This window comes from Nonomuraea sp. CA-143628, from assembly GCF_050942315.1.
In the GTDB taxonomy this organism is placed as follows: Bacteria; Actinomycetota; Actinomycetes; order Streptosporangiales; family Streptosporangiaceae; genus Nonomuraea.
Window position 1 is genome coordinate 13,234,187 of the sequence record NZ_CP192072.1, and the last position, 224,526, is coordinate 13,458,712.

229 protein-coding genes and 6 pseudogenes (2 of these 235 only partly in view) are annotated in these 224,526 nt (G+C 68.0%); 119 read left to right on the plus strand and 116 right to left on the minus strand.

Annotated elements, in window-relative coordinates; genetic code table 11:
* Positions 1-82 carry the 3' portion of a GNAT family N-acetyltransferase gene (locus tag ACQP2T_RS60430; RefSeq protein ID WP_433513631.1) on the plus strand. It extends 455 nt beyond the left edge of the window, so the window shows 82 of its 537 coding nt (coding positions 456-537); the start codon falls outside the window, past its left edge; its stop codon occupies positions 80-82.
* Between the two features lie 95 nt (positions 83-177).
* Here the strand turns inward: ACQP2T_RS60430 and ACQP2T_RS60435 are convergent, their stop codons facing one another.
* The 5 genes from ACQP2T_RS60435 to ACQP2T_RS60455 form a co-directional block, all read right to left on the minus strand.
* Entirely contained in the window at positions 178-1,257 is a 1,080-nt protein-coding gene (locus ACQP2T_RS60435) for an SDR family oxidoreductase (RefSeq protein WP_433513632.1), read from the minus strand.
* Positions 1,258-1,271: 14 nt separating this feature from the next.
* The gene (locus ACQP2T_RS60440; protein ID WP_433513633.1) at positions 1,272-1,745 is read right to left on the minus strand and encodes a MerR family transcriptional regulator; all 474 of its coding nucleotides are present in this window, start codon (positions 1,743-1,745) and stop codon (positions 1,272-1,274) included.
* 10 nt (positions 1,746-1,755) lie between these two features.
* Complete coding sequence (locus ACQP2T_RS60445) at positions 1,756-2,061, minus strand: hypothetical protein (protein ID WP_433513634.1); 306 nt, start codon at positions 2,059-2,061, stop codon at positions 1,756-1,758.
* Positions 2,062-2,133: 72 nt separating this feature from the next.
* Positions 2,134-2,982 (minus strand): hypothetical protein, encoded by an 849-nt coding sequence (locus ACQP2T_RS60450; RefSeq protein WP_433513635.1) that lies wholly within the window; start codon positions 2,980-2,982, stop codon positions 2,134-2,136.
* Entirely contained in the window at positions 2,979-3,248 is a 270-nt protein-coding gene (locus ACQP2T_RS60455) for a hypothetical protein (protein ID WP_433513636.1), read from the minus strand. The genes ACQP2T_RS60450 and ACQP2T_RS60455 overlap by 4 nt, the downstream gene beginning before the upstream one ends.
* Before the next feature lie 143 nt (positions 3,249-3,391).
* Here ACQP2T_RS60455 and ACQP2T_RS60460 point away from each other — a divergent pair, with 143 nt between their 5' ends.
* A complete protein-coding gene (locus ACQP2T_RS60460) occupies positions 3,392-3,595 on the plus strand; it encodes an MMPL family transporter (RefSeq protein ID WP_433513637.1) in 204 nt (67 codons plus the stop codon).
* Positions 3,596-3,824: 229 nt separating this feature from the next.
* On the opposite strand, the gene ACQP2T_RS60465 is transcribed toward ACQP2T_RS60460, so the two are convergent.
* Entirely contained in the window at positions 3,825-4,775 is a 951-nt protein-coding gene (locus ACQP2T_RS60465; protein WP_433513638.1) for an NAD(P)H-binding protein, read from the minus strand.
* 240 nt (positions 4,776-5,015) lie between these two features.
* Between ACQP2T_RS60465 and ACQP2T_RS60470 the strand changes: the two genes are divergently transcribed.
* The 10 genes from ACQP2T_RS60470 to ACQP2T_RS60515 all read left to right on the plus strand — a co-directional run bounded on the left by ACQP2T_RS60470 (position 5,016) and on the right by ACQP2T_RS60515 (position 11,753).
* Entirely contained in the window at positions 5,016-5,921 is a 906-nt protein-coding gene (locus tag ACQP2T_RS60470; protein ID WP_433513639.1) for a S41 family peptidase, read from the plus strand.
* 436 nt (positions 5,922-6,357) lie between these two features.
* Positions 6,358-7,413 (plus strand): M24 family metallopeptidase, encoded by a 1,056-nt coding sequence (locus ACQP2T_RS60475; protein WP_433513640.1) that lies wholly within the window; start codon positions 6,358-6,360, stop codon positions 7,411-7,413.
* 123 nt (positions 7,414-7,536) lie between these two features.
* A complete protein-coding gene (locus ACQP2T_RS60480; protein WP_433513641.1) occupies positions 7,537-8,445 on the plus strand; it encodes a MerR family transcriptional regulator in 909 nt (302 codons plus the stop codon).
* A 111-nt stretch (positions 8,446-8,556) separates the two neighbouring features.
* On the plus strand, positions 8,557-8,685 hold the full coding sequence (locus ACQP2T_RS60485; protein ID WP_433513642.1) for a hypothetical protein: 129 nt from the start codon (positions 8,557-8,559) through the stop codon (positions 8,683-8,685).
* Positions 8,686-8,854: 169 nt separating this feature from the next.
* Entirely contained in the window at positions 8,855-9,019 is a 165-nt protein-coding gene (locus ACQP2T_RS60490) for a hypothetical protein (protein ID WP_433513643.1), read from the plus strand.
* A gap of 67 nt (positions 9,020-9,086) precedes the next feature.
* Positions 9,087-9,461: a GntR family transcriptional regulator gene (locus ACQP2T_RS60495; protein WP_433513644.1), complete on the plus strand. Its 375-nt coding sequence runs from the start codon at positions 9,087-9,089 to the stop codon at positions 9,459-9,461.
* Positions 9,458-10,363, plus strand: a complete 906-nt coding sequence (locus ACQP2T_RS60500; protein ID WP_433513645.1) for an ABC transporter ATP-binding protein — start codon at positions 9,458-9,460, stop codon at positions 10,361-10,363. The genes ACQP2T_RS60495 and ACQP2T_RS60500 overlap by 4 nt, the downstream gene beginning before the upstream one ends.
* Positions 10,360-11,055, plus strand: coding sequence for a hypothetical protein (locus ACQP2T_RS60505; RefSeq protein ID WP_433513646.1), 696 nt, complete (start codon positions 10,360-10,362; stop codon positions 11,053-11,055). Before ACQP2T_RS60500 ends, ACQP2T_RS60505 begins: the two co-directional genes overlap by 4 nt.
* 112 nt (positions 11,056-11,167) lie before the next feature.
* Positions 11,168-11,401, plus strand: coding sequence for a hypothetical protein (locus ACQP2T_RS60510; protein WP_433520017.1), 234 nt, complete (start codon positions 11,168-11,170; stop codon positions 11,399-11,401).
* 76 nt (positions 11,402-11,477) lie between these two features.
* A complete protein-coding gene (locus ACQP2T_RS60515) occupies positions 11,478-11,753 on the plus strand; it encodes a hypothetical protein (protein WP_433520018.1) in 276 nt (91 codons plus the stop codon).
* On the opposite strand, the pseudogene ACQP2T_RS60520 reads toward ACQP2T_RS60515, so the two are convergent.
* The 4 genes and pseudogenes from ACQP2T_RS60520 to ACQP2T_RS60535 form a co-directional block, all read right to left on the minus strand.
* Positions 11,734-11,827, minus strand: a pseudogene (locus ACQP2T_RS60520) (hypothetical protein); the annotation flags it as partial. The gene ACQP2T_RS60515 and the pseudogene ACQP2T_RS60520 overlap by 20 nt on opposite strands.
* A gap of 502 nt (positions 11,828-12,329) precedes the next feature.
* Positions 12,330-12,692 (minus strand): hypothetical protein, encoded by a 363-nt coding sequence (locus ACQP2T_RS60525; protein WP_433513647.1) that lies wholly within the window; start codon positions 12,690-12,692, stop codon positions 12,330-12,332.
* Between the two features lie 95 nt (positions 12,693-12,787).
* Positions 12,788-13,114: a hypothetical protein gene (locus ACQP2T_RS60530; RefSeq protein ID WP_433513648.1), complete on the minus strand. Its 327-nt coding sequence runs from the start codon at positions 13,112-13,114 to the stop codon at positions 12,788-12,790.
* A 321-nt stretch (positions 13,115-13,435) separates the two neighbouring features.
* Positions 13,436-14,020 carry a hypothetical protein gene (locus tag ACQP2T_RS60535; RefSeq protein WP_355203022.1) on the minus strand — a complete coding sequence of 195 codons (585 nt, stop codon included), beginning with the start codon at positions 14,018-14,020 and terminating at the stop codon, positions 13,436-13,438.
* Positions 14,021-14,617: 597 nt separating this feature from the next.
* On the opposite strand from ACQP2T_RS60535, the gene ACQP2T_RS60540 reads away from it, so the two are divergent.
* A complete protein-coding gene (locus ACQP2T_RS60540) occupies positions 14,618-14,773 on the plus strand; it encodes a hypothetical protein (RefSeq protein ID WP_433513649.1) in 156 nt (51 codons plus the stop codon).
* Between the two features lie 7 nt (positions 14,774-14,780).
* On the plus strand, positions 14,781-14,972 hold the full coding sequence (locus tag ACQP2T_RS60545) for a hypothetical protein (protein ID WP_433513650.1): 192 nt from the start codon (positions 14,781-14,783) through the stop codon (positions 14,970-14,972).
* Positions 14,973-16,493: 1,521 nt separating this feature from the next.
* Here the strand turns inward: ACQP2T_RS60545 and ACQP2T_RS60550 are convergent.
* Positions 16,494-18,224, minus strand: a complete 1,731-nt coding sequence (locus tag ACQP2T_RS60550; protein WP_433513651.1) for a tachylectin-related carbohydrate-binding protein — start codon at positions 18,222-18,224, stop codon at positions 16,494-16,496.
* Between the two features lie 701 nt (positions 18,225-18,925).
* On the opposite strand from ACQP2T_RS60550, the gene ACQP2T_RS60555 reads away from it, so the two are divergent.
* From ACQP2T_RS60555 to ACQP2T_RS60570, 4 genes are all read left to right on the plus strand, one after another.
* On the plus strand, positions 18,926-19,810 hold the full coding sequence (locus ACQP2T_RS60555; protein WP_433513652.1) for a DUF2637 domain-containing protein: 885 nt from the start codon (positions 18,926-18,928) through the stop codon (positions 19,808-19,810).
* Positions 19,810-20,109, plus strand: a complete 300-nt coding sequence (locus ACQP2T_RS60560; RefSeq protein ID WP_433513653.1) for a hypothetical protein — start codon at positions 19,810-19,812, stop codon at positions 20,107-20,109. Before ACQP2T_RS60555 ends, ACQP2T_RS60560 begins: the two co-directional genes overlap by 1 nt.
* Positions 20,106-22,280, plus strand: coding sequence for an FtsK/SpoIIIE domain-containing protein (locus ACQP2T_RS60565; RefSeq protein ID WP_433513654.1), 2,175 nt, complete (start codon positions 20,106-20,108; stop codon positions 22,278-22,280). Before ACQP2T_RS60560 ends, ACQP2T_RS60565 begins: the two co-directional genes overlap by 4 nt.
* A gap of 510 nt (positions 22,281-22,790) precedes the next feature.
* Positions 22,791-23,561 (plus strand): hypothetical protein, encoded by a 771-nt coding sequence (locus ACQP2T_RS60570; RefSeq protein ID WP_433513655.1) that lies wholly within the window; start codon positions 22,791-22,793, stop codon positions 23,559-23,561.
* 331 nt (positions 23,562-23,892) lie between these two features.
* On the opposite strand, the gene ACQP2T_RS60575 is transcribed toward ACQP2T_RS60570, so the two are convergent.
* A complete protein-coding gene (locus ACQP2T_RS60575; protein WP_433513656.1) occupies positions 23,893-24,534 on the minus strand; it encodes an FMN-dependent NADH-azoreductase in 642 nt (213 codons plus the stop codon).
* Between the two features lie 94 nt (positions 24,535-24,628).
* Here ACQP2T_RS60575 and ACQP2T_RS60580 point away from each other — a divergent pair, with 94 nt between their 5' ends.
* The 3 genes from ACQP2T_RS60580 (at position 24,629) to ACQP2T_RS60590 (ending at position 26,157) form a co-directional block, all read left to right on the plus strand.
* Positions 24,629-25,156, plus strand: coding sequence for a MarR family winged helix-turn-helix transcriptional regulator (locus ACQP2T_RS60580; protein WP_433513657.1), 528 nt, complete (start codon positions 24,629-24,631; stop codon positions 25,154-25,156).
* 75 nt (positions 25,157-25,231) lie between these two features.
* Positions 25,232-25,435 carry a hypothetical protein gene (locus ACQP2T_RS60585; RefSeq protein WP_433513658.1) on the plus strand — a complete coding sequence of 68 codons (204 nt, stop codon included), beginning with the start codon at positions 25,232-25,234 and terminating at the stop codon, positions 25,433-25,435.
* Positions 25,435-26,157, plus strand: coding sequence for a hypothetical protein (locus ACQP2T_RS60590; RefSeq protein WP_433513659.1), 723 nt, complete (start codon positions 25,435-25,437; stop codon positions 26,155-26,157). Before ACQP2T_RS60585 ends, ACQP2T_RS60590 begins: the two co-directional genes overlap by 1 nt.
* Positions 26,158-26,635: 478 nt before the next feature.
* On the opposite strand, the gene ACQP2T_RS60595 is transcribed toward ACQP2T_RS60590, so the two are convergent.
* Entirely contained in the window at positions 26,636-27,085 is a 450-nt protein-coding gene (locus ACQP2T_RS60595; RefSeq protein ID WP_433513660.1) for a hypothetical protein, read from the minus strand.
* Positions 27,086-27,276: 191 nt separating this feature from the next.
* Between ACQP2T_RS60595 and ACQP2T_RS60600 the strand changes: the two genes are divergently transcribed.
* The 5 genes from ACQP2T_RS60600 to ACQP2T_RS60620 all read left to right on the plus strand — a co-directional run bounded on the left by ACQP2T_RS60600 (position 27,277) and on the right by ACQP2T_RS60620 (position 31,182).
* A complete protein-coding gene (locus ACQP2T_RS60600; protein WP_433513661.1) occupies positions 27,277-27,759 on the plus strand; it encodes a MarR family winged helix-turn-helix transcriptional regulator in 483 nt (160 codons plus the stop codon).
* The gene (locus tag ACQP2T_RS60605) at positions 27,756-28,538 is read left to right on the plus strand and encodes an SDR family oxidoreductase (RefSeq protein WP_433513662.1); all 783 of its coding nucleotides are present in this window, start codon (positions 27,756-27,758) and stop codon (positions 28,536-28,538) included. Before ACQP2T_RS60600 ends, ACQP2T_RS60605 begins: the two co-directional genes overlap by 4 nt.
* 9 nt (positions 28,539-28,547) lie before the next feature.
* Positions 28,548-29,807, plus strand: coding sequence for an FAD-binding oxidoreductase (locus ACQP2T_RS60610; RefSeq protein WP_433513663.1), 1,260 nt, complete (start codon positions 28,548-28,550; stop codon positions 29,805-29,807).
* 120 nt (positions 29,808-29,927) lie between these two features.
* Complete coding sequence (locus ACQP2T_RS60615) at positions 29,928-30,833, plus strand: NmrA family NAD(P)-binding protein (RefSeq protein ID WP_433513664.1); 906 nt, start codon at positions 29,928-29,930, stop codon at positions 30,831-30,833.
* A 97-nt stretch (positions 30,834-30,930) separates the two neighbouring features.
* A complete protein-coding gene (locus ACQP2T_RS60620) occupies positions 30,931-31,182 on the plus strand; it encodes a zinc finger domain-containing protein (RefSeq protein ID WP_433513665.1) in 252 nt (83 codons plus the stop codon).
* A 699-nt stretch (positions 31,183-31,881) separates the two neighbouring features.
* On the opposite strand, the gene ACQP2T_RS60625 is transcribed toward ACQP2T_RS60620, so the two are convergent.
* The 14 genes from ACQP2T_RS60625 to ACQP2T_RS60690 all read right to left on the minus strand — a co-directional run bounded on the left by ACQP2T_RS60625 (position 31,882) and on the right by ACQP2T_RS60690 (position 44,731).
* Positions 31,882-32,835 carry a thiopeptide-type bacteriocin biosynthesis protein gene (locus ACQP2T_RS60625; protein ID WP_433513666.1) on the minus strand — a complete coding sequence of 318 codons (954 nt, stop codon included), beginning with the start codon at positions 32,833-32,835 and terminating at the stop codon, positions 31,882-31,884.
* Positions 32,836-32,919: 84 nt separating this feature from the next.
* A complete protein-coding gene (locus ACQP2T_RS60630; protein ID WP_433519991.1) occupies positions 32,920-34,167 on the minus strand; it encodes a lanthionine synthetase C family protein in 1,248 nt (415 codons plus the stop codon).
* Entirely contained in the window at positions 34,062-36,962 is a 2,901-nt protein-coding gene (locus ACQP2T_RS60635; protein WP_433513667.1) for a lantibiotic dehydratase, read from the minus strand. The genes ACQP2T_RS60630 and ACQP2T_RS60635 overlap by 106 nt, the downstream gene beginning before the upstream one ends.
* A 69-nt stretch (positions 36,963-37,031) precedes the next feature.
* A complete protein-coding gene (gene fxlA / locus ACQP2T_RS60640; RefSeq protein WP_433513668.1) occupies positions 37,032-37,166 on the minus strand; it encodes an FxLD family lanthipeptide in 135 nt (44 codons plus the stop codon).
* Between the two features lie 31 nt (positions 37,167-37,197).
* Complete coding sequence (gene fxlM / locus ACQP2T_RS60645) at positions 37,198-38,478, minus strand: methyltransferase, FxLD system (RefSeq protein WP_433513669.1); 1,281 nt, start codon at positions 38,476-38,478, stop codon at positions 37,198-37,200.
* 66 nt (positions 38,479-38,544) lie between these two features.
* Complete coding sequence (locus tag ACQP2T_RS60650) at positions 38,545-38,706, minus strand: hypothetical protein (protein ID WP_433513670.1); 162 nt, start codon at positions 38,704-38,706, stop codon at positions 38,545-38,547.
* 571 nt (positions 38,707-39,277) lie between these two features.
* Positions 39,278-39,610, minus strand: a complete 333-nt coding sequence (locus tag ACQP2T_RS60655; RefSeq protein WP_433513671.1) for a hypothetical protein — start codon at positions 39,608-39,610, stop codon at positions 39,278-39,280.
* Complete coding sequence (locus tag ACQP2T_RS60660; RefSeq protein ID WP_433513672.1) at positions 39,607-40,458, minus strand: SAM-dependent methyltransferase; 852 nt, start codon at positions 40,456-40,458, stop codon at positions 39,607-39,609. The genes ACQP2T_RS60655 and ACQP2T_RS60660 overlap by 4 nt, the downstream gene beginning before the upstream one ends.
* A 46-nt stretch (positions 40,459-40,504) precedes the next feature.
* On the minus strand, positions 40,505-41,173 hold the full coding sequence (gene tmk / locus ACQP2T_RS60665; RefSeq protein ID WP_433513673.1) for a dTMP kinase: 669 nt from the start codon (positions 41,171-41,173) through the stop codon (positions 40,505-40,507).
* Complete coding sequence (locus tag ACQP2T_RS60670; protein WP_433513674.1) at positions 41,148-41,768, minus strand: 3'-5' exonuclease; 621 nt, start codon at positions 41,766-41,768, stop codon at positions 41,148-41,150. The genes tmk and ACQP2T_RS60670 overlap by 26 nt, the downstream gene beginning before the upstream one ends.
* Positions 41,761-42,927: a hypothetical protein gene (locus ACQP2T_RS60675; RefSeq protein WP_433513675.1), complete on the minus strand. Its 1,167-nt coding sequence runs from the start codon at positions 42,925-42,927 to the stop codon at positions 41,761-41,763. The genes ACQP2T_RS60670 and ACQP2T_RS60675 overlap by 8 nt, the downstream gene beginning before the upstream one ends.
* 126 nt (positions 42,928-43,053) lie before the next feature.
* Positions 43,054-43,932, minus strand: coding sequence for a helix-turn-helix domain-containing protein (locus ACQP2T_RS60680; protein WP_433513676.1), 879 nt, complete (start codon positions 43,930-43,932; stop codon positions 43,054-43,056).
* A 23-nt stretch (positions 43,933-43,955) separates the two neighbouring features.
* A complete protein-coding gene (locus ACQP2T_RS60685; protein WP_433513677.1) occupies positions 43,956-44,480 on the minus strand; it encodes a DUF6879 family protein in 525 nt (174 codons plus the stop codon).
* Positions 44,477-44,731 carry a hypothetical protein gene (locus ACQP2T_RS60690; protein ID WP_433513678.1) on the minus strand — a complete coding sequence of 85 codons (255 nt, stop codon included), beginning with the start codon at positions 44,729-44,731 and terminating at the stop codon, positions 44,477-44,479. The genes ACQP2T_RS60685 and ACQP2T_RS60690 overlap by 4 nt, the downstream gene beginning before the upstream one ends.
* A gap of 394 nt (positions 44,732-45,125) precedes the next feature.
* Here ACQP2T_RS60690 and ACQP2T_RS60695 point away from each other — a divergent pair, with 394 nt between their 5' ends.
* The gene (locus ACQP2T_RS60695; RefSeq protein WP_433513679.1) at positions 45,126-45,512 is read left to right on the plus strand and encodes a transposase; all 387 of its coding nucleotides are present in this window, start codon (positions 45,126-45,128) and stop codon (positions 45,510-45,512) included.
* Positions 45,513-45,825: 313 nt separating this feature from the next.
* A pseudogene (locus tag ACQP2T_RS60700) lies at positions 45,826-46,149 on the plus strand (DDE-type integrase/transposase/recombinase); the annotation flags it as partial.
* A 191-nt stretch (positions 46,150-46,340) separates the two neighbouring features.
* Here the strand turns inward: ACQP2T_RS60700 and ltrA are convergent.
* A complete protein-coding gene (ltrA, locus tag ACQP2T_RS60705) occupies positions 46,341-47,585 on the minus strand; it encodes a group II intron reverse transcriptase/maturase (protein WP_433513680.1) in 1,245 nt (414 codons plus the stop codon).
* A 521-nt stretch (positions 47,586-48,106) separates the two neighbouring features.
* On the opposite strand from ltrA, the pseudogene ACQP2T_RS60710 reads away from it, so the two are divergent.
* The 3 genes and pseudogenes from ACQP2T_RS60710 to ACQP2T_RS60720 form a co-directional block, all read left to right on the plus strand.
* Positions 48,107-48,247, plus strand: a pseudogene (locus ACQP2T_RS60710) (hypothetical protein); the annotation flags it as partial.
* A gap of 66 nt (positions 48,248-48,313) precedes the next feature.
* Positions 48,314-48,469: a hypothetical protein gene (locus tag ACQP2T_RS60715; protein WP_433513681.1), complete on the plus strand. Its 156-nt coding sequence runs from the start codon at positions 48,314-48,316 to the stop codon at positions 48,467-48,469.
* A gap of 223 nt (positions 48,470-48,692) precedes the next feature.
* The gene (locus ACQP2T_RS60720) at positions 48,693-49,181 is read left to right on the plus strand and encodes a hypothetical protein (protein ID WP_433513682.1); all 489 of its coding nucleotides are present in this window, start codon (positions 48,693-48,695) and stop codon (positions 49,179-49,181) included.
* 114 nt (positions 49,182-49,295) lie between these two features.
* On the opposite strand, the gene ACQP2T_RS60725 is transcribed toward ACQP2T_RS60720, so the two are convergent.
* From ACQP2T_RS60725 to ACQP2T_RS60740, 4 genes and pseudogenes are all read right to left on the minus strand, one after another.
* Positions 49,296-50,351, minus strand: coding sequence for a tyrosine-type recombinase/integrase (locus ACQP2T_RS60725; RefSeq protein WP_433513683.1), 1,056 nt, complete (start codon positions 50,349-50,351; stop codon positions 49,296-49,298).
* A 141-nt stretch (positions 50,352-50,492) separates the two neighbouring features.
* Positions 50,493-50,645, minus strand: a pseudogene (locus tag ACQP2T_RS60730) (YnfA family protein); the annotation flags it as partial.
* Between the two features lie 4 nt (positions 50,646-50,649).
* Entirely contained in the window at positions 50,650-51,516 is an 867-nt protein-coding gene (locus ACQP2T_RS60735) for an HNH endonuclease (RefSeq protein ID WP_433513684.1), read from the minus strand.
* Between the two features lie 230 nt (positions 51,517-51,746).
* Positions 51,747-51,977, minus strand: coding sequence for a hypothetical protein (locus ACQP2T_RS60740; protein ID WP_433513685.1), 231 nt, complete (start codon positions 51,975-51,977; stop codon positions 51,747-51,749).
* On the opposite strand from ACQP2T_RS60740, the gene ACQP2T_RS60745 reads away from it, so the two are divergent.
* From ACQP2T_RS60745 to ACQP2T_RS60755, 3 genes and pseudogenes are all read left to right on the plus strand, one after another.
* A complete protein-coding gene (locus ACQP2T_RS60745) occupies positions 51,976-52,773 on the plus strand; it encodes a DUF899 family protein (RefSeq protein WP_433513686.1) in 798 nt (265 codons plus the stop codon). The genes ACQP2T_RS60740 and ACQP2T_RS60745 overlap by 2 nt on opposite strands.
* A 234-nt stretch (positions 52,774-53,007) precedes the next feature.
* Positions 53,008-53,433: pseudogene (locus ACQP2T_RS60750) on the plus strand (helix-turn-helix domain-containing protein); the annotation flags it as partial.
* 92 nt (positions 53,434-53,525) lie between these two features.
* Entirely contained in the window at positions 53,526-53,774 is a 249-nt protein-coding gene (locus tag ACQP2T_RS60755) for a hypothetical protein (protein WP_433513687.1), read from the plus strand.
* On the opposite strand, the gene ACQP2T_RS60760 is transcribed toward ACQP2T_RS60755, so the two are convergent.
* From ACQP2T_RS60760 to ACQP2T_RS60780, 5 genes are all read right to left on the minus strand, one after another.
* A complete protein-coding gene (locus ACQP2T_RS60760; protein ID WP_433513688.1) occupies positions 53,707-54,240 on the minus strand; it encodes a hypothetical protein in 534 nt (177 codons plus the stop codon). The two genes, ACQP2T_RS60755 and ACQP2T_RS60760, sit on opposite strands and share 68 nt — an antisense overlap.
* Complete coding sequence (locus ACQP2T_RS60765; RefSeq protein WP_433513689.1) at positions 54,240-54,503, minus strand: hypothetical protein; 264 nt, start codon at positions 54,501-54,503, stop codon at positions 54,240-54,242. The genes ACQP2T_RS60760 and ACQP2T_RS60765 overlap by 1 nt, the downstream gene beginning before the upstream one ends.
* A gap of 49 nt (positions 54,504-54,552) precedes the next feature.
* Positions 54,553-55,959 (minus strand): DNA primase family protein, encoded by a 1,407-nt coding sequence (locus ACQP2T_RS60770; RefSeq protein WP_433513690.1) that lies wholly within the window; start codon positions 55,957-55,959, stop codon positions 54,553-54,555.
* Positions 55,956-56,840 (minus strand): bifunctional DNA primase/polymerase, encoded by an 885-nt coding sequence (locus tag ACQP2T_RS60775; protein WP_433513691.1) that lies wholly within the window; start codon positions 56,838-56,840, stop codon positions 55,956-55,958. The genes ACQP2T_RS60770 and ACQP2T_RS60775 overlap by 4 nt, the downstream gene beginning before the upstream one ends.
* 456 nt (positions 56,841-57,296) lie before the next feature.
* Positions 57,297-57,587: a helix-turn-helix domain-containing protein gene (locus tag ACQP2T_RS60780; protein ID WP_433513692.1), complete on the minus strand. Its 291-nt coding sequence runs from the start codon at positions 57,585-57,587 to the stop codon at positions 57,297-57,299.
* A 430-nt stretch (positions 57,588-58,017) separates the two neighbouring features.
* On the opposite strand from ACQP2T_RS60780, the gene ACQP2T_RS60785 reads away from it, so the two are divergent.
* The 3 genes from ACQP2T_RS60785 (at position 58,018) to ACQP2T_RS60795 (ending at position 60,313) form a co-directional block, all read left to right on the plus strand.
* A complete protein-coding gene (locus tag ACQP2T_RS60785) occupies positions 58,018-58,641 on the plus strand; it encodes a helix-turn-helix domain-containing protein (protein ID WP_433513693.1) in 624 nt (207 codons plus the stop codon).
* Positions 58,638-59,906 carry a tyrosine-type recombinase/integrase gene (locus ACQP2T_RS60790; RefSeq protein ID WP_433513694.1) on the plus strand — a complete coding sequence of 423 codons (1,269 nt, stop codon included), beginning with the start codon at positions 58,638-58,640 and terminating at the stop codon, positions 59,904-59,906. Before ACQP2T_RS60785 ends, ACQP2T_RS60790 begins: the two co-directional genes overlap by 4 nt.
* Before the next feature lie 230 nt (positions 59,907-60,136).
* The gene (locus ACQP2T_RS60795) at positions 60,137-60,313 is read left to right on the plus strand and encodes a CopG family ribbon-helix-helix protein (protein ID WP_433513695.1); all 177 of its coding nucleotides are present in this window, start codon (positions 60,137-60,139) and stop codon (positions 60,311-60,313) included.
* 411 nt (positions 60,314-60,724) lie between these two features.
* Here the strand turns inward: ACQP2T_RS60795 and ACQP2T_RS60800 are convergent, their stop codons facing one another.
* Positions 60,725-61,327, minus strand: coding sequence for a hypothetical protein (locus tag ACQP2T_RS60800; RefSeq protein ID WP_433513696.1), 603 nt, complete (start codon positions 61,325-61,327; stop codon positions 60,725-60,727).
* 268 nt (positions 61,328-61,595) lie between these two features.
* On the opposite strand from ACQP2T_RS60800, the gene ACQP2T_RS60805 reads away from it, so the two are divergent.
* From ACQP2T_RS60805 to ACQP2T_RS60975, 35 genes are all read left to right on the plus strand, one after another.
* Positions 61,596-61,913 carry a hypothetical protein gene (locus ACQP2T_RS60805; protein ID WP_433513697.1) on the plus strand — a complete coding sequence of 106 codons (318 nt, stop codon included), beginning with the start codon at positions 61,596-61,598 and terminating at the stop codon, positions 61,911-61,913.
* Positions 61,906-62,337, plus strand: a complete 432-nt coding sequence (locus ACQP2T_RS60810) for a hypothetical protein (protein WP_433513698.1) — start codon at positions 61,906-61,908, stop codon at positions 62,335-62,337. The genes ACQP2T_RS60805 and ACQP2T_RS60810 overlap by 8 nt, the downstream gene beginning before the upstream one ends.
* The gene (locus ACQP2T_RS60815) at positions 62,334-62,768 is read left to right on the plus strand and encodes a hypothetical protein (RefSeq protein WP_433513699.1); all 435 of its coding nucleotides are present in this window, start codon (positions 62,334-62,336) and stop codon (positions 62,766-62,768) included. Before ACQP2T_RS60810 ends, ACQP2T_RS60815 begins: the two co-directional genes overlap by 4 nt.
* On the plus strand, positions 62,762-62,983 hold the full coding sequence (locus ACQP2T_RS60820; protein WP_433513700.1) for a hypothetical protein: 222 nt from the start codon (positions 62,762-62,764) through the stop codon (positions 62,981-62,983). Before ACQP2T_RS60815 ends, ACQP2T_RS60820 begins: the two co-directional genes overlap by 7 nt.
* Before the next feature lie 47 nt (positions 62,984-63,030).
* A complete protein-coding gene (locus ACQP2T_RS60825) occupies positions 63,031-63,531 on the plus strand; it encodes a hypothetical protein (RefSeq protein ID WP_433513701.1) in 501 nt (166 codons plus the stop codon).
* A gap of 32 nt (positions 63,532-63,563) precedes the next feature.
* Positions 63,564-64,082 (plus strand): hypothetical protein, encoded by a 519-nt coding sequence (locus ACQP2T_RS60830; protein WP_433513702.1) that lies wholly within the window; start codon positions 63,564-63,566, stop codon positions 64,080-64,082.
* A gap of 74 nt (positions 64,083-64,156) precedes the next feature.
* Complete coding sequence (locus ACQP2T_RS60835; protein WP_433513703.1) at positions 64,157-65,158, plus strand: hypothetical protein; 1,002 nt, start codon at positions 64,157-64,159, stop codon at positions 65,156-65,158.
* Positions 65,158-66,279: a DUF5131 family protein gene (locus ACQP2T_RS60840; protein WP_433513704.1), complete on the plus strand. Its 1,122-nt coding sequence runs from the start codon at positions 65,158-65,160 to the stop codon at positions 66,277-66,279. Before ACQP2T_RS60835 ends, ACQP2T_RS60840 begins: the two co-directional genes overlap by 1 nt.
* Before the next feature lie 73 nt (positions 66,280-66,352).
* Positions 66,353-66,739 carry a VRR-NUC domain-containing protein gene (locus ACQP2T_RS60845; protein ID WP_433513705.1) on the plus strand — a complete coding sequence of 129 codons (387 nt, stop codon included), beginning with the start codon at positions 66,353-66,355 and terminating at the stop codon, positions 66,737-66,739.
* A gap of 150 nt (positions 66,740-66,889) precedes the next feature.
* Positions 66,890-68,194 carry a hypothetical protein gene (locus ACQP2T_RS60850; protein ID WP_433513706.1) on the plus strand — a complete coding sequence of 435 codons (1,305 nt, stop codon included), beginning with the start codon at positions 66,890-66,892 and terminating at the stop codon, positions 68,192-68,194.
* A gap of 696 nt (positions 68,195-68,890) precedes the next feature.
* Positions 68,891-69,025, plus strand: a complete 135-nt coding sequence (locus ACQP2T_RS60855; RefSeq protein ID WP_433513707.1) for a hypothetical protein — start codon at positions 68,891-68,893, stop codon at positions 69,023-69,025.
* Positions 69,022-70,776: a hypothetical protein gene (locus ACQP2T_RS60860; RefSeq protein ID WP_433513708.1), complete on the plus strand. Its 1,755-nt coding sequence runs from the start codon at positions 69,022-69,024 to the stop codon at positions 70,774-70,776. Before ACQP2T_RS60855 ends, ACQP2T_RS60860 begins: the two co-directional genes overlap by 4 nt.
* 290 nt (positions 70,777-71,066) lie before the next feature.
* Positions 71,067-71,438: a hypothetical protein gene (locus ACQP2T_RS60865; RefSeq protein WP_433513709.1), complete on the plus strand. Its 372-nt coding sequence runs from the start codon at positions 71,067-71,069 to the stop codon at positions 71,436-71,438.
* Positions 71,439-71,530: 92 nt separating this feature from the next.
* Positions 71,531-71,716 carry a hypothetical protein gene (locus tag ACQP2T_RS60870; protein ID WP_433513710.1) on the plus strand — a complete coding sequence of 62 codons (186 nt, stop codon included), beginning with the start codon at positions 71,531-71,533 and terminating at the stop codon, positions 71,714-71,716.
* A gap of 8 nt (positions 71,717-71,724) precedes the next feature.
* Complete coding sequence (locus tag ACQP2T_RS60875; RefSeq protein ID WP_433513711.1) at positions 71,725-73,758, plus strand: phage portal protein; 2,034 nt, start codon at positions 71,725-71,727, stop codon at positions 73,756-73,758.
* A gap of 22 nt (positions 73,759-73,780) precedes the next feature.
* Positions 73,781-74,131: a hypothetical protein gene (locus ACQP2T_RS60880; protein WP_433513712.1), complete on the plus strand. Its 351-nt coding sequence runs from the start codon at positions 73,781-73,783 to the stop codon at positions 74,129-74,131.
* Entirely contained in the window at positions 74,128-74,700 is a 573-nt protein-coding gene (locus ACQP2T_RS60885) for a hypothetical protein (protein ID WP_433513713.1), read from the plus strand. Before ACQP2T_RS60880 ends, ACQP2T_RS60885 begins: the two co-directional genes overlap by 4 nt.
* Positions 74,701-74,814: 114 nt before the next feature.
* Complete coding sequence (locus ACQP2T_RS60890; RefSeq protein ID WP_433513714.1) at positions 74,815-75,207, plus strand: hypothetical protein; 393 nt, start codon at positions 74,815-74,817, stop codon at positions 75,205-75,207.
* A 179-nt stretch (positions 75,208-75,386) separates the two neighbouring features.
* A complete protein-coding gene (locus ACQP2T_RS60895; RefSeq protein WP_433513715.1) occupies positions 75,387-75,698 on the plus strand; it encodes a hypothetical protein in 312 nt (103 codons plus the stop codon).
* Positions 75,695-76,864 (plus strand): hypothetical protein, encoded by a 1,170-nt coding sequence (locus ACQP2T_RS60900; RefSeq protein ID WP_433513716.1) that lies wholly within the window; start codon positions 75,695-75,697, stop codon positions 76,862-76,864. Before ACQP2T_RS60895 ends, ACQP2T_RS60900 begins: the two co-directional genes overlap by 4 nt.
* 56 nt (positions 76,865-76,920) lie before the next feature.
* Positions 76,921-77,238, plus strand: a complete 318-nt coding sequence (locus ACQP2T_RS60905) for a hypothetical protein (RefSeq protein ID WP_433513717.1) — start codon at positions 76,921-76,923, stop codon at positions 77,236-77,238.
* 68 nt (positions 77,239-77,306) lie between these two features.
* The gene (locus ACQP2T_RS60910; protein WP_433513718.1) at positions 77,307-77,486 is read left to right on the plus strand and encodes a hypothetical protein; all 180 of its coding nucleotides are present in this window, start codon (positions 77,307-77,309) and stop codon (positions 77,484-77,486) included.
* 83 nt (positions 77,487-77,569) lie between these two features.
* Entirely contained in the window at positions 77,570-78,535 is a 966-nt protein-coding gene (locus tag ACQP2T_RS60915) for a DUF7221 family queuine tRNA-ribosyltransferase-like protein (RefSeq protein WP_433513719.1), read from the plus strand.
* Positions 78,536-78,627: 92 nt separating this feature from the next.
* Positions 78,628-87,015 carry a hypothetical protein gene (locus ACQP2T_RS60920; RefSeq protein WP_433513720.1) on the plus strand — a complete coding sequence of 2,796 codons (8,388 nt, stop codon included), beginning with the start codon at positions 78,628-78,630 and terminating at the stop codon, positions 87,013-87,015.
* Positions 87,015-87,230: a hypothetical protein gene (locus ACQP2T_RS60925; RefSeq protein ID WP_433513721.1), complete on the plus strand. Its 216-nt coding sequence runs from the start codon at positions 87,015-87,017 to the stop codon at positions 87,228-87,230. Before ACQP2T_RS60920 ends, ACQP2T_RS60925 begins: the two co-directional genes overlap by 1 nt.
* Positions 87,231-87,485, plus strand: coding sequence for a hypothetical protein (locus ACQP2T_RS60930; RefSeq protein ID WP_433513722.1), 255 nt, complete (start codon positions 87,231-87,233; stop codon positions 87,483-87,485).
* A 211-nt stretch (positions 87,486-87,696) separates the two neighbouring features.
* Entirely contained in the window at positions 87,697-88,158 is a 462-nt protein-coding gene (locus tag ACQP2T_RS60935; protein WP_433519992.1) for an IPT/TIG domain-containing protein, read from the plus strand.
* Between the two features lie 24 nt (positions 88,159-88,182).
* Positions 88,183-89,859 carry a hypothetical protein gene (locus ACQP2T_RS60940; protein WP_433513723.1) on the plus strand — a complete coding sequence of 559 codons (1,677 nt, stop codon included), beginning with the start codon at positions 88,183-88,185 and terminating at the stop codon, positions 89,857-89,859.
* A 90-nt stretch (positions 89,860-89,949) separates the two neighbouring features.
* Entirely contained in the window at positions 89,950-90,174 is a 225-nt protein-coding gene (locus ACQP2T_RS60945) for a hypothetical protein (protein ID WP_433513724.1), read from the plus strand.
* Positions 90,175-90,207: 33 nt separating this feature from the next.
* Positions 90,208-91,476, plus strand: coding sequence for a hypothetical protein (locus ACQP2T_RS60950; protein ID WP_433513725.1), 1,269 nt, complete (start codon positions 90,208-90,210; stop codon positions 91,474-91,476).
* A 66-nt stretch (positions 91,477-91,542) separates the two neighbouring features.
* The gene (locus ACQP2T_RS60955) at positions 91,543-93,543 is read left to right on the plus strand and encodes a 2'-5' RNA ligase family protein (RefSeq protein WP_433513726.1); all 2,001 of its coding nucleotides are present in this window, start codon (positions 91,543-91,545) and stop codon (positions 93,541-93,543) included.
* A gap of 2 nt (positions 93,544-93,545) precedes the next feature.
* Positions 93,546-93,887 (plus strand): hypothetical protein, encoded by a 342-nt coding sequence (locus ACQP2T_RS60960; RefSeq protein WP_433513727.1) that lies wholly within the window; start codon positions 93,546-93,548, stop codon positions 93,885-93,887.
* Between the two features lie 75 nt (positions 93,888-93,962).
* Positions 93,963-95,354, plus strand: a complete 1,392-nt coding sequence (locus ACQP2T_RS60965; RefSeq protein WP_433513728.1) for a phage major capsid protein — start codon at positions 93,963-93,965, stop codon at positions 95,352-95,354.
* 167 nt (positions 95,355-95,521) lie between these two features.
* Positions 95,522-95,989: a hypothetical protein gene (locus ACQP2T_RS60970; protein WP_433513729.1), complete on the plus strand. Its 468-nt coding sequence runs from the start codon at positions 95,522-95,524 to the stop codon at positions 95,987-95,989.
* 11 nt (positions 95,990-96,000) lie between these two features.
* Positions 96,001-96,483, plus strand: a complete 483-nt coding sequence (locus ACQP2T_RS60975; RefSeq protein ID WP_433513730.1) for a hypothetical protein — start codon at positions 96,001-96,003, stop codon at positions 96,481-96,483.
* On the opposite strand, the gene ACQP2T_RS60980 is transcribed toward ACQP2T_RS60975, so the two are convergent.
* Positions 96,480-96,644 (minus strand): hypothetical protein, encoded by a 165-nt coding sequence (locus tag ACQP2T_RS60980; protein ID WP_433513731.1) that lies wholly within the window; start codon positions 96,642-96,644, stop codon positions 96,480-96,482. The two genes, ACQP2T_RS60975 and ACQP2T_RS60980, sit on opposite strands and share 4 nt — an antisense overlap.
* Positions 96,645-97,137: 493 nt before the next feature.
* On the opposite strand from ACQP2T_RS60980, the gene ACQP2T_RS60985 reads away from it, so the two are divergent.
* The gene (locus tag ACQP2T_RS60985; protein WP_433513732.1) at positions 97,138-97,365 is read left to right on the plus strand and encodes a hypothetical protein; all 228 of its coding nucleotides are present in this window, start codon (positions 97,138-97,140) and stop codon (positions 97,363-97,365) included.
* 47 nt (positions 97,366-97,412) lie between these two features.
* Positions 97,413-98,777, plus strand: a complete 1,365-nt coding sequence (locus ACQP2T_RS60990; RefSeq protein ID WP_433513733.1) for a pentapeptide repeat-containing protein — start codon at positions 97,413-97,415, stop codon at positions 98,775-98,777.
* Between the two features lie 22 nt (positions 98,778-98,799).
* Here the strand turns inward: ACQP2T_RS60990 and ACQP2T_RS60995 are convergent, their stop codons facing one another.
* From ACQP2T_RS60995 to ACQP2T_RS61005, 3 genes are all read right to left on the minus strand, one after another.
* The gene (locus ACQP2T_RS60995) at positions 98,800-99,240 is read right to left on the minus strand and encodes a hypothetical protein (RefSeq protein WP_433513734.1); all 441 of its coding nucleotides are present in this window, start codon (positions 99,238-99,240) and stop codon (positions 98,800-98,802) included.
* Between the two features lie 166 nt (positions 99,241-99,406).
* On the minus strand, positions 99,407-101,893 hold the full coding sequence (locus ACQP2T_RS61000; RefSeq protein ID WP_433513735.1) for a DNA translocase FtsK 4TM domain-containing protein: 2,487 nt from the start codon (positions 101,891-101,893) through the stop codon (positions 99,407-99,409).
* A gap of 74 nt (positions 101,894-101,967) precedes the next feature.
* Positions 101,968-103,137, minus strand: coding sequence for an LAGLIDADG family homing endonuclease (locus ACQP2T_RS61005; RefSeq protein WP_433513736.1), 1,170 nt, complete (start codon positions 103,135-103,137; stop codon positions 101,968-101,970).
* A gap of 208 nt (positions 103,138-103,345) precedes the next feature.
* Between ACQP2T_RS61005 and ACQP2T_RS61010 the strand changes: the two genes are divergently transcribed.
* The 3 genes from ACQP2T_RS61010 to ACQP2T_RS61020 all read left to right on the plus strand — a co-directional run bounded on the left by ACQP2T_RS61010 (position 103,346) and on the right by ACQP2T_RS61020 (position 104,957).
* Positions 103,346-103,891, plus strand: a complete 546-nt coding sequence (locus tag ACQP2T_RS61010) for a hypothetical protein (protein WP_433513737.1) — start codon at positions 103,346-103,348, stop codon at positions 103,889-103,891.
* A gap of 119 nt (positions 103,892-104,010) precedes the next feature.
* On the plus strand, positions 104,011-104,631 hold the full coding sequence (locus ACQP2T_RS61015) for a hypothetical protein (protein ID WP_433513738.1): 621 nt from the start codon (positions 104,011-104,013) through the stop codon (positions 104,629-104,631).
* Positions 104,610-104,957 (plus strand): hypothetical protein, encoded by a 348-nt coding sequence (locus ACQP2T_RS61020; RefSeq protein WP_433513739.1) that lies wholly within the window; start codon positions 104,610-104,612, stop codon positions 104,955-104,957. The genes ACQP2T_RS61015 and ACQP2T_RS61020 overlap by 22 nt, the downstream gene beginning before the upstream one ends.
* 4 nt (positions 104,958-104,961) lie before the next feature.
* On the opposite strand, the gene ACQP2T_RS61025 is transcribed toward ACQP2T_RS61020, so the two are convergent.
* The 4 genes from ACQP2T_RS61025 to ACQP2T_RS61040 form a co-directional block, all read right to left on the minus strand.
* Positions 104,962-105,525, minus strand: a complete 564-nt coding sequence (locus tag ACQP2T_RS61025) for a hypothetical protein (RefSeq protein WP_433513740.1) — start codon at positions 105,523-105,525, stop codon at positions 104,962-104,964.
* 55 nt (positions 105,526-105,580) lie between these two features.
* Positions 105,581-106,204 (minus strand): 2'-5' RNA ligase family protein, encoded by a 624-nt coding sequence (locus tag ACQP2T_RS61030; protein WP_433519993.1) that lies wholly within the window; start codon positions 106,202-106,204, stop codon positions 105,581-105,583.
* Between the two features lie 158 nt (positions 106,205-106,362).
* Positions 106,363-107,319 (minus strand): DUF5954 family protein, encoded by a 957-nt coding sequence (locus ACQP2T_RS61035; protein WP_433513741.1) that lies wholly within the window; start codon positions 107,317-107,319, stop codon positions 106,363-106,365.
* 432 nt (positions 107,320-107,751) lie between these two features.
* Complete coding sequence (locus ACQP2T_RS61040; RefSeq protein WP_433513742.1) at positions 107,752-109,170, minus strand: IS1380 family transposase; 1,419 nt, start codon at positions 109,168-109,170, stop codon at positions 107,752-107,754.
* Positions 109,171-109,728: 558 nt separating this feature from the next.
* Here ACQP2T_RS61040 and ACQP2T_RS61045 point away from each other — a divergent pair.
* The gene (locus ACQP2T_RS61045) at positions 109,729-110,988 is read left to right on the plus strand and encodes a sigma-70 family RNA polymerase sigma factor (protein ID WP_433513743.1); all 1,260 of its coding nucleotides are present in this window, start codon (positions 109,729-109,731) and stop codon (positions 110,986-110,988) included.
* 216 nt (positions 110,989-111,204) lie between these two features.
* Here ACQP2T_RS61045 and ACQP2T_RS61050 read toward each other — a convergent pair whose 3' ends face one another.
* The 3 genes from ACQP2T_RS61050 to ACQP2T_RS61060 all read right to left on the minus strand — a co-directional run bounded on the left by ACQP2T_RS61050 (position 111,205) and on the right by ACQP2T_RS61060 (position 114,833).
* Entirely contained in the window at positions 111,205-111,531 is a 327-nt protein-coding gene (locus ACQP2T_RS61050; RefSeq protein ID WP_433513744.1) for a hypothetical protein, read from the minus strand.
* Between the two features lie 165 nt (positions 111,532-111,696).
* The gene (locus tag ACQP2T_RS61055; protein ID WP_433519994.1) at positions 111,697-114,003 is read right to left on the minus strand and encodes a tetratricopeptide repeat protein; all 2,307 of its coding nucleotides are present in this window, start codon (positions 114,001-114,003) and stop codon (positions 111,697-111,699) included.
* Complete coding sequence (locus ACQP2T_RS61060; RefSeq protein WP_433513745.1) at positions 113,913-114,833, minus strand: helix-turn-helix domain-containing protein; 921 nt, start codon at positions 114,831-114,833, stop codon at positions 113,913-113,915. Before ACQP2T_RS61060 ends, ACQP2T_RS61055 begins: the two co-directional genes overlap by 91 nt.
* Positions 114,834-115,121: 288 nt before the next feature.
* Between ACQP2T_RS61060 and ACQP2T_RS61065 the strand changes: the two genes are divergently transcribed.
* Positions 115,122-115,265: a hypothetical protein gene (locus tag ACQP2T_RS61065; RefSeq protein WP_433513746.1), complete on the plus strand. Its 144-nt coding sequence runs from the start codon at positions 115,122-115,124 to the stop codon at positions 115,263-115,265.
* A 443-nt stretch (positions 115,266-115,708) separates the two neighbouring features.
* Here the strand turns inward: ACQP2T_RS61065 and ACQP2T_RS61070 are convergent, their stop codons facing one another.
* Positions 115,709-116,215 carry a glutamate ligase domain-containing protein gene (locus ACQP2T_RS61070; protein WP_433513747.1) on the minus strand — a complete coding sequence of 169 codons (507 nt, stop codon included), beginning with the start codon at positions 116,213-116,215 and terminating at the stop codon, positions 115,709-115,711.
* Between the two features lie 205 nt (positions 116,216-116,420).
* On the opposite strand from ACQP2T_RS61070, the gene ACQP2T_RS61075 reads away from it, so the two are divergent.
* Positions 116,421-117,194, plus strand: coding sequence for a glycosyltransferase family 2 protein (locus ACQP2T_RS61075; RefSeq protein ID WP_433513748.1), 774 nt, complete (start codon positions 116,421-116,423; stop codon positions 117,192-117,194).
* A 133-nt stretch (positions 117,195-117,327) separates the two neighbouring features.
* Here the strand turns inward: ACQP2T_RS61075 and ACQP2T_RS61080 are convergent, their stop codons facing one another.
* Together ACQP2T_RS61080 and ACQP2T_RS61085 are read right to left on the minus strand one after the other, a co-directional pair.
* On the minus strand, positions 117,328-117,558 hold the full coding sequence (locus tag ACQP2T_RS61080) for a hypothetical protein (RefSeq protein ID WP_433520019.1): 231 nt from the start codon (positions 117,556-117,558) through the stop codon (positions 117,328-117,330).
* 143 nt (positions 117,559-117,701) lie between these two features.
* A pseudogene (locus tag ACQP2T_RS61085) lies at positions 117,702-117,824 on the minus strand (hypothetical protein); the annotation flags it as partial.
* A gap of 216 nt (positions 117,825-118,040) precedes the next feature.
* Between ACQP2T_RS61085 and ACQP2T_RS61090 the strand changes: the two are divergent.
* Positions 118,041-119,003, plus strand: a complete 963-nt coding sequence (locus ACQP2T_RS61090) for a peptide deformylase (protein WP_433513749.1) — start codon at positions 118,041-118,043, stop codon at positions 119,001-119,003.
* Here ACQP2T_RS61090 and ACQP2T_RS61095 read toward each other — a convergent pair.
* Together ACQP2T_RS61095 and ACQP2T_RS61100 are read right to left on the minus strand one after the other, a co-directional pair.
* Positions 118,945-119,763: a hypothetical protein gene (locus ACQP2T_RS61095; protein ID WP_433513750.1), complete on the minus strand. Its 819-nt coding sequence runs from the start codon at positions 119,761-119,763 to the stop codon at positions 118,945-118,947. The genes ACQP2T_RS61090 and ACQP2T_RS61095 overlap by 59 nt on opposite strands.
* Positions 119,764-120,032: 269 nt before the next feature.
* Positions 120,033-120,341 carry a hypothetical protein gene (locus tag ACQP2T_RS61100; protein WP_433513751.1) on the minus strand — a complete coding sequence of 103 codons (309 nt, stop codon included), beginning with the start codon at positions 120,339-120,341 and terminating at the stop codon, positions 120,033-120,035.
* Positions 120,342-120,683: 342 nt separating this feature from the next.
* Between ACQP2T_RS61100 and ACQP2T_RS61105 the strand changes: the two genes are divergently transcribed.
* Positions 120,684-121,415, plus strand: a complete 732-nt coding sequence (locus tag ACQP2T_RS61105; RefSeq protein WP_433513752.1) for a GNAT family N-acetyltransferase — start codon at positions 120,684-120,686, stop codon at positions 121,413-121,415.
* A gap of 99 nt (positions 121,416-121,514) precedes the next feature.
* On the opposite strand, the gene ACQP2T_RS61110 is transcribed toward ACQP2T_RS61105, so the two are convergent.
* The 9 genes from ACQP2T_RS61110 to ACQP2T_RS61150 form a co-directional block, all read right to left on the minus strand.
* The gene (locus tag ACQP2T_RS61110) at positions 121,515-121,787 is read right to left on the minus strand and encodes a hypothetical protein (RefSeq protein WP_433513753.1); all 273 of its coding nucleotides are present in this window, start codon (positions 121,785-121,787) and stop codon (positions 121,515-121,517) included.
* A gap of 7 nt (positions 121,788-121,794) precedes the next feature.
* Positions 121,795-121,938, minus strand: coding sequence for a hypothetical protein (locus ACQP2T_RS61115; RefSeq protein WP_433513754.1), 144 nt, complete (start codon positions 121,936-121,938; stop codon positions 121,795-121,797).
* A gap of 91 nt (positions 121,939-122,029) precedes the next feature.
* Positions 122,030-124,750, minus strand: coding sequence for a Gfo/Idh/MocA family oxidoreductase (locus ACQP2T_RS61120; RefSeq protein ID WP_433513755.1), 2,721 nt, complete (start codon positions 124,748-124,750; stop codon positions 122,030-122,032).
* 45 nt (positions 124,751-124,795) lie between these two features.
* Positions 124,796-125,902: a phosphotransferase enzyme family protein gene (locus ACQP2T_RS61125; protein WP_433513756.1), complete on the minus strand. Its 1,107-nt coding sequence runs from the start codon at positions 125,900-125,902 to the stop codon at positions 124,796-124,798.
* Complete coding sequence (locus tag ACQP2T_RS61130; RefSeq protein ID WP_433513757.1) at positions 125,895-127,001, minus strand: glycosyltransferase; 1,107 nt, start codon at positions 126,999-127,001, stop codon at positions 125,895-125,897. Before ACQP2T_RS61130 ends, ACQP2T_RS61125 begins: the two co-directional genes overlap by 8 nt.
* Entirely contained in the window at positions 127,001-127,777 is a 777-nt protein-coding gene (locus ACQP2T_RS61135) for a hypothetical protein (protein WP_433513758.1), read from the minus strand. Before ACQP2T_RS61135 ends, ACQP2T_RS61130 begins: the two co-directional genes overlap by 1 nt.
* Positions 127,774-128,664, minus strand: a complete 891-nt coding sequence (locus tag ACQP2T_RS61140; RefSeq protein ID WP_433513759.1) for a hypothetical protein — start codon at positions 128,662-128,664, stop codon at positions 127,774-127,776. Before ACQP2T_RS61140 ends, ACQP2T_RS61135 begins: the two co-directional genes overlap by 4 nt.
* A gap of 4 nt (positions 128,665-128,668) precedes the next feature.
* Positions 128,669-129,565, minus strand: a complete 897-nt coding sequence (locus tag ACQP2T_RS61145) for a hypothetical protein (protein ID WP_433513760.1) — start codon at positions 129,563-129,565, stop codon at positions 128,669-128,671.
* Complete coding sequence (locus ACQP2T_RS61150; protein ID WP_433513761.1) at positions 129,562-130,725, minus strand: hypothetical protein; 1,164 nt, start codon at positions 130,723-130,725, stop codon at positions 129,562-129,564. Before ACQP2T_RS61150 ends, ACQP2T_RS61145 begins: the two co-directional genes overlap by 4 nt.
* A 151-nt stretch (positions 130,726-130,876) precedes the next feature.
* On the opposite strand from ACQP2T_RS61150, the gene ACQP2T_RS61155 reads away from it, so the two are divergent.
* Positions 130,877-132,262 carry a helix-turn-helix domain-containing protein gene (locus ACQP2T_RS61155; RefSeq protein WP_433513762.1) on the plus strand — a complete coding sequence of 462 codons (1,386 nt, stop codon included), beginning with the start codon at positions 130,877-130,879 and terminating at the stop codon, positions 132,260-132,262.
* A gap of 107 nt (positions 132,263-132,369) precedes the next feature.
* Here ACQP2T_RS61155 and ACQP2T_RS61160 read toward each other — a convergent pair whose 3' ends face one another.
* The 3 genes from ACQP2T_RS61160 to ACQP2T_RS61170 form a co-directional block, all read right to left on the minus strand.
* The gene (locus ACQP2T_RS61160) at positions 132,370-132,543 is read right to left on the minus strand and encodes a hypothetical protein (protein ID WP_433513763.1); all 174 of its coding nucleotides are present in this window, start codon (positions 132,541-132,543) and stop codon (positions 132,370-132,372) included.
* 72 nt (positions 132,544-132,615) lie between these two features.
* Entirely contained in the window at positions 132,616-133,068 is a 453-nt protein-coding gene (locus ACQP2T_RS61165; RefSeq protein WP_433513764.1) for an NUDIX hydrolase, read from the minus strand.
* Positions 133,065-133,910 (minus strand): protein phosphatase 2C domain-containing protein, encoded by an 846-nt coding sequence (locus tag ACQP2T_RS61170; RefSeq protein WP_433513765.1) that lies wholly within the window; start codon positions 133,908-133,910, stop codon positions 133,065-133,067. Before ACQP2T_RS61170 ends, ACQP2T_RS61165 begins: the two co-directional genes overlap by 4 nt.
* 374 nt (positions 133,911-134,284) lie before the next feature.
* Here ACQP2T_RS61170 and ACQP2T_RS61175 point away from each other — a divergent pair, with 374 nt between their 5' ends.
* Entirely contained in the window at positions 134,285-134,863 is a 579-nt protein-coding gene (locus ACQP2T_RS61175) for an NUDIX hydrolase (RefSeq protein WP_433513766.1), read from the plus strand.
* A 299-nt stretch (positions 134,864-135,162) separates the two neighbouring features.
* A complete protein-coding gene (locus tag ACQP2T_RS61180) occupies positions 135,163-135,756 on the plus strand; it encodes an NUDIX domain-containing protein (protein ID WP_433513767.1) in 594 nt (197 codons plus the stop codon).
* On the opposite strand, the gene ACQP2T_RS61185 is transcribed toward ACQP2T_RS61180, so the two are convergent.
* The 7 genes from ACQP2T_RS61185 to ACQP2T_RS61215 all read right to left on the minus strand — a co-directional run bounded on the left by ACQP2T_RS61185 (position 135,753) and on the right by ACQP2T_RS61215 (position 143,817).
* A complete protein-coding gene (locus ACQP2T_RS61185) occupies positions 135,753-136,658 on the minus strand; it encodes a carbohydrate kinase family protein (RefSeq protein WP_433513768.1) in 906 nt (301 codons plus the stop codon). The genes ACQP2T_RS61180 and ACQP2T_RS61185 overlap by 4 nt on opposite strands.
* Positions 136,655-137,470, minus strand: coding sequence for an endonuclease/exonuclease/phosphatase family protein (locus ACQP2T_RS61190; RefSeq protein ID WP_433513769.1), 816 nt, complete (start codon positions 137,468-137,470; stop codon positions 136,655-136,657). Before ACQP2T_RS61190 ends, ACQP2T_RS61185 begins: the two co-directional genes overlap by 4 nt.
* Positions 137,471-138,142 carry a hypothetical protein gene (locus tag ACQP2T_RS61195; protein WP_433513770.1) on the minus strand — a complete coding sequence of 224 codons (672 nt, stop codon included), beginning with the start codon at positions 138,140-138,142 and terminating at the stop codon, positions 137,471-137,473.
* Positions 138,139-139,533, minus strand: a complete 1,395-nt coding sequence (locus tag ACQP2T_RS61200; RefSeq protein ID WP_433513771.1) for a formyltransferase family protein — start codon at positions 139,531-139,533, stop codon at positions 138,139-138,141. The genes ACQP2T_RS61195 and ACQP2T_RS61200 overlap by 4 nt, the downstream gene beginning before the upstream one ends.
* On the minus strand, positions 139,530-140,774 hold the full coding sequence (locus tag ACQP2T_RS61205; RefSeq protein WP_433513772.1) for a DegT/DnrJ/EryC1/StrS family aminotransferase: 1,245 nt from the start codon (positions 140,772-140,774) through the stop codon (positions 139,530-139,532). Before ACQP2T_RS61205 ends, ACQP2T_RS61200 begins: the two co-directional genes overlap by 4 nt.
* Positions 140,771-141,553: a hypothetical protein gene (locus tag ACQP2T_RS61210; RefSeq protein WP_433513773.1), complete on the minus strand. Its 783-nt coding sequence runs from the start codon at positions 141,551-141,553 to the stop codon at positions 140,771-140,773. The genes ACQP2T_RS61205 and ACQP2T_RS61210 overlap by 4 nt, the downstream gene beginning before the upstream one ends.
* A gap of 101 nt (positions 141,554-141,654) precedes the next feature.
* Positions 141,655-143,817 carry a hypothetical protein gene (locus ACQP2T_RS61215; protein ID WP_433513774.1) on the minus strand — a complete coding sequence of 721 codons (2,163 nt, stop codon included), beginning with the start codon at positions 143,815-143,817 and terminating at the stop codon, positions 141,655-141,657.
* Positions 143,818-144,003: 186 nt separating this feature from the next.
* On the opposite strand from ACQP2T_RS61215, the gene ACQP2T_RS61220 reads away from it, so the two are divergent.
* The 3 genes from ACQP2T_RS61220 to ACQP2T_RS61230 all read left to right on the plus strand — a co-directional run bounded on the left by ACQP2T_RS61220 (position 144,004) and on the right by ACQP2T_RS61230 (position 147,258).
* Entirely contained in the window at positions 144,004-144,867 is an 864-nt protein-coding gene (locus tag ACQP2T_RS61220; RefSeq protein WP_433513775.1) for a hypothetical protein, read from the plus strand.
* Positions 144,868-144,955: 88 nt separating this feature from the next.
* A complete protein-coding gene (locus ACQP2T_RS61225; RefSeq protein ID WP_433513776.1) occupies positions 144,956-146,038 on the plus strand; it encodes an aldo/keto reductase in 1,083 nt (360 codons plus the stop codon).
* A 176-nt stretch (positions 146,039-146,214) separates the two neighbouring features.
* Positions 146,215-147,258 (plus strand): serine hydrolase domain-containing protein, encoded by a 1,044-nt coding sequence (locus tag ACQP2T_RS61230; protein WP_433513777.1) that lies wholly within the window; start codon positions 146,215-146,217, stop codon positions 147,256-147,258.
* 93 nt (positions 147,259-147,351) lie between these two features.
* Here ACQP2T_RS61230 and ACQP2T_RS61235 read toward each other — a convergent pair whose 3' ends face one another.
* The 3 genes from ACQP2T_RS61235 to ACQP2T_RS61245 all read right to left on the minus strand — a co-directional run bounded on the left by ACQP2T_RS61235 (position 147,352) and on the right by ACQP2T_RS61245 (position 149,128).
* Positions 147,352-147,864 carry a DUF6624 domain-containing protein gene (locus ACQP2T_RS61235; RefSeq protein WP_433513778.1) on the minus strand — a complete coding sequence of 171 codons (513 nt, stop codon included), beginning with the start codon at positions 147,862-147,864 and terminating at the stop codon, positions 147,352-147,354.
* Positions 147,865-148,002: 138 nt separating this feature from the next.
* Positions 148,003-148,605, minus strand: a complete 603-nt coding sequence (locus ACQP2T_RS61240; protein WP_433519995.1) for a GNAT family N-acetyltransferase — start codon at positions 148,603-148,605, stop codon at positions 148,003-148,005.
* Positions 148,583-149,128, minus strand: coding sequence for a GNAT family N-acetyltransferase (locus ACQP2T_RS61245; protein WP_433513779.1), 546 nt, complete (start codon positions 149,126-149,128; stop codon positions 148,583-148,585). Before ACQP2T_RS61245 ends, ACQP2T_RS61240 begins: the two co-directional genes overlap by 23 nt.
* Before the next feature lie 738 nt (positions 149,129-149,866).
* Here ACQP2T_RS61245 and ACQP2T_RS61250 point away from each other — a divergent pair.
* The gene (locus ACQP2T_RS61250) at positions 149,867-150,784 is read left to right on the plus strand and encodes a phosphotransferase family protein (protein ID WP_433513780.1); all 918 of its coding nucleotides are present in this window, start codon (positions 149,867-149,869) and stop codon (positions 150,782-150,784) included.
* 60 nt (positions 150,785-150,844) lie between these two features.
* On the opposite strand, the gene ACQP2T_RS61255 is transcribed toward ACQP2T_RS61250, so the two are convergent.
* Positions 150,845-152,374 (minus strand): helix-turn-helix domain-containing protein, encoded by a 1,530-nt coding sequence (locus ACQP2T_RS61255; RefSeq protein WP_433513781.1) that lies wholly within the window; start codon positions 152,372-152,374, stop codon positions 150,845-150,847.
* A gap of 225 nt (positions 152,375-152,599) precedes the next feature.
* On the opposite strand from ACQP2T_RS61255, the gene ACQP2T_RS61260 reads away from it, so the two are divergent.
* The 10 genes from ACQP2T_RS61260 (at position 152,600) to ACQP2T_RS61305 (ending at position 163,158) form a co-directional block, all read left to right on the plus strand.
* Complete coding sequence (locus tag ACQP2T_RS61260) at positions 152,600-153,430, plus strand: SAM-dependent methyltransferase (RefSeq protein WP_433513782.1); 831 nt, start codon at positions 152,600-152,602, stop codon at positions 153,428-153,430.
* A 1,027-nt stretch (positions 153,431-154,457) separates the two neighbouring features.
* Positions 154,458-154,733 (plus strand): hypothetical protein, encoded by a 276-nt coding sequence (locus ACQP2T_RS61265; protein WP_433513783.1) that lies wholly within the window; start codon positions 154,458-154,460, stop codon positions 154,731-154,733.
* Between the two features lie 7 nt (positions 154,734-154,740).
* Positions 154,741-154,896 (plus strand): hypothetical protein, encoded by a 156-nt coding sequence (locus ACQP2T_RS61270; RefSeq protein ID WP_433513784.1) that lies wholly within the window; start codon positions 154,741-154,743, stop codon positions 154,894-154,896.
* 197 nt (positions 154,897-155,093) lie between these two features.
* The gene (locus ACQP2T_RS61275) at positions 155,094-156,188 is read left to right on the plus strand and encodes an ABC transporter substrate-binding protein (protein WP_433513785.1); all 1,095 of its coding nucleotides are present in this window, start codon (positions 155,094-155,096) and stop codon (positions 156,186-156,188) included.
* On the plus strand, positions 156,185-157,297 hold the full coding sequence (locus tag ACQP2T_RS61280) for a methyltransferase (RefSeq protein ID WP_433513786.1): 1,113 nt from the start codon (positions 156,185-156,187) through the stop codon (positions 157,295-157,297). Before ACQP2T_RS61275 ends, ACQP2T_RS61280 begins: the two co-directional genes overlap by 4 nt.
* Before the next feature lie 92 nt (positions 157,298-157,389).
* Positions 157,390-158,178 (plus strand): ABC transporter permease, encoded by a 789-nt coding sequence (locus tag ACQP2T_RS61285; RefSeq protein WP_433513787.1) that lies wholly within the window; start codon positions 157,390-157,392, stop codon positions 158,176-158,178.
* Complete coding sequence (locus ACQP2T_RS61290; RefSeq protein WP_433513788.1) at positions 158,175-159,008, plus strand: ABC transporter permease; 834 nt, start codon at positions 158,175-158,177, stop codon at positions 159,006-159,008. Before ACQP2T_RS61285 ends, ACQP2T_RS61290 begins: the two co-directional genes overlap by 4 nt.
* Positions 159,009-159,021: 13 nt before the next feature.
* Entirely contained in the window at positions 159,022-159,732 is a 711-nt protein-coding gene (locus ACQP2T_RS61295) for a hypothetical protein (RefSeq protein ID WP_433513789.1), read from the plus strand.
* A gap of 551 nt (positions 159,733-160,283) precedes the next feature.
* Complete coding sequence (locus ACQP2T_RS61300; RefSeq protein WP_433513790.1) at positions 160,284-163,076, plus strand: Helicase associated domain protein; 2,793 nt, start codon at positions 160,284-160,286, stop codon at positions 163,074-163,076.
* On the plus strand, positions 163,009-163,158 hold the full coding sequence (locus tag ACQP2T_RS61305) for a hypothetical protein (RefSeq protein WP_433513791.1): 150 nt from the start codon (positions 163,009-163,011) through the stop codon (positions 163,156-163,158). The genes ACQP2T_RS61300 and ACQP2T_RS61305 overlap by 68 nt, the downstream gene beginning before the upstream one ends.
* Before the next feature lie 106 nt (positions 163,159-163,264).
* On the opposite strand, the gene ACQP2T_RS61310 is transcribed toward ACQP2T_RS61305, so the two are convergent.
* The 4 genes from ACQP2T_RS61310 to ACQP2T_RS61325 all read right to left on the minus strand — a co-directional run bounded on the left by ACQP2T_RS61310 (position 163,265) and on the right by ACQP2T_RS61325 (position 167,297).
* Positions 163,265-163,732, minus strand: coding sequence for an NUDIX hydrolase (locus ACQP2T_RS61310; RefSeq protein WP_433513792.1), 468 nt, complete (start codon positions 163,730-163,732; stop codon positions 163,265-163,267).
* A gap of 295 nt (positions 163,733-164,027) precedes the next feature.
* A complete protein-coding gene (locus ACQP2T_RS61315; protein ID WP_433513793.1) occupies positions 164,028-164,996 on the minus strand; it encodes a hypothetical protein in 969 nt (322 codons plus the stop codon).
* Between the two features lie 322 nt (positions 164,997-165,318).
* Positions 165,319-166,413 (minus strand): SIS domain-containing protein, encoded by a 1,095-nt coding sequence (locus ACQP2T_RS61320; RefSeq protein WP_433513794.1) that lies wholly within the window; start codon positions 166,411-166,413, stop codon positions 165,319-165,321.
* A gap of 65 nt (positions 166,414-166,478) precedes the next feature.
* Positions 166,479-167,297 (minus strand): BtpA/SgcQ family protein, encoded by an 819-nt coding sequence (locus ACQP2T_RS61325; protein WP_433513795.1) that lies wholly within the window; start codon positions 167,295-167,297, stop codon positions 166,479-166,481.
* 585 nt (positions 167,298-167,882) lie between these two features.
* Between ACQP2T_RS61325 and ACQP2T_RS61330 the strand changes: the two genes are divergently transcribed.
* The 8 genes from ACQP2T_RS61330 to ACQP2T_RS61365 all read left to right on the plus strand — a co-directional run bounded on the left by ACQP2T_RS61330 (position 167,883) and on the right by ACQP2T_RS61365 (position 174,767).
* Entirely contained in the window at positions 167,883-168,143 is a 261-nt protein-coding gene (locus ACQP2T_RS61330) for a hypothetical protein (protein ID WP_433513796.1), read from the plus strand.
* Position 168,144: 1 nt separating this feature from the next.
* The gene (locus tag ACQP2T_RS61335; RefSeq protein ID WP_433513797.1) at positions 168,145-168,630 is read left to right on the plus strand and encodes a DUF6879 family protein; all 486 of its coding nucleotides are present in this window, start codon (positions 168,145-168,147) and stop codon (positions 168,628-168,630) included.
* Between the two features lie 22 nt (positions 168,631-168,652).
* Positions 168,653-169,504, plus strand: coding sequence for a helix-turn-helix domain-containing protein (locus ACQP2T_RS61340; protein WP_433513798.1), 852 nt, complete (start codon positions 168,653-168,655; stop codon positions 169,502-169,504).
* Between the two features lie 173 nt (positions 169,505-169,677).
* Entirely contained in the window at positions 169,678-169,875 is a 198-nt protein-coding gene (locus ACQP2T_RS61345; RefSeq protein ID WP_433513799.1) for a hypothetical protein, read from the plus strand.
* Between the two features lie 296 nt (positions 169,876-170,171).
* Positions 170,172-171,236, plus strand: a complete 1,065-nt coding sequence (locus ACQP2T_RS61350; protein ID WP_433513800.1) for an alpha/beta fold hydrolase — start codon at positions 170,172-170,174, stop codon at positions 171,234-171,236.
* Between the two features lie 405 nt (positions 171,237-171,641).
* Positions 171,642-172,028 carry a Rid family hydrolase gene (locus ACQP2T_RS61355; RefSeq protein ID WP_433513801.1) on the plus strand — a complete coding sequence of 129 codons (387 nt, stop codon included), beginning with the start codon at positions 171,642-171,644 and terminating at the stop codon, positions 172,026-172,028.
* A 246-nt stretch (positions 172,029-172,274) separates the two neighbouring features.
* A complete protein-coding gene (locus ACQP2T_RS61360; RefSeq protein WP_433513802.1) occupies positions 172,275-172,604 on the plus strand; it encodes a hypothetical protein in 330 nt (109 codons plus the stop codon).
* 243 nt (positions 172,605-172,847) lie between these two features.
* Positions 172,848-174,767 (plus strand): ABC transporter ATP-binding protein, encoded by a 1,920-nt coding sequence (locus ACQP2T_RS61365; protein WP_433513803.1) that lies wholly within the window; start codon positions 172,848-172,850, stop codon positions 174,765-174,767.
* Between the two features lie 517 nt (positions 174,768-175,284).
* Here ACQP2T_RS61365 and ACQP2T_RS61370 read toward each other — a convergent pair.
* The 3 genes from ACQP2T_RS61370 to ACQP2T_RS61380 form a co-directional block, all read right to left on the minus strand.
* Positions 175,285-175,593: a hypothetical protein gene (locus ACQP2T_RS61370; protein ID WP_433513804.1), complete on the minus strand. Its 309-nt coding sequence runs from the start codon at positions 175,591-175,593 to the stop codon at positions 175,285-175,287.
* Between the two features lie 170 nt (positions 175,594-175,763).
* Positions 175,764-176,687, minus strand: coding sequence for an IS3 family transposase (locus ACQP2T_RS61375; RefSeq protein ID WP_433513805.1), 924 nt, complete (start codon positions 176,685-176,687; stop codon positions 175,764-175,766).
* Positions 176,684-177,052 carry a transposase gene (locus tag ACQP2T_RS61380; protein WP_433513806.1) on the minus strand — a complete coding sequence of 123 codons (369 nt, stop codon included), beginning with the start codon at positions 177,050-177,052 and terminating at the stop codon, positions 176,684-176,686. The genes ACQP2T_RS61375 and ACQP2T_RS61380 overlap by 4 nt, the downstream gene beginning before the upstream one ends.
* 541 nt (positions 177,053-177,593) lie before the next feature.
* Between ACQP2T_RS61380 and ACQP2T_RS61385 the strand changes: the two genes are divergently transcribed.
* Complete coding sequence (locus ACQP2T_RS61385) at positions 177,594-178,079, plus strand: hypothetical protein (RefSeq protein WP_433513807.1); 486 nt, start codon at positions 177,594-177,596, stop codon at positions 178,077-178,079.
* On the opposite strand, the gene ACQP2T_RS61390 is transcribed toward ACQP2T_RS61385, so the two are convergent.
* Positions 178,070-178,915: an endonuclease/exonuclease/phosphatase family protein gene (locus ACQP2T_RS61390; RefSeq protein ID WP_433513808.1), complete on the minus strand. Its 846-nt coding sequence runs from the start codon at positions 178,913-178,915 to the stop codon at positions 178,070-178,072. The two genes, ACQP2T_RS61385 and ACQP2T_RS61390, sit on opposite strands and share 10 nt — an antisense overlap.
* A gap of 187 nt (positions 178,916-179,102) precedes the next feature.
* Positions 179,103-180,236 (minus strand): hypothetical protein, encoded by a 1,134-nt coding sequence (locus tag ACQP2T_RS61395; protein WP_433513809.1) that lies wholly within the window; start codon positions 180,234-180,236, stop codon positions 179,103-179,105.
* Between the two features lie 218 nt (positions 180,237-180,454).
* Between ACQP2T_RS61395 and fxlM (ACQP2T_RS61400) the strand changes: the two genes are divergently transcribed.
* Positions 180,455-181,699: a methyltransferase, FxLD system gene (gene fxlM / locus ACQP2T_RS61400; protein WP_433513810.1), complete on the plus strand. Its 1,245-nt coding sequence runs from the start codon at positions 180,455-180,457 to the stop codon at positions 181,697-181,699.
* A 432-nt stretch (positions 181,700-182,131) separates the two neighbouring features.
* Here fxlM (ACQP2T_RS61400) and ACQP2T_RS61405 read toward each other — a convergent pair whose 3' ends face one another.
* The 6 genes from ACQP2T_RS61405 to ACQP2T_RS61430 form a co-directional block, all read right to left on the minus strand.
* Positions 182,132-187,384, minus strand: coding sequence for a hypothetical protein (locus tag ACQP2T_RS61405; RefSeq protein WP_433513811.1), 5,253 nt, complete (start codon positions 187,382-187,384; stop codon positions 182,132-182,134).
* A 732-nt stretch (positions 187,385-188,116) separates the two neighbouring features.
* Positions 188,117-190,234 carry a hypothetical protein gene (locus ACQP2T_RS61410; protein WP_433513812.1) on the minus strand — a complete coding sequence of 706 codons (2,118 nt, stop codon included), beginning with the start codon at positions 190,232-190,234 and terminating at the stop codon, positions 188,117-188,119.
* Positions 190,231-196,236 carry a DEAD/DEAH box helicase gene (locus ACQP2T_RS61415; RefSeq protein ID WP_433513813.1) on the minus strand — a complete coding sequence of 2,002 codons (6,006 nt, stop codon included), beginning with the start codon at positions 196,234-196,236 and terminating at the stop codon, positions 190,231-190,233. The genes ACQP2T_RS61410 and ACQP2T_RS61415 overlap by 4 nt, the downstream gene beginning before the upstream one ends.
* Before the next feature lie 7 nt (positions 196,237-196,243).
* On the minus strand, positions 196,244-198,895 hold the full coding sequence (locus ACQP2T_RS61420) for an RNaseH domain-containing protein (protein WP_433513814.1): 2,652 nt from the start codon (positions 198,893-198,895) through the stop codon (positions 196,244-196,246).
* A 41-nt stretch (positions 198,896-198,936) separates the two neighbouring features.
* Positions 198,937-202,143 carry a hypothetical protein gene (locus ACQP2T_RS61425; protein WP_433513815.1) on the minus strand — a complete coding sequence of 1,069 codons (3,207 nt, stop codon included), beginning with the start codon at positions 202,141-202,143 and terminating at the stop codon, positions 198,937-198,939.
* The gene (locus ACQP2T_RS61430; RefSeq protein WP_433513816.1) at positions 202,134-203,342 is read right to left on the minus strand and encodes a hypothetical protein; all 1,209 of its coding nucleotides are present in this window, start codon (positions 203,340-203,342) and stop codon (positions 202,134-202,136) included. The genes ACQP2T_RS61425 and ACQP2T_RS61430 overlap by 10 nt, the downstream gene beginning before the upstream one ends.
* 1,666 nt (positions 203,343-205,008) lie before the next feature.
* On the opposite strand from ACQP2T_RS61430, the gene ACQP2T_RS61435 reads away from it, so the two are divergent.
* The 3 genes from ACQP2T_RS61435 to ACQP2T_RS61445 all read left to right on the plus strand — a co-directional run bounded on the left by ACQP2T_RS61435 (position 205,009) and on the right by ACQP2T_RS61445 (position 207,230).
* A complete protein-coding gene (locus ACQP2T_RS61435) occupies positions 205,009-205,542 on the plus strand; it encodes an NUDIX hydrolase (protein ID WP_433513817.1) in 534 nt (177 codons plus the stop codon).
* A gap of 4 nt (positions 205,543-205,546) precedes the next feature.
* Positions 205,547-206,305 (plus strand): hypothetical protein, encoded by a 759-nt coding sequence (locus tag ACQP2T_RS61440; protein ID WP_433513818.1) that lies wholly within the window; start codon positions 205,547-205,549, stop codon positions 206,303-206,305.
* Positions 206,306-206,612: 307 nt separating this feature from the next.
* A complete protein-coding gene (locus ACQP2T_RS61445) occupies positions 206,613-207,230 on the plus strand; it encodes an HNH endonuclease family protein (RefSeq protein ID WP_433513819.1) in 618 nt (205 codons plus the stop codon).
* Positions 207,231-207,354: 124 nt separating this feature from the next.
* Here the strand turns inward: ACQP2T_RS61445 and ACQP2T_RS61450 are convergent, their stop codons facing one another.
* The 9 genes from ACQP2T_RS61450 to ACQP2T_RS61490 are packed head-to-tail and all read right to left on the minus strand — an operon-like array spanning position 207,355 to position 211,838.
* Complete coding sequence (locus ACQP2T_RS61450) at positions 207,355-207,480, minus strand: hypothetical protein (protein ID WP_433513820.1); 126 nt, start codon at positions 207,478-207,480, stop codon at positions 207,355-207,357.
* A 49-nt stretch (positions 207,481-207,529) separates the two neighbouring features.
* Complete coding sequence (locus ACQP2T_RS61455; RefSeq protein WP_433513821.1) at positions 207,530-207,868, minus strand: hypothetical protein; 339 nt, start codon at positions 207,866-207,868, stop codon at positions 207,530-207,532.
* The gene (locus ACQP2T_RS61460) at positions 207,856-209,148 is read right to left on the minus strand and encodes a hypothetical protein (protein ID WP_433513822.1); all 1,293 of its coding nucleotides are present in this window, start codon (positions 209,146-209,148) and stop codon (positions 207,856-207,858) included. Before ACQP2T_RS61460 ends, ACQP2T_RS61455 begins: the two co-directional genes overlap by 13 nt.
* On the minus strand, positions 209,127-209,456 hold the full coding sequence (locus tag ACQP2T_RS61465; protein WP_433513823.1) for a hypothetical protein: 330 nt from the start codon (positions 209,454-209,456) through the stop codon (positions 209,127-209,129). The genes ACQP2T_RS61460 and ACQP2T_RS61465 overlap by 22 nt, the downstream gene beginning before the upstream one ends.
* Positions 209,453-210,013 (minus strand): hypothetical protein, encoded by a 561-nt coding sequence (locus ACQP2T_RS61470; protein WP_433513824.1) that lies wholly within the window; start codon positions 210,011-210,013, stop codon positions 209,453-209,455. The genes ACQP2T_RS61465 and ACQP2T_RS61470 overlap by 4 nt, the downstream gene beginning before the upstream one ends.
* The gene (locus ACQP2T_RS61475; RefSeq protein WP_433513825.1) at positions 210,003-210,662 is read right to left on the minus strand and encodes a hypothetical protein; all 660 of its coding nucleotides are present in this window, start codon (positions 210,660-210,662) and stop codon (positions 210,003-210,005) included. The genes ACQP2T_RS61470 and ACQP2T_RS61475 overlap by 11 nt, the downstream gene beginning before the upstream one ends.
* Positions 210,659-211,207: a DUF6221 family protein gene (locus tag ACQP2T_RS61480; protein WP_433513826.1), complete on the minus strand. Its 549-nt coding sequence runs from the start codon at positions 211,205-211,207 to the stop codon at positions 210,659-210,661. Before ACQP2T_RS61480 ends, ACQP2T_RS61475 begins: the two co-directional genes overlap by 4 nt.
* Entirely contained in the window at positions 211,204-211,524 is a 321-nt protein-coding gene (locus ACQP2T_RS61485; protein ID WP_433513827.1) for a hypothetical protein, read from the minus strand. The genes ACQP2T_RS61480 and ACQP2T_RS61485 overlap by 4 nt, the downstream gene beginning before the upstream one ends.
* Positions 211,521-211,838, minus strand: a complete 318-nt coding sequence (locus ACQP2T_RS61490; RefSeq protein WP_433513828.1) for a hypothetical protein — start codon at positions 211,836-211,838, stop codon at positions 211,521-211,523. The genes ACQP2T_RS61485 and ACQP2T_RS61490 overlap by 4 nt, the downstream gene beginning before the upstream one ends.
* A gap of 380 nt (positions 211,839-212,218) precedes the next feature.
* On the opposite strand from ACQP2T_RS61490, the gene ACQP2T_RS61495 reads away from it, so the two are divergent.
* Entirely contained in the window at positions 212,219-212,413 is a 195-nt protein-coding gene (locus tag ACQP2T_RS61495) for a hypothetical protein (RefSeq protein WP_433513829.1), read from the plus strand.
* Positions 212,414-212,561: 148 nt separating this feature from the next.
* On the opposite strand, the gene ACQP2T_RS61500 is transcribed toward ACQP2T_RS61495, so the two are convergent.
* The 14 genes from ACQP2T_RS61500 to ACQP2T_RS61565 form a co-directional block, all read right to left on the minus strand.
* Positions 212,562-212,849 (minus strand): hypothetical protein, encoded by a 288-nt coding sequence (locus tag ACQP2T_RS61500; RefSeq protein ID WP_433513830.1) that lies wholly within the window; start codon positions 212,847-212,849, stop codon positions 212,562-212,564.
* Entirely contained in the window at positions 212,846-213,250 is a 405-nt protein-coding gene (locus ACQP2T_RS61505) for a hypothetical protein (protein WP_433513831.1), read from the minus strand. Before ACQP2T_RS61505 ends, ACQP2T_RS61500 begins: the two co-directional genes overlap by 4 nt.
* 39 nt (positions 213,251-213,289) lie before the next feature.
* Positions 213,290-213,559 (minus strand): hypothetical protein, encoded by a 270-nt coding sequence (locus ACQP2T_RS61510; RefSeq protein ID WP_433513832.1) that lies wholly within the window; start codon positions 213,557-213,559, stop codon positions 213,290-213,292.
* A gap of 1 nt (position 213,560) precedes the next feature.
* The gene (locus tag ACQP2T_RS61515) at positions 213,561-214,631 is read right to left on the minus strand and encodes a tyrosine-type recombinase/integrase (protein WP_433513833.1); all 1,071 of its coding nucleotides are present in this window, start codon (positions 214,629-214,631) and stop codon (positions 213,561-213,563) included.
* The gene (locus ACQP2T_RS61520) at positions 214,618-215,082 is read right to left on the minus strand and encodes a hypothetical protein (protein WP_433513834.1); all 465 of its coding nucleotides are present in this window, start codon (positions 215,080-215,082) and stop codon (positions 214,618-214,620) included. The genes ACQP2T_RS61515 and ACQP2T_RS61520 overlap by 14 nt, the downstream gene beginning before the upstream one ends.
* Positions 215,079-216,017, minus strand: a complete 939-nt coding sequence (locus ACQP2T_RS61525) for a DNA translocase FtsK (RefSeq protein ID WP_433513835.1) — start codon at positions 216,015-216,017, stop codon at positions 215,079-215,081. The genes ACQP2T_RS61520 and ACQP2T_RS61525 overlap by 4 nt, the downstream gene beginning before the upstream one ends.
* A complete protein-coding gene (locus tag ACQP2T_RS61530) occupies positions 216,014-216,148 on the minus strand; it encodes a hypothetical protein (protein ID WP_433513836.1) in 135 nt (44 codons plus the stop codon). The genes ACQP2T_RS61525 and ACQP2T_RS61530 overlap by 4 nt, the downstream gene beginning before the upstream one ends.
* A 257-nt stretch (positions 216,149-216,405) precedes the next feature.
* Positions 216,406-217,002, minus strand: coding sequence for a hypothetical protein (locus ACQP2T_RS61535; protein WP_433513837.1), 597 nt, complete (start codon positions 217,000-217,002; stop codon positions 216,406-216,408).
* Positions 217,002-217,343, minus strand: coding sequence for a hypothetical protein (locus ACQP2T_RS61540; protein WP_433513838.1), 342 nt, complete (start codon positions 217,341-217,343; stop codon positions 217,002-217,004). The genes ACQP2T_RS61535 and ACQP2T_RS61540 overlap by 1 nt, the downstream gene beginning before the upstream one ends.
* Complete coding sequence (locus ACQP2T_RS61545) at positions 217,340-217,726, minus strand: hypothetical protein (RefSeq protein WP_433513839.1); 387 nt, start codon at positions 217,724-217,726, stop codon at positions 217,340-217,342. The genes ACQP2T_RS61540 and ACQP2T_RS61545 overlap by 4 nt, the downstream gene beginning before the upstream one ends.
* The gene (locus ACQP2T_RS61550) at positions 217,723-217,998 is read right to left on the minus strand and encodes a hypothetical protein (protein WP_433513840.1); all 276 of its coding nucleotides are present in this window, start codon (positions 217,996-217,998) and stop codon (positions 217,723-217,725) included. Before ACQP2T_RS61550 ends, ACQP2T_RS61545 begins: the two co-directional genes overlap by 4 nt.
* A gap of 63 nt (positions 217,999-218,061) precedes the next feature.
* Positions 218,062-218,385, minus strand: a complete 324-nt coding sequence (locus ACQP2T_RS61555) for a hypothetical protein (RefSeq protein WP_433513841.1) — start codon at positions 218,383-218,385, stop codon at positions 218,062-218,064.
* A 157-nt stretch (positions 218,386-218,542) separates the two neighbouring features.
* Positions 218,543-218,917: a hypothetical protein gene (locus ACQP2T_RS61560; protein WP_433513842.1), complete on the minus strand. Its 375-nt coding sequence runs from the start codon at positions 218,915-218,917 to the stop codon at positions 218,543-218,545.
* 17 nt (positions 218,918-218,934) lie between these two features.
* On the minus strand, positions 218,935-219,159 hold the full coding sequence (locus ACQP2T_RS61565; RefSeq protein ID WP_433513843.1) for a hypothetical protein: 225 nt from the start codon (positions 219,157-219,159) through the stop codon (positions 218,935-218,937).
* Between the two features lie 359 nt (positions 219,160-219,518).
* Between ACQP2T_RS61565 and ACQP2T_RS61570 the strand changes: the two genes are divergently transcribed.
* Positions 219,519-219,875: a hypothetical protein gene (locus tag ACQP2T_RS61570; protein WP_433513844.1), complete on the plus strand. Its 357-nt coding sequence runs from the start codon at positions 219,519-219,521 to the stop codon at positions 219,873-219,875.
* A 90-nt stretch (positions 219,876-219,965) separates the two neighbouring features.
* Here ACQP2T_RS61570 and ACQP2T_RS61575 read toward each other — a convergent pair whose 3' ends face one another.
* Positions 219,966-221,372: a hypothetical protein gene (locus tag ACQP2T_RS61575; RefSeq protein ID WP_433513845.1), complete on the minus strand. Its 1,407-nt coding sequence runs from the start codon at positions 221,370-221,372 to the stop codon at positions 219,966-219,968.
* Between the two features lie 68 nt (positions 221,373-221,440).
* Here ACQP2T_RS61575 and ACQP2T_RS61580 point away from each other — a divergent pair, with 68 nt between their 5' ends.
* From ACQP2T_RS61580 to ACQP2T_RS61600, 5 genes are all read left to right on the plus strand, one after another.
* Complete coding sequence (locus ACQP2T_RS61580) at positions 221,441-221,872, plus strand: helix-turn-helix domain-containing protein (RefSeq protein WP_433513846.1); 432 nt, start codon at positions 221,441-221,443, stop codon at positions 221,870-221,872.
* Between the two features lie 233 nt (positions 221,873-222,105).
* Positions 222,106-222,585, plus strand: coding sequence for a helix-turn-helix domain-containing protein (locus tag ACQP2T_RS61585; protein ID WP_433513847.1), 480 nt, complete (start codon positions 222,106-222,108; stop codon positions 222,583-222,585).
* 60 nt (positions 222,586-222,645) lie between these two features.
* Positions 222,646-223,140, plus strand: a complete 495-nt coding sequence (locus tag ACQP2T_RS61590; protein ID WP_433513848.1) for a hypothetical protein — start codon at positions 222,646-222,648, stop codon at positions 223,138-223,140.
* Between the two features lie 9 nt (positions 223,141-223,149).
* The gene (locus ACQP2T_RS61595; RefSeq protein WP_433513849.1) at positions 223,150-224,238 is read left to right on the plus strand and encodes an MAB_1171c family putative transporter; all 1,089 of its coding nucleotides are present in this window, start codon (positions 223,150-223,152) and stop codon (positions 224,236-224,238) included.
* Between the two features lie 29 nt (positions 224,239-224,267).
* Positions 224,268-224,526: the start of a hypothetical protein gene (locus tag ACQP2T_RS61600; RefSeq protein WP_433513850.1), read on the plus strand. The gene runs 275 nt beyond the window's last position; the window shows 259 of its 534 coding nt (coding positions 1-259); its start codon is at positions 224,268-224,270; its stop codon lies off the right edge, out of view.

A 224,526-nucleotide genomic window follows, 5' to 3' on the forward strand; every position in this document is an offset into this window, starting at 1 on the left:
GCCGTGGATGACGGGGACGCTGGTCTACTCCGAGCCGTTCTGGCGTCACGATGCCGTCGGACTTCGGGACCCCGACGCCTGATCAGTCCAACCTCGAGTCCCTACCTGCACGGAATCGCGCCAATTCCGACGACCGGTAGACCCGCGATCACGCGTCGAGATGACGTCGGCTGTAAGTCAGCGATCTATGAGTCCTTGGCGGAAGAGGCTTTCCGCGGTGTCGACGACGGTGGTGACCACGTCGCGGGGCGCCCAGCCGAGCACCTTGCGGGCCTTGTCGGTGTGCAGGACGGGGACTTTGCCCAGCTGGCTGAGAGCGTCCCGGAGTGCGGGGTTGGTGCGTGCGCCTTCACGTACTTGCTCCGCGGTCAGTTCCTGAGTGGGGACCCGGGCAGCGCGCTCGCCCAACTTCTCGGCGAGGATGTTCGCCATCTGCAGGAAGCTGATGGCGTCGTCGCCGCTGACGAGGAATCGCTCTCCTGCGGCTTCGGGATGGGTCATCGCGCGCAGGTGGATGTCGGCGACGTCTCGGACGTCCACCATGCCGAAGTACTGCGGAGGAACGACCGCCAGCGCTCCATCGAGCATCGCCTTGACGAATGCCACGGAGGCGGAAAGGTGATCGTTGAGGATCGGGCCGAAGATGCCGCTGGGAGCGATCACCACCAGTTCCAGGTCACCGCCCTCGGCCTGCGTGAAGTCCCATGCTGCCCGCTCCGCGACGGTCTTGGACTTGATGTACGCGGTGAGATCGTCGTTCGGGTCGGTCCAGTCGTGTTCGTCGTACTCGTCGCCGGCCTTGCGGGTGTAACCGATGGCGGCGAAGGACGACGTCATCACCACCCGCCGCACGCCCTGATCTCGTGCCGCCCGCAGAACGCGCAGCGCGCCGTCGCGTGCGGGGATGATCACCTCGTCCTCGTGCCGCGGCTGGCCCGCGGGGAAGGGGGAGGCCACGTGGAGAACGTAGGTGCAGGTCCGCGCCGCTTCATCCCACCCCTCGTCGGTGTCGAGATCGGCCCGGACGATCTCAAGTCGCGCACCCCAATCCGAGCCGGCGCTCGCCGCTGTCGCACGGATCTGATCGGCGCGGTTGAGCGAGCGCACGGTGGTCCGCACCCGGTAGCCGGCCTGCAGCAAAGACCCGATCACATGGGACCCGAGGTAGCCGTTGCCGCCGGTCACCAGAACCAGTTCCCCGTTTCCTTCTCCGTTTCCGGTCGGTTCTGCCGGCCGGAATTCCGTACTGCGCGACATATTCGTCTTCTCCTTTATCGAAAGTCGGCCACGACGTTTGTGAGAGCCTGTACGGCACGGTGTTCCGCGCCTATGTCACCGCGCTGGCGCGCGTCCCACAGATCCGCCTTGAGCTGCAGGTATCGCAGCCGCGTCTGCATCTGCTCGATCTCCTGGGCCACTCTTTCGGCGTTCTTCAGAAACAGATCCCGCATCTCGGCCGCGTTGTCGCCGGCCGCGTCCAGGTACCGGAGGTAGGCACGCATGTCCCGCACGCTCATCCCGGCCGCGCGCAAGCAGCTCAACGCCTCGATCGTCTCGACGGCCGTACCGTCATAGCGCCGGTGCCCGCTGCTCTCGTCCCGGGGAACCGGGCCGATCAGGCCGATCTTCTCGTAGTAACGCAGTGTCGGTTCCGACAGGCCGCTCAGACGAGAAACGTCCTGAATCGACACCGTGGTGACGGATTCGCTCTTCCCTGTCGCTGCCATGTCCTCAGCCTGGCTCACCTCAAGCGCTTCAAGTCAAACCGCCCGGTCGCGCGTAGCCGGCTGCGTTCTGCGGGGGTGGTGCCGCCCACTTCTGCGCCGCGAGACGACCAAGATCGACGACGTCGTCGCGGCCGCCGATGAGGAGCAGAGGGAAGGTCCCTTGGTCGTGTAGCCGCGCCGAAGGTGGGTCTCCCTCGCGCCTGACCCGCGAGGACACACCCCTCTGCTGGGCGGCGCTGTGGCGGGGCCGACCGCTGGCTTGCTCACGCTCGTCGAGCATGTGCGGCTGCTGGCGGCGCTCAGCAGCGAGCACCCGTTCGACGAGCAGGTACATGCCCCGTTGATGGTCGGGCGGGAGGTCGCCGCATCGATTCCGGGCCTTCCGGCAGGGCCGGGGTGCCTGAGATCAGTCCACAGGGGCCGGCTCGACATGGTGATCGTTGTAGGGGAAGAGGTCATCACCGTGATCGACGACGGTGCTGCACCGGTACCGGACAATCTCGATCATCGACACCGGGTCGAGGTCCTCGTCGTCTCCCCGTCCCCGCTCCTCGTTGTGCGGATCCAGAGCCTCGTCCACGTTGTAGTGCAATCGGCCGTCCACCAGGTAGTCGCGGCGGAAGTCAGTTCTCCACTGTGAGTTGCTCCCCCAACCGTGCGAGAGGTCGCGGGTGGATCGTGACCGGCGCCAGAAGGTCCAATACAGGCTGGAGCGATCGGCGACCCCCGCAACCAGATGCCGCGCTCCGGCGGTGACGACCACTCCGGCCCGCATCAGCAGCATCGATCCCATCATGTAACCGGGCCAGCGCTCCTCGACGATCGAGGGCGGCTCATCGGGATCGTCGACCGGCCGCACCTCGGCGACCTCGTGAAAGAACGGATGGAAACCCCGCCTGCGAATCCGCTCCGCGCCCAGAGCCTCACAGAAGGCGGGATAGACGCCGACCGGTGGGTAAACCTCGTTCGGGCTCGCCGCCGAATCGTCCGGGGGATCCTGGTAGTTCAGGATGAGCAGGTCGAGGATGCGGTTCACGGCATACAACCGCACCAGCGAGCTGTATCCCCTCCTGGGTGACCTCGCCAGAGGAATCAGGTGACTTTCGGGCCTGCCCGCCTCCCGCACCTCCGCCACGTGCCCCGGATGCTCATCCAGCCACCGAAGCAGCATGTCGCCCAGCCCGTCGCCCTCGTGGTCAAAGACGCCTTCGTACAGGGAACGCCAGTGGTGACCCGAATAGACATCGTCGTTCATGTGTCCCAGGGTCCAGCAGATCGACAAGCCCAGACCAACGTGTAGATGGTGATCAGGTCAGCCTTTTCATCGACGTGGAAGTGAAGCAGGCCGTAATCACCGAAGGTGGCCTGCCGGTAGTCCGTACGTCCGGGATACACCACCTGCGCATCCCACGGCTCTTCCAGCAGATCGGCCGTCCACTCAACCAGAGCCGTCAGGGCAGCATCGGGGAAGTCCTTCATCCTGGCCAACGCCGAAGAAGACAGAACCGGGCGAAAGCTCACGTACGCCGCGCCCGAGCCAGGCGCTCTTCCCGGTCGGGAATCGCCTCCTCAAACCCCACGAACTCGCCGACGCCCTGAGCCGCTACGCCGACACCGCAGACCCGCGATTCGTCGGGGACGGCGGGTGGACCACGTACGGGCTGGTGTTCACCGAACCCACCCGCGGCATGAACGCCAACCTGAGCGAGCGGCTGAAGAAGGCGCTGACGCCGGCCCCGCAGCCGGAGATCAAGATGTTCGCGACGGGGCTCGGGCTGGGCGTGCTGCTGGATGCGACCGTGATCAGGGCGCTGCTGCCGACGTTCGTCGCGGTGATAAGTCGATGGAACTGGTGGCTGCCCGGCTGACCGGCCCTGCTCGTACGGGTGCCCGCCAGGCCAGACGTTCCGGTCTCGGTTCGTACAGCTGGACCGGGGCTGAGCCCGATCCCGTGGGCCAAGGTTGGCTGGGAGGCTGGTACTCGCCGAGAACGGGCTCGAGGAACTGCACGACTCGGCCCATGCGGAGCAATGAAGCGAGAACGTATGGCATGAGCCCATTCGTGATCGACACTTCATATGCCGTCGACGGGTCATCTCACCGGAAGTCCCGTGCGTGGTCGACCGCCCACTCATCGAATGTGATCGCAGAGCGGCCCAGGACTTCCTCGACGGTGGGCGCCGCCGGCGAATTCCCGGCAGCCGCATCGTCGAGGAACTGCAGCACCGCTTCGGCTTCCCCCGCCGGCATGAATTGCGAGAACTGTCGCATCGCGGCATCGCGGGACAACTCCCGCACCGGGATCTCCCTGCCCACGGCGCGGCCGATCGCAGCGACCTGGTCACGCTGGGAGATCCGAGCCGGGCCGGTGAGCAGCCCGCTCACAGCCGGTGTGGTGGCACCGGTCAGCGCCGCGCAGACGACGGCGGCGACATCCCGCTCGTGGATCGGAGCGGTCAGCGCATCCGGCTGGTACAGCGGCACGCTTCCGTTGGCCCGGATCTGATACGCCCAGCCCAGAGCGTTGGTGGCGAGCACAAGCGGACGGACCGGCATCATCAGCACGTCCGAGGCGACAGCAAACGCGGCCTCGACCTCACGATGCTTCTCAGCGATGGCGTTGCCTGCCGAGGAGGGGTGGATCACGCTCCCTGAGGACATCAGCACGATGCGCTCCAACCCGGCGGCACGGGCGGCCTCGATGACACCGTGGACGCCTTGGTGGTTGGCATAGAGGAACACCTGCCTGGCACCCTCGAACGCTGGGAGAAGACTGGCCCGGTCGGTCAGGTCCGCGGCGAACACCTCGACGCCGTCCGGGAACTGACCGGGCGCCGGACGGCGGGCGGACGCGCGGACGGGGACGCCTTCAGCCAGAAGCCGCTTCATGACGAACTTGCCGACGCTCCCACGAGCTCCCATGACCAGGGTGGGCTTGCGATGAAGACTTGCCATGACGGGCTCCAATGCACGCAGTGACTGCGCGCCACGGAGACCCTGATCGGTCGACGGGGCGTTCCGACGCAGCACCCCGATGCTGAAGAGCATAACTCCGTGATCAGGGTGGCAGAGGTCTCCGCCACGGCCCCGTCCCGGTCCAGCGCGGGCACCACGAGGGCATCGCCGGGCTGCAGGTGACGCAACGGGTAGGCGAGCGCCGCGAACTGCTCAGCCGCGCCGATCTCCAGAACATCCTCAGGAGGTGGCAATTGTGAAGGCTGATCACGCATACCGCAGGTTTCTCAACGTCTTTGACGCTTTCGTCAGGGCAGTGATCTACTCCCTGCCATGACGACCCTGACGAACCTTCAGCCCGCCCCTGTCATCGACGAGACAACCCGACTGCTGACCCAGCACTACGTTTTCCCTGAGATAGCCAAGCAGCTCGCCGACCTGCTACAACGACGCCTCGCCCAAGGCGCCTATGACGTCGACAGTGCCGAGGAACTCGCCCGTCTGGTCACCGCGGACCTGCAGTCCGTCAACAACGACAAACACCTGAGACTGAAGCACCACGCCGACCCGGTGTCCCCCAAGCAGGGCGCGGCAACCCTGGACTCCATCCGCCGGGACTTCGACACCTCGCTGGGCGGTGCGCCCCGGGTGGAGTTGCTCGACGGAGGGATCGCCGTGGTGGAGCTGGCGCCGATGCTGTTTCCGCTGGAGTGGGCCGCCGAACCGCTGAGCGCCGCGCTCACCCTGGCCTCTCGCGCCCAGGCGCTGATCGTGGACCTTCGCAACAACCGAGGCGGCGACCCCGACACCGTCGCCTTCGTCTGCAGTTACCTCCTGGACGAGCGCACCCACCTCAACACCATGTACTGGCGCAGCGGCGAGCGCAGCGAGCAGTCCTGGAGCCTGCCGCATGTTCCCGGTGCGCGTTTCGGCGGCAGCAAACCGTTGTACGTGTTGTCCAGCGACAGCACCTTCTCCGCCGCTGAGGAACTGGCCTACGACCTGCAGCAGCTCGGCCGCGCCGTTGTCGTCGGCGAGCCCACCCGCGGCGGCGCACACCCGTGCGAGGGCTGGACCGTCCACCCCCACCTGGAAGCCACCGTCCCCACTGGCCGCGCCATCAATCCCGTCTCTGGCGCTAACTGGGAGGGCACCGGCGTGCAGCCGGACGTCCCTTGCGCTGCCGCGGAATCCCTCGACAAGGCACACGCACTGGCCCTCGCCCGGCTGGCAGGCTGACGCAGTCCGGCTCACCGACAGTGCGTCGTTCTTGATCAAGGCAACTGGAGCTCCGGGCCTGGTACCAGACCACGCTGGCCTCGGACCTTGGTGATCTCGACGATCCGTACCACGGGGTCCATCCGGCCGTACCTCAAGCCGACTATGAGCGACTCAGCTGGCAGGAGCCCGATCCCCGTAGCGATCGGGTACGAGTACGCGATCACACATGCGAGTGCCGGCACATCGCGTACGAGCTGGGTCAGGCAGGCGGCCTGCACTGCGCCTGGTCAGTGCCCTGGCACCGCTGGCGTTCGCGGGTGCGTATGAGCTGTTGATGTGGATCGTCCGCGACACCCGCCGGACGTCGGTCGAGGCCCCGGGGAGGAGCACGTGTGCCAGCCCTTCCAGACCGTCGTTGACCTGTACCTCAGGGGGCGAGTTTAGGGTTTCGGTCATGTCTGATAACGCTGTCGTTCTGTTCTCCTATGGCACGCTGCGTCGGCGCGAGGTGCAGCTGTCGGTGTTCGGCCGCGAGGTCAGCGGCACTCCGGACCGGTTGCCCGGCTACCGGCTGTCCATGGTGGAGATCACCGATCCGCAGGTCATCGCGATTAGTGGCGCCAAGCATCATCCGATTTTGCAGGCCACGGGAAGCGCCGCCGATGTCGTGGAGGGCACCGCGCTCCGGCTGAGTGCGGACGAACTCGCCGCTGCCGACGACTACGAGGTCGACGACTACCAGCGTGCTCTCGTACCGCTGGCGTCGGGTCTGCACGGCTGGGTGTACGCGGCTGGTCACGATGGGACGACGGCATCTTCCGGACCGGACGAGGCTCGGCGGGTCACGGGTCTGGTGGCGGCGCAGGAGAAGGCCATCGCCCTGTTCGCCGAGGTGGAGGCACGCGGGCTGGTCGCCCCTGGAATAGGGGAGCGGGAGGTGAGCGATCGCATCCGGGACCTGGCCAACGACATGTTCGGCACGACCAAGCACTGGCACAAGCGGATCATTCGCTCCGGGCCCAACACTCTGCTCCCGTACCAGGACAACCCACCCGACCGCATCATCGGCGAGGACGACGTCGCCTTCGCCGACTTCGGCCCGATCTTCGAGGAGTACGAAGCCGACTTCGGCCGCACGTACGTCTTCGGCGACGACCCGGACAAGCACCGCCTGCTGCACGACCTGCCGCGCGTCTTCGACGCCGGACGCGCTGCGTTCGCGGCCGATCCGGATATCACCGGCCGGCGACTGTACGCCGAGGTGGCACGGCTGGCGGGCGAAGCCGGCTGGGAGATCGGCATCTGGCACGCCGGGCATCTCGTGGGGGAGTTTCCGCACGAGGTGAACGACGGCGCGAAGGCGGACTCCTACATCACTCTGGAGAACGACACCCCGCTGCGGCGCACCGACCGGGCGGGGCAGGCGTGTCACTGGATTCTGGAGCTGCACTTCGTGGACCGGGCTCGCGGCTTCGGCGGCTTCTACGAGCAACTGCTCGATCTGGCCTGACCTTCCCCCGGCCGTCGCCGCATCAGTGGCCCCGTTTCGGAACGCCGGCCCCCTCGTGGACGCAGGTCGGCGAGGACGGACTCGTTGACCTGTACCTCGGGGCGCGGGTTTAGGGTTCCGGTCATGCGAGTGGGGGAGTTGGCGCGGCGTACCGGTGTCACGGTGCGGGCGTTGCGCTACTACGAGGAGGTCGGCCTGGTCGTCCCGCGCCGCTGCGCCAACGGCTACCGCGACTACGACCCGATCGCGGTGCGGCTGGTGGAGCAGATCCGGTCGCTGATGGCGTTGGGCCTTCCGGTGGAGGAGACGCGGCCGTTCGTCGAGTGTCTGATCAGCGGCGCCGACGCTGGTGATCTGTGTCCGGCGTCGCTGGCCACGTACCAGCGGGCCATCGACCAGTTGGAGCAGCGCATCAGGCAGCTCGCCGACCAACGAGACGCGCTACGCGCCCAGCTCGACACGGCCGCGCAGCTCATGATGCGGCCGCAGTCCGGCCGGCGGCGGGCCATCGCGGCAGTGGACCCGGCCAGGCTGCTCGGAGCCGAGCTGCCGGATCTGGAGCTCGTGGCCACCGACGGGAGCCGGGTCCACGTCCAGGCGTTCGGCCAGGGGCGCAGCGTGCTGTTCGGGTATCCGCTGACCGGCCGGCCGGGCGTGGACCTGCCGCAGGGATGGGAGACGATACCGGGCGCGCGGGGCTGCACCGAGCAGGCGTGCGGGTTCCGCGACCATCACGCCGACCTGCTGAAGGCCGGGGCGGCGCGGATCTACGGGCTGTCGGCGCAGTCGAGCGGGTATCAGCGGGAGGTGGTGCACCGGCTCCGGTTGCCGTACCCGCTGTTGGCCGACCCGCGCCTGACCCTGGCCGCCGCTCTCGGCCTGCCCACGTTCGACGCCGGCGAGATGACGCTGTACCGCCGGCTGACCCTCATCGTGGTCGACGGCCGGGTCGAGCACGTGTTCTTTCCCATCGAAGAGCCGGCCGGCCACGCCGAACAGGTCATGCGATGGCTGGCGGAGCATCAGGTCTGACGAAGGGAAGGCAGTCCCCGTGGTGCGATCTCTCCTGGCGGCCGTGGCGGTCCGCGCTTGGCTGACCGTGGTCCCAGGGCCGGGTATGTCGCGCCCGGCGATGAAGGGCCGATGAGCGCGAACCGGCGCCTGTACTCCTGCCTCTGCGCGGACACACCGGGCCGAGCGGCGCCGTCGCCCCTGCCGGTGGGCCAGGTCGTCGAGCTGGCGCGGTATCCGGTGAAGTCCATGGGGGGGTGAGCGGCTGACCTGTGCACGCGTCACCGCCGACGGTGTTTCCGGGGACCGAGGCTGGGCCGTCTATACCGACGACGGCGGGATCGGCAGCGGCAAGACCACCCGTCGCTTCCGCCGTATCGACGGTCTGCTCACCCTGCGAGCCCGCCTGGAGACTTCAGAAGACGGCGAAGTGCCGCTAGTGGTCCTCCCGGACGGGCGGGAGCATCGTGCCGACGACCCGGCAGCCGCTCAGGTGCTCAGCACGCTTCTGGACCGGCCGCTGCACCTGCGCCGGCAGTCCTCCGTGCCGCACCACCGCCGTCGGCTGAGGTCGCGGGACGCCCGGGCGGCTTGACAGCCGCGGCGCAAGGTTGCATGGTTAGCTACACATGTAGCTAACCAGTTGGGCGGCTAAGCCAACGATGGACGACGACCGACCGATCTTCCTTCAGATCGCCGAGCTGATCGAGAACTCGATCATCGACGGGTCGCTGGTGGAGGAGGCCCAGGTCCCGTCCACCAACGAGCTTGCCGCCTTTCACCGGATCAACCCGGCCACCGCGGCCAAGGGCGTCAACCAGCTCGTGTCGGAGGGAACGCTCTACAAGCGACGCGGCATCGGCATGTTCGTCGCCGGTGGCGCCCGGGCCAGGCTGCGCGAGCGGCGACGGGACCGGTTCACCGAACAGTACGTGGAACCCCTGCTCGCCGAGGCGCGCAAGCTCGGCATCGGCCACGACGAGCTGATGAAGATGATCGATTCATTCGGTGCGGTTGTCGGGAGGGACCTGGGATGACGGCGGTGGTAACCGCACACGGGGTGACCAAGCGCTTTGGTGACGTCACGGCGCTCGACGACGTGAGCTTCGCGCTGGCCGAGCACACGATCTACGGCCTGCTCGGGCGCAACGGGGCGGGCAAGACCACCCTGATGCAGATCCTCACCGGGCAGGCGTTCGCGTCGTCGGGGAACGTGTCGGTCTTCGACGCGCCACCGGTGGAGAACCCGGCCGTCCTGTCGAAGGTCTGTTTCGTCCGGGAGAGCCAGCGCTACCCCCACGTCTACACCGTGCGCCACGTCTTTCGCACCGCACGCCGGCTGTTTGCGAACTGGGACGACACGTTCGCGCACGGCCTCGCCGCGGACTTCCAGCTACCGGCCGGGCGGCTGGTCCGCAGGCTCTCGCGGGGCATGCTGTCGGCCCTCGGCGTGACCGTCGGGCTGGCCGCGCGGGCGCCCCTGACGTTCTTCGACGAGCCGTACCTCGGGCTCGACCCGGCCGCCCGGCAGCTTTTCTACGACCGCCTTCTCGCCGACTACGCCGGGCATCCCCGCACCGTGGTGCTGTCCACCCACCTCATCGACGAGGTGAGCGATCTGGTCGAGCGGGTGCTGCTCATCGACCGTGGCCGGCTGCTGCTCGACGAGGACGCCGACGACCTGCGCGGGCGGGCGGTGGCGGCCACCGGACGGGCGGAGGCCGTGGACGGGTTCGCCGCCGGACGCACCGAGTTGCACCGCGAGCGGTTGAGCGGCCTGGTCCGGTCGACCATCCTCGATGGGCTCGGACCGCACGCGAAGGCGCACGCGCAGGCGCTGAACGTCGAGCTGGAGCCGCTGTCGTTGCAGCAACTCGTGGTCCGCCTGACCGTACCGCCGACGACAACGGCGCCGGCGGACCGGGAGGCCGCCCGATGAACCGCATCCGTCAGGTGGCCCGTCTCCAGATGCCGGCCTGGCCGCAGATCCTAGGCTGGACGTGGAGCATGACGGCCGTCACGTTCGGCATCAACCTGTTGACCTTCATGGCGAACTACGACCCGGGCGACGGCGTGACGAACACCGGCGGCCTGGTCAGCCTGTGCGGCGTCGCGATCGGGATGGCCGCCGTCTCGGTCACCCAGATCTTCCCGTACGCGCTGGGCATGAGCGTGACCCGCCGGGAGTTCTACCTGGCCTGGTCGCTGCTCGCGGTCGTCCAGTCGGTGGTCTACGCGCTGGTGCTCTGCCTGCTGCGCGCCGTGGAACAGGCCACCGGCTACTGGGGGGTGGGGATGCGCTTCTTCGGCCTGCCGTTCATGGATGACGCCAACCCGGTGCTGCTCCTGCTCGGGTACGCGGTACCCATGCTGGTCGTGACCCACCTCGGGATCCTGCTCGGCACGTTGTACCTGCGCTGGGGCACCACCGGCGTCCTGGCCAGCCTCACCCTGACGTTCACAGCGCTCGGGCTGGCCGCCGCGCTGATCACCTGGACCCGGCAATGGCACGCGATCGGCCGCTGGTTGCTCGACCAGTCCCCCACGGCACTGCTCGCCGGCTGGCCGGTCCTGGTGGCCGCCGCGTTCGCGGTCGGCGGGTACACGCTCATCCGCCGTGCCACGGCGTAGGCGCGGCGGGCACACGGCCGCTCCGGACACCGGACAACGCGAACACCAACATCCGCCGTGATGGGCCGCCAGATTGTCAGCCCTGTCCACCCGCGTCCTTAGGAGAGATGCAATGACGAGCAACAACACGCCCCCGCCCGCCCCAGGTCTCGGGATCTGGGCAAATCTCGGGATCTGGATCGCCTTCGGCGCTGCCTTCGGCGTCCTCGTCGGCGTCGTCGTCGGGGGCTCTTTCGACAACCTCGCTTACGGTGTCGCGCTAGGTTCGTCCATCGGTCCGGGCCTGGGTGTGGCCGCCTGGGCCGTCTTCATCGCGCCGCGAAGGAATGCCCGCCACGACTCCTGAACGTCGAGCCCGAGTATCGGCTACGGGGTCGTAGGCGCCACCGGGAAGTCCAGGAAGCAACGCAACGGCGCTGGCGATGGTGGCCGCAGCCGGCGCGGAGCGCGCCACCACCATGGCGATGTGGTATCGGTACAGCTTGGTCGAACCGACGCCAGACCAAGCGGCGCTTGGCGCGGATGTACTCGGCGATGTCGTCGAACGGGTACCACTCGATGACCAGGTTGGCGGGGATCTCCAAGCCGGCGGCCTGGGCGCCCGCACGGACGCGTCCAGCCGCCCGGCCACCACCTGGAAGAACCCCGTGCTCACCTCCGCGCGGATCGACGAGGCCATCGCGTCCAGCGTGGTGTAGCCCGGCAGCTCGCACCGGGCGCGAACCAACTCCTCCAACGCCACGTTGATCAGATCGGCCGGGTTGTCCTTGGACTGCACAGCCTTACGGATCGTGACGTACCGGCCAAATAATGTTGCAGATTCTCGGCCAACGTGCGTTGCAGGTCACAGTCCGAGATCCTCCACTCCCGCGCGTGCGCGCGCAGGCGGCTCCCGAAAGTCCCGATACGGCGGTCAGTCTTCCCCGCCCTTCTCAGCCTGCCGTCGCGCCTTAGTGGTGAGTACATCGCGCGGAATCTACCCAGTGACGAGACGACCACGAACGGGGGCGAACCTCAGTGAACAAATGGCCGTTGCTACAGTCCGCCCCTAGAAACGACTCAGGGAGTCCCTTGAGATCAAGGGACTCCCTGGTGATGCTGTGTGCGGCCGGAGGTACTCGAAACCCCAACCTTCTGATCCGTAGCCAGTTCCAGACTGTCCACGGGCGTCCACCCCTGTCACAAGTGCCTGCTTAGCGGCCCTTCCGGCTTGATCTGCTTCCAGGGACGTGTATCGGCGTCCAGGAAGGTTGTAAGCAGAGGCGTTAGCAAGATCATCCACACTCAGCATCGTCACGATGCGGGTTCCCCAGCAGAGCACGTAGGCGGCGGACCTCGGCCAGCAGGCGTGGGACATCAGATCGTGCGTGGGCCATGAACGCCGCGTTCTCATCCCAGCGATCATCAGAACCGACAACGTACGGTTCCGGGGACTGAATCAAGGTCGCCGCCACCAACTCGTTGCCGTGCCACCTCGGCCAGCGCTCGTGCCGCCCGGTGTCGGGCGCGGTGCCCACGGCGACCAGGTTCGCAGCGTAGGCGTCATCGAGGAACCGCACATACCATGGTCCAGGAGTTGCGGCCTGGGTACGGCTTTCGATTTCCTGCAGCTCACTGTCGCTGATGGGCACGCTCATATCTCAAGCATCCAGCTCTTCATCGGCAGCCGTCTGAGCCTTTCGTTACGAGTGAACGACAAATGCCAGCGTGCCGATCTGATCGGTTCCGGTGGCTACCCAGGCCAGCGGCCCGCAGGGCCGAGGTCACGTCCGTCGAGAACCTCGATGTCGGTGATGACTGTCGCGGTCGGATCCAAGCTCAGCCAGATTACGTCCTCACCGTTTCGCTCAAGCTGCACCACCCAGCATCCCGAGGAACCCCGCGGGGCGGTCAGGAGGTTGGTACAGGTGGCACTGCAGGAGCACACGCTGTGAAACAGCAGGTGTTCAACCGTGTCCGCCAAGGGGTGATTCTCATCTTCGGCATACAGCAGGGCGACAATGTCAGCGGCGAGCTCGGGAAACGCCTCCACCAGGCGCAGGTGCTGGCGGTCCGTCATGGCAGGCACGATACACAAACAGAGCGGGTCATCCCTTCTGCGATCCACCTGGCCAGCCGGCCCATGTCCATACGTCCAGGAGCACGCGAGTTCAAGCGGCATATTGAGCGCCTGCTTGCAAACGGGAGCCGGTCACGACGTAGAGCCTTCCGCTCCCTGCTCAAGCAGTAGTTGAAGACTGGTGGCATTTGACTGGGTGAGGCAGCGTTGCCGTATCCGCCTGCTGTACGGCACCGCGCGCGAACGGCAGCACCGTCTGACGATGCGCCGGCCGAAACCCACCGCCTCAACCCGCACAGTCCGGTCTCTCGCCGCTTCGAGCTACCTCAAACCCGATGCCACCTCGATGTGCCGAACGACGAGCAGGAGATCCGCCGAGTGCAGACGTTGCTCAATCTCGCTTAATCGGACGCCGAGCAGGTCGCGCTGCGCTTCCGTGAAGACGGCGCCGAAGTCCAGGCACTCGCTGACGCATATGGTGATCTCCAGGAGAACGGGGTCCGAGGAGGGCAGCAGACGAGGGAAGCGTTGGCGGCGCCAAAACCGCAATGCGAGCAACGCGGCCTTCCGGGGATTGCCGTACCAGTACCAGCGAACCTGAAGGTTGGGATTTGGTTCCTCTGCACGCGGAGATCGCCGGCCTTGCATCTTGGCCTCCCGACGCCTTGTCGCGTAGGCGTGGAGCTCGGCATGCCAGGCAGCGCGGCTGGCCTCGATAGCGTCCAGCGCCTGAAGCAGTGCCGCCTCATCGTGTTGAAACCTCCCGGCCTGGAACTCGAGGAAACTCAGCGTCGCCTCGAATCCGAGAGGCCGATACAACTGCACGCAGGACCGGAACGCTGACAGCCGCCATCGGTAGGGCAAGTCAGGGTCACGTACCCTACGGGCGAAGTTGGCGAAGCTCACCGGGGAAGGCTAGCCAATTGGACGCTGGGAGGCACCAACTCGGCAACGGCGCTGCGGGGACATTACTAGTGGTCTGTCCCAACCACTCACTTCCGGACCTGACCGTCCGCTTTTCAGGCGGACCGATCACCCTGCTCTGTGGAGATTCACCCTGGTCAAACACGTGTACAAAGTGGCTTGGATGCGTTGGCGTGTGGGGACGTTAGATCGCGATGACCTCACTTGGGACGCCGCGGCGACCTGGTCGCGGGTGAGCGCCTCGGGCCACAGGTACGCCTCGTCCACACCCAGGTACGAAGCCGTGGCAAAAGGTGTTTTCGGTACGGCTCGCGCCCCTTGTTGATCCACCGCTCGATGGTCTTGGGGTCGACTTCGATCGCCTCGGCCAAATCGACGATGGACACGCCTTCGTGGAGAAGGGCCGCACGTAACCGTTCGTTCGCCATCTCACCTGCTCCAAGGGGACGTCCGGGGACCGCCTCATCGTAGGCCGGACGTCTTGAACATGTCCCGTCATGTAGTGATCTCGTCCTGACTCTCCGCAGCATTCTCGGTTGCACAAGGCACGACGGCCCCAACCGAAGGAGGAGATGCCCGATGACGAACATGATCAGCTTCCTGGACGAGACGCCCTCATGTGGATGCGGCAACGCCCCTGCCGAGGGGCAGGTGCAGTGCTCCAAGTACCTAGCGCGTGAGCGCTGGAGCAGGAAGCAGCGGGCCAGGAACCGGCGCAACCCGCGGCGGGCGTGAGCTGGACGTGAGCTGGCTCCCCCTGATCCTCGCCGGACTGCTCGGCGTGACGCTGCTCGTCGGCTACATCACGGTCCTGGTCGGCATCCGCCGCGAGGACAAGGCCATGAACCTGCGCCGTCAGGCCAACGGGGTGTCGGCGTCACTGACCCGCAAGGTCACCGGCTGCCACGTCCGGAACGGCGTGTCGTGGACGTAGCCAATTGGTGGTGAAGATGGCGATCGGCATCCTGCGCAACGAGGGCCTGGTGATCGCCAGCAGCGCAAGGGCGTGAGGGACGCGTCGTATTGCACGGCGCGTTGCACAGTGGACCGCTTTGCCTGGCCAGGGCCGCCCGACGTCCCAAGATCGTGGGTTCACTCCTGCCGCCCCTTTCGCGGCGAAGCCCCGGCCAACAAGGTCTTCGCAGGCGGAGCCTGCGCGGGGAAGGGCGTCCGAGCGGAGCGAGGTCCTCCAGGGGTCGGGCCCTTGGCCCGACTGGAAGGCAACGCCTGAGCTCCCAAAGCGCGAAGCGCCCAAAGCGAAGCCCGTTGTGCGCCGCAGGCGCCCCCAGCAGGACGCCCGGAGCGAAGCGGAGGCCCATTGTGGAGGGGCGGGCATCAGACGGCCAACCACCGAATCGGGTAACGGGTGGGCGCGAAAAAGGCCCTCCGGGATGATCCCGAAGGGCCTCTTACCTGCTGTGCGGCCGGAGGTACTCGAAACCCCAACCTTCTGATCCGTAGGGAACGGCGGATGCCCTGTCAGTGGCGTCCCAGCCTGGTCAAGCAGTGGATGCTGATCGGTAACACGCGGTCGGGTATGGCGGTGTTGCTGTACGGCGCTGCTGTACAGCACTCTGCCCAACGTGCTTCGACGCTGTTCCACCCGGTTCCGCCGGCTGGGAAAGGGCCGCGTCGTCCTTCCAGCTTGTCGGTCGGCAACGGACGGATACCGGACTGCCGCAAGGTCGTCAGCCGTTCCAGCCGTTCAGGACGCTGCCCAGAAGTACCAGCCCTGGTCATCGAAGCAGGGATGGGTCTGTGTCCCACCTGCCTGCACACCGTTCCTCCAGTATTCGCAAATTCCCTGAGTGGAGTAGGGGCCGTACCAGTGACCTGCTGTCTCCTTGGCCTGTGCGGGACTGACGGAGAGTAGTAGGGCCGCGAGGCCGCCGATCGCGGTAACGGCAATTCTTCCGGTGACGTTTCGCTTCATTTCTCTGCTTCCTTTCGTCGTTTCATCGTCATACAGCCGGCTACGCCAAGCACAGAACCGGTATGGGCGACCACTACTTGCCCAGCAGAGAAGCGACCGCCAATTCGGTTCCACGCGATTGAAGACAGGCGTATGTCTGGAGGTACCGACAATTTCTTCACCCGCGTGTCATTCACGCTAATGTCCAAGAAGGCTTGGCTCCAGGTAACCGGCAGGACATTCATAGGACATTTCGCCGCTGACAGGAGCAGTTCGTGAGAGTCAGACGCACCTGCTCCCCGCAGACGTTGGCCACCAAGCCCCTGGAGGCATGGTGCTACTCGCCGCGCAGCAACCAGGCCAGGCTCACGTCCCCGATTCGATGGCCATCTCCAGCCAGTCAGCGGTCGCCCGGACGCACGCCACCGCGGCACAACCAGGACGTGGCGCACATACTCGGCGGCCTGCAGAACTACCCACGTTTCTGCTGTTAGCCGACTGCTGGAGACCGGAGGCCGCAGCGCCGGGCTTCTCGGGCTGAGGTCAGGCGCGCTTGGCCTTGCGCCATGAGCGGTCGTAGAGGGTGGCGCTGTCGAGGGTCGAGGGGCCGCCTTCGTCGCCCAGCGTGGGACCGTCGACCGATTTGCGGCTGGAGATGAACCGGTGTTTGCCGGTGGAGTCGATTCCCAAATACATGCCGACGTGGTCGAGTGCTGTGCCGTCGTCCGTGCTGGCGTCCCAGAACAGCAGGTCGCCCGTCTGCAGGTCCGCGTAGGACGTGGGTTTGGCCGTGCCACCGTCGGTCACCGTGACCCCCGGGGCGTTCTCGTCGGCCATTTGCACGGCTCGGCGGGGGAGGGCGGACTTGCTCAGCGTGTCGCCGATGCCCAAGGGGTAGCCGCCGCGGTAGCCGAAGACCATTCTGACGAAACCGGAACAGTCCAGCGATTCCTTCTGGCGGGCTTCCGGAGGGTCGATCTTGTCGTCGTAGGTCCAGGAGAGGCCGAGGTAGTCGTTGAAGTCGGAGCCCTCTTCCCGGGTGCCGTCCGGGAGTAAAGGCCCATAGTGGGCGTCGCCCGCGTAGCGCAGGCCATCGCGAACCTGGGCGGGAGCGTCCACGAAGTACTGCGTGGCGATTTCCAGCAGATCCTCGTCGGTCCTGGCGATGTTGGCCGCCGGCCATGAGGCCGCCCACGGCGCCGAGGGCGACCACGGGCCGGGCAGCAGGCGGACCCAGGCCCGGGTTGAGACGGTCGCCTCGGTTGTCGCCTCGGCGAACTTACGTTGCTCGCCGAAGGTGACGGCGGTTCGCGCGCCTTCCGTCAGGAGAGCGCCGACCCGGCCTTGGCTGTAGTAGAGGTTCTGGCCGGCTTTGCCGGGAGCGTAACCGGTGAAGGACTGGCCCGGCGAGCAGGCGGTGGCGTCGGCGAACAAGGCGGTGAAGGAAGCGAACCCTGTTTTCAGGGGGCGGCGGTCCTGCCAGACCGGCGCCCCGGCCAGGGGATCGGCATGGCGCTGCCACCACATCCGGCCGGACGCGTCGAGCGCGTAGACGACTCCCGCTCCGGCGCCGGACGGGCTGCGGTAATCCTCCCAGCCCTCGCCGGCCACCAGCCCCGTGCCCGTGCCGAAGGCGGTGCCGCCCGCGACCGGGTCGGTGTGGTCGTACCAGCGGATGTGCCCCTTGGTGTTGACGCCGTACAGCGTGCCGTCGCGCCCGGTCATCAGCGTGGTGATCGCCGTCCAGCCCGAACGGATGACCTTGCCGCTGCCCGGCGCCCACTGGGCCTCGCCGGTCATCGGTGAGAGGTGGCGGTACCAGTGCAGGTCTCCGGCTTTGTCGAGGGCGTAGATGACCCCGGAGCCGGCCGACACGATGTCCACGAAGTCGCCCCAGCCACGGCCGATGACCGTGCCCTCGCCGGGAGCCCAGCCGCGCTCTCCGGTCGCCGGCGAAAGGTGGCGGTACCACTTCAGGCCACCGTCGCCGTCGACCGCGTAGATCACGCCGTTGCCGCCGGAGAACACCTTGGTCAGCGTGTTCCAGCCGTAGCCGATCTCCTTGCCGCTGTCGGCGGCCCAGGAATTCTCGCCAGAGGCGCCAGCGCGGTGGCCGTACCAGCGCAGTTTGCCCTCACCATTGATGCCGTACACCGGCACGACCGCCGAGCAGGTCAGGGCGGAGTCGGCCACGGCCGGTCGCGGACTGACCGTGAACAGCAGGGACGCTCCGACGATCCCGGTGGTCAGGACGGCCAGGTGGGTACGGAGCATGTCTGCAACCTACTTTCGAACGCGTCGACGCCGCCGGACCGATCGTAGGGAAATGATGTCATTCCTCCCAGGGCGATCAGACCGTCGCAGACCGCGCTGCGGCGCCGGTGTTGCAATGATCACTGGAACCTAAGCCAAAGGGCCTTTGACATGCTGTGCGGCCGGAGGTGCTCGAAACCTCAACCTTCTGATCCGTAGTCTCGGGCAGGGGGTTTGCCCAGGTATGCGGGGCTTCGTTTCCCCTGGATACGGCGTGGTGTGGACTCCGGCGAACGGGGGTGGACTCCCGCCAGTTGCTACAGCCACTGCTACAGCGGTTTCACCCTTTCACCAGGGAAAGAGTGCCATTCCAGCCGTCGTCGCGAATGCCCCCACAAGCCACCGAGGAGCGCTGAGACGGGCTCAGAGAGCCTTCTCCGCCTCAGTCTTCACGTGTGCGCTTCGGCGGCTTCCCAGCGGCCCGCAGGGCCTCATGGGTCCCTTGAAGCCCTTCGGCATCACCGCTCCCCCACCGCAGCGGCGGCTGACCTCGCGCGTACGCGCGTAGAGGTGGCCGGAAAAGTCCGGAAACCCCGGGGGTCAACCCTCAACGGACGACCGCGCTGGCCCCGGCCAGTGCGGCAAGGCGGCCGAGGCTCGGTGACCCAATCACCGAACCCCGGCCTACGACCCAGCAACCTGATCAACCCAGGAGCCAGGCCATGAGCCACCCTTCCACACCCTTGATCGCCGGGAGCGAGAACCGCGTTGACGCGCTTCCGCCCAAGCGTGCCCGGCGCTTCTCTATCAACCCGTTCCGTGCCCGCGGCGCTGCCGTCGTGCCAGTTGCTGCGCACCCGACCGACACCGGCACGGGCCGCCTCGGGGACCGGGTAATCCTCGGCTTCGCGGTAGCCGTTCTCCTGGCCGTCGCCGCTGCTGCGGCCTACGTCTCGTACCACCACTTCTACGGCCTGGCGATCGTTCTCGGTGAGCGGCACGACATGGCCGTGCTCTACCCGGCGATGTCCGACGGCGTGATCGTCATGGCCTCGCTGGTGATGGTCTACTGCTCGCGCCGCAAGATCCGTGTGCCAGTTCTGGCGTGGGTCGCTCTCAGCCTCGGAGGCGCCGTAACCCTCGCGGCGAACGTGGCGCACGGCTGGTCAGGAGGACTCGGATCGCGCCTGGTCAGCGCCCTGGCACCATTGGCGTTCGCCTGCGCCTACGAACTCCTCATGTGGATCGTGCGGAACACCCGAGGCCCCGCCACCGAGGTGCCTGCGGAAGCGCACGCGTGCCAGCCCGCCGAGACCCTCGTCGAGGTGGAACGCGTAGTGCCGGTGCTGCCTGGCGACCGGTACGAGGCGGCACGGCTCACCTACCTGGACAGCCTCGCTGAGGGCAAGCAGCGAGTCGGCCGCCGACCGCTCATGAGCCGGTGGGGACTGGAGCAGCGCGAGGCCGAGGAGATCATCGCCGAGGTGGACAAGGAGCGGTCCCAGGCCACCGAGCCGGACGCCTCCGAGACGACCGGCTCAGTGGCCGCTGCGCCGCCGCTGGGCGGGTCGCAGCCGGTTGGTTCGAGCGAGGCGGAGGCCGCGTGATGACCGACTCCCTGATCCCCGCCATCTGCCTGTTCTTGTTCCTCCTGTGCGCCACCCGCGAGGCGACCGTGGACGCCCAGACTGCCGGACAGATGTGGGTGGCCGCCCGCCGCTCCGGTTGGTGCCGCATGGTCTTCATGGTGGTTCGCGTCGTCGTGGTGGTGGTGCTGCTCATCCTGGCGGACGTGTGCCGTCTCGCCGGGCACGCTGTGAAGGCAGTACGGATCTTCGTCGAGGCGCTCGCCGTGCACACCGAGATTCTCGGATCGCTGGTCACTCGGACGGAGGTGAAGGCGTGACTGCTACAGACACGCACGACGACCTGGGGATCACCCTCCAGGACGAGGCCGCTCCGCTCGCTCCCGAGAACGCCATCGCGGCCCCTGGGGAGAAGTCGACGCAGGAGGCTCCGGGCGATAACGACGACGTCCTTGAGGGCAATGTCGTCCTGGTCGATCAGCCGTATAAGCCCGACCCGGTGGACCTGATCGCCGAGCTGGGCGCGCGCCGACAGGAGCGGTCGCCGCTGATCCCGGTGTGGTTGAAGTCGCGGGCCGATGCCCTCCAGGTACTGAAGTGGCAGGCCGAGCACACCGGCTACGTGCTGGCTTATCACGTACTGCGCACCCCGAAGTACGCCGCCAAGCTCGCGGCCCGCTCTCCGGCCGGCGCCTGGCGGCTGCTGGTGGCGCTGGTGAGCTGGCTGTTCGACCTGGAAGGCCGTCCGGTGCGCCGGGCAGCGGCCACGAAGGAGGAGGCCGCAGAGTACCTGGCACTGTCCCGGCAGCGCGACGACCGGGTCAAGGCGCGCCTGTGGACGCTCCTGGTAGGCACGATCACGCTGGTCCTGGTCGGCATCTTCGTCGCCATGGCCGCACCGACCTGGATCCACTGGGCGATCCTCGGTGTGCTCATCGGCGGGGCGGGCATGATCGGCTCCCCCGCCGACAAGCCGCTGCTGGACCGGGCGGTCATTCCCTCCCGCGTCCGCACGCTCACCAGTGACCAGGTACTGGATGCGCTCGGCTCGCTCGGCATCTCGGCCATCAATCAGGCGCTCGGCAAGACCGGGCGCGGCATCACCTTCGCCGCCCCGATCATGCGCGATGGACCCGGCTGGCGGGCCGAAGTCGACCTCCCGCTCGGCGTCACCGTCTCGGAGGTACTGGACAAGCGCGACAAGCTCGCCTCCGGCTTGCGGCGCGCGCTGGGCTGCGTCTGGCCCGAACCCGTCTCGGAGGAGCATCCCGGCCGTCTGGTGCTGTGGGTGGGCGATCAGGAGATGCGCAGGGCCAGGCAGCCCGCCTGGCCGCTGCTCAAGTCCGGCCAGGTCAGCCTGTTCGACCCGATCCCTTACGGCAGCGACCAGCGGGGCCGTCCGATCAAGGTCCTGCTCATGTTCGCCAACGTGCTCATCGGCTCGATGCCCCGGTACGGCAAGACGTTCGCGCTGCGGGTGCTGCTGCTGGCCTGCGCCTTGGATCCACTGGCCGAGCTGCGGCTGTTCGAGCTGAAGGGCACCGGCGACCTGTCGGCGCTGGAGAAGGTGGCCCACCACTACGCCAAGGGCGCCACCGACTCCGCCAAGGCGGCCTGCGTCGCCTCTCTGGCCGAGGTGTACGCCGAACTCGACCGGCGGGCTGCGGTCATCGACGGCCTGCCCCGCCACCAGGCGCCCGAGTTCAAGGTCACGGCCGAACTGGCCGCGCGGCGCGACCTTGGCCTGCACCCGATGGTGGTCGCGATCGACGAGTGCCAGGAGCTGTTCGCCGACGACGAGCACGGGGAGGAGGCCGCCAAGTACGCCACCGCGATCATCAAACGCGGCCCGGCCCTGGGCATCATCCTCATCCTGGCTACCCAGCGCCCGGACAAGGACAGCCTGCCCAAGGCCATCAGCGCGAACGCGGGCATCCGGATCTGCCTACGCGTGATGGGCTGGCAGGAGAACGACATGATCCTCGGCACTGGCATGCACCAGGCCGGGGTCAAGGCCACCATGTTCACCCTCAATGACAAGGGCATCTCCTGGGCGGTCGGTATCGCCGAGGACCCGATCATCGTCCGATCGGCCTACCTCGACGGCCCCACCTCGGAGCTGATCGCCGAACGCGCCTACCAGCTTCGCCAGGAGGCCGGGACGCTGTCGGGCCAGGCGATCGGCCAGCAACCGCCCCAGCGGGCCTCCTACGACCTGCTGGCCGACATCCTGACCGTGACCACCGCCAAGGAGGAGAAGATCTGGAACAGCGCGGTCGTAGACCGGCTGGCCGAGTTCCGGCCGGACGCCTACGGCCAATGGGCGGACCTGGAGGACGACGCCAAGACCGCCGCACTGACCGCGCGGCTGAAGGAGTACGGGGTCAAGACGGAGGACACCTGGGGCCGCGACGCCACTGGTAGGGGCCGCAACCGCAAGGGCTTCACCCGCGCCTGCGTGGCCGAGGCGCTCGGCAAGCGAACGATTTAGCCCTAGCGGCCCAACCACCCTGATGAACGCCTCTGGAGCCCCCTCCAGAGGCGTTCACATGTGGCAGCTAGGACGCTAGGCCGCAGGTCAGGACTAGGTTTCTCTGCTAGCTGAGCCGCTAGACCTCGCGGCTGCACCCGCTAGAAAGGTCCCAGCTTCGCGAGCCCTGGCGGCCACGAGGACATCCGCGGCTGCTACCGGCTGACATGGAGGAGCGACACCTTCTCATCGGTGGACCTGAAGTGGAGTTGGACCATCTGCTCGCCGTCCTGCCAGCGTCGCCATGTTTTCGCGGTCAGGCCCATGACCATGCGATGTGGTGTCATCAGCGTTCCCTCGCTGCGTGACTTTGTCGATGAGAGGCGGCTCCGCTTGACGTCGATTGGAGCGCCAGTTCTCGGATCGGGAAAGTGATGTCATTCAGTTTCGGCGCCACTGCCCTGCGACGGGTGAGACTATCGAGGGATCCCCGTTGCAAAGGGGCACCCGATGGCGAACAGCAGGGTGGACTTGTTCGCGGCCATCCGGCGCGATGCCCGGCAGGGCATGTCCGGCCGGGAGTTGGCGCGTAAGTACCGCGTGAGCCGGCGGACGGTGGCGCAGGCGTTGACCTCCGCCTGGCCGACGCCGCGCAAGCCGCTGCCGCCCCGGGCCTCGCGATTGGATCCCTACAAGCCGTTGATCGATCAGATGCTGCGGGTGGATCTGGACGCGCCGCGTAAGCAGCGGCACACCGTGGTGCGGATCTGGAACCGGTTGGTGGAGGAACACAGCGCGGTCGAGGTGTCGTACGCGATGGTGCGCAACTATGTGCGCCCGCGTCGTGCGGAGATCCGATTAGAGGCCGGCCGCGGTCCGTCGGCAGCCTTCATCGAGCAGACGCATCAGCCCGGCAACGAGGCTGAGGTGGACTTCGGTGATGTATGGATTCGACTCGGCGACCCACCCGCCCCGGTGCCCGAACCATTCGCCACCCTGCTCCTGGACTACGCCCGCACTCGCCCGAACACCCTGACCGCGACCAATCCCGACAGTCGATGGTTGTTTCCCGGCCGAAGAGCCGGACAGCCGATCAACCCCGCGACCATCCATGATCGACTACGAGCTCACGGCTTCCAAGCCGGCAAGGTCCGAACCGCCGCAATCCGCCAACTCGTCCTTCAAGCTCCAGCCCCCGTTGTCGCCCGCATGCTCGGCTACAACAACGAGAGCGCTGCTCAGATCGCCGCCCAAGCTGCCGGCCCTTGGAGCCTCTACGCCCCCGGCGATCACCAACGGTGACGAACCTGACCCTGCCGCCTACGAATACAACACAGTGGATTACGGAACCTCACCAGTTCTGACCCCCTCTGTGCGATGGAACGGGATCCGGCGTAACCACGTCCGGAAGACCGCAACGGCAGCGGTTCACTGACCTGGGAGAACCCCGCTAACGCCGGATTCCGTTCCAAATCTCTCTGACCCCCGCTTCCGGGGTTCAGCGTGCTGCGTCGGGCATGCGGACCGTTATGTATGGATGTGCCTGTTCCAGCCATTCGCCGGTCAGCCTTGCTCTTGTCGTCTGATCAATGACCGCGAGCCAGGCGGTGGATGAAGGGGGCGAGGTGGTGGGTCAGGCGGCGTGCCGGGCAGCGAGTACCCTTCCGGCCTCGCCTGCTGCCTCCTCGGCGGCCTTGTGCATGGTCGCCGCCATCTCGGTGAACTCGTCGAGGGCCGGGTTCACGCCGACGAGCGTGAACTCGCGCTCGACCACCGTAAGGTCGGCGCCCCAGATGTCGACGAGGATCCGGCGCAAGAAGTCGGTGTTGTGGTCCCAGCCCTCGCGCGGGGTGCCGGGGCCGTAGGCGCCGCCCCGAGTGGTGACCAGGACGGTCGGCGTGCCCTCAAGCAGGCGGATGCCCTGGGGCGTGCCGGCGATCGCGAGGTCGATCCACGTCTTCACGTGCTGCGAGACGCCGAAGTTGTAGAGCGGCAGCGCGAGCACGGCGCTCGTCGCCTGCTGCAACTCAGTGGCGATCCGCTCGGCTGTGGCGAGCGCCTCGCGCTGCGCGGCGGTGCGGGCCGCCTCCGGAAGGTAAAGGCCGGATGTTGCGACCTCCCAGACGTGCGCGGGCAGCGGGTCCTGACCAAGGTGACGCCGTACCACCGGCACCCCAGGGCGGGCGACCACGAACTCGTCGAGGACGAGGTCGGCGAGTGCGCTGCTGGCGGAGCGGTCGCCCTGGATGGTGGCGTCGACACGGAGCACGGACATGGGGTTCCCCCTGATAGATGAGTGCCACTTGAATGTTCAAGTCGACAATATGCCGCACCACTTGAATGTTCAAATTGACCGGTAGAGTTGGTGTGTGAGCACCGATACCCCCCGCAGACCCACCCCCGAGCACGACGTGCCATGGCTGTCGCCCGACCAGCAGCGCGACTGGCGAGCGCTGGTCGCCTTGATCATGACCCTGCCGCCCGCGCTGGACGCACAGCTCAAGCGCGATGCCGGCGTGAACGTTTTCGAGTACCACGTGCTCGCTGCTCTCTCCGACGCACCCAACCGCACGCTGATGCTCAGTAACCTGGCCGCATTGGCGCAGGGGTCGCTCTCACGAATCTCCCACGCGATCACCCGGCTCGAGCGGTCTGGCTGCGTCGAGCGGCGTAGCTTGCCCAACCGCGGTGGCCGGCACACGGAGGCGCGGCTCACCGACGCCGGCTTCGCCAAGCTCGAGGAGATCGCCCCTGGTCACGTCCGAGAGGCCCGTCGTCTCGTGGTCGACGCACTGACGCCCGAGCAGCTCGCCGCACTCGGCGACGCCGCCCGGGCGATCACCGCCGTCACAAGGGCGGAGGCGCCCGAAACGTGCCGGGAGATCAGTGACTGCTGACCCGGCAGACGCAGAGGGCCGTCGCGGAGTATCAGGATTCCTGACCCGCGTGGCGTAACCTGCAAGGTCTGTGTCGTGGACGCCATGGCGGGGATCGCCTCCACCGAGATCACCGCAGGATGGCACCACTCGGCCGGAAACGACCCACCCGCCTACGGCTACTCGGCAACGCTCACCGTCGCCGCCCGCACCCGCCCGTTCGCCGTCGTCGACCGCGCCTACGGCAGGGCAGCGCCCACGGCGCGCTGCTCATCGATGGCAGCCTGGCCTGCCCGCTGATGCCCGACCGACTCGCCCGCGCCGCCACCGACCTGGACGACGCCGCCATCCGCACACCATCGCAAGAACTCACCGCGCTGATCACCGCGCGAGAGCCGTATTTGCTGCGTCTCAAGCAGAGCCCGAACGCGGGCGGCGCCATCCGCTTGCAGTGCCCTGCGGCAGGCACCTCCCCGTCGGTCACTTGCCCCCGCTTCGACCGCCTCCACCAGCGCGGGCCCATCCGCGCCACCGCGGTCGACCTGACCGACGCCCGGCAGCGAGCCGCCCACGCCGCGGCCAAACCCCGCGTCCTGCCCCCGACCCCTGACCGCAAGACCGGCGATCTGCCGAAGATCTGCCACCAGCAGACCATCACCCTGCGCCCCGGCGACCTCGGCCACCTCGACAAGTTCCGGCAGGATCTGCCCTACCTCAGCCCCTCGTGGCGGGGGACGTACTCCGCTGCCAGGGCGATGACGGAAGGACTGAACTGCCGCCTCAAAGGCCACGACCTCGATCTGGGTGATCCGAAGAACGGGCTCGCCCATGGGCGCGTCGCCCAGACCATCCCGGTCGCCCTGCTCGTCACGGTCGCCAACGACCACTTTCTCGACCAGTGGCGCCACATCCACCAGCCCCCAGACGAGCCCGACACATCCGCCGACATCTTCGAGATCCCAGCAGAGCGCCTCGACCGCACACCGCTCACGGGCCGGAGCCGGCCACCACCCACCCCATAACCCGCAATTCAGATCACCTTGTCGCAGCACCCAGCCCGGAGCAGGCATCGCCATGCCCAGCGACGCGAACATGGACCTCCACCAGCGGCCTGTCACCACCCGGGCCTTCCCGGACACCTGCTCCGCGGTTCCCAAACCATGACGAACCCGATTCGGAAACCCCTGAAACGACAAGATCCCGCCTGATCGCGATGATCAGACGGGATCCCGTCAACTTCAGTCCAGCCGTTTCAAGAACGGCCCAGATAGGGCAGCCGGGCGAGTCGTGCAATTCCTCGTGCCCCTTCTCGGCGAGCACCAGACCGTCCAGGTGTCCCGGGGCTCCGGGACTCTACTGGCGAGTAGCTACGCTAAGCACCGAGCTGCAGGTGGGCGCAGGGGCCTGTCCCGAAAGCGATCAGGGTTGCGCGGTGGCGAGGGCCGGGGTCGGGTTGGCGGCGCATGCTGTGGCAGACGCATAGCTCTGCGAGCCTGGCAGTCACGGCGCCCTCCTCGCCGGAGCCGAGGTGGGGCCACCACGCTCACCCTGCCGCTCTCGTCTTCTTCGGCTGCCGGGGCACGGTGGTGGCCTTGTCGAGATGCCCGTACACCGTGGAACGCGATACCCGAACAGGTCATTCTCTCGCTCGCCCGCGAGTTCGAGGCGTTCGCCATCGAACCGGCGCGCCGCTTCCTGCGCTCCGTGGAGGGCCCGCTGGGCCGCGCCATCGCCGCCGGAGTGGTATGGCCGGAGCAGGTGCTCGGCGAGCAGGCCGGGGATATCGATGGTCACCCGCTGATCGGCGGCCACCTGCTCCTGGTTCTCGATGTGGGCGGGATCCTCCAGGAACTGCTTGACGTCGTCGGGCAGCTCGCGGGCACCGGCGGCATCGAGGACTCGGCGGATCGTTCGGGGGGCAACGCCGTGCTCACGAGCGAGTGCCTTCACAGCGGCCCCTTCGCGGAACGCGGTGACGGCTGCTTGCGCCTTACGCGGGTCCAGGGCGGCCGGGCGGCCGAGCGGGATGGGGGCCGCTTCAACGCCGCTACATCGATTCCCAGACTCGGCCCGGGTGCAGGGGAGTCTGGTCGGTCACACACTCTTGCTGACGTGTCAGTAATCTGGCTATGGTTGCTGACATGTCAGGTAGAACGACGGCGCAGCAGCGGCGGGTATGGCAGAGCTTCCTCGTACTGGGCGAGTTGGTCCGCCGCGAGACCGCGCGTGACCTGTGGGACACCTCCCAGCTCTCCGAGCCGGACTTCACCGTGCTGGCCCGGCTCGCTGCCGCGCCAGATGCCGCGATGCGATCGACAGAGTTGGCTCAGGCGCTCGACTGGGACACCAGCCGGATGTCGCACCATCTGCGCCGCATGGAACAGCGCGGTCTGGTGCAGCGCTGTCGCGGCACCGACGCCGACGGGCGCGCCGCGCTGGTGTCGTTGACCGACGACGGCCTCGCCGCCTACCGGCGCTCGCTCGGTCCGCACTGGCGCTCGGTCAAGCGCTGGTTTCTCGACGGCATCGAGCCCGATCGGCTTGACCAGATCGACACGATCCTCCAGACGCTTCTGGACCACCTGCAGCAGACACAAGACAACGCTTCGAAGGAGACCGGATGACCACCACAATCGAGCTGCCGAGCTGGGCGCAGCCGGACACCGACCTGAGCGGGAAGACCGTGCTCGTCATCGGCGGCGCGGGCGGTGTCGGCGAGGGGATCACGCGCGCCCTGCTCGACGCGGGCGCCGCCGTGATCGCCACGGCCCGCACCCAGGCCAAGCTCGACGACCTGGCCGAGCGCATCGACGATGCGAACCTCACGACGTTGCGGCTCGACCTCACCGGGCCTGACTTGGACGACACGCTCGCCGCCCTCGTCGACCGGCACGGCCGCCACGGTCGCCTTGACGGGGTCGTGGTCTCGGTCGCGGACTGGGGTCGCCAGGGCCCCAAAGGCATCCTCGATCTCACCGACGCTGAATGGGAGGCGCTGGTCGAGCAGAACCAGACCACGGTCTTCCGCGCTTACCGGGCACTGGTCCCGGCCCTGGCGCCCGAAGGGGCGATCGTTCATATCAACGGCTTCAGCGCGGAGATCCCGTATCCGGCCAACGGTGTCATGGCCCTGACCGCGGCGGCGACCAAGTCGATGGTCCGCACGATCGCCGAAGAGCTGAAGGGAGCGGGGCTGCGGGTGTACGAGGTCATCCTCGGCGTCATCCGCACCAGGCCGCGCCAGCTCGCGGGTATCGACAACCCCCGCTGGATTCCGGCCGTCGAGGTCGGCATGCATACCGCCGAACTGGTCGCGGGCAACAGCCCACTCGCCGAGTCGGCACTGCAGTACTTCGTCACCCGTGAGGCGGGCCCGTCCCTGACCCCGCCCGAGATGCCGTGAGGGGCCGTCATGCTCGACATCATCCGGCCCGGCGACCCACGCTATGGGAGCGTCCGGCACGTCTACACCGCGACCGGCTCGCCCGCGCGGGTGATACGGCCCCGCACGACCGCTGAAGTGGCCGAGGCGCTGAGCCTGGGGCGGGAGGCCGACGGGCCGCTCGCGATCCGCAGCGGCGGGCATGGTATCTCCAGCGTCTCGACCAACGACGGGGGCACCGTCATCGATCTGGGCGAGCTGGCTTCGATCGATCGGATCGAGCCTGGCGGCGACCTGGTCCGGATCGGGCCGGGCGCCCGCTGGGGCGAGGTGGCCCAGGCGCTCTACCCGTGGGGCCTGTCGATCAGCTCCGGCGACTCAGGAGACGTCGGCGTCGGCGGCCTGGCCACGACCGCGGGCGTCGGGCTCATGGGCCGCGCCCACGGGTTGACCATCGACCGCCTGGCCGCGGCCGAGATCGTCACCGCCGAGGGCCAGATCCGCCACGTGGACGCCGAAACCGAGCCCGACCTGTTCTGGGCGGTGCGCGGCGCCGGGGCGAACGTCGGCATCGTCACCGCGCTGGACTTCCACGCCTCGCCGGTGCCGGTGGTCGCCCACGCCACGTTCCAGTACCGCCTCGACCGCCTCGCGACATTCCTGCGGGCGTGGGGGGAGACGGTCGAGGCGGCGCCCCGCGAGATCGGCGCATTCCTGTACGTCGGGGGCGGGGGGCACGCCTTGGCGACCGTCATCTTCGCTGGCGACGACGCGACCGCGGCCCAGCGGGCGATCGAGCCGTTCGGCCGGCTCGGCCCGATCCTCGGCCAGCGGGCCGTGCTCGAACCCTACGCAGCCGTGGTGACCCGGACCGGCGCGCCGCACCGCGGCCAGCAGGGCGCCCACCTCCACAACGGCTTCGCCGTCCACCTGGACGACACCATCGGCGACCGGCTCGAAGCACTACTCAGCTCGGGATACGGCACGATGCTCCAGATCCGGTCGGTCGGCGGCGCGGTCAATGACGTTCCCGCCGAGGTCACCGCCTTCGCGCACCGGCACCAGAACTTCAACATCGCCGGAGTCGCCTCCGCTCCCTCGAGGGCGTTCGACGCCGCGTGGGAGGACGTGCGTCAGTCCTTGGACGGCCTCTACCTGAGCTTCGAGACCGCGTTCTCGCCGCAGCGGCTGGCCGACGCGTTCCCGCCCCAGACGCTGCGCCGGCTGCGCGAGATCAAACGCAAGGTCGACCCGGACAACGTCTTCAACCAGAACTTCCCGGTCGCATGAACGAGAGGGCATCCCACAGCCCTCACCACGAGAGCGCGCTAGCCGGGGCCGCGGCGGGCATCGAGCAACGCGGCCTGCGCTCCTGCCAGGCACCACGAAGTCACTTCAGAAAAGGACATCATGAACACCAAGATCATTGCGCTGGTCGGCGGCACCGGACACCTGGGCAACCTCATCGCCGAGGAGGTCCTCGCGCAGCCGGACGCGCGGTTGCGGCTGCTTGTGCGGCCGGCCAGCCGCGGCAAGGTCGCGCATCTGGAAGCCAAGGGCGCGCAGGTGGTGGAGGGCGAGCTCGGCGCCGATGAGGCGCTGGCCGCATTCGCCGTCGGCGCGACCACGGTCGTCTCGGCCGTGCAGGGCGGGCCCGACGTCATCATCGACGGCCAGGCGTCGCTGCTGCGTGCCGCCCGCGACGCGGGGGTCCGGCGGTTCATCCCCTCGGACTACACGCTGGACCTGTTCAAACTCCCGCCCGGGCAGATCCTGCCCTCTGACTGGCGCCGCCAGTTCGGCGAGGCGGCCGACGCCGAGCGGGACCAGGTCGAGGTGGTCAGCGTGCTCAACGGCAGCTTCCTCGACCGCGGGGTGCTGTTCGACTGGCTCCGCATCATCGACCCCGAGACCCAGACCGCGTACCTCTGGGGTGAGGGCGAGGCCGCTGTGGAGTACACCACCTGGGCCGACACCGCCAAGTACACGGCCGCGGCAGCCCTCGACGACGAACCGATCGGCAGGGTCCTCCCGGTCGCCGGCGACCGTCTCGACTTCCACGGTCTGGTCGCGGCCTTCGAGAAAGCCTCCGGCAAGCGGCTGCGTGTCGAGCGTCGCGGCTCGCTCGCCGACCTCGACGAGCGAATCGCCGAACTCATGGAGCGCGATCCCCAGAACTTCCTCGAGTACCTCCCGCTCATGTACAACCGGGGACTGCTCAAAGGCGAAGCGACGCTGCCGCCACTGATGAACGACCGCTACCCCTGGATCCAACCGACCACGGTCGAGCAGTACTTCGCCACACAGAAGTTCTGAAACACCGCGACGCGTGAACCCCTGAGCGGTACCGGGGCAGCGCGCCATACGAGGGTGAGCGGGTGATGCGGTCGATCGAAGAAGAACCGGCTGCCCGATGTCCTCCTGCGCCGCCCCGGCCGGCTCGCCATGCCGCACCGCCAAGGGCAAGGTCGCCATCCAGTACCACACCGCCCGGTTCCGGCTCGTACCCTCGCTCGCCAAGGCGCTGAACGTCCCCACCCCGGTCGTGCGCAAGCCCGGGACGGCCTGGACCGAACTGCCCCGCCCCGCAGCGGGCGTCGAGCTGACCGGGCATGTACCGCCGAACCTGCTCGTCCGAAAGATACTCGACAGCCACGAATCGTGACGGTACGGACGCGGCCAAGCCACTACCGGCCAGTACCCCCAAACCGAGATCAACGCCCACTGGCCAACACCGGACACCCCAGTTGACCTGCGGCTCAGCCCTAAACGTAGCTACCCGTCAGTAGGGTCCCGGAGCCCCAATCCGCCAACTCGTCCTTCAAGCTCCAGCCCCCGTTGTCGCCCGCATGCTCGGCTACAACAACGAGAGCGCTGCTCAGATCGCCGCCCAAGCTGCCGGCCCTTGGAGCCGCTACGCCCCCGGCGATCACCAACGGTGACGAACCTGACCCTGCCGTAAGCCGTCGAAGAGATCCTCAGTGAACGTGGGAAGCGATCTGGCATCGCCCTTCCCGTCCGGCAGCCGGCCGGGCGGCGGGCAGGCGCGACGCCCGCTGAAGAGGCCAGATCGTGGCGGAGTCGCCGTAGTACTCGGAGGCCGGGAAAGCCGGTCACAGGGGGAAGGGCGACAGCGTGATGGCAGCGGAACTGCTATCGGGGAGGAACGTTGTTGAATAACGACGCCACGGCCAGGGGTGGCTCTTAGACGGGCGCATGCCCCTTGATGGCTTTGCCGGGCGCGGCCAGGCCCGCCTCTATCGCCGTCTCGCTCGTTCGTACGGCCGCGAGGAGATCAGTCATCAGCGGGACCGGGATGGCGCCGATGTCGGCCCCGGCGGTTCGAGGTCTGCGGGGGCCATAGTCAGTTCCTGGGGAGTAAGGCGTCGCGTGCTGCGCGGCTGAGGATGGCCTGCGTGGTGGCAGACAGGCCGAGACGGTTCCAGTGGAAGATCACCAAGTGGGTGAGGACATGGCGGACGCCTCGGTCCAGGTGGCCCGCTGTTGCGGCCTCGCTGAGCAGTTGCCCGGTGTGGCGGAACGCCTCGGTCCAGGGCGCCGCGAAGGCGCACAGCCCTTCCGGGTCGGCCGAGCCGATAGGGGCGGACACCAGCGGGCGGATCGTGTCCGCCATGGCCTCCAGGCGGCCGGGTGGCGTGTCGGCAGGGAGGGGACGTAGCTCGGCGACGCGGCTCCAGAGGTCGCCGCGCTCGAACCGGTCTAGCCTGGCCGCGCTCAACAATGTGGAGCACAGCAGCATTGACACTTCTCTACGGCCGACCTCATGGGTGGGTTGCCGCAGGTAGTGGAGCATGTGGTGGCTGTCGGCGTGGAACAGGTCGTGGGCGATCTCAGTTCCGACCGCGCCGCCGAACGAGGCGTTTTCCGGCTCGTACATACCGGGCCGCCATCGGGAGATCACCCACGATACCGCGAGGTCGTTTAGGACAGCGTGGATCGCGGACCTCACCTCGGGGGTTACGCCGCCGGCCGGGCGCAACCGTAGCCGCCAGGCGGGATGCTTGCGGATGAACCACCACGCGTTGATCAGTCCGATGTCGTGGAGGTGATCCAGGCTCGGGCCGAGCGCGGTGGCGGCGGCCTGCTCGGCGGTTTCCCAGTCGGGGAAGTGGAGGCGGAGGTGGTACCAGCCGTGATCGGCGACACGGTCCTCCAGCGCCCGGTATCCGGCCGTCTGGTAGCTCTCGACCGCGTCGGCGAGGTCTTCGACACGCATGTTGAGCGCGGCGGCCGCCACCTCCACGGGGGTGTCGGTCAAGACCGCCAGCACGGCGTCGGCCAGGCGTGACGTTGGCATAGTTGTCAGGTGATGAGCAGGCATGTGTCCCATCCAGAGCGCGGGGGCGTGTCGTGGGCGGAGATGTGAATCACCCTCTCCCGGTCAGCGGAGCAGAAGGCAGGCATCCCAGGTGGTGGTGGGAGGCGCGTCGTCGGCAAGGGTGTGGAGGGCGAGCCCGTAACCGGCGTGTCCGGTCAGAAATCCCGGGGGTGTGCTGGTCGCGGCAGGACCGTCCAGCAGCAGGTTGATGACGCCGAGGATCGGCAGACGGCGGGGAGCGATGGCGTCGGCGGCGAAGGCGACCACGGTCATGAACACTCCCGCCGCACCGTGGCACAGGCCACGATCGATGATCCGCCGTCGTTGGTGCGGGTCGTTGAGGCAGCCGGTCAGGGCGTACTCAGCAGTGGCCTGGCGGGCGATGTCGCCGGTGGCGAGAGCCGCCAGTTGCTGGGCACGGGCCAGGCCGGGCGTGCCGTAGCACCAGGAAGGGCGGCGCGGCTCAGAATGGGCGCTCTGGCCTTGCTGGAGCTCCGCGAGGCTGATCGTTTCGGGCCACCAGGGGGCGCCGCCGTGTTCCTGCTCCCAGTCGTCCAGCCAGGCGCAGATCCTTCCGATGGCCTCCATCTGGCCCGGCACTGTCAGGTCGGCTCTGGCGGTGAGAGCCAGGAGAGTCAAGGGTCCGGCAATGCCGTGAGCCATCCCGTTGTTGCCGTGCCCACCAGGCGGGGCGGCCGCGCCGCGCTGAGCCGAGGACAGCGTCCACCAGCCTGGCAGACCATCGATCGGGTTGGTGAGCCGGACGAGGTAGGCCAGCACGTCCTTGATCAGGTCGCCGCCGGGGTCGTGCCGCCACAGATGCGCGCCGAGACCGGTCAGGCCGCTGATCAGATCGAATTCGGCCAGGGCGGGCCGTTCGCCGCGTGCGAGCCGATGGGAGGCGGCGGCGAGCCGTTCGTGGGTGAGGGCCGCGACCGCCTCGTCCAGGATGGCCTGTGCGGGTCGGTACCCGGGATGAGGGGCGGGGTGGAGGGCAAAAGCGAGTGCGGGCGCCCCGTGGTAAAGGCAGGCGCCCGTCCCAGCGATGAGGTCGTCGCGGGTCGCTGCGCTCAGCCAGTCGTGTGCCTCCTGCCATCCGGCGCTGCCTGTAGTGGCGCGTTCGATGTGCAGGAGCGCGATCCCGGTGGCTCCGCCGCTGAGCGACTGGAGCGGGCCGGCCGGAGAAGGTGTCTGGAGTTGGCGGGCTATCGCGTCGGCACGGTGGCGGGCGCGCTCGTGGAGGTCGATGAGCCTCTCCTTCCTTCTCGTGCGATCAAGCTCTGGGCCAGGGTCCGCGCGAGCCGCAGGCAGGTGCGCTCCGAATCGGCGTCGATCCCGATCACGCGGGTGTGGTGCAGGTGCAGCAGATCACCCAGAACGGCGTCCACGTCGTCTGCACCAAGGAATGCCCGGTAGGTGGCCAGCGCCGTACGCCGCCGCTCGATCAGGCCGGACGCAAGGACTGCTGGGTGCCGGGCCTGCTCCACTGTGGCGCGATCGAGCGCTCGGGGCCCGCCATGGGTGAGGTGCTCCACAAGCCATGCCAAGCCGTCGATGCCCATGAACCCAGTCGCGAGGTCGAGCAGGCTGGCCGCCGTCGCGGCTTGGGCGTTGGCCGCAGTGCGTAACTGCGCGACCGCGATTGCGGAGTCTGCGGCGAACACGACTTCGGCGGCGGTCAGGGCCGGGCCGGTGCCGAAACGGCCGACCTCGGGCCGGTAGGTGTCCAGGCAGAGATCACGGAGCAACCCGGCACTGTGGACGGCGCGCGCCCACTGCCCGAGCGACCGGGCGGCGGGTCCGTACTGGTCGCTGTCGTGCAGGCGCAGCCGGAGCCGCAGGTGCGGTTCGGGGGTGTCGTAGCGGATGAACCACCAGTCATCGCGGCCGCCATGCTCCCAGCCAGTGAGCAGGTCCGGCAGATGGGTGGTGAGCAGTTCAGTCTGCCTCGCCGGGTGCGCGAACAGTTTCGCCTGCAGCCACGGTGAGTCCCCGGGCAGATGGCCGGGACCATGGTGCATCCGCTCGGGCCGCACAGGTCGCATCAAGCGTCGGGGCGGGGTGGTGGAGGCGAGGGGAACGACGATCTCGTGGGGGCGTCCGCCGAGCCAGGCGTCGTCGCTCACATCCTCAATCAGCCTGGCTCGGCCGGTGCGGTCCAGGTGGCGGCGCAGCAGCGTCAGGTGTGCGGCCTGGGTCAGGTCCAGCCGGATCAGGACGTCATCGTCGCCGAACCGCACCGCGTCCGGGATATGGCGTGCGCGCTGGTGCTCCTGGAACTGCTCGGCCCATTCCTGGGTGGTGGCTGCTGCTGCGGGCAGGTCCGGGGCGGTGAGGTTCCACCGAGCTGGGCTGAGGATCGTCCGGCCGTACCGGACGCGTGGAAGGAAGGCGAACCGGTCGGCGATACGACCCCACTTGAAGGTGGTGCAGGGTGTCGAGGTCGCGGTGCTGACTTCACACAGGAACCGGGCCAGGGGGTGGGCGCTGTGATGCAGGTTGGTCGCGTTCAACATCAACGGCTCCACGGCGCGGCCACGCGTGAGCGACACCAGGATCAGGCGGCGAGCATCGGCGCTGATCGCCAGGTCGTCGAGATCGACCGCTGAATCGCGCGGATGGCGATGTTCTCCCAGCGACAGCACCGGCAACACGTCCGGAGTGCGAGCCAGGCCGTCCGTGCGCGCCCGCAGCGGGGGGACCGACAACTGCACGGCCATCGCGCCGACCGTGCTGGTCGGGAGGCGACGGTAGGCACCGATGATCCGCTCCCGGTCCGGAGCGGGCAGAAGATGCAGGAACCGGCCCGCCGAGGTGCCGGCGTGCCGCGACGCGCACACCACAGTGAGGGTGAAGTCCCCAGCGTCCAACGCGGCGGGAGTTGGGGCGCTGACGGCGACCCGCACCTCGGTGTGCGGGGCCGGCCCGGCCCCGCCGCCCGTCTCCAGCTCGGCCACCATGTCATCAGTGAGGACCAGTTCGGCGTATCCGCTCAGGGCGGCCTTGTGGGCAAGAACCGCAAGCGCGGCGTCTCTGCGGGTCGGCGTGGGGTCGTGGGTGGCGAGCGAGCCGCGGAACCCGGCGGGATAGCCGAGCCCGCGATCAGGGTCCAGAAGTTCCCGGATTCCTACTTGGGCTCCTGGGCCGTAACGGTCGACGAACGCGGTGTGGTAGGCATGCCACGCGGGCTGCCTGGGGGCCAGCCGAATCAGAATCGCGGCGGCCGCCTCGACCTCCTCGATCACCGGGGGAGGCACGCTGATCGAGCAGTCCAGCCGCAGACTGACCGCCAGCCGGGAACCCGGATCGAGGGCAGAAGAAGTGGCGGCCGGGCCCTGCAGTTGGGCGGTGATGTGGGCGAGGGGGTCGGTGACGGTCATCGGCGGTCGCGCGCTGGTGAGCAGGATCCGTAAGCGCACCAGTTCGGTGAGCATGTCCTCGATGACCGTGACCGGTGCCTGCGGAGACTCGGCGGCCAGCTTCGCCAGCAGATCACCGAAGACGACCGGGGTGGGCGCCTCCTCCAGGGCCATGCGGACCGCCCTGGTGTAGCGCACGGCCACCTCCGACAGCGTCCCATCAGCGCTGGGCGAGTAGGGCAGCACCCAGTCTGCGCCCCGCGCGAACCCCAGGTTGTTCGCCTGGACCGGCAGCACTCGCAGCACAGCCGGATCGTCTTCCAGCGCACTGATCTTCTCGGCGAGCCACACCGAATCCGGCCGGTGTACGGCGGTATGCCGATCGCCGAACGCGACCGAGGCAGTGGCGGCCAGGGCGACGGGAGCGATTCCAGCGAACAGGCCGAACGGTGTGGCCCGACTCGTCCACCGTAGGAGATAACGCATCAGTGCCTCGGCCGCGCGATGGGTCTGACGCGGCCGGAAGGCGTTCGGGTTCTCACACATTGCGGTGAGGACGCGAGCCAGATCAGGGCTGGCGATCGAGACAGCGTCGCCTACCCCTGGCATCGGCCAGACCTCGCAGATCCAGTTGGCAGCCTCGCGAGCATTGGTCCCGGTGAGGTTGGGCCATGGCGGCAGAGCCAAGTCTTTCGGGTAGGCAGCGATGCGAACGACGGCGGCGTCCACGGCTCGGAAGCGATGCATCTGGCCGTTCCTCCATTCTGGAGGGGGTGTTCCCGGCCATGTGGATTGGCCGGGAACACCGGGGAGGGGTTAGCAGTTGGCGATGCCGGCGCTGCCGGGGGTCTCGCCGCAGCCGTCGCTGGTGCAGTCGTCGGAGTCGAGTCCGATGGACACGGGTGCGACCTTCAAGAAGCGGACGTCAAGGGTGAACTCGTGCGGCTCCATGTACCGGATCCTTTCGATCGGGAAGGTGGGGCTACCTGGCCGGCGGCCAGGAGATCACGAGACGGGTGTGAACCTTGTCCAGGACGTGCCCATCTGGTAGTTCGTCGTCCGGTGTGCCCGCCGGGTGGACCGACAGGCGGGGTTCCGGCCGACCGGCCAGGTTCCACGCGTCGATCTGGTCGGCCAACCGCCGCGCGGACTGCTCGGCTTGCGGGCCGTGCGCGAACGCTCCGAACTCGAAGACGTCGCGGTCGATGGGGCGGGGCTTGGGGCGGTAGGCCAGGTTCGGACCGTCCACGAACGCTGGTGTGCCGTACTGCCATGGCAGCGCCACGATGCCGTCGTCGAGCGCTTTCTGTGACGCGGTGATCAAGCTGAAGCCGGGCAGGGTCGTGGCGAGCCATAGGTCCTGATCGCTGTACCGGATTCCGGCACCCACCTTGATGCCGGTCCACACCTCCACGCGCGGCAGGTCCAGCACCCCAGATAGCGCCGCCGCGTCGACGGTGTCTTTTTCGTCCCGCCACAGCCCGACTGTGTGATCACTGTCAGCGTCGAGCAGTGGGGTCGCGGTGCCCTTGTGGGCTCCCACGCCTTGCATCGCGACGAAGCCGCACACCTGACGATCTCGGCTCACCAGGGCGCCGCCCTGATGTTCCAGGACCCAGGACCTGGTCATGCCCCAGGTGCGCAGCGGGACGACCAGCTTGCCGCCCTCGGCGAGCTGGGAGGGCCAGGCCGGGGGAACGTCCCAGGAGCCGACTGTGATGATGATCGCGTTGAACGTGCGGGGCGGCTCAATCTCGAACTCGGCGTCCGCGCAGATCACCTCCACGTCGCCGTACCCGGCATCCGCCAGGAACCGCTGGGCGCGGTCGGTGACCTCAGGGTCGATGTCGATCGTGGTCACCGAACCCATCGGCCCGACGACCTCCCGGATCAAGGCCGCGTTGTAGCCGCCGGACCCCACTTCCAGCACTCGGTCGCCGGGCTTGAGTCCGGCTTGGCCCAGCATCACCGCCTGCAGCCAGGGCGCCGACACCGAGCTCATGGAGGCGCCGCGCTCGTTGAGCTTGGTGACGACCGCGGTGTCCTCGTAGGCGGCTTGCAGGTCGACGTCGCCCGTGAACAGGTGACGGGGCACCGTCCGCATCGCCTGCTCCACCTCAGCCGGCAACACCAAGCCCAGCGCCTGGTGCCGGATCGCGATCTTCTCGACCATGGCGTCACGCAGGACCGCCGCCTGCTTTTCTATATCTCCATCAGTGAGTTCAGCGGCGCGAGCGTGGTCGTCGTTGGTCACGTCGGTCACGAGTGGTCCCTTCTTGGTCGTACTGGATGGATGGTCGATGGTGGTTGTTGTCACCCGCGGCGGAGGTTAGCCACGCCGCTCGAGGAGCGAGTCGTACTCCGGCGTCTCTCTGCGGCGCCGGTGCTCTGTCCGGTGCTGATTCACGAGGGCGACGTAGGCGGCGACCGCCGTGCGGTAGATGCCGTGCCCTGTCTCCTCGTAGCCGTTGCCCTTGGACGGGCGGAGCACGAATCGAAAATGGGGTCCTCGGGTTCAGCCGCCTGCGGTCGGCGGGCTCTGGTCATCGTCTGCTCTCTCCACGCGGGTCTCAGTGTCTGGGGCCGTGGGGAGAGCAGTAACGGGAGGGTGATCAGCGCCGTCGCTGGAGGGCGGAAGGTCCTCCTTGCGGGTGCCGAGGGTGAAGATGGCAGCGAGTGCGATACCGGCGTCCATGGCATGACCTTCGCGTGGAGAATCCGGGCGTTGTACGCCCAGAGAGGGTGAGGGAGGCGGCCAGACGGCCGCCTAGATCCGCCTCCCTCGGTCCCGGCCGCGGGTTGGGCAGCGCCAGGGGGTGCGGCGCGTTGGGGAAGGGATGACGGCCGGGGGGTGAAGCTCGCAGCCCACAACGGACGGGTATCCCGCGCGGGCTGCGAGTTGTAGGCGGCACGGACCACGACGGTGCTCGGATTCTGGACTTGGGTCCGCGCCGGAGTGCGCGGCCAGCCATGGATGAGCCGCCCCTGGCCGGCCGCGCCAAGACGCGGCGTTGCATCCCCGACTGCGCACGGGGCCGCCTGCCTGGCCGCGTCTCGTCTTGTCACCCGTGCCTTCTACTGAGGCCGGGAAGTATCTCGTTGATGACGGGGTGGTTCTGCATGGGGAACGCCGCGAGCCGCAGTTCACCGAGCCTCGCGGAGACGCCCTGCCGTAGCTCCTGCGGGGTGCGGCCCTTGACCCAGATGCCCTCCGGCGTGGGGCCCTTGTAGAACGCGGTGAGGTGCTTGCCCGCGACCTCCCACAGCACGAACACGATCTTGCCGTACTCGTTCTGCAGTTCGGCCGCCCAGCGGGTGCCCTTCTCGTCGTCGGGGTACTCGTCCTTGCCGCCGGAGTGCTGGGATGTCACGCGGTTGCGCCGCCGGTGCCTCATGTCGCGCTCTCCTCGCCCTCGTGCTCCGCGCACGAGCCGAAGGAGGCCACCGCGGCAACGAAATGCGCTTTCCCGACGTTGCGCGGAAGCGGGTCAGTGGGCCGCCACCTCGACGCCTCCACAAGGCCGGGCTCCAGGAGAGGCAGGCCGTTGAGGAACATCTCCCGGATCCGGGAGAGCGGGCGCGGGTAGATGTCGGCGGTTCGCTTGTACGCAGTGAGAAGCCGGTCGAGCTCGTCAGCGGTCAGGAGGTCGCTCCGGGCGTGGCTGAAAACGAGGTAGCCGCCGGGGAACGCTGCCATGTACCGGTGCAAGATGTCTCCCGGCTTCTGCACGTCCGGCCAGAAGTGCGCCAGCGCCGTGGCCACGATCCCCACACGCTGGTCAAGGTCGAGGAGGCCGCGAACGTGTGCAAGCACCGTGTCCACGTCCCGCGCGTCCGCCTCCAAAACCATCGCGCCGTCCTCCACCACGAGCAGCGCACGCCCGAAGATGGCGACGGAGGGATCGTTGTCCACGTACGCCACCCGGGCGTCCGGGTGAATGCGGCGGGCCGTCTCCAGCGTGGTTTCCTCGCCCACCTGCGGCAGACCGCAGCCGAGGTTCAGCCACTGCGTGACGCCCAGCTTGGAGGCTGCCTCAACGCCGCGTGGGACGAACTCCAGGTTCGCGAGGGTCGCCTCCGGGAGCTCTGGGGCGATCTCCGTCATCGCCTTGACCACGTCCCGGTCGCTGGCCCGGTTGTCCTTCCCCTTGGTCGCGGCGTCGTAGACACGGGCGATCGACGGGGCGTCGCCGGGGATTCCTGGGCCGGTCGAGGTCACCGGGGTTGCGCTGCGGGAGTCCATAAGCTGAGACCTTCAGAGGGGAAGGGGCGGATTGGGGTTCGAGGTGTCACCATGCGGCGGTCCTCAGTGGCTGGTCGTCGGGCGCGGTGAAGAAGTCTTTGAGCCGGTTCCTGATCGTGACCGCGATCTGGTGCGCGTCGTCCGAGTTGATATCGATGCGTAGGACGTCGTATCCGGCTTGGATGAGCCGCTCACATGCCTGCCGGTAAAAGTGGGCCTCGGCATGGCTGGAGCTGGGGGTGAGCTGGAACCGGTTGTGCGCTCCGCGCTCCGCCAGCCGTGTTGCGATCAGTTCGGGTGCACCTTCGAGGACCACGGCTAAGTCCGGCCGGTCGGCCAGGGAGTTCAGGCCCCACAGGAATGTCGGGTCCACTCCGTCGAAGCGCTGCATGACCAGGGCCGACGGCACGTATCTGTCACAGAGGACGATTTCGCCGGCGTCCAAGTGAGGTTTGATCTCGGTCTCAAGGTGGTGGTAGCGGTCTGCGGCGTACAGGCAGGCCAGTGCGGGGCCGGTGACGGTTTCGGTCATTTCGCGGGCGATCTTGCCGAGGACTCCGTTGGACGGTTCGGCGGTGGTGTGGACGTGCTCGCCATCGGCCACCAGCAGTTGCGACAGGTGCGCGACGATGGTCGACTTCCCGGCGCCGGAGGGGCCGTCGATGCTGATGAACAGGCCACGTTGGTGATCAGAAAAGGGTCTGAGCTGCGTCATCGGTCGGTCCTTCGGAGGAGGTCATTTTTACTTCGGTCAGGAGGGTGGCCAACGGCAGCGGGTCCGCATCGCCAGCCAGGTAGGCGAGGAGGCGAGCGCACACGAGAGCGTCGTAGGCCGCCCGGTGGACCTTCAGGCCGGCGGGCATGTCCGCAGCGAGCTTGAGTTCCTTCGCGAGCGTGCTCAGCTTGTACGAGGGGCGTCCGGGCACAAGGCGGCGGGCCAGCTTCAGGGTGTCGATGACCTCGGCAGGCTGGAAGCCGGGCAGTTCCCGGGCCAGCACGCTGAGATCTACGTGAGCGTTGTGCGCCACGAAAATGGCGCCATCGAAGACCGCCATGATGTCCGCGGCGTACTCGGCGGCAGGCGGGTCAGACGCCACCTGCCGGTTGGAAATGCCGTGGATGCGGCAGGCCAGCGGTGTGATCGGCCTCGGAGGTTTCACCAGCCACGTCAGCGGCTCTCCCACCGTGCCCTGGTCGATCAGGACGATGGCCAGCTCAACGAGATCTGGAGGCTGCTGACCGTTGCCTTCGACGTCCGCGACCGCGTAGCGGAACTCCGTCCATGGGACCTGACCGTTGATGTCAGCCATTCGCGTTCTCCCATCCGATCTCGGCTCGGCCATGCCGTTGTTGCCGATGGGGGTGTGCGGCGTCGTGGATCTGGAAGCCGAACCTGTGCTGGAGGTAGTAGCGCGGCTGCTCGGACGGCAGCCCCTCAACCTGCGCTGCCCGCTTCGTGACCTCGATGACGCGCATGCCGGCCGCTTCGGGCAGGACGGCTGCGGCCTCCTGGAGTTGGCGAACGGTCGGCGCTCGATGAACCTGGGCGCATCGATCGAGCTGGGCGGCCGGGCAGATGTCGCACAGCTCGTTGATGCCGTAGTGGCCGTTGTAGTCCGGCAGCCCGTGGGCGTACGAGACGGCGCACGAAGTCTTGCGGAACAGCGGCGGCGCATTCGATGGCCGACGGGCGAACGCCGCAAGGATGCGTTCCTCCAGCGTCTCAGGGACAATCTTGCGGCGCGTGGTCTCCTGATACGGCTCGGGCAGGCCGTTGGCCCGGTAGTAGTCCGCGATCTCGTCCCGGTAGAACAAGCCGGTGAACACCGTGGCGTCTGCCCATTTGGACAGACTCGCGGCCCGCGCCAGGTGGGCCGCGGTGTCGTTCAGGCCGGGCACCAGGGGCCGCCAGTAGAAGATCGTCCGATAGCGGCGTGGCCCGTACGTCGTGGCAAGCCGCATGGAGCGTACGGCGATGCCCGAGGGGTGCGGCTCGATCCGCTTGTCGTCGATCCCCGAGTACGTGAACAGCAGCGTCACCTTCACGTTCATCAAGGCGTTGAGCCGCTCGCAGTCGCGGACGTCCACATGAGCGCGGGTGATCACCAGCACGGGGTTCGTGAGCCCGCGGTGGTCGAGGTTCTCTAGCACGGCGAACAGGTGGTCACGGACGCCCGGCAGGAACGGGTCGGTGGCCCGGTTGAAGACCTGCAACGGAGTGTCGTGCGGCCGGAAGTACCGATGGCTGACGAGCTGCTCGACCGCCGCACTGTCGCTCATTAGGGCCCCGGGCCGGCGTGCGTCCCAGAGCCCGTAGGTGTGCCGGATGCAGTACGCGCACCCGAGCGAGCAGCCCTGCACGTGATTGAGGGACAGCCCCGACTTCCGGTACTCGACGACCTCACGGGCCCGCTCCGGGAGCGCGGCCACGGCTTCCTCAGGCAACAAGGGGACGAATGCTGAACTCACGACAATCTCCAGGTCAGGACCGTCGATGGCGCTGTCAGCGTGACACGGGCGCGAGGGGAACGGCGAGGAAAGTTCTAGAGATTTCTCGAATCTGACCGGTCAGGAGAGGTTAGGCGAAACATCGAGCTACGACGTCGTGCCGCTTTCGTCATCGTCGTCGGGTAGCGCCGAACGGAGTTCCTCCATCACCTGGGTGATGACCGCGCGGGCGCTGGCGCCGTAGGCCGCGACGGAGGCCATCGCCCCGAAGACCTTCTCGTGCAGGTCGATCTCTTGGGCCTGGGTCAACGTCAACTCGGCCGAGAAGATCTCCACGAGCACCTGACGGTCATCGAAGATCCAGAAGCCGCACCCAGGAGCGATGACGAACGGTGTGCCGAACGGGATGACGCCGAGCCGCACATTGGGCAGCGTGGAGGCGGCCACCAGCCGATCGAGCTGGGGCAGCATCAGCTCCGGCGGGCACAGCCTGTACCGGAGAACGGCCTCGGTGATCACGAAATGGAAGCGTTTCCGGGAGTCGTAGAGGATCTCCTGCCGGGCCAGCCGGGCGCGAACGGCGTCGTCGATGTCGTTCGTAATGCCGAATACCGTGATGGCCTGAGCCAGCCGGTGACGGGCGTATCCCGCTGTCTGGAGCAGCCCGGGAATGAAGGCGGGCTCGAAGACCCGAAGACGAGTAGCGCGCCGCTCCATATCGGCCCAGGTGCCCTGATGATGCCGGGTGCCCCCGCTCAAAAGCCGCTGCCACTCCGCGTGCGCAGACTCCATCGTGCGCAGCATGGCGAGCACCGAGGCTCTGTCCTGCTCGTCGCCGGTCGTCGCGCCAACCCAGCCGGTGACGTCGGCCTCGGTAGGGGTCTGCTTCCCCGTCTCCAGCTTCGAGATCTTCGAGGCAGGCCAGGAGAGACGCTCGGCCAGTTCACGGCCGGTCAGGCCCGCGGACGCACGCAGGGTGCGCAGTTTGTTGCCGAGCGACTCTCTGGCTTGCTGGAGGCTGGTCACGCCCCCTTTTCTACTCAGCCGTCCTACTCTCGTGCCAAGTCGGCGAGGAACTGTTCACGAGTGACCGCCCGATGCCAAGCGTCGTCTCGAGCTGCCGCCAGCTCGATCACGGTGGCCGGGTCGGTGACGATCTCAGCACCGAGCAGTACGTCATCCTCGTCGAATTTCAGCCGAGCGGCCCACCTGGAGTCGAACAGCCAATAGTCGAGCTCCGGCAGACCGGCCGCCTGCGCCCGGTTCAGATAGCGGATGTCCTCGCCGGCGTGGATGGCGAACTCCGCACACCACAGGCCGAAGCGGGAGTAGTCCGACAGCGGGACGGAGACGACTCGCACGCGATGGACGAACTTGCCCTTGGCCGCGTGTTCGGCCATGAGGTCGAGCCAGGACCGATTCCACGCCAGGTCGTCGGGCTCGCCAGCGAGGAACTTGCGGATCGGCTCGTGCTCGCCCGGGGAGTTGTAGCGCTCCCGAGGCTCCAGCCGGAACGCGGTGTGCTCGAATGACCTGAACAGATCCCCGAACGCGTCGCCGGAAACCAGGGTCAACGCCCCTCACCGGCGCCTTCGTCGGCCGTCGCGGGCGTGGCGGCGTCGTGGGCGGTGGGGGCCTGGTAGAAGCTAAGCAACTCCAGCGGGATCTCGATGTCGGCCTCCCCGGAAGGCACCTCCCCCAGGTCGGCGAGCGCCTGCGAGTCGGTGACGCGGTAGCCGCGCACCACAAGACTGCCCCGGTCTGTTGCCCACAGTGTGGGCGAGCCGCCGTTCTGCGAGGTCGAACCGAGGAACGTAACCCTCATACCTGCCTCCGATGGAGAAGAATTCGAGAACATTCACCATGAGGGGACTACGACTCGACGTAGCCGTCAACCCTCCAGACTCGATCGCTCTGGGCCGTCGTACACCGCCATCCGGGAGTCAACCCCAACCACCAGGCAAGTCATGATGGCGGTCGAACTGGTACGGGGTTCCCGACCACAACAGGGGCCGTCCCATCGCCACCCACGCCGCTCACTACCGCTGTAAGCCCTGGCCGTAGTCGGGGCGCCTCACCTGACCGGCCAGATGGAGTTCCGGAACCTTTCGTAAGCGTCCTCGCGTACGCCCTCTGTGCCAAGCTCAAGTGAGACAAATGGGGACCAAGTTCCTTAACTGACATGAGCAGGGCGAGAACGGGTACGACGCGCAGTGACCATGACCAGCCACGACCTTCAATCCGGCGACGGCCCCCGAGGCGACCGGCCCAAGCGACGGCACTTCTCGACCGAGTACAAGCTGCGGATCGTCGCGGAGTACGAGGCCGCCCCCGAGGGTGAGAAGGGCCGGGTGCTGCGCCGGGAAGGCCTGTACAGCACCAGCATCGATCTGTGGCGGCGCCAGCGCGACAATGGCGAACTGACCTCTAGTGGGAGTCCGGCTGCCGCTCAGCGTGTCCGCAAGACGCCCGAGCAACTGGAGCTGGAGCGGCTGCGCAAGGAGAACGCGGCACTGACCAACCAGAAGGCCAAGGTCGAGAAGAAACTCGCCCAGACCGAGGCCGCCTTGGACATCATGGGAAAGGTTTCGCGCTCTTGGAAATGATCTCCGAGAGCGCGGAGAACGAGCCTTCGTGACCACGTGCCGGCGCGAAACGCTCGATCTGCTCGCCGCAGTGCTGCCGATCAGCCGCTCGTGCGTGCTGGCCGGCATCCCTCGCGGCTCCTACTACCGCAGCCTGGCCGAGCCGCTCCAGCGCGAGCCGGTGCCACGTCCCGCGCCACCCAACAAGCTGTCCGAGGTCGAGCGCGAGGAGCTGATCGGTGTGCTCAACAGCGCCCGATTCGTCGACAAGGCGCCCCGCCAAGTCTGGGCCGGGCTGTTGGACGAGGGCATCTACCTGGCGTCGGTCTCCACCATGTACCGGCTGCTGCGTGAGCGCGACCAGGTCCGTGAACGCCGCGCCCAGGCCCGCCACGAGGCCCGAAAGAAGCCCTACCTGGTGGCCCGTGCCCCCAACGAGATCTTCTCCTGGGACATCACCAAGCTTCATGGCCCCGCCGACCGGCAGTACTACGACCTCTACGTGATGATCGACATCTTCTCGCGGCACGTCGTGCACTGGGAGGTGCACCTGCGCGAGGCCGGGGAACTGGCCGCTGAGTTCATGGAGAACACGATCCGCGCCAACGGCGGCATCGCGCCCAAGGTCATCCACTCCGACAACGGCACTTCGATGACCTCTCGTGCCGTCACCGACTTGCTGGCCACCCTCGACATCGTCAAGTCCCACTCCCGGCCGAAGGTGAGTAACGACAACCCCTACTCCGAGGCGGCGTTGCCGGGTAGCGGGCAGGAGTCTCACCTGCCCGCCCCCACAGATCCGGACGTGAACCTCTCGATTCATCCGGCTCGTGCCGTCCAATCATCAGGTCAATACCGCAGTTCCCAGTGCGCGAACAGCCGAGGCGCCCGTTCCCGGACCGCTTTCAGCCATTGCCGCGCTTTCTTGTCGCTGCGTTTCAGCCGTTCGTACTTCCATATCGCCCAACGCATCAGATGGCGGTCGATGCGCTCGCAGAGGGGTTTCACCTTGCTCGGGTAGAACACGGTGAAGTAGTTGAACCAGCCCCGCAGGATAGGGTTCAGCCATCGCGCGATCTCGCTGAGTGTCTGATTCGTTCGCCGGTGGATCCGCCAGGCAGCGAGCTTGCGGCTCATCTCGGTCAGCTTGTCCGGGGACACCGCTGGCAAGAACCCGGTGTAGACCTGCTTCCGGGTCTTGTCGAACGCCATCCGCGGACGGAACGCATACCCACAGAACGTGAACGTCACCTGCTCGAATTCCAGGCGGCGTCTACTGTCCTTGCAATACACGATCTTCGTCTTGTCGGGATGGAGGACCAACCCGATCTCGGCAAACCGACCTTCAATTGCCGCCCAGACCTGACGAGCTTGACGCTCAGTAACACAATGGACCACCACGTCGTCTGCGAACCGCTCGAATGTGACGGTCGGGAACTCCCGGGCCATCCACATGTCGAAGCCGTAGTGCAGAAACAGGTTGGCGAGCAACGGGGATACCGGCCCACCTTGCGGCGTGCCCTTCGTCCGGGGGGTGAGAGTGCCGTCGGGCATCAGCATCGGTGCTTTGAGCCAGCGCCCCACATAGAGAAGGACCCATTTCGAGTCCGTATGCCGCTCGACCGCCCTCAGCATCAGATTCCACGGCACGGAGTCGAAGAAGGCTTTGACGTCCAGATCGACGACCCAGTCCTTCCTAAAGCACCGTTGCCGGCACACCTTGACCGCGTCCAGCGGTGACCGTCCGGGGCGGTAGCCGTAGGAGTCGTCATGGAACACCTTCTCCACATCCGGCTCCAACGCCATAACCGCCGCCGTCTGGGCCACCCTGTCGATCACGTTCGGGATGCCGAGAACCCTCGTCCCGCCCTTCTTTGGTATCTCCACCGCTCGGACCGGACCGGGAAAGTAGCTGCCCGAGGACATGCGATTCCACAGTTTGTAGAGATTATCTTTCAGCTTCTCCTCGAACTGGTCGATCGTCACGCCATCGGCCCCGGCTGCACCTCCATTCTCTTTCACTTTCAGCCACGCACCCCACACCAGACGTTTTGGTATGTCGTGCGACCTGACCTGAGACTTCGGCTCACTCATGCGATTCCTCCCTTCTCGGTTGATCGCATTCGTTCACCAGGACAACCCCGCCCCTTGGCTCCACTTCCACTGCGATACGCAGAAGCTTCCCAGCTACTACGGGCGAGTCCGCCAGCGCGTCCCGCATCGGTACTCTGCTCCTCGCGGATTAGCCGCTTGGAGTCCTCCCTCTCACCGCTCTACGAGCGGAAGTATCGGGACGCGCCTTCACACGTTCCATGCGAGAGCCTTGTCCGGACTCATGCTACCTATATGCCGGAGACCGCCTGGGCAGTAAACGGGTATCTCCCAGACTCATCCCGGAGTAGTTTTTCGACCCCGGTTTCGATCTCGTCTGACTTCTTTTCGACACGTCAACGGCAGAGGACTTGCGCCCCTCGCTCATCTTCCCGGACCACACCTGACGCGATCAGGCCGCGCCTTTTCCCACGACGTTCACCACAACGGTCTTCAGCCAATGCAGCTCGGGGTGGTTTAGAGCCTCTCCCCGCAGAGCGGCTCTGGAGGGCCAGCAAACCTCCATCTCTCACACAGCACCGCGTTCAGCGAAGCGCCATCGCTTCTCCACCTCCCGCGTTCGTGTTCACAACAAGACCCTCAAATACTGCCCGGTCTTCCCCGACCGGTTCGCCTCCCTGGACGATGCCCGCGCCTTCTGCCAGCGGTTTTTCACCTACTACAACCACGAGCACTACCACGCCGGGATCGGTCTGCATACGCCGTTCACCGTGCACATGGGCACCGCCCACGCCGTCCAGGACAAGCGTGCCCAGACCATCGAGCGCTTCCGTGCGGCCAACCCCCACCGCTTCACCCACGCACCCAAGCTGCCCGAGATCCCGCAGGTCGCCTACATCAACCAGCCCGAGGAAGAAGCTGCCTAGCGATCAGACCAGCCGACTCCCTGTCGCATTTGACTTGACACCTACCGACGCGCGCGAGCGCTGGCTGGTGCGGCGTAGCGTTCACACTCGTGACGAGCCTGCTCCCTTTCCCCTGCGATCCGGTCGTTGTCGCCTCTGACGCATGCACCCGCTTCGCCGCCCATGTGCTGCTGCTGACGCACCACCTCGGCGAGCACGAAGGACATCGAGAAGGAGCCACCAGGTGAACGAGGCGACGCCTGCCGAGCCGCCTGAGCCGGTCGCCCCGTTGGAGTCGGCCTGGGTGAGGCGGCTGAGGCGTGGTGCCGAGGCTACGATCTTCCTGCTGGGGGTCACGCTGCTGGTGGCGCTCTCATTCCCGGCGCTGCTGGCGTGGGCCAAGTCGCCGCAGGGGCTCAATCAGCCAGAGTTCTCCGCGTGGCTGGTCGTGCTCTTGCTGGCGATCGCCCCGGTCGCCATGCTGCGGCAGGCCGGGGATGCGTGGCGGCGCGGGTACCGTGCGCCGAAAGCGGTCATCGCCATGTGGGTGTTCGTCGTTCTTGGTGTCGCCGCGCAATGGGGGGCGGGCGCCCCGTGGGCAGAGATCGCCTTCAGGCCAGTGGTGGTGGGCGTCATGCTCTGGTTCCAGCGGCCGGCCGATCCGCCGCCGATACCGGTCCATGGCGACGGCGGCAACGCCCCAACGCCGCCTGCTGATGGCGGTGAGCGATGACCATGGCCCCAGAGCGTCCGACGTCTATTCCTCCCCCAGCAGAGGGCTGAGGGCGGCGGCGACTCACTCGATCAGATGGAGTTGCATCGAAGGCAGTTCCGCTCGAACTAGGGCTCAGAGCCCCACACCCCGCATGGGGTTATCTCGCCACTTGTCGGCCGTCCGAATGTATCCGTGAACGACGGGTGACTTGTCCGACCAGCGGCCATGCCGTGCGATGGCCGACACCGAGGCTCCGGCCTTGGCTGCGGCCGTCGCCCCTCCCGCCCGGAGGGAGTGGGCGGTGTAAGTGTGCGCGTCCTTGAGCCCGGCCCTCTCCGCTGCTCGCCGCACGATCTGGTTGAGGCCGTCGCCGGACATGCGGCCAGTGCCGCGCATGGTCGCCCCGGGGGTGCCGGACAGGCGCCCATGCCGGTCGATGGCGCGCAGCAGCGGGCCCTCGATCACGCTGTGGGCCTCCAGCATGGCGAGCCAGGCCCGGATGACGCGTACAGGGCAGGTCTTCGAGTGGGAGCCGTACGGGAGGGGCACCATCTCGCCGATCGCATCTTGGTCGGTCTTGGACCGGCGGATGGCCACCTCCAGCCCATCCTCGGTGACGGTCAGGTCGGCGATGTCGAGCGCCGCAAGCTCGGAGCGGCGGCCCATAAGAGCGAAGCCGAGCACCAGCACCACGCGGTCACGCAGGCCGACGAGGGCGACCGGGTCAGTGGTGTCCACCAGGGCGCGTAGCACCGTCAGCTCGGCCGGTGGTGCCTTGCGGGTGCAGTGCCCGGCGGAGTTGCGTTCTCTGCGGTAGTCACGGAGGGCGAGCCGGGCGAACTCGGCGTTGAGGGGGAGGCCGGCCTTCTTGTGCCGGGACTGGATGCAGGCCAGCGCCCGCTCGATGGTTGAGGGCGCCGGGAGAGTGCCCTTCCGGGTGGGGGTGGCGGCCAGGTGGGTGACGTACTCGGTGACTGTCTCCGGGGTGGCGGGCAGAGGGCTGCGGCCGTGCACCGCACACCAAGCGGCGAAGGTCTCCCAGTCCCGTTGATAAGCCCGGCTGGTATTGGCGGCGAATCCTCCGGCGACCCGCGCCCGTGCCGCCTCGGTCAGCGCGCGATCGACCGCGCTTGCCGGGGTCGATAGTGACGCGGTCGGGCCATCATCCAGCCGTGCCAGCTCGGTCACCGGCGGTCTCCGATCTTAAATGATCAAGGTTCTGGGTCGCGATAAGGCATATTATCGCGACCCAGGATAACTAACAACGATCTTGGCGGACTCGGCCGAGCGAGGGCGAACATCCGAGGCGGCTGGAAGATCGAGAACAAGTCGGAATCCGTCGACAACCATGCCCCAAGCTAGGGAACCGGCAACGAAGACGCCGCCATAGGCGGCCAGGATGCAGCCGAAGTTCGCGTCCGGCTGGAGGGTGGCGACGAACCCGGACAAGCCCAGTGCGATGACTCCAGCGCCGACCCACAGTGGCTCACGGGTCGACTGATGTCACCGTGCCGCTGATCGGCTTTCCCACCTGCATGCTGACCTGCAAGTGTCGGTTCTGATCCGGGCCCTGGTCGGGATTGAAGGTCGAGGACCAGGAGACGAAGACCCGGCCGGCCAGTAGCACGCCCTCGATCGGTTCCTCGCCCAGGTGCACAATCGCTCTGACCAGCGGCGCCGATGCCAAGGCCGTCGCTCCGTTATGGCGGATGACAGTCAGTCCCATGGCGAGCGGGCTATGGGGCACGTTCATGCGGCCGGCCGCGTCTCGTGCGGCGATGAGGTCGCGGCGAACGTGATCGCTATCGGCCCCTTCGAGGATCCCGAACTGTAGGCATACAGCCAGGTAGGAGTGCTTGAGCAGGGCGAGCCGGTATCGGTTCTCGTCGGGAAGCAGCCCGGCCAGTTCGATCTCCCCGCTTCGGAGCATCTCCTCGATCGCCGGATCGATGTTCCCGCTCAGGAGGAGCGCGAACCCGTCTTCGGGCGTCCACATGAGCGGGATACGAGCGGTTCTCCTGGCGCCTTGGATGCCGGGGCCGGTGAACCGCAGAAGCGTGATCAGGTTGTCGTACCAGTCGGTGAGATCTGCCTCCACGTGACTGCCCAGCCTGTGGTTGCATGCGGCGCACGTGCGGGTCATCTTCTCCCCGCCCATGGCCGCCGGCGGGACGTGTTCTTCGTTGGTTGCCGGGTCACCGCAGATGGGGCAGTCGTCGAAGAGACGGCGAGTGATCGTTTCGAGCAGGGTGATCCTCGCCGAAGCCGATGGCTTCGGGCGCGTGGTCGACATGTGCAGGACGCGTCCGTCGGACAGTTCCACAGACATCGCGCCCGGTTCTTGGCGGTTCACGATCTGGGATCGTAGCTGGGCCACAGCGGCGGGCGCACGGGCGTTTTGCGTGCGCGCTACCCGGACGCCGAGTTCTCTGATGCCGACTTCATGGCGCCGACTCCAGGCGGACATGTTGCTGGCGGCGGCCCACCTGCTGGGACCGCTGTGCGGGCTCCTGGGCATCACCCCCGGCCGGGGCGCGGAGTAGCCCTGCTTCGCGCTCGGCTGGTACCTGCCCGGCGCCGATGTCAGCTCTTCGCCGCCGGGCTGCCAGTCTGCTGAGCGAAGTGCGCGGCCAGCGCGGTCATCTTGCCCAGATAGCGGGCGGCCATCTGAAGGTGGGTGTAGGCGGTGTCCTCATCGACGGCGCGGCCGCGCGGGTGGCCGGCGGTCGAAGTGATGAGCCTGCCGACCGATGACTTTCGGCAGGCGCGCGAGTCAGCACTGTGGGAGCCAGTTCGAGCTAGGGAGCAGCGCATGACCAGCATCCACGAGAACCGCCCGACCCAGCACGAGGCGTCGGCCGCGTCCGCCGCCCCCCCGATCGTCGACAGGGGGGCCTGGCAGGCCGCCCGCGATGAGCTACTGGTGCGCGAGAAGGCGCACACCCGCGAGGGCGACGCGATCGCCGCGGCCCGCCGTCGGCTCCCGATGACGGAGGTTGACGCAACCATCACCGTCGTCGGGCCGGACGGGCCGACGACCCTCCTCGACCTGTTCGATGGCCGCGAGGAGCTCGTCGTCTACAAGCACATGTGGCACCTGGGCGAGCCCTTCGAGAACCAGTGCCCGGGCTGCACCCTGACCTACTTCGCCGTGCAGAACCCGGCCTACCTCCACGCGCGGGGCGTCGCGTTCGCCGTGTTCGCCAAGGCGCCTTACCCCGACCTCGCGGCGTTCGTCGGCTTCATGGGCTATCCCCACCACTGGTACTCCGTGGCCGACGTCGACGACGACATCGTGAGCGGCGACGACTTCGGGACCTGGGTGTGCTTCCTGCGCCATAGCGACCGGGTGTTCCTCACCAACACCGTCACCGGCAGGGGCTGCGAGGCGACGATGCCCGCGCTCGCCCTCCTCGACATGACCGCCCGCGGTCGTATGGAGGCCTGGCAGGACTACCCCGAGGGCTGGCCCGAAGGCAAGAACCCAGGCTGGTTCTGGCGCAGCCACGAGGACGGCATCGGGAACAACTGGACCGGCGGGCGGCCCACCATTCAGTGGACCCGTCCCGGCGTCGGAGTGGTGACGTCCGAGCCCCACCGTCACCACTGACGCCACCGGGACAGCACGACATCGAGAGCCGATCGTTGGCACCACGGCTGCCTCCGTCGACGGCTTCATCACCGGCCGGATGTACGAGGAGAGTCATAGTGGGAACGGAACGGGACTCACCTGCAGACCGTCCGAGCAGTCTTTGTGACACTGTCTCAGGCAACGGGAATAACGCTCCCACCAGGAAAGCCTGCCTTCTAGCGGTCGTCGCAACACCCCACCTCGGGGAGTTCGATGGTCTTCGAAGTACGCAAGAATCGAGCACCGCAGGGCCGCAAGAAGCTGACGGGAGAGCGGGAGGAATACTTCCGCCTTATTGATCAAGGTTTCAGTAGCCGTGAGGCGTGCCGGATCGTCGGGATCAACCGGCGGACCGGGAAGCGGTGGCGCAACGGCACGGCGCCGAACAAAGCGAAAAAGAAGGGGGCGCCGCCGGTCCGACGACCGGCGGTGCCCCCTTCTGGCGCGTCCCGCTATCTGCGCGAAGACGAGCGGATCCATATCGCCGACCGGGTGCGGGAGAAGGTCTCGATCCGTGAGATCGCCCGCGAGCTGGTCCGCAACCCCTCGACCATCAGCCGGGAAATCCGCCGCAACCGGCATCCCACCAACGGGCAGTACCGGCCGCACGCCGCCCAGGCCCGCGCCGATGCGCGCCGGCAGCCGGTGGCGGTCCGGATCGCCTTGGGCAGGTAGGAATCGAAGAACCGACGCGCAGGAGCGCAGGGATCCGGCAGGGAGCGCGAGTTGACGTGAGCGCGAACGACGACGTCGTACCCGGCCGCACGGTGCGCTCGGCATCGCTGGTCTTCACCGCCGGGGCTGCAGTGGGCGTGCTCGGCGGGATAATCGGCCTGGGCGGCGCGGAGTTCCGGCTGCCGCTGCTCATCGGGCTGTTCGGCTTCGCCGTGCTGGCCACCTACGTTTCTGCTGTTAGCTGGTGGCCAGCTCACCCGGTGGCCGCCCCTGAGCTTGGTTCTGGGCCTGGCGGCGCTGCTTGACCTCGGCGATGCGCTTGACGATGCCCTCGACGACAGCCGCGTTATGGCCGACCTCGATCGCGCCACCCTGATGACCTGAGACCTCCACGGCCTTCACCGGGCGCCATTCCTCCGGGTACATCCGGGAGAGCAGTTCGAGGGCGACACGACCGTTGGGGGGCGTCCACGCGCGTTCTCGGGTTCCGTCCGGCCGGGTGACCTCGCGGATCAGGGTGCCGCCCTTGGCATCGGCGAAGGCAGCCGCAACGAGGTCTACAGAGGCTCGCGCGCGTGCGCGCGCAAGGGCCTCCCGAAACTCCCGGTACTCGGGAGCCGCTCCCTCCTCCTCTCCCAGGGCCACCCACCTGTGGACGGTTGAACGGCCGACTCCGCATAGGTCAGCAGCGGTGCCGAGGAAGTGGCCCGCCTCCAAGTGCTTACAGAGCTCGTCGCGCAGCTCGGGGGTGAGCTTGGAGGGGCGGCCCATCACTCACACTCCTGGCGTCGGGCGGCGAGTAGCCGACGGGCTTCGGCGGTTCTCCGGTGCGCGATGCTCGGGTCGGTGGTTCCGCATCGGCAAGAGACCGGTAGGGCAGGACGGGCCGAGGTTGGTCGCAGTCCGTGCCGCATGAGCAGCGTGACCGCGTCGGCCGCCTTGCGTTCAGCTCCAGGTGCCTCCCACTCGACGAGCAGGATGGCCGGGGCCCGTAGGGCGTTCGTGATGGTGGCGGCGATGGTGCTGCTGCTCAAGTCTCGATCCTCCGTTCTCGGCGCTGTGGCCTGGGAATTCGTCGCCGGGCTACTCCTCGGCGGCGAGCGCGATTCCGCGGTATGCCTGTCCGGATCGGGCACGCTTCTTCTCGTAGCCTCGCTTGGCCATAGAGTCAGCGAACGTCACCTCTGACCCCGCCTCCTCCCCGGCCGTGATGCACCACTTCGACCAGGCGGCGAACAGGTACCGGGCGCCGACGTGGTGATGGCTGGCTTGGATGGTGTGGTCCTGTAGGAACCGCCCGAGCGGGTCGGACTCGATCTGGTACTTGTTGGTGCGCTCGGCGATGACGTTGGGCAGCGCAAGGCCGCCCTCCTCGTAGCCCCGGTATCCCCGGTACGCCCAGGCGAGCAGCGCGGGCAGTTCCTCGGCGAGCCGCTCGGGCAGCCTGCGGTCAGGCTTGGCGACGACCACGTCGAAAGGCACCACTCGGATCCGGCGCCAAACTGCGGGGTCATCGCCGGAGACCTTCGGCTTGTGGTTGGTGCAGAGGATCAGGACGTGGCTCGGGTCGAACTCGAAGAAGTCCTTACGCATCTTGCGGGCGCGGAGCCGTTCGCCACCAGTCAGGCGCTTCATGGTCGCCGAGGCAAGGCTCCTGCCCTCGTCGGTCTCGCTGCAAACGGCCAGCCGCGCCCCCTTCAAGTCGGCCAGGCCGGTCGGGTGCGCCGACTCACCCCGGGACACGAGAAGGTCGGGCTCGGCGTTGATGGCGTAGTCACCGAACGCCTTGCCCATCGCCTCCAGCAGCGTCGACTTCCCGTTCTGGCCGGTCCCCGTGAAGATCGGGAGTACGTGCTCGCGGACGAGCCCCAGCATCGAGTAACCGAAGACCCGCTGCACCCACACCTGGAGCCCGGCGTGACCGTCGTCGTCGGGCAAGATCTCGTTGATGAACCGGTCGAACAAGTCGCTTCGGGCATCCATGTCCAGGTCACACCCGGCCACCTTGGTCAGCATGTCGGCGGGATCGTGCTGACGCTGTTCCCCCGTCCGCAGATCGAGCGTGCCCGTGGGGGTGTTGAACAGGTGGGGGGCGGCGTCCAGGACGTCGGGTGACACGGTGATGGGCTTCAAGGAGCCTGCGATCCGCAGAATGCCGTCGAGGGCCGACGCGGACTCACACTTGCGGATGTCGGCGTACAGGTCATCCCGATCCTCCTTGTTCTCAAGGCTCGGGATGTCCGAGAGGGCGGCCTTCACCGTCGCTGCGGCTGCGCGCATTGCGGCGCCGTCCTTGTCCGGGACCCATCGGGTCGAGTTCCACACGTGCCAGCCGAGGCTGTGGGCGTGCATGAGCCGCCCAGTGTGGAGCTTGGCGAACCGCTCGGCCATGCGGAGCTGACCTCGGTGCATCTCGCCGATGATCGACGATGCCTTGGGCCCTCCGGGGACGCCGGCTTCGTCGAGAATCTGCTGGGCACTCTTCGTCACGACGCCCTCATTCCGCGACGCATGCCGCTCCCGATCGTGCCGCGCCCCAGGGCGACGCCGACCTCTGATTCCGTGAGCCCGATCTCCATGCCGGACGCCCAGAGCACGTTGTAGGCAGTGGCCTCGTCGATGGCGCCCTGCGCGACCATCTGCCCCGCCCGGAACGCGGCCCAGAACAGGACCGTGTTCCGCTCTCCCGGGGCAGCCTTGAGGACCGTCCGTACGAGGCCACCGAGGCGGCCCCGTGCATCCCCGCTCCTTGCGCCTCGGGCGACCTTGTGGGGCTGCGGCGGCTTCTCCTGCAGCCGTTCGAGGAGGGCTGGGTGAAGGTCGGCCAGCGGCAGCGCGAACTGGTCGTTCACCCATCGGTAGGGCTGGCCCGTGCGCGGGTGGAGAGAGGGAGCCACCACGATGTACCCGCCATCGGCCTTGACGTCGATCTGCTGTCCGGCCTTGCCCACACCGGAGGGGATACGGACTCCAGGATGCCGGTAGACCAGATGCAGGCCGCCGGACCCCGTGGTCGCGGTGACTGTGCCGGGCAGGATGCCGCCCTCGTCGAGTTTCGCCATGGTCTTTAGGCCGTGAGGTACGTCTACGTCGATGACGACGGTGCCCGAGGCGCTACCGGTGCGGATCGCGATCAGACTGCGGGGGACACGACGGTCCATGGCGCGGATGCGATCAGGGTCTGTCGTGGCCGCATAGAAGCCGTGGCAGGTCAGGCAGCGGCAGGCTTCCATCTGCTCCGGAGCGATGTGCTCGTCACGGCACCGGTCGCAGTTCCGCAGGGGTGTCTTGGAACCGGATAGGACGAACACCGGCCAGCCGTACGCGGCGTAGCGGAGCATCGCCTGCAGGCGGGGATGGCCAGGGCTCACACGGAGGTCTGGCGCGCCTTGAACCGTCGCGGCATCCGGGCCGTGAAGTCCGGGCAAGGGGTTGCCGCTGCTCAGCGTGTTACCGTGCTGTCCAGCGGCCGGAAGACTCTTCTGGTCGTGCATGATCCTGTCCATCTCGGATGCATCGAGTGATGGGGTCGGGCGCCTGGGTGTGCGACCACCCGGGCGCCTTCTTGTACGGGCGTTCGGCGGAGTGGCGGAGTAACCGTCGCCGTGGGTGTACATGGAGCCGTAGGCCCGAGGCAGGAGCCTCTGAGCTGCCGCATGAGACAGCGCGGTTCCAGGTAGGGCAGTGACCACGTCAGCGACTGGCGGAAGGCGTATCGCCACGCGGCCGAGCGGTCGGTTCCTCGCCCCGAACGGACGAGCCACTCAAGGGCGGAGCGACCAATCGGTCATCCAGCGGCTGTGTGAAGTGCCCTCACGGTCGGCGCGTCAGGCCGCCGAGGCAGTCGCACGCAGTTCCTGGACATAGGTCAGGAGGGAGTCCCTCGGAACGCGCCTGCTGCGGCCGATGAGCACGGACTCCAACTCGCCCGACTTGATGAGCTGGAAATAGACACTGCGGCCGATCTGGAGCAGCTCAAGGACCTGCTCCTCCTTGAGGAGGAGGGGGAAGCACGCGCACGGCGACCCCGTGGACGTCGGCTCACCAGCGGGCGGCATGTGGGTGTGGCGGCTGGTCAGAGGTTCTCCGACCGTGCTCAGCCCCCTAGCATTGGACATAGCTCAGGTCCTTCGAATCGACGCGACTGGCTTGGGTAGCCCTCGGTGGGAAACCGTGCGGTGTTCGGAGCGGGAACTCCGTCCATCAGCACCCCGCCGGGGGCTTATTGCTGTCCGGACCGTGACACCGGTTTGGGTTTCCACCCTCCAGTCCTCGGTCGTACGAAGATCACCGTAATGGTCCATGGCGGCTCGCGCAAGTTTTCGCTCGCATTCGGCTGCATATGACGCAAGCGACCGTTTGTGATAGGCGACCGAGCCGCCTTTGGCGCCCGAGAGAGACGTCATAAGGCCGATTACCAGGGGACTTACTTGGTGAGGCGGGGAAAAACTTCGTACTCTACGCGCCCTTGCCGCTTGCGTCATCTCTCGCTGTTTACTGCCTGCTGGGCGTCGCCGAAGGCGACCGTACGCTGCCGAACGTTGCCGAATGTTCTTGCGGGCCACGCTCAACATCATTAGAGTCCATATGCGTTGTCCGCATTCCATGGAGGAGTCAGCATTCATGCCAGAGGAGAACAAGTTCTACGACTGGCTAGCAGCCACGGCGCGTGCCAGCGGGTACGGGTCTGACGCACAGCTCGCCGAGGCGCTCGGCCTACAGCAGTCGACAGTTTCCCGGTGGCGGAAGGGAACCCGCCCGCACATCACACACCTGGTGAAGCTCGGTCAGCTGTTCCGCATGAGCATTGAGCCCATGCTCGTCCTGTCCGGGCATGTCCCGCCCGACCTACTCCGCAACACCGAGCCGCCGGCACCGCCCACCCCGCCGATCGTCCGCCAGATCCAGGAAGCCTCACTCCCTGACGGCGTCAAGAAGGCCCTCCTCGACTACTGGGACGAGCGGCTTGAGGAGGAACAGACCCGGGTCGCCGAGCTGATCAAGGTGTTCGGGTCGAACTTCGGAGGGCTCAACACCGAGGACCCGGTAGCCGGGTCGTTCACACTCGCCAGTTCAAACTTGCCGCGGCACTTCGCCGGCCTCATGCAGCAGGCCGTCAAGGAGCTGAGGCCACCCGCACGCCGAACGCGAGGAACGGGAGCGACCCGATGACGGCCACGAAAAGGCGTTCGCGCGGCAACGGAGAAGGCAGCTTCTACCAGCGCGGGGACGGTATGTGGATCGGTGCCGTGACGTTGCCGGGCGGCGAACGGAAGACCGTCTCGTCGAAGGACAAGACCAAGGCGCGGGAGGAGTGGCGCAAGCTGCTCCGCCAGGTCGAGGAGGGCAAGCCGATCACGTCCGGCCGCGGCGTCACCCTGGAGCGCTACCTCAACCAGTGGGTCGCGCTCACGCTGGCCCAGCGGGTGGCCGCCGGGAAGGTGGCCGAGTCCACGATGATCTCCTACTCGGACAACATCAGGCTCCACGTCATCCCGCACCTTGGAGGCGAGCCCCTGACGAAACTGACCCCCGCACGGTTACGGGCATGGCTGCTGGAGCTGCAGCGCAAACCGGCGGCCCGGCAGAAGAAGGCAGTGGAGGGCGAGGATCCGCCGCCGGTGGTGTTTCTGTCCGACCGCACGGTCAACTACTGCCACGCCATCCTCCGGGCCGCGCTCAACGATGCGTTCAAGGACGAGCTGGTCGCGCGCAACGTGGCCATGCTGGTCGAGCCGCCCTCGGGCAAGAGCAAGCGCGGGACGGCGCTGACCGGCGAGGAGGCCGACAGGCTCTTTGCAGCGGCGCACAACCATCGGTGGGGCGTGTTGTGGCTCACGATCCTTGGCCTCGGCCTGCGGCGCGGTGAGGCACTCTCACTGCGTTGGGAGGACATCGACCTGGACAACGCCGTGATCAAGGTCGGCCCCTCGCTGCAGCGCCTGCGAGGCGAGCTCGACCAGGAGACCGGACGCCGACGCGGCCGGCTGGCCGTGGTCCACGCGAAGACCGAGGGGTCGGACGCGAAGCTGGCGATCCCCCGGGCCGTGGTCGTGCTGCTGCGGCAGCACAAGGTGGACCAGGCCGCCGAGCGGCTGGCGGCGAAGGTGTGGGCGGACCCGGGGCTGGTGTTCACCACTTCGGTGGGGACGCCGATTGAGCCGCGGAACGCCAACCGGGCATGGAACGCACTGTGCGACGAGGCGGGCATCACGCGGTCGAACGGCAAGCGGGTGAGGATTCACGACCTCCGGCACACCGCGGCGACCTGGCTGCATGGGGAAGGCGTGGACATGAAGACCATCCAGGGGACTCTCCGGCACAGCCGACTCGCCACGACCTCGGAGATCTATACGCACCTCACCGAGGACGTGCAGCGCCGGGCCGCGGACTCGATGGACGGGGCGCTGTCCCGGTTCGGCCGCCTCGCTCAATGAACCCGCACGCTGCTGACCTGCGGAAGTGTAGGGGTGTGTAGGGATCCAGGTATTGGTTCTGTATGTACAGGCGCGTAGGTGGAACAGGTAGACCCTACACAGCCCTGCACACACCCGCTGAAGTGCAGGAACACGAAGAGAAGCCCTACACGGCTGCAGTCAATCCCAGCACTCGCGGCCTATCTGGAACAGATGTAGTCGAATGTAGTCATCCGTATTACAATGTAGTCGTGTCGAACAAGCCGACCACCGTCCGGCTGACGGACGAGCAGAAGGCGGGGCTCGACGCCATCGGCGAGCGAGAGGACCGGAGCCGATCGTGGCTCATCTCGAAGGCTGTGGACGAGTACATCGCCCGACATCAACGAAGCGAAGAGACAGCTACGGACGGAGGCGAACCTCAGTGAACGAACCGGCGTCGCTACAGCCGTTGCTACAGTCGGCCCCTAGAAACGACTCAGGGAGTCCCTTGAGATCAAGGAACTCCCTGGTGGCGCTATGTGCGGCCGGAGGTACTCGAAACCCCAACCTTCTGATCCGTAGACTCCGGCAGGAAGATCGCCACAGTTCGCTGGAGTAGGTTTTCGCAGGAAACCACCCTGGCGAACTCCTACGAACTCCCCTGAATCCTGCGGATCGGGTACAGCTACGGGTACACCTCACACCCCCGAAACCCCACTCTGACCGGCCGATACGCCTCCCAACAGGTGCATCCCCACAGCTACCACGGCATCGCTTCTGACACGACTATCGGAAGGTCCTGAGCACCGGACCGAGACAGCCGTGAGGCGGCCGTCCAACAGCCCCAGGGGCCGCGGTCACTGGCCTTCGTAGTCGGCGATGGCGTCGAGGACGGCCTGGCGGGTCGTCGCGCCGGCGTTGCTGGTCGGGATGCGCCACCGGTACAGCCCGTCAGGGCTTGACCATTCGAGGATGCCGCCCTTCGCCTGGACGTCGAACGCCTCGTACACCACTTCGGGTGATTTGGGATGGACGGTCACCGACGCGCCTTGAGCTCGCCCGATCCACGGCGCACTTGAGGCTTTCCCGGAGGAGGTCGTAAAGGTGCGCTTGCCCTGCTTGACGCGCCACTGACTCCCGTACGGCAGCGGCATCTGGTCCGCCTTGGATACCGCGGTCACGCGGATGGCGAGCGCCAGGAAGTACGTGTTACGCGGCTTCGTTGAGGATTCCGCAGTCGGGCGGTGGTAGTAGACCCCGACCGGTGCAATCTGTAGCTGGTTCCCCTTCTCCCCCTTGATGCGGACGGATTGGCCGAGCTTCAGCAGCTTCGGCGCGGCCGCGTGGACGGCGGCCGGCGTCTGTGCCGTGCGGGCCTGCTCGGTGCCTGCTGCTGCGGGTGCGGCGTGGCAGGCGATGGCGAGTAAAGCGGCAGGTAGTACGGCGACGCGATGCGACATGCATCCTCCCGGTTTTCGATCGTTCCACTCCCCCCGAGCTTGATCACCTTAGCGACCGGTGCCGCCGCCGGACAGGGGGTCGGGACCCCGCCCCATCGGAGTGAGACGCAAAGGGTGCCCGATTCGTACAGTCCCGCCTCACGTGATCAACGGAGAGGCGCACGCCACTCTTTGCCGATGTAGACAACATTAAAGATTATGCAGTAATCTTTAATCAGTCATCGGGCAGTGAGCGGCACCGCCCGGACGGCAAACCGGAAGGACACCCATGCCCAACACCAGAGAGGAGCAGCATGAGCGCCGCCAGCCCGCATACGTCGGGCTGATCACGCTCATCGCTGAGATGCGCCCCGACTGGGACATCGACCAGATCACCGCCGAACTGATCGGCTGCCCCTGGAGCGAGCACCTCATCCTCGCCGCCGTCCGCGCCACCCGACCGGACGACGAGACCAAACTCCGCGTCGCCGACGATGTCATCAAGGTCAAATCCCAGGCCATCGCGGTCACCCAGGAGCAACTCGACGCGTACGCCAACAGCGTCCGCCGCCGCCTCCAGCGCAACCGTGAGGCCCGCAATGCGTGACCACGCCGAGACGTGCCAACAGCTCCTCACCCCCGTGATGCGGGAGCTCGCAGCCGAGATCATCTGCTCCGTCCGCGACCACGGGCCCGCGATCACCGCCCAACGGATCGCCGACATCCCCTCCGACATGAGGCTCACCCTCACCGTGCTGCTCGCCGCGCTCGTCCCCGACGACCAGGCGCTCGAGATCGGCGCCCTGAACCACTACGAGCCCGGCACCGTGCTCGACCCGGTCGCCCAGATCCAGGAAGTCATCGAGGCGCGCCTCGCCCTTGAGGGGATGCCGTCGCGCCACTCGAACAAGTACCGGGAACCGGTCACCCCCGAGCAGGCCGCGATCAACCAGGCCATCCTCGTCCGGGAAACCGCCGAATTCGACCGTCGCACCACCCGGGCGGCCCACACAGCCCGGGATGCCGCATGATCCCCGGCACCCTCACCGAATTCCAGCCGCCCGCCAACCCCGCCCTCCCCCAAGGCGGGCCCCACTGGCGCGGCTGCGAACGCCTCCACAGCGCGTGCGCCTACCAGCTCGGCAAGCAACACGCCGAGCACACCCTGCTCCGCCAGGCCACCGACCTCATCGCCGACCTGGCCCACCACGACGACCCGGCCGCCCGGACGTTCGCGCTGCATGAGGCTCACGCCGCCGTGCGCCGACTCGCTGGCCTGCCCCCGCTCACCTACCCGAAAGAGGACGACACCCCCATGCGCCACACCCCCCGCTACGAGGCCGAACTCGCCGCCGAGCTGGAGCGCATCCGGGCCGACGAGGAAGCCGAGCGAGCGGAAGAGGCGTTCGACCGCGAGGCCCTGCACGGCGCATGCGCAGACGAGGCCGAATTCGGATGCTGACCATTGCCGACCTGATCGCCGCATCAGGACTTCCCATCAGCACTCCGGTCAAGGCGCTGCCCGGGTTGACCTGGCACGTCACCCGGCCTCTGGAGCAGGCGAAGCCGTCGATCACCACGATTGGCGACCTCACGACCTACACGGATGCCGATTTGCTCGCCATCCCGCTGTTCGGTGCCGAACGCCTGAAGAAACTGCGCGCAGCCCTGTCCTGACCTTCGCACTTGGCTAAGCCCCTGAGAACCCGAAGCGAGGAGTTTCCATGCCCAAGACCACGAGCACGTTCCGCGAGGAGTTCGAGACCGAAACCGGCTTCCGGTGGAAGCCTTGGCGCTGGTTCTTCGCCATCGTCGGCATCTGCTTGGTCGTCTTCCTGACGATCCAGGTGGTCGGCTGGACCACGCAGCCAGCCCGCACCGCCGCCGGGGTGCGCGAGCGGGTCGGCAACGCCGACAACGCGCTGTTCCAGTACGAGAAGTTCCACGACGCATGCGCCGCCGTCGTCGCCTGGGACAAGCAGCACGAGACCGCGCGGGCCGCTGCCGAGCGGCACGACAAGCGCACCCAGGGCAAGCCCGACCCTCTCGGCCGCAACGCTGACGAGTCCAACCGGCTCCACCAGGTCGCGGACGGCATCCTCCTCACCCGGCAGAAAGCCGCCGAGCAGTACAACGCCGACTCCCGCAAGTGGACGCAGGACCTGTTCAAGAGCAAGTCCCTGCCGTCCCGCATCGGCGACGTTACGCCCAACTGCGACGCCTGATCACCCTTCCCCTTCAACCACAGGAGACGACCATGAAGACGACCCTCAAGACCATCACGGCGGCGGCCCTGGCGCTCGTCCTGCTCACCGGCTGCACCGGGGCGACCGAGGACCAGAAGAAGAAGCGGGAGAACTTCGAGGCGGCGCAGACCGCCGTCCCCTTCCCCGAAGATGTCGTCACCAAGAACCCGACCGAGCGGATGAACGTCCGCGAGAAGCTCATCCGCGACAGCGACCCCAACCGCCTGTCCTACATCTACTTGTTGTCTGTGGACGGCAAAGTGGTCGCCCACTTCGTCGCCAAGGGCAAGGTGTCGTCCGCCGACTCCCAACTCCTGCCCGACTACGAGTACCGCGACCTGTGCGGCACGTCGTCCTGCTGGAACGTCGTGAACGCCGCAGGTGACGATGCCACCTACGGGAACCGCGAGCCGGGGATCTTCTTCTTCACCCCTGAAGGAATGTTGGTGACCTACACGGGCGACTACCTCCAGTTCGACCGCCCGATGAAGATCAACACCCCGATCTCCCTCGTCGCTGAGGTCAAGTAGCCCATCCGGTGGGGCGCGAACCGCACGGCTCGCGCCCCACCCTCCCCTCCCAACCCCACCGAGGAGCTCTCCCCGTGTACCAAACCCGCGCGTACGACGACGAAGCCGGCGACCCGGTCGTGGTGATCGTGGCTACCGGCACCACCGATGTGTCCCGCCTGGTTCACCTGCTCCAGGGCGGTAGCCCGTCCAGCGAGCAGCGCGACCTGGCCGACCAGGTGACCCGCCAGGTGCGGCGCCGCAGCGGCGGCCGCGACGCGCTCCGGCTGCTCGCCGAGCACGGCGGCCCTGACCTGCTCACCGCCGTGGGCGAGACCAAGCCGATGTTCGACGTGGCCGCCGAGGTGCCCGTCATCCCTGAGACCGGCCCCGCCTCTGCCGTCGAACTGGCCAAGTCGTACGCCGCCCGCACCGCCTACGCCATGCGGTACGCGCACGAGACCTTCCCGAAGTCCGACCACCCCGACCGCCCGGCGGCGCTCCGCCGCGCCAGCGACCACATCCACATCGCCCAGTACATGTACGGCGTCATCTACCTCCTGCGCGAGCTCATCACGCACGCCCCCGGCCAGGCGGACGAGATCGCCGCCCGGCTGTGGGACGACTGGATCGACGGCGACGGCAGCGAGCGACTCTCCGACTGGCTCGGCACCTGGGGCATCGACATCGACCCGCTCATCGTCAAGGCGATCGACGACGCCCGCGCGGCCGGCGCCGACCTGCCCAACGCGGACGAGGTCGCCATCCGGCAGGAGCTCGCCGCCCAGGACGCCAAGTGGGGCGAACAGACTCACCCGAACGGCACCGGCCCTGACGTGGTCTGGGGGCTCACGGGACGTGCCGCCAGCCTCGCCGATCTCGCCAAGGGCTTGTGCGAGCGTCGGGCCGAAGAGGGCCGACTGACGTGGCGCGACATCCTCCTTGAGGAGGTCGCTGAGGCGTTCGCTGAGGACGACCCCAGCAGACTGGGAGCCGAACTCCTCCAGGTGGCCGCCCTCGCCGTGCAGTGGCGGCGCACCCTCCGCCGGCATCCCGCCCCGACGCTCGCTGCTGTGACTGCTGGAAGGGACGCGTGATGGCCGACGCCTGCACCCGCCACCCGGACGCGCCGCGCATCGGCGGCGCGTGCGGGCTGTGCACCATCTACCCCGAGAACGTGCCCGCCCAGCCCCGCTACGCGGACCGCAGATGGGCGCCGTCCGCGAACCGCGCCGAGCCCCTCTCCTGGCGCAGGCCGTTCCGTGTCGAGGTCGTCGAGGACCTGTTCACGCCTGACCTGTCGAACGCGTGGGTCGCCGCAGTGTGGATGTCGATGTTCTGGACCGGCGGCGACATTCGCGGCACCATCTACAGCCGCTTGAACAAGCCCGTCCAGACGTTCCTGGTGCGTACCGACCACCCTGGCCGGATGCGCGACTGGACGAACGCGTGGGCCAACCAGCAGCGCCGCGTCGCCATGGTCAAGGCCGCCATCGAACAGGGCTGGTGCGACCAGCAGGACCTCGAGCAGGTGCCGTGGATGGCCGAGCACCTGGCCAGCGTGTGGCTGGGGGTCACTGTCAACGGTCAGTACTCCGCCGAGGAGCGCATCCCCGATCTGCTGGAGGCTCGCGCCGCCGGACGATTCCTGCTGTGCGCGCCGCTGCACGAACCGCTCGACCTGCACCCGTACCTGGCCGACACCATTCCGGTCACGCACTCGCACCACGACGCCCCGGACGGCGGGGTCGTGCACGGCATGGAACGCCACGGCGACGAGTGGATCCGCCGCGACCGGATCGGCTGGATCATCGCCGCCGGCGAGCAGGGCCCGAAGGCCAGACCGACCCACCCGACGTGGCTCACTGCCCTGGCCGCCGCCTGCGACGAGCACGGGGTCCCGTTCATGTTCACCGGCTGGGGAGCGTGGGCGCCCGCCCCGTGGAAGGTGTCGATCGACGTCGAACCGGCCGAGACGCTTGAGCAGCGCAAGCGCCAAGCCGAGCAGCTCGGCGCCACGCACTGCCTGAGCAGCGAAGCCCACCGGTACGGCCACGAGATGTACCAGCCGCCGCACAAGACGTGGTCCACCGAACGCTCCGACAAGGAGGAGTGGCCGGGCGGGCAGGCGCCGATGCGGTTCCACCGCTCCCGCGCCGCCGCCGGATGGCTGCTCAACGGCCGCGCCCGCGACGCCATCCCCGCCAACTGTCGGTAGGTCCTGATCCCGCCCAGGGCGGTGGTGAGCGCAAAACCCGCCGCCCTGGGCGTTCCAACCGTCTGGAGAACCCATGAACCTGCTCGACGCCATGAACGACAGCCTCGACCGCCTCGACGAGGCCGCGAAGAAGAAGCTCGCCAAGACGATGAAGGAGGAAGACCTCCGAGACGACCACATCGTCCCGATCGCGAGAATCCTCGGTTACCTCATCTACTGGACGTGGAACAGCAGGCACAGCCCGGCAGGCTTCCCCGATATCTACCTGCTCCACCCGCAGACAGGCGTCACCCTCATCCGCGAACTCAAGAGGGTCGGCAAGAAGCCCACCGAGGCCCAACAGGCCTGGCTCGACGCGTTCGTTGCGGCCGGGTTCGACACCAAGGTGTGGACGCCCAACGACATGATCTCGGGCCTGATCCGTGAGGAACTCTTCCGCGGTGCCGGCCGTGCGGCGTGATCGGGATCAACGTCACACCGTTTTACCGTTGACGTCCTGAGACACATCACAGAACTCTTGGTAATCTTTTAACACCGGGTAGCGACGACCCGCGTGCCCACCAGCCGACACACGAAGGAGGGCACCCCCGACAACCATAAGGACATGGCGATGAGCACCGACCCCACCCAGACCCTGACACTGGACGAACTGCGGGCCATGCCGGCAGGACCAGACCGCATCCGCGCAGCCGCCGGCCTCGCCGCGGCCGCGAACGCCGAAGCGAAGGACGCTCGCGAGCTCCTCGGAAAGGCCGCTTGGACGCTCCACTACCGGCACAAGGCCAAGGGGTGGAGCAAGCAGAAGGCGTCCAAGGGCACCGGCGTCGGCGCAACCTCCCTGTTCCCGACCGGCACCCCTGTCGCGCCAAGCGACGAGGACATCCTCGCGCAGCTCCCCGACTGGGACCCGGACACTGCGCTCGCCGAGAGGGACCAGGCCGCAGCCGAGCTGAAGACACACCGCGCGCTCGCCGAGAGCGCCCGGGAGATCCGGCGGCAGGACATCGCCGCCCTCTACCAGGGCCACCTGGACGGCAGGCAATGGGAGATCGCCGAGATCGGCGCCGAGTACAAACTCGACCTGACCATGGTGTCGGGCGACATCAAGGCGCAGGGCGTCGAACTGCGCCCGTCGCAGCGGCGCAAGGTGGCCAGCGAGAGCGGCGAGCAGCCGACCGAGCTGGGCCCCATCGCCAGGATGCTCGGCGTATCGCGCGTCGCGCTCCAAAACCGCATCCGCTACTGGGGGAAGCCGGAGCAGGCGGACAAGCCGACTGCGTTTCCCGCGGACGCCGACGCTGGCGACGGCAAGTACTGGCCGGCCAAGGTGAAGGCGTGGTTCGACCGGCTCCCCGCCATGGCGAATGCGCCCACCGGGCTCAGCATGCACCGCGCAGCCGACCAGGTGGGCGAGCCGTACGCGACCGTCAAGGGTGCCCTCCTGGCCGCCGCGGACGCCGGCAACCTCCCGCACGAGCTCGTCTACAGCAACGGCGCCGTCAACGAGGCGCTGTTCGTTGAGTGGTGGCGCGAGCGGAAGGAGCGGCTGACCGCTGGCACCACCCTCGTAGACGCGGCCGAGCGCGCCGGCGTGAACGAGAAGACGTTCCGGACAGCCGTGCACGCCGCGGAAGAGGCAGGCGAGCTCCCGAAGGGGGCCAAGGTCAGCGACCGCCGCTACGACGAGGACATCCTGCTCGCCTGGTGGCGGCAGAAGACCTCGCCTGAGGTGGTGGCGAGCGCGGGCACCACGATGAAGGACCTCGCCGAGGCGGCCGGGCTGAACCTGGACAAGGTGCGTTACCAGGTGCGCAAGGCCGAGAAGGATGCGAGCCTCCCCGAAGGCGTGCGCCTCGAGAGCGGCCGGTTCAACAAGAAGGCGGGCCTGGCCTGGCTGAAGTCGCTCGGGCTGTAAGCCCGGCTACCACTCACGGAATACGGCGGCGATGTCGTTCGCGTTGGTAACGCGCATGTAAGTGGCGAGGTCAATGGATGCATTAAAGCGCTACGCCTCGGAATACAGCGTCTGTGTCTGCAATGCGGACGCTACAGTGAGACTTGGGTCCTGAGACGTAGGGCCTGATCTTGGATGTAGGTGCCCCCGCCGTAGCTGTGCCGGCGTTGACGGGGGTCACCGTTCGAGCGGGCTCAGGTAGCCCTAGGGTTACCTGAGCCTGTTGACCAGCCAGTCAACGAGGATGAGCCCGGCCCGCATTGCGAGCTGCGCCCATTCCACCCACCTGGACCGGTCGTTCTTCTTCTTCCGGTTTCGCACGATGACCCTTCCTTGTGTTGGCGTACCGGGATCGGCGCCATTTGGGCAGCCGACCCCCCGATGGACTGCTGCCAGGACCGCGTGCGAAGCGGACAGGAAAGAGCTTAGACGTGCGTCCATGTTGCCGGGGGTATTTGCGCACTCGAAGCCGGGGGCGCTGTGGAACGGTGCGCACGTATGCGGATGTGCGCGGAATCTCGCAGGTTGGAATCAGGGATTTTCCCAGGTCATGCAGCAATATGTGATTCGCGTCACATTGAGCGTGTGCGCGAGTGTCGGCGCGGTCGCGGCTCTTGAACGAAGACGCTAACCGTCACACCGCGGCAGAGTTGCGCCGTGGACAACGCGGCGGTGTGCGAACGCGGGGAGCCGTGTCCGCTGTGCGGGCGCGTCATCCTGCTGAGCGCGCGTGACGAGCAGGAGGTGGCCGCCGCGCTGCGGCTCCACCTGCGCTACGGGTGCGACGGATGACGGCGCTGGCCGTCCCCCTTCCCCACGACCTTCCCCGCGGTGACTCCCGGATCGCTTCTGGGATGCTGTGGGATCTGATGGCGCTGCCGCCATCGGTGCGGCGCCGCACACTTGGCATGCTCTCCCAGCCGGACCTGGTCCAGGTCCTGGCTGTGGCCGGGAAGGAGCTCGGCACCCCGTACGGCGTGTGGCTCGGGGATCCGGTCGGCTTTGTCGAGCAGGTCCTCGGTGAGGCGCTGTGGTCGAAGCAGCGGGCGATCCTGACCGCGATCACCACGCACAAGAACGTCGCCGTGCCGGCGGGCTTCGGCCTGGGTAAGACACATATTTGCGCCAGGGCGGTCGCCTACTGGGCGTGCGTCTACCCGGTGGGAACCGCCTTGTCGATCACTACGGCGACCCGAATGCGGCAGGTGCACCGGCAGATGTGGCCGCATATCCGGCACGCGGTCGCGCACGGCGCGCTGCCCGGCTCGTGTGACCAGGTGCAGTGGAAGATGGTCGATGCCAAGGGCGTGGACGTCGTGGTCTCGTACGGCTTCACGGCGACCGAGCATGACGAGTCCGGCATGCAGGGCATCCACGAGAGCAACCTCCTGTTGATCGTGGACGAGGCGGGCGGCATCGGTCCCGTGATCGGCCGCTCCACTCGCAACCTGCTGACCGGCTCGAACGCGCGCATGATCGCCATCGGCAACCCCCCCACCGACACTGAACGGAGCTGGTTCGAGAAGCTCTGCAACGACGGCTACAGCGAGCGATATCCGCAGACAACCACCATCAAGCTTGCCGCCACTGACTCGCCGGCCGTGACGGGGGAGCGCACCGCGGACAAGGTGTGTGCCTGCCTCGCCGGCGACCCGGGCCACATGGTGTCCTCTCACCTGGTCAACGCGGAGTGGATCGAGGAGGCGATCCGCGACCACGGCGAGAAGTCGCCGTACGTCATCGCCAAGGTGCACGCGAAGTTCCCCAAGGGGGCGAAGGACCAGATCATCCCCTCGGATTGGGTGGACGCGGCCGCGGAGCAGGAGGAGCCGGAAGGGCCTGGCTGGACCCGCCTGTGCGACCTTGGCCTGCCGGATGAGACCGACGAGTGGATGGTGCGGCTCGGCGGCTGGGTGCGGCTCGGCGTGGACGTGGCGAGCGACGGCGGCGACGAGTTCGTCATCGCCCGTCTGGTGGAGGACCTGGCGACGGTCGAACACACGAGCTCGGGGGCGGAGAACAGCGACGCCGTCACCGTGGCGAACCGCGTCCTGGAGGAGATCAGGCGCGCCGAGCTGCTGCGCCGTCGTCTCGGCACCAAGGCCAAGGTGCGCGTGAAGATCGACACGATCGGTGTCGGGTGGGGCGTCGTCGGATTGCTTCAGCGGTGGGGCAAGGAGAAGAAGCACCAGGCGGAGATCGTGCCCGTCAACGTGGCCGAGTCCACCGACCGGCCGGCGGACTCCGAAGTGCTGCGGCCGTACCGCAAGCGGGACGAATTGTGGATCGCCGGTCGGACGCTGCTCCGGCCGAACGCCGAAGGGGTGACGCGGCTACGGCTGCGCGTCAGCAGCCGTACGAGGGGGCAGCTTGGCGCGCCGAAGAAGTTCGACAACTCGGCGGGGTTCACGTACGTGGAGTCGAAGAAGGACATGCTCGCGCGTGGGGTCAACAGTCCCGACCAGGCGGAGGCTGTGCTGCTGGCCCCGTACGAGCCTGCCCCCAAGAAGGTGAAGAAGCGCGGCCGTCTCCTCTCTGGTTGACAGAGCGTGACTGCCAAATGTGGACGATCGGGACGCTTGATGACTTGGATCGGTTCACAGGGTTTACGGATCGTTACAAACATTCTGTCCGGAACGCCGGAAAATAAGGCCATCTGAAAGATCATCTGACCATTTACGCGACCTGCCACCGATAGCTAAGGTCTCTCCGCTGGCTACTGCCACATGTGCCACCAGTATCACATCAGTAACGGGGGATCGACCTGTCGGAACCTATACCCGCCGACAGGCTGTTAGAGCATCCCCACAAAGCAAGGGGGTTGATAGATCGCATGACCACCGAAGTCTCCGAGACAACCCAGGACGAGACAATCAGTGACGGCACCAGCGACGGCACGCACGAGTTCGTCGCCGGGGTCACTGTGCCAGTCTCCTCGGAGCAGGCTCGCCGCATAGAGACGAGCCGCCGCAGCCTCATGATCCCCGAAAAGACGTGGACCGTCGCCCAAGACGTCTACTGTGACCACTGCAAGCTGCGGTGGGCCGACGCCATCACCGTGCCGTGCCCCGGACCGCACACCGAACACCTCCTGGGCGGCAACGGGCCTGCCGTCCGGGCCAAGCGGAAGCGCCCCACGCCTGGGTCCACCGCTGCCGAGGTCGCCATGCGACAGCGCTCCAGCCTCGGAGACATGTACGGCTAAACAGGCCGTCTAGCTGGAGCCGTACACAAACCACAGCCTCCTCCTAGCCTGCCCGGCGACCATCGTCGTCCCGGGCAGGCAGGAGAAGCAGGTTGAACGCATCTGACCCGCGCGCGCGTGAGGCGCGCCTGCGCCGCGACCTGATCGCCTTGGTTCTCATCGTCGCCGGCATCGGCGGGACACTGGCCGTCGCCTGGAACGTCCACCCACTGCTGTTCTGGGCCAGTCTGTCCGCCGCGGCCATCACCGGCGGCGTGCTGCTCGGCAGCGGGAAGTAGGCGACGCAGTGGCCTTCCTGCCCGCCCTGAGGGGCGCCCTGAGGCTCGCGACGAAGTCGGCTCCCGTGGAGACGAAGTCGTTCGAGCTCGACGCCGGCCACACCTCCTGGTCGGGCATGCTCGCCCGGCTGCGCGACCCGCGCCGCTCCTGGCCCGTCGAACGCGCCGTGCTGGAGGGGATGGAGCGCGTCGTCTGGGTGTTCAAGAGCGTCAACGCCATCGCCGGGCACGCCAGCCGCCTGCCGATCGAGCGGGTGCTCATCAAGGACGACGGCGAGCGCGAGGTCATCACGGACGACCCTCTCGCCCGACTCCTCAACGCAGGCGTCGCCAACCAGTTGGAGAAGGGCCCGCAGCTACGCAAGCGACTGTCCGGCCAGGTGCTGCTGTCCCCGGCCGGGACGTTCGTCGAGATGACCACCAGCCGGCGCGGCCACCCGATCGGCGCGGACCTGCTGCCGCCCGGCCGAACCCGCCCGGTCCCCGGGTTCGGCGGCAACCTGCTCTCCCACTTCGAGACGATCACCCCGGACGGTCGGCGCCGCGCCATCGACCCCGAGAAAGTCATCTGGTTCCGGGATCCGCACCCGCTGGACCCATTCCGCGGCATCACGCCGATGGAGGCCGCCGGGCTGTCGGTGGACTTGGACTTCCTCGCCCGCCTCTACAACGCGACGTTCTTGAGGAACGACGGGCGGCCGGGCGGCGTGATCGGCATTGACGGTGAAGTCGATGACGACGAGATGGAGCGCATCCAAGACATCTTCGGCAAGGGGGCGCATGAGGCCGGCAAGCTGACTGTGCTTCAGGGCGACCTGTCGTTCATCGACTTGGCCGCCAAACCGCGCGACATGGCCTACGCCGACCTGGCGCGCATCTCCAAGGAGGAGATCCTCGCCGCGTTCGGCGTGCCGGAGAGCATCCTCGGGAACGCCTCCGGCCGGACGTTCGACAACGCGGCCCAGGAAGAACACCAGTTCTGGACGCACACGATGCTGCCCCACCTGTCGCTTCTGGCCACCGGATGGGATACCGACCACGAAGACGGCGCGGTCTACGAGTTCAACACCGACTCCGTCGAGGTGCTCCAGCGGGCGAAGACGCAGCGGCGGGCGGAGGCGCGCGAGGAGGCCGCGGCCGGGCTCATCTCGCTGGACGAGTACCGGGCCATCGCCGGATACGACCCCGTTGACCTGCCCCACACGCGGGCGCTGTACGTGGCGCAGGGCAAGACGCCTATTCCGACCCGCCAGGAGGACGCGGTCGCGCTCGGCATCGCCCCGCCGGAGGATCCGGCGGCCGCGGCTGAGGGCGGAGCGCCGGAGGGCGAGCTCGGCGAGCAGCCGCCTGCCGGAGGCGGCGCCCCCGCAGCGGGAGACGACGACGGCGCCGAGGAGAACGCGCTGTCGCGCCTGCGGAACGCGTTCAGCGAGACCAGCGACGACAAGGAGAGCGCCGAGGCGGACGACGCCGACCCCGATGCCGGCGAGAACGCGGCCGCCGAGGACGAGCCCGAGGACGAGGACGACGACGCCCAGGAGGAGGCGGAGCGGCCGCGTGGGCGTCGGCAGACGAAGGGCTCCCCGGCGGCCGGCCCCGCCGCCGAGCTGGTGGAGGCGCTGTGCCAGCTCGGCGGGAGGCTCGTCGGCCGGACGGTGGCCAGGCTGGAGTCACCGAAGAACCGCAAGGGCACCCGCCACTTCCAGGCGGAGTTCAAGGTGGACACCCGCGTCGGCGCGAACGCGCTGGACGTGGCGCGGATCGTGCCCGTGGAGGCGTGGCAGGCCGAGGCCGAGCAGGTGGTTCTCCCGGTGCTCGCGGCGGCTGCGGTCACGGGTGGGGGCGGCATGGATGCGCACGACACCGCGATGACGGCTGCTGTGGCGGTCGGTGAGGAGTTCGGCCGGGTGGTGGAGGCCGTTCGTGGCGTGGTGGAGGAGTTGGACCAGGTGGGCGCGCCGATGGAGGAGATCGTGCAGGCGGTGCGCGAGGTGGATCTGTCGGATTGGGCGGCTGCGGTCACCAGCGAATTGCCGATGTAGACACTATTAGAGAAGACTGCTAATGTTGTGGGTGTTCGACCGGCAGCGAGCGGCGCTGCTGGTGGAGCCCGGAAGGAACCCCATGCACAACGGCAAGATCGCCGACGTCATCCCCATCACGTCCGAAGTTTCGCGTCAGGACTTCGGCACCTTCACGGCCGAGGACGGCAGCACGGCTCAGGTCATCCATGTCCGCGACAGTGTCAAGTTCAGGGTGCAGAGCAAGGTCATGGTCGGCGGCAACCTGGTGGACGTCGTTCTCTACCTCGACTTCGACGCCGAGACCGCCATCGCGCTCCAGATCGCGACCGGCCTGGCCGCGATCGGCGCCAAGGGCCACGAGTTCATCGACGGGCCGGAGGGCGTGCGATGAACGAGAAACATCTCACCTGGAGCGGGAACGACAGAGACGGCTGGACCGGCTACTTCTGGTCGTCTCCCATCCCGTGGCAGTTCCGCATCATCCCCATCGTGGGCGGAGCGGCCTACCGGCTCGACAACCCCCTCCCCAACCACGGCTACCGGAGTGACCGGGAGCCGTACTTCGAGACCTCCGACAAGGCGAAGGAGTACGCCGACATCCTGCTGAGGGAGTTCGAGATCCCCGCCGCGATCCTGGTCAACCGGAACTATCGGCACCAGTACGCCGACAGCGCCACGGAGTACACGTTCGCGAACCGACTTCTCACGCATGCCTGTGACGGGCCCTGCGACCCTCGGAAAGACGGCCACCACTACAAGCCCGAGGCCATCGTCATGCGGCTCATCGGCAGCGACACGTGGATCATCACCCGGCCCGGCGGGCGGCACGCCGACCACTCGCAGGAGTGGACCCTGCCCGACTCCCTCCCCGGCAGCCCGGGTTACCCCGGTGACGCGTTCCGGTTCACCGAGGACGAGGCGTTCGACATGGTCCAGTGCCTCGACGAGAACCAGGACTGACTCCCTCCCCCCTTCGGTCTCGCCCCGGCATCGGGGCGAGACGTAGCTCACCTCTTCAGGTTCCGTGTGCCGCCCGAGCGGCGGGCGGCCACGGAACCCACCGGAAGGAACACCATGAGCAGCAACATCACACTGCGCCGCGTAGTCGATGAGAAGCGGGCAATCCGCATGCAGGCCAGACGGGTGATGAGCCGCTACACGTACCGCGACCACGACCCGGTAAGGGAGGCCGACCGGCGCACGTCGATGAACGACGCGCGCACCGCGCTGTGCCTGGCGATGGGCGTCGCCGAGAAGGACATTGACCCGGCAAGCGGGCGCGACTACTCGGCGGAGGCGTACGAGCGCGTGCGCGCCTCCTGGCAGGATTACGCCCGCCATCACGGGCTCTCACGCTTCTATGACGGCCCCGCCTACCAGCAAGCGATCGACGGCTGGCGGGCCCGGCGACCTGACCTCGTGGCCGATGGCTGGGTTGGCCCGCTGGAGAGTTGGGCGCGGGACTAGTCAGCGCCAAGCGCACAGGCGCCGCACCGGACCAGCCTCACCCCCCGTCCCCGGAACTAGCGGCGCCCACCTCTTCGGTCTTGCCCGCATCGGGGCGAGACGTTAGCTCACCTCTTCAGGTTCCGTGTGCCGCCCGAGCGGCGGGCGGCCACGGAACCCACCGGAAGGAACACCCCAGCATGACCAGCACTACGGACGTCTTCGTGCACGTCATCCACCTCGATTGGGGCTCGCTCAGCTCAGCCGAGCCCGTGGTCATGGTGGCTCCGGATGAGCCGAACGCGTACCGGCGCACCGCCCGCTTCCTCGCCCGTAACGCTCGGCCGTGGCTCGACGAGGACGTGGCGGAGGCGTACGACGACTTCCTGTCCGACTACCCGTACGACCCCGACACCGCCACTTCCGAGCAGGCCAAGGAGTGGGTGAACACCTACACGGACTCTGACCTGTACCCGCTGATCACGGTCGAAGAGGTCCAGGTTCTGCCGTGAAGGTGATCCTCTCGTACGGGCTCGGGGTAGACAGCACCGCCATCCTGGTGCGCTGGCTCACCGAGCTTGTCTGCCGGACCTTCGACCTGAAGAACTTGATCGTCGTCATCGCCCAGACGGGTGATGAGCACCTGGAGACCGGCCACCTGGTCGAGAAGTTCGTCTTCCCGCTGCTGCGCAAGCACGGCATCCGCACCATCCAGGTCGCGCGCGCCAGCAACAGCCAGCGGGACGGCATCGTCATCCTCGACGACACCACCGAGCCCACCATCTGCTACATCCAGGGCGCCTACCGGCTGTCGGACGAGATGGTCGAGGTCGCGACAGTCCCCCAGACCGGCGGCATCCGCAAATGCAGCCTGAAGGCAAAGGGCTGGCCGCTGGACGTGCTGATCGCCCAGCTCACCGGCGGCGAGGAATTCGTCCACGTCGTCGGGTTCGAGACCGACGAGCTCACCCGCATGATGCGCGACATGCCGCTCGGACTGCCCGGCCGGAACCCCACCTATCCGTTGATGGACTGGGGATGGGACCGCCTGGCGTGCGAGCGGTTCCTGTGGGAGCACTTCAAGATCATTTGGCCTAAATCGGCGTGCAGTTTCTGCCCCTTCGCCCTAGCCAGCGCGGCCGGGCTCGCCCGCGCCCTCCCCCGGTACGTGGCCAACCCGTACGAGGCGTTCAAGGCGCTCACGATGGAGTACCTCGCCGTCGCCGCCAACCCCCGCCAGGGGCTGATCGGTGGACGACAGCTCTACGACGCGTTGCTCGACTTCGAGGGCGGGCCCGACCTGCTGGCCGAGTTCCAGGAGCACCTCAACTGCATGCCGTGGGCCATCTACGACGTCAGCAGGGCGTTCCGCGCCAAGGCCGACGACATGATGAAGGCCGCCAACGCCGCCCGCTCCATGACCCGGATCGCCACTGGAGACCGCGCCGACATGGTGCGGCTGCTCGACTACATGGCCACCCACCACCTGCCGCCCGGCGCCCGCTACGAGATCGGCCGCCACCAGCGGGTGTGGATCCACGAGCGCAACATCTACTACCCGTGCCCCGAGCAGGCGTTCGTCACCGCCCCGGCGCTGGCCATCGACAAGGTCAACGACAGCTTCGCCGAGGCGTGGGAGGCGGCGCTGAAGGGCCCCTCCCAACTCGCCCTCGTCTGACCCACCGGCTCCCGCCCGAGCGGCGGGCGGGAGCCACTCCACCGGAAGGAACCCGCATGACCGAGACACCCCCCGCCGTGGTGTGGTTCGCCACCGTCGTCTGGAGCGACGGGCAGCGCTTCCAGCACTGCTCCGCCGCGCCCGGCCTTGCCTACAAGTGGGCTGCCGAGACGCTGCATGAGGTCATCACTGACGGCGATACGCCGTACGTCCCCCACCGCTACCTCGACTTCCTCGAAGACCACCCGTACGCCCCGGACGCCGCAACGGACGAGCAGGCCGAGCAGTGGGTGGAGCGGTTCAAAGACCGGCTCATGCCGGACGAGCAGCTCGCGGTTGAGGTGACGCGGTTCGAGGTCCAGCACGCTGCCTGATCCCTTCACACGTTGGCCGACGCCCGAGCGGCGGGCGGCGGCCACCGCCCCACCGGAAGGACACCACCATGGCAACGAAGCCCCCCACCACCCCCGCGCCGTCCGACCCGCCCCGCCACGAACGCACCTGGTACGACCGCATCGGCCGCCTGAGCGTGTCGTGCGCTGAGGGCCGCTGCGGCGGCTGCCAACACCCCACCTGCCCGTGTGAGCACCACCGCGACGGCCAGGCCCCAACCGACCGCTGAACCCTCTCCGACGATCTACCACCCCCGGCGCGGCGCCCCTCGTTGGTGCCGCCCCTACCCATGCACGCCCGAAAGAGGACGCCGTGATCTGCGATGAGGTGCGCAACCTGCACTTCTACCTAGGCACCCACCGCCCCGGCTGGATTGCCACCGCCCCGCCCGGCGTATCGCTGTTCCTCTCCCACCGTGTGCTCCGCAAGTACAAGACGCTGCCCACCTTCTACGACTGGCCGGTCCCCACCCGGCGGCCGCGCCGCCGGCACGTCGCCATCGACTCCGGCGCGTTCACCGAGTTGTCCTTGTTTCACCAGTTCGTCACCTCCCCCGAGGAGTACGTCGCCGCGCTGGCCCGCTACGACGGCGTCATCGAGCTCGATTGGGCCGCCCCACAGGATTGGATGGTCGAGCCGTGGATGCTCGCCAAGACTGGGCTCACCGTGGCCGAGCACCAGCGCCGCACCGTCGCGAACTTCTTACGCCTGACCGAACTGTGGCCTGAGTACAGCGACGCCGACTGCCCAGTGGTGCCCGTCATCCAGGGCTGGACCGTGGACGACTACCTGGCCTGCGTCGCCTTGTACGAGGAGCACGGCGTCCGCCTGGCCGAGGACTACGAGCTCGTCGGCGTCGGCTCCGTCTGCCGCCGCCAGGCCAGCGCAGAGATCGGCGACATCTTCCGCACCCTCGCCCAGCTCGACATCCCGCTGCACGGGTTCGGCGTCAAGCTTGCCGGGATCCGCCGCTACGGCCGATACCTGGTGACGGCCGACAGCATGGCGTGGTCGTACGCCGGGCGCCGCACCCCCACGCAGTGCGGCTCCACCCGCCACCGTTCGGAGGCGAACTGCCAGACGTTCGCCCTCGACTGGCGGAACCGCGTCGAGGCGGTCGCCGCCGAGGCCAAGCGCGAGATCGGCCAGCCGGACCAGCTCGACCTGTTCGCCACCCCGGCCCGCGCCGCCCAGCAGCGCGCCCCCAGGCCCATCAAGCAGGTCGCAGCCATCCTCTCCACTCGGGACGACCAGCTCGACCTGTTCGCGGCGGCGTGACCGCGCTGACGTGATCGACGGACCGGGACACTAGCCCGTCCCGCCGTGTTCCCTGCCCTGCACACCAGCACGGGGCAGAGCAGGGGGCACGGGTGACCAACCAGCGGACGTGGACCATCGGCGGAGTCACCTACACCGCCGGGTTGGAAGAGAAAGCCCGCCGGCTTCGGAACGCCTTCGACCCCGAGCAGCCCCGTGACAGGAAGGGAAGATGGATCGAGACCGGCGCGTCCGTCTCCATCTGGGGCGGAGGCACCGGCACCGTTGCCCGCAACCTGGGCGGCGGCCGCCTGGAAGTGCACACCACGGACGGGCGCAAGATCTCCGTCCACCGCAACTACCTGACCGTCACCGCCGCCCCCGGCGGGAAGAAGCCCTCCGGCAACCCGGCGGACCGGCCGCGGCCGCAGCGCGCCGGCAAGCCATCCAAGGGCGTCGAGGAGTTCACGCCGTCCGGGCAGGACACCCGCGTCCCCGTCTCCGAGCTCCGGCCCGGCCAGCTCGCGTACGTGCACGGCTGGGACCAGTTCGGCGACAGCACCAGCAACCTTGGCCGGATCTCCGGCGTGTCGCCGGCGGGCCTGCCCGAGGACGCCGACACCAAGCCCGGCAGCGGTTGGGCCGTGTCCTTCGTGGACAACACGAACCGGCACTGGACGATGTATACGACCGACGACGCGATGGCGCGCGTCGTGCCGGACGAGGACTTCGCCCGCTTGGTCGAGGCCGAGCGGTTGAACGACCAGGAGCAGGCCGACCAGGTCGCGCGTGAGATCCGTGACAAGGTCAACGCGATCGACGAGGCGGAAGCCTCCGTCCAGCCGGAAGCCGCCCCGGCCGTCGAGGTGCCCGAAACCGAGAAGCGGCCCGAGCTGGCCGCCCGGCAGTGGATCAGCACGCCCGCGTTCAACGACCCGGTGCGCGTCGAGCAGATCCAGGACACCCTCACCGGCGCCGAGGTCGAGGTCACCACGATCCGCGGTGATCGGCGCACCCTGTCGGAGGAGGAGCTCGGAGACTGGCAGCCTGCCGACGAGCCGCCGAACCACCGCGCGGACGGCGCCCCCGTCACCCCGCAGACCCGCCCTCAAGAGGGCCTGTTCGCGGACATGGGGACCGACAAGGACGGCAACCGCGACATCTTCATGGAGCTGGAGGGCGAGGAGCCAGCGTCCGGCGCGGCGGCCGAGGAGCCCAGCAGCGACCAACCTGAGAGCGACAGAGGCGAGGATCATCCGCCGGCCGAGGAACTGGCCGCACCGGAACCGCAGGGCCGCGTGGTGCGCGGCGTGCGCTGGGGCCACGCGTGGGAGGTTGACAAGGTTCGTTCGGGCGTCAACTTTGCTACCCCTGAGGAAGCCCAGGAAGGGCTTGACCGGTACCTGGCATACCAGAACGATCCGCCCGAGCGCGGGCTAGCCAGGCTCGACAGAAGCGCAGACGGAGACGGGCCGCTTGAGCGTGGCGACGTCGTAGACATCCCCCGCTGGGACATCTACGGGGGGACCGTCGAGGCCATCCGAGACGGAGGCATCACCAACCCGAGCGCCCCACAGCCGACCGCGATGACCGAGATCGAGGTTCGCCGCGCGGACGGCAAGATGGTCCGTGCTCGTGTTCGGGAGAGCTCCCTCGTCCTGCGGTATCTCCCCGAGGATGCTCGTGCTCACCATGACGCCAGGCTGGCGCCCGTCATCGCACGTGAGCGGGCGATGGCGGAGGAGAACCTCGCCGCCCTGCGCGCCGAGCGAGAGCAGCGTGAGGCGCGGCAGCCGTGGGACGGCACAGGCGAGATCACCGAGGGCAACATCAGGCACGGGGCCGAACGGATCGGCCTGGCGGACGCTGACGCCGATGCTGCCCTGGCTGGCTACAGGAAGGCACCGGGGCGGGTCCGCACCGACGCCACCAGGTTCGACCAGCACATCACCGACGAGGGCCAGGAGTTCGCCGATCAGGGGCTCATGGCCGCGCACGCGCTTGTGGATGCTTCGCCGCTGCATCGGGAGGGGGCAGCGGGGCCGTCGCTCGCCACGATGGTGGTCTCGCTGGGCCGCGCCTTCAGCGACCGGGACGCGGACGCGGAGTTCCTGGCCGGCCGCGAACGCGCCCGGCGGCTGATGGACGGCGACGCCGACGCGCTCGGCGGCTCCACCGCCCGCGAACGGGAAGGCGCCGCCGCCTACCTGACGCACTACGCCAAGGCCGTGGGCAGCGCTCAGGGGCCGGATGGCGAAGCCGCCCGGGAACGCACTCAACAGGCGCAGCAGCAGCTAGACGCATACCAGCCTGAGCAGCCCTCGCCGGAGGGCCAGGCCGACGCGGCGGCTACGCAGCCCGGCTCGGCACCGGACCTGACTGCGGAGCCTGGTCAGGACCAGCGTGGCGATGTGGAAGTCGCCTCGCCGTACCGGCCGCAGCGTGGCGTCTTCACCGCCGAGGACGAGGAGATGGTCACTGCGGCAGTCGATCGGCTCGACTCCGCCCTTGCGAGCGGCGATGCCGAGGAGATCAACGCTGCCACGTACGCACTGGTGACGGCGGGTGCTGTGGCCGCATACAAGCTCCCGGAAGGGCAGGGACGGCAGCGCGGCGAGGCTGAGCGGGACCGTATCGCTCGTGAGGCGGTGGGGGCGGCTGGTCTGGACAAGGAGCCGGAGAAGCCGAACCCGGACGGGCTGCCCGATCTGGAGACCGAGGTTGTTGACCCCCGGCAGTTGCGGTCCGGGGACGTCGTTGTGTTCCCGGATAACCCATGGAATGGGCCTGTCCACCCCCTCGAATTCGACTACATGCGTGAGGTTCGCGGCGGCATACAGCTCTGGGGCGTTCCCGGCTCCAGCTTTGCGGCGCGGGATCCGAACGGCGATCCGAACGGCCGACGCGTAGCGCCGATCCACACGACCGATCCGGTGCGGCGTCAGGTTTCGCTGGAGCGGCACCAGGAGATCGCCGATCGCGCCCGCGCTGAGGGCGGCCGTGCCGTCGTGGCTTCGCAGCTTAAGCCCGGGGACGAGGTCGTCTTCGACACTCGCGGCGGCTACGACATGCAGCTCAAAGGCGCGGGCGCTCCCAAGATCGGTGATTGGTTCGTGCTGCGCGGACGCATCGCTGGCGTCCGCCAGACCGCCATCGACGCGGTAGAGGTCGAGTGGGAACCCGAGAGCCTCACCTGGAGGAACCACGACGGGCGCGCCGGACGCGTGTCCGGCAAGACCAACGTGTTCCTGCACAACGACGAAGTCGTCTACCGCGTTGAGGACGGCGATGGCCCCGAGCCTCGCGTCGAGGAGCCCGCCGAGAGCGATCCGGATGCTGCGCAACGCGGCGTCAGCCGCCAGCAGGTGACCGCGCTGGCCAGACAAGCACGCGTGGCGTACGACGCCGACGACATTGAGGAGGCTTCCCGGCTGCTCGACGAGGCCGAGCAGTTCGCCCCAGGCGATCCGCGACTCAGCATGATCCGCAGGGTCGTCAGCGAGGCGCGGCCAGCGGAGGACGTTCCCCGAGAGCCCGCGCCGGAGGGGCAGGCGTACGCCGACGAGATCCGCGTGGGCGACACGCTCGCGGAGGCCCAGTGGCGGATGGCCGGCCCTGACGCGGGCGCGCTGCGTGACGGCCAGTCCGCCTACGCGAATCCGGCGGGGCCGGCCAGGCTCGGCGAGGCCGAGCGGGACAGCCGCCGCGTCACCGACATCCAGGAGGCCGAGAGCGGCCGCCTCACGATCACCTTCGACGACGGCACCCGGATCAGCCGCCGCCCTGACGCGCTCGTCACGCGTGGCACCCCGGCCGAGGCCGAAAGCGGCGAGGAGATCCCGCAGGCGAACGCCCAGGTTGGCGACCGGATCCAGTTCGGCGCCGCAGGGCCGAGCCTGCCCGCCGGCTTGGACCGGGAAGGGCTCGGCATCGGCCGGTTCGAGCAGGTGACCGTGGCGGGCAGGATCTCGCGCCGCCAGCCCGGCATGCCGTCCATGGTGCTCGACGACATCACCATCACCCGGGCGGACGGCACCCCCGCGTCGGTGCCGTCCGGGACGCGGTTCTCGATCCCGCGCCGCGTGCTGCGGCTCGACGACAGCGAGCCCGCCCCGGCGCCGGAGCAGGTGCCCGGCGCGGGCCTGCGTGACGGGGACCGAATCACGGGCCCGACCGGTGACGTGGCCGTGGAGCGGGTGGAGCAGCTCGACGACGGGCTCGTGTCGGCGCTCGTGCGCGGCGACGACGACCGGCGCGAACGGCACCTGATCGCCGCCGAACGGCCCGTCCAGCTCGCGCCCGCGCAGGACACGGACTCGGTGGACGAGATCGAGGCGTCCGGCCTGGCCGTGGGCGAGTGGGTGCTGATCGACGACATCCCCATGCAGGTCGCCTCCCCGCCGGGGGTGGACGGCGGGCGGGCCCGGTTCGACGTGCGCGACCAGGACGGCCGCCTGTCGGAGGTGGAACTGGACGAGCGGCTCCTGCTCAACCGCATCACCGGCACCCCGACCTCCGAGGCCCCAGACGCGCCGCTGGCGGAGCCGGAGCGCGTCACTGCCGTGGACCTGCCGGACGGCACCCCGACCGGCAGGGTGCGGCTCCGCACCGACCAGCGGCGCCGCCTCCTGGACCTCAACCTGGACGCCACCGACTCGGGCGCCTCCCCGGAGGTGGCCCAGGCCATGGCGAGGCTGCGCGCCCGGCGGGAACTGTCCGCCGAGCAGATCCAGGCCCTGGCCGCCCACGTGCGCACGCTGGCCGCTGACGAGAACACGCCTGCGCCGCGCCGCCGGGCGCTGGGCCGTACGGCGGGTTGGATCGACGCCGCCAACGCTCGCCTGGAGGGGTTCCCGCCGCCGCCGCACGACCCCGGCCGGCCAGGTACGGAACGGGCCTACGCCCGCAATCTGGCTATGGGCGACGTGATCGCCCTGCCGGGCGAGGACGGCACGGTCCGATTCGGCACCGTCACAGCGACGCGCCCCGTTCGGGGGTTCGGCCTGCACACAGTGCATGTCCGGCACGAGGACGGGACTGTGGAGCAGCGGGTCCTGCCGGACGGCGTGGACCTGTGGCTGATGCAGGACCTCCCGGATGATCAGCCCGCGCCGCCGCAGTTCACGCGCGAGCACGTCACCGCGGACCGGATCGGCGTCGGCGACATCATCCGCTGGGACGGCAACGACTTCAACGACCCCGTCGTGGGCGAGGTCCTGGCCGTGCAGCGAAAGGGCGGCGAGTACGCCGAGACCCGCCTGTACGAGATGACGATCCTGGATGGCGACGACGAGCATCGCACGATCACCGTCACCGATCGGGGATGGCCCTCGGTGGAGCGGCTGGAGCGCGGGCCCGCCACCGGCAACCAGCCGTACGACTCGCTCATGCAGCCGGAGACGGCCGAGTACGTGGGCTGGCGCGACCTGAAGGTGGGTGATCGCGCCCAGGTGATGATGGCGACCGGCACCATCACCGGAATCACCCGCCACCCGGCGGCCGACGACGTGCCCGAGGGCGTCACCGTCCAGATCATGGCCGACAGCGGCGAGCAGCGGTCCGTGTCGGTGTTCGACGACCCGGCCGCTCCGGACGACTACATCGACCCCAGCGTGATGCGGCTCATCCCGGCAGACGACAACGCGGCCGCCCGCATCGCCGCCGTACGGCGCGAGCGGGAGCAGATCAGCCGCGAGCGGGAGTTCACCGCGTTCCTCGCCAACCTGGAGACGGTGCGCTCCCGGTGGGCGGCAACGGACGTCGCCGAGGCGCTGCGCGAGCTCCCTGCCGGCGCAGGGCGGGACGAGGCGCTCACCGCGGCGTTCGAGCGGCTCGACCGCATCGATGTCACGACCGACGCCGCCGCTGCGACGCTCGCTTTCCGGCTCGGCGCCCGCGACGACACCCAGACCGCCGCCATGGCCCCGGCCACAAGCGCCGTCACCCGGGCGGTGCAGGCCCGCGCCACCAGCCGGATCCGGGCCGCGCTGGAGGGCGCGGACCTGATCGGCAGCGAGACGTGGCCGCGCGCCCTGTCCCGCGTCGCGGCCGCGTACCGGGACCACCCGCCCGCGCCCGGCGTGCTGCCCGCCGGCGTGTCCCTCGCTAGGCTGCGCGACCGCATCAACGGCGCCCCCGACCAGTCGGCGCCGCGCATGCCCGACATGCCGCAAGACGCCGACCTGCCCGGCCGCCTGGCCACGTACCGGGCTCAGCTCCCGGACAACCTGGCCGATCTCGGCAAGCAGCCCGTCATGCGGGCGGTGTTCGAGCCGACCACGCTGGAGGACCTCGAAGCCGGGCGGGTACCCGCCGTCCGGCAGGCGATGCTGTGGGCGCCCGACATCGCGGACGACGATGGCCCCGGCCCGGAGACAATGCGGCAGCTTGCCGTGCTGCGCGCGGCGGGCGCCGACCTGGACGTCCGATTCCGGCAGCACCTTGCCGGGCGGGAGGTGGCGCTCGGCGCGGAGCTCGACGCCGTCACGCGGGAGCGCGGGCAGGCGTGGAAGGCGGCCGACGACCTCGACGCGGAGATCGCCCGCGTACGCGGCGACGGCGGCACCCCGGACGAGGGTCTGCTGGCGCAGCGGGACGACGCAGCCGCGCGCTGGGAAGCAGCCGCGGTGCGCGAGCAGGAGCTCCGGCGCATGCTCGCCGAGGCCCGCCGCGAAGCGCTCGCCGCCACCCTCGCCGAGGTGCGGCAGGTCGGCGGCGAAGGGCTCGACTACATCGACAGGAACAGGCGTGTCCTGACCGCGCGGGCGGGGTCGAACGCTGGGGCGCTCCGCTACGTGGAAGAGGTCCTGCCGGCCGACTGGCTCGCCGCGGCGCGCGAGTCTGGGCCCGTCGAGGTGGTGACCGGGCCTGGCCAGCACGTGCACGTCCGCGCGGACGGCTCCACCCGGATCAGCCTGCCCACCGACGAGAACAAGGAGATCGCGCCGGCGGTCCGGGAGGGGCAGCCCGGCCGTGTCCCGGTGCCGTCCGCGCAGCCCGGCGGGGTGGCCAAGGCCACGGTGGCGGCGCACGAGCTGGGCCACCACCTGGAGGCGACCGTGCCCGGCCTGCGCGCGGCAGGGCAGGCGATGCTGTGGGACCGCACCAGCCACGGCGACGTCGGCGACCGCGTCAGGCCCGAGCCGATCTTCGGTGAGGACCGCGGCCGCCCGTTCGAGATCTACCCGGGTGACTTCCCCGACGCGCGCACTGGCCGCGTCAACGGCGACGGTACCCAGGAAGTTTTCGCCAACGTGCTGGAGTCGCTGGCGGGGCACGGCGACTACGCCGACGACGACCTGCGGCACTGGGGTCTGGGCGTGCTTGCCCTCCTGGCGACGGATGCGACCGGCCCGCAGAGCGGCACCCGCCGCGAGCAGGGGGTGGAGCGGCGCGACCCGCTGGAGGGCATCAACCTGCTGGCGCTGTCTGATGAGCAACTGCGGGCGCTGCTGGCGCGGATCGACGACCCGCAGGCCGTCGCCCGCCTGCGCGGGCTGCTCGACGAGCGCGAGCAGCGGCGCACCGGCGGCGGCGAGATCGACCTGACCGACGTGTCGGACGCCGAACTGGAGTCGATGCTGCTGGCCGGCTGGGACGGCTACGGCGACGACCCCGACCGGACCGCGTTGCAGGACCGGGTAATCGCCGAGACCGAAGCGCGCGAGGCCGAACGCGGCCGCCGCGGCGACGAGCTCGGCGACCTCGCCGCGTCCGACCTGCTGTCCATGAACACCGACGACCTCGCCACGCTGTACGGCCGGAACCTGGGCCGGTACGGACTCGACCCCGCGGTGACGTCGCTGCTCGACCAGATCAGCGCCGAACTGGAGGAGCGCGACCGCCGCCGCGACATCGGCTCCGACCCGTACGCCGGCATCGACCTGGCGGGGATGAGCGAGGAGCAGCTTGCCGAGCTGATCGAAAGGCACCAGCCGCTCTACCACTCCGACCCGTGGTCCGGGGCGCTGGTGCGGCGGGTCATCGCCGAACTCGACGACCGCGACCGGCAGCAGGGCGCGCAGGATGACCGCACGCCGGAGGAAACCCGGGTGGACGAACTCATCGCCCAGAACTGGGATCCGCGCGAAGCGTACGCCGAGGTGTACGGCCTGTCGGAAGAAGAGATGGACCGGCAGGAGCGGATAGCGATCATCGACGCCGAGCGCGGCGCTGGGGAGCGGCGCGAGCAGGTCGTGCGCCGCATGTACCGGCAGTGGGTGTACGAGCAGACGCTGGAAGCGGAGAAGGCCACCAACGGCTACCTGCTGTCGCCTCTCGGCAGGAAGGCCGGCAAGGACCCGAAGGATCTGTGGGGCGGCAACGCCGACCACGCGTACGCGTACGCGTCGGAGGAACTCAAGCGGTGGTGGGCGAACCAGCCGAACGGCGGCAGGATGACCTACGACGAGTGGCGCGCCCAGTGGCTCGGAGACTCCCGCGACCGCAGGCAGGCACAAGAACGACGGCAGACCGCGGGCAACGGAAGGGACTTCGGCTGATGACGACCGGCCAGGGGCGGACGCCCACCACCGAGGAGCTGGTCGCCGCGCGCCGCTCCGCCCGGCGCGCGGCGGGGCTCGGCGCTCCGCCCGGTGTGTGCCCGTACGACCCGCGCGACGCCGATGAGCGGACGCTGGCCACCGTGTGGGTCGCCACCTACGTTGATGCACTCCCCGACGACGAAGCGGCCGCCGGCGGCCAGGAAGAGGCCTAAGTGGATCGCATCGTGGAGGGGTACATCGCCGGCGTCTACTACGCCGTCACCGTGGCCGATGCCGAGCAGGGTGGGGCCGACACGATCGGCGTCGTCTCGGGCGCGGCCGCGGCGCGCCGGCTGCTGGAGTTCCACAACGGGAAGCCGTTGCCGCACTCCGGCAACGTGCTCGACGTGGCAGACCCGGAGATGGTCGTGACGGCGCTCCAGGAACTGACGCACGTCATCCACGTCCGGCCGGCCGAGGCGGAGTGATCGGAGCCAGACACTAGCCCCGGGCGCCCGGCATCGTGCCGGGCGTGCGGGGGTTGGGGTGGCGGTTCGGGCTCGCCATAGGGATCACGCTGGGACTGATTGTGGGGTCGGTCCTGCTGAAATCCTGCGCGCCTGAACCGCCACCCGCGGACATCTATCTCGACGGCCCGCCGCTTCAGACCGCAAGCGTCATCAGGGGGACGCCGTGACGATGTACCGGGCCAACGGCACACAGATCAACAAGACTCAGGCACAGGCGCTGGCCACCGCCGTGCCGGTGACCGACCCGCTGGTGAAGGTCGCTGAGCACCTGTACGAGGGCGTACGGCCGGACGGGACCGACTTTCCGCCCCGCCGCCGCCGACTCGTGTTCCGCAAGGACCAGATCATCCGCACGTCCGAGTTGAACGCGCGCTTCCCGGTTCCGACGATCAAGTCGATCAGCCCGGCTACGGGCCCGATCGCGGGCAACACGCTCGTCACTATCAAGTGCACGAACGCCACGCCGGGCACCACGGTCACGTTCGGCGGCACCGCCGCGACCAGCATCAAGGCGGAGGACGAGGGCATCATCACCTGCCGCACCCCGGCCAAGACGGCGGGCGCCGCCGACGTTGTGGTCACGAACGACTCGGCAGCAGCCACCGCCACCGGCGGCTTCACGTACGCCTGACCCATCCGATAGGAGCCGCCCCCCGTGGCCGTGTACCAGTGGAGCCGGTTCGGCGTGCAGTACTGGGCCGCCGCCCTGGATGTGAAGGGGTTCGACCCTGACCAGCCGCGCGGCTGGCACGGACGATGGATCAAGGTCGGAAGCGTCGTCCGGCTCCAGGGCGGAGGCAGAGCCACCGTCGTCGGCAACAGCGGCGACTGGTACCGGGTTCGCCACACCAACGGGCACGTGACGACCATCCACAGTAGGCAGATCGCCGCGGTGGTGAGCGTCCCCGCCCAGCGGCGCGGCGAAGATCGTAAACCGCTGGCGGGAGTCCAGCCAGGCCGGGCTGCGAACGCGGCAGACCTGGCCGTCCTGGATGAGCGACTCTGGGGCGACCTCGACCCGGCAGGGCGCCTTAAGGTCACTGAGCTGGGGGCCAAGGATCATGACCTGTTCATGCGAAACCGGGCCCTGGCCAAACAGCAGATCGCCGAGGACCTGACCCGCCGCACCGCGCACGTGGGCGACGAGCACGTCCTCGACGAGACCGTCCGGTCGGCGCTCGCCCGGATCGAGTCGGGCGAGGCCATCATGGTGCGCTCGCCCACCCCATACGTGGAAAAGCACGCGCAGCCTGACTCCCCCGACCTCCCGAACGACCTGGCCGACTGGGAGTATCAGGAGGTGCTGCCCGAGGAGTTCGAGCAGGCCCGGCAGTCGATGGACATGAGTGGCTTCGAGGTCATCGACGCGGAACGCTACCGCAGCTTCCACCGCCGGAACGCCGTGGGCAGCTTGGTGGCCGCGTGGGCGCAGAACTCCGCCTCGCCCAGATCCCTGGCCGTCCAGCTCGTGGCCCGGGACATGTTCGGTCTCGAACGGACCACGCTGGATGACGTGAACGACTACAGGCTGGAGATGGCGAAGGACATCCTGGAAAGGCAGCGTCCCTTCGTCGAGGCGTTCGTCCGCGCCCAGTACGAGGCCACACAGCAGTGGCTTCGCGACGCCGGTGTCACCCACGTGCACGTGCTCCGCGGCATGGTGTGGGACGTCCGGGACGGAGGTGTGCCCGCTTGGGCCAGGCCCGAGCGCGGGCCGGACGCGTATGAGGAAGACGTGCCCTTGCGGCCGCTGTCCTCATTCACGCTGTCGCCGTTCACCGCTCAGGACTTCGTGGGGGAAGAGGGCGATCCTGACTGGCGCCATGAGCACGGGGTCGTCATCGACGGCACGATCCCGGCGGAACGCGTGTTCGCTCTGCCCCGTTCGGGGATCGGCTGCCTCAACGAGTGGGAAGCGGTCGTCTTGGGCGGCACCGACCGGTGGAGGGTCGCTGCGCGGACCGGCAAGTACCGCTTCTACCTCATGCACCTCATCGCCACGGCGTCCACGCCCTACGAGAAGGTCGTCGCCATCGAGTTCGCCCGTAACATGGGAATGATGGATCTTCTTCCCGACGTCTGGCCGGGGATGCAGCAGAAGGCCTTTGCCGTGGAGGGGGCACCGATGGTGGCGCGACAGAAGCGCACGTGGGATGTGTGGCTTGGCGGCCACCTGGTGACCGACCTGGCCACCTGCGCCAAGATCGCGGGCATGAGCGAGGAGGACACGGCTCGTGACCTGCTCGCGCAGGAGCGCCGCGTGGAGGTTCCGGCCGAACTGCTGGAGGAGTGCCGACGTGTCGTAGACGCTCTGGGCACAACGCCAGCGTAGACGCCATTAAAGAATGCGCGGTAATCTTTGAGGGTTGACAGGTTGGTGCGCGTCTATGCCCGCCACACACCCGGAAAGGAGACCGTAGCCATGCCCGCACTTACCATGACCGTCGTGGAAGACAGCACCCGGCGCCCCCAGCGGCCCCACCCCAACGTCGTCGCCCGCGAGCAGGCATATAGCCGACTCCGTGACGACTGGTTCGCCGCCCATCCCGGCGCCGACGACGACGCCATGCTCGAAGACCCCGTCTTCGTCCGCGCCATGAACGCGATCGACGGCCGCGACCCCAACTACGGGCTCGACGAAGCCTGACGCTAACCCGACCCGCCGAAGATCATCCCCGGCGTGGGTCGGGAAGCGGGCGGCGACTGGCAGCCGCGAGGATGGCACGGGCGATGGATCACGATCGGGGACCGTGTCCAGCTAGTCGGCTTCGGCCGTACCGGCACCGTACGCGGAGCTCACCCGAGGCGGGGCGTCACCGTCCAATGGGACGACGGCGGCACCACGAACGCCGCCCCCCACCGGCTGAAAGTCATCGAAGCCGCCCCCTACACGCCGCCGAGGCGCATCCCCGAACCCGACCCCTCCGCCACCCCTGACAGGGCGGCCGCGTACTTCTCACGGCCCGGCTACCCCGGCGACGCCTGGGTGCGATACGACGAAACCGGCGATCTGGACGGGTGGATCCGCTACAACCGCGACGACCCGTTCACGATCACGCGCTACCGCGAGGTCTTCAATGACCCGGCGTGGCAGCAGAACGTGAACGCGATGCGGTTACGGGAAGCTCCGCCCCCTGGCACGCCGCCCCGGACGCGCTCATCCCTCGCCGACCTGATTCCCGCCGACGAGGACGACGCCGACTACAGGCACCAGGAGATCGAAGAAGCGTTCCGCGAGGAACTGGAACGACGCGAGTTTGCGGGGTTTGGCATCCGCTTCGAGTTCTTCGACGTTGAGTACTCGACAGATCACGGCGTGACCAGCTTGGAAGCGAAGATCTTCAAGGGCGGGCAAGAAGCCGGGTATGTCTCCCGGATCTTCCACCGGGACCGCGACGCCAGCCTGTGGGTCAAGCACGACTATCTCAGCCTGGAAGAGGAGTACCAAGGCCAGGGCTTCGCCAACGCCTGGAACCGCCACCTCGAAGGTTGGTACCGCGAATCCGGGCTGGAACGCATCGAGATCTCCCCTGGCCTGGAAGCGGGCGGCTACGTGTGGGCCATGGACGGGTACCTGTGGTCGGACGTCTACGAGGTCGGCCCCTTCATGATGCCCGCCGATGACAGCGAGCACCGCAAGAAGCCGATCCCCCGACTCATGGGCGAGATCGCTCGGCTGGAGTCGCTGCTGGCTGCCAACTTGGACAACTCGATACCGGAGGCGAACCGGCTCGGTGCCGACGTCCTGGCCCGCATCCGCGCCGAGTTGGAGGAAGCCCGCGCCATGCTGGAGCGGTTCCGGCTCTCGTTCGACGACCCCGGCTATCCGAGCCCGCGCGAGCTTGCGCTCATCGGGTGGAGGCACGGCCGCGACCGCAAGAAAGACCCGTGGCTCGGTATGCGCGTCCTGGCAGGCAGCAATTGGCGGGGCGTGAAGTGGCTGACCTGATCGTGACCGGACACTAGCGGCCCTGCGCAGCCACCCTCACGGCAGTCGATCAGGGGGGTGGCTGCCGTGCCAACGCTGGAGCTCGAACGGAAGGCGGCCGGGGGGCTTGCCGCCGGCGTCGTCAACGCGCAGGACGAGGGTGTCGTAGAAGCCATCGTCAGTGTCACGGGAGTCGTGGACAACGTCGGCGACTTGATCCTGCCCGGCGCGTACGCGGAGACGCTGGCCGCGCGCACCCCGAAGGGGTTCTTCAACCACGACGACAAGGTGTGGGTGGCCCGTACCGAGCACGTCGAGGAACTGCTGCCCGGTGACCCGCGGCTGCGCGCCATGGCGGCCGAGGCGAAGATCGCGTGGCCGGCCGAGGCGGGCGCCCTCTACGTCAAGATGCGGTTCAACCTGGAAACCAAGGACGGCCGTGAGGCCTTCTCCAACGTGCGCTTTTACGACCGCGAGCAGGAATGGTCCATCGGCTACCGGGTGCCGAGGGGCGGCGGGACCCGCGACGCCAAGGGCATCCGCAGGATCAAGCGTCTGGACCTGTTCGAGTACTCGCCTGTCCCGTTCGGTGCCAACAGCCAGACGTACACCCTGAGCGTGAAGTCGGCGCTCGGGGACGGCGATGACCTGCCCGGCCGAATCGCCGACTGCCTGCGCGACGGGGCGCCGCTGGAGGTCAAGCGGGAGCTGATCCGGCAGGCGCGCGAGACCGATCGGCTCGGCATGGTGCCGATGGGGTGGCGTGACGGCATGGACGCCGCGGCCACTCTGGAGGACCTGGCCTTCGCTGTCGGACGGGAGGTGAAAGCCGACCGTGCCGACGCCGGGTCGGGCGTGATGGTGGCGCTCATGCTGCCCGCCGAGGTGGCCGGGCAGCTTGCCGTGCCGGACGGCATGCCCGCCGAGGAACTGCACGTCACGCTCGCCTACCTGGGCAAGGATTTGGACGAGGAGATGCTCGCCACGGTGGCCGACATCGTCAGCGGAGTCGCCGCCGGAGTGGCGCCGCTGCCCGGCCGGGTGGGCGGGATCGGCGCGTTCCCGCCGGGCGAGGACGGCGTCCCCGTGTACGTGCCAGTGGACGTGCCCGGCCTGGAGGTGCTGCGGCAGCAGGTCGTGGACCGGCTGGCCAAGGCGGGGATCGCCGCGGCGTCGGATCACGGCTACAGCCCGCATGTCACCCTCACCTACCTGCCGGAGGGTGAGGTCGTGGTGCCGGAGCCGGTGCCCGCGCTGGAGGTGGCGTTCGGCGAGGTGTCGGTGGTGCGTGGCGGTGAACTCCTGTCAGCGCTGCCACTCGGCGAGCCGGCCGAGGCCGCCGACACAGAGCCGGGCGGCGACGGCGGCGACGGCGGCGGGGACGGCTGGGACGACCTGCTCGACGCCACCGACGTCGGCGAGGGTGGGGAGGTCGGGGAGACGAAGGACGCCCAACTCGGCGTGGCCCGCGCCATGGGATTCCCCGTGCCCGTGAGCCTGGAGGAGGTGCGCGACCAACTTCGCCAGGCCGTCACCCGGTGGGCACGCAGCGCCGGGTTCACCGGCTGGGTGAACGTCGTGGCCACATTCGCTGACGTCGCGTTCGTGTGCGTCCATGACGACGCCGAGATTGAGCACACAGTCCAGGTGCCGTACGAGGTCACTCCCGCCGGCCAGGTGACGATCGGCGAGCCCGTCCCGGCCGAGGTGACCATGTCCGGCGTGCCGGACGAGGGCGCGCTCGTGGCCGTGCTCGAGGAGACAGCGGCCGCCGTCAAGCATCTCGGAGTGGACGTGGAGACGAAGGCGGGCCGGGTGCTGTCCTCCGCGACCGCGAAGGACCTGCGCCAGGCGGTCGCGTCGCTGCTCGCCGTGTTCCGGCGGGCGGGGATCGACATCTCCGACCCGACTGAGCCGGACGAGCGGCACATCGACGAGGAGGAGGTGCTGCCGGACGAGCCGACCGTCCGGCCGGACTCGACCGCCCCGTCCGCGCTGCCGACCGAGATGAAGGCCCTCTCCCCCGAGATGCTGGCCGAAGCCGCCGAGATCACCGCTGCGGCGCTGCTACTGGCGGTGGAGGAGTGAGGTTGTGGCGGCGCGGCCGCGCGTCGGGCTGCGCCCGCTGCGAGCGGCTGGAGCGGGCGCTGGCCGACGCCCGGCAGGCCCAGGCCGAGGCAGAGCAGGCCGAGCGCCAGATGCGCGTGGAGAAGGACCGGGCGTGGGAGCACGTGGATCGGCTCACGCGCCGGCTGGCCGCGATCGACGGCGACCGGCTGCGTGGCGAACGCGACGATCTGCGCCTGGAGAACGCCACCCTGCGGACTCGGCTCGCGCTGGGCGACCGGTCGGAGCTCGCGCGTGCGCGGGAGACGATCGCCCGCCTGGAGGCCCGCATGGAGGCCGTCGAGCGCGGCGCCGTAACCCTCTGACCCTGTCCGCGTGATCGGGCGCTGACGCAAACGCTGCCGACCCGCTTTCCTCCCCCTTGATCGTCTGACGTCCCGGTGCTGACCGGGCGGCGCGACCGCGAAGTCAATCCGTGTCAGCATCAAGGGGGAGCCGTGACCACGGCTAAGAGCGACATCACCAAGCGAATCAAGGAACTGACCTCCGCCCTGGAGACGAAATCTCAGCGGCTGAACGCCATCTCGAACACCGTCACTGACGAGACCGGCAAGGGCCACATGGTCATCTCGACGGAGGCGCACGCCGACTACCAGAAGACTCTGGGCGAGGCGCGCGAAATCAAGGCCCTGATCCAGGAGCAGAAGGACCACCTGGACATCGAGCGGTTCCTCGACGAGCCCAACGAGCCCAGCCACGCCGCCCGCGACGCCGTGGCGTCCGCGCACGGCAAGCAGCACAAGAGCCTGTCCGAGGCGTTCCTGGGGAGCGACGCCTACAACGAGATGAAGTCCGGCCAGTTCCGGCAGCTTGGCCAGGTCGCCGAGTTTGAGCAGGGCCTGTACGACTTTGAGCGCAAGGACATCTTCAGCCTGAGCGCTGGCACGCACACCACGCCCGCCTTCGGTAGCGCGGAGAACGTGGGTCTCGCCGAGCGGCAGCGCAGGCCCGGCCGGGTGCGTGACCTGTTCCCCAGCGAGCAGACGCAGGCGAACATTTTGTATGGAATCCGGCAGATCGGATTTACCAACAACGCCAAGCGGGTGCCCGAGCGGGAGCAGCCGAACGGCGGTCCGGCGCTCGGCAACGACACCGACGTCTTCGGTAAAGCGCCAAAGTCCAAGCTGAGCTTCATCCCGTACACGGCGCCGATCGTCGAACTCGCGCACACGGTCCACATCCACAAGAACACGCTCGCCGACGAGTCCCGCATCAGGGGCATCATCGACCGCGACCTCGTGGACGGGCTGAAGCTGAAGGAGGACGAAGAGATCCTCTACGGTGCTGGCAACGGCGACGAGATCACCGGCCTGTTCAACATCCCCGGCGCCCAGGAGTACCGCGGCCTGGCCGCGGATGCGAAGTACAAGTCGCTCCAGCTCCGCCGCTCTGCCACGATGGCTATCCTCGCGTTTTTCGAGCCCAATGGTGTGGTCTTGCACCCCTTCGACTGGGAGCAGATCGAAACCGAGCGCGACGATCAGGGCCAGTACCTGATCGCCGTGTCCGTGGCGGTCGGCGGCGAGAAGCGCGTGTGGCGGATGCGGGTCGTAGACACCGCCGCCATCCGCCAGGGCACGTTCCTGACCTGCTCGTTTGGCTACGGTGCCAAGCTGTTCGACCGTGAATCCGTCAGCGTTCAGGCCTCCACAGAGACGGGCGAGGCGTTCGAGCGCGGCTATGTCGTGCTGCGCGGCTCCGAACGGATCGGCCTGGCGGTGGACCGCCCCGAGTCGCTGGTTCTGGGCGAGTTCGCCACCACCACCCCGTGACCCAGGCGAGGTGATTGGGAGAGGACATTAACGGTCCTCTCCCGGCACTCTCCCCCGCATGACTCCAACCTCGCGTGATCTGTGCGTCTACCGCGCCAGGGTGCCCAACACGGCCCGGCGCAAGATCAACGTCGGGGATGCCCATGCCAGCGCGTAAGCACATCGATGTGGGCGAACTCGTCAAGGCGTACGAGGCGGGTGCATCCATCCGCGCCCTGGCCAGAGACTACAAGGCGTCGCACACCGCCATTCAGCGCAGGCTGAAGGGCCGTGTGGTCATGCGCCCGGTTGGCGGCAGGACCGGCGGCAACCTCATTCCCCAGCAGGTGCGGGACAAGATCGCCGCCGCCTACGCCGAAGACGTGCAGATGGCGGACATCATGGCGGAGTTCGACGTGTGCGACGAGACGGTGCGCCGGCTCGCGGACGAGGCAGGGATACCGCGGCGGCCGGTCGGCGGGCAGCAGCGTCTTGACCCTGCCCAGATTGCTGCGCTGAGCAGCCAGGGGTGGCCACCCGAGGCAATAGCGGTCCTGTTGAGCGCGAGCCCTTCGCGTGTCCGGGCGATCCTGCGCGAGCTCCGTGAGGAGCCGACCGGAATGGCGGAAGCAGACGCTAACGCACCAGGTGAATGACACTGCCCGGCATGGCATCACCCTCCAGCACGACACGCACCCGCATCACTGACGACATGGTGGACACGGCGGCCGCCCTCTACCGGCAGGGGTGGACGCTACGGGAGATCGCGGTTGAGCAGCGCTGCTCGTTCCAGCGGCTGTCCACGCTTCTGCGCCAGCGTGCAGATGTGCAGATGCGGACACCGGCCCATCCGCGGGCGCTGCGGCTGTCTCCGGATAAGCAGGCGGCGATCCGGGCTGCGGTCGAGCAGAAGATGAACCAGTCCGAGATCGCCCGGCTGACCAAGGTGACACCATCGACGGTGGCACGGCTGGCCGAGCGGGAGAACCTGACCCTGTTCAGGGGGAAGCGTCCGAAGTGGGACGTGGATCTGGCTCGGCAGATGCGGGCCGACAACGTGACCTACCGGAAGATCGCGGACGAGGTCGGCGTGGGCATCATGACCGTGTGGCGCAGGCTGAACCCGGCGTCCTCGAGGATGCCGGGCTAGAACAGGACGTATCCCTGCGCGTCGAGGTCGATCTCGATGCGCAGGATCTCCGAGTCCTTGGCGTGAGCGGCCGCGAGCCACTCCTGGTAGAGGCGGCGCGTGTTCTCGCGCGCCGCACCGAGACCGACGCCATGGTTGAGCCCACCACAGTGCAGTCGCACTCGGCTTCGTGGGCGTCGCGACAGCGTGCGTCGCACCGTTGGGGCGGATCTACGCTCCTCGCCATAATCAGGGTCCGGACGGGTACGGCGGCGCTGTTGATGCCCGCGTACGAGACGCGGTAGCCGTACACGGCGATCCGGTGCGAGCCCGGGTTCCCTATCGGGTTGGTGATCTGCAGGATGGTCTTCTGCGCGGTGCCGGACGTGATGTCCTCGGCGATAGCGGTGTATCTGGCCACGAACCCCCCAATGCTCGGCTCGGCGGGGGAGTATGCCGACCAGCCGCGCCAACGTCGGCCGGGGGGTTGACCCGCCTCGTGCCGCATGCCACTATCGGGGGTGTCGGGCAGTAGCGTGCCCGGAATCAGAAGACCTCGACGGCTCCGCCGTACGGGGTCTTTGTCATTTCTGGCCCTGGCCGGTCTGAGCCCTCTCAGACCGGCCAGGGCTTTTTCATGCCCCAGGAAACGACCCAACGGCGAAGGCAGGAGCGATGATGACAACAACGGAGGTGGCCATCTTGGCTGGGACGGCGGTAGTCCTCGCCATGATCGCGGGCGTGGTTCTCATCAGCTGGCGGGCATTGGGCCGCTGTACCCCCGACGCGGTGCCCAAGGTGCTCGCCATGCTTGACCAACTGGCCCGGACGATGCTGCAAAATCGCAGTCGGCTCTCGTTGCTGCCGGAGCAGGAGCAGGGTGAGATGGAGGGGCGGAAGTGAAGGGTACCCGCCGTCCCCCGCGCCCGGAGCCGCCGGCAATCAGCCGCGTGGACGAGGATGCCGTTATCCGACAACTCGTCGGTGACATCCTTGCCCTTGTCCACACCCTCCCGAGAGACGAACTGGAGAGCACTATTGAATCGATCGCTGCTGGGCCCGGTTTAGCGGTGATCTTGGAAAACCTGAAAGAAAGCGGCCTAACTCGGTGGCTAAACTCTCGCGCGGGGTCTCTCGAATCCCTCAACTGCGGTCTCCTTGCCCGAGCCATCCAGGCAGCATTCGCCCGTATCGCGAAGAACGGAGTTCCATGCCCAGCTGGCAGTCCTGACGACGACGAGGAACTAGCGCATCTCGTTCCGAACGTGTCGCCGTATATACCGAACACCTGCGATTTTCGGCATCCGCCGTCAATAAACCTGGCTTCAGCCGACCTCCGCCGCGCGCACCTCGCCCATAGAAGGCTGATCTCCGCGGGCCTGTCCGGCGCGAACCTGACCCGCGCGGACCTAGTCGGCGCGGACCTGACCCGCGCGAACCTGTCCGACGCGAACCTGGCCGGCACGAACCTGATCCGCGCGAACCTGACCCGCGCGGACCTAGTCGGCGCGTACCTGAGCGACGCGTACCTGGCCGACGCCAACATGACCGGCGCAAACCTGACCGGCGCGCACCTGAATCGCGCGGACCTGACCAACGCAAACCTGCACGAAGCGGATCTGACCCGCGTGATTCTGACCGGCGCGAACCTGGCCCGCGCGGATCTGACCGGCGCGAACCTGACCGGCGCGAACCTGACCCGCGCGAACCTGACCGGCGCGGACCTGTCCGGCAAGGATCTGTCCGGCATGAACCTGTCCGGCGCGAACTTGACCCGCGCGATTCTGACCGGCGCTGATCTGTCCGGCACGAACCTGGCCCGCGCGAACCTGACCCGCGCTGATCTGTCCGGCACGAACCTGGCCCGCGCGAACCTGACCCGCGCGTACCTGACCCACGCGAACCTGACCGGTAGGGATCTGACCGGCGCTGACCTGACCCACGCGATTCTGACCGGCGCTGATCTGTCCGGCACGAACCTGACCGGTAAGGATTTGACCCGCGCGGATCTGGTCCGCGCGATTCTGACCGGCGCTGACCTGACCGACGCGATTCTGATCGTCGCGAACCTGTTCGATGCGAACCTGTCCGGCGCGAACCTGACCGGCGCGAACCTGACCAGCGCAAACCTGACCAGCGCAAACCTAGCCAGCGCAAACCTAGCCGACGTGAAGCTGATCAGGGTGATGTGGAACGAGCGAACACGGTGGCCCATCTCGCATGACGGACAAATCCGCCATGCGTCGGACCAGCTCTCGGATGGCCGAATGCAGGTTCGCCTCGGGCGCCTTGAGGACGAACTGGCCGAGTCCTAGCCGAAATGCCGAACCCACAGAGTCACAGCCAGGAGTCCCATGCCTGGATCACCATCCGCGGGCTTCCCCCTGACCCGGCACCCGCGAGCGCGATCGTGTTCGGCCTGTTCTGCAGCGCGAACCGGGCGGGGAACGAGCCGAGCGCGCCCCGCCCGGGGCGAGGCTCCGGATACACATCCGGCGGCACGTACGCGAGCACCACCCGCGTGGCCAAGTCGATGTCCAGGCTGTACCGCGAATCCGTCGGCAGCACCGTGCCCGGCTTGGACCGGATCATCAATCCGCTCTCCTGGTGGATGATCGTGAAATCGCGGATGGGCCCCCACACGCGGATCTGCGCCGGAATCCACCGGTAGTCCCCGCTCATGTGAACGTTCGACGATGCCGACCCGGGCAGCGTCTCGATCGCCACCTCGTCGTAGATCGGCCGTACGGCGCGGGTTCGGCCAACGACAGCATTCACCGGAACGCGACCGTCCCCGGTCGGTGACCTCCCCCTCCTCGACGAGCCGCACCTGCGCCTGCCGGGTCAGGTCGCCCTCCTGGACGCGCAGCGTGCCGAGCTGGCTCGGGTAGAGGGCGGCGGTCATGCGTTCATTACGCCCTCATCGAGCGGAACGCGGTGACGTTCACGTGGTCTCTGCGGGGATGGCGTCGGTCAGACCAGCCAGGAGGTCGGGCAGGGTGTTGGGAGTGGCCAACACTTCGCGCGCCTTGGAGCCCTGGCTTGGGCCGATTACGCCCCGCGCTTCGAGCAGGTCCATGAGCCGCCCAGCCTTGGCGAAGCCGATGCGTAGCTTCCGCTGAAGCATCGACGTGGACCCGGAGTTCGAGGTGACGACAAGCTCTGCGGCCTGGAGGAACAGGGCTAGGTCGTCGCCGATCTCCTCGTCGATCTCACGTCGCGCAGGCGCGGTCGAGAGGTCTTCCCGGTAGTCGGCCTGGGCCTGCCCCTTGCAGTGGGCGACGATCTCGGCGATCTCCTTCTCCGACACGTACGCGTTCTGAACCCGGATGGCCTTGCTGGCGCCCATCGGTAGGAACAGCGCGTCGCCCTGACCTACGAGCTTGTCGGCGCCAGGCTGGTCGAGGATGACGCGCGAGTCGGTGAGTGAGGACACAGCGAACGCGAGCCGGGAGGGCACGTTGGCCTTGATCAGGCCGGTGACGACGTCCACGGAGGGGCGTTGCGTGGCGATGACGAGGTGGATGCCGGCCGCGCGGGCGAGCTGCGTGATGCGCACGATCGAGTCTTCGACGTCGCGCGGCGCCACCATCATGAGGTCAGCGAGCTCGTCCACGATGACAAGCAGGTACGGCAGGGTGGTGCGCGGCTTCCCTTCGGGCAGGGGCTTGAGGGTGCCGTTGCGGACGGCGGTGTTGTAGTCGTCCACGTGCCGGAAGCCGGTCTCCGCCAGCGTGTCGTACCGGCGGTCCATCTCCCCGACCACCCATTCGAGGGCCTCAGCGGCCTTCTTCGGGTTCGTGATGATGGGCGTGATCAGGTGGGGGATGCCCTCGTAGACCGACAGCTCCACCCGCTTGGGGTCCACCAGCACCATCCGCACCTCGTCGGGCGTGGCGCGCATGAGGATGCTGGTGATCAGCCCGTTGACGCACACCGACTTACCGGCGCCGGTGGCGCCCGCGATGAGCAGGTGGGGCATCTTGGCGAGGTTCGCCACGATGGTGCGGCCCTCGACGTCCTTGCCCAATCCGACGATCATCGGGTGGCGGTCGGCCTGCGCCACCCGCGCGCGGAGCACGTCGCCGAGCGAGACGAGGTCCTTGTCAGCGTTCGGGATCTCCACGCCGATGGCGGACTTACCCGGGATCGGCGACAGGATGCGCACATCAGCGGACTTGACCGCGTAGGCGAAGTTCTTCGTGAGTGCGGTAACCTTCTCCACCTTCACCGCGGCGCCGAGCTCGATCTCGTAGCGGGTCACGGTCGGCCCACGGGTGAACCCAATCACCTGCGCGTCGATGACGAACTGCTCCAGCACGCTGGTCAGCGCGTTGACCACGACGGTGTTGGCCTTGGTCTGCGGCCTGGGCGCGCGGCCGGCCCGGAGCTTGCCGAGGTCAGGCAGGACGTACGGGCCGGGCTCGTGGACCGTGACGGGGAGCAGTTCGGTGGGGTCCTGCTTGGGGGCGCTGTCGTCGGGCTCGGGCGCAACCACCGCGGCGGCGTCCGGGTCGGACGGTGTGGCGACGGGCGCGGGCAGCGGCGCAGCACCGGCAGCAGCGGCAGGCGCGGCGGCCGCCGGGGTGGCGGCGGGGCGGGCAGCCGGGATGATCGCTCCGGTCGGCGCCTTCTCCTGTACCTGCGCGGGGGCGGGCTGCTCGGCGCTGTCGTCGGCCATCTCGGCGCGGGCGCGGCGGCGCGCGGCAACGCGCTCAAGCACGTCCCGCACGGCGTCCTGGGCGATCTGGGGGACGTCGCGGAGCGGAATGCCGGTGATGAGCAGCAGACCGAACACGGCGAGGATCAGCAACAAGGGGACGACCACGACGACGGGCAGCACGAGCGCGGGCAGCGCGGACAGCAGCCAGCCGACCAGGCCGCCAGCGGTCGCGACGGCGTCCCAGCTTCCGCCATCACCGAACGGGGCGGGCAACCCCTGAGTGACGTGGATGATGGCGAGCAGCGCGGCCGCGAGCAGCCACCAGCCGGCGACCGTCCGGCGGGGCGAGGTCTTGGAGCGCACCAGCCGCCAGGCGACCGCCACGGCGAGGAGCGGCAGCAGCCACGCGCCTACGCCGATCACGGCGCGGATGACGGCGTCCACGGCGGTGGCTATGCGGCCGTCCGCGAACCGCCACACGATGGCGGCCAGGACGATTGCGGCGGCGATGATGACCAGCGCGATGCCGTCCCTCTGCTGCGCCTTATCGAGGCTCTTGGCGCCGCGTGCGGCCGCGCCGAGGGCCTTCGCGGTGAGCTTCCAGCCCTTGGCGGGCAGGGTGACGACCAGCTTGTTCAGGGCCCAGCCGATCGAGTCCTTGGATGCCGAGGTGCGGCGCACCGGCGTGCTCCGCGGCTTGGCATTGGCGGTGGTCTTGGCGACGGCTGTGCGGGTGGTGCTGGCCCGGATGCGTTTCTTGGCGGGCACGAGGTCCTCCGGTGTGGTGAGGTGCGGGCGAGGGGCCCGCGTCTGACACGGGCACGGGCTGGCCTGGGTAGAAGTCACCCGGTGGGGATGCATCCTGCGGCGAGAAACAGGTGGTTATCGGCATCGATGCCGATGCAGGTGGCCTTGGCGGGGGTTACAGTTCGAGCTTCAATAATCTTTCGGGGGGTCTGCTGGTCTCGGGTACGAGGTCTCCACCCCGAGATCTTCCGAGAAAGCCGAAACGGGCAGAGACTGACTGCAAGGCGGACGTTGACGTAGTAGGCGTCGAAGTTCTTGTCGCCGGGCACGTGCCGAATGCTGGCCACGCCGCCGAGGGATTGGGAGAGGAAGGTAACGTCCTCGGCGAGTTGTTTGCTCGTGGTCACGAAGATCGAGCGCGGTCCGCTTGCGCACCCATCGGTGTCCATAAGTCCTTGTAGAAGGGCAAGCCGCTGTGATGCGCTGGCGAATAGGTAGTCGGTGGGGACGAACTTCGTCGAGCAGCCGTGTCCATGGAGGCCCAGGGCGCGAATGGCGTTGAGGACCTCGTTTCGTCCCCTCCCGCGCAGAGACGAGACGATGCCCCATTCGCGCGCTCCCTCCTCACGAGATACGAGTTCGTGCCCAGCGGGAAGCGTGCTGCGCATCAGTTCGACCAACTCGGGCTCAACGCATGTGAAGCGGATGTTGCCGTTGCAGAGAGAGCCGTCGCCGATCAGCGCGCCGAGAAGATAGGGATGAAGGGGAAGGTCGGCTTCTGGCATCTCGACAGGGCTAGCCAAGTGCGGGACCCGGTGCTTCTGGTGCACAGTGGCTGCGATTTCTTGAGTTGTCCGGACCCTCCAGGCGTTGTTTCGCGCGTCATAGGTGATGGTCTGCGTGACCCAGGGATGACCTTCATCAGCGATCACGGTGGTGCGATCGCTAAAGAGAACCTCGTAGAGAGGGCGGACTCCGCAAGAGCGGACCGTGGTGACCGCATGGGGCTTCCCATCGCGCCCGACGATAAGGTCTCCCACGCTCAAGCTTGCGATGGGACGCCAGCCCGTAGGGGTCAGAACAGGTTGATCATCTCGCAGCGCCTTGTTGAACGCCGTGTTGAGGATGTTCGTGCCCGCGAGGGCCTTGGCGAGGGCACGGGCGGTGGCGCTCTTGCCACAGCCAGCGCCCGCCTCGACGACGAGGTGCTTACGAGCACAGCCAGCTTCAACGATGTCGCCCTGCTCGTCGGTCAGGTTCTGCACGTGGGGTTGCCCTTCCGGTGAGCCACCGGCTTGCGCCGCTCGCATTCCGGTGACAGAATCAAACATTAGCAGTTTTCTTTAATGGTGTCTATCAAGGTCTCGGGAGTGAAGCAGAACGGGCGCGGACAGTAGGACGGGCCGCCGCCTACCGTCCGCGTCCGATCTGGACCGCCGGTTCAGAGACATCCGTTGACTCTGGAGGCGCGCCATGCCACCTCGGACCCGAAGCCAGAACAAGGCGGCACCAGCCAATCTCGTCGAGGAGGCCTCTGGGGTTGTCTCGACACCTGAGCCCGCCGACCCGGCGCCGCTCACCCCTCGTGTCGAGGAGACCCCTGAGGCTGTCCCGGCATCTGAGCCCGCCGACCCGGCGCCGCTCACCCCGCCCGCCGAGCCCGGCACTGCGGACGACGAGCCGATCACCGACGCTGCTCCGCTGACCCCGCCCACCAAGCGGGAGAAGGCGCCCGAGGTCAAGCAGGACCCGATGACTCCCCCTCCGCCGCCGCCGGCCGTGGGCCAGCAGGGAACTCTGGACCTGCGCTGGAGCAACGGCGAGCAGGTGACGGACGCAGACGACCTGTTCGAGGATCCGGGCGCCCGCTACACGCACATGATCGTGAAGCGGCGGGTGCTGGAGCGGCACTATTACGACGGCGCCAACACACCGACCAATCGCCTGCTGTACGCGGTCGGCGCGCGGGTGCCGCGATCGGAGGCGGACCGTATCCGCCGTGAACTGTCATCCTCCTGATCGCGTGATCGGGGGGACTCGGCGGCGTACTGGTGGAGTGTGGGCGCCCAGACGGTGGGGACCCGGTGCCCATACTCCTCCAGTGCGCCGCCGAGCCGTATCTACGGGAGGAGCGTGGGGTGAGCGCTGACGAGTTGCTGGTCGTCGCCCCGGAGAAGGTGGCGGTGCGGGCCGGGCTGACGCTTCCACTGAGCGAGGAGCAGCGCGAGACGGTCGCGGGGGCGATCAGCGACGCGTTCGGCGACGTCGCCGCCTACCTCGGCAAGCCGCCGCTTCCGGTGACGCTGGTGCAGCGCGGCGCCCGCGGGGACGGACGCGGCGGCTGGCGGCTCGCCTACGACCCGGTGATCGAGGTGCTGTCCGCCGTGGCGGAGACGGGCGTGGACGACGAGCTCACTGGGCTCTACACGATCACCTACCGGGCCGGCCTGGATCCGATCGCGAACCCGGTGTACGGCAAAGCGCTGGGCAGGTACGTGTCGGCGGCCGCGGCCGCACACCCGATGGTGCGGCGCGCAGTTCAGACGGACGCGCCCCAGACGCGGCTGATCAAACAGGCGAACGTGGAGGGCCAGGGCGTCACCTTCGAGGACACGAGTGGCGGCGCGGCCGGCTCGGGCGCCGCCGGCGCGCCGCCCACGCTGGACAGCCTGAAGCGGTGGCGACGCCGCGGCGTCAATCAGCAGCCGGGAATCGCTCCGCATCCGCTGGAGATCACGTGGCGGTGGCCATGGCCGTGATGCTCGCGAACACGCGGTTCGCGGTGCGGCGCGCGACCGTGACCGTGGACGCGCACGGCATGCGGTCGGCGTCCGACTGGGCGCCGGCGGGCCCCGGACGGCCGGGGCGGATCGTGGTGGAGCCGGCCGAGGATGGCGAGCGCGACGGACCAGGCGCATGGGCGCTTGGGGTGGACCCAGCGGAATGGCCTCTGCGCGCCCGTGATCTTGTCGTCGAGCCGTCCACAGGCCGGGAGTGGGTAGTGACCACGGCGGAGCGGCGTGCACACGCTGTGGACGCTTCTGTGGACTGGCTGCGCGTGGAAGGCTCGCTCCGTCAGACGTAACCGACTATCGGCGGCGGGCCATGACAAGCGACCCGGCGAGGCTGAGGAAGTGCGAGCCGGGGGTGTCGTTGGTGCCGAACTCGGCTTCCCCGACGCGGGGGAAGACGACCTCCACTACGGCGCTCACCTTCGAGCCCCGGACATGTACCGGCAGAGCACGGGTCGCCGCAGCAATCACCCCTGGGACCGGGATGCTCTGGCATTCGCAGTTGATCCGCTGGTGGAGCGGCAGAGAAGGGTCACGCGGCCGATCGGCCAAGTCCACAGCAGTGACTACCACCCATCGGCCAGGCCCCGCGCCTCTGCGCCGGTTGTCGCCGCCCTTGCGGACGTACTCCATCTTCGGAAGCTGGTAGGGGACGGTTGCCGGGATCGTCTGCCCGTCCGCGTGACGATGCGATGCGCGGGCGTCGGCACCGTTCGTGGCCTGCCAGCGCTTCGCGTCCGGCGCCCGATCCTTAGCCTCTTCGGCGACCGCTTCGGTGATCCGCTCGACCTTGTCCCGGATGACGCCTGCGGCGAGGCGCTTCGTCAGCCCTGGATGGATGCGTGCTCTGGTACGGGCCATGGGGTGGAGCATGCCGGACGGGCACCCGCTGTGTCTGCGGTCGCCCATCCCAGCGCTATCTCGCAGTTGCCAAGGATGCCCGCCGGATGAGCGTCCACTGGTACATGCCGTTGTCACGGTTGATGTCGATCAGCGACGCGCGGGTCAGCACAGCAGGGATCGCAGCCGCATGGCGGGCGAGGATATCTCGGATCGTAGCCAGGGAGGCACCGCTGGTGTGGGAGTAGGCGAGGCTCACGTGCGGGACGAACCTGTCTTCGGCTTCTGGCACGCGGCCGGCTCCCCAAATGTCGGCGATGCCGTCGCGCACGGCACGCCGTACCGCGTCCACCGCTTCGACGGGCCGGACGGGCAGATTGACGCCTTCGGGGTCCACAACAGGTGGTCCCAGCGTGACGGCCACGGGCCCGATGGAGGCGACGCGCTCGGTTACCGCGGCGGCAATTGCGTCCAGCTGGCCGTCGCTCACCTCGTTGGTGAAGCCGACGCCTTGCATCGTCATGTGGAGCCATTCCAGCGGGATAGGGCCGAGCACGCCTGTGGCTTCCAGCTCGGGTTGGAGCTGCTTGGCGAACTCGTGGATCGCTGGTTGATCTTCCACAAGGATGTGCCAGGTGTAGAAGCTGCGGCCTTGATGCCAGCCTGGCCGCCACCACCAGTGGTTACGCGTCTCGTCCACGTCCAAGGGCTCGCCTTTCCACTTGCGAGGTTGTCGCCGCCCGGAAGGCGCCGATCGCGTCGCTGATCCTTCTGCCATAGCGTTGAGCGGCTGCTCGGGACCGCTGATCGCCGCGGCGGGCTTGCGCTCCCGCCCGATTGCCGGTCAGCTGAACGCTTTCATGCCTCGCCTTCGGGGGTGTCCACGAGTTGGCCAGCCTCGCGAAGCTGCTGGGCATGCAATTCCGGGGGCGGATAGGGGTCGTAGTCAGAAGGCCGGGGCATCTCCGGACCGTCGGCTGTGAAGTACACAACCGTCTCGATGCGGGCGATGCAGAACCGTCGGCCGCGGACGACGACCTCGTTGCCGCGGTCACGCTCCAGCACCTGCGCCGCCTGTTCGTACGCGGCGAACGCCTCGAGGTCGCGCTTATCCCCGCCTTCGCCGCCATAGCGGCGCAACTGCTGGGCGAGTACGGGGCGGGCCTGCTGAAGGGTGCGACAGTCCCCGCTGCGCGACTCCCAGCTCTGCCCTACCTGCTCGGCGACCATGAACCTCACCGACAGCAGCATGAAGCCGCCATGTGTCTCGGCGACGCGGCGAGCGTCGCGATAGACATCATCGGGAACCCCACCAGCCGCGGGTATCAAAGGGATACACCCCTGGCCGAGCAGGATGGCCAGCCGGCCGGTGGGCACCACAGCATGGATAAGACGCCCTTCGTCGACGGAAGGGTGGTGCCATCCCTCGTCCGCAGGGTCGGGGTCGGTGGGGCGAGGCGGCTCAGGACCTTGCGGACCAAAGCAGACGAACCGATCCCCGCGCACGATCCGGAACCGCTGCCCGGCGACCATGAGCTCGTCATGACGCTCCCAGTCGAGCTTCAACGCCGCCCCGATGTACTCCTTGCTCGCGTTGGCATCCTGCTCGTCGGTGCCGCGCTGAGGTAGGCGAGAGCGGAGGGTGTCACGGGCCGACTGGGGCGTGTCATCATGCACGCCCGACAGCAGTCGCCACACCAAGGGCTCGACCTGCACAGCGCAACCGAACACCGGTCCGAGCATCGCCACGCTGGGATACGCCTCCCACGCGGCGCGCTCCTCGGACTCCACGTCCCCCAGCTCCGAGAAGGCCATCCCAAGGTCCTTCGGTAAGGGAAAACTCGCGCCGTCACCGCCGATAGCAGGACTCATAGTGGCCCTCCTTCGAGCGCCGAGAAAGAGCTCAGAATAACGCCCCGGCACGATAGATGACCCCAGTTTCTCGGTCCTATCCTCCCTCGACCGGTCAACCAATATCCACGGCACCGACCGATATGCACTTGCTGACGCTCGAGTCCAGACGCAGGGAACCGACATCCCTGAGCCTGAATCCACGGCGTGATTTCGTCTGATCGTTTTCTGGTTCAATTCCTCGACGAGGGCCGGTTCCGCAGGTGGAAGGGCTGTTGTCGGGCGTGTGAGGGCCGCCGCGTTCGGGTCGCGGCTTGTCCAGGTGCATTTCGGGGGCTCGGGGATGCGCGTGACCGCGGTGGGTCGTCGGCTGTGCGTGACCTGGATTTCGGCTGGTCAGGCCACTGCGGCAGCGGGTGGGTCGTGGGTGGCGGTGAAGGCGTTCAGCCAGGCGGGCTGCCAGCGCCAGCGGGCGGGCAGGCGAAGGGTCAGGTGGCCGCGCCCGTCGGCGGGTCCGCGTCGGGCCAGCCGGGCGGGCACGGCGATGAGGTGGCGGCGCAGGGTCTGGCCGCGCGCCTTGGCGTGGAAGGCCGAGGCCAGGCAGCCGAGAGCGCGCAGCAGGTTGTGGGTGATGGCGGCCAGGGTGAGCCATGCGGCGTTCGCGGTGAAGACGCCGGAGGGGAAATGCGCGAGCGGCCCGTTGATCACATCAGCGTTGACCTGCTCCTGGACTGCATGATCGCGGTGCTGTTCCTCGGCCTGCAGGAGGGTATAGGGACTGTCGGTGAAGATCGGGTAGTAGCGGTAGGCGGGGAACAGTTCGTCTTGGCCGCGCGGGGCCTGCTCGTTGCGCATCTTGACCCGGCGCACGATCAGCCGGGCGCAGGCGGCCTTGCCCTTCTTGCTGGTGAAGGCGATGTAGGACGTTTCGGCGACCTCGGCGTCGGAGACCCAGCCGCCGGCCTGCTCGTCGAAGATCGCCCGCGGGTAGGCGATCGGCGTCCAGGCGTTCTCGTCGATGGCGGCGATGGCGGCTTTGACCTTGGGGTCGAGTTTGGCGGTGACCGAGAAGCGGGTGTCGTGGTCGCGGCAGGCGGCGATCACCTCGGCGCTGTAGAAGGCGCTGTCGCCGCGCATCAGGAGGGTGCCGGTGCAGCCCGCTTGGCGGGCGGTGCCGATGGACTCGCGGATGGCCGAGGCGGCGCCGCGCGCCGACCCGGTGGTGCCGCCGCGCAGCCTGGTGGTGGCCAGCACCGGGGCGGCCAGCGGCGTGGACAGCGTGACGGTCAGCGCGTTCAGCCCCTTGACCAGGACATTCTTGCCTTGGATCTTGGTGTGGCCGAAGCCGGAGCCCTGCTTGGCGTACCCGTAGGTGCGCCGCTGCATCGAGTCGATGTCCAAGAAGGCCAGCACGTCCTTGCCGGGCAGCAACGGCGTGTGCGCGGCGAGCGCGACCAGCAGCTCGCGGGCGACCTTGTCGAGCTGGCGGACGTTGCCCCAGGTGAAGGCGCGCAGGAACGAGCCCAGCGTGGACGGCGCCCGGATCCCGGCGAACATCGTGTCCATGCCGCCGTGTCGCAGCAGGTCCAGGTCGTCGATGCTGTCGGCGCCGCAGGTCATCCCGGCCACGATCGAGGCCACCTTCGCCGGCGCGTTGACGCCGTCGGCCGCGCCCAGCGCCACGTGCTCGCCAACCAGGCGGTCCAGGCCGCAGCGCTCGGCCAGTCGCAGCGCCGGAGCCAGCCCGGCGTAGGAGATCACGTGTTCGTCATCGAAGATCGCCCGCGTACGGCTGGCGGCGTGAAAGAATTCCAACTTACGAGGTGTCCTTTGCAGCGGGCCGATGGAAGCGTAGAGAACTCCCATCCTCCCAGCTCAAGGGACACCTCACTTCATTTCGCGAACCTCGCCCCGAACTTCACGCCGTGGATTCAGGCTGAGAAGCCTCGCGCGTGCGCGCGCATTAGCCTCCCGAAACTCCCGGGGCGAGGTCTGGCCTCTGGTCAAAGGGGTGTCGGTGGTGGTGGGCATGAGGGTCTCTGTGGGGTCATGGCACCGAGGTCCCTCCCCCTGCGCCCGCCCGGTCTGTGACGGCGGCCTTGCCCGTCAGGGCGGGGCCGAACGCGCATCAAGCGCAGCCGCGGCACCAACCCGAGGTGAGCCCGCCGCAAGGCGGGCCCCTTCCCAACCGGTGTGCGGGCCCATCGTGTGGGTGCTGGCCCCGCCGCCGCGGCGGGCCTGCGGGCCGGAGTCCTCAGCATGGGTCATCACGGTGTCGATCAGAGCGGGGGCGTTCTCCAGTGATCCCGCAGCCGGTTGAGATTCTTCTAAGGAGAGTGGAACGGAAACGGTGCCGAGTGCCGTGAGGTAGACATGACAGACACCACCTACCAAGAAGCCGAGCCGATGACCGATGATCGCGAGCTCACCGCCGCTGAAATCGAGGCCTTCCAGCGCGAGCAGTTCTTCGCCAATGAGGATGCGGCCACCGCAGAGATGTACCCGCGGGTCTTCAGCCGGTCGGCAGGCTTTCTGTACAAACGAGTGGTCCGCCCACACGAGCCACTTCCGCCTGAATACGTCACGGTTCCGCTGATCAGCCGGCGAGGGCGGGGTGGGGACGGGGTGCGGTTGGATGTGTCCATCGCCCAGTGGAACATGCTGTGGGAGTGCGCTCAGTTCCGGCGCCGGTTCTTCTCCGTGGAAGACCTCCCGGAACCGATGCGCGAGGTCGCCGACCGCGGCGACGTGAATGTGGTCTTCGTTCCGAGGACGACCAGTCGCTACCACGAATACGCGCCGCTGTTTCACCTGCTTCCGCGCTCGGCCCTGCAACGGCATGGGCTTCCGCTACTGAGCGTCGGCCAGTGGCCGTACCTCATGCAGATGGCGCCCGTCGACCGCTTCTTGCCCCGCGACTTCGAAGAGCGGCTCTCGCGGGCATGGGCGTCGGTGGTGTGGAGGCATCTCAACTCAGGATCGAAAATGAGCCGTTTCTCCGGAACCGACCCGATCCGGATACTGGCCCACAACCTCGATTTCTGGCTCCCGGCCGTCACCGCCGCCGTCCAGGAGATCCTCTACGACCTCCCTGTCGTCGACGAAGAACTTGGGGAGGTGCCCATTCCGCTGCAGGACGGCACGTTCCTGGAGGGCGCAGTCGCCGCGAGTCCCCGCGTGGGCACGGATCTGTGGCGCGGTGAGGACGAGGCCGCCGAAGTCGTCCAGTTGACCGTCGACCATGCCGACGCCACCGGCCGACTCCGCGGCATCTTGGATGCGGTGAACTCCAACCGTGTCGAAGACGACTTTTCCGATTACTGGTCGTACGCGCGCGAGGACTTCGAACGCAAGCTGTATAGCAAGCGTTCCAAGGTCAAGGTCCGGTTCGTAGAGCTGACCGACGCCGTTCCGGTGCAAGGTCCGGAGACAGAAGTGATCGCCAACCTGGTGTACAGCGATTTCCTCGCCCTGCTCGATCCACGGGAGAGGCAGGTTGTCGTCCTGATGAACAGCGGCATCACCAAGCTCACCGAGATCGCGGGCCTGATGGGCTACAAGAACCACAGCCCGATCTCCAAGCGCCTCGCCCGGATCCAGAAGAAGGCGATAGCGCACTTCGGACAGCTGTAACAGCAGGGGCCAGCCACACCTGGCGGAGGCCAATCATGCAGGAGCGCCGACCAGCGCCCCTGCTGAGGATGCCGATCGGCGCTTCGGGTCGCTGCATGGCCTACGTTGCCGTCGTACGCGACGTCGGGCGCAGGCTACAGCAGTCGAATACAAGAAGGCAGGTCCTGGCCGACCGGCGCAGCGGCCGCGGCGGAGGTGAGCTCGACGGCGCGCCGGTCAGTGAGGAACACCGGGCCGGTGCGGCCGCGTCGAGCAGGTGGGGCAGCAGCCGAGCGGTGGGGTGCGCCAGACGACGATGTCGACCGCGCCGCCCTTGCGCTGCACCTTGGCCCGCTGGTTGCGCACATCGAGATCATCGACGTCAAGGCCCAGCGCCTCGTCGGCACAGGTGGCCGTCTCGTACAGCAGCAGAAACAGTCGGGCTAGCGGCTCCTGGACCTCGCCGCGGTCCACTGCCTTGGTGCGGTTCAGGGTGCGGGCACGGAGGCCCAGTAGCTCGCCGACCAGCCAACCCTTATCGCAGGCGGAGCCGAGCTCCTCCATGCGGTTGAAGTGGCCTCGGCTGCGCCGCCCCATCGGGCGGTGAACCAGTCAACGATCCGGATCGCGCCAGCCTCGCCCTCCAACTCGGACAGCGACGCGTCGCCGCCGAGATCGGCGGCCAGCGCGCAACGCGTTCGCGTACGCCTTGGCGCCCCGACGGAGATGTCACCTGTTCATGGGGGGCGGCGGCAACCCGACCTTACGGACCTGTGTTGCCTCGCTTGTGCGTCCCGCCTTTTCCAACGCTCCCGCCAATCGCACCGCAGCATAATCGTCACCGGCCTCGACCAGTGCCCGTAATTCCTCCACTTGGCCCTGCTCGACGAGTAGATTGACCAACCGTCTGGCAGCGTTCCAACTACCGGCCTCGGCCCGTGCGTGGAGGAGCACAAGTGCTGGCCGCACCTGGCCCTGCTCGACGAGCAAGTCGGCCAACCGCCACGCGGCATCATTGTCACCGGCCTCCGTCCGGGCGCGCAAGAGCGCAAGAGCTTCCTCGGCCTGGCCTCGCATGACCAGCAAATCGGTCCACCGCCAGGCGGCATGATCATCACCGGCCTCGGCCCGTGCGCGCAGCTCCTCCACCTGCCCCTGTTCAACCAGCAGATCGGCCAACTCCCTGGAGGCATACCAATCGCCGGCCGCGGCCCGTGAGCGCAAGAGCGCGAGAGCCTCCTCGACCTGACCCCGCTCGATCAGCAGCTCAGCCAACCGCCTAGCGGCGTCCTTGTCGCCGGCCTCGGCCCGTGAGCGCAGGAGTGGTAGTGCTTCCTCGACCCGGCCGCGCCGGACCAGCAGCCCGGTCAACCGCTCAGCGGCGTCCTTGTCGCCAGCCTCGGCCCGTGACCGCAGGAGCGCGAGAGCCTCCTCGACCTGACCCCGCTCGATCAGCAGCTCAGCCAACCGCCTAGCGGCGTCCTTGTCGCCGGCCTCGGCCCGTGAGCGCAGGAGTGGTAGTGCTTCCTCGACCCGGCCCCGCCGGACCAGCAGGTCCGGCAATCGTCTGGCGGCATACCAATCATCGAGCTCAGCTCGTACGCGTAATTGCTCCACCTGCCCCTGTTCGACTAGCAGGTCGGTCAATTGTCTGGCAGCGTTCCAGTTGCCAGCTTCGGCCCGTGCGTGGAGGAAGGCAAGAGCCTCCTCGACCTGGCCTTGCTTAACCAGCAGGTCGATCAACCGCCCGACGGCGTCCTTGTCGCCGGCCTCGACCCGGGCGCGCCAGAACGCAAGAGCCTCCTCCTTCCGTCCTCGCTCCACCAGCAGCCCGGTCAACCGCCCGGCGGCGTAATCATCACCGGCCTTGAGCCGCAGCCGCGCTCGCAGGAACGCAAGAGCCTCCTCGACCTTGCCCTGCTTAACCAGCAGCCCGGTCAGCCGCCCAGCGGCATACCAGTCTCCGGCCTCGGCCCGTGCTCGGAGAAAAGAAAGAGACTCCTCGACCTTGCCCTGCTCGACCAGTAGCTCGGGCAATCGTCTGGCGGCATTCCAGTGACCGGCCTCGGCCCGTGAGCGCAGGAGTGTCAGTGCTTCATGGAGCCGTCCCTGGCCCATCAGCAGGTCAGTCAATCTATCGGCAGCGTTTCCGTCTCCGGCCTCGGCCCGTGCGCGGAGGAACGAAATAGCCTCCTCGACCTTGCCCTGCTCGACCAGTAGCCTGGTCAACCGCCAGGCGGCGTTCTTGTCGCCGGCCTCGGCCCGTGAGCGCAGGAGTGTCAGTACTTCATGGAGCCGTCCCTGGCCCATCAGCAGGTCAGTCAATCTATCGGCAGCGTTTCCGTCTCCGGCCTCGGCCCGTGCGCGGAGGAACGAAATAGCCTCCTCGACCTTGCCCTGCTCGATCAAGAGCTCCGTCAATCGCCTGGTGGCGTAATCATTACCAGCCTGAGCGGCTTCGGCGTACAGGGGCGCGGCATAGCAATACAGCAGCCGATTGAGGGCGCTGTCGGCCAAGCGGGCTAGATCGGCAGGATCAGTTATGTGACTGAGGTAGGCGTCCCAGGCGAGGGCGGGGACGATGGCCATGCGGCGTTCGGCGGCGGCGTGCTGCAGCAGATAGTCGGCCACGATGTAGCCCGAGGGCTGACCCATCTCTACGGCGACAGGAGCCAAGGTGGCAGTCGCTCCGTGTAGCGGCTTGGTGGCATAGGCCATGGCAGCTTCGAACCAGTTGAGCGGTGCGGCAGCGCGCTGGCGGCGATCGCAGTAGCCAGGCGCAGCCGCGCGCAGCAACTCGGCGCTGAGCGGACTCTCAGCGCCGAGCCGAGCGGCGTCGATGGCGGCGCTTAAGACTGCTCTCTGGTAAGCGTCGGCACCGCGCCAGCGGTGGATCAGTTGTGGGGCTGCGGCGATTACCTGGGTCAGCCCATAGTCGGTGAAAGTCAGGGCCAGGCTAATACGGGGATCTGCGTCAGCGGCTTGGCGGGCGCGCTGCATCTCGGCAACGCTGAATCGAGCGTCAAGGTGGACCACCTCGGCCAACTCCAGTATCTCCCGCTCGACCTGGTACGGGTCAGAGCCGCCGGAAGGGGCGGCGTGGTGTAGGCGGCGTGTCGTTCAGGCCACAAAGTGGCCACCAGCACGGCGCCAGCCTGCAGCAACATACGCACTGTGGCCACGTCCAAGCGGTGCTCCCCCTGAAGGAAACGCTGCAGCTCATCCAGCCACACAACCGTCTTCGGCGGCGGGGCGGCGGCCAGCGTCCGCAGATGGGCGGCATCAGTGGGGTGAAGCAACCACCACTGCGGCATCAACGTCACAAGTGCCTCATAGGCGCACCGGGTCTTGCCCACTGACGAGCCGCCCACCAGCACCACCATGCCGCCCCCAGGCATCGCCTCGCGCAGCAGCGCGCGCACCCCGCGGTGGGCCGTGTCAGTGTCGCGCTCGACATAAAACGGCAGCGGCCCGACCGCCCCTAGAACATCGATAGCCGCGTGCACACCCAAATGGCGCGGCTGCGCTCGCTCCACCCGCACCGCCCCGGCTGGCCCCACCGCCGACCCGGCCCGCTGCCAGGCCTGATGCCACGCCCCCCACTCATTCTTGGCCACCTCGCAGGCGCGCAGGAACACCTCCACTGTCTCCCACGTCGACCGCGTCTCGCCACGCAGCAGGTCGCTGACCGTACTACGGGGCAGCGCATCCGGGCGCGCTGCCCGCTCCAGGCCCGCATATGACAGGCTCCGCGAACGGCGGAGCCGATCCAGCGCGGCCGCCAACTGGGCGACCGTCTGCACCGCCGCCGGATCTACCTGATCTCCCTGTACCAGTGCGGACTCCGGCTCTGAGGCCTTGGCCATCGCCCCTCCCTTGGCATCACCATTTCTGCCTAATCCCCCGAAACGCCTGACAGCCAAGGGCCGGACCTCGTTCGCCGCCGCCCAGCGGACTCCGGCGAACCCCCAGACAGGCGCCCTGCCCGATGTAGCTGTTCCTACTGCCAACCTGCCCCATTCACCTTCCCCGGTCAGCCAATTCGTTCGGCTCGCTCCGTCTCCGCAGCCGAACACCCCACCACCCCCACACCATCAGGGTGACACCGTGCACCAGCGCGACCGCTTCCTCATCGACCATGTAAGGAACTGGACATGCACAATCTGCTCGACGCCGCCCCACTGATCGGCGCCATCATCAACCTCGCCGCCGCAGTCCTCAATGTCACCCGTGCGCGCCTTCGTCGGCAGAGCGACGCTCCTTCAGCCAGCAACCGGCCCCCGGGATCTTGCGATTGATCGCGGTCAACCTCAACAGCACGCGGGGCGCGGCCGCGCATGCCTTCGTTTTCCACCGTGGCCGACCTGTTTCGACAGGTGTTCCAGCTGCCGCCGTTCAGCGTGGACACCACGGCGGCGTAGTCACCGGCCAGCGCCGCGACGTTGGATTGGTGCACCAGTGCGTACGCCGCCATGTCGGCGTCGCAGGGGGGGTGAAAAGCTGAGGTCCTCCCAGCGAGCTGGGGTCGCCCCGACGAAGCCCATCGAGTTCAGCGAGCAAGACGACACTAACAGTGATCAAGCCTGGTGCTGGTCGTAGGGAGGCGGTGGCCGTGCGTCAGCTCTCACGAGGCCGCGACCCGCGTCCGATCGCATCCCTCGCCCGCACCGCATGTGCGCCGACCACCCGACCGGTACTGTGCTTTCGTGACGCCGATGAGCTGCGGCGGCAGCCTCCTGGGTTACGAGGACGGCGTGCTGAGATCCCGCACGATCTGCATGTCGTCGAAGGGGACCCTTCGATCGCTGATGATCAGGTACGGCTCGGCGCCCTTGCCGGCCAGCAGCAGTACGTCGCCGGGCTGGGCGAATTCCAGCGCCTGCTGGATCGCTTGAAGACGGTCGGAGATGCGCAGTACGTCGGTGCTGGTGGCATGCACACCGGGCATGATCTGGTCGATGATCGCGTCGGGGTCTTCGGTGCGCGGGTTGTCGCTGGTGACGATAACAAGGTCGGACAGCTTGCCAGCGACCTGGCCCATCGGGGCGCGCTTGCTGGGGTCCCGGTCGCCGCCGCAGCCGAACACGGTGATCACCCTGCCGGTCGCGAACCCGCGGATCGTGGTGAGCACCTGTTCCAGCGAGTCGCTGCTGTGGGCGTGGTCCACCACCACCGACACCCCGTCCGGCGTCTGGTAGGTCTCGAACCGTCCAGGGATCGCCGGCAGTTCAGCCAGGGCGGTGGGCACCGCGTCGAGGTCGTGCCCGAGCAGATGGCAGATGGCAGACGGCGAGCGTGGCCAAGGCGTTGGAGACGGCGAACCTGCCCGGGAATGGCACCCGCGCCTCATACTGCTGGCCGTCGTGGTGCAGGACGAAACGAGTGCTGTCAGCTCCTATTCGGTTGCGGTGCTTGAATGGACCGTCGTTCCTGATCTGGCAAGGAGATGTGCTGTGCCCCTGGTGTCTGTCGTGATGCCCGTGTACAACTCGGCGGCCACCCTCGGCGCGGCCGTCCGATCGGTGCTCACGCAGACTCACAGCGACCTGGAGCTGCTGGCCACCGACGACCAGTCCTCCGACGGCTCCATGGATCTACTCAGCGAGTTCGCCGACCATGACGAGCGCGTTCTGCCGGAGTCGTCACCCGAACGGGGCGGTGCCGGCCGGGCCCGCAACTTCGCGATCGAGCGGGCCCGCGGGGACTACATCGCCTTCCTCGACTCCGACGACATGTGGTTGCCGGAGAAGACCGAGAAGCAGCTCGCCTTCGCCGCAGAAGGCGATGCGCCGTTGACGTTCACCTCGTACTTCAAGATGGACGCCGACTACGCCGGCGAGAGCACCGACTGGGTTCCGAACGGGCGAGTGATCCGTGCGCGAGAGCACGTGGACTACCGCGCGATGCTGGTTCAGGACCACATCGGTGCTCTCACCGCCATGTACGACCGCAACGTCCTGGGCACGAGACTGATGCCGGCGATGCGCAAGCGCCAGGACTACGCCCTCTGGCTGTCGATCATGCGGGACGGCGCTGACGCCCGGGGTCTGGATGAGCCGCTTGCGGTGTACCGGGCCCACCAGACGGGATCGCTGTCCTCCAACAAGATGTCCTTGGTCAAGTACAACTGGGCCCTGTACCGCGAACACGAGCATCTGTCGGCCCCGCGGGCGACGCAGGCACTGGCCGGCGCCGTGTGGCAGTCGCTGCGCAACTCGCGCATCTAGCCCCATACACGGGTCCGGAGAGCCCGGCGCACGATCGTTTCCAGGGGAGCCCGAGCGGGCCCCGCCCCGTGACCGTGCCGCGGGCCCGGGGGCTCGGAGCGAGACTCGGTGGGGCACCGGTGCCGTCGACCGGCTAGGCGGCCCCCGCGCGCAGGAAGAACTGGAGGAGCAGCCGCCAGTCGGCGACCGGAACGGTCTCCTGACCGCTGCGTAGAGCCTCCCGACCGTGCAGGAAGCGGCGCTGGTTCACGATGAGATAGTCCCCAGGCATGAGCATGAAGGAGATCTGTCCCCGGACAAGCTCCTCGGCGAGTTCCCTGGCGGCTTCGGTGTGCGCCTGGCCGACCTCGGACCTCGCCAGCATCTTGGCGGTGAACCGGACGAACCCCCGTCCGGGTCGGAGCCATCCAGGATCGGAAACGGCGTGTACTCCTCGCCCACGCCGAACAGGTCGAAGAAGGTCCCGTAGCGGTAGACCGACTCCGCCAGTAGGGCGCGGCAGTCCTCCGACAGCCGCGCCACCGCCGCGTGGGCGTCGGAGAGGATGCTGGGACCGCCGCCGAGCGGGTCGGGGCGGACGCACAGGAGCGTGGTGTAGTCCGGGGGCCGGGTCGCGTTCACCAGATCCATGTGGAACGCGTTGTACCCGATGCCACTGGACTTGCCGGGGTCCTTGTCGACCTCGGGCCGCGCGGGTAGCGGCGTGTCTTCTGACCTGGGGTTTCGGCCTCTGCGTCAGGATGGGTCTTCCTCGCTCGTGACGAGCAGGCCGTCCTTCGGATGGCGCATCCCGAGATAGTCAACCAGACTCGAAGGATGAGCGCGGTAGGTAGTCAGTATGCCTTCGTGATCCAGACGCGGGACGATCTGGACCGATCGTGGTCATGGGTCTCGGATTACGGCGATGCGGACAACCCGGTGGCGGGACGTGGCGTAGAGGACGACGCCCCAGGAACTCCGCACGACTTCGGCCGGGCGACCTTTGACGCCTACCTGGACCACCTGGTCGCCACCGCGCCCGGAATGGTCGAGTACTTCTTGTTCGAGGACGATGACGACACGGAGTGGCGAGTCTTGGTGTGGGACGTTCCCGCGACCGGCTACGACCAGATGCGCACTGTCCCGACGGCTGGTGACCGCGCCCGCCGCCAGTACCCGCTCGCCATGGCCGCTGACGGAGTCGTGCCGCAGGCCACGAGCACCTGGCCCGGCACCGTGGTTCGCAGGCGTCTGCAGGCCAAAGCGGCAAGCTTGCGCAGTAGCGATCGGATGAAGGCCGCCGGCATCCTCCAGGTCGGCGATCCCATCCTGGCCGCCGTCGCCACGCCGTTCGATCTGCCCGCCGAGGCCGACCAAGCCCGCGAAGTGATCAACGCGCTGTTCGCCGCGCTGCAGCGGATCCGCGAACTCCACGTCTTCGCCAAGGGCGTGGGACTGGCCGCGCCGCAGATCGGCATCGGCCGGGCCGCCGCCATCGTCATCCCGCACGACCCCGACGCCGACGCGATCGTGCTGCTCAACCCCCGCATCATCAACGCCTCCGCCGAGGCCGACGAGCAGTACGAGGGTTGCCTGTCCTTCTTCGACGTGCGCGGCATGGTCCCCCGCCCGCTCACCCTGGAAGCCGAGCACACCACCCTGAACGGGAAGACGAAGATCACCGCGTTCCCGTACGAGCTGGCCCGCCTCGTCGCGCATGAGATCGACCACCTCGCGGGTCGGCTGTACACCAGCCGGATGCGCGAGGGCGTCAAGCCCATCCCGGTGGAGGAGTATCGCGGCATCGGGCAGCCCTGGAAGCGCTCTTGACCACCAAGGGGCCCGATTCCCCGCTATGACACGTCGAGATCAGGAAGCCACAAAGGGGCGGGGCATCCTGTGGCTGGTCGAGATGGTATTTACATCTGCCGCCGCCCGTGGGCACGACGCAGATCTTTCCCTTTCTCGTCGTGCCGCCGCACTGCACCTCGGGGTCGTGGACATGGCATAGCCCTGAAGGGCGCGCGTCGATGGAGCACGGCTGGCCTTCCTTGGTCGTGGCCCGGCATCGAGCGGCAGGCGCAACGTCCTGAGCTGCCCCGGCCGCCTTCTCGGGCGCCAGTGACGGTTGCAGCGCCATGGCCATTTTGGAGTACAGTCGCCGTCCGGTCGGTCCTGCCAGGCGGAAGGGGGTAGTGACCGCGACCAGGGATACCGGCGCTGGTACCGCGCGGGTGCCGGGCTCTCCCCAGCGCACCCAGACGGGCACCACGCCGGCTTGGGCTTCGGCCAGTAACTTGCGAAGTGACCATGGCTTATCGTGCTGGTCGATCTCGATGGCGATCGGTGGGCCGTCCAGGCGCTCGCAGACAACGTCCAGATATCCCGGCCGGTCCGGGTGCGCGCCGGGTAACCCAGCCAGGCTGGGCACCTCGCACCGCACCCGCCATTGATGACCGACGCCCCAGGCGACGATGGCGCGCGTCAACTCGGAGGTAACCCGGGCCGCAGACCAGTCGGTGAAGGCCATTGGTGCCAGCCAGCGCGACAACGACTGCCCGGCCCGCTGCGCTCGCAACGCGATCTCCACAAGGAGACATGTTCCCCTGAGGGCTGTCCCCGACGCCGCTCAGCGGGATGTCGCCCGGCCGAGCTGGGCTGGGGCTGCAGTGTCAGGACGAGCCCGCTCCGCCCGTGCCCTCCCTGGTCTGTTCTGACAGTAGCGCGGGCAAGATGAGGGATTGCTTCTGACAGGACGGTGTTTATCGTCAAGGTCATGGCCGCCCGACGCAATCCGAAGAAGGACAAGTCCGCCCGGCGGCGCCGTCCCGAGCGGCGTCCACCCAGAAGGGGTGCCTGTCACACCCCCGGGAAGGACTGGTAGACCTCCACCTTCGACACCGGCATCCGGCCCTCGGTGGAGTGCAGCCGAATGTAGATCACCGGCTCGACGCGGTTGCTGGCCACTTCGGCGATCATTTGGGTCATCTCGTTGAGGATCTTCGCCGGAGTGGTGCCGACGAATCCGTCGATGCGGACCGGCTCAGGGCGGCCGACCACGTGAGCCCACAGCACCCCCTGATAGTTGTTCTCCCCCGCACGGTTGTCAGGTGTGCCGCCGGAGGCGAAGAACGAGGTGATGTGATCGGCCCGGGCGACCTCCGACATCGAGCCGCAGATCCAGACATGAGACAGGTCCGTCGTGCTTCCGATTCTGAACCACCTTCCTGCCCTCCTGCTGCCGAAACGTGACTTCGCCCACGGACGTCGCCACAGTGCGTGATCAAACTGGACACCGAAGGGGCCCTCAGTTTGTCTCCCGTGCAAGATCGTTCTCGGCGCCAACGGCTCCTGTCAGTCGTCCCCCTCACCCGCGGGGCGTTCAGGGGCCGTACGCCGTAGCGTCTTGAACTCCAGGGGAGGCAGGCTGGGCAAAGAGGGCTGATTGGCGCTCCAGACCGACTCGGCAATCCGCACGGTCGGAAGCTCGCTGCGGGTTACGGTGCTGGCATGCTGGTGCAATTGCTGTGGAAGCCTCTGCCCGTGTCGTGGCCGGAAGCGGTGCCCCAGCGGCCGACGGGGCTGCGTGGCCTGGTCGCCTGGGCCCGGGAGGTGGCCGTGGGCGTGTCGCAGGACGAAGATGTCGAGCGGCGGGTGCGGCGGGGGGCGATGCAGGCGATCGTCCGTGAGGCCTTCCAGCAGACGGTGGCCGAGCAGGACAGCGAGCATCGCGGGCCGGCCGCGTTCGCTGAGGCGTGGAAGACCCGTCTGGCTGCTGTCCTGGCGCAGGAGACGGTTGAGGTGACGGGCTGGGGCCAGCTCACCATCGCCGAACTGGACACCGGTCTGGGGCGGAGCTTGTACGACGCGGCCAGCCGTGCCCGAGCGGAGACGATCGCGCGGGCCGTCGTCATGCCCGGCCGTCGTCGAGGCGCGGATGACGGGCCGACCGTGTCGCATGAGTTCTCGATCGCCGCCGATGAAGATGGTTCGCTCGGGCGCGTCCAGTACGCGGTCTGCGAGCCCTGCGGCGTCGGCCTGCTCAAGAAGATCAGCTTCTCGCCCGAATGGCACTGCTGCGGGTTCGGCACGCTGGCCCTGCGCGAGTTGGAGACCCGCCACCCGGGCCTGACCTGGTACACCACCGGGCAGTACGCGCATGCCCAGGGCTTTTACCAGCGATACCGGCACCGCAGCGACAGCCCCTGGACCGCCAATCAGCACCCCTGCCCGCACTTTTAAGCGGTCGAGCGGCCGACCTCCACGCCGGTCGGCGGGCCGCCACCGGCGAGGCCACGCGGTCGGCTCACTCGCCACCGCGAGCCCAGGAGAAGAAGTCAACTACAGCTTGCGGCCGCGCAGCAAAGCCTCGATGCCGACTTCGAGGTCGCTCTTGGCCATGAACTTTTCGATGGTGACGTCGGCGAGTTGGTCGGCGATGGCCAGCACGACGCTGGTCTCGGCGGTGATCTGCTCGACCAGTTCCTGGTAGCGCTCGACCCCTTCCCGCTGGTCAGCGGTCAGGTCGGGCTCGGCGGCCCAGCGTCGGCCCTGCTCGGCGAACATCGCGTTGTCTTCAGCGGTCTGGGAGAACACCGTCTTGACTCGCGCCACCGTGTCGTCATCCAGCGTGTACGGCTTGGCCAGGCCGTGCTGGAGGGTCGCCTTCTGCTCGGGCCACCATGGCGATGCCGTCGGCGATGTGGTTGGTGAGGAAGGTAAGCATGCTGATGGGCTGCCAGTTCGTCTCCTGCTGCGTGGCCATCGGCTTGGTGCCCTTCGCGGTGATCTGCCCGGCTGGAACGGGGCCTGAGTGTACTCGCGCCGTGCTCGCGGACGCCGGTGAATCAAGAGGCCTATTGCGCGATCTGGTCAAGCGCGGCGTCCCCGTCCTGGCCGGGCGCGTCGCCGAACGGGTGTTGGGTGCGCAGGTAGTCGGCCATGGCGGAGATTCGGCGAAGCCCGGACAGGTCCGGCGGCGGTACCGGCTGGGTGCCGGTCAGCGTTTCGGCGGCGCTGGTGATCGCGGTATGCAGGGGCGAGTCGTCGATGACGTCGTCGTGCAGGACCTTGCCGTCGCGTTCGGCGACGAGTCGGTGCTGGTTGCGCTGCAGTTGCCAGCCGCCGGTCGTGGTGACCGGGTCCAGGTGGATGGTGACGAGGGTGTCTGCCGCGTGGGCGGTGAGGTAGCGCTGCCGGTCGTCGGCGGCGCGCAGCCCGCGGTGCCAACGTGTGGTGTTGGCGGGGGTGCGGCCGACGACGATGGCGGGGGTGGTGATGCTGGAGTGCAGATCGAGGTGGACAAGCCCGTCGCCGAGGGGGGCGGTGGCGTGCTCGGTCAGGGTGGCGACGAACAGGCGCGGATCGAAGACGGCGCGCAACGTCGCGTCCCGGGGATCGGAGGTGAGATAGCTGGTCATGGCGTCGACCGGGAGCAGCCGGCGCAGCACGGCGAGCATGTGCAGCCACTCATAGCCCAGCACACCGTAGGAGCGGTCGATGAAGCGGCCCACGGCGATGTCGGACGTCCGGTCCTTGGTGAAGGAGACGGTGAGGTGGTCGATCGGGCCGCCTGCGTGGTCGGCCAGCAGGCCGGTGACGCCGTCGAGGGCCGCGGCGTGCTGGTATTGGTCGGTGACGATCAGGCGGGCGCGGGGGTGGCGGTCGAGCAGTTCGGCCAGGGCGGCGATTTCGTGGGCCTGGCAGGCGGGCTTTTCGAGCAGGATGCGCGCGGCCGGGTCGCGGGCGAGGATAGAGCGCAGGACGGGTAGGTGCTCGGCGGTGGGGCAGCACACCGACCACAGGTTGATCGGTCGGGTTTCGGGCAGGTCGTCGATGTTGTGGTGGAAGCTGCGGCAGGTGCGCGGCAGGTCCTGGTGTTTGGGGTCGAGGATGGTCAACTCGGCGCCAGCGGCGGTGAGAATGCCTGCGTGCAGGCGGCCGGCGGCGCCGTAGCCGACGACGCACGCGCTCAGCCCGGCCACGGCGGATGGTTCGCGCACGGTCAGCGCCGGTGTGGGTGTGGCTGCCTGACTGGTCAGATAGGTGCGGTAGTAGTCGTCGTACAGGCCGGAGGCGGCGATGGTGGTGTCGACCAGGGTGGTGTGCACGCCGGGCGGCAGCGTGGCGGCCTGGGCGCACAGCGCTTTGGCGGCGATGAGGGTGCCGGCGCGGTAGGCGTCGTAGCCTTGGTTGGGAATGGCGTCGGCCTCGAACAGATTCAGGGAGCGGCCGTCGCCGAGCACCGTGATCTCGGCTCCGGTGGGCAGCTGGTAGCGGCGGCCGACGCCAGGGATGTGGTCGCTCTGCCGGGCCGGTGTCGTGCCGCTGGTCAAGGGGGCGAAGTCGGCGGTGGCGAAGGGCGCCAGGATGGCGCCGTCGGGCAGCAGCGTGATCGCCTCTTCCGGAAGAGCCCCGCTGTCGCCGGTGGTGCCGGCGACGATGAGCGGCGCTACGGTGCGCAGCGCGGCTGCCGCGGTGCGGTAGGTGGCGTGCCCGGCCTCGGCGGCGGCGATGAGCGCCAGCGAGTCGGGGTCGACGACGTGGAGTTGGCAGCCGTGCGCGTGCAGCGCGGCCGCCAGGCGCGAGCCGAGCGTGCCGTAGCCGAGCACGAGCACCGGCCGGCCGATGGTCTTGACGGCGGGCAGCAGCGCCCGTAGGCGGCGCAGGCAGGCGTCGGCGATCTCGGGGTAGCCGAGCCGGGTCTTGACCGCGGAGCGGGCCAGGTTGAACACCGGGATGGCCAGCGGTCCGGCGGCGTCGATGCGTTTGAGGCCGGAGACGGTCAGCTCCAGCGCCGCGTTGATGCGCCGGGGCGCGTCCGGGCGGCCGTAGCCTTGGGCGATCAGTCCGCCGTCGTCGATCACCAGGACCGGCCGTCCGGCGGCGTGGGCGGCGTCGATGAACGCGTCCACCTGGGCCAGTGCCTGGGTCAGGTCGGCGGCGTGGCTGTCCGGCGCGTTGATCGCCGTGTTGTCCAGCACGCCGCTGGCGCAACCGAGGCCGGTCAGGGTGGCGTGGATGCGGTCGCGGCCCTGGGTGCGGTCGCCCTTGGCCAGTGCGTAGATCCACTGGGGCGGGACGCCGCAGTGCTGGATGGCCAGCAGCAGGGCGAGGGTGTTTTCCACGTAGTGGTCACGGACGATGACCGCCCAGGTGGACAGGGCCGTGTCCGGGGTGGCGTGGCGGGCCAGCAGCGGCATGGACGCGGTGATCGCGCGCAGTTCGGCCGGGTCGTAGCGGCGCGTCTGCTGGCGGAGCTCGGCGTGCAGGTCGTCGGCCGCGGCCTGGCCGCCGGGGTGGGCGTCGATGAGAATCTGCAGGCGCGGCTGGTCGGGCAGGACGTGACTGAGGGTGTCGGGGCGCGCGAGGGTGGCGTGCCGCCAGCGGACCGTGACGAGGACGGTGCCGCCGGGATCGGTCAGCTGCAGGTGTGCCTGCGGGCCGGGCCGGTGCAGGCGGAGCTGGTGGCGGGCGGCGATGGCGGCCGCTTCGGCCTCGATGGCGGCGGGCGTGATCGGGCCGTCGGCTACCTCCCAGGTTGTGGTGGCAGACGGGATGGCGGTGTCGGTGGTCACAGGGGTCTCCCATAAAGGGTCGGGGGGTGCGGGGGGCGTGCGGGTTCAGGTGCCGGTCAGGTCGGCCAGGAGCGTGTCGGTCGCGTCGAGGTGGTCCAGCAGGGTGCGGACTGCCTGGTGGCGTAGCAGCCAGAACTCATCCAGCGCCTGCTGGTCGAGGCCCGGCTTCAGGTAGTGCTGCTTGACTCCGTACAGGCTGGTGAGCAGCTGCAGCAGGGCGATGCGGCCGCAGGCGCGCACGTCGGCGGCGGGGACGGCCGGGTGGCCGCTCAGGTAGCCGGCGACGAAGGTGGCCGCGGCGTCCGGCCAGGTGGGGCTGCCGGTGACGCTGTGGGTGACGGTGTGCGGGTAGAACGCCATCCGGCCGAGGTCGTAGGCCAGCAGGAACGGCACGGGAGGGGCGTAGTCGAGCACCGCGGTGAGGGTGTCGCCGGTCCACAGCAGGTTGACCGGGGCGTAGTCGCCGTGGATGAGCTGGCTGGTCAGTTGCTCCGGCAGGTCGGCCATCAGGGCGGGGATGCGGGTCAGCATCGCGCGCCGCTCGGTCAGGGTGTGGCGGGCGCGGCTGTCGAAGGCGTCGGCGTGGCCGTCGCGCTCACGCTGGTCGATGAGGGTCAGCAGGCGGTCGATGGTGGCGCGCAGGCCGGGCAGGTCCACGTGGCGCCAGGCGTGGGCGGCGTCGGGGCGGCCGCCGATGACCAGGTCGGGCTCGGCGGTCAGGCCGGAGAAGACGGCGTGCAGGCGGCCCAGGGTACGACCGGCGGTGGCCAGCTGGGCCGGGGCCAGATGGGCGGCGACGTGGCCGGGCATCCAGTCCCACACCGATACCGCCAGTGAGCTGCTGGTGTCGAGGTCCTCGCCCCATCGGTTGGCCAGCACGGGCGCGCCGGGGATGCCCGCCTGCAGGGCGGCGGTCGCCAGCCGGATGGCGCCGCGCTCGTCGTCGAGGCGGGCGGGATCGAGGCGGATGGGGTCGGGGTAGCGCTTGACGAACACCTGCCGCCCGTCGGTGAGGGTGACCCGGTAGTTGATGGTGACCTGGCCGATCGGCTGGCGGGCGATGGCGTGGGCGGTCAGGCCGTACCGGTCGGCCAAGACGGTGGCGACGGCGTCTTGTTCGAGCGGGGTGGCCACGATGACGTCCTCAGGCACGGCGGGTCTCTCCTCGGTTGGCAGACGGCTGGGTGAGCTGGTCGAACAGGGACTGGTAGGCGGCGCCGACGGCCCGCCAGCGGGTGGTTGCGTCGTCGGCCGGAGGCCTGGCCGGGGTACGTCCCCCCGCTTCGGCTGCGGCCAGCGCCGGGCCCGGCCCGTCGGCGGGCCGGTAGAGGCGGGCGGGACGCCCGGTGGTCATTTCGGCGATGGCGGGCAGGGCCGGGGCGATGACCGGGGTGCCGAAGGCGAGCGCGGTGCCGACCGAGCCGGGATACAGCACGCTGGTAAAGAACTGCCACGGTCCGTCGACGCGGTAGGGGCACAGGGCGGCGTCGGCCGCCTGGTACAGCAGCGGCACCTGCGCGGGCTCGACCCGCTGGGCATACAGCAGGATGCGTCCGCCGCCGGCCGCGGCGAGCGCGGCCAGGCGGGCGGTGACGCGGCTGTCGCGGCCGGGCCCGGCAATCAGCAGCCGGGCTCGCCGGGTGGCCTCCAGGAACGCTGCGGCGGCCAGGTCCAGGCCCTTGTAGCCGGTCAGGTTGCCGAGGATCAGCACCGCGTACGGCGCGTCCCTCAGGTAGCGGGCCAGCGATTCGACGACGGGCGAGGGCTCCCCGCCAGGGCGGGAAGCGGTCAGGCCCGCCCATCCGGCCACGGTGATCGGCGCCCGGGTCACGGTGGCTAGGTGGGCGGCGTCGGCGCGGGTGTGGGTCACGACCGCGTCGACGAGCTCCAGCACCCCATGGGCGGCCTGCTGGTCGGCCTCGGTGGGCGGGCCGCCATCGATGGGCAGCAGGTTGTGCACCGTCCACACCAGGCGCCAGCCGCCCGCGCGCAGCTCGGCCAGCCGCTCCAGCATGGCCGCGGCCGCCTGCGGGGTGCGGCGGCCGTCCGCTGCGCGGTAGAGCCGCTTGAGCCGATGTAGGTTGACCACGGCGGGGCCATCGGGCTGGGCAGGCAGCTCCTGCAGGCCGGGGCAGAAGGCCAGCGGCAACGACGGCGGAACATGACGCTGGAGTTCGGCGAAGTACGGGCTGGGCCAGCGCGGATAGTCGCTGATCACCACCCAGCCGCGGCGCGGCGCGGCAACGCCCATCACCGCCTCCCTTCGCTCGTGCGCCACCAGGCGGTGGCGGCCCGGTAGCGGGCCAGGCACGCGCGCGGCGACCGGTCAGGGCCGGTCCACTCCACGGCCACCTGTAGCGGCAGCCCGTGGTGGATCCGGGTCTGGGCGGCGGCGGCGACCAGGGCAGGCCCTCGCCCAGCTAGGCCGGTTCCGCGATCGGACAGATGCAGCACGGGCGCATGGTCTGCGATCAGGTCCAGCCACGCCGGGACAGCCCCATCGGCGGGCAGCGCGGCCGCCAGTTGCGCGGTGTCGGCCAGCAAGCGTAGCCCGCCGGTGGGGCCGGACGCATCGAGCAGGGCCATCAGCAGGTCGGCGGCCATCCACTGGGGGTGGTGGAGCTCGGCGAGCAGCGGCACCTCGGCCGCTGGCAGCACGGCGGCGCCGGTGAGCTGCCGACAGGTCAACGGGGTGCGGGCCAGCAGCCGGACCCATGCGCCGCCCAGAATCCGGGTGGCGTGGGCGAGCCGGGTCACCTCCTGGGCGGCCTGCCGGCGCACGGCGGGGCCGCCGATCAGTAGGTCGGCCAGGTCAACGTCGGCCGTCACCCCTGTGATCGGCACGGTCTCCTGCGCGGCGCGCGCCCAGGCGCGCACGGTGTCGTCGCTTCGCGCCGCCAGCGCCACACCGCGTGGCCCGCCCCGCAGGTGCACGAACGGGATGCCGCAGGCGGCGGCCCAGGCCAGCAGGTCGGGCACGGCCAGGCCGCGCACCGAGATGCTGTACAAGCCGATCGGCTGCATCACGTCCCCCAATCGAAGATCGTCACGGGGCCGGGGAGGCGGTGTCCGGCCAGCGCGCGGTAGGCATCTTCGGCGTGTTCACCGGGCACGATGCGGCACCAGGACTCCAGCAGGGTGGCGGGCAGGGACCGCAGCCACGTGAGTGCTGTGCGGTAGGCGGCCGGATAGCTGTGGTGGCCGAGTCTGGCCAGTTCGTGCATGCCGACCACGGTCCAGAAGGAGCGGTGCACGGCCGCGAGCGGCACGACCTCATCGGCGGTGGGCGTGCCGAGCAGGCCCAGCACCGCGCCGGGAGCCAGCAGCGCGATCGCCCGCTGCGGCATGCCGGTCGCGTCGATGACCAGGGGGGCGCCGCCGGGCGGGAGCGCGGTGACGCACCGGGCCCCCGGCGCGTGGCCGATCGGGGCGTCGGCGCGGGAGGTCAGCACGGTGATGGCCGTACAGCCGCGCCGGTACAGCTCCAGAACGCAGCCCAGGGCGACAGGGCCGGAGCCGACCACCACCACGGCTTGGCGCAGGTCGGTGCCAGGCGGCAGCCGGTCCAGGCCCAGCAGCGCCATCTGCGCGAAGCGGGCCAGCGCCGCGGCGGCCAAGCCGGTGCCGGGCGGTGCGGCCAACTCCGTCTCCGGGGTGGGCCGCCAGGCGGCGCCGTGCGGCACGGGCGCCAGCGCCCAGCCGCGCTCAGCATCACCGCTCAGGCTCATGTATCCGGCCAGGCGGGGGGCGATGACGCTGTCGGCCAGGTGCCGCCGCTCGGTGCCGGGCGAGACGATGCTGTAGCGGGGGCGCGTCATTTCGGGCGGCACCGGCCGGGCGGGCAGCAGCCGGGCCTGGCCGTCGCGGAATTCCACGCGCGGTACGGCGTACGCAGGCGGGGCGAGAGCGGGCATCGCTTCAGGTCCTTCCGGCCAGCCGCTCGACCTGCTCGGCGATGCGGTGCGGCGTGCCGCACAGCAGATGCACAGGCAGGTCGCGCGCCACGGTGCGCACCAGGCGGGCCCGGCGCAGCAGCTCACGCTCGCCCTCCAGGGCGCGCAACGGCAGCGCGCCGGGCTCGGCGCGGACGCGATCCAGCAGATGGCCGCTGCCGGTCCACCACACGGTCTCGGCCGTGTGCGGCTCCAGGAGCTGGATCTCATCGCCGCCGGGGCCGCGGCTGGGATCGCCGGTGACGTCGATGAGGGCCGCAGCGGCCACCCGACCCACGATCGGAGAGGTGCCTGCGCCCATGAACGGAGGCCGGTCCTGGCGATCGTGCAGGTCAAGCAGGCCCGGCCCGGCCTCGGGCACGGCAAGGCCGGGGAACCAGCGGCGCAGCGCGGTGCGGCGGGCGATGATGGCGCCGGTACCGCCGCGGACGCTGACACCACCGGCCGCGGGGGCGTCGAGCAGGGTCACGTCCCCCGACAGCCATCGCCAGCCGCGCAGGCCCAGGGCCGTCCCGGTGAGGGTCTTGCCCGCGCCGTGCCCGCCGAGCAGCACGACCACGCCCGTGCCGGGCCGGTACATGGCCACACTGTGCACGGCCAGGGTGTCGTAGCCCAGATGCAGCACGTGCAGGTGGGCGTTGATGAGGCGGCGGGCCTCGGCCAGGTGGGCGGGCACGTTCACGGCGGCCCCGCTCGGGCGGCACACCCGCACGGTGGCCGACGCGCCGGGCACGTGCGGCGCGATCGTCGGCCAGCCGGAGATCAGCGCGTCGCCGGCGGTCACTGTCAGCGCCCGGCCGCCGCTGCGCACGGTCACAGTCTGCACGGTCTGCGCGGACGTGATGATCGCGGTGTTGCTCATGGCCGGCTCCAGGCCAGCCAGGGCTCCAGCACCGGCCACACCGGCAGGTGCGCCAGCGCCGGCAGATCCGCGACGCTCAGCCGCACACCGGCCGCGCCGTCCAGCCGACGCGCCCAGTCGTCGTCGGGCCAGGCCATCCGAATGTGCGGGGGGCCGCCGGTCAGGCCCAGCAGGTCGGTGGAGTACAACTGCTGCGCGGGCGAAGCCAGCGCGCGCTCGGCGACCGTCTGCAGGTCGGCTCGGGGCATCGCGGCCGCCGTCACGGGCTGCCCGCCGCCGCTGCCAGAGACGACGTGCACCACGAGGCCGATCGGTGCGGGCGGCGCGTACGACACCGTCCGGCGGTGCTCCTCTGCGGTGAACACCCGGCGCGAACGCGTGCCCTGCCGCAGCGGCCGCCCATCTCCCGTCCTGGCCAGCGCCAGCGGAACCGCGGCCCGGGTGGGCCACCCGGCCACCAGCCCGCCGGGATCGACCATCGTCAGATCATCGCCCATGAAGGCTGCGCCGAGTTCGGCACACGCTCGATGAGCCAGCGTCGACTTGCCGCCCCCCGAGGCGGCCACGAACAACACGGCCCTGCCGTCCACAGCGACGGACGAGGCGTGCAGCAGCCGCCACCGGCCGAGCATCCGGCTGGCAAAGAACAACTGCGCCAGCCAGCGCGGCCACCGCCGCCCCGGCCCCTCGGCCGGGACGACCACCCGGGTCGTGCGTTCGGCCGCGGCCACCTCCAGCGCCGCCACCCAGCTGCCCGGACGATAACTGCCTACCAGGTGCAGCCGCCCGTCAGCGGCATGCCGGACCGCCAGCCGCGCCGTACTCGCCACGGTGACCACGGGCAGATCCTCGAACAGGGCCGCCGCCTCCCGCATGCCGGGCAGACGGCCCGCACTGTCGTAGTCGACGCGGATCGTCCAGCCGTGGCCCTCGTGGTCGGCGTGCGCATCGCTGACCGCACAGGGCGGCGCGAGCACGTCCAGCACGTCGGCAACCAGCTCGCCCGGGCCGCTCAGGCGCAGGCGCCACCGATCCAGGCCCAGTGTCGATTCCCGGACCGAGCCCGTATCTCCGGCCGGACCACCTGATAGGGCAGCGCCGCCCTCGCTCACTAGCTCGCCGGCGTTCCGCTCCGGCATCACGCTCTGAGGGCCTGTCATCACGACCTCCCTGCATGGACAGGTGAGCACAGCGTTGTTGCCCTAAGCTGTCACCCCACGACGTTCTGGCCCCAGCCAAGCGCGCGTCAGAGCCTGAAGCCAGGACTCGGTTGTAGTCCCGCTGTAGTCTTCCCGTCCTTTGAGAGTTGCGATGAGCGATCAGCCTCTGGCCCGCCATCCCCTGACCCGCCTGCGCCAGCAGCGCGGATGGAGCCTCACCGACCTTGCACAGGTCGTGCAGCGCCGAGCGGGCGTCAACATGGCGGCCAACCGGCAGAAGGTCTGGCGGTGGGAGCACGGCCTGGCCGTTCCTGACCTGCCCGCCCAACTGGCCATCGCCGCCGAAGTCGGCATCGATCCGCACACCATCGCCGCCCTGCCCTGGCCCACCTGGCTGCTGACCGTTGACGGCATGGAACGCATCGATCAAGGCTGGACCACCGACACCGCGAAGAACACGCTGACTTTAGTGGGATGCATGACCGACATCTCCGACGACGACCGCCGCGCGTACCTGCTGCTCACCGGGCAGCAAGCGGCCGACCTGGCCACCGCCTGGGCGGCCGTGCCCGCCGTGCCGACCATCCCCACCAGCAAGCTCCGCCACACCGCCGACCACGGCATCGTGGATGCCGAACTGGCCGGCTGGGTGGAAAGCCGCGTCCACCAGCTCTGGCACCTCGACGACCTGATCGGCGGCGATTACTGCCTCACCCTGGCCCAGGCCGACCTGCAGCTGATTCACCGGCTGCTGGAGCAGGCCCGCTACGGCGGCCTCATCGAGCAGCGGCTCCTGGCCGCCGCCGGGGAACTGCTGCGGCTGGCCGGCTGGTGCGCCTTCGACGCCGACCGGCACGCCGCCGCCGAACGCTACTGGCACGCCGGGCTGCGCACCTCCGCCGCCGGTGGCGACACCCTCACCGGCGCCTACATCCTGTCCCTGATGGCCATGCAGCACAGCTACGCCGGAGACGGCCGCACCGCCATCAACCTGCTGCAGACCGCGCGCGAGCGGATCGGCCCCGGCTCCTCCCGCACTGTCCATGCCATGCTGGACGCCTGGCAGGTCCGCGCGCACGCCGCCGCCGGTGAAGCCGCCCAGGCCATCAAGGTCCTCGCCCGCGCCGATGCGCACTGGGAGCGCCGCGACCCCGACGAGGACCCGGCCTGGGCGTATTGGATGCGCCGCCCCTCGCACACGATCGAGGTCGGGCTTGGCTTCGTCGGCCTGGGCCGCTGCGACATCGCCGTACGGCTACTCGAAGAAGGCCAGGCCGGACGCAGCCTCGACTACACCCGCGACACCGCCCTGGGCCTGACCGCGATCGCAGGCGCCCAGGTGGAACAGGGTGACCTCGACGGCGCGCTGGAGAACGCGGGACGAGCCGCCGACCTAATGGCCACGGTGGATTCCAGCCGCGTCACCGACCTGCTGCAGTCCTTCTCCCGGCGCCTGCCACACGGCCCAGTCCAAGCGGCGTTCCAGAACCGGCTGGAGACCCTCGCCGAAAGTGCGGACCAGAGCGCGGGTGAGTAGCACGGGAGTCGGTGCCGCGGCAGGCTGCTCGCCGGAACGCCAGCAGGCTATCACCGGGCTACTCCACCGTCTCCCTTACCGAGCGCTGCGCAGGGTCGCTCAGGGCGTCAGCCCCAGCTCGCGCAGTTGCGCGGGCGGCCCATCCCGAGTACGGGCCGCTCCTGCGCCGGCTTACCCGCGACCTCGGCGACAACGACCGCGCCGACACCGGCACTTGATCCGCCACTCCTGTCCTGGCGATAGGTGCGGCCGCCGTGCTTCATCGAGGAGGCAGCGAGCACATCGTCCTCCGTTTGGGGGGATCCGGTGCCTGTCTCACCAGGGTAACGATCGGGTCCTCATCTGCCGGGGCCTCAGACGAGCAGGCGCACCCCGTCATGAACGCGGACGGCCGGTGCGCCCTGGAAACTTAAGGCGTCCAGGAGGCGGATGGCGAAGGCCTCGCTCATGAGCGTGCGGACCTCGTGGCAGGTGAGCCAGGCGACCTCGGCAGCCTCGTCGCTGGAGCAGGAGTAGCCGCCGACGACATGGCAGCGGAAGACGAGCGCGATCACCCCGGCCGTCATGTTCGTGTACACACCGGTCAGCACCTCCGGCTCCACGATGAGCCCGGTTTCCTCTGCCACCTCACGGCGGACCCCGTCCTGCGGGCTCTCGCCGAGTTCAAGGACGCCGTCAGGCGGCTGCCACGCGCCGTTGTCGCGGCGGCGGATGGCTAGGATCCGGCCGTCAGGGCGCACGGCGGCCCCGGCGACGCTGACGGAATGTAGGGGGAGTCCGGTGCCGGGCAGACGTGGACTGCTCATGAAGCCGCTCCCGAAGGGGTGGTGAAGTCGGCGATGGCCAGCGCCTTGTCGTCGTGAACTTTGAACCGCGGCCACCGGCGGGCCCGCAGGTCGCCGGCCTCGGCGTGGTGGGCGGCGTCGAGAACGGTGTCGGGGCCGTGCTCAAGGACGGCGGCGATGAGCTGGGGCCAGCAGGACATCACCTGGTAGGGGGTGACAGCGCTGGCGGCCCCGTCGGTGGCCAGGGCTAGTGCATGTACCTGCTCGCGCGGCCAGCTGTGGCAGAGGGCGTGGAAGGCGGCGTCGGGGGTGGCTTCGGCGACCCAGTAGCCGCCGTCCCGGTTGCGGTGGGCGCGGGTGATCGCCTGCATCTCCCGCAGCCGCTCGGAGTCGAACGAGGCACCGTCTCCGATGGAGCGCAGGTAAGCGGCGCGCACGGGGTTGTCGATGCGGTGCAGCCGATCATCGTGCAGGAGCATGACTTCGTTGTCGCCATCGAGGACGGCCAGGGTGGTGTCGCAGAGCACGAGGGCGTCGACATGGTTGTCGTCCCAGCGGGTCATGGTGAGCGCGGCGGAAGGGGAGCGGCTGGGCTGGAGCTGGTGGGTGCGGACGATGTCGGCGATCGCGTCGGCCAGCAGATGAGGCAGCGAGCACCGAGGCGCGGGCAGCCGCCGGGCCAGGGCGCGGCCGAGGACGTCGGCGTACCAGCCGCCGCTGCCGGGGCCGTGCTCGACGGATGTGGCGCCGTCCAGCACGATGACCGCGTTCGGCAACGTGATGATGAGATCTTCGTTCAGGCTGTGGGCGACACCGGGACGTGCGGCGGTATGGATGCGAGGCAGTGGGCTGCTGGCGGACACGATGTGTTTCTAGCGGGCAGATTGGTGTTGCCGGGCGAGAAGCCGCGCATTGAGCATGGAACGTTTCGGTGGTTTTCGCGGGAAGCACCTGCCGTGGACGAGGTCTTCATCCGATGGCCTCCCACCATCCGTTACTTCAGATGGAATGGGTGTGCCAGCCAAGCGCCCGGTGGCGCCGCCTGTTTGCCTCTGCTGCTGGCAAGAGAAACCCCTGCCCGTCTCTGCTTCGCGCTTGTCCCGTCCCTGCTTCGCGCTCGTAGAGTGCGATCCCTCTCAGCGGCATACGCTTGCAGAGCCGCCGTCTCGTTCCGCTCGTCCCGGCGATGCAGGAGCTCCTGCCGGGCTGGGCTCCCGGGTTGATGTGGAGGTTGCCGATGCCCATCAATGATGCGGACATAGGCGCTGCTCTGTCTACCTATCTCGCACGGTATCCCGAGGAGGCCGAGTCGCTGGGTGAGCCGCTGAGCATGCTGGCGAATGGCGACGGCTTCGCCTCACGCCGGACGTTCCCCATGCATGTGACCGTCGGCGCGCTCCTGACTCGTGGCGGCGGCAGCGAGATCCTCCTTGTGGATCATCGTGCATACGGGCTCCTGCTTCAGCCAGGAGGCCATCTCGAGCCCACCGACACCACATTGATCGGCGCAGCCATGCGCGAACTGCTCGAGGAAACCGGTGTCGATGCCGGCCAGATCGTTCCAGCGTCGCAGACCCCGGTGTACGTCGACTACGGCCGGGTGCCAGCGCGGCCGGACAAGGACGAGCCTGCCCACCATCACCTCGACATCGGTTATGCCTTCGTGACGATGCTCGCGGACGTGGGCGACATCCAGGAGTCCGAAGTGCTTGGCGCCGCGTGGTATCCGCTGGCCGAGGCCGCGCGCCTGGTCGGCCCCTACATCTCTCGCGCGGTCGGCCAAGCTGGCCCTGGCTGGTTGACTGGAGCCCGCTGAACGACGTTCTCCCTGCGGTGTTGATCGCGCGTCGCCTCCCGCTCTGGGTGCCGAGTCGGTGTCCCACCGCATCAGATGGATCTTCGTGCTGCGGCGCAGGGGTCTGTCGGGTGCCTCCACATCGGCTGGGGATCTCGTTTCCCTCTTGCGGCTGGGCGGCTCTTGCCGGAGGAGGACTCGCCGATTGACGAGTCCTGCTGATGGCCGGGCGTGCGGTGGCCTGTGGTCGGTAGGGTGCCTGCACTGGTGAGCGTGGAGGGGCAGAAGGTTCACCAGATCTCATCAGCGGAAGGTGTCCGATGCACGGCATTCAGCATGACCCGCGACGCGTTGTTCGAGACCTCGTGCAGGCCGTCGCGCCGTATGACGAGCGAGAGGCGTCCGATCAGCAGTGGATGCTGGACTGGATCGATGCCGGTCATCCGCTGTTCCGCACAGCCAAGCCTGCGACTCCGCACCGGCATCTAGCGGTTTATGCCGCGCTCTTGGACGAGGCGGAGCGAACCCTGATGCTCGTAGATCACGCGAAGGCGAAGGCTTGGCTCATGCCCGGCGGGCACGTCGACGAATACGAAAATCCGCAGGTGACGGTCGTGCGGGAGCTGGATGAGGAGTTGCAGATCGCTCCTCCTTTCCACCCGCGGTTCGGGTCGGCCCCGTTCTTTTTGACCGTGACCGAGACCAGGCCGCCGCACTCGCACATCGATGTGACGCTGTGGTTCGTCTTCTCAGCCAGTCAGCAGCAGGAGATCGTCCCCGATCCGGCGGAGTTCTCGGCGTGCCGATGGTTCGCCCTGGATGATGAGGCGGCGTGGGTGGGCGAGTTCGACCCGCAGATGTTCCGGTTCATGGCCAAGCTCACCAGCGCTCTGGAGTTGGCTCCCGTCAGCTAACCGAGCTGGTGCGACTGGAGGTCGACGAGCGTCGGCAGCGGGCCGTGCGGGGTTCGGCTGCACCACAGGCTGCCCGCCCGACAGGCGAACGAGGCGGCTTGTTCGGCGGCTGCTCCTTGGCACAGCGCGTGAACCAATGCGGCGCTGAACGCTGATCCGGCCCCCTGTACCTGATGGACGACCACCGCGAGGGCTGGGACCGCGAAGAACTCGCCGGTGTGGGTGCGGCCGATCGCGCCGTTGCGCCCGACGGTGACCACAACGAGGTCGGCGACGGCGAGCTCGGTCAGCTCACGCAGCGTCTGCTCAGCCTGGGCCGGGTGGTGCTCGTCGGCGTTGCTCTGCAGGACGCTGACGCGACCGTGCGGCTGGACGGCCGCTCGCATCCAGGCCGGGACCGGTGATCCGCCGAGGTTCACGACGACACGACGTCGGGCACGCAGAGCAGCGTCCAGCAGGGGGCGGGGCGTTTCGCCCAGGACCTCGTAGCAGTCGAGGTAGACGGTCGGCGCGGCAGCGAAGACTCGCGGGGCGATGCCGTCAAGCTCGGAGGTGATGCCGTTGAGCCCGGAAAACCAGGTCCGATTCCCGGCCTGGTCAGCGATGACCGTGTTGACCCGGGTGTACGCGACGGTGCCGGGGGCGGGGTGGTGGCGGACACCCCAGTCCTGGAGCCGCGCTGTGATCGTGTGGCCGTCGGGATCGTCGGCGACCGGGTTGCTGAACAGCGCGGCCGGGTGGCCGAGCGCGGTGAGCATGCCCGCGATGAGCGGCCCGTCGCCGGCCATGAATCGGTCGGTGGCGTGGACCTCGACCCCGTAGTTGATCTTCGGGTAGTCGTCCACGTGCAGGGTGTGGGTGGCGGCCAGGTAGCTGAAGCAGTGCACGGTGGTGGGGCTCACGCGGGGGCGTCCAGGATGAAGGTGGCGCGCAGGGCGGCGTGGTCGGTGATGTGGCTGGTGCGGGGGGTGTGGTCGTAGGCGCAGTTCACGAGCGTGCCGGTGGCCGGGGTGGCGAACAGATGGTCCAGGCGCTGGGCTCCGTAGCGGTCGCTGATCCAGCTGTGCTCGTGCACGGCGGGGTGGGCTTGGCGGAAGGCGTCGGCCAGGCCGAGGCGTTGCAGGCCGGTGTAGAAGGCGTAGTCGTGTTCTTCGAAGGAGGTCAGGGGTGGTTGGTGGCCGGGTTCGACGACGTTGATGTCGCCGGCCAGCAGGAGTTTCGGGCGGTGGATGGCGTGGAGGTATTCGAGGAACGTCTTTTGGAAGGCGCGGCGCCGGTCGCTGCTGTCGGTGGTCATGCCGTTGGTGGGCCCGTACAGGCCGATGATCCGGATCTGCTTGTCGTCGTGCTCGACGTCGACGGCGACGGCGCGGGGGTCGCCCGGCCCATCCACGGGTGTCTGGGGCATGCCGCGGGTGGCCACGACGGTGAAGTAGGAGCCGCCGGCCCAGCCCGGCGGAAGGCAGACCTCGAAGCCTTCGGCGGCCAGCCCGCTGATGATCAGCTTGGCGCCGTCGGATGGCTTGAGCTCGGTCAGGACCAGCACGTTGCTGCGGCTGGCCAGCAACCACGACAGGGTCTGCTGAGCGCGTGGCACGCGCGGGTTGTTGATGTTGAGGGCGCACACGCGTAGCTCGCCCGGCGCTGGGGCGGGGGCGGCGGGCTCGTCGTCGAGGCTGCCGAACAGCGCCCCTTGGATGAGGTCGTCGGGCATCTACTGCTCCTGGCTGTTGGTGAGGCCGGTCAGGTGTTCGACGCGGCGGATGGTGTCGGCGAGCTGGCTGGGTTTCATCTGCTTGGCCGCTCGCTGTTCGGGTGTTTCGCTGGCCGCGCCGTACACCCAGAAACAGGTGCCGTTCTCGGTGTCGAGGATGAGGAAGCGGTCGCGGGTGGCGGGGCCGCGCACCAGGATGGAGATGGTGTCGGCGTCGGCTTGGACGGTGTGGACGGTGGTGTGGTCCAGGGCGTAGCTGGATCCGGTGCGTTCGCGGCGGACCAGGATCGGGGTGAGGGTGCGGGGGTCGGTGTGCTCGCCGAAGTCGGTGTCGGCTCCGAAGATGCGGTGCAGGTATTGGCCGCGGTAGATGCCGGAGAAGAACGACCAGCGGTGGTGGTGGGGCCGGTCGTAGTAGCCGGGCCGGTACAGGTGCAGCCGGATGCGGATGTCGCCGTCGGCGTACAGGACGAGTTTGTCGAGGAAGTCGTAGCGTTCGCACATGCCGGCCAGGGCGGGGTCGCCGGGGATTGCGTTCAACAGGGCGGCCAGCAAGCCGGGTTCGGCGGTGATGGCGTCGTAGACGGGCTGGCAACCGTCCAGGATGGCGCCGGTGTCGCTCCAGTCGAGGTCGCGCAGGCCGCGGAAGGTGGGGTGCGCGGTGGTGATCATCGCTGGTCTCCCGTTCCGTAGGGGGATGCGTTCATGATGCGCTTGAGGTGGGGGTGCAGGCGATAGAACTGCCTGGCCAGGTGCGGGCTCTGGGGGTGGCCGTCGGGTAGGTGACCGGTCGTGGCGGTGTGGGCGGTGACGGCCGCCAGCAGGGTGAGCTGGGCAGCCTTCACCCGTTGACGCAGGGTCGGCGTCGGGGCGAGGAGGACGGGCTGAGTGAGCAGGACAGGGCCGGTGTCGACGCCGGCGGTCACCTGGTGGACGGTGCAGATGATCGGGTCGTTGTTGAGCAGGGCCCAGGCGACGGCGTCCATGCCGCGGTAGGTGGGCAGCGCCCCGTTGTGCGCGTTGAGGGTGCCCACCGTCGGGATGCCCAGGATCTCTGGCGGGACGATCGGCATGCCGAGCAGGATGAGCAGGTCCGGCTGCCACCGGGCCAGGACGGCCGCGGCGTCCTTCCAGCCGGTGACGTGCGCCTGGGTGGCCGGCAGGTCCGGGGCTGGGCGGGGCGGGCGTGGGGGCGCGGGCGGGTACCAGGCGCTGTCGTAGGCCGAGCTCGCCGCCGGCGCGGGCGGCGAGCCGTACCAGCACACCGCCGAGGCCTCGATGTCGAGGCTTCGCGCGTGGGCGAGGAAGGCCGATGGGCTGCTGGATCCGGCCCCGGCCAGGATCACGGTCTTCAGCATCCCGCAGGCCGGACCCTCGAGGGGCTCACCGTCCAGGGCGGGCGAGGCCGGCGCGGTTAGGGGTGGCAGCGCGCGGCGGGAGAGGCGATCGGCCAGCTCGGCGCAGGCGTCGTCCACCAGGGCGGCGGTGGCCTGAAGGTCCGGCAGAAGATCCGGCGTGCTCCACCGGTCGGCGCGGCGGCGCATCCAGACGGTTCCCAGGAGCTTGCAGGCGGCGTTGAGGAAACGCAGGTCGCCGCTGGCGGCGTTGACGCCGAGCCAGTGGCGGGCGAGCAGCAGCCACGCCTTCGCCGTGGCCGGGGTGAGGGCGCGGGTGTGGGCTTCGACCGGCGGCCGCCACAGCTGGGCGGTCTCGAAGCGGTGCAGCAATTGCGTATTGCAGCCTTCGGCCGATGACGCCCCGTCGCCTGCCGCGTCGCCTGCCGTGCCGGTCGCGGTGCCGGCCGGGGTGTCAGGCGGCGCGCCGGGTGACGTGTCGGGTTTGGTGCCGCATGGCACGGCCGGGGCGGTGGGGCCGGGCTGCCACCAGCGGCCGCCCAGGGCCGCTTCGGCCACTCCCGCGATTGGTTTCGGCGCCGGGGGGTGGTCGGTGCGGGGTAGCTCGGCGAGGATGTGTGCGGGGGTGAAGTCGGCGTCGACCACTTCCGGCACCGGCGGGAGGATCTCCGCGCTGGCGCCGCTGCCAGTGTCGGGGTGGGTGGTCATCGGGCCACGTGCTCGCTGACTTTGGCCAGCGCGGCGATGTAGCCGTCCAGCAGTTCCTCATCGCCGGGGTACCCCCAGGCGGGGATCTTGATGAAGGTGTCCTGGAAGGCGGCGACGCCGGGCAGGTCGACCGGGTGGATGGGGGCGGGTGTCCAGGGGGCGTGCGGGTCGCGGCGGGCGAACAGCGGCTCGGCGGAGATGTCGCGGGTGGAGCCGGGCGCGTCGACTTCCAGCGCGCCTTCGGCGACGCACAGCCGGACGAACTCATCGCGGGTTACGTTGGCCTGGCCGGGGTGGAAGAGCAGGCCGAGGACGTACAGGCCGTGGGCGCCGCGCTCGGGCGCGACGATAGGGGAGATGATGGGGTTGCCGTCCAGCGCCTTGGTGAAGGTGTCGAGGTTGTGGCGGCGGTGGGCCTCGATGTGGGCGGCGCGGGCGAGTTGGTGGACGCCGATGGCGGCGCCGAGCGTGGTCATCCGCTCTTTGAGGCCCATGCCGGTGAAGGCGAACGGGTAGTGCGCGGAGCCGGGGTCGATCTCGGCGCGGGAGCGTTTGTTGTAGTGGGCGTACAGGACGGCCAACTCGCGCAGGCGCGCCTCGCGGGCCACGAGGAGGCCGCCTTCTCCGGTGGTGATGGCCTTCTGGTTGGTGGAGAAGACCGCCAGGTCGCCCCAGGTGCCGACGGGCCGGTCGTCCCAGCGGGCGAAGTGGGCGTGGGAGCAGTCCTCCAGCAGGGCCAGGTCGCGGGCGGCGCAGAAGGCGGCTATCTCGTCCATGGGGCACGGGATGCCCCACATGTGGGTGACGATCACCGCTTTCACGTTGGGTTGCAGGCGATCGGCCAGGCTCTGCGCGGTCACGTTCCCGTTGGCGGGGTCGGCGTCGCAGAAGACGACCTCGATGCCGTCGAAGGCGAACGGGGAGGCGGTGGCCAGGAAGGTGTAGGCGGGGGCGAGGATCGCGTCGCCGGGGCGTAGGCCGAGGATGCGGCCCATGGCGTGGATGGCGGCGGTTCCGGAGGCCATCGACACGACCTGGCTGGGGTTCAGGCCGAGGAAGGTGGCGAAGGCGTGCTCGTACTCGCCGATGATGCCGGTGGCGTCGCGATCGGATAGGGAGCGGTGGGCTTGGTCGAGGATCGCCTTTTCCAGGGAGGCGTCGATGATGGGCCACTGGTAGTGCGGCTTGGGTGCCTGCAGGGTCATGGGTCCGCCGTGTGCGGCCAGCGCGTTCACCTTCACTGGGGCTCTCCTTCGGGTCGTCGAAGCGCGGCGATCAGGGGCCGCAGCAGGTCGAGGGTGTCGGTGACGGGCGCGGCCGCGTCGAGGTCGAGGACGGGCCAGCGGTGGTGGTCGGCGTAGGCGAGCAGGTTCTTCAGCCCGTCGTGCTGGTAGGTGACGAACGCCTGGCGGCCGTAGTCGCTCACGCCAGCGTGCATGCCCATCTCGCGGGGCTGGAAGTCCCCGCGCCGGTCGTACAGGGCGCCAAGGTCGGCGGTGAGCACGATCACCGCGTCCGGGCCCGCCACCCGGCCGAAGATCACATCGAGGTCCGGTTGGGTCCAGCCCTGCAGCAGGAGCTTGGAGAAGAACTTGAACCACCAGCCGTCCATGATCACGTCGTGGCCGGCAGCGAGGACGGGGTCCACCACGGTGGTGCGCAGCGCGCTGTACCAGGATGCCTGCAAGGTGACCCAGAAGCCGTCGGGCAGGTCGGGGGCATCGCCGGAGTGCCACAGCATGGTGGCCAGCTGGGTCATCAGGGTGCGGGAGTAGGGGGAGGTCTGGCTGACCTGCCGGCGCGGCACGAACACCAGCCGCGCCCCGGCCCCGCCCCCAGCCGTGGCCGAGGCCACCGTTGAGATGCCGGCGTCCTGGTCGGCGGGGTCGTGGTCGAGGGCGTCGTGGTAGATGGCGTCGGCCAGGCCCTGGGCCAGCGTCGTCTTGCCGATCCCGTCCGCGCCCTCTAAAACGATCAGCCTTCCCCGCCGCGCCTGCCCGTGCTCCTGCCGTATCGCCACGGTGGTCTTCTCCCCTCCGCCTGGTGTGGGTGGTCGTGGCTCGATCTTCACCCGGGGCCGCCCAGTTCGCCCTGGCTTTCGCGCGTTGCGACCGATACCGGTCAGGTGCCGCAGGCGTCGGCGGCGTTGATGAGCCGCCAGCCGGTTGCGGCGAGCCAGCGCCGGTGCTCGGCGCGCAGGAGTTCGGCGTTGCCGGGAGACAGCAGCGGCAGAGCCCTGCCGATGGGGTCGCTGAGGGCGCTCTGCAGCCGACCCACTTGTTCGTCCATCAGCGCGCGCAGCGTCTGCTCGCTCAGCTCCGAGCCGGGGCCGGCGTGGTCGATGAGGTCGAGCATGGCGGTGAGCAGCGTGTAGGCGGCCGCGCGGATCGTGACCCGGGCGGCGTGCAGGACGGCCCGCTGCGTCCCGTCCACGATCTTCTCCAGGCTTTTCAGGGTGTAGTCGAGGGCGAAGGTGCGATCCACCCACATCTGGGCGTGCACGGAGCAGGCGCCGATGCGCTGGTCGGCGAAGCGCGCCTCGACGCGGCCCATGCTGGGGTCGATCGCGCCGCTCAGCCCGTGCGCGGCGACCGCTCGCGTGTAGGCGGCGCCGATCAGGCACTCTATCGAGACCAGCATGTAGGAGATGCCGGTGTGGAAGGGCAGGCCGGTCGCGTGTGCGGCGACCCAGGCGGGGTCGCGGACGCCGTCGACGATCTCCTGCACGCTCAGGTGCGGCTGCGGGGCCAGTAGCAGATCGGTCCGCCCCTGGAAGGCGTGGGTGGCGCGCAGCTCGTCCAGGTCCATCAGGTGGTCGAAGGTGATGTAGGTGAAGCGGGTCGGCACGCCGAGCGCGCTCAGGGTGCGGATCGCCAGGGCGTTCTGCTCGCCGGTGGTGTCCTTGTTGAACCGGCCCAGGATGGAGTCGACGCCGGACTCCACACCGAACAGCATCCGGCGCAGCCCGAGACCGTTCAGGCGCCGCCACATCCGGGCCCGCTCCACGTGCCAGTCGCGCTCTTCCTCCGGCCGGACGACCTGATCGATGCGGCAGGAGGACTCCCAGGCGAAGCCCGCGCCGTGCAGCAGGCCCGCCAGCTCCAGGCCGCGGGCGACGGCGTCGGGGTCGCGGCCGAAGAACTCCTCATCGACCAGGTAGAGGGTCTTGGAGGTGTCCGGATGACGGTCGAAGGTGCGGGTGAGCTCAGGCAGCACGACGGCGAGCTGCTGGGCCGAGCCCGCGGCCCACAGCCCCTTGTGGCTGCGCGGGCAGAAACTGCACGCCGACGTGCAGCCGCGCGAGGCCTCCGCCTGGGCCACACCGTGGCACTCCAGGGTGCGCTCCAACAGGTCGAGTTCGGGCAGGAAATCCTCCAAGCGGGCGTTGGGCACCTTCGCGGTACGCCGGCGCGGGCGCACCGCCAGGCCGCCACCACGCGCGGCGCCGGCGTAGCCCAGGCCCGGGATCTCGGCCAGCGGCAGGTCCCCGTGGTAGTGGCCGAGCGTGTCGGCGATCGTGGTCTCCCCGGCGCCACGACCGATCAGCAGCTGCGGGTAGGCGTCGAGCAGGAGCGCTTCGTTGCGGGCGGTGAGGCTGCCCCCGGCCAGGACCAGCGGCGGTGCGGGTAAGGCGTACAGGTGGTCCAACAGGGCGATCATCAGGTCGTGCTGGCCGAACGTCGCCGACACCCCGACGATGTCGGGCTCGGTGGCGGCGATGGAGGCGAGCAGGTCGGCGAAGCTCACCTTCAACTGCATGTCCACCAGGGTGATCTGGCCGAGCAGCGTACGGCGGGCGGCCCGCGCCAGATCGGAGATCGCCAGCGGGAAGCGCGGCAGCGGGAACCACTCCGGGTGATACAGCGAGGCCAGCAGCACGCGCGGCCGCTGCAGCCGCTCGGCGCCGTCGGCACTGACCTGTCCGCCGGACAGCCACGCCCCCGGCTGGTCGATCATGAGCCTCCCGGCCGTCCAGGCTGGCCAGTCCCGTTCCGTGTGGGGGCAGCCCTCCAGGTCAGCGAACGTCCAGCCGCCCAGGTCCGGCGCGCGCTCGGCGATCAGCAGCCGCTGGTCGAGGGTGCCGGTCACGCTGACCTTCCCGGGCACGATCTCGGTGAGGGCGTGGGCGAGCTGGTTCGGCCGGGCGGCGGGGATGCGCAGCAGCTCTTCGCGCTGGTCCTGACCCAGCCGCTGGCCGGTGGCGTGCTCGACCGCGCTGATCAGCCGGCCGCCCCAGGTCTCGTCGACGATGGCCGTGCGCTGGTGGGCGATGGTCGTGGTCATCAGCTCGCTCCTGTCGCCTCGGGCTCCTCCCGGCCAGCACACGCGATCACACGGGGGCCGCCAAGAGGCGCGGACGGACCCGGACTCATCCACCGCAGGTCGCAGCCGCCTGCCTGGGATCGGCCCGCTGCCAGGCGATCACCTCGCTACACTGCTCGGACAGTTTCGGACAGTTACACGCCCTCGATGAGGAAGCTCGTGTCGCCTCCAGACGATCTCGACCCCACCCAGGCGCACACTGCGGCCGACCTCGCGGCGTGCCTGCGCCGCGTGCAACTGCTGGCGGGCAACCCGTCCCTGCGGGAGCTGGAACAGCGCGCGCGCCGGCAGGGGCGCAGCCTTCCCCGCAGCACCACCGGCGACATGCTCAGCGGCAAGCGCCTGCCGCGAAAACCGCTGATGCTCACCTTCCTGCAGGCGTGCGGGATCAACCTCGGGGAGGACCCGCGCTGGCTGGTCGCGTGGAACCGGCTGGCCGCGCTCGCCGCCGAGACACCGGAGCACCGGCCGCTGAGCGAGGACATCCTGGCTGATGTCCGGGCCGCTGGCCTGACCCGCATCGGCACGACCTACCTCACCGACATGCAATGGAGCGCGCTGTTCGCCGACGTGCGCGAGCTGGACATCTACATGGCCTACGGCCAGACCTGGGCCCGGATGCACGCCCGCGATCTGGCCCGCCTGGCCGCCCGGCCCGGCGCCCGGATCCGCGTGGTGCTGGCCGACCCCCATGACCAGCTCACCGTCGCGGTGCTGGCCGACCGCTTCGACCTGACCACCGAAGAACTCCGGCAGCGCATCATCGCCACCGGAGGCGACTACGCCGCGCTGCGCAGCGACACGGGCGCGACCATCGAGATCTACTACCGGCCCGGAGATCGCATGTTCTCCTTCTACCGGCTCGACGACACCGCCGTGCTCGGCTTCTACAGCCACGCCCGCACCCGGGCCGCCAGCGTCCCCGTCTTCGTGTGCGAGCGTCCCGGAGACCTGTACGACTTCATCACCGAGGAATGGCAGGCCATCCTCCGCGACAGCCGGCCCGCCTGAACCCGTTGGCCGGATCGGCGCAAGCGCGCCCGCACCGCGACCCGCCGCGCGCATGATGAGATCCCCGCCCTCACGAGAGGCCCTGCCGATGACCTCGCACCCGCTACCGACCCGCACCCTCGGCCGCACCGGCATCACCGTCCCCGCCCTCGGCATCGGCTGCTGGGCGATCGGCGGCCCCGACCACAACCTCGGCATGCCGATGGGCTGGGCCACCGGCGCCGACCAGACAGCCGCCATCGCTGGCCTGGAGACCGCATGGGAGCTGGGCGCCCGGCTGTTCGACACCGCCGACGTCTACGGCCACGGCCTGTCCGAACGACGGCTCGGACACCTACTCGCCCAGGTCCCGCGCGAGCAGATCGTCGTGTCCTCCAAGGTCGGCTACTTCGTCGGCAGCGCCGCCCATGGCTTCGACCCCGCCCATATGCGCCGACAGCTCGGACAGAGTCTCGACAACCTCGGCACCGACCACCTCGACATCTACGGGCTACACCACCACGACTTCGGCGACGGCGACCGGTGGCTGCAGCCCGCGATCGAGGCCATGCACGCCTTCAAAGCCGAAGGCCTCATCCGCGCGATCAGCCTGCGCGGCCCGCACCGCTTCGCCCCCGACCGGCTATCCACCCCGCCCGCGCTGCGCGGGAACAAGATCGCCCGATTCCGAGCCCTGTTCGACCAGGTCCAGCCCGATGTTCTCGCCGTACGCGACAACCTGCTGACCCCGGAGGCCAGCTCCGCAGGCGTCTTCGCCTTCGCTGACCAGCACGGCTGCGGCGTCCTCATCAACAAGCCTCTCGGCCAGGGGCTCCTGACCCGCTCCCACCGGCCCGAACGGCCGCCCCGCTTCGCCGACGGCGACCATCGGGCTCGCAAGCGGTGGTTCACCGCGGCCGCCCTGGCCGTCCTTGACGAGGCTTTAGCCGAGCTCCAGCGCACTATCGCGCCCGAGCAGCATGATCTGCTCGCCCTGGCGCTGTGGTCCTGCCTCAAGCGCACCAGCAACGCCATCGTCCTGACCGGCTTCACCAATCCCGGTCAGATCCAGGCCAACATAGCCGCGATCGGGAGGGTGCCTTCCCCGGCCGATCTCGCTCACGCTCGCTTGATCATCTCGGCGGCACAGCAACGCCTCGACACCGACGGTCACGTGTTCCTCGACGAGTGAGCCACGTGGGCCTCATCTCGGACGATCCGGTGCTTCGCTGCAATCCCGCGCTGAACGCGGGCCGGGAGGTCACCTGACACGCTGCGTCCCGCAGCGTCCAGCGCATACCGGCCGACGACCGTCCGCTTCATTACGTTGGAACCCGGCACGCCACTCACCGGAAGGAACCCGAATCCATGGCTCACCCCGGCGACCAGATCACCCAACTGTTGTCCGAAGGGGTGCGCGAGCAGGTCTTCCCCGGCGCGGTGTGGGCCATCGGTGACGCCGATACCATCCTTGCCTCCGGTCGCAGCGGCGTGCTCGACCCGGCCCAGCCCGAGACCGGCATGCGCCTGGACACCATCTTCGACGTCGCCAGCCTCACCAAGATCCTCGCCGTGTGGGCGGCCATCGGCATCTTGTGGCAGCAACAAGCCCTCCCCCTCGACGACCGGCTCGCCGCTCTCTGGCCCGAAGTCGCCGACCACCCGCTTGGCCAAGTCACCGCCCGGCATCTGCTCACCCACACCGCCGGCATGCCGCTACGGGCCAACCTCAAAAACCTCTACGGCAGCGACCCGCGCGCCATCCGCGACGGGGTCCTGGCCGAGCCCCTGCGCCACCCGCCAGGCGAGGCCGTCGAATACACCGACCGCGCCGCCCTCATCCTCGGCTTCCTCGCCGAACACCTCACCGGCGCTCCCCTGGACCAGTTCGCCGAGCAGCGCATCTGGCAACCCCTCGGCATGAGCCACACCCGATTCGGGCCGCTACCGGCCCAAATCGCGGCCCGGTGCGCACCCACCGAACTCGACGCCGACTCCGGCGGCCACCTCAAGGGCCTGGCCCACGATTTCTCCGCCCGCTTGCTCGGCGGCGTCTGCGGCATCGCCGGCGCCTTCTCCACCCTGGCCGACCTGGCCCTGTTCCAGCGCCACCTGCTGGCTCCGGGACCCAGCTCCGACCATGTCGGGTTCGGACCCGCCTGGGTGGCCGAATCCCTGCAGATCCACACCGGCGACCTAACCCCCGCCCGCGGCCTGTTCTGGTATCCCGCCCCCGGCACCCGTCCTGAAGAGGGCATCTACGTGCACTACGGTTTTACCGGCACCGGCATGTGGACCTCCACCAAACAAGGGCGATGGGCCATCCTGCTCACCAACAAGCTTTACTACAGCCGCGACCGCGACCCGCTCATGGCCGTCCGCAACGCCTTCCGCGCACTCGCCTTCGACTGACCGCGCAGCATCGCCCTGGAGTGGAACCGGCGGCGAGTGTGAGCCCACCGGTGAAGCGGGCCGTCGGCGACAGGTCCACCTCACGAGACGTTCTCACCCATATTGCTGCCGCATGGAACTGTCGTAGTCGGCGTGCGGTCCCAGCCCAGCCCCGGCTCGGCGCTCGTCCAGCCGCTCACGATCTTCGATCGGCCGCGGCTGGAAAACGCCGTCAGGGGCGTAGTACTGGGTGCCATACACCTGTGGTCGCCCCTCGTTGACGCGAACGCGATCGACCAGGTACGCGAGGTTACTCGGTGCTGCTTGCCCACGGTCTACTGCGTCTTGTAGGAGCGTCAGACACCGCCGCTGGAAGTCCAGGTCGTGATCGGCATGCTGCGCCAGGAGCCAAGCTGCATGCGCGCCTTCCTCTTCGACCAGGTCATGGCCGGGCCAGCCGTACTCGTCGATCACCTGATTGAGGTACGCGGTGTTGTCGGTATCCACACGCCTCCACTCCTCCATCAGGTCATCGGGCACAGGTCCGTTCTTGGGCAAGCTCAGCCGCACCTGCTGGTCACATTGCATGCGTCGCAGCAGCTCATCGCGAAGGCCGACATCAAACACGATGTGCGTTCCCTTCCGTCACATTCCTTCGAGTAATGCTCGTGTACTCGCCGGCCGCTTCCGGCTGGTCTCCCGCTAGCGACCCGAACCTTATGATCGAGTCCCGGGTCATCCCTGGCATGCACGATGCCACGCTGTTCAAGCGCCTGACCGGCCCTCCCACTCGGGCGCCAGAATCGAGTGAACGACCGAATCCCGCCACCCGTCCGCAAGGTTCAGATGCCCGCGAATGACACCTTCCTCCACCATCCCCAACTTGCTCATGACCCGGGCGGATACCTCGTTGAGAGGACTCCGCGCACCCCAGACCCGGTAAACGCCCAGATCGTCGAACCCGAGCCTCAGAAGGAGCCGCACTACCTCGGCGCCGAGCCCCTGCCCCCACCTGTCGGCGCGCACGGCGAATCCGATCTGCGCGCTGCTCTGCAGCGGGTGGCCAACGTCAATCGCTATCCGCGCGAACGCCACCAACTCGTCGTCCGGCAGCACCGCGGCGAGGGAATAGTCCAGACGCGGTTCCGCGCGGGCCGCCACCTCAACGACGGCGATGGTGTTCTCCACCTGCTCGCGGGTGCGCGGCTCGAAGCTCATGTATTCGGCCACCTGCGGGTCGCCATAGATGGCCAGGAGTGCATCGACGTCGGCAGAGGTGAACTCGCGAAGGCTGAGCCGGGCGGATGTGATCGTTACCGGGTGAATGCGTGGCGACCCTACGGCTCTACCTGCGGTTATTGTGGAGATCGATCAACATGAAATCTGCCGTCGACGCGTCAGGTCTAGGCTGAGACGAGCCGACTACATGCCACCCCCACCGCTCATACATGGCGTGCGCCGGAGCGTCTGGGTGGGATGCCAGGGTGGCGTACAGCTCCGCGCGGTCGGCCAGTAACTCACTCAGCAGCCGCTTCCCGACTCCGTTGCCTCGGTACTCCTTTCGGAGGATCAACTCGATGACGGCCAGTTTCGGCACGGCAACTACCTCGTCCGGAGCCGGAGTCGTCGCGCTGCCCCACCAGCGGTCCGGCTCCATGGTGAAGCCGAAGCAGAACCCAGCGAGATTCGGCCCGTCCTCTGCGGACACCAGCTCAAACCCAGGCCGTTGCACCTGTGCGATCGTGCGCTCCGTGAACAGGGCACGGGTGTATGGAGGGAGAGAACTGTACGGCGGCTCGGAGTAGATCGTCTCGTACATGTCGGCGTATGCCTCGCTAAGGACCGCGTCCGCCGCGGCAACACCCGTCCTTCGGTGGAACTCGATGCTCATGTTCACATGCGCTCCTCGAGTGGTTTCGGCTTCGCCAGCGACTCCCGGTACATGTCTACCGCCAACCGCTGTGAGTGGCGACCAATGACGGACTTGTTCTACAACGGGGGGAACCTTCGGCGGATTCGGCGTGCTCCTCCTGCGCGCCACTTGACCCCTCTCCATCGCCGTGTATTTCGCACGGCGACCGAGTGGCGAAAGCTCCATGGTTCACCTCGATTCAGGTCGCCGAGATCAAAGCCCTGGCCTGCCAGCTATCAGCCGAGACCGGGGTACCTCTGCCAAGCTGGAGCTGCCCGGACTTGGCCAGCAAGATCATCGGCCGCAGCATCACGACCGCTATCTTCAGTCTCCACCGTGCGCCGCATCCTCACCGGCGACGCGCTCAAGCCCTGGCAGTACCAGTCGTGGATCTTTCCGCCACCCGCCCACGAGCTTCAAGTACGCGTGGATAGCGCCCCCTGGACCGTGCCCGTATTGGCCATTACCCGAGCAGACGCCTCATTTAGCGACTGAGAGCACCTCCACCCGACATAGCTCGAGTTCGTTGAACTCGAGGCGAAGCAACAGCCGTACCGCCTTTACGCCGAGGCCCTGCCCCCACTGGCCCAACGCCCGGGACAGGTCACCGACAGAACTTCGCTGTCGGCTTGCCCGGCACCCGGGGCTCCTCCTCGCTCGCGGAAGGGCCGCATATCCTGGACGCGATGACGAACTCCAACGTCCCCCGGCCCTGACATGACGGCCCATGACCAAGCTGCATCGTTCACCGAGGCAACCGCGTTCCATACTTTGCAAGCTGCCTGCGACACAACAGGGCTGAGCTGGTCGGGCGCCACCCGGCTAGGCCCCGTTGGCGACAATGGCGTCTACCGGCTCCCCGACGAGCGCATCGTCGCCCGGGTGGCGTGGGGCATGGCCGCGCTCCCGACGGTCGAGCGGGAGCTTCGTGTGGCCGCATGGCTGGCCGAGCAGGACCTGCCTGCTGTGCGTCCATCCGCTGCGGTACCGGACCAGCCTCTGCTCTGTGACGACCGAGTCGTCACGTTCTGGGAGGAGATCCCCGCCCCGCAGCAGGGGCTACCGGCCGACATCGGCGCTCTGCTGCGGCGCCTTCATGCGCTTCCCGCGCCGCCCGAAGGGCTACTACCGGTCTTCAACCCGTTCGAGCGCCAGGACGCCCATATCCGAGACGCCGGGGGCCTTGACGAGCAAGATAGGCGCTTCCTCCTCGATCTGCTGGAGGAGTTGCAGGCTGCCTACGCCGCTCTGCCATTCGCCCATTCACCCCGGGCGATCCATGGCGACCCGCACCGGAAGAACCTCGTCCGCGGCGCCGATGGCCAGACCGTCATGCTCGATTTGGAAAGGTTCGCCGTCGGGCCGCTGGAGTGGGATCTGATCGTGCCGGCGGTCTACCAGCTGGTCGGCTGGTATGACGATGCGGAATACGAGGCTTTCGCCGACGCGTACGGCTGGGACATAACGCAGTGGGCCGGATTTTCCACGCTGGCCACCGTGCGGCGGCTACGGATGACGACGTGGCTGGCCGGTCGCACCGGTCGGGAACCGCGGCTGATCCCAGAAGTACGCCGCCGCATCGCGACGCTCCGCGATCGGGCCGCTCACCACCGCCCATGGACGCCGGGTACCTGATCGGCTCCCGGGTTACTGAGCCGCGACGTCCTCAGCTTCTGTCCTACGCCCGACCGCGCTCTATGCGAGTGCTAGGGCGTCGTGCCACTGCTCGCGGAAGTCGGTGACGATCGGCAGGCGTGCGTACGGAGCCAGCTGACCGTTGAACCGATCGATGTAGGTCTGGACTCGCCGCGACTTCAGTTCGTCGGCCATGGCGAGCGCCTCGGCGGCTGTAGCGCACGCCTGTTCCACGTCGTGCCTGCTGGACCTGAGGGAGCTGACATGGGCGCCGGCTTGGACGAGTCGGGAAAAGGTTCGCGATCGACGGTAGGTGGTGCTCGACTCGCTAAGCGCGAGGCCGGTATGGATGAGCGCGTCGTTCGTGTCGCCCAGGGCCGCGAAGCAGTGGCCGAGCTCGTCATGGAATTCCGCCTCGTTGAAATAGGCGATCCAATCGGGATCTTCTCCCTCTCGCCGCCGGGAGAATGCCTGCTCGGCTTCTTTCAATGCGGCATAGCAGTTACGCCGGTCACCGAGGCTGGCCAGGGCGCGGGCCTCCATCGCGCAGTACATTGCGTACACGGTTGCCGTCGCTTGGCCGCGGGCGCCGTACTTGGCGGCCCTGGCCAGATCGACGGCCTCCGGGTACTCGCCGACGAAGTTGGCCTGGTGGGATGCTAGCGCGAGTACCTTGCCGCCCAGTGGACGGTCGCCAGCAGCATGAGAAAGGTTGAGTGCCTGCAGGAAGTAGCGCCGGGCCCGCCCGTGCATGGCCAGGTCGTAGGCCATCGCACCGGTTTTGTAGGTGAGTTGAGCGGCCACGGCGAACAAATCCCGGCCGACACAGTCCGTGTAAGCGCCATGCAGCAGGGAAGCGACCTCGCCTTGCAAGAACAGCACCGCGGCCTTGCGCGCGTGCCCACCCCCGTATCGGTGATCGAGAGTCTCGAACCGGCGCACTGTGGCCCGTACCGCCTCCACATCGCTGCCCGTGACACGACGGGTGCGGCTCGCCTGCCCTGCTGGGTCGGGCGGCAGAGCAACGAGCCACCTACCCATAGGCGCCAGCAGCATCGACGCTGACACCTCTTCGAGCTGCAACCAGTCCGCCTGGTCGAGGTCACCGACCCACAGCGTCTGGGCCGCGGCCAGCATGTCGGTTTGAGATGAGAGGAAGTCCAGTTCTCCGCCGCTGTTGGCGGACGCATCAGTGCCTAGCAAAGCACTGCGCCCAAGGCCGCGCCCCGGCACCACCCGGCTGATCCTCGTGCGCTCTGGGCTACCCGCGAAAGATAGTGAGGCTGACCGGCCCACGGCAGCTAAGAGCACCTCAAGCCGACGGTGTACATCTCCGTCGGCGCGACGCAACGCCACGTCAAGCAGGGCCTGCGTGTCGGGCTTCGGGCGCGTGAGCGTCCCCAGCTTTTCCCAATTGGCGACCGAACGCGCGGCGACACCGACGAAGTCGGCAAAAGCACGCACACTCAGCCGCAACGCCTTGCGCAGCGCGGCGGCTTCCGCTCCTGTCCATTCCACGACCGTCGCCACGTCCATATGGAAACACACCTCAAAGTCAAACTGCAGAGACCTGCAACGGAACTGCAGCACCGCTCTTCTCCTCAGGCCAGAGCAAGACGTGCATTATTTAATGCACACACCTCCCACCAGGCAAAATGCCGACGATCTCTCGGGACTCCACATGCCTCCTGTCAGTGAGCAGCGCGCCCCTGGTCGTCCGCGACGGCCGCGTCCGTCACGGCACATCAGGAACGGAGGCGCCCGCGGTCAGGCGGCACCTCTCATATCGCCTTCGACACATGCCCGAGGCCCACTATGACTACTGGCGACGCATCCCAAGCTCCGGACAGCATCCTCGTACCGTTCGACCCCACCAGGACATCGATAGCTCCGGTGTACGACTGGATACGAGCCGGGACACCGGGGAAGGACGCTTTCCGGGTTGACCGGGATGCTGGTGACGCCGTGTTGAAGGAGGCGCCCTGGTTGCGGGAGGTCTTGCGGGAGAACTGGCTGTTCCTGGAGCGGGCGGTTGACCTTCTTGCCGCTCTCGGCATCGACCAGTTCGTGGACGTCGGTGCCGGCATGCCGACGAAGCCGTACCTGTACGAGATCGCGCGGACGAAGCAGCCTGACATGCGGTGGGTGGCGGTCGACAACGACGAGCGTGTGGTGATCAACTGGCGTGCGGCGCCTGGCGGTGACGGCGTGTTCACCGTGGCGGCAGACGTCCGCCTCCCGCTGGACCTCCTGGAGAAGGTCGTGAAGCACATCGACCTCTCCAAGCCCACCGGCTTCGTGTTCGGGGCGCTCTTCCATTTCGTCCACGATCCGAAGGAGCTGTACCGAATCGTCGCTACCTTTAAGAGGGTCGCTGCGGTGGGCAGCTATTTCGTGGTCACGCACGCGACGCAGCAGACCGGTCGTGATCCTGCGGGCGCTGAAGCGGGCGCACAGCGCTATCGCGAGAAGGTCGCGGACATCACGCTGCGCGAAGAAGCAGAGCTCGAACCGCTGTTCGGCGCCGGGTGCCAGCTGACCCACGGCTGGGGGCGAACGATCGACCTGCTCCAGCCCAACTCGGGCGGGGTGTGGCATGACCAGGAGGCACCCCACGCCCTGGCGGCGATAGCCAAGATGATCTAACGCCGCTGACGTGATGATCGTGGCGTGGTCCTCGACGGTGCAGCGCGTTCCACCGCCCGCTGCATATGCCACGCCCCGCGCGGTACGGCCCGCTGTGAAAGCCGCCGTACCACGCGCCCCGGCGCAGGCCGAGCTGCCGAAAGCCGGCCTCCAAGGCCCGGCCTGCGCCTCCACTTTCCGATCGACGACCCCGGAGACCCCCATGTTGGCCAGCGAAAGCGATGTGATGGCCGATCGCGCCGGAGAAGCGTACGTCCAGAGTCTCCAGCCTCGCCTGCGCGATTGGTGGCTGATGTACTCCCGCCACCGCCGCTGCGTAGTCGCTTTCTATCAGGGGCTCGGTCCTCCGGGAGGCATCGTGGTCGAGGCTGCGGCCGAGCATCCCGATGAGTTGCTCAGGCGCATGAGCGACGCGGTCCATAAGCAGTGGCGGAGGGCCGAGATCGTCCCGGCCTTCGCTCCACAGCGGCCCATCCTTCAGGAAAGACTCCCCGGTCCCCGCATGCGGGAGGCCGGGTGATGAGACGAGACGCAGCCGAGCAGATCCCTGCACCTAGTAGGTGGACAGCCCGGCCTCGTCTTGGCACTGCCCGGTGGGGGAAGGCTTCCCTGACCGGGTACGCGCGACGGCGCGAGCGGGATCATTCACGATCACACTCACAACGCCCGTGCCGTCGCGCCCGCAGCCGGGCCAACAGAGCGCGGTGATCGTCATGCGTGTCAACCGAGCCCCCGCGGTCATGCCGCATGCTCGTCGCGCCATCGGGTGCTGTACGGCTGGCAGGGCCGTCCGGAATCGACGCGGACCGGGCGCCATCATCTCTGGCGCCCGGTCCTGCGCCTCCTCCTCGCCGGTGATGCTCTCCTCTGCTGCGGGCTGCGCACAACCATCCGCACCCTCCAGCCCGGCCACCTCGGCGTATCCGGTTGGGGCTACCAAGGCTGTAGGGCGGCCTTCCGCTACGCCTGTTCCGCGGGCTCCCCTCCAACCGGTGGGGAGCGACTCAACACGACATGGTGATCGCCCATGAACCCGACAACAGTCGCCCACCTGCTGCTCGCCAACCTTCGCAGAACTCACCCGGCTTACGAGATCGTCCGCGGTAACGACGAGTCCGGTCGGGAGTGCTGGCAGGCACGGCTGGCGGTGAAGATCCTTCCGCCGATGCGGGAGGCCGGCCTTGTCGAGGTCGTTCAGCAGCCAGACGGCCCCGGGCTCGCCATGGAGCTCCGTCGTCAGGCAGGCATCCTTCAAGCCTTCCGCGCCACCTCCGACCTCCAGCCCCGTGCCCCCGTGAGGTGAGAGTCGCGTGGAGCTCATCATCCTCGTCATGGGCGATCCCTGGGCGCCCGACCTGCCGCCTGACACGACTGTCTGCCCGGGGCTGGCACGGCTCGTCATCGTGACGGTCTTGACCTGGTTCCTGCTGGTCGGCGGCAAGGAGGTCCCGGCCGGCCAACGCTGATCGCAAAGGAGGCATGACCGGGCAGCACACCTGCGGACCGATTCGTAGCGCCTGCTCAATGGCGGATGGACCGCGGTGACTTCCCCCAAACTGCTGGGCGATGCCGCAGGGTAGCGGTGCTGCCGCCAAGTCTCGGCTGAGGCGTGCGTTCTCGGCCGGGTGATTCCTTTCCCCTCTATCCCTTGCTTTGGACATCCATGAAACGATCACTTTTAGTAATATTATCGGCGCTCAGCGTGTTCTCAGCGGGGTGTACGCCGCCGAGCACGACAACAGCGCCGAGCTCGGCGACGGGCATATGCGGCACCCGCACCGCAACTGCATCGCCGGCGTCCACGAGCGCGGCCCTCGAAACCGTCAACGTGGGCATCATCCCCATCCCGGACGTCGCTCCCGCGAAGATTGCCGAGCAGTGCGGCTACTTCACGGCCGAGGGCCTGAAGATCAAGTGGACTGAGATCCGGGGCGCGTCCGATGCGATCCCGGGCCTCGCCTCTGGCGACCTGCACGTATCGCTGTGGAACTACGTCACCGCCTTCACCACCGAAGACAAACAGCGTGGCCTGGCCCGCCTGATCGCCGACGCCTACCAAGCAGAGAAGGACACCTTCCTGCTGATGGTCCGCAAGGACTCGCCGATCCAGAGCCTGGCCGATCTGAAGTGGCACGGCAGCGGCAAGAAGGTCACCATCGGCGTGGCGACCTTCAAAAGCGTCTCCACGCTCACCACGGAGAGCACGCTGCGGGTGGCCGGGGTCGGCGCGGACGACATCACGTTCGTGCAGGTTCCGCTGCCGCAGATGGCCGCGGCCGTCCAGAACGGCCGCGTGGACGTTGGGTGGATGACCGAGCCGGGCATCAGTCTCTTCAAGAGCAGGTACGGCGGCCGCGTGCTGGCCGATGTGGCCACGGCGGGGACCAGCCAATGGCCGATCGCCGGCTGGGCGGTCTCCACAAAATGGGCCGGCAAGCATCCCGATGTCGTCGTGCGCTTCCAACGCGCACTGGCCCGCGGGCAAGCGCTGGCCGCCATGGACGACAGCACGGTCAAGAAGATCCTGCCCAGCTACGCGCCCATCAGCGCGGCAACGGCCGCGTCGATCACGCTCGGCTCATTCCCGACCACGCTCAATACCTCCCGCCTGCAGCGGGTCAGCGACGCCATGCTGTTGTCCTCCAAGGACACGACGAACCGGTACCTCGACAAGCCGATCAACGCCGCCGATCTCATCTGGCATGCCCCCGGCTCCGCCTCCTCCACTCCCTCCTCATCTTCCGGAGTCACTCCATGACCGCCAACGACCACGACGTTCCCGCCCTGCTCATGCAAGGCCCGGTCCCTGCCGGCGAGATCGCCGCCAGCCCGTTCGACGCCGCCCTGTGGCAGGCCATCAGAACGCAAGAGGCCATCCAGAAGATGACCGGCGGTGACATCCGGCTGAAGGCGCTGAAGGCGTTCGTCGCCCTCAACATCGCCGCCATCCTGGGCGACGACGACCACCTGACCAGCGGCGAGATAGCCGACATCTGCAAGGCCGACGCGGCGCTGATGGCCCGCTTCCTGTACGCCATGCACGCCTACGGCGTGGTGACCACCGACGAGGATGGCCGCTACGGGCTCACCCCGCTCGGCCAGGCATTGCAGCCCGGCTCCGCGATGTGGGCCGCCCTCGGCGTGATCACCTCACCGCTGTGGCAGCAGGCCGGCGACAGCCTGGCCGACACCATCCGCGCCGGACACCCCGCCATCCTGGGCGGCGCAGCCACCCCTTACCCGCTGGTGACCCGCGAACCGGACCTGGGGCCGATGTTCGACGTGTTCATGAGCGGCCGTACCGCCGGCCCGGCAGCCGCACTGGCCGCCCGCGACTACTCCGACGTCCGGACCGTGGCCGACCTCGGCGGCGGGGACGGCACCCTGCTGGCCACGATCCTGACCGCTCACCCGCACCTGAACGGGATCCTGGTCGAACGGGCCGATGTCGCCGCCCGCGCCGATCTCCGTCTCACCGAGCAGGGCTTGGCCGGACGCGTCCAGGTCATCACCAGGGACATCTTCGACGACGTCTGCCCGTCCGCTGACCGGATCATCGTCTCCTCTGTCCTGCACAACCGGGACGACTCCACGAACGTCACGCTGCTGCGCGCCATCCGCTACGCGCTGGAGCATGCACGCCCGCGCGCCCAACTGTGGTGCGTCGAGATGCTGCTGCCGGAGGCGGGCATCCACACCAGCGGCACCGACCTGGACCTGCGGATGATGGCCATGTTCCCCGGCGGCCAGGAACGCACTCTGCGGCAATACCAGGCCCTGCTGGCCTCGGCCGGGCTCAACCTCATCGAAGGCGGGCTGTTGCCGGGCAACCACACCCTCATGATCGCCGCGCCAGACGGCGCCTAACCCCGCACGCCACCCCCAGGTCGGGGCGTACAACCCGCACGTGCGAGAACGCCCCGACCCCCTCCCCATCGCGCCCCTCAACAGGAGTTTCGATGACCACCGCCTTGACGTGGCGGCGCCGTGTCCTGCTCGGCACGGCAGGGCTGGGCCTGTGCGGGTCCGTCGCCGAACTCGCCTACCACCTCGGCCCGCCAGGGCCTCACGTGCTGCCGGCCCCCTCCAGCGTGGCAGCCGCCGCAGCCGGCCTGCTGGTCGATGCCGACTTCGCCGCACACGTGTACGCCACCCTGTACGCCTGCGCTATCGGCCTGCCCGCCGCATTCGCTCTGGCCGTCACCACCGGGCTGCTGCTCGGTGCGCTGCCCGGCATCGAACGAGCGGTACGACCGGTAGTGGAGTTCCTGCGGGCGATCCCGTCGCTGGTGCTGATCCCGCTCGCCCTGTCCCTGCTCGGCGACCCGAGCGCCACCAAGACCGCGCTGATCGTCTACAGCTGCTCCTGGCCGATCCTGATCACCACCCTGTACGGCATGCTGGAAGTCGATCCGCTGGCCAAAGACACCCTGCGCGCCTACGGCTTCGGCCCGCTGGCCATCTTGTGGCGGGTCTGCCTGCCCAGCACCGCGCCCCACATCGCCACCGGCTTGCGCCTGGCCATCGCGATCGCGCTGATCGTGTCCATCAGCGTCGAGGTGATCAGCGGCGGCACGCCCGGCATAGGCAGCTTCATCGTGGCCGCCCAGAGCCTCGATCAGCCCGCGCGGGCGTTGGCCGCCACGCTCGCCGCCGGCCTGCTCGGCCTGGCCGCCACCGCCGTGTGCCGCGGCTGTGAGCGACGGCTGTTCGCCTGGCACCGGCACACCACCGGAGCGCCCCAATGACCGCCTCACGCCCACACTGCGCGCACTCCCGCCTGCGCCGGGTGGCTCGCGCACTGCCCGGCCCGGCCGCGCTGATCGCCTGGGAGGGCGCCGCCCGCGCCGCCGGCCTGCTCTACTTCCCGCCACCCACGGCCATCGCCGCCCGCGCCTACCACCTGTGGTTCACCGGCCCCGTCAGCCGCGCCTTCCTCACCGACCAGGCGCTGGCCGATCTGCTGCCCAGTCTGGCCCGGCTGGCGCTCGGCTGGACGCTGGCCGCCGCGCTCGGGCTGGCCGCCGGTCTCGCGCTCGGGCTCCTGCCCACGCTGGCCGCGCTGGCAGACCCGCTCCTGCACATCGGCCGTTCCATCCCGCCGCCCGCGCTGCTGCCCCTCTTCCTGGCCGTCTTGCCGATCGGCACCCCGACCCAGCTCGCCACCATCGTGTCCGGCGTCATCTGGCCCGTCCTGATCAACACGGTGGACGGCGTCCGCAGCGTCGACCGCGCGTTCCTCGACACCGCCGCGGTGTTCCGGCTCGGCCGGCGGCGACGGCTGCTATCGGTGATCGTGCCCGCCGCCGCGCCCAGGATCCTGGCCGGGCTCCGGCTGAGCGTCTCCCTCGCCCTGATCATGATGGTCGTCGGCGAGCTGGGCGCCAGCACCGAAGGGCTCGGCTACCGGCTCCAAGAAGCCGCGGGCGCGCTGGACATCCTCGCCATGTGGGCCGTGATCGTCCTGCTCGGACTGCTCGGCATCGCCCTCAACACGCTCTTCCTGCGCCTCCAGCACCACGCCCTCCGGCAGGGCCGGGCCGACCGCCCAGCCCGCCCTGCTCGGCCACTCGCATAGGAGCCCCTCCGCCATGTCCTTCACCGTCCAGTCCGGCGGCGCCGATGACGTCAAGCCGGTCGCCGACCTGATCGCGGCCACGCTCGCCCAGCGGCCGACAGGGATCTACCTGGTCAAAGACCCGGCCCTGCGGCCCGGCATCATCGCCAACGTCGTCAGCCTCGATGTCGAGTACGCCGTCGAGCATGGCTGGGTCAACTACATCCGCTACATCCGCAAGGGTTCCACCGGCTGTGGTGGCCCGTGTGCTGTCGCGGTCTGGCTGCCTCACACCGAGCCGCTGCCGCGACCGCCAAACTACGACGACCGCCTGGCCGAGGCCGCCGGCCCCTACGCCTCGCGCTTTCGCGAGGTGGATCAAGCGCTCGCCGACCATCTCCCGGACGGCCGCTACCACCACCTGAGGTACCTGGCCGTCTGCCCAAGCGCCGAGGGTAGAGACCCGGTGCGCACCCTGCTCGCCAACCATCACGCCCTGCTGGACGCCAAATCCATGCCCGCCTACGCGGTGGCCGACAACAAGCTGGACTGCGCCCTGTACCGCGACGCCGGCTACCACGAAGGCGACGGGTACCCGCTGGACGCGTGGGAGTTGGCGATCAACGAAGGGCCATCGCCAGACGACGACGTGCGGTTCTGGCCCATGTTGAGGCCCGCCTGGCAGGAACGATCGGCACCGTCGTCCGACCGCGACCCCGTCCCACAGCACTGCGTAGATCGCTGACCAGCACCATCGCATGCGGCCTGTCAAGCCACCTCGACCAGATCCGCGACACCTGGATCCGGGACGGGTCGATGCCGCTGTGCGGCGCGCCGACGCTCATCCACCCGGACGAATCGATCCTCCTGCGGCGCGGCACCTGGTCGGCGGCCATCGGCCAGTAACCGCATCCCACTAGCTTCTCGACGACCACCCCCATAGCAAGCGGAGACGCGATGACGTTTCAGTCATATGCCCACCTCATCCTCGCCGGAGCGCTCCTGATCTCCACATGGATGCCTACCAGGCCCCTGACAGACGCGAGGTACCTCAGGTTTCTGAAGGAGCTGGCACGTCGAGCGTGGACATACACCGCCGTGTTCGGGGGCCTGTTATGGATCCTCATGGCCTGGAAGGCGAAATGACGGCGCTCGTCCCGGACGGGCAACCGCACACGACCCTCCGTAACGCCTCAGCCCGAGCTGCACAACGACCGCAGAGCTGATCATCTCGCCGGTAGCTCCAGAGCGCCGGGTACACCGTCACCCCTGTCCTCCTCTCCAACGCAGAAGGTCATGAATAACACGTACGACATGAGCGGCATGTGGGCCGACAAGCTGAGGCCGCATCAGCTCGAAGCCGTCGAGGTGGGTTACAAGAGTCTCGTCGATGGCGGGCGCGCGACTCAGGTGCTGTCGTGCGGCACCGGCAAGACGCGGATCGGCGCTGTCCTGGCGGCCACGCTCGCCGCTGAAGGTCTTCGCCTGGTGCTGGCCCCCACCGTGATGCTGCTCGCACAGTTACTCCGCGAATATCGCGCGACGGTCGGCGACTCAGCCCTGGGCCGGGTGCTGGTGGTGTGCTCCGAAAGCGGGGCGGCCGAACGGGCGGGCGTCGAGGAGCTACAGAACCTGCATGTGCAGGTCACCACCGATCCAGCGGTGATCGCGTCGGCCGCCTCGCCGGGCGGGCCGGTGACGGTGCTCTCCACCTACTCCAGCGTGGGAGCGTTGAGCCGTGCGCACCACGAGCACGGGCTGCCCGCGTGGGACGTGGTGATCGCCGATGAGGCCCATCGCACCGTGGGCGGGGAGGAATGGCGGCGGGTCCACAACGACGGGGATCTGCCGGCCCGCCGCCGCCTCTACATGACAGCCACCCCCCGCCGGCTTCAAGGAGAGCGTCGCGACTCCGATGCGGTCGGCATGGACGACGAAGCCGTTTTCGGTCCGACGATCTACCGGCTGGGCTACGGGACTGCCAGGGATCTCGGTCTTTCGGCCGACTATCGCCTGGTGGTGTCGCTGGTGACCGACGCGCAGATTCGTGCGGTCACCGACCAGACTCATGGACGCGCTGCTGTGCACGTCTGCGGGAAGAGGATCGCGGCGCGCATGCTCGCCGCGCAGATCGCGATGCTGCGCACCGCAGCCCAGTACCGGATCAAGCGGGCCATCAGCTACCACAACACCAACGACGACGCCCGGCATTTCGCAGCCACCCTGCCGGCGGTCGCTGACCTGATGCCCGACGATTGCCGCCCCACCGGACTATGGGCCGACCACGTCCGCTACGAACAGCCCGCGCATGTCCGCCACCAGCGGCTGGAACAACTCGCGAGTGGGGTCGATGGCGGCCTGGCGGCGCTGGCCAACGCCCGCATGCTGGGCGAAGGCGTCGATGTGCCGGCCGTGGACGCGGTGCTGTTCGCCGACCCACGCCGCTCCACCGTGGACATCGTCCAGGCCATCGGACGGGCCTTGCGCACGGGCGGCCAGACGGACAAAGTGGCCACGATCGTTGTGCCGCTGCTGGCTGACCCTGGTGCCAATCTTGCCGCAGAGATGGAAGGCTCCGACTTCGCCCCGCTGTGGGAGGTGGTCCGGGCGCTGCGCGGCCATGACGAGGACTTGGCTGCCGACCTTGACCGACGACGCCGAGAGCATGCCCGGCGCGACCACCAGCCCCGGGCCATCCGCTGGCTCAGCGTCGAGGGCGCAGATGTTCCCGAAACGTTTGCCCGTGCGATCACCGTCGGCGTCGTGGAGTCCGCGACCGCTTCGTGGGAGGAGTACTACGGCGCGGCGTGCGCCTACGCCGAAGCCAATCACGACCTGCTGATCCCCCAGGACTGGGTCAGCGAGACCGGCCTGCGAGTAGGCGTTTGGCTGAAGAGTCAACGCACACTGTTCAGCCGCGGCACTTTACGGCCCGAGCGGATCAAGTTGCTGAACGCCATCGGCATCACCTGGTCCGTGACCGAAGCGGACTGGCGGAGACGTTATGCCGCGCTGGTCGCCTATCACCGCGAGCGCGGCAATATCGATGTCTCGACCAAGTACGTCACCCCGGACAAGATCAGACTCGGCGCCTGGCTCAATAGCATCAAATCGCGTCAGGACAGCCTGACGGTCGAACATCGGGCCCTGCTCGACGCGCTGGGCATGAAATGGGACAAGGTTGTCGATCAGTTTTGGGAGCGGGGGTATGCCGCCGCGGTCGCCTACCACCGTGAGCGCGGCCACCTCAGGGTCCCTCCCCGGCATGTGACCAGCGATAACTTCAAGCTCGGCAACTGGATCGGCAGACAACGCAGACGAGCTGACCAGCTCACCGACCGGCAGCGGCAACGCCTGGACGAGCTGGACATGAACTGGTCGCCACGCCAAGCCGCATGGGATGAGGCCTTAGCCGCCGCCACCGCCTACGCCAACAAGCGTGGCCACCTGCATCCCAAGGTCACGTACATCACCGACGACGACTTCCCGCTCGGTTCATGGCTGAGCCAAAAGCGCTCCGCCAAAGAACAGCTCACGCCCGACCAGCGCGCCGCGCTCAACGCCCTAGACCCCACCTGGACCAAAACAACGGTGGAGACCCTGTGGGAACAAGGAGTAGCCGCTGCCACCGCTTACGCGAAAGAGCACGGTCACTTACATCCGGAATACGGCCATGTCACCGACAACAACTTTCGCCTCAGCCGATGGCTGGTCAACCTGCGCTACAGGAAGAATCTCACGCCCGACCAACGCGCCGTGCTCGACGCCCTGGACCCTACCTGGGACCAGCCACAACCACGGCGACGCCCCGCCCCACGTGCGCGACGAGGAAGTCGGCCACCGCCACCGGTACAACCTCGGGCCGCTGGCCGACAGAGACGCGCGCCTCACTCCCGAGCAACGGCCGCACCCAACGCGTTGGACCCCGACTGGGCGAAACACCTACGCCAAATCCGGTGGGAACAAACAGTCGTCGCCCTACGTCCGCGAGTACGGCCATCTCAGACCACCGCAGACACTCGTGACACACGACGGTTTTCGTCTCGACCAGTGGCTCTCCAACGCCCGATGCAGGGGTATCACCTCTGAGCAACGCGCCACGCTCGACGCGCTGGATCCCAACTGGAGCCAGCCTCAAACACAGCGTTGGCGAGGGCGAAGCCCTGGTTGATCGCTGGATCCCGCGCAGCAATCACGCAGTACCGCCCACCCGCCTCACGCGTTCCGGGCGGGCTGCGAGCTGGTGGCCTGCTGCCGCACCCCCGAGCCCGAGGAAGTCATTGCAAGAGGACGGGGCGCTGGGGTACGCCCGTAGTCAGGATTTCGGTGATGAGGTCGCTGAGGCCGAGTGGGTAGATGGTCTCGCTTGTCGAGCGCAGGTCATCGAGGGTCCACCAGCGGTGGGCCTGGATGGTGTCGGGCTGGGTGGCCCGGTCGGGGTCGATGTCGTCAGCGGTGATCCGCGCGAGGTAGTACCGCTCGACTTGGAGGACCTCCTGGCCGCCGACCTGGTGCGCCTTGCTGCGCTCGGCGATCTGGGCATCGAGCTGGACGTCGCCTTCGGCGATGCCGAGTTCTTCGCGGAGCTCGCGGTGCAGGGCTGTGGTGTGGTCCTCGCCGCTGTCGAGGGAGCCGCCCGGGGTGGCCCAGAAGCCGCCGTTCTCGTCATAGCGCAGCAGCAGCACCCGCTTGTCGTCGTCCAAGGCGATCACGCGGACGGCTGCGCGCAGCGGTGGGATGCTCATGTCGCCGAGTGTGACAGCTCTGTACCGCTCGACGAGCTAGACCCGGCGGTGGCGCTGCGTTCCTGGCCAAAGGTCAGGAACACGGGCAGGAAGCTGACACGGTCGTTATCCGTCCAGGCGGGCCGTGATCCTCGTTCGAAGGTCACCCAATGCTGATGTGCCCGCGTAGGGTGCGGTTTCGTCGAGTAGTTCGCGAAGTCGGTCCTGGACGCGTGTCGAGTCCACGAAGGCCATCAGCTCTAGTGCCGAGTTGGTGGCGACGACGGCCCCGTCCGGGTCAGGGGCGGCGGTGCCCTCAGATCAGGATGGTTTCGCGCAGTTCGGCGGCGGCCTGCGGGGAGAGCTGAGCGATGGCATCGCCCAGCTGGCGAGCTTGCGTCATCAGGAGCGGCACCCTCAGGTGCGCAGGAACCGCGGTGATGGCGGCGCTGGCTACGGCTGCGGCCTGCCCAGGCTCGCCCTGCCCCGTCAGGTAGCGGCCGCGGTCCAGCAGGATGAGCGGCCTGTCCATCGGATCATCATCGGGGTAGGCGGCCAGTGCCCTTTCCTGCTCGGCCCACGCGCCGGTCTCTCCGACCAAGCTGAGCACCTGCGACCTGTACATGGCCATCTCCGCGCGTGGGAAGCCGAAGAACGGCTCGTCCCGTTGCCCCGGGGTGAGCTGGCCGAACGTGGTGTGCGCGTTCTCGAGCTCGCGGACTGCTTCCTCGCTGCGGCCCAAGCGGGCGTGAGCACGCGCGGCCAGGCCGGCCAACTGCGCGGCCGGGGCGCTCGGCGAGTCGCCCAGCGTCGCGCGGGCGCGGCCGGCGATCGTGATGACCGTCTGCGGTGTGGGGCCGTAGAGAGCGCTTACCGCTTGGGCCATCGCGATCCAGTAGCGCTGGGTGGTGTCGCCGGACAGGTCGGCGTACTGCTGGGCGGTGTGCAGCCACTCACGGGCGGCGCGTACCTGCTCCAGGTCGGTGCTGGCGGCGCCGACGAGCCCGCACAGGCGGGAGGCGATCAGGTGGAGGTCACGCTGATGGGGGTAGCGGTCGGCGAGGTCGGCGATCTCGTGCAGGTCGGGGCTGAGGGCTTGCAGCAGCATCTGGGGCGGCATGGTGCCGTAGGACGCGATATGCCCGGCTGTCACTTCGGCCCAGTGGTCGAGGTCCCCCGTAGGCAAAACACGGCGCAGCCCGGCGTCCATGCGAGAGCGTGTGCTGTCCAGGCTCCAGGCCAGGGGTACGGTGGCGGCGAGAGAGAAAAACTGGCGACGGTCCACGTCGTCCTCCGATTGGGGGATCCGGTGCCTGTCTCACCAGGGTAACGATCGGGTCCTCATCCGCCAGCCCCAGCCGGTCCAGGGGCAACGGAACTACAGCGCCCGATACAGCCGTGTGCGAGCAGGGGCTGAAGGATGTCGTCGATGTGTCCGAGCTCGGCCAGCCGTCGGGGGTAACCTCAAAGATGAATTCGGCGTCGGGCCGGAGCTGGTCAAGCAGCGGGGTCAATCCGCGTACGGCCGCGCCTTCGGCTCCCTCCACATCGATCTTGATCAGGCGGGCCCGAGTGGGTTCGGTGTCGGTGAGGATCTGCGGCGACTGTCAGCGGCGGTTGGTGGAGAATGGCAGTCGGTTCAGGCGGCGGGCGACGAAGCAGGCCAGGTAGCCAGCGAACAGGTGGGTAAGTAGCGGCGACAGCTCCTCGCGCGCCGCGCCGCGTAGCGGCAAGACGACTTCGGCCTGCTCGGTCAGGGCTGTGTCTCGGTCGTCGGCCACAGCGATCACGGTGCGCCCGTAATCGCGGGCGCGGGTGGCCACCGCCAGTGCCTGGTCGTGGCTGTGGCCCGGCGCGGCGATCACGAAGGTCGGCATGTTGCGGGGGCGGGCTAGGACCTCGACGTGCTCCCACTCCTCCAGGTCCTGGCCAGCGGCGGACACTCCGGCGGTTTCGATGAGTTTGGCGGCGGCGAACAACGCGGTGCCGTAGCCGGGTCCGCTGCCGGTCATCATCATCACTGGTTCGTCGGCTATCCGGTCGGCGAGTTGTTCGCAGCGCCGCTCCACGGCGGCGACGGTGGCCTCTACGGCATCGGCGGTGTCTAGCACCTCCTGCTCCAGGACACCTTCTTGCGCCGCCTGGTGGCCGCGTTGTCGGCCCAGTTCGATAGCGATCAGTAACAGGCCCAGCAGGCTGGCCTGGTAGCTCCGGATGCCGGGACAGGGCCGAAGACCAACCAGGGGTAGCAGTAATGCGGCGTGAGCTGCCTGCGCCAGAGGGCTGTGTGCAGTGCCGGTTACGGCCAGGGTGCGGGCGCCATGCTCACCGGCCCGTTGCAGCGCCTGGATGACGCGCTGGTTGCGGCCGGAGGCGGAGATGCCGATCATCACCGCGCCTTCGGGCAGCGCTTTCGCTTCTTGCCAACAGGTGCCGTACTCCAGCATGCGCAGCGCGCTCACTGGCTCGCACGGCAAGCCCGCGAACTGGTGGAAGGCCATCTGTGTGGCCAGGGCGGCGTGGTAGGAGTCGCCGCTGCCGGTGAGATAGATCCTCGAAGTTGTCGCTCCGGTGCCGCCGGACAGCAGGTCGCGCACTTGTGCCAGTGCAGGGCCGTGCAGGTCGCGCAGGTCGTCGGCTAGGGCGCCGCTCTGGCGGAGCATTTCTTGCAGGGTGTAGGCGGGCTGGGAGGGGGAGGTCATCGCAGGCTTCCTCACCTTCTGATGCGCGGGTGGTCGCTGATCGCCGCGGTACTTGACGTCGATCGTCAGGCAAGCCCGCGCACGATCTGGACGTAGGCCTTGACCTTGTCAACGTCGATGGGACCACCCCAGCCGTCGTGTTCCAGGCAAGTGCCGACGAACGCGCCGTCAGCCCCGTCAGCCGAGGCCAGCAGCCGGGCGGCGTTGCCGTGATGGGTGTGCCCGGCCAAGATGATCGGCAGTGCGGGAACAGCGGCGCGTACCGCGGCGATCATCTCCAGCGTGACGTCATCGTCGGGGTGACACAGCGACACCGCGTCCGCACCGACCTGCCGGGCGGCCTGAGCGACCTGAGCCACCGTCTTGCCGCCGCCGAACCAGGTGTAATGCATCGACTCGATCTCAGCGATGATCTTCACATTCCAGGCGTTGATCTTCTTGCGGTAGTCCATTACCGCCAGCGGGTCGGCCTGGATCATGCCGTGTGTGGTCAATGTGGCCCCTACGATCGCGCCCGCCCGCACGAAGCCGCCGCCGGCAACCTTGGCCACGGCCAGCGACGCTTGTACGGCGTTGCGCATCAGCTGCACACCCACCTGAAAATCGGAACCGACGGCGTCGGCGACGGCGCGGGTGATGAGAGTGATCGCGGCGATCCGCGCCGGGTCGCTCTCCTCCCCCACGGCGTAGACCCGATCTACGGTCTGGATCAGGCAGCCGTCCGCCCCACCGTCGTGCAGTGCCCGCGCCGAGTCCACGGCCGTGCCCAGGATCTGCTCAAAGCTATCTTCGTGGTGAAATGGCGTACCAGGCAGCGGCTTCAGATGAACCATTCCCAGGATCAGTTTGCCGCTGGGCCAGGGCGACTCGTCCTGCTGCACCATATTCACTCCCCAACCACGGCGGACGACGAGATCAACGACCCTGAACTCAGACTCTCATCCCGCCCGCGGGTCGAACAGATCCGTCGCGGCAGTGGCCGCAACCAGCCAGCCGCCAACTATAGGCCGCGTCCGTCTGGTGCCGGGGCCGAGCCCGCCGCTCCCGCAGGCGGTTCCCGCACGCGGCCCACTGATCACCGGCCCGTCCTCCACATGACGCTTGAGACGGGTGCCACCCGAGTACGGCGCGGCCCATGTCCGCCCTATTCCGGTACTGCCAGAGTGGCGCCCGATGTCGAGCGCGGCCAGCTCGGAGCGGCGGCCTAGCCGAGGACTGGGACGGTGCGGTCGCGCAGTCCGGCGAGGCTTTCCGGGTTGGTGGTGTCCACGAGGGCGCGCAGCACGGTCAGCTCGGCTGGCGGTGCCTTGCGCGTGCGGTGTCTGTCCGGCGGAACTGCGATCCCGGCGGTAGTCGCGCAGGGCACCGCCCTTCGGCCGACGACAACCACCCTTGACCGCACGCACATCCGCAGCCAGGCTCACTGTGAAGTCGCAAGGAGCCGCAAACCCCCGACAGCGGAGGCCGTCATGACGCTACGGTTCGTTGGCATCGACCCCGAGACGCCGGGTGGCAACTGCCCTTCGGTCTGGGTGGATGAGGTGGACGGTTCGATCGTGGTCCAGGGCTGGGAAGTGACCGACCCGGAGGAACGGGCGCAGATCGCTACCCGCAGCCCCATCCTGGATCATGAACGCATCGTTCGAATCCCGGCGCGGATGCGGCACATTCTGGCGGAGGCATGCAGTGACTCAGCAGCACCCGGAGCAGGACCAGACGAGCATCATTGACATGATCGCCGCCGCCCGCCGCGAGGCCGTCCACCTCGAAACGCGCGACGCATACACCCCCGACGACCCGGTGTTCGCCGACTGGCAGGCGGGTAAGCCCATCGACGCGGTGGAAAGCTGGCGTGACTGGTACGACGTGGTCAAGGCAGCCACGGGGCGCGGGCTGCGGATCCGCCGGGCACGCATCGTCTCCGAGCCGATCACCAACTTCATCCGCTACGAGTACGACCTGACCGGGGCGATGAACCTGGGCGCGGGCGAAGAGGTCCGCTGGCTGCCACGACGACAGGCATCCGATCTGCTCGTGCCGGTCAATGACTTCTGGGTGGTCGACGGCGCACTGGTTCGGTTCACCCACTTCGCGGGGGACGGCCGCTACCTCGATGACGAGGTGAGCGACGAGCCGGCGGTTGCTCAGATGTGCGCGACCGCGTTCGAGGCGGTCTGGAGCATGGCCATCGACCACGCGGAGTACCAGCCGAAGTAGCCACAGCCAGCACCCCCGGCCCATGCCCAGCCCTCACTCTGGCGCCCAGCTAGCTCGCCAGGCCCTGGCCGACCGCCTGCGTGAGCTTCGCCTCGACGCCGGTCTCACCTCTCGGGCTTTGGCCGCCGCTGCTGGCTGGCACGAGGCTAAGACCAGCCGGATCGAGCACGGCAAGAAGGCCCCCTCCGAGGCCGATGTGCGGGCGTGGGCGGATGCCTGCGGCAGGGCAGAGCTGGTCGCCGAGCTGATTGCCGAGCTGCGCGCGGCTGACTCCATGTGGCTGGACTGGCGCAGGGCCGAGCGCAGCGGGCTGAAGCACCTGAACGTCGCGGTCAGGGACCTGTATGAACGGACGCGGCGGTTCCGCATCTACTCCTCCGTCATGATCCCCGGCCCCGTCCAGACAGCCGATTACGTGACCGCCGTCCTGACGGCGATCCGCCGTCGTCGGGGCGTGACCGTGGATGATGTGGCCGCCGCCGTGGCCGAGCGGATGGCCCGCCAGCACATCGTCTACGAAGGTGATCACCGCTTCGCCATCCTTCTGGAAGAGGGGACCCTGAAGATGCGCATCGGCGGCCCCGCCGTACTGGCTGGCCAGCTCCGGCACCTTCTCGCCATCCAGAACCTTCCGTCGATGGCGTTGGGCATCATTCCCGCCGACGCGGATCGCTCCGCCTACTGGCCGGTGGAGATGTTCTTCTGCTTCGACGACGCCCAGGTCAACGTGGAACTCGTCAGCGGCTTCCTCACCGTCACCAGCCCGCGTGAGGTCGCTATGTACACCGACGGTTTCGCTGACCTTGCGGCGTCTGCGGTGTACGGGCAGCAAGCCAGAGAGTTGATCGTCAGCGCGCTGGAGGCTCTCGGGTAGAGGCTTTTCCGCAAGCATCCGCAAGACGGTGGAGTCGCGGCCGAGCTGGGCTCACCCTGAGTTCATGACCTCCACAGCCGCCGAGATCAATGACGAACAGGCCGACAAGCTGACCAGGGACCTTGCCACCGTCGTGGAGCGGCTTCGATCACGGGGTTACCGCGCTGCTCGTCATGAGCGTGCGGATCACCCTGCGCGAGAGGCGGTACGTCAGGCCGGGCCTTCTTGCGCCGGAGTTGGAGGTCTTCAAGGGCAGCGACCGCCGGGCGCTGGTGACGCCGGAGCGCGGAGCCTTTCGGGTCGTCACGGATAACGGCCGGACATTGGCCAGCGATTGGCGGACAGCCGTACGAGCGGTGGTCGACGGATGAGGTGGGATATCCCGCAGCCGTTCACCATCGAGGGTTGGATCGTGATGGACGGGGCCGGGGGCGGGTCGGTTTCATCGCCTTCCGTCACGACACGGCGGGTGACATGGTCAACCTCGTGTGCGCAACGTCTTGGGCCGAACTGCGTGCCAGGGTGGCCAGGGGCGACGGGGTCCGGCCAATCGAACTCGCCACCCGGCCACCGCGTCGCCGGCCCCCGGACGGCCACCTGCGCAGCGTCAGTTAGTGCTCCATGAAGTGAGGTCTACGCCCGCGTCACGACGACCAAAGGAGTGAACGTGCCCCCTCGATGGCTCACCGCGGCTGCCGTCACCACCGCTGCTGCGGCCGGTATCGCCAGTGCCGCCTACCAGGCATTCAGCGAACGGGCAGACAGCCGACGGTTCCCCCCGCCCGGCCGATTCGTCACCGTCCGGGGCCGCCGCCTGCACGTACAGGCCGAAGGCGAAGGCGGTCCGACCATCGTCATCCTGCCCGGCATGACCGACAACGGCCTGGGCTGGGTCAACGTCCGGAGGGGACTGGTGCCCGGCCAGCGGGTGTGGCAGTACGACCGGGCCGGACTCGGCTGGAGCCAGCCCGCGCCGTGGTGGGAGTGGCGCGGCGCCACGGCGCTGGCCGACGAACTGCACGAGGTCCTGGAGGCGTCCGGAGAGCCTGGCCCCTACCTGATCGTCGGCCACTCGATGGGCGGGGAGATCGCCCGGTTCTACGCGGCCCGCCACCGCGACCAGGTCGCGGGGATGGTGCTGGTCGACGCACCTTCCGAGCGCATGACCTGGATGGCCGAGGAGTTCGGCCGGCGGCAGTACGGGCCCCTGCGGCACTGGCAGAAGGCCCTGACCTACGCTTTGACGCCGTACGGCCTGGTCCGCGCCCGGCTGCGTCTGGCGATCCGGCGAGGCCAGGAACCGGACCTGCTGCGCCGGATGCGGCACCAGCTCCCGGCCGAGATGGTCGAGCTGGGCCTAGCCCTGGAGCTCACCAGCGGGCAGCGCCGCGCGGAGGTCCAGGAGGACCTCGGCCGGACAGGAGCCGTCACGGCGCTGGAGGCCGAGCGCACGCACTTCGGCAGCATGCCGCTGACGGTCATCTCCAAGGCCCCGTACCCGGCCCCCGGCACCTACTACTACGAATACTTCGCCAACCGGCCGCCGGACGTGGCCGAGCGCTACAACCGCGTCTGGGCACGCATCCAAGCCGACCTGGCCAGCCTGTCCAACGACAGCACACTGATCGTCGCCGAACGGGCCGCACACAACATCCAGGTCGACGAGCCCGAGCTGATCGTCAAGGCCGTCACCGACATGTGCCACAAGATCCGCGACCACCAGCGCCTGTAAGCGGCAACCAAGCCGACCAACGAGAAGGGGTTCACGATGTCCCAGACCATGACCGTGGTCGAGGTCGGCGAGGGCGTCGCGGAGCTCGCGGTCGGCTGACGATCCAGCCCGGTCTCTTCCGCGGTCTTTGGCTCCTCCAGCAGGACCGCGGTAACGCTTCGCTGGATGGGGAGACATCATGATCGGCCGCCAGACGGTCCTCGGCCATGATGGACGGCCGTACCGCCGGAGGGCCGCACCTGCTGCCCTCTTCATGCCAGGTGGCGGAACTCTGCCTCCGGTTCCGGCCACGCCTCCGATGCCGCCGCGCGGGGACCCCCGCGTACGCGGTCGGTCACAGACGCCCTGTCCGCAGTCCGCGGCTTGGGCCTGAGGAAGGGACGCCGGATGGTTCAGGCAAGGTGCGTGCGCGAGGAGACGAGGATCTTCTCGGGCGGCGTCTGGGAAGCCAAGTACGGCTACGCCAGGGCGGTGGTGGCAGGCCCGAGGGTCGTGGTCTCCGGATGCACGGCCACGGTCGACAGTGAAGTACAGCATGAGGGCGACGCCTATCTGCAAGCCATGATGGCCTTCGAGATTGCGCTCGACGCAGTCGAGGCGGCTGGCCTGACCAGGGAGGATGTGGTTATGGTGCGCTACTACCTGGTGGATGACAGCCACTACGACGCGGTCGGCACGGCGCTGTCGGAGGTGCTTGGGCACGTCAGGCCAGCGTGCACGGGCGTCAAGGTGGCGGGGCTGATCGACAAGCGGATGCTGGTCGAGATCGAGGTTGAGGCGTTTCGGGGATGAGTAGCGGGTCGAGTCACCTCCTCTCTGGACGTGGACGGGCACCCAGACATCTCCCGTGACCGCGGGCAGAAGAGGAATCCGCGGTCGGTGCCGTATCGCTCCCTGCCAGGTCAGACACGGTTGGATGTGCACCCGCATCCGCCTCCCCCGGTGCCCTTGCTGCAGGAGTCGCCGTACCCGCTCGCGCCGGAGGTCTTACGGCGGCTGGCCATGGTGAAGGCCAGGACCGCGGCGACGGCGAGGGCGATGATCCCAGAACGCCGCGCCCGATGGCCGGTATCGATCTTCACGCTGCTCGTCACCGACCTCACCGGCGGCAAACTGTCCAAAACCCTTTACGTCGCCGGCGGCACCTACGCCGATCTGCGTGAACTGTTCCTCAACCTCGACGTGCTCCTCGCCGACCGCGGCAAGGGCACCCTCGACCTCATCTGGGCCGAGGTAACACGCTGGGCCGCCGAACCGCGCCGCGGTCAACAGGTCTGGTTGGCCGAGGCCGCGAGCAAACCGCATCGAGGAAGGAGTGGATCGCGCGGGCGGCATAAATGTCAGTGCCGTCTGAGACGTTACCTGTAGCACCCGCACGACAGCACACCGTTATCGCAGTGGGGGGTGATGCGGCCATGTGAGCCTGCAGGGCCGACGCTGGGATTTGCCGGGAATGGGTGCGTGCAGCCGCTCTGCCGAGCCGCGCACCCGCTTTCGGCGGGAGGGCGACGGTCTTGCTCAACGCCCCCAGAGGTCCTCACCAGCACGGCACGCCACATCCTTTCCCCGCAGGTGAGGTCTGCCCCCGCTCGTGGAACAGGAGCCGCCAACGTGGCTGATGAGACAGCCGTCAACGACACCGACACCGCTCCCCAACAGCACGCCGAGGAACTGAGGTTCAACTACAACGGTGGAGACACCAGTGAGTTGGCCCAGCACCTGACCGGACGCAACTTGAGCAGCCGCCTGCCGAAGCTGGTGCGCCGCTCCTTCGCCCTGGCCTGGGCTGCGGACCGGTGCTCGACGCTCGTCTTGCTGACCTGCCAAGTGCTCTCCGGGCTGTTGGAGGCGCTTGGCCTGTTCGCGACGACCGCGACCCTCAGCGCGTTGATCTACTCCGTCCAAGATCCCGCGCACCTGCGCACTGCCCTGCCGTCGGTGTTGGTCCTGGCCGCCGCGGCCGGTCTGCGTGCGGTCCTGGGCATCGCGATCCAGGGTCTGTCGAACCGGCTGGGGCCGCGGATCTCACGAGAGGCGGAATACCGCATGCTGGAGGCGGCCACGAACGCCGAGATGGCTGCCTACGACCACCCCGGATTCAACGACCGCTATGACAAGGCCGACCGGGGCGTAGAGGTCAGCCGGGACATGATCGGCCAGTCGCAGAACCTGGTCTCCTCCCTCGCCACGCTGATCGCCGCGGCCGTGGTCATCACCGCGCTGGCGCCGCTCCTGCTGCCCCTGCTCGCGCTGACCGCCGTACCGCAGGCGCTGGCGTCGGTCGCCGGCGAGAGGGTCACCTACCTTGCGACGCTGCGCACCTTCCACGATCGGCGCATGCTGAACATGCTGCGCTGGCACCTGACCCACAAGGACCAAGCCGACCAGATCCGTACCGACACTCTGGCCCCCTACCTGCTGGACAAGTACCGGGCCAGCGGCGCGCGGGTGGACCGCACCAACGACCAGGCCGCCTGGCAACGCGCGAAGATCAGCTTCGTGGGGTCCGCCGTCAGCGGCCTGGCCTCGGCGCTGATGTGGGCCGGGGTGATGGTGCTGCTCGGCGCCGGACATATCAGTGCGGCCGCCGCCGGCACGCTGGTCTTCGCTCTGCGTTCGGCCTCCGGCGGGCTGCACGGCATCGTCGGATACGGATCCGATCTCATGCGTACCGGCCGGTACATGGATGACTGGGAATCCTTCATCGAGGAGGCGGCCGGGCAACGCCTGGACCGGGGGGACATCGTGCCGGTCCGTCCCCTGCATGTGGCCCTGCACCGCGTCACCTACCGCTATCCCGAAGCCGACCACGACACCCTGCACGAGGTGGACTTCGCGGTCCGCCAAGGGGAGATCGTCGCCGTGGTGGGCGAGAACGGCTCCGGCAAGACCACGCTTATGAAACTGCTGTCCGGGCTCAATCTGCCCACTCAAGGCGTGGTCACCTGGGACGGCATCAGCACCCGCGATCTGGACCCGCACGCCCTGTGGAAGCAGTGCGCGGTCGTACCGCAGGAGTTCGCCCGATGGCCCCTGTCCGCCCGCGAGAACATCCACCTCGGCCAGCCCCAACGCGAGGCGGACGACGCTGTACGGCGCGCGGCCGGCGCCAGCGGCGCCGACGCGGTGATCAGTGTGCTGCGCAGTGGCTTGGACACTCTGCTGGCTCGCGAATGGTGGGGCGGCCAGGCGCTGTCCTCAGGACAATGGCAGCGCATCGCGGGAGCCCGAGCCATCCACCGCGACGCCGGCCTGCTGGTGATGGACGAACCCACCTCCGACCTGGACCCGCGCGCCGAACACCGGATCTTCACCGGGCTGCGCCGGCTCGCACGGGACCGGGCCATCGTGCTGGTCACCCACAACCTCGCCAACACGATCGTCGCCGACCGGATCGTGATCCTCGAAGGTGGGCGCGTGACCGCCGAGGGCACCTTCCCCGACCTGATATCCCGGCCCGGGCTCTTTCGCGACCTGTGGCTCCTGCAACAAGATCGCGCCAACTCCTCCGCACAGGAAGACACAACATGACAGCCAGGCCCCGATCCGCGCACACGCAAGCATGAGGCCGGTACGGAAGCTACTACCTCGCACCCGGTGAGCGCCGCCGTAAGGGGCCGGTCGTGATGTGCCAGCATGAGTCGGTGACCGAGCCATTGCCGCGGCCTCGCGAGGCCAGTCTTCTGGAAGTTGGCCGGCTCCGCCTGATCGAGGACGCCGCGCCGCGGGTGCCGCCTGCTGAGCGGGTGGCCATGGATCGCCTGTGGGAGGAGGCGGTCCAGGCCAACCCCTGTCTCTTCGATGGGCCGGTGTCAGCGTGCGCGGGGCTGGATCGGGATGGGCAGCACAGCGTGGTTCTCACCTGGGCGAGGACGACCTACCGCCACCGCGCTCTGGGCCGGGTTCCGGGGGCCACCTCGTGGCTGCCGTCTCTTTTCGTCGCCGTCGCGCAACCGGCGACCGAGGATGGGAGCCTGCTGGTGGGGCGGATGTCGGCGTCGACGGCCGCTCCTGGTCGCTGGCAGCTACCCGGTGGAGCGGGCATTATTCACTCCAGACCGTTACCTGCGTGGGCATTCCTCGTCTCGATGATCCTCGCCGCAGCAAGTTGGATCATGACGAGTTTGCACGCCGACGCCGCCGAGTCCCCGAGCCTGTCGGCCTCGACGTAATCCTCAATCAGTCCGTCAAGCTGGTCGGACCGCTTCGCCCGCATGCGGACCTGTTCCTCGAGATATGCCGTATTCAACAGAGTGACGCCCTGTGCCGTGGCTTGCTCAAGCTGTTTGTTCATCGCGCGGCAGGTCGAACGGTCGTCGTCGATGAGCTCCTGGAGCGTTACAACCGATTCGTGCATGTGTGACACTTTCTGGACATTCGTGACGGATAGGCATCATCCCTTCCTCGCGTTGTGGATGTCACTAGCAGAATCTGTCGCGAATGTAATCCAGGTTTGGGTCAGGCTTGATAGCGGCAGCCCAGCCACGCGCGATGTTGTGTCAATCCCCTCAAAGCGTAGAGACGGTCCTATGCCACAGCAGCCCTCAGCAGGGCCGTTGACGCTTGCCTCTTCTCGATCATCTGACGCTCGAATGTGACGGGCGGAAGGCCATCGTTGGCGCTGTGCCTCCGCCGGATGTTGTAGAAGTCGGTGATCCAGGTCGCGATCTTCAGGCGAGCCTCGGCCCGTGTCCGGAAGCGCTGCCGATGCACGTACTCGACTTTGAGCGTGCTGTTGAACGCCTCGGAGGCGGCATTGTCGAGCGCGCACCCCACCCGGCCCATCGACTGCACCACCCCGTGCTTGCGGCATTCGGCCTGGTAGCGGGCGGCGGTGTACTCCGATCCGCGGTCGGAGTGGAAGATCACCCCGTCCACGGTGCCACCCCGGGTGGCCACGGCCATCTGCAGCGAGGCGACGGTCAACGCGGCATCGTGATGCTCAGACATCGCATAGCCGAGCAGCCGGCGGGAGAACAGGTCCTCGACGGTGGCCAGGTAAAGCGGCCCCTCATCGGTGTCGATCATGGTGCCGTCGCCTACCCACAGCACGTCCGGGGCGATCGAGGTGAACCTCCGGCCCACCAGGTCCGGCGCCGCGGCCCGCTTGCCCTGCCGCGTCAGTGACCGGCGCTTCTTCGGCGGGCGTCCGGCCAGGCCAAGCTCGGCCATCCTCGCCGCGACCGTGTTCTCCGACACCTTCCAGCCGTCGGCGTGCAGGTCCTGGGTGATCCGGGGCGAGCCGTAGGTACCTCCCGATGCCTCGAACAGGCGCTTGATCTCGTCATCCAACCTGGCCCGGCGCTGCTCGCGCGCAGTCGGCATGACCTGGCCGATGCGCTTCTTCCACTTGTAGAACCAGGGCTGCGACACCCCGAGTGCCCTGCAGGAGACGACGTGGTCGATGCCGTGCTCGGTCTTCTGGGAGCAGATGAAGGCCGCCACGCTCACCGGCCCATCGCCTCTTTGACCCACAAGACCACTGAACGCTTGAGGACATCACGCTCGTCTTCCAGCTGCTCGCGTTCCTTCTCCCAGGCAGCCTTCTCCTTGGCGTGCTGCTTGACCAGCTCGGCCTGCTCCCGCCGCAGCCGGGCCAGTTCCTCCTGCTCAGACTCCTTCAGCGCCGCGCTCCTCGTACTGTCGCCGCCATCGTGCCCAGCAGCGAGCCGATCCATCTGCACCCAGTTGTGCAACGTATATGCGTTGATACCAAGATCTCGCGCGACGTGCGAAACGGGCTTGCCGGTCTCCTTGACGATACGCACCGCGCCCGCCCGAAACTCCGGATCAAACCTCCGCCTGGTGCCTCCCACGACCCAACCTCATCTCGGGTTCGGTCTCTACGCTACGAGGGGAAGCACAGTTGAGGCTGTTCAACAACAAAGCGAGCCACCAGGATTTGACGGCGATGGCTGATCTCTCTTTCGCCCTGATGACAGGCCGTGGCCTGCGGTAGCCTCAGGCCCTTCCTCTCCGCTCGAATGACCTGTCTGGAGGACCTGTCCTCCGGTGGTGGGATAGATAGGGCGAAGCGCGCCATGGCGGCTGACCGATTCAGCACCCACAACCTCGAACTCGGCGACGACGAGGTGGGGTGAGAACTCTTCCGAGGGTGTCTTGGTCGGCGATCATCCCGCACGCTTCACTTAATGACGGCGTGGTTGGTGGCTGAGGATGCCCTGCCGGCGGGTGATTCGCGCAGACCGCGTCCTGTCGGTGACCCTTGCTGGAAGGAACGAGCGCGACGATTCCTTGTAGGCCGAGGGAGCCGAGCGCCTGGCTCTTGGGCGTGTGCCCTGCGTTTCGGGCGTCTCACTCCTCGACAAAGCCGGGTCCAGATGGAAGCCTCACCCCATGGAAGGAGCCGAGCAGAGGCCGTTGCCGGTGGAGAATCTGGTCTACGAAGTTCATGTAGCTGGCGAGCTCGTGTGGTGCGGGTACACGCTCACGTGCCCCGAATGCTCGTCGCAGGCAGGCTGGTCGCTTCACGTCCAGCAGCCGCTATGGACCCGCGGTGAAATGGCCTGGGCGCTCTGTCCTCTTGAGCATCGCCTCAACCATCCGCTCATCTACCCGGAGGTCGTCCATCTGCTCCTGGACTGGTCATGCGATGATCCGCTCACGCGCCCCCTTCTTGAGGATGCCCTCAGCAGCCTGCCATGGGTCCCACACGTTACTCACTGGCGGATAGCCGACTACTCCGAGGAACTGCATAGCGTGATGCACATCGCGTGGGACAAGGTCGGCGGCGGCCACCGCAACTTCTGGGACATGAAGTACCCCGAGTTGGTCGAGGCATCACAGCCGGCACGTGCCTCCTCCGAGGAGGATCAACCGTAATTCCACAGGTTCTCGACGTTGATGAGGTCGGTGTCCAGGGTCGCGGCCACACCGTTGTGATTGGCTGCCTCCGCAGGGGTGTCCAGGATTCGGCCGTTGACCAGGGCGGGCGCGACCGGTGAGGTTACCAGGATCCAGTCGATCCGGTCGCTCTTTCCGGTGCGGCCCAGCAGCCGGTCGTTGCGGGTCTTGCCGTAAAGGTGGACCATGGCGTCGACATAGCCGTTCTCGGCCATGATCTGAGCGACGTCAGTGTTCGGGACACGCGGCGGATCACCAAGCGGGTCTTTGAACCGGCGAGCGACGTTGTAGGTCAACATCGCCTCAGGAGAAGCGAGCGAACCGAACGGCGGATGATTGAAATCGGCGCCAAGGACACCGAAAGGGCCAGCCCGGTACCCGCGGATGGCGAACGTCTCTGCCTCGATCACCGCCTTGATCTTGCTCATCGGGGTGATGTGCGCGACCCCAACGGTGAGCAGGGACGGGAGCCCAACGTCGAAGCCTGCGATCGCCATGCCATGCGTGAACTCGTCGCTGAAGTCGGGGTTCCAAAAGCGCCACGGCCCGAGCTTCTCTCGGCGGTAGAGCATTGCTGTCGCGTATCCCGACCTTGACGGCGACAGCGGCAACGCCTCTAACCCGAGGTCGCGAGCCGCACGGCCAAGCCGCATGAAGCCGTTCTCGTCCCAGTGATTGCATTCGTTGAGCAACAAGACGTCCGGCGCCGCATCGGCGAGCCGCTCCAAGATCAGCGGCCACCGATCCCGACGTTCACCCTCACTGTCGCGTACCCCGCCATGACCCAGGTTCTGCAGCACGATGGAGATCTGCACGAGACGACGGTATTACGCGGGTCAGCTGTAGGTTCCTGAATCCATTGACCAGTTCCATCCCGGCGGTGACCAACGTCTGTCTTACTGGCCGCTAGAGCTGGACAGCTCCACCTCGATGAACTCCGATGCGGACGGGTCGAACTGCGCCGGGTCGGGGAGTTCGAGGTCGCGCAGGGTGGCAAAATGACTAGTTGGCGGTGACTAGGCGGTCGGCTGCAGCGATCTGTGGGCTACCTCTGTACGGCTGCCAGTCCGCTCGAAGCTGGCGAAGTTCATTGCGCACCCGGGCCGAGGAGATCAACCGCACGTCCTGCCCAAAGCCAAGGACCGTGGCTCCAGCTTGGTCGACGTCGCCAGCGCGGAGGTAAGCATGAGCTGCCCGCAGACCGATCAGGACGCGTGAGCGGCGCTCTATCGGCCGCCGTGCCGCCATCGACGCGGCGAAGTGGCTGGCCGCGGTGGCGTGGTCGCCAAGCCGAGTGAGGGCCAGCCCGGTCTGGTGCTCGAAAGACTCCCTCCTGTAATTGCCCGTCCAGTCCGCTTCCGGGAGGGAATCAGCACGGTCTAGCTGGGCTTCGGTACGGCGCAGTAGGTTCAGAGCGTCCCACCGGCTGCCAGCCGCCGCCTGGGTTTCGGCCTGCATACCGGTGACCCACGCCAGGGTGCGGAGGGGGCCGCGTCGACCGAGGGATGAGGCGGCGGCATCGGCTAGGGCCAGCGCCAGCCGGTTGTGGCCGAGCTCGGTCGCCTGGACGGCCATGCTGCGGAGCCCTGTCGCGCGTAGCGCCATGTCGCCCGCCTCGTTCGCCAGGCGTACGGTCATGATGTAGTACCGCTCCGCCAGTGCGGTCGCCCCGGCGTCCATCGCCATGTAGGCGGCGAGGTAGGAGAGCTCGGCGGCAGCGCGAAACAGGCCGGGGCGGCAGCGGCCAGTCGTAGCGTGTAGTAGCGGCGTCACCTCGCGCACCGCGTAAGCGACAACCGCAAGTGTGTGGCCGCCACCGTACTGGTCGTCAAGGTCGGCGAAGGTGCGGGTGGTCGCACGGATCCGGTCGACGTCGGCGACTCCGGCTCTGCGGGTGGCGCCGTGCGCGGGCGCTCTGCCTCCATTTGCCAACAGGCCGACCAACGTGAACGGCGCCGCGGTCAGCACCGTCCGGCGATTGAGCATGTCGCCCTCCCCCAGCATGGCCAACCGGGCGACCGGATCGCCCCGCCAGGTCATCGGCGGGCCGTGCGATGGCGCTCTGTCGCCGCCCCGGGTCCACACGGCCGAGATCCGGACTGTCGAGGCGACGGCGAACCGCCTCCACAGCCGCACTTATACCCTCCGCGCGCAGGATGGTCCCGTCCGCCCGACGGGTAAGAAGGGCTGACCTACTGGCGTGGCGGGCCGTGTGGTTCGAGAATCTTCCACCAAGGCGGGCCGAGCGTCATGTACACCTCATCCGGGAGCGATCCGTCCTCCTCCTCGTCGAACGGGAGCTGAGCTGCCATAATGGGTGCCGTGACGACCCCACCGCGCAATGGCGAGTCGACATGATAGAAGACATCCAAGCCGCCCGGCACCGCGCCGACCTGCTCGACTTTCTCCGCGCCCAGAAGGTGATCCACACCGCAGCCGTTGACGCCGCCATGACCGCGATACCGCGGCACCTGTTCCTCCCCGGCGTGCCACTCGAGACCGCGTACGCGCCCGATGACGCGGTCGTCACCAAACGCACCGCGGACGGCGCCGCGCTCAGCTCGGCGTCAGCGCCCAGAGTCGTCGCGGCGATGCTGGAACAGCTCGACGTCCAGCCCGGCGACCGGATCCTGGAGATCGGCGCCGGGACCGGCTACAACGCGGCGCTGCTGGCCCATCTGACCGGCCCGACCGGGACGGTCACCACGATCGACATCGACCAGGACATCGTCGACGGCGCCCGCCAGGCCCTGGACGCCACCGGTTACGGCAACGTGCGAGTCATCTGCGGAGACGGTGAGCTCGGAGACTCCGAAGGCGCCCCCTACGACCGGATCATCGCGACCGTCGGTGCCTGGGATCTGGCGCCCGCCTGGCTGGACCAGCTCGCCCCGGATGGCACCCTCGTGGTGCCGCTGCGGATCCACAACAACACGACCCGATCCATCGCCTTCGACCGCACCGGCAGCCACCTGGTCAGCCGCTCCATGAACCATTGCGGATTCATACCGATGCGCGGCATCGGCCAGCACACCGAACCCCACATCGCCCTCACCGACAACGGCGACATCACGCTGCTCCTCAGCGACGAACCCGACCACGACACCGCCGCCCGACTCGGCCGAGCCCTCACCCAGCCAAGAACGGAAACGTGGACCGGGGTGATCATCCCCTCAGGCGAGCCGTTCCAGCACCTGGACCTCTGGCTGGCTCTCACCGCCCCTGGCTTCTGCCGACTTATCGTCCGACCCGCAGCCATCAACGACGGACGCGTGAATCCCGCCTTCCGATGGGGAGGCGCAGCGATCGCCGACACCGACTCCCTCGCCTACCTCACCATGCGCACCATCGCAGCCCCCGCCGGCTCCGACACCGCCCGAGCACACATCGAACTCGGCGTATGCTCACACGGCCCCACCGCAGATCCGCTCCACCACAAGTTCAGCGAGCAGATCCTCGCCTGGGAACGTGACCATGCCACCGGCCCCGGACCCCGCATCGAAGTCCACCCCGCAGATCAAGACCCGCCCGCCGGACAGATCATCATCGGCAAGCGGGGGTCATCGCTAGCCGTCTCATGGCCCGCCACAGCAACCTGATCGCTGAGCGCACTCAGGCGACTGGCCGGGCGGCAACACCATCGACATAATCGCTCTGCTGAATCCGACCTCTGATGGCTTCTCCTGCCATGTTCGGCACGGCGCCGGGCAGCACCCGTCAGGCGTATAACCGCATCAACTGGAACGTGATCACCTGTGTACTCAGCTACCGCCGGCAGATGCGCCCCCCAAGGTCCTGGCGAAAATACTCGAGTTCGCGGCCGGCAAGGCCGTGGTGTTCCTGACGAGCCGTGCCCGGACGCGTCGTTGGTTGGAGCAGGTAGGCGCCCGCCGATCCGGGCATCCCAGACTTGACATCTGCCTCCCACATGACGATGGCGAGGTCAGCCATTCCATGGGCGCGGCTCCGCTGCGCTCACTACGCTGGAGGCTGTCTGTAGTGACGAGTGCCACGCAACCGATGCGAATCCGTCAGCTTCCTCCCGCAATGGACAAACGCGCCGACCAAGCTGCCGCTACGAGCGCCTCGGGGTGGTAATGCCCTCGATCATCGAGATTGAAGAGATCCAAGCCGAGGAGACAGCGGACGATCGATTCAGGATTGGGCTCGTCGACATCGCATTCCACGGCCGCGATCAGGTCGTCATGGGTGAGACCGGACCCATCGGAAAAAGCGACGACTGCCTTATAAGCGCGAGACAGCCTGCGATCAGCCAGCAGCCCAACAGCTTCCAGAAGGCTACGGTGCCCTTGCGGGCTGGCGAGTTCGGCCGACAGCCTCGTCAGGACATCTGCCTCTGCGCGCCGGGAGCAGTCAGCGAGAGCGCGTTCGACGAGGTGCGGCCAGCCGGAAGTGGCCGCATACAGCCCATCGAGCTGCACGCCGAACCGCTCAGTGTCCAGAGTCCAGGTCTTCAAGGTCGAGCGTGTGTGTCGGCGTAGCAGAACTACCGACATGCGCTGATCATCCGTGGCGAGGGCTTCCTCCCAGAAGCTGATCACGCCCGGATCCGCGATCAGGACAGCTGAGCGGGTGACGCCCGACTCCCGGGGAAGCAGTGTGAGCGCATACCGCAAGCTGTCGCGGCAGCCCTCCGACTTGGTCTTTTTTTGGGCCAGGTCCGAAAGAATGATCCTTCGGTCGCCGGGAACCCCCTCGACCAACTCGGCCTTGAATTCGTTGACACCCGTCGGCTTCCTTGACCGGAACCGAAGGCCGAGAGCGTCGACGACCTCGTCGAGTGTCTGAGTCACGTCACCGATTCCGGTTGCGCGTGACCCCAGCACCACCCGGGTCTGGTTGGTATGCTCGCCGAGCAGGTCGTCGATCTGCTCTTCAGTGAGCGGAGACCGGCCACGGCCCTCCCGAAGCTGGCGGCGAGCCTGGAGCACGTGGTCGCGATGGGGTATCTGTTCGGTCGAGGCGTTTACCAGTTCCGTCAGCACATCGTCCGGGTTGCCGATCATCGGTAGGACGTTCAGAGCCCTCAGCTGCCAGCCGAGGCCATCGTTATTGTGTTGGAGCACACCAAGCCCGACCATCTCCTGCAAGTAGGCGCGGAATCCCTCGAAGTCCAGGCCAGCGAAACCTTGCTGCCAATACGAGCCGCACTCAGCGCGCAGGTCGCTCTCCGTCAGACGAGCATCCATGCCCCGTTCGTAAGCGTGGTGAGCCAGGACGTTGGCGATGACGTTGTAGCGCGAGTCAAGGTTCAGGGTGTCCCGAAAGACCCGGATGATGTCCCCTTTGAGTCCGTGATCGGAGATGACCGCCTCAACGTCCGACTCATTGATCATGTAGGGCGGTCCGGCGTCTCGGCCGGTCCGACGCTGGTGCATGAGTTCAATCAGCCGGTGGCCGAACATCTGGAGCAGGAACGGCTGATAGGCGCAGTGTCCGTTGATCCGGTGGACGAGATCAGGCTCAATGACCATACCGAGCGCTCTGAGCGGCGTGGCGATCAAGTCGAAGGCGTGCTGGTGCTTGAGTGGTCCGATGACCTCGGGCCGCTGGGCCAAGTGGGCGAACGGGCCGTTTCGCCCGATCTTGGCAAATCGCTGGACGGAGTGCAGCCCAGCGAACACCACCTTTACTCTGCCTTCGAACTCTGTACCGAGTGCCTTCAGCCTATGGGTTTCCACGAAGGTCGGCGCGTCCGACTCGAAGAACCCGTCGGCCTCGTCCAGCAGAACTAGCAGCCAGTTCCGAGAGTCGGCGTCGAGCCAGGATCGCAGACCCGCCTTGACAGCGTCGTGGGAGTCGCCGAGGGCCGCCTTGGCACGCAGAGGCGCCAGTACCTCATCTTGGATCAGCTGTTTGCGAAGCTTGTCCCAGACCGCTCCGGCGCCGAGGCCGTCCTTGCCGACGATGTCCCTGAGGTCGAGAAAGACAGCCAGCCTTCCGGCGGTTCGTTCCCACTCTGTCTTGCTGTCACGAAGCAGCGCTGACTTGCCGAGGCCGCGTCCGCCGAAGATCACCTGCGTGCCATTGGGATTGAGGATCGCCCTGCGTTCCTTGTCGCGCCCGTAGAACATCTCGGGAGCCACCGGACCCCGTTTGTCTCGCACGTATGGGTTGATAGCGGAGAACGGGAGCGTCACCGCGAGTGCTGTGGGCAGTTGACCTTCGCCGTGGACGGCAAGGTAGGCGAGCACAGCATCGTCCAGGACGATCACCGGAGCGGGCGAGGAGACTGCACGGATGGCCAGCGCTCGACGCACTGCCGCGGTCATGGTGCCGAAGTAGGCAACCAGCAGGCTGTCGCCGGAACGGTCATGATCGATCCAACTCATCAGCAGATCGGCGGTGGGCCTGCCCCAAGCCAGCAGAATCTTGAGGTTGCCGCCCTCTCGCCGTCCTTCGCCGATCCGAGTGCCGAACTCTGGCAGGGTGGCGCGGCCGACGAACCGGATCCCCGATGCCTCCACGAACCGACGTTCCGTGCTATTTCCGGAATGAGCGATCCTTTTGATCTGTCCGGGCTCCAGGCCGGCCAGTCGCAGCACACCAATCAAATGTTCAAGTTGCCCTCCGCGGCCCCGGCCGTCTGGCGGAGTTGAGGCGAGCAGGCGCCAATCGCGCAGCGCCGTCGCTCCCCGCTCCCTTACGCCTTCCGACAAGGCTGAGCAGTCAAGTACCGGAAGAGCCGCGATCATTCCTCCAGAACGCAGCGCTTCGATGTGCTCCGCTGTAATCCCCTGTGGGAGGGCGTCGGGAACGGCCGGGAAGAATGCTTCCAGATCCTGACGCGGCTCCCATGCAGGCAGGTCAGCGTCGTTTTCGAGGCAGGAGATCAGCTCTTCGGCGATGGAAAGCTTGCCAGCACTGATCAACTCGGAGATTTTTTCGGGCTCGGCGGGATCGACGGGCTTCTGCCGCTCGGCAACGACACGATTGAGCCGATCACGCAGTCGTACGGCCGCTGCGTCACGCAGTTCGGGAAGCATCTGCTTGATCTTGCCGAGTTGATGACGGACTTCATGTAGATCAGTGCGCCCGCCACGGATGGGATCAGCGGCCGCCAGAATCGAACTAAGTTGCGTGTCCTCCTGCTCGGATAGCTCGTTCTGCCCTCGAGCCCGGCGCACCTCTACAGCCAGATTGTCGCGCATGTCCAGGAGATCACTGCGGGAGCGTTCTACGGCCGCTCGCAGGTCGGATTCGGCGAAAGTATCATCGGCCGTTGGCCCGCTTGGCAGCGCCGTCTTCTTCTGGGCAGCGAGCCTCATGATCGCGGTGGCGGCCGGGTAGTTCTCCTCGGCGAGATGGCGGGTGTACGCCTCTTCCCATGCCAAAGCGAACGCTTCGACAAGCACGGAGGCCTCATTGGCGGAGGCGTCTCCAAGAATGACCGCGCCGGACTCGGAATCGAGCCGAGCGCCTGACGCCTTGAGAAGTTCCACGCTCAGAACGAGATCGGCGGTGGGCTCACCGGGTGTGAGGCTGCACTCGCCGGCGAGCAGCGCGAAGATGTCCTCCATCGCCGCCGCTGCGGCGTGAGCAGCTGCGGCTGTCAACGACTCGGAGCTGCTCGCGTGGGCGGCCAGGGCCGTCATAACGGGGCCGCGACGGCTGAGCAGTTCCGATCTCAAGGTCCCGATCGCTTGGGTTGCCCAAGTCCGATCTTGCCGGGCCTGAAGCTCCAATGCTGTGACGGCCTCCAGCCACGCCGAGACAGCCGATAGCGCGCCGGCTGCCAGAGCGTGCAGGTTCTGGCGGGGACCGCCGACCAGCGGCTTGGCCCCGTTCAGTCGAAGCTGGTGATCGAGTCGGTCGATCTCACGGCTGATCTCGCTCGTGGCGTTTAGCCGCATGACCTGCTCTTTGACGTGCTGAATTTTAGTCCGATCGTCTTTGGCGGCGGCGGAGAGGAGCGACCCGAGTAGACCGTCTTCGGCATCAAGCCAACGTTTCGCCATTGCGGTTGCACGCGGGAAGTGGATCATGCGCTGGCGAGTCAGTCGTGACGACGCCTCGGCCCTGGCTTCCTCCAGCCGACGTTCAAGCTCGGTAACGTCAGCGAGCATGCCGATGAGCGGCGCGTCGGCCAGCGCCCCGGACACGACGGTGCGGCCGATCTTTTCGGCCACCCCGCCGAGCTCAGGGTCCAGATGGTTAACCGACTCGATCAGCAGCGCTCCGATGTCGGACGCTCCAGTGATGAGACCGGCGCGCATCAACGCCGGGACAGCGACGAGCAGCGCCACTGGTTCAGGTTCGATCATCGTGACGTCCCGCATTTCAGCGGCGAGCCGTGCGGCGCAGGAGCCGTTGGCGGACCGGACGGCCTCAGCAAGTGCGGCGACCCGGTAGGCCCAGCGTTCAGGAGCCGCTCGGCCCGTGGCTTCCGCCATCGCGTGGGCGGCAGCGAAGCGACGCACAGCGACCAGGGCAGCCAACCATTCCACAGGGTGCCGGTTGCCGTTGCGTTCCGAAGCTCGTGGTGCCGGGCCAGGGGCATCGATCGTTACGGCTTCAGTCTCAAGTCCTGTCTCGGACTTCTCTGGCAATGCGACGGGTTCCATGGTCGAAGCGGCAGGTTCGATGAGCGACTGCTTCTGGCTAACTTGTGGTGTTGATGGCTCGCTGGTCGCCGTGGAGATCTCATTTTCAGCATGGTCGGGGGGCGGCTCAACCGGGCGAGTGAGCTGGCCGGTCGCGGCAAGAAACGAAAGATTGACAGAAAAGGCGTTCGCTCGCTCCGCGAGTGCGTTGAACTCCGTCTTATCGATGGGAACGCCGTTCTCTCGTGTGACCAGGTCGATCAGCTGGTGGAGCGCGAGGAGACCGTCGACCTGACGATGCTCTGCCTCGCTCCAGGAGGGGGCGTTCACGAGAGCTTCCATCAGGGTAGCCAGCTCGTTCAGGCGGTCGTCTGGCCCATTCAACTCACCGAGGGAAGTGAGTTCCGCGGTTTTTTCCGCGCGATCCGCGGCCTGGAGCAAGGCCGTTAGCAGATCCGGTATCGGCCGGTCGGCTCCAACGCAGCGCCGAGCTTGAGCGGTGCGGGTGGCGAGTACTTCGAAAGAAGCGAAGGGCGTCTCTGAGGGGATCAAGCCCGCCGAAAGTTCCTCCCCGAGTCTTGCGACGAGATTCTTCGCCTCTGTCCATGCCTCAGCCAGATGTGTTGCAAGCTGTGCAGGATTGGCGACCAATTGTGTCGCGGCATCGTCGAAAGTGTCGGGATCCGGGATGGGCGTTTGGGCGGGAGTCTCTTCAAGCATTGGGGGCCCGTTCCTTGTGTATGGCTCCTCGTGAGCGTGGTCAGCATCCCCGTCCGTGGGGGTGCCGGGTGGGAAGTCCGGGCTAGCTTCGATGACGAACCGGGCGGCTTCGAGCACGGCTTCCCCCTGCTCGGCGGACACTCCTGGCGGGAGCCACCAGGACCACTCGGCCCAACTAGTTAACAACCGGGCGTCGACAGCGATAGCGCTTGGAGTGAGCCCGGTTCCGATGTAGGACCAGAAGTACAGGCAGGCAAGGCTCTCAGGAAAGGTGCCAGCGCCGATTGCTTCGACTATCGGACGGGCAAAAGTCTGAGCTGCAAACCGGCCTTCTGGACGGTTGAGCCGGGCCAAGATGCCCTCGCACATGGACAGAGGGCACTTACTGGGTTTGATGTTGCCGAGCCCCAAACTTCCCATAACGAGACCGCGACGATCGGGGGTAATCCTGTTCATTCCCCATCGCACATCGGCAGCCGTAATCGCCGAGATCGCTCCAGCGAACGGATCGGGTAGCCTACGCAGTTCCCGAGAGAAGGCCTCGGCGGCTGTATTGAACCGTTCTGGATTGGCCGGGACATAGTCCTGTGTTAAATGGCATGTGCATGTGCCGTTTCGTGCGTGGTGCTTGCGTCTCGCCATCCTCACCCGCCTTGCTCCATCGCAACTCTCATTCTGTCGGCACATCACTCGGGCCGCAGGGAAACGTCAAGAATCGCTCGTTAGGGTTCGTTAGCCGCCCCGGCGATGAGCACGCACGATGGTGTAGCCGACCGGTAGTTCCGGACCGAACCCGAAATGGTCAGCGACCTGGCGGTACTCCGTCCGGGCGATGTCAGATGCCCGTTCACTTGGACGGAGCCGGCGCAGAAATGACCGGACCTCGTGCCCTTTGAGGCGCACCGCCAGTTCGTGGGTCTCCTGTCCGGATGCAACTTCCCGGACCGGAACAATCATGGGTTGCCAGACCAGGACAGGAATCTCCGATTCCCCGAGTGCCGCGGGAAAGGTCAGTGCACCGTTTTTGCCTCTGCTGGCCACTGATCGATGGAGAACCCCGTCGGTGAGCAGCTGCGCTAGCGGGGCTGACAGAACTATCGTGTGAGCGGTGGGATCGCCAAAGACCGCTCGGGCGAGCATCCGCTCCGGCAAGACCACGCCACCGTCTGCCTGGAGCAGGCCCGCTCGACGGACCGCACGTAGGATCCGCTCACGGAGCTCGAGAGGCCCGGCGGGCCCTCGGACCACGCAACCCGGAGCTCTTTCCCTGGTGACGATTCCTGGGTCGTAGCGGTGCTCGATGAGTTCGCCGTCAAGCATGATCGGGATATCGAGCAGAGTGGATCCTGCGTTGAGGGTGGGGGCTCCACGAGGCCACCAGAAATCAAGGAGGATGCCAGGAAAGTACTCCAGCGGCCAGCACACGCCGGTCAGGCTGAGCCCGCCTTCTCGGTACTCAACGCGGACCTCCTGATCCGCCTCATCGGGGTCGAGGTTGTATCCCTGATGTCTGAGCCGGAGTCGTACGGTCCCCTCTTTCAGCTCGCCCGCGAGGCGCGCGGGCAGCGGGAGTGTTCCCTCCGTGTGATGCCGGAGCCGCAGCGGGGTGGTCCAGTCGATCTGGGAATCAGTGATGGTGAGTCGTTCCGGGGCGGCGGGTTCGGCGGCCTGAAGATCGCCATCAACGGCAGGCGGGAGGCTCTCCAGCCAGCCGAGGCCTAATGGCAAGAGTGGGTCAAGGCTGGCGTGCGGTCCAGCGGGATGGGATACACGCCAGACGCCGCCACCCTGCCGGGCATCGTCGAGCCGCAGGTGTCCGCCTGAAGGCAGAGCACCTCCTTCGTCGGCTTCGCGTCTGGCCACGTCGGACAGCACGGCGTTGGTGTGGCAGACGGCGACAGCGTAGGCGACCCCTTCAAGCGCTGCTTGGTTGGCGGCGAAGGTGCGCAGCCGGGGACCGACGGCCGTGTAGATCACACTACCGGCAGGTCGATTTCGTCGAGTCGCGGATGGCGGCTGGATCATTCCGTTGACGATCGAGCCGAGATCAGCCCCGCCGAGTTCACTCTCCCCATCGGCAAATCGGATCGCGAGCATCTCACGGGGGAAGGCGTAGGGCCCCCAGCGCCGCAGGCCGGGGGCATTGGAGAGGACAGCGTCGAGAGTACGGAGCGCTCTGTACACGCCCGCCTGGAGATCAGTGTCGTCGGCGTCAGTGCCGAGCAGTAAGGGCAGAGGCCCAGTGATCAGGCACTGCCGGGCGGCCCCCAGAAGGAACTCTGCGAATCCCGTTCGGAGTCGGGCCGGCAGAAGAAGGTGACCGAGGTCGTCGAGCAGTCGGCCCTTGCGCCGTAGCCGTGCGAGGCGTTCACGCGTGGTGATAACACCCTGACCGAAGGCGTCGAAATCCACGACCAATCTATCTCGGGGCTCTGAGCCCCCACCGGGACCTGACGCATCGCGGGGAGCCCCGGACAACCAGGGTTCGACCTCACCATCGTCGTACAGGGCGGGGTGCGCGCCCTCGGCATACAGGACTTCGCCGAACAACGGTTCCTGACCTGCGGCTAGACGGACCATCGCCCCGACCGGTGGAGCGGGTGCGTCAGGCCGTGCCTCGGGTAGGCGGTCGAAGTCCACTGGGCCACCTGTGTAGCCGCCGTAGTCGAGGTCGTAGCCGAAGTACACGGCGTTGAACGCAACCGCGGTGTGAAGAACACCGCGCCGGGAAGCTAGCGCTTCGAGGTAGCCGGTCAGTTGTTCCAGCTGGTGTTCGGACATGGCTTCGGGGCCGATGATGAGCTCGGCAGTGAACAGGGGTTTGTCTGCGTAGGGAGTCCAGATCGTCATCGTGACCCCTTCGCCCGCCAGGCGGCCTCGCGCCGCACGTTGCCGGTTTCCCGCCAGCGTCCCTCGATAAGCACCACGGTTCCCGCAGCCTCCAGTCGCGCGAGTGAGTCCTCGACGCGACGTGCTGTCACCCGGGGTGCCGCCCCGAAATACCGGCTCGTCGTGATCGTCCTTTGCAGCCGCACCCTCTGTCGTCGCCCAGCGTGGAACCATGAGTCTTCACCTCGTAGAGCGAGGCGGAGGTGCTGGGCAGTGAGACCACGTGCGACGTGCCACAGTAGGGCTGTGATCTGCCGATCGAGAGTGCGGTCTTGTGCTGTGGATGCTCCTCGGCTTGCGGTCAGGTTTCTGATAGCGGTGTTGAGGGCCAAGGCGACGCCGGTCTTCGTCTCCCCCTTCGGAAGGTCGATGCGCCCGTCCCAGCAGGCCGAGCAGCGGTTGTCTGCGCCCGAACAGCAGCTCTCGGGCAGCTCGGCGACACCGAAGTAGTCGGCGAACTTACGGTTAGCGCAAGTACCGCGGTCTTCGAAGAAGTCCCGCAACCGGTCCAGCTCGGCGGCAGCCCGTGCCGTTCGGCGCCCGAGCGCCTTGTGGAAACCGTCGGGAAGCCCGCGACGCAATGTTCTCACTCCTGTGACGAACCTCCGCGACGGAGCTGCGGAGACGTCGAGTCTCCCTCTGTCGTGCAGGTCGGACAGCAACTCCCACAGCTCTGCCGGATGCTCGATCGCGTCGGAATACCCGTCGATCTCGGTTGCCAGGTGGCGGCCGAGGTCTGGAACGGATAGCGCTGACCTGCGAAGATCACCCTCGCGTGCCGGAAGTCCCAGCACGGTTGCGATCAGCTTTTCCTCCAGTGGATCAGAGATGCCTCCCGGATCCGAGAGCTCGCCCGCAGCGACCGCCACCCGGGGCGGGAAGTCGCCGAGATCCTCGACAGCTCCGAGGTCGGCAAGCGTCGTAAAGACCCGAGCCACCCCTTCCGCATATTCATCGTGTGTGCGGGACTCCCGCGCCTTTGCGGCATCGATTCGTCCGGCCTCCAGGTCCTCACCGATGAGCAGGTCGGCCGCCGCGGCGACATCAAGCACACCGTCGTGGTGGTCGAACACCATGACGGCCATCCGCCGGGCGAGAGACGCGGAGAGAGTCCGGTCCGTCATGAACTGGACGGTCCGCAAACCTCTATTGGTGGCGAGGGCGAGGCCGACGTTGACCATACCCGGCGCGCCACCGTCTCGACCGGCGCGGCCGATCTGCTGATAGAGCGCCGCCAGATCGGTGGGCGGCGACACGCAAAAGACCGTGCGTACGTCGGGACGGTCGATACCGAGGCCAAACGCAGACGTGGCCACCACGAGACGGGGAACGAATCCTTCCTCGCCCTGCCTCGGGGCCTCGCGAAACTCCGTCATGACGGCTGCTTTCTCCGCCTCGGTGAGCCTGCCGTGGAAGCGTCGGACCTGCACGTGACCGTCACCAACGTGCTCGCGGAGATGCGCATGGACGGCAAGGACTTCCTTGACCGTCAGACAGTAGAAGATCGCGTGCCCATCGATCTCGCGGACGACCCCTTCCATTAGAGCGGCGACCTTCGCCGGCCCTGCCGATCCGATCGAGCGGCGGTGGATGGCCAACTCCGGCCTGATCGGGCTCTCCTGCACCGTCACAAGGTCGCCGTCGTCCCCGCCCTCGTGAAGCCCGAAGATCCTTTCGCGCAACCCGGTCCGGACAGTGTCGTTGGCCGTGGCGGTCAACGCCGTCACGCGCAGGTCGTGCTCCACGCGAAGCTCAGCGAGAAAGCGTTCGACTCTGCGAAAGGACGGTCGGAAGTCATCTCCCCACTGGATCGAAGTGTGTGCCTCATCGATCGCGATCCGGGTGATGATGCCTTCGCGGACCGCGTCGCGGACCAGCTCTCGAAAGCGGCTCTGGCACAATCGTTCCGGAGACACGTAAATGATCTTTATGCGGTGGTCATGCCTGCCCTGTAGTTGCTCGTGAACCTCGGTGCGCCCTGCGCGGGAGTTCGACTCGCGCATCGGCCCGACGAGCGCACGCACTGCGCCGCCGATGGAACGGTTGAGCTCAAGTGCCTGGTCGTGCATGAGGGCGACTAGCGGCGATACCACCAGCGTGACTCCAGGCAGAATCAGCGCGGGCAGCTGGAAGCAGTAACTCTTGCCGAAGCCCGTCGGGAGAAGCCCAAGCAGGTCATGTCGGTCGGCTACGGCGCGGATGGCCCGATCTTGGGCGGGCTTCAACACCGCCGGGCCATCCTGGAGCCGAAGGAGACCCGCGACTGCCGCAGCCCTCTGGACGACCTCGTCGGCCAGAGCGCCGGAGGAACGCAACCGTTCGACCTCTTCACGGCTCATTTCCAGGTTCCGAATCGCGCGGGTCTGTGGCAGGGTCGTGTGCTGGTCGAGCGCCCCATCGGTCGACAGTTCAGAGGCGCGGTCCGGGTCGAGCAGTCCGTGACGGGCAAAGAACTGCCAGATCCGGCGCCAGGCGTCCGTCATCGGTACAACGTTGCCTCCTCCGGGCTCCCAAGTAACGAGATGGGGCTTGAGGATCTCTGGTTCAAGCGAGCCGAGGAAGACTCTCCGATAAGTTCGGCGAAGTGCTGAGGCTCCCGCGAGCTTACGGTCGGAGATGACGACAACACCTCTGTGGCGCTCGGATCGGATGAGCCGACCGACGGCCTGCCGGAGCTGGAGCGCGGCCATCGGCAGGTAATACCGCTCGGTGGCTGACCGCTCGGGATCCTCGAGGCCGAGCGACTCGGCTCGGACGGCCTCGGCTGCCCGGCGCGCCTCGATCACCGGGTCGCCGAATGGCGCGAATGGCAGCTTGTTGATCCAGACCAGGCTGAGGCGCTGTGGATCGGCGATATCGACGCCCTGCCACAAGCCCTTGGTACCGATGAGGAAGCCTCCACCGTATTCACGGTCGGTGAACTCGGCGAGCCCCTGCCGGTTACCGCGCACCAGCGCTGACCGGACGGGGGTGGGGTCCCCGGCGCGCCGTAGCTCGCCTACGAGACGGTCAGCGATTCCGCCGGAGGTCGACCGTGCCGTGGTGAGGACGAGAGCGCCGTTGTCGTATCCACCGCGCTCGTCATCGGCCGGGCGAACCATGGCGGCGGCGTATCCCCGCAGTTGGTGAGCAACCGTCCTGATGGCGCCTTCGGTCTGCTCGGCCCACGATGGGAAGTCTTCCAGGCAGACGAGCTCCATCTGGTCTTCCAAGTCGAATGGGCTTGGCAGATGCAGGGTTCGGGTGCCCTCCTTCAACCCCAGCCGCGATCGAAGATAGGTCCACGAGCCTTCCACTCGAAGGGTGGCCGAGACGTAGTAGGCGCGCCGGAAAGTATCCAGGAAGCGCTCCCATTCCGGGTCCTCGGGCAGTTCGACTGGAGAGGTCGCGAGCTGGAATCGATAGGTCCGTAGACTCCCCCGCAATGCATCCAGCTCCTTCGCGTGGACGACGCGGTTCGATGTGCCCGGCGGCAAGGCCCCGCGATCAGCGGAGCTTCCGATCTGGCCCTCCTCCCCAGCGGACCGCACGCCATCGTGTGCGCATTCCCTGTGCTCGATTTCGGGCCAGAGGTCGGGCGCATCGGACGTGTCGTCGGCCTCGATCAGGTCGGTGTCGTCCGGGTCGTTCAGTTCCGCCGATTCCGCTAGCTCGTCGATAGCCGGCGGTTCGTCGGTGCCGTCGAGGAAGTCCTTCAGGTCAGCGACGAGTGCCTGGGCAGCGGAGCGCTGGGCCACCGTGCGGCTGATCAGCGCACTGACCCGTTCTTTGGCGTAGAAGTCGAGAGGTTGGATGGAGCCGTAGGCACTCAGAGCTCCAACGACAGCCTCGCACTGGCCAGCGAGCCGCTTCAGCAGGCCTGCGAGGGTGCCGACCCGGCCACGACCAGAGGAGCCGCCGAAGGGGCTCACGAGAGTGACGCTGCGTGAACCGACTGATGTGCCCGGCGAACGGGCGTCAAAGAGCTGGCTGGCCAGTTTGGGAAGACTTTCGTGATCGAGAAGACCGTTCAGGTTCGCGACGGCATCCTGTACCGCGGTGCGGCGCGGACCCGCCACTGCCTCGTGGAGCCAGGCCTCGAGCTCGGCGCAGAGGTCTTCGAGTGCTTGATAGTCCAGGACCGTGGTGAGCGTAGAGGTTGCGGCGTTCTCCAGCTCGTGGGCTTCGTCCACGACCAGCACGGTGTCTGTACCAAGCGTCTCCAACTGGTCGAGGTGGGCGAGGAGCAGGGCGTGGTTCGCGAGAACCAGCCGTCGGCCAGCGAGGGCTTCGCGGACGGTCTCGGTGTGCAAGGAGACGGCGTTGTCCGGATCCTCGGCGTAGTCACCCGCATCGCCTTGCGAAAGTGTCGCCAACCAGATGGAGAACACCGGGCCGGCGTACTCGGCGAAGAACACCGGCACATCCACCGGGTCGACAGAGCGTGCCGCCCAAGAGGTGGACGGTTCGTTTGCGGCTCGCAATCGCAGGAACAGATAGATGAGCAGTTCCCGATAGCGCGGATCCGGGAGGAAGCGCGCTGCTGAGCCGGGCCTGACGCGCCGTCCGAGGCCAAGTACGGTAGCGTCCGCCAGGGCGAGCAGCAACGCTCTCAATGAGAGCCGGTTGGCCTTGCCTTTGACCACGTCGCTGAGGGCGAGAAGACCGGGAACCGCCTGCTCGAGCTGGATGAGATCATCAGCGAGTTGGGCCTGGAGTTGTTTGGTGTATGTCGTAACGATGGCGGTGTGCGCGGGGTGGGCGGCCAGCCAATCAACGACCGCCGCAAGGATCGCATAGCTCTTCCCCGTGCCGGTCGGCGCCTCGATCACACCACACGCGCCGACCTCGGCCCAGGAGTGGAGGGCGACTGCCATCTGTTCTTGAGCCGGCCGCTGCCGTACATGTTCGCCGTGCACCAGCGCCGCGAGTGCGACCGGGTCCACTCTGCCATCGGGTCCGCGTAGATGGTCGGCGATGGCGAGTGTTGCAAGGCCCTTTCCGCTGCCTGGCCCGCGCAGCGGTGCTCTGTCGGCGAGAAGATCGACGGCGAGCTGGGCGATCTCGGCGTGCGTGGTGGGAAGTTCTCTACCGAGGGCGCTGCCACCGCCCGCTAGCTCGCGCAACAGCTGCCAAGCCATCGAGTCGGGGCAGGTTGAGGCGATCAGGTCCGCCAGCTCTTCCGGCCAGGAGGCCAGGGTTCGCGCGCCGAGCACAAGCAGCCGGCCGAGCAGCTCGGCATCGTCCGTTGCATCGTGCCATGAAAGATCCTCGGTCTCGACACCCAGGTCCTCGGCAAGGGTGGCGAGCCGGTGGGAGATGGCCATCGGCCACAGGGCGAGGGCGAGATAGTAACCGTCGATCCGATAGCCGGGCAGATCCGGCAATCCCTCACGGGCCAGGGCGTCGGCGAGCATCGGGAAGTCGGCGTCGGTGCCGTTATAGGCGACAACGGCGTCCGCGCCGTCCAGGAAGGCAAGGAGATCTGTGAGGGCTTCGGCAGGCGAGATCGCTTCGGCGGCGTGCCGCTCACGCATCTGGACCGAAGCGATCGTCCAGTCGTCGTCGGAGGGAAGTGCCAGCCAGCGCGTGAACCGGCTGGCGCCCGAAGTCCATGCCAGGTCCGCGCCACAGCGGACGGCGCCGATTTGAAAGATCCGCTTCTCCGTATAGGGCTCGCGGTCGGTGGTACGAACGACCGACTCCACATCGATGGCGACCGCCCGCAGTGCTCTGGGAGGTTTCCCTTCCGGCTCCGGAGCTCGGGAAGGTGCCGGTGTGAAGGTGCTTCCCGCTTGGCGCAGGATTCCCTCATCGTCGTTGATGTGCCCGGCCGTCACGGCCTCGTCGATGAGCAGGGACAGCCGGGAGTCAGGCTGGCGTGGGAATTTCGCGCGTGCTCGGGCGAGGAGCTCCGTACGGGTGAGCTCGCTGTCGCCGAGCAACGCGAGAAGCTTGCGGGTATGAGGGGTAGGGCCGGTCATCGCGCCTTCATTCGTCGTGAGCAAGCAGCGGGGACTCTGGGTCGTCTGGGAGTTCGTCGGCGCGGTACTCGGGATGATCGAGGTCCAGCTGGCGAGCCAGGTGCAGGGGCTCTGGATAGGTGGTCTGGCCGTCCCAGCCGCTCGTCTGCCGGCACAGGCGAGCGGCGGTGATGGCCAGCGCCTCCATTGCGATGTCCGGCAGTTCCCCGATCGGATACAGCTCTAGGGTGTTCATGGAGTACCAGGTACGGCGGGTCTCCGGCCCTTCTTCGGAACCCCATCGGGTCATGAACTCGCCGAGCCTTCCCGAGCCCGCTCCGTCGAACTGCACGGGTACCCGGGACAGCCAGAACACTGGGTTGCCGAAGTCGGTCTCGACTCGGAACAGTCGGGTTGTGGTGCGCGACTCCGTGGCGGTTTGGCGGCCGTCGGCATGGAGCCGCACTGTTGTGACGCTAACGGGCCGGGGCGTCTCGGTCGGTTCCGCGTTGACCCGGACCGTGGCGACGGGTCGCTGGGCGACCGGCAGAGTCGAGCCGGGCAGCCAGGGACGGTCCAGGCCCGGGGTAGTCCCCTGCCGGTTGTTGAACAGCCCCGGCCAGGCACCACGGCTGGCGAACCCGTCAACGTAGATCACGTAGGGCACACCGCGGAGCGTGGTGTCAGTGAGTGTGCCGAGGGCATGTTCGACGATGCCGGCGAGCCGGGTTAGTTCATCGCGGCTGCGGCTACCTGGCTCCAGCGCGACGGCGTGGAAGTGCGCGGACGCCAGTGGATAGGGCTCCCAGCGGGATCGGTCCCGATGCGTCCAGGCCCACACCTTCCATGCGGTCTCATCCACGCCCGGAGGGATCAAAGCAGTGATCGTCACGACGAGCTTGGTCTTCCCGCCCCGTACCTGCTTGTTCTGCTGGCGCACGTGAATCCCGATGTGGGTGAGGCTCGTCGCGAGATGCTCACCGATCCGTACTCCGGAGAGGGCATAGGTGAACCGGTCGTCGGCCAGGCCCGCAGAGCGGAGCAGATCGATCACTGCGGCTCTGGCAGGGTAATCCTCATGTTTGGGCGGCTTCGCTCTCTTGCGTACTGGCTTGGGCTGATCGAGAAATTGGGACACGAGCCCCAGTCGGGCGAGCAGCCGTCGCACCTGCGGTTTGGCGTCCTCCGCCTCGAGTTGTCCACGTCGCTCGAGGAAGCGCTTGTAGGCCGCCCGTGCTTCCTGCTCGGTTTCCGGCTCGCTGTCCTCAGGTTCGACGCGCGCGCTGTGGTCGGAGTCCGTCTCGCACAGAACAACCGTGAGGTCGCCCGGCGCCTGATGCAACACCGGGATCCGCTCCGCCAGGGAAGCTCGATCGATCTTGAGGCCGTGATCGAGAAGCTCCGGCGCGTGCTTGACGGCTACCCTGATCTCGTCCGACACGGCGACGGCTGCCCCATCGGCCGGGTCCTTGCCCACCAGGTCCACGCCGAAGGCCTCACCTAGTTCGGTGAGCATCCGACGCCGGTTGATGTCCTTCGCCCAGAGACAGACGACAGTCAGCGACGTGTGTCCGTGGGTGCGCAGGGCGTCCGCGATGGCCCCCGCTTCGATCTGGCCCTGACGTGGCGCCGGGAACCGTCCTTTGACGACGCGTGTGCCGATCGCCCGGATCTCCGGGAATGCCTCGTGGACGTGCCGGTGAAGGGCTCGGTGGAAGTGCATCCCGACGCCCCGGCCGATGGCGAACCGCCAGGACTTCGGCAGCACTCCACGAACCCGCCCGGGCTCTGCTGCGTTAATCGCGAAGTCTTGGAGGTCGAGCACAGCGCGATCCATGCTGAGGGCGGCCAAGGTCTGTGCGGCCGGCCGGTTAACGTGCCGGGCGATCCTCCCATCAAGTGCCAGACGCACGAGGGGCGCTCCCACCGCCTTCTGTTCGACGAGTACCGAGCGCACGCCGCGCAGCGTCGGGCTGAGCCTCGTGGCGTTGCCTTCCAACAGCAACACTGGGTAGGCGATGTTCGGGACGGTCTTCAGCCGGGCCGTGATGCGCGCCATGGAGTATCGGGGTTCGGCCCTCTTGTCTTTGGTGCCCGGAACTGGTCGGAGCACAGTGCCGGGCCACAGGTCATCCCAGGCGTTGAGCGCACCGCTGGTGTCGTCGCGCAGGCGCACAGACCGGCCGTCCACCTCCCAGGGGTGTTCGGCAAGTGAGCGGGCGAAAGCCCAAACCCCGGTCGCGAATACCCAGCCGGGCGGATTCGGTTGAGTGAACCCTTCATCGAGATACGATCCCAGATGCACGTGTTCGGCCGGTGTGGCGGCGGCGATCTCCGCGAGTTCGCAGGGCCGGTCGAGGTCGGGCTCCTCACCGAGGGAGAAGGCACGGAACAGCGTGAACGTGTCGAGGACGTCCTGTTCATCGAGGTCCATCTCGGTGACGAGTTCGCCCTTGCTGGGGTCGAAGTGGACATGCCCGCCGAGCAGGCCGCGCATTGCCAGTGACACCGCGGAGTGTGCGGGCTGGACATCTCTGCCGCACCTGACCTTGTAGGCGCTGTCAAAGGCCCACCACGCCCGCCGGAACTCCTCAGGCAGCCGTCTGATTTGGACCGTTCCGGCCAGGTCGGGGGTGAATCGGAAGGCCAGGACGTTCAGTCGGCTCATGCTGTCGGGCATCGGCTGCCGCTCCTCTTTGAGCGCTCGTGTGGGAAGGGAAATCACTGGACGTCCTTTGGGTCGATACCGGCGACGTCCTTGAGCAGGGAGGTCAGTGCTGATCCGTAGACCGACCTCATGTCGGCGCGAGTCTGGTCGGGCCAGGCGGCATACATACGGCCGATAATGCTCGCCATGTCGCTTCGCCAGCTCTTGTCATGGATGGCGTGGTCGACGAGGAAGAGCCGCATGTCGGTGCCACCGCGGCGGGCGCGTCCGGCGAGCTGGATGAGGTCGACGATGACGCCAGCGACAACCTCTTGCTGCAAATCGTCGTCCTGGTTGCGGAAATGCGGCGCCGCCCGTAGCACTTGGTAGAGCCGTTCACGTGAGCGATTCCGGGCCGCTGCCAGCGTGTCAGCAGGGCAGGCAGACGGCTTGATCCCCTTGTGCCCTGCGGCGTTGACGCTGGCGAACATCTCGGCGGGATCCGACATCAACGCGAGTGGGCGGACGCATAGGAAGATCGCGGACAGGGCGGAGCGAATACCGATGACGATGTTCAGCCCGCGGGTGATACGGGCCATGGGTGCGATCAGGATGTTGCCGTGTGCAGGGAAGTCTTCGAACTCGTCCGCCGTAAGCGTGTGCACACCGCGTCGTAGCTGGAACTGCCCCAAGAGTGCCTCGCGTCGCTTGGGCTCCGAGGGGACCGCGACGCACAGGCCATCTCGGTAACCAACTGCTCGTGTGATGCCACGCGCCAGGTCCAAGCACTGCTCGTAGGAGTTCACGGCCAGCGCTACTCTCGCGCGGTCGAAATCGTCGCGGCGCATCTCTTCCAGCAGGGGGACGAGGTGCGTCTCATAGAGCCGCTCCCCCATCTCCACCAGTTCGCCACGCTTGGCCTGTTTGGGCAGGCCAGAGATCTGGATGTAGTCCGACCCCCGCATTACCCGGCCGTCGCGGACGGTGATGGCATCCTCGGCGGCGTCCGTCATCCACCAGGCCAGCGGTGAGTGAATATGTTCGCGGACCGCTCCAGGGAAGAACGCCGTTGCCGATAGCCCCAGGACGATCCGTTCATGACCGCACAGGGTGAGCCCCACGATCGAACCGAGCTGGGCGGTATAGGCGTGGGGGTCGCCGGTGATCGTCTGCAGGGACAATTCGGTGGAGCCCTCCGGGTCGGTAAGGCCGGCGAATCGGAACCCCACCAGCGCGTAGCCGAGCGGCCCATAGGGGAAGGGGCCTTTGAGTGCGAAAGCGGCCAGGCCGTCGACGAATTCACGGGCCGACGGCAGGTCGACCGCGCGGAGTCGTGACGCTTCGCCCTGGAGCTCCCGAACGTGGTGTTGGAGCGCGGCGAACCACGCTTTGAGGATCATCTGGGTGACGTGCCCGGCACGTTTTTTCTTCTCGGATACGACGGTGCTCAACAGGTCGTCCAGCTGAAGCCTCGCTTCATTCAGGGATTCCTCGTTTGGATGGCTGAGCAGCGTCTGGAGGATCTCCTTGGCGGGAGCGAGCGGTTCGGCGGGCGAGTCAATGGCCCGCACATTCCGGTCGGGCTCGTAGTCGGGGAACAGCGAGTCGAGTCGCCGGTAGGTCTCAGCGGTCAGGATGGTGTCCTCAGGAACTCCGAACAGCGCGTCGATAAGGTTGCGGTCATAGGCGTTTGGCAGCTGCCATTTAGTGGTGTGGACGCCTTGTAGGACGCCGGGGAGCCGGAGTGCTCCGTCCGCGACGAAGTTGACCAGTTGGTCGGACAGCTCCCGGAGTCTGCTCAGGGCAGGTGTGATCCTCAGGGAGTCCCGGATGGGAATGCGAGCTCGGTCGTCGTCGAGCCGTTTGAGGGGGATCTCCTCCCACCGGGCCCGGGACGACAGCGTCATCTCGCGGGCGCAGACATCAACAGCTGTGGACTGGAACTGGTCGATCTCATCGATGATGACGACATCGAAGACACTCAGCAGAAACTCTGCGGCCGCCATCCGGTCTCTGGGCCGCCCGTCGAGCTCTAGGGCCGTATGGAGTTTGCCTCTGAGGAAGTAATGATGATTGGTGACGACGACCCCGGCGGTCACCGCCGCCCTCGTCTGCGTGAACTTTGGGCAGGTTGGCTTCCATAGGCAGACGCGGCTCTCCCTACCGGTCCCGCTCTTGCCGTCCGGCCGATGAAGTTCACACGGTTCGGTGCCAGGCTTGGGACGGGACGCGGGATCGATCAGTTCCGACAGGGCGCACCCGTAGCTGACTTGGTCGAGGCGCCACCGGGTTCCTTCGTCCCAGTCCTCTTCGATTCCAGCGTTCTCGGCCACCTTTATCGCCCGCTCGTGTAAGCGGTTCGGGGACATGAGTGGGGTACAGCCAGCTTTTACATCGAGCAGGTCGAGGTCGTCGGCGATCTCTCGAGCGGTGCCGAGGCTGGATTCGATGGTAGGGACGATTACCGCCACACGGATGCCCCGTTGCGCCAGGTGGACGGCGAGCACCCGCATCAGCACGCTCTTACCTGTGCCGGTCGGTGCATTGAGAATGCGAAGCAGCCCACTCACCAGGACCAGGTCCTCTTTGAGCGGTCCGTCCGCGGTGCGCAGGCCGGCGAACAGTTTGTCCAGCGTGGCGAGAAGGTAGGGCGTGCGGTCGGGCCGAAGGGCGTCGAGTTGCTCAGCAAGGGAGAGAAGATCGGAGATCGGCACTGTCAGGTTCGCCCGATACGGCGCCTTGGAGACACTGGGCAGCGGCACGGTGACGGCCACAGCACCGGGGAAATGCGGGATCGTGACCTCGACGTTCTCTCCAGCCCGTCCGTCTCGAGAGCGCCGCAGCCACCACGGGCCGGGAGTTGCGACCTGAAGCGCGCCGCCCTTGGGCGGACCGGCCTCAAGCTCAGCGAACAGCCGCGTAGCGAATCCGGCGAGGTCGCCGCCGAGCACCGGTCGCGCACCCCTGCGGTCCTCCGTCAGCCGGAACGAGTCGATCCGTGGGCTCTCGGCGGAGAGTACGTGCAGCATGGTTCGGCCGAAGACTGTGGGATTGGCGAACCTCTCCGGCCGCAACGCGAGAAGGCGACCGAACCGCTGTTTCTCCTCGTAGGTGAGGCTTCCCCACCGATCCCAGCAGTGCAAATGGCCTGACAGCAGGAAAGCAGCGTCGGTGAACCGGGCGATCTCGTCGTCACCGTCAGGGAAGTATTGCGCCGCCAGCGCCAGCGCCAACTCGGCAACCTTGAGCGAAGTGTCCGTCTCTGCGCGCTTCACGGCCATGAGACCCCCTGCGCCCGGCAGACCTCCTGAGCGAGCCTTGAGGCGGCACGCACCTTCCATCCCATAGTCGCCAGGGCCCGCTCCAGGAGCTTTACCTGCGATTCCAACCGGTCGGGCACGACGAGGTACAGTCCGTTCTCCTGCTTACCTTCGCGTTCAAGCCTGCGAATGAGCGCCTTGACCGAGACAACGTCCTTTACATCGACCTTCCACACTCGTTTGGGTCGTCCCTCCCGCTCGACGGTGATGTGCAGGTCGTAGGCGTCGAGCCGAGGCCAGAGGTCCACGGCCACGCCCCTTTTGCTCAGCTCGTCGTACAGAGCGAGCTCCAGCAGACCGGGCACCACATGCGAGTGCCAACATTCGGGGCCGACCATTTGGGTCCGTCCCGCCTCGTGTACTTGCGCGTCGCCGGCGATGGGCGCGAGCGGACGGCTCCGCACGAGAATCGCTGGGGGCGGATGGATGGGAACGAGTTCGGGGGCGCTTTCACGGTCATCGTCACGGACAAAGCGGTAGTCGGCCCCGCGTTCCCGATGTCCTCGATCGTCGCAGAAGACCTTCACGACGCCGTCGGCCGGACGAACCCGCATAGGCCACTGGCAAAGCGGGCAGAGGAAACACCAGCGGCCGTAGCGCCGCTCCCCGGGGATGCCTACATAGAGATCCTCGATCTCCTTCGGCATCGAGCGCAGCGACTTCTGGAGTCCCGCCGGGTGACGGACCACGAACTCGCGACGCCTAACGTAGGCACGCTGACTCTCGCCCTTCATGAAGAGGGCATAAGCCTTATTTTCAGCCAACTCCTCACGAAGCCACGGCCAGTACGGCAGCTCACCCGACAACCGGGCTACCGCCCCATATTCACCGTCGAGCGCTTCAAGATCGACGTTCCGCTCGCCCGTCTCTGGATCGACTGCATATACCGAGTCGAGCCCGCCGTCTTCGTGTCCGGGAGGCAGCAACCCCGCGACCGGCCCCCGGACCATCTCTCGGAACTCGCCGAATCCGAGCGGATGCGCGGGGCCGCGCAGCGCCATCACGAGCCCGTGCGCCCGGGTTAGCGCGACTAGCCGGCGCTCCCCCGCCATGGCACGTTCCGTCAGCGCCTCGGCCGCGATAAGTGCCGCGTACAGCGCCATGTACCGCACATGGTCGTCGGAGATCTGGAATCGCTCCACACTCGCCGTGTTCGCCACGTCACAACCGTACTGAGAACCTCCGACAAAATAGAGCCCTCGCGAAGCGCGAAGATAACGAAAGGATGAGCATCTCTTCAGGAAGGATGATCAGAACAGAACGAAACCCCCAAAGCTCCTCAATTGCCAAGGCGACAATCGATCATGCCTGCAGGCATCCCAAGGAGGAGATCTTCGAAAGGAAGCTTCAACACTCGATTTATGGGCCCTGCTCAAAACCGTTGAACTTACCGACCATAATGCGCCCCATATCATGGGATACTCCCGGAACTGCGGTGACACACCATTCCAGATCCATGGAGCTATCGCCTAGCGGATGTCACTGTCCGCTCCGGCAAGGGCACGGACACGACGACCACTCTGTACTGGGGGCGCGCTTGGTACGTGTGGAACAACACCGGCGACACCGCGAGTCTCTACCGGTCCAGCGGCCCGAAGAGGGTGGACGCGTGCAGTTGGAAGAGGGGTACGGACTCCATCAACTGCGCTTGACACCGGAAGGCACGAAGCGGTCCGGCCGCTCCACGATGGGAGCGGTGGGTTCCCATGTCGTGGGGAAGGATTCGCGGCGTCTGGCACGTGAACCCATTCAAGGTCCATTCAACACGTAACGACCGCCCCCGGGGAGCCGGGTCGACGGGCAGGCCGTATCAGAGTCAGGTGACACGAATAGCCCCCGTCCTCAGCAATCGAGGGCGGGGGCTTCGCAGTTCAGGAAGGCGGCGGCCAGCCAATCAGGGTCCGACCGTGGAATCCCTCCAACGCCCTCTTTGGGGCGCACGGCGGGGAGGTCCGGCTACCACCCCGGGCCCTCCCCACCCGGGCAAACGGCTCCGCGAAGAGTCACCTGCACCACCACTCGACAATACCCTGCGCACGTAATTGATCGCCGTCCGTAACTGAAACGTGTCCCTGAAGGCTTCTCGCATCAGGTGCGCCTACATGCCATGCAACCCCGCGATCCACGCAGTAGAGTGCTCACATCGACAGTCCGTAGTCGGACAACTACCATCCGTCGCATATGCGGACACCGTCGACATAGCTCCGCGAAGCAAATCGAAACGGACATTAGTGGTCGAAAGGAAGAAACGACGATGTCCCCCCTGCACTATGTAAGCGCGATCTGTGTGATCCTCGCGATCCTCGCGCTGGCGTACTACGCGATCCGAAGAGTCTCCGACGTCGCACCGACGACAATCGCGGCTGTCATCACAGCCCTGGCCGCACTCATCGGATCTATACCCCTCCTGATCGACACCTTTCGCGTCTAACGCGCTTAGGCGACCAGGAAACGCGTAGAAGGTGGCATCGCCTCCCCAGCAAAGAGGAAGGCGGTGCCACCCTATATACCGAACGAACGAGCTGCGTGACGGCTGCCCATCGCAGTCGCTGGCGGCAAGAACAGCACGGCCAGCCGCCCCGAACTGGTCATCGAGGAACTCGACCCATGCCATCTGCGGTCGGTCATGCGCGGCACCTGCACTCGACTGCGCCGCTACACCCTGACGGGAGTCGAGCTGGAACACCTCTCCCTCGGCGAGGGACGCGCCACCCTGAGCATGCCGGGCCTGCTCGCAGCCTAAGCACATCTCCCTGTCCGGGCTTCGCTATCGGGAAGCTGAGCGTTCCCCCTCTAGCGAGGCCCGCACGGGGAAATACTGCCTGCATGACCGAGCCCACCACCACACCCTTCTCCCGCGTGAAGGTCCGGACCGGCGCCCTAGTGTTCTGCGGTGACGATGTCGCTTTCATCCGCCGCGACCGGCCGACCGGCTCCCACTACACGCCGCCAGGCGGCAACGTCCGACATGCGGAAGCCCTGCTCGACGCGCTACGCAGGGAGCTCGACGAGGAACTCCGGCTCGACCTCGACGACGCGACCCCGCCCGAACTGTGCTGGATACAAGATCAGATGGTCACCCGGCCCGGCCCCACCCCACCGCCACGGAAAATCCACATGATCTTCCGATGCCACATCACTACCGATGTCAAGAGTCGACTCGCCGCCGCCGAGTACGACAATCTGCCAGACGGCAGCCAAGAACTGGGCATCATCGAGTGGCTCGACTACCACAAGGCGGCCGAGCTACCTCTGTTTCCGCTGATCGGTTCCGCGTTGACCGCGCTCCCGACCCCGCACGCGCCCACCGGAAACGCCTGGCTTCCACCCATTACGGACAGTAACTACACCTGGATGTGAGCGGGTGGCGATGAAGCAAGTACCGCTCTCCGGAAGGGTGGTATTCGTTGATTGGCACGGCGTGCTCTCCCGTGACCCCTTTTGGGCGTCTATCCGAGAAAGTGCCCGGCATCCGCTTCACGCCCAACTGGAAGAAAACCTCTCCAGGATATTCGCCGGCGACGACGCCAACGCGTGGATGAAGGGCCGGATGTCCTCCGATGACGTCATCGAAGCCATGGGTATCCATCTGGATGGTCGCTTCCGCGACGACTTCCTTCGTCGCCGCCTCCACATCGACTGCGCGCGGATGAGGGTCAACGTCGCGTTGTTCGAGGTGCTGCGGAAGGCCAAGGCTGTCGCCCTGGTTGCCTTGGCCACCGACAACATGGACTGCTTCGCCTCCACCTTCGACCAGGTACGCAGATCCGGAAAGCGCCGCGCGAAAGCCTCCGCCAAGGCGACCACGATGGCCGAATGGGCGTTCGTCTGCGACGACATCATCTACTCCAGCAACGTCGCAGCGCTCAAGAGCGAAGATCCCGCCACCTTCTTCGGGCCCTGGCTCCACCAGCACGGCATGGCCTTCGACGATGCGCTGCTCATCGACGACAGAGCGGACAACTGCGCAGCCTTCCAGCAGCAGGGAGGGACGGCGCTGCGATGGAAGATGGGCATCAACGACACCGCCGAGGTCGTGGACGGTCTAAACCGATGGCTGGAGGCCCTTCCGCACCATGCGGCACCCGCAGCCTCCCCCGGCATTGCGGGGTATCCCTTATGACGCCAGCACCAGCCCGCGACGCGTCGTTCCGTGGCACCTTCTCGGGAATCAGCAATTCCCTACCTCCCACCAAGGGTGATCGCGCACAACAGGGCTCGATTGCAGTAGGCGTTATGCGGCTTGCGCCCACACTCTGCGGTGCAGCGTGCAGACGTTACATGGGACGCACCGCAAATCCGCAGGTGAGGCGTTGTGGCACACCGCCATAGCTGCCACCGTTACCGGTCTGAGACCTTCTTATTGTCTCGCCGCCTCGCCCCCTGACCAGGCGAAATGTTCTGGCCGAAGCGCGGACAGAAGGCTACCCATGTGCCGAATCGCCACAGCCCTGTGCGCCCTCCTCCTCATCCCGCTCACGCCCAGCACCGCCTGGGCGAACCCGCCCGGCATGCCAACTGTCATCGAGGCTCAGACGGAACTGGCCGCCCTCGAGATTGCCGACGAGACACACGCCGACACCTACGACCGGCGTAAATTCCCCCACTGGTCTACGGCATCAGGCCAGTGCAACACGAGAGAGACCGTCCTCATTCGCGACGGCCAGAGCGTCGTCACCGACGCTGCCTGTTCGCCGATCTCGGGCAGTTGGTACAGCCCGTACGACGGCGTGACATGGACTCAGGCGAGTGATCTTGATATTGATCACATGGTTCCACTCAAGGAGGCATGGCGATCGGGCGCCTGGTCGTGGACCACAGAGCGAAGGAAGGCGTTCGCCAACAGCCTCAGCGACACCCAGCTATGGGCCGTCACGGACAACGTCAACCAAGGCAAGGGCGACCAGGATCCAAGCAGTTGGCGACCTCCGCTCGCATCCTTCACGTGCGAATACGCCCGAAGCTGGATCGACGTGAAGCACGACTGGGGGCTCACCGCCCAGCCAGCAGAACGGACCGCCCTGGCGGAGATGCTGGCCACCTGTTGAACCAGCACAGATAGAAACCCGCCCATCCCGAAGGATGGGCGGGCTCTGCTGTCCCCCATGGCCGAAAAGTATCGTCCGGCATTGAGGCCCCTCAACGACGCCGAGCGCCAGTTGCACAACCTCATCACCATGGCAACGCCTGCAAATAGGAGCCAGCCTTGACGGTGAACGCGTCGCCTTGCTGCACCATGACGACGTCGTCAACGTAGATGGTGTTCCCCGCCGCAGCGCCGTCGTTATCGACCTCCATGCCGACATGCCCGTACGCCACGCGACGCCGGGGCGGGCCCACCACAGCATCACGCAGGGTAGGTGCCCGCCCCGACAATTTCCGCACCTTCGACACGCTCTGTCACCGCTTTGAGGGTGCGGAGCTTGTCCTTCGCCTCGTCCCGCGCGTCGAGCGCACCCTGGAACGCGTTGTAGAGGTCGCGGATCCCGCGCGCCCCCTGCGGGTAGTCGATGCCCGCCTTGCGGAGCGCCTCATTCACGGCGTCCAGTTCGCCACGTAGGCGCGCCAACTCTGCCTCGTGCGCGGCCGGCTCCTGCATCCGCCCCACCAGGAGGACGAACAGGTCCCGGTACTTGTCCCGGATGCCGAGTTGCGCAGCCGCCTGCTCGGCGTTCAGCGGGGCCACAGGGCCACTTCCCACACCTCAGCGATGCCGCCCTCCTGGTTGACCTCGATCCGGCCGGTGGGCCGGGCGTGCCCGTACCGCGCGCCCGGCAGCATGCTGTCCCCCAGGTCCTGGTCCGGCAGGATGCCCCGCACGCGGGGGATCACCAGCTCATACCGGGACGGCCTCGTCTGCCATGCGCCCTCATTCTTGCCGAACCAGCCAGCCGGCAGACCGCGCCCAGGCCGCAGCACCATCTGCTGGATCGCGCCGGGGATGGCGCGGACGGTCACGCCGAGCACGAGGATCAGGCCGGTGCCCATGTCCCCGGGCAGCGGCCACTGCCCATCCGGCAGGTCACTGCGGCTGAGGTGGATGAGGATGTGTTGCTCGCCGAGTTGCTCGGCCACGTTGCCCCTGGCGAGCTTCTCCGCGTGCTGGCGCATCGGCTCGTCGTCCCCCACGTTGGGGATGAGACACCGGGCGATCCGGTCGGGCCGCGTCCCTGTCGGGACGGCGTGTTCGACGAGCTCCTTGTACGTGGCGTGCTGGCCGGGGTTGCCGCGCTGCTCGGCGATGACGGGCGCCTTCTCCGGCTCGACCATGATGCGGACGCCGTACACGGTGGCTATGTACGCGCCGGGGGTGGCGCGGGCGCGAATCTTGGGCAGGCTGCTGGCCAGGGACGGCCGGTCGGCGTACTGCTCCGCCATCCGTTCGATGTGCACGATGAGCGCTTGCGCCTTTTCCAGGCTGTAGACCTGCTCGGCGGTCTCGCCCAGCCCGTCCGCGATGTAGGCCTTGTACGCGGCCGTGCGCCGCTGGAGGATCTCCTGCACCACTGGGTGGTCGGGGAAGCCCAGGTGCATGCTGCTGGCGATGATGTCGGCGATCTCGTCGGCGGGGTAGCCGCTGTCGAGGAGGTCGCGGAGTTGCTCCCGCGTGATCTTCTCCACGGGCCGGGGGACGCCGGAGCCGTTCAGCCGCGTACGCGTGCCGCCGCGCAGGTGTGGGGCGGGCTGTCCTTCGCCGTCGTGGTGGACGCGTTCGACGGTGCTTCCCAGGCTGGCCAGGTGGAGCGCTTGGCGGATTGCGTCGGCGTCGGGCCGTTGGAGGAAGCGGGGCGTCTCCACGATGCGGAACTGCCACCCGCCGTGGATGCCGGCGAGCCGGACGGTCACGTAGTCGGCGTCGGCGGCTTCGTGCACCTGGTCGGCGCGCAATCCGAGAGCGCGTCGGACGGTCTCGGTTTCGGCGTTGTCGTAGGCGCAGATGATGGTCAGCGGGTCGTGCGTGGCCATGAGGTCTCCAGGCTGGTGAGGGTGGGGTACAGCGGCGGGGGGACGTGCCAGCGGGGGCGTGCGCGCAGCTTGCGCAGGTGAGTGGCGATGATGAGCTGGGCGTCGAGGAGTCCGATGTCCCGCAGGAACGGCGCCAGGCCAGTCGGGTTCCAGCCGGCGAGGTCGCCAAGCTCCGCGCGGGAGATGAACATCCGGTGCGCGTACCGTTCGACGTCGGCCAGGAGGGTGCGCTCCACGTACCGGCCGATGCCGAAGTCCTCGGGGGCCTCGTCGTAGTACACCGGGGGCGTCTGCTGGGAGCGGGTCATGGCTGGTCTCGCGGCGGCACAGGGCGTTGCTCCGCGGCCGCGTCCGGCTGGCCGTCATGCTTAGGGGACCGGTCGGGAAGGTCGAACTGCTCGACGAACGCCGCGGCGCGGCTGCGCCTGTAGACGGGCCGCTCCAGGGTGAGCGTCCGCATGGCCTGCTGGTAGGCGGCGATCACCACCTCCTGGACGGCCGCCGAGTAGCCGAGCTTCCGGCGCGCCCACCGCATGAGGTTCCTGCCGCTGTCCGGGAGCCCTTCCAGCGTGTCGAGGGCTTCCAGCAGTAGGCCCACGTCGAGACCCGCCGCGGTCCCCTTGCTGGCGTGGGAGGTGGCGTTGGCGATGGCGGCGCGGCCGTTGACGAGCGCTGTGAGCGCGTCCAGGAGGAGGAACCGGCCGTGCTCGTCGCGCAGGTCCTCGGGGATCGTCTGCGGGGAGTGCCATGCGCCCTGGGCGAGCAGGTCGCGGGTCAGGGATTCGTGGGCGCGCCCGTACGCGATCTCAAGGCGTTCGACGTCGGCGGCGAGCAGGTCGGCCGGGGTGGGCTGGTCAGTGGCCATCGGTGGCTCCTGAGGGCTCGCTGGCGACGTCTTCGGCGGGGGTGTCGCGTTCGCTGCTGTCGATCTGCGTGCCGTCCCACAGGCGGGCGTGGAACATGACCTTCATGGGGCCGGTCGTGTGGAGCTTCCCTGCCAGAGGACCGGACGTGCGGATGTCCATGTCGGCGCGGGCCGCCCACGACACCCACGACTCGGCGATCATGACGCGCAGGTGCGACGGCAGGATGGGCGGCTCGGCGGTGTCGTACTGCCAGTGGTCGGCGAGCTGCTCCAGCCAGCGGCGCACGCCGTGCTTGGGGTCGGGGAACGGGGCACACACGGTGCGGGCCACGGCTTCCATACCGGGGATGAGCTCCTCGCGGGGCCCGTCCAGGAGTAGCCGCTCGTGCCGGCTGCCGTCGATCCAATCGGCGTAGTTCATGGAGGAGACCTTCTGCCGCTGCTTGGCGGCGTCGAGCTGGTCGAGCAGCTCGTGGTGGGCGGCCACCATACGAAGCAGCAGGCCGGGCCCGTCCTGCATGAAGGCATCGACGGCGGGGACGCCTGTGTCGGTGAGGAAGCCGGGGGCGGCGAGGACGGCGTGAACCATCGTCTCGGCGTCGGCGAGGTTCTGGCGGGCGGCGGCGATGACGTCTACGGGCATGGTCACTGTTCGGTCCATTCGGGGAGGTAGCCGGGCAGGTCGCGGTGGGCGCGGAGGAGTCCGCGGATGGTGGGGCACGGGTAGCCCATGTGCGGCGCCTCGTACGGGTTGCCGGTGTCGCAGTAGGTGCAGGTCGCGAACGGGACGAGGTGGCGGCCGCCGTCGTCGTCGTAGCGGTGGATCTTCTCCACTTGGATGGCGTGCAGGGCGAGCAGCGCCCGGTGGTAGTCGTTGACGGCGAGCTCGTGCCGCGGGTGATGCCGGGCGGCGTGGGTGGCGTCCGGGTACGACATGGCGCCGGTCGTGCCCCAGGTGACGACGTGGTCGATGCCGCTGCCAGGGCGGCGCCGTACGAGGTTCACGAACTGGCGGCCGGCCGTCTCGTCCAGGTGCCAGATGGCGGGGTCGCCGCCGGCGCGTTCGGCGATGACCTTGTTGTCGAGCAGGTGGTTCTCCAGCCACGCGACCATGTCGCGGGCCTGCTGCACGTCGAAGCTGGGGGTGGCGGTGCCGGGGTCGCGGCTGCCGAGCTCGTCGTAGAGGCGGCTCATCGGCGCCGTCCTGTCCTGCGGTGGGCCCGCCGCCGATAGAGGGCCTTGGCCCGCCGCTGTCCGGGGTGCGGCCGCCCGTGCATGAAGCGGTGGCCCCGCCACGAGCAGCGGACCACGTGGAGGGGGATCGTGAACGTGAAGGGGCCCGCCATCCCCCACGACTCCAGCGGGGCGGGCACCACACCACCCGTCGCGAAGGTCAGCCCGTCCACGGTGAGGTGACCGAGGTCCCGCCAGTCGCCGTCAGGGTCGGCCGGGCTGGTGCCCACGGGCGCGACCTGGGCGCGTACGCGGCCGTTGGGGATGATGCCGCTCATCGGATCCACCAGGGCGTCATGGCGGGCCGTACGCGGGCGAGGTGGTTGAGCAGGGCGTCCAGCGCGGCAGGCGCACCGGTGAGGGTGAGCAGGTGGAGCCGGAACAAGTGGCTGTGGTCGTGCTCGACGGCGACGCGGATGTTGCGGGCTTTGGCGGCGAGGAGGATGCGGCGCAGGTTCCGGCGGGACTTCGGCGAGTACTGGCGGGTGATCACGTGCCAGCGGATCGTGCGTTTCGCCGGTGGGAACGTCCACGGTTGAAGCGAGGCAGGCTCGGGGGCGCGCGTCTTCCTGAGGGGGAACAGGCCGGGCATGAGAAACGGTCCTCTCCATAGTGGGGAGAGGACCGTATGAGGGCGTTCGGGTTAGCGTCTGCCTCCGATTTGGCCGGGGCAGGAGGCGCCGGTGTGCGGGCGCCCGTACCGCCCTAGGCATGCCGTGCAGGAGATCCTGTCTACGGGGACGGTGGTGCTCGTCTCGATGGTCAACTTCTTGTCGGCGGTGGCGGCGCTGGCCTGCTCAGCGTTGATGGGGATGTGGATGATGGCTGCCCACTGGTGCGCTGTACCGGTCATTGGACGATCTTCCTCTCTTGAACGGAGAGGGGACCATATGGCGTCACTGCGGTTAGTGTCCGCCTCCAAATCAACCGGCCCGAATTACACCTAAATCGAACCTTTTGTACGATTCTGGGATGCGGTTGTGGGTGGGTACAGACGGGATCGAGGTCGAGGGCAAGATCCTCCAGGACCGACAGGTCCTCACGGTCTACCGCCGGCACGGCAAGCGGCGCTACCTGCTGGGCGACTGCCGGTCCGTGGCTCAGGTCCGTGAACACGTCGGCGATCTCGCCACACTCGTGGAAGTCGTACAGCTTCCCCGCAGATAGGGCGAGAGAATCGTCTGGTGTCACGCCTGCTTGAGCGCGTCTGCCCGCATGTGGCGCCGCATCTCGGCCACGAAGAGGCGCCGCGCCCGCAACTCCTTGAGGTCCTGGCGGAGATCGCCGCGGAACGGGTCGCACACGAGTCGGAACGTCAGCCAGAAGTCCTGGGCCCATAGGCGCGCGTGAGCAAGGCGCTCGGTTCTATGTTCCACGCTGCGAGTCCCCCCTCCAGGGCTACGGGGACGAGGGTCTCCACAGTCAGGGTGACGGTGCTGCCGTCGCCGCTGATCTCGGCTTCGACGAGCGTCCCGAGTAGGTTGCCCTGCGCGCCGAGGATGACGGGGATTTGCTCGCCGATCTGGCTGTCGAACGCGCCCGGGGCGAACACGTCGCCGGGGCCGGCGTGCTTCCGGATCTGCCACCGTGCTGGGCTGCTCATGGTGTGGGAGTTCCTGCCACAGCGGAGGTGATCGCGTCCTGGAGGGTCTGCACGTGCCGGTACAGCACTTCGACGGTCCGGTACGGCCAGTCCTGGGTGGACGCGTCGCCGAGGTAGGCGTGCCCGAGTCCTTCGACGTGGACGTGCTGGTCGCGCATCTCGATGTTGTGCGCTGGCACGTCGCCGCCCGCCTGGAGATCGGCGGCGTACGCGGGGAAGGCGCGTATCTGGTCGAACGCGGCGAAGAGGGCCGGCACCTGGCTGGCTGGGATGCTCCACACCCGGTCCGGTGTGACCGCGAGGTAGTCGCGGTGGCAGCCGAGGCAGAACGACTCGCCACGCGCTTCGCAGGTGAACGGCCCCATCTCCGGGGTGGGTTCGAGGATGGCACCCATGATCATGGCCTTTCGCTGGTGGCGGGCGGGGCGGCGCGCTGGGTGTTACGGCTGGTCTGCCCGCGTGCGGCGCCGCACGCGGATCGCCTCCATGGTTGTGGTCGGCAGGATGCCTGCTTTCGCCGCAGCGTGCACCTGATCGCGGTCAGGGTCGGTGTCGAGCATGGCGCGACCCCACCAGGCGGTCAGCACGCTGTCCAGTTCAGGGCCCTGTTCGGCCTGCATGAGTTCGGCGAGGAACTGGGCGCGGCGGCTACCGCTCAGAGCGTCCGCGATTCCGCCGATCGTCCGCGGCACTCTTGAGTGGTCAGCCATGTCACTGGTCTCCTGCGTGGCGCTGCGGACGGTCCGGCAAGCGTAGCCGGTTGACCGCGTTCTGGCGGGTTTTCTCCGGCCGCCGGTCGTAGCGGGCGGTCGTTGCTGGAGAGGAGTGCCCGACAAGGGCCTGCGCGGTGGCGAGGTCCACGCCGGCGTCCAACAGTTCGCCAATGAAGGTGCGGCGGAAGTCGTGCGCGCCGTACTTCTCTTCCCGAAGCGACGGGTCGATCTCGGCGGCCTGGGCGAAGCGCTTCATCAGGATCTTCCGCAGGCCCTGCCCGGTCATGCGGGCAGGCCGCCCCTTGGGGTCGGTGCGCAGGCGTCCCCCCTTCCACGTGGACGGGAACAGGGCGCCGGGGGTGCGGCCGCGGACCACGATCCACTCCTCGATGAGGGCAGCGGTGTCGTCGGGCACGTACGCCATCCGCTGCTTGTTGCCCTTACCGAGCACGCGCAGCCCCTTGGACTCGGGACGCCAGTCGGCCAGCATGCGGGACACGAGCTCCTCGCGGCGTACGCCGGAGGTGTAGAGGACGGCGAACATGGCGCCGTCGCGCACGTCCGCCGGGTTGCCCGGGTTGTCGGGGTCGTGGCACACGTCCAGGAGCAGCGCCAGCACGTCCGCCGAGATGTGCCGGCCTGCGGGGAGGGTCTCGATTCGTTCGCCTTCGAGGTCGATCGCCCGCTCGTACTCCTCAGCGGACAGGTCGCCGAGCCGCCACGACTCCTTCAGTACGCGGCGGAGGCCGACCAGGTGCTTGTTGATGTACGCGGCGGACCAGCCCTGCTCCAGCAGCTTGGCCCGTAGCCGGATGGTGTGCTCGTACCGGAGGATCTGCCACGGGAAGTCCTCGCCGGTCACCTCGCGGTCGTCGAGGGCGGCGCCGCGCATGATGCGGGCGAGCCGGTCCAGGCAGCCGCGCATCGCCGTCCTGGACTGGGCGGATCGCAGGTTGTCCAGGTAGGTGCGATACGGGTTCCGCATGGGGTCCACGCGGACGACGTCGCCGGCGAGTAGTTCGCCGGCGACGGGTACGGCCAGGGCGGGTAGCCGGTCAGTGGTCGTCACTGTCGTTCCCCTCGTCTTCTCCGGCCGGGAGCGCCGCGGCGCGGGCTTCCCAGCCGGCTCGGAAGGCTTCGGCGTACAGCCGGTCGATCAGCTCTATCGGGTCCGTGGGGGTTCCGTCCGGGTCGCCGAAGCCGAGCACGTCCTGGGCCCACTCGTCCGGAGCCACGGGCGGCTCCCCTTCATCCAAGGCAGGGCCGACGCGCAGGCCGCGCTCCTGGAGCCGGTGCGCGAAGTCCGGGGAGGAGATCGTCGCGTACAGCGCGTCGGCGAGCGCGTGGAACGTCGCGTCGGCCACCAGGTCGTACGGGGACGCCGTCTCGTCATCGGACATCCGGCCGGCCAGGCGGCGCTGCACCCCGTAGTAGGCGTCACGCGCCGCCTGGTGGCGTTCGCGGGCGGCCTTCTCCTCCGGGGTGCGCGGCTCGATCCCGGGCAGCAGCGGGCGGGTCACCGGCGCTCCCGCGTCTCGTCAACGGTGACGCCGAGCGACGCGAGCAGGCCGGGCAGCGCCTCCGGCTCGACGAGTACCTTGCGTTTCGTCCCTGCCAGGGGGGAGACCACGCCGAGCTCCTCCATCCGCTTGAGCAGCGTCTGCGCCTTCGCGAAGCCGATGCGCATGCTCGTCTGGAAGCGGGCAGCCGACTGTGAGCCGACGACCAGTGTGATCCCCTCCGCCAGGAGTTGCAGCTCGCCGTCTGCGGCCGGGTCGTAGTCGGGGGAAGCGCGGCGCGCCGTCATCGCCCTCCACCTCGCCGGCAACTTACTGGCGAGCGCGGTCAGCTCGGACGGCATCGGCAAGGCGAGCTCACGCAGCGGGGCGGGCAAGTACTGGGAGAGCCACAACAGCTGGTCAAGCCGCCGATCCATCACGTTCATCTGCCGCACCAACTCGGCGCGCAGGTCTCCCAGCCGCTGCTCGTGAGCCTGCTCTGCCTGCTCGGCGCGCTGCTCAGCCGCGGCCGCGCGCCGTTCCGCCGCGGCGATCTCCGGGGCGGCGACCTCGCGGGCCCGCCGTTCGATGTGATCGTCCAGGCGGTCGATGCTGTCGAACAGCGCCTTGCCGAGCCGTTCGAGTTCCTGTTCGAGGGTGCTCCCCGCGCTGTCGTCCTGCCCGTCGTCACGCGCATCGCCCAGCAGGGCCGTCAGCCGACCTCGGGGGGTGGTGTCGGGGACGTCGAACGCGAACACCCCAGCACGGCGGCCGGCGCGCAAGTACAAGCAGGCATCCACCATGGACGCTTCCTGCGCGCCCGGGGTGAGCTGGTCGAACGGGGGATAGTCGGGCGAGAACTCGGCGGCCATGGCCTGCCGCGCTGCCGCCAGGCGGCGAGCGTGCTCCCGCTCAACATCGTCGGCGTACTCGAACGGGTGCCCGATGCTGCTCACACCTGCTCCTCCAACTCGTCCTCGCTGATCGCATCGACGTGGGATAGCCCGATACAGGACGACTCCCCGGTCACCCACACCACGGCGGTGTGCCCGCCCAGCAGATGCGCCGGCGTGCGAGTACGGCCCACCTTCGGCACACCAGCCAGAGGCCCATCCCGGAACCCAGTCCAGTACCGGACAGGCTGCCCCACCCCGTACTCCGCATCCCACGCCTCCACCGCAGCGGTCGCCGCCCGAGCCCGCTCCAAAGTGGCCGGCTCCAGCACACCAGGCCAACCCGCGCGGCCGCGCCCCCCGGCAGGGGTCGCGCGTGCGCGCGCGTTAGCCTCCCGAAACTCCCGGGGCGGGGTCTGGCCTTTGGTCAAAGGGGTGTCGGGTGTGGTGGTCATGAGGGCTCCGTGGTGGTCATGGTGGCGATGTGGGCGCCGTAGGCGAGTACGCAGGCTTCTCGGACTATGGGGGCGTTCTGGTGGGCTGTGAGGGGGTGGAGGTGGGTTCCGCAGGTGCAGGTGATGGTGCCGGTGTCGCGGTCCAGGGCCTGGGGGATGTGGAGGCGGATGATGCCGTCTGGGGTGGCGGTGGGTGCGTGGCGGTGGCAGAGGTTGGTGCCGCCGAGGATGCCGCGTTGGAGCATGCGCCATCCGGGCTCCAGGTGTCTGGTCTCGTACATGGTGATGACGTCGTACGAGGCTGGGCAGCCGGTGGCGGCGCAGTGGCGGATGCCGGGCGGGGCGATGGTGATCTTGTTGAGGGCGGCGTTGATGGCGGTGGTGCGGTACTGACGGGGGTTGGAGCCGTCTGCGCGGAGGGTCTGGCCGGCGAGCCAGATCTCGCCGGGCGGGTAGTCGCTGGGGCCGGCGTCGTGGATGCGGAGGGCAAGGGGGCGGGTGCGTTGGGGGGAGGCTCCGGCGGGGATGTAGACGAGGCGGCCGGGCTGAAGCTCGGAGAGGGTGGCGGATGCGACATCGGTCTTTTCCGCCATCAGGCGTTCCTCTCTTTCTGCTGGTGGATCAGTTCCCAGACGTCGGGCAGCTTCGGCGGTTTGATGCCCAGCGCGGTCATCAGCCGGATCGCCGGGCCGGTGTCGTAGCCCAGCCCGTGCAGGATGAGCACGTACGTTGGGCATGGCCAGGCGAGTCGCTTACCCCTGTGGTCGCGGCACGTCGGACATCTGGGGATCTCGCCCCAGGCGTCCGGGGCGTCGCAGTCTGCGGGGGCGTGCGTGGCCATGAGCACGGCCTGGCCTCCCTGGACGCGCCGGATGTAGTTGGTCGCTCCCCATGAGGTGAGGGCCATGCCCTTGAAGCCGTCAGTCTCGTTCACTCGTCTTCCTCCCACGTGTGGCCGTGCAGGACGCTCTCGTGTGGTTGGCCGGTGTGCCCTGCTGGAAGGGAGCAGAGGACTTCGGCGGGGTAGGGCGGGCCGGGGGAGTCCCACGCTTCGCAGGCGGGGCCGCCTTGGCGGGCGGCCTCCTCCAGCTCGTCGATGCGGCGCTGCTCCTGTTCGCGAGCGTGGGCGGCGGCGCGGCGTTTGGCCCAGCCGCGGCGCGCGCTGGCAGAGCGGCGTTCGCGGGTGGCGGCGCGCTTGGCGACCTGCTCGGGGGACGCCTCGAACGCCTCCTGCTCGCGGCGCTGCTGCTCGATGAAGGCTTCGACGGAGCGGACGGTGTCGGCCCATACCTGGTCGGGGTGGCGGGCGTCGCTCACCGGGCGCCTTTCTTGTCGCGCTTCGCCTGGTCGCGGGCGTCGAGGTACTCCTTGACGGCGAGGAACCCGGCGTCGGTGACGTTGACGTGGTGCCCGCCCTGGCCGGGGATGCCGTCGTCGAGGGTGATGAGCCCAAGCTCGACGAGGGCGTCCACGTCGTCGGGGTTGAGGGCGTGGCCGGTGACGTCGGGGAAAGCACTGTAGACCCATGTGGTGTCGTTGGTGGCCTTGGTCAGGAACGCAAGGCGGGTCGGGGTGAGGCGGCGGGCCATGTGCTGGTGCTCCTCGTCTACCAGGTAAATGGGCCGCCGGACGGGTGCCCGGCGGCCGGTGGGCTAGCGGATGGGGAAGCCGAGAAGGTGCGGGTCCACGGTCCAGGACCCGTACTGGCAGGTGACGATCACCTCGTGCCCCACGTGGACGGTGCGGAGATTCTCGCCGGTGCCGACGTGGGCGCCGAGGACGGCGGTCACGTCGAGGGTGATGCCAGTGTGGTTGCGGAGGGTACCGTTCAGCAGGTTGCCGATGTCCTGGTCGGTGGCCTCGCGGAGGGGCTTGTACATGCCTTCCATGCACTCGTTGCAGCCGCACTGCCAGGGGTCTATAGCGATGAGCTTCGGGCGGGGGTAGTTCTCGGCCAGGACCTCACTGGGGGTCACGAGTTGCTTCCTTCCGGTGGTCGCGTGGTGATCGTATGGGCGGTTAGTTCCTGGAATTGTCATTCCAGCTACTAATGGTTTGGGGTTGATGGGGCGGGAGTGGCGGGCTCGCAGTGGGTCAGGGTGACCGGGGTCCCGTACAGCAGGACCAGCTCGTTCACTGCGGATCCTCCCAATCCGACCACTCGACGTGGCCGTCCTTGACGGTGATCTCGGAGGTGGAGCCCTCGTCGTCGGTGATGTCGAGCGTGCCGGAGAATACGCGGCCGCAGCCGTGCGCGGCCATCAGGTGCTCGATCTCGGCGTACGGGCTGCCGACCTTGCGGCCGAAGCTGACGGCGGGCACCAAGCCCGTGATGATCTGCTGGCCAGTGACCGGGTCCGTCTCGATGTCGAACACGAGATCAGCGGGGATGGTCGCGGGGCGGCCCTTGTGGTTGGCGGCGTTGTGGCGGCTGCCGGAGAGGGCGGCGGTCAGGTGGATGGGCGGCTCGATGTCGATCCGCCCATCCATGGTCATGTTAACGCTCACGCGGGAGATGCTCCAGGTCAGGCGTTGTCGCGGCGGAGCCGGATGACGTCGTCCACGATGTCGGCGTGGGCGGTCAAGTAGGTCGGGGTCCCGTTGGCGTCGGTGCCGACGCAGACAGTGGGATAGGTGGCGCGCTCGGCGGCGTTGCGGCGCCGGTTGCGGCGGGCGAGGTAGAGGAAGAGGAGCGTGGCCGTCTTGATCGACAGGGCGATGGCAACGGTGGCGATCTGGATGGGGGTCACGTGCTGCTCCTCTGGGTCGAGCTGGTGCGGCCGAGTGCCGCTTACAGATCAAAACATTAGCAGCATTCTTTAATGTTGTCTACAAGGGTTTGATCAGTTGCGCTCGTCCCCTCCCCCGGGCTAGTCGCTCTCGCCCCCGGGCGCCGAAAGCACGGAAGACCTTGGGGGCCGGAGGGGGCTCGACCTCCACTCCGACATCTCCATCACCCCGGCGACGCCAAGTTCGCCCAGCAGCGGTCAGCACGGCGAGCCGATTTGTGCCGACCTCGCGAGCGCGCAGCAGGCGGCGCTGCCGACCGAGCAGGCTCCACTCCCCCGCGCCTTGCGGAGTTGGTACATGCGTTCGATAGCGTGAGCGTGTGGAGCTATTGCGGGTGGACCTGCTCAACTGGCCGGCGGATCGCGGGTCAGGCGGCTGGGTGGTCCCGCACGATGACCCGCTGGTGTGGTGGGTGGTGACGGCGGTCCACGCCCGGTACGAGGCTCCGCGCGTGGTCGTGGACGAGTACGACGCGCTGATCGGCATGGTGGTGCCGAAGGTGAAGCGCATGAACACGCTGCGTGCGTATCTGCTGGACTTGGACGGGACAACGACGGGGCTGGACGTGCGCGAGCGGGTGCTGCTGCATCAGCGGGGGGAGCGTGCGGCGTGGTGGTTCCTGCGCGAGGTGACTGAGGAGAAGCTCAAGCTGATGGAGCAGTTCCGGGAGGTGTAGGGCCTCGTCTCCGTCCCTCCCGCAAAGCAATGGGGTGGGTTTTGCGCAGCCCACAAGGGGCGGAGACGAGGGCCTGTCTCGGGGTGCCGGTCAGGGGCGGCTGTACCACCAGGCGGCGGCCGGTGCCGGTAGTCCAGGGGGCGGGCCGGGTGGCAGGTTCGTGGGTGGTGGCGGTTCCGTGACGTCGGTGTCGGGGGCAAGGGTGGGCATTGGCCCAAGGGTGGGGGTTGGCCCAAGGGTGGGGGCGCCGGGGCCTGGCGTGCCGGGGTCCGGCGTCGTGGGCCCGCCAGGAGTGGGAGTGAATGACGGCGTGGGCGTGAACGTCGGCGTGGGGGTGTATGTCGGCGTGGGGGGCAGCGTCGGGGTGGCAGTCGGCTTCGGCGCGTTGGCGGCAGCCGTGGCGATCACCGTCGCCGCGACGGTAGGCATGGCGGTCGCAGACTTCTGCGTCGGCTGCACCGTGGGTACTGCCGCCGCCTTCGTTGCCTTCGATGCTGAGATGAAGGGGTTCGCCGACGTGAGAGAGGTCGTCCTCACGGGAGGGGCCGCCGTGGTAGCGGGCGTGGACGTGAACATGGTGAACGTCGGCGCGGCGGTCGGGGTGTCCCGTCCGGCAGGCTCGCCCCAGAAGGGGACAACAGAAGGCTCGGCCGTGTCCGGTTCGGCGAGCGCGACGATGGGAGTTGGCTCCCGCGGCATGTCGAGGACGAGGGGCGCGGCCGCGACCAGGCCCGTGGCTGCCACGGCGGTTGCGGCCTGCGTGAAGGTGATGCCTGTTGCGTTGGCAACCTGAGCGATGACCTGACTGGCCGCACCGACCAGAGTTGTCCCTCCCCCGCTGACGGCGGCGGCTCCTAAGCTCGTGGCGCCCGCGGTGCCGGCGACGGCCGGGGCCGCCACTCCTGCGACGCTTCCCGTGCCCGCTGCTGCTGGAGTTGCGGCACCTGCGGCGGCGGCTCCCGTAGCGCCGCCGGAGATTGCCGCAGCCTTGCTGCCGAGGAGTCCGCCTGCGCCGAAGGGCAACAACGCGGAGATGGGGATGCGGTTGAACCGGCCGATGAACCGCTTGGTGGCCTCGCGCATCTGGATGACGCGGGCGCGGGCGGCAAGCCGGTATGCGGCGCTGACGCGGGGGTCGTCGGCTGCCTGCTGGAGGAGCGCCTGCTCGCGCTGGAGCAAGTCGGTGAGAAGTGCGCCGGCGTCGGGCGCTTTCTTGATGAGATCGTAGAGCGCGGTCTTCTTTCGGTCGAGCGGCGTCTTGTTCTGGATGTGGGAGACGATGACCTTGGTCTGGACGTCCTCGTCGTTGACGATGCGTTCAGCCTCGAGGGACAGCAGGGCGAGGAGGACTTTCGCTCGCTGATCGGCGATGGCTAGTTCGCTGGCCAGGGCGTCAATGAGCGCGAACTTGGTGGACTCGTCGGGGGCTCGGTGGCCGCGCAGGTAGAGGTCGAGGAGAAGCCCGAAGTCTCCAGGCTGTTGGGGTTCGTGATCCATGCGGTGCTCCTTGGAGGAGGCTCCACTAACAGTAGTTAGCGTCTTTGGATGGTTCATCGTTCCGACTAATGTGCACCTATGTCAACCATGGTCAGCAGCGCGTTTGGGCAGGTGGGATGCCCTCACTAGCGGCTCGGCTCAAGCGGCTACGCGAGCTGACAATCAATCCGGAGGACGGCGAGCCGTACTCTCTGCGCGAGGTGGCGAAGCGGATCACCGCAGCGGGCACGCCCATAACGGACGCTTATCTGTCGCTACTGGAGACCGGCCGGCGGAAATCTATCTCCGTGGATAAAGCGGTCGGGATCGCTGGCTTCTACGGTGTCCCGGTCGAGTACATGCGGGAGGGGCCCGATGAGGAGCTGCTCCAAGCGGTTGAGTCGCAGCTATGCCTGTTCCGGCGGGTGGCTGAGCTGCCACCAGAAGCGCGCAGGCGGATCGCTCGCGCGATCGAGCGGGAGCGCCAGGAGCATGGACTGCCTTTCGACCCGGGCGTGTGATCGCCAGCCGGTAGCGCTCTGCCGCGCGTTGCGGTGCTGGGGTGGCGTGTCGGCGGAGCAGTGAGAGGCGGCGAGGTCAGGGCCGCAGCGCTGCGGTGTGACAAGTCGTTGCTCCAAGTACGCGTCGGCTGGCGGGGTAGGTGGTCGTCGCTGGTTACCACTCGGGGGTTGATTCGATCGCTTGAGGAGTCAAATGTCAACTCTTAACCGCCATTAGCCAAGATTGTGTACTCTTGGCGGCCAGAACGATGGAGTGGATTACCCCGGAAGGTGAGTTGGTACCGGTGCCGTTCTCCGCCGATCGGCTGACTGAGGCGTTGGCCAAGAAGGGGCTTACTGACCGGGGAGCAGCCAGAGCCTTGAAGAGGCAGGGCACTCCGATGTCGCATGAGTACGTCGGGAAGCTCAAGAAGGGCGAGGCAGCCAATCCTTCGCTCGACAAGGTCGAGGCGCTGGCCCGCCTGCTGGAGGTGACGGTCGGATGGCTGGCCGGAGATCCCCCCGAGCAGGAGAAGGCAAAACAGAGTCTGTCTGCCGAGGAGCAGGCCCAGATCGACAGAGTCCGGCAGGGCATGAGCGAACTGCGCGTGCAGAACATCGCCGAACGCATGACTGGGCTGACAGAGGAACTTTCGCTGGACGCGGTCGAGCAGATCGTAAACACGATGCTCGCGGCCGAGCGGCGCATGCAACCCGAGGACTACGAAATGTAGACGATCTTGGGCCGGGGATCGGGGTAGGCTCTCCAGTCTGCCCGGAAAGGTTCCCTCAAGGTGCGGTTCAATCCAGACCTGTCCGCGGCTCTGGACTCTGTACCGGTCCCGCAGCCGTTCAGCATTGAGGCGTACCTGAAACACATCCGCCGGAGCCGCGGCCGCCCTCTCCTTGTGCATGACTTGCCCGAGGCGGCGGCTAGCACCGTTAACGGGCTGTGGATCTCCAGCGAGCGAGTTGACCACATCTTCGTCGCGCCTGGCGCTCGTGGCCTGCTGCGCGTGCACATCGTCCTGCACGAGGTCTCCCACATGCTGCTCGATCACGGCAAGGTCGGCGGGAACACCGAGATGGCGTTGCGCCGGCTTCTCGGGCCGGCCTTGGGCGTCGTGGTGAACCGCGCGGTCGGGCGCAGCCGGTACGAGACCGTAGAGGAGCGTGACGCCGAACGACTGGCGACGCTCATCCTGATGCGCGCGAACGAACCGCCCGACGATGACACCGACGGTGATGAGGGGCTTCGGAAGCTTCGCCAGACATTCGGATACGAGTAGGAGCAGCGTGTGGGAGTTGTTGACTGGTTAGTCATGGTTCTGCTGTGGGGGGCTGCGCTCTCCCGAATCCGACCAGCGATGCATTCTGCCCCGCAGCGGAAGCTCTGGGGCGCGTTCACCGGCCTGGCCATGAGCAGGATCTTCTCGGCGGAGCCCGTCGTCGCCTGGCTGGACGCCACCACCCAGACGGAGCTGGCCACCCTGCTCCGCCACCTGACCGGCCTGCTGAGCGCCACCTATTTGTTGGCCTATGTTGAGACCATCACTCGCGCCCCGAACTCTTCCCGGGGCCGCTGGATCTGGCCCACCGCCGTGATGACGATGACCGTCCTGATTCTGATGTTCCTCGCTCGTGGCGGCCGCATCTACTGGGTGGATGGCGCTCACGCGCCCGGCGAAACGGCATGGCAGGGCCGCGTCTATCTAGCCGTCTTCGATTTGTGGCTGATGACGTGCCTTGCGGCCGCCGGGTGGATGTTCGCGAGCTACGCGCGCAAGGCCCCGCCGCTACTGCGGGTCGGATTGGTGTTGTCCACGATCGGCATGGTGTCCGGCGTGATCAACCGCGCCGAGGTGATGACCGTCAACGTCGCGACCCTTATCAACCCGGACACAGCCTGGCGGGAGATACCTGTGTTCGGTCAGGTCACTCTGCTGATCTGCATTGTGGGCATCACTGCGGGGACGTCGATCCCGGCCTGGCGGGCGGGCACGGCACGCCTTCGGGAGATCCGCATCATGCGGGAGCTGCGGCCGGTATGGGATGCGCTCACCGCGTTGTATCCGGACGTGGCGCTCGGTATGGAGGGGACGCTTCAGACGCGGCGGGTGCGGCAGGTGGTGGAGATTCGCGACGGGATGCTGAAGCTGTCGTCGGTGGCCGAGCCGCCGGCGACTGAGGACCCGGGCGAGGTGGCCGAGTGGCTCCACTCATCTCTTGAGGCTGCCCGCGGACGCGACGAGGTGGGCATCCCTTCTGGCAACCTTCCCGGCCCTGATTTTGCCGGCAACATCGAAAGGGAAACAGCGTGGCTTCGTCAGGTATCGGCGGCGTTCAGGCAGTCCAGCGAGGAGAGAACCGTCTTGCCCGCTTCTTAACGGAGGCGCTGGCGCCGAAGAACTTCGTGATGGGGCTGCCGCTCCTAGTGGGGGCGATCACGGGCGGGTTGGTCGGGCTCGGCTGGGCGGTGATCGCCGCGGTGTTGTGCGGCGGGGTCCCCGCGGCCGTGATCGCGCTCGGCGTACGGTCGGGCCGGTTCGGCAACCACCACATCACCGACCGGTCTCAACGGCCGAAGCTCATCGCGGTCATCGTGGCGCTGGTGGTGGTCGCGCTCGCGCTGCTCGTCGTGCTCGGCGCCCCCCAGGTGATGGTGGCGTGCGTCG

What these genes read in the sequence shown, in the direction of transcription:
- ACQP2T_RS60605 (WP_433513662.1), top strand. Translation starts at nt 27,756, where the DNA reads ATGACCACCACAATCGAGCTGCCGAGCTGGGCGCAGCCGGACACCGAC.
- ACQP2T_RS60540 (WP_433513649.1), top strand. Translation starts at nt 14,618, where the DNA reads ATGACGAACATGATCAGCTTCCTGGACGAGACGCCCTCATGTGGATGC.
- ACQP2T_RS61010 (WP_433513737.1), top strand. Translation starts at nt 103,346, where the DNA reads ATGCCACCTCGGACCCGAAGCCAGAACAAGGCGGCACCAGCCAATCTC.
- ACQP2T_RS61165 (WP_433513764.1), bottom strand. Translation starts at nt 133,068, where the DNA reads ATGAGCAGTCCACGTCTGCCCGGCACCGGACTCCCCCTACATTCCGTC.
- ACQP2T_RS60465 (WP_433513638.1), bottom strand. Translation starts at nt 4,775, where the DNA reads ATGCTCTTCAGCATCGGGGTGCTGCGTCGGAACGCCCCGTCGACCGAT.
- ACQP2T_RS61035 (WP_433513741.1), bottom strand. Translation starts at nt 107,319, where the DNA reads ATGGCCTTCTCGGAGCTGGGGGACGTGGAGTCCGAGGAGCGCGCCGCG.
- ACQP2T_RS61105 (WP_433513752.1), top strand. Translation starts at nt 120,684, where the DNA reads ATGCTGGTGCAATTGCTGTGGAAGCCTCTGCCCGTGTCGTGGCCGGAA.
- ACQP2T_RS61575 (WP_433513845.1), bottom strand. Translation starts at nt 221,372, where the DNA reads ATGGATCACGAACCCCAACAGCCTGGAGACTTCGGGCTTCTCCTCGAC.
- ACQP2T_RS61195 (WP_433513770.1), bottom strand. Translation starts at nt 138,142, where the DNA reads ATGATCACCACCGCGCACCCCACCTTCCGCGGCCTGCGCGACCTCGAC.
- ACQP2T_RS60865 (WP_433513709.1), top strand. Translation starts at nt 71,067, where the DNA reads ATGACCACCGAAGTCTCCGAGACAACCCAGGACGAGACAATCAGTGAC.
- ACQP2T_RS60500 (WP_433513645.1), top strand. Translation starts at nt 9,458, where the DNA reads ATGACGGCGGTGGTAACCGCACACGGGGTGACCAAGCGCTTTGGTGAC.
- ACQP2T_RS61580 (WP_433513846.1), top strand. Translation starts at nt 221,441, where the DNA reads ATGTGCACCTATGTCAACCATGGTCAGCAGCGCGTTTGGGCAGGTGGG.
- ACQP2T_RS60805 (WP_433513697.1), top strand. Translation starts at nt 61,596, where the DNA reads ATGCCCAACACCAGAGAGGAGCAGCATGAGCGCCGCCAGCCCGCATAC.
- ACQP2T_RS60550 (WP_433513651.1), bottom strand. Translation starts at nt 18,224, where the DNA reads ATGCTCCGTACCCACCTGGCCGTCCTGACCACCGGGATCGTCGGAGCG.
- ACQP2T_RS60610 (WP_433513663.1), top strand. Translation starts at nt 28,548, where the DNA reads ATGCTCGACATCATCCGGCCCGGCGACCCACGCTATGGGAGCGTCCGG.
- ACQP2T_RS60910 (WP_433513718.1), top strand. Translation starts at nt 77,307, where the DNA reads ATGGCAACGAAGCCCCCCACCACCCCCGCGCCGTCCGACCCGCCCCGC.
- ACQP2T_RS61340 (WP_433513798.1), top strand. Translation starts at nt 168,653, where the DNA reads ATGCCCAGCCCTCACTCTGGCGCCCAGCTAGCTCGCCAGGCCCTGGCC.
- ACQP2T_RS60435 (WP_433513632.1), bottom strand. Translation starts at nt 1,257, where the DNA reads ATGTCGCGCAGTACGGAATTCCGGCCGGCAGAACCGACCGGAAACGGA.
- ACQP2T_RS60800 (WP_433513696.1), bottom strand. Translation starts at nt 61,327, where the DNA reads ATGTCGCATCGCGTCGCCGTACTACCTGCCGCTTTACTCGCCATCGCC.
- ACQP2T_RS61290 (WP_433513788.1), top strand. Translation starts at nt 158,175, where the DNA reads ATGACCGCCTCACGCCCACACTGCGCGCACTCCCGCCTGCGCCGGGTG.
- ACQP2T_RS60475 (WP_433513640.1), top strand. Translation starts at nt 6,358, where the DNA reads ATGTCTGATAACGCTGTCGTTCTGTTCTCCTATGGCACGCTGCGTCGG.
- ACQP2T_RS61370 (WP_433513804.1), bottom strand. Translation starts at nt 175,593, where the DNA reads ATGCACGAATCGGTTGTAACGCTCCAGGAGCTCATCGACGACGACCGT.
- ACQP2T_RS61220 (WP_433513775.1), top strand. Translation starts at nt 144,004, where the DNA reads ATGAGGAAGCTCGTGTCGCCTCCAGACGATCTCGACCCCACCCAGGCG.
- ACQP2T_RS60935 (WP_433519992.1), top strand. Translation starts at nt 87,697, where the DNA reads ATGTACCGGGCCAACGGCACACAGATCAACAAGACTCAGGCACAGGCG.
- ACQP2T_RS61115 (WP_433513754.1), bottom strand. Translation starts at nt 121,938, where the DNA reads ATGGCCACGCAGCAGGAGACGAACTGGCAGCCCATCAGCATGCTTACC.
- ACQP2T_RS60560 (WP_433513653.1), top strand. Translation starts at nt 19,810, where the DNA reads ATGACCGACTCCCTGATCCCCGCCATCTGCCTGTTCTTGTTCCTCCTG.
- ACQP2T_RS61280 (WP_433513786.1), top strand. Translation starts at nt 156,185, where the DNA reads ATGACCGCCAACGACCACGACGTTCCCGCCCTGCTCATGCAAGGCCCG.
- ACQP2T_RS61275 (WP_433513785.1), top strand. Translation starts at nt 155,094, where the DNA reads ATGAAACGATCACTTTTAGTAATATTATCGGCGCTCAGCGTGTTCTCA.
- ACQP2T_RS60480 (WP_433513641.1), top strand. Translation starts at nt 7,537, where the DNA reads ATGCGAGTGGGGGAGTTGGCGCGGCGTACCGGTGTCACGGTGCGGGCG.
- ACQP2T_RS61140 (WP_433513759.1), bottom strand. Translation starts at nt 128,664, where the DNA reads ATGCCCGCTCTCGCCCCGCCTGCGTACGCCGTACCGCGCGTGGAATTC.
- ACQP2T_RS61025 (WP_433513740.1), bottom strand. Translation starts at nt 105,525, where the DNA reads ATGGCCCGTACCAGAGCACGCATCCATCCAGGGCTGACGAAGCGCCTC.
- ACQP2T_RS60825 (WP_433513701.1), top strand. Translation starts at nt 63,031, where the DNA reads ATGCCCAAGACCACGAGCACGTTCCGCGAGGAGTTCGAGACCGAAACC.
- ACQP2T_RS60575 (WP_433513656.1), bottom strand. Translation starts at nt 24,534, where the DNA reads ATGTCCGTGCTCCGTGTCGACGCCACCATCCAGGGCGACCGCTCCGCC.
- ACQP2T_RS60760 (WP_433513688.1), bottom strand. Translation starts at nt 54,240, where the DNA reads ATGGGCCGCCCCTCCAAGCTCACCCCCGAGCTGCGCGACGAGCTCTGT.
- ACQP2T_RS61065 (WP_433513746.1), top strand. Translation starts at nt 115,122, where the DNA reads ATGCACAATCTGCTCGACGCCGCCCCACTGATCGGCGCCATCATCAAC.
- ACQP2T_RS60780 (WP_433513692.1), bottom strand. Translation starts at nt 57,587, where the DNA reads ATGTCCAATGCTAGGGGGCTGAGCACGGTCGGAGAACCTCTGACCAGC.
- ACQP2T_RS60590 (WP_433513659.1), top strand. Translation starts at nt 25,435, where the DNA reads ATGCCCGACCGACTCGCCCGCGCCGCCACCGACCTGGACGACGCCGCC.
- ACQP2T_RS60670 (WP_433513674.1), bottom strand. Translation starts at nt 41,768, where the DNA reads ATGGCTGACATCAACGGTCAGGTCCCATGGACGGAGTTCCGCTACGCG.
- ACQP2T_RS61465 (WP_433513823.1), bottom strand. Translation starts at nt 209,456, where the DNA reads ATGACCCGCTCCCAGCAGACGCCCCCGGTGTACTACGACGAGGCCCCC.
- ACQP2T_RS61145 (WP_433513760.1), bottom strand. Translation starts at nt 129,565, where the DNA reads ATGAGCAACACCGCGATCATCACGTCCGCGCAGACCGTGCAGACTGTG.
- fxlM (WP_433513810.1), top strand. Translation starts at nt 180,455, where the DNA reads ATGATAGAAGACATCCAAGCCGCCCGGCACCGCGCCGACCTGCTCGAC.
- ACQP2T_RS61100 (WP_433513751.1), bottom strand. Translation starts at nt 120,341, where the DNA reads ATGTCGGAGGTCGCCCGGGCCGATCACATCACCTCGTTCTTCGCCTCC.
- ACQP2T_RS61410 (WP_433513812.1), bottom strand. Translation starts at nt 190,234, where the DNA reads ATGACGATCTGGACTCCCTACGCAGACAAACCCCTGTTCACTGCCGAG.
- ACQP2T_RS61345 (WP_433513799.1), top strand. Translation starts at nt 169,678, where the DNA reads ATGAGCGTGCGGATCACCCTGCGCGAGAGGCGGTACGTCAGGCCGGGC.
- ACQP2T_RS61175 (WP_433513766.1), top strand. Translation starts at nt 134,285, where the DNA reads ATGCCCATCAATGATGCGGACATAGGCGCTGCTCTGTCTACCTATCTC.
- ACQP2T_RS61180 (WP_433513767.1), top strand. Translation starts at nt 135,163, where the DNA reads ATGCACGGCATTCAGCATGACCCGCGACGCGTTGTTCGAGACCTCGTG.
- ACQP2T_RS60485 (WP_433513642.1), top strand. Translation starts at nt 8,557, where the DNA reads ATGAGCGCGAACCGGCGCCTGTACTCCTGCCTCTGCGCGGACACACCG.
- ACQP2T_RS61535 (WP_433513837.1), bottom strand. Translation starts at nt 217,002, where the DNA reads ATGGCGGAAAAGACCGATGTCGCATCCGCCACCCTCTCCGAGCTTCAG.
- ACQP2T_RS61245 (WP_433513779.1), bottom strand. Translation starts at nt 149,128, where the DNA reads ATGAGCATCGAGTTCCACCGAAGGACGGGTGTTGCCGCGGCGGACGCG.
- ACQP2T_RS60740 (WP_433513685.1), bottom strand. Translation starts at nt 51,977, where the DNA reads ATGCGCTGCTCCCTAGCTCGAACTGGCTCCCACAGTGCTGACTCGCGC.
- ACQP2T_RS60790 (WP_433513694.1), top strand. Translation starts at nt 58,638, where the DNA reads ATGACGGCCACGAAAAGGCGTTCGCGCGGCAACGGAGAAGGCAGCTTC.
- ACQP2T_RS60975 (WP_433513730.1), top strand. Translation starts at nt 96,001, where the DNA reads ATGGCATCACCCTCCAGCACGACACGCACCCGCATCACTGACGACATG.
- ACQP2T_RS61505 (WP_433513831.1), bottom strand. Translation starts at nt 213,250, where the DNA reads ATGATCATGGGTGCCATCCTCGAACCCACCCCGGAGATGGGGCCGTTC.
- ACQP2T_RS60690 (WP_433513678.1), bottom strand. Translation starts at nt 44,731, where the DNA reads ATGAGGGTTACGTTCCTCGGTTCGACCTCGCAGAACGGCGGCTCGCCC.
- ACQP2T_RS61200 (WP_433513771.1), bottom strand. Translation starts at nt 139,533, where the DNA reads ATGACCACCCACCCCGACACTGGCAGCGGCGCCAGCGCGGAGATCCTC.
- ACQP2T_RS61480 (WP_433513826.1), bottom strand. Translation starts at nt 211,207, where the DNA reads ATGAGCCGCCTCTACGACGAGCTCGGCAGCCGCGACCCCGGCACCGCC.
- ACQP2T_RS61060 (WP_433513745.1), bottom strand. Translation starts at nt 114,833, where the DNA reads ATGGCCAAGGCCTCAGAGCCGGAGTCCGCACTGGTACAGGGAGATCAG.
- ACQP2T_RS60660 (WP_433513672.1), bottom strand. Translation starts at nt 40,458, where the DNA reads ATGGACTCCCGCAGCGCAACCCCGGTGACCTCGACCGGCCCAGGAATC.
- ACQP2T_RS61260 (WP_433513782.1), top strand. Translation starts at nt 152,600, where the DNA reads ATGACTACTGGCGACGCATCCCAAGCTCCGGACAGCATCCTCGTACCG.
- ACQP2T_RS60815 (WP_433513699.1), top strand. Translation starts at nt 62,334, where the DNA reads ATGATCCCCGGCACCCTCACCGAATTCCAGCCGCCCGCCAACCCCGCC.
- tmk (WP_433513673.1), bottom strand. Translation starts at nt 41,173, where the DNA reads ATGACGCAGCTCAGACCCTTTTCTGATCACCAACGTGGCCTGTTCATC.
- ACQP2T_RS60890 (WP_433513714.1), top strand. Translation starts at nt 74,815, where the DNA reads ATGAGCAGCAACATCACACTGCGCCGCGTAGTCGATGAGAAGCGGGCA.
- ACQP2T_RS61330 (WP_433513796.1), top strand. Translation starts at nt 167,883, where the DNA reads ATGACGCTACGGTTCGTTGGCATCGACCCCGAGACGCCGGGTGGCAAC.
- ACQP2T_RS61360 (WP_433513802.1), top strand. Translation starts at nt 172,275, where the DNA reads ATGATCCCAGAACGCCGCGCCCGATGGCCGGTATCGATCTTCACGCTG.
- ACQP2T_RS61215 (WP_433513774.1), bottom strand. Translation starts at nt 143,817, where the DNA reads ATGACCACGACCATCGCCCACCAGCGCACGGCCATCGTCGACGAGACC.
- ACQP2T_RS60845 (WP_433513705.1), top strand. Translation starts at nt 66,353, where the DNA reads ATGAACCTGCTCGACGCCATGAACGACAGCCTCGACCGCCTCGACGAG.
- ACQP2T_RS61190 (WP_433513769.1), bottom strand. Translation starts at nt 137,470, where the DNA reads ATGCCCGACGACCTCATCCAAGGGGCGCTGTTCGGCAGCCTCGACGAC.
- ACQP2T_RS60850 (WP_433513706.1), top strand. Translation starts at nt 66,890, where the DNA reads ATGAGCACCGACCCCACCCAGACCCTGACACTGGACGAACTGCGGGCC.
- ACQP2T_RS60615 (WP_433513664.1), top strand. Translation starts at nt 29,928, where the DNA reads ATGAACACCAAGATCATTGCGCTGGTCGGCGGCACCGGACACCTGGGC.
- ACQP2T_RS60445 (WP_433513634.1), bottom strand. Translation starts at nt 2,061, where the DNA reads ATGTACCTGCTCGTCGAACGGGTGCTCGCTGCTGAGCGCCGCCAGCAG.
- ACQP2T_RS61550 (WP_433513840.1), bottom strand. Translation starts at nt 217,998, where the DNA reads ATGGCCCGCCGCCTCACCCCGACCCGCCTTGCGTTCCTGACCAAGGCC.
- ACQP2T_RS61230 (WP_433513777.1), top strand. Translation starts at nt 146,215, where the DNA reads ATGGCTCACCCCGGCGACCAGATCACCCAACTGTTGTCCGAAGGGGTG.
- ACQP2T_RS60510 (WP_433520017.1), top strand. Translation starts at nt 11,168, where the DNA reads ATGACGAGCAACAACACGCCCCCGCCCGCCCCAGGTCTCGGGATCTGG.
- ACQP2T_RS61150 (WP_433513761.1), bottom strand. Translation starts at nt 130,725, where the DNA reads ATGACAGGCCCTCAGAGCGTGATGCCGGAGCGGAACGCCGGCGAGCTA.
- ACQP2T_RS61300 (WP_433513790.1), top strand. Translation starts at nt 160,284, where the DNA reads ATGAATAACACGTACGACATGAGCGGCATGTGGGCCGACAAGCTGAGG.
- ACQP2T_RS61485 (WP_433513827.1), bottom strand. Translation starts at nt 211,524, where the DNA reads ATGAGCGGCATCATCCCCAACGGCCGCGTACGCGCCCAGGTCGCGCCC.
- ACQP2T_RS60820 (WP_433513700.1), top strand. Translation starts at nt 62,762, where the DNA reads ATGCTGACCATTGCCGACCTGATCGCCGCATCAGGACTTCCCATCAGC.
- ACQP2T_RS60785 (WP_433513693.1), top strand. Translation starts at nt 58,018, where the DNA reads ATGTTCTTGCGGGCCACGCTCAACATCATTAGAGTCCATATGCGTTGT.
- ACQP2T_RS60525 (WP_433513647.1), bottom strand. Translation starts at nt 12,692, where the DNA reads ATGAGCGTGCCCATCAGCGACAGTGAGCTGCAGGAAATCGAAAGCCGT.
- ACQP2T_RS61265 (WP_433513783.1), top strand. Translation starts at nt 154,458, where the DNA reads ATGAACCCGACAACAGTCGCCCACCTGCTGCTCGCCAACCTTCGCAGA.
- ACQP2T_RS60495 (WP_433513644.1), top strand. Translation starts at nt 9,087, where the DNA reads ATGGACGACGACCGACCGATCTTCCTTCAGATCGCCGAGCTGATCGAG.
- ACQP2T_RS60600 (WP_433513661.1), top strand. Translation starts at nt 27,277, where the DNA reads ATGTCAGGTAGAACGACGGCGCAGCAGCGGCGGGTATGGCAGAGCTTC.
- ACQP2T_RS61510 (WP_433513832.1), bottom strand. Translation starts at nt 213,559, where the DNA reads ATGGCTGACCACTCAAGAGTGCCGCGGACGATCGGCGGAATCGCGGAC.
- ACQP2T_RS61310 (WP_433513792.1), bottom strand. Translation starts at nt 163,732, where the DNA reads ATGAGCATCCCACCGCTGCGCGCAGCCGTCCGCGTGATCGCCTTGGAC.
- ACQP2T_RS61500 (WP_433513830.1), bottom strand. Translation starts at nt 212,849, where the DNA reads ATGAGCAGCCCAGCACGGTGGCAGATCCGGAAGCACGCCGGCCCCGGC.
- ACQP2T_RS61080 (WP_433520019.1), bottom strand. Translation starts at nt 117,558, where the DNA reads ATGCTGGCGAGGTCCGAGGTCGGCCAGGCGCACACCGAAGCCGCCAGG.
- ACQP2T_RS61460 (WP_433513822.1), bottom strand. Translation starts at nt 209,148, where the DNA reads ATGGCCACGCACGACCCGCTGACCATCATCTGCGCCTACGACAACGCC.
- ACQP2T_RS61155 (WP_433513762.1), top strand. Translation starts at nt 130,877, where the DNA reads ATGAGCGATCAGCCTCTGGCCCGCCATCCCCTGACCCGCCTGCGCCAG.
- ACQP2T_RS61045 (WP_433513743.1), top strand. Translation starts at nt 109,729, where the DNA reads ATGACAGACACCACCTACCAAGAAGCCGAGCCGATGACCGATGATCGC.
- ACQP2T_RS60655 (WP_433513671.1), bottom strand. Translation starts at nt 39,610, where the DNA reads ATGAGGCACCGGCGGCGCAACCGCGTGACATCCCAGCACTCCGGCGGC.
- ACQP2T_RS61320 (WP_433513794.1), bottom strand. Translation starts at nt 166,413, where the DNA reads ATGACCTCCCCCTCCCAGCCCGCCTACACCCTGCAAGAAATGCTCCGC.
- ACQP2T_RS61285 (WP_433513787.1), top strand. Translation starts at nt 157,390, where the DNA reads ATGACCACCGCCTTGACGTGGCGGCGCCGTGTCCTGCTCGGCACGGCA.
- ACQP2T_RS60625 (WP_433513666.1), bottom strand. Translation starts at nt 32,835, where the DNA reads ATGCCAACGTCACGCCTGGCCGACGCCGTGCTGGCGGTCTTGACCGAC.
- ACQP2T_RS60985 (WP_433513732.1), top strand. Translation starts at nt 97,138, where the DNA reads ATGATGACAACAACGGAGGTGGCCATCTTGGCTGGGACGGCGGTAGTC.
- ACQP2T_RS60695 (WP_433513679.1), top strand. Translation starts at nt 45,126, where the DNA reads ATGACCAGCCACGACCTTCAATCCGGCGACGGCCCCCGAGGCGACCGG.
- ACQP2T_RS60515 (WP_433520018.1), top strand. Translation starts at nt 11,478, where the DNA reads ATGGTGGCCGCAGCCGGCGCGGAGCGCGCCACCACCATGGCGATGTGG.
- ACQP2T_RS60905 (WP_433513717.1), top strand. Translation starts at nt 76,921, where the DNA reads ATGACCGAGACACCCCCCGCCGTGGTGTGGTTCGCCACCGTCGTCTGG.
- ltrA (WP_433513680.1), bottom strand. Translation starts at nt 47,585, where the DNA reads ATGAGTGAGCCGAAGTCTCAGGTCAGGTCGCACGACATACCAAAACGT.
- ACQP2T_RS60505 (WP_433513646.1), top strand. Translation starts at nt 10,360, where the DNA reads ATGAACCGCATCCGTCAGGTGGCCCGTCTCCAGATGCCGGCCTGGCCG.
- ACQP2T_RS61250 (WP_433513780.1), top strand. Translation starts at nt 149,867, where the DNA reads ATGACGGCCCATGACCAAGCTGCATCGTTCACCGAGGCAACCGCGTTC.
- ACQP2T_RS60830 (WP_433513702.1), top strand. Translation starts at nt 63,564, where the DNA reads ATGAAGACGACCCTCAAGACCATCACGGCGGCGGCCCTGGCGCTCGTC.
- ACQP2T_RS61445 (WP_433513819.1), top strand. Translation starts at nt 206,613, where the DNA reads ATGTGCCGAATCGCCACAGCCCTGTGCGCCCTCCTCCTCATCCCGCTC.
- ACQP2T_RS61470 (WP_433513824.1), bottom strand. Translation starts at nt 210,013, where the DNA reads ATGGCCACTGACCAGCCCACCCCGGCCGACCTGCTCGCCGCCGACGTC.
- ACQP2T_RS60470 (WP_433513639.1), top strand. Translation starts at nt 5,016, where the DNA reads ATGACGACCCTGACGAACCTTCAGCCCGCCCCTGTCATCGACGAGACA.
- ACQP2T_RS60635 (WP_433513667.1), bottom strand. Translation starts at nt 36,962, where the DNA reads ATGCATCGCTTCCGAGCCGTGGACGCCGCCGTCGTTCGCATCGCTGCC.
- ACQP2T_RS60620 (WP_433513665.1), top strand. Translation starts at nt 30,931, where the DNA reads ATGTCCTCCTGCGCCGCCCCGGCCGGCTCGCCATGCCGCACCGCCAAG.
- ACQP2T_RS60860 (WP_433513708.1), top strand. Translation starts at nt 69,022, where the DNA reads ATGACGGCGCTGGCCGTCCCCCTTCCCCACGACCTTCCCCGCGGTGAC.
- ACQP2T_RS61335 (WP_433513797.1), top strand. Translation starts at nt 168,145, where the DNA reads ATGATCGCCGCCGCCCGCCGCGAGGCCGTCCACCTCGAAACGCGCGAC.
- ACQP2T_RS60530 (WP_433513648.1), bottom strand. Translation starts at nt 13,114, where the DNA reads ATGACGGACCGCCAGCACCTGCGCCTGGTGGAGGCGTTTCCCGAGCTC.
- ACQP2T_RS60450 (WP_433513635.1), bottom strand. Translation starts at nt 2,982, where the DNA reads ATGAACGACGATGTCTATTCGGGTCACCACTGGCGTTCCCTGTACGAA.
- ACQP2T_RS61490 (WP_433513828.1), bottom strand. Translation starts at nt 211,838, where the DNA reads ATGCCCGGCCTGTTCCCCCTCAGGAAGACGCGCGCCCCCGAGCCTGCC.
- ACQP2T_RS61050 (WP_433513744.1), bottom strand. Translation starts at nt 111,531, where the DNA reads ATGGAGGAGCTCGGCTCCGCCTGCGATAAGGGTTGGCTGGTCGGCGAG.
- ACQP2T_RS60895 (WP_433513715.1), top strand. Translation starts at nt 75,387, where the DNA reads ATGACCAGCACTACGGACGTCTTCGTGCACGTCATCCACCTCGATTGG.
- ACQP2T_RS60945 (WP_433513724.1), top strand. Translation starts at nt 89,950, where the DNA reads ATGCCCGCACTTACCATGACCGTCGTGGAAGACAGCACCCGGCGCCCC.
- ACQP2T_RS61405 (WP_433513811.1), bottom strand. Translation starts at nt 187,384, where the DNA reads ATGCTTGAAGAGACTCCCGCCCAAACGCCCATCCCGGATCCCGACACT.
- ACQP2T_RS60555 (WP_433513652.1), top strand. Translation starts at nt 18,926, where the DNA reads ATGAGCCACCCTTCCACACCCTTGATCGCCGGGAGCGAGAACCGCGTT.
- ACQP2T_RS60810 (WP_433513698.1), top strand. Translation starts at nt 61,906, where the DNA reads ATGCGTGACCACGCCGAGACGTGCCAACAGCTCCTCACCCCCGTGATG.
- ACQP2T_RS60745 (WP_433513686.1), top strand. Translation starts at nt 51,976, where the DNA reads ATGACCAGCATCCACGAGAACCGCCCGACCCAGCACGAGGCGTCGGCC.
- ACQP2T_RS60885 (WP_433513713.1), top strand. Translation starts at nt 74,128, where the DNA reads ATGAACGAGAAACATCTCACCTGGAGCGGGAACGACAGAGACGGCTGG.
- ACQP2T_RS61435 (WP_433513817.1), top strand. Translation starts at nt 205,009, where the DNA reads ATGACCGAGCCCACCACCACACCCTTCTCCCGCGTGAAGGTCCGGACC.
- ACQP2T_RS61385 (WP_433513807.1), top strand. Translation starts at nt 177,594, where the DNA reads ATGGAAGGAGCCGAGCAGAGGCCGTTGCCGGTGGAGAATCTGGTCTAC.
- ACQP2T_RS61420 (WP_433513814.1), bottom strand. Translation starts at nt 198,895, where the DNA reads ATGCCCGACAGCATGAGCCGACTGAACGTCCTGGCCTTCCGATTCACC.
- ACQP2T_RS61415 (WP_433513813.1), bottom strand. Translation starts at nt 196,236, where the DNA reads ATGACCGGCCCTACCCCTCATACCCGCAAGCTTCTCGCGTTGCTCGGC.
- ACQP2T_RS61225 (WP_433513776.1), top strand. Translation starts at nt 144,956, where the DNA reads ATGACCTCGCACCCGCTACCGACCCGCACCCTCGGCCGCACCGGCATC.
- ACQP2T_RS61450 (WP_433513820.1), bottom strand. Translation starts at nt 207,480, where the DNA reads ATGGAGGTCGATAACGACGGCGCTGCGGCGGGGAACACCATCTACGTT.
- ACQP2T_RS61495 (WP_433513829.1), top strand. Translation starts at nt 212,219, where the DNA reads ATGCGGTTGTGGGTGGGTACAGACGGGATCGAGGTCGAGGGCAAGATC.
- ACQP2T_RS61325 (WP_433513795.1), bottom strand. Translation starts at nt 167,297, where the DNA reads ATGGTGCAGCAGGACGAGTCGCCCTGGCCCAGCGGCAAACTGATCCTG.
- ACQP2T_RS61425 (WP_433513815.1), bottom strand. Translation starts at nt 202,143, where the DNA reads ATGGCCGTGAAGCGCGCAGAGACGGACACTTCGCTCAAGGTTGCCGAG.
- fxlA (WP_433513668.1), bottom strand. Translation starts at nt 37,166, where the DNA reads ATGGAGCCGCACGAGTTCACCCTTGACGTCCGCTTCTTGAAGGTCGCA.
- ACQP2T_RS61295 (WP_433513789.1), top strand. Translation starts at nt 159,022, where the DNA reads ATGTCCTTCACCGTCCAGTCCGGCGGCGCCGATGACGTCAAGCCGGTC.
- ACQP2T_RS61130 (WP_433513757.1), bottom strand. Translation starts at nt 127,001, where the DNA reads ATGGGCGTTGCCGCGCCGCGCCGCGGCTGGGTGGTGATCAGCGACTAT.
- ACQP2T_RS60840 (WP_433513704.1), top strand. Translation starts at nt 65,158, where the DNA reads ATGGCCGACGCCTGCACCCGCCACCCGGACGCGCCGCGCATCGGCGGC.
- ACQP2T_RS60880 (WP_433513712.1), top strand. Translation starts at nt 73,781, where the DNA reads ATGTTGTGGGTGTTCGACCGGCAGCGAGCGGCGCTGCTGGTGGAGCCC.
- ACQP2T_RS60925 (WP_433513721.1), top strand. Translation starts at nt 87,015, where the DNA reads ATGACGACCGGCCAGGGGCGGACGCCCACCACCGAGGAGCTGGTCGCC.